Below are 230,686 nucleotides of genomic sequence, written 5' to 3' on the forward strand. Positions count from 1 at the left end.
GCCCGTTGGCAACGCTTTTCGCCGGTAGCGTGCGCGACGACTTCGAACTGCCCGACTACGACTTGGCGTGAGCGACCGGGCAGCCCGGCGCCTCCGGCACCGCCGGTGACACCGCGGTGATCGCGCGGACACGGATGCGCGCGTCCCGGTGCGGCACCAAGATGACGTGTTTGAGCTTGTAGCGCTCGTCGGGTGCTGTGATGGTGGCCAAGTCAACCCGGCGCAGAATCTCGCGCAGCACGACCCGCATCTCGACCATGGCGAAGGTCGCCCCGAGGCAGCGTCGATTTCCGCCGCCGAACGGCAGCCACGTGGTCGGGGTCAGGGTCGCGTCGATCATCCGATCGGGGTCGAACCGGTCCGGGTCCGGATACACCTCGGCATTGGCGTGCACCAGACCGATACCGGCCACCACCATGGTTCCGGCCGGCAGTTGATAGCCGGCCAACTCGGTGGGTTCGGTCAGGATGCGGCCCACGTCGAACACCACCGGGCGGATGCGCAGCGTCTCTTTTGCCAGGGCGTCGAGATACTCGTCGCCGGATGGATCACCCGCCGCGCTGGCCTCGGCCGCCCGCACCGCCTTGGCCAGTATCGCCGGGTGGCGGGTCAGCCGCTCCAGCGCCCAGGCCAAGCCGGTGGCCGTGGTGTCGTGCCCGGCTACCAGCAGAGTCATCAGTTGGTCGCGTAGTTCCTCGTCGGTCATCCGGCCCGACGGTTTGGCGGTGTCCCCGTCGACCGCCCGGACCAGCGTGGCCAGCACGTCGGTGCGTTCGGCGAGATTCGGGTCGGCGCGCCGCTCGGCAATCTCGGCGTAAAGCAGCTCGTTGGCCTCGTCGATAGCGCGGCGCAACCGGCGCCAGGCACGGCGACTCAGCAGGTCCGGCTTGGCAAGCGCCAGCGTCTCCCACGCCCCCACGTTGAGTAGCCGCGGCATGACCTTGCGCAGGGCGGCCAGCCGGTCCGGGTCGGTGGCACCGATCACGGTGCGCAGGATCACCTCGAGGGTGATCTCAGCCATCTTGGGAGCGACCGCAAAGGTCCGGCCCACCGGCCACCCGGCGATGTTCTCCGCTGCGATCTCGGACATCAGCTGAGCCTGGTGCGCAACGGCTTCACGTTGGAAGGGCGGCAGCATCATGCGACGCCGGTCACGGTGCACATCGTCGTCGACCACCAGCAACGAGCTCTCTCCGAGCAGTCCGGCCAGCATCGTGTTGGCTTCGCCGGCATGAAAGACGCGCGGATCTCCGGCGAACACCTTCTTGATCACCACCGGATCGGTCACATTGACCATGGTGCCCAGCCCCGCCACGCGCAGCGTGAAAACGCTGCCGTAGCGGCGTTTGCAGGCGGTGAGGAATCTCGGGGCGTGCCGCAACATGAGCGCAGCCTGCACCGCGCGGGGAAGACGAGGTCCGGGTGGCAGCGTGGCGGTTTTCGTCATGACGGTGATTTTACGGGCGTTGTCGAGAACAAAGATCGGGTTTCACAAAGAGCAAAATTGTTGCGCTAGCGGCAACTAATTGCTGCCCGGTCCGAATATAAATTACACCAACATATTTCACGCTGTTCAATTTCCGGATTCGGTGAATGATCTTGAAAGACAGTCGCTACCGCTTAGCTCTTTGCCATTTAGGTTGACTTAGGTTGACAGCGTCGGCACAAACCGAGGCGGCCGCCGAACCCCGGTGGCCTGTTCGAAGGCGTAGGCATACCCGATGAGTTTGGGTTCCTGGAATGCGCCGGCGAACAACGACAGGCCGACCGGCAGACCACAGAAATAACCGGCGGGAACGCAGATGTGGGGGTAGCCGGCGACCGCCGGTGGCGTCGAGCAACCGCCGGGCAGGATGTTGTCACCGACGACCGGGTCGATGGCAAACGCCGGTGAACCCTCGGTGGGCGCGACGATCGCATCCAGCCGGTGCTCGCGCAGCGCCTTGTCGATGCCGTCGGCACCTGCGAGGCGGCGCAGTTCGGCCCGCACCCGCAGGTACTGCGAGTCGGTGAGGTCGCCCTTGGCTTGCGACTGCTCGAGAAACTCCTGCCCAAAGTACGGCATCACCTGGCCGGCGTGGGCTCTGTTGAACGCGATGAGTTCGTCGAGGCTGCCGACCGCGGCGCGCGGATGGGCGCCGAGATAGCCATTCAAACTCGCCTTGAGCCCATAGCGGAACAGTTCGAGTTCGAGATCGCCGAAGAAGGGCAGCGAACTGGCCTGGATCGGATCGACGATCTCGGCGCCCAGCGCCGCCAGCTGACCGAGCGCACCCTCGATCAGTGCATCCGTCGCCTCGTGCGCACCGAAGCGCTCCCGGGCCACACCGAGTCGGGCCCCCTGCAGGGCTGCCGGGTCAAGAAATCGGCGATAGTCGGTTGCCGTGTGCGCGCCGCCCGCTCGCGTTGTCGGGTCACTGTCATCGACACCCGTCATCACCGTCAACAGCGTCGCAACGTCGGTGACGGTGCGCGCCATCGGGCCCACCATGTCCTGTGGCGATGCCACACCGATGACTCCGGAACGGCTTAGCAGGCCCACCGTTGGCTTCAGACCGACGATCGAGTTGCTCGATGCCGGCCGCACGATGGAACCGTCGACCTCTGCGCCGAGGGCGGCCACACACAGGTTGGCCGCCACCGCGACCGCCGAACCCGAGCTGGAGCCCAGCGGACTTCGGTCCAGCACGTAGGGGTTTCGCACCTGTCCGCCGCGACTGCTCCAGCCACTGCACGGCCGCGTGGAGCGCATATATCCCCACTCGCTCATGTTCGCTTTTCCGAGGATCACTGCGCCAGCATCGCGTAATTTCTTGACCACAAATGCATCTCGAGTTGCGATGTTGCCCTCTAGGGCCAGCGAACCGGCCGTTGTGGCCATCTTGTCACCGGTGTCGATGCTGTCCTTGATGACGACGGGGACACCGTGCAACGCCCCACGAATCCGTCCCCCGCTTCGCTCGGCGTCGAGCGCCTCGGCGATCGCGAGGGCGTCGGGGTTAACCTCGATGATCGACCGCAGCATCGGACCGGATTGGTCGATCTCGCGGATCCGTCTCAAGTAGCAGTCAGTCAGGCCGGCGGCGGTCCACTCCCCCCGCTCGAAGGCCGTCTGGGTTTCGGCGATGGTGAACTCGGGCAAATCCATGAGATCCCTCCGGAAGCGGTGCCACGCCGGCGGCAGGTCCAGTTCGGTTCAGATCGGCCCGCTGCCGCCTCAGTCGCGGGCGATATAGGCGAGGACTTACTTCTCGTGGTCGACGTAGTGATCACCGCTGACATCGACAATGACCCGATCAATGGTGCCGCCGACGAACGGGAATGGTGCCGGGTAGTCAGCGACCGCCGAGCCGCTGTCGCGCCCGACGCACAGTCCATCTCCGGTCAGCGAAAACGTGCCCGGCTGGGTGGCGATTTGGGCATCGCCCACGGCTTCGGTGTCGATGTAGAGCGTCAGTGTGCCGAGGGCGCTGAATGTGTCCGGGTCATCGGCGGTCTTGCGGAACTCGGCGGTGAGCACATGCGTCCCGGTGGCAACAGGCTCGGGTGCGCTGATGGTCTGGATTCGCTCGCCGAGCCAGTTGTAGACGTAGTGCAGCCGACCGTCCTTGAGGAACAGGCTGTGCCCGCCGGCCACCCCGCCCTGGGCAAACAGCACGCCCTCGGCCTCCGGGGTGTCGATGGTGACGGCGGCGGCGATGGTGAAGGAGCGGCGCCGGACATTCACCGCGACCGCCTCGGGAACATCGGCGGAGTCCGGGTAGTAGACGTAGTGGGACCGCGGCTCGCCGGGCTCCGGCCGCGGTGAGGCCATGATCTCGAGCGCCGTGCGGTCATCGAGCGGCAGACCCTTGTACACACCCGCGTAGTAGAACCACAGCCCCTTGAGTTCTTCGAGCAGCTCCGGCTATTCGTCGGCCAGGTCGTGCAATTGGGTGCGGTCGGTACGCAGGTCGTAGAGCTCCCAGCGGTCCTTGTCGAAATTGCTCCAGCCCGACAGCGGCGGGTGCAGGGTGGTGGCCAGCCAGCCCTGGTGATATAGCGCCCGCATGCCCAGCATGGAGTAGAACTGGGTGGCCCGGCCGGGCAGCTGCGGATCGCTGATCGAAGCGGCGAAGCTGTGGCCCTCGATCTGACTTTGGGTCCAGCCGTTGAGAACCGCGGGCGGGTCGACGTCAAGCAGTTCATAAGGCGTCGGCACGATGTCGACGGCGTGCACGTATTGGTCGCGAACCTCGCCGCGCGCGGCGATGCCGGCCGGCCACGAGACAATGAGCGGATCGGCCACCCCGCCCTCGTAGCCGGCGAACCGCTTCCAGTACGGAAACGGTGTGTCGAACGCCCACGCCCACCCGGTGTTGTAGTGGTTATAGGCGGACGGGCCACCCAGGTCGTCGATCCGGGGCAGATTCGCCTCGATGGTGTCGGGGACGTTGTTGAAGAACTTGTTCTCGTTGAACGAACCGTTGGGCCCGCCCTCACCGCTGGCGCCGTTGTCGGAGACGACCACGATGATGGTGTTGTCCAACTGCCCGGATTCGGCCAAGTAGTCCAGGAGCCTGCCGATCTGCTCGTCGGTGTAAGACACGAAGCCCGCGTACACTTCGGCCATTCGCACGAACAGCCGTCGTTCGTCGTCGGTCAATGAGTCCCACGGCCGCACGAAATCGAGTGCGGGCCAGGCCCGGCCGTCTGGACCGGTGATATCGGGTTCACCGTGTGGGTTGATCGGCGACAGTTCGAGGTCCTGGGGTAGCAATCCCATTCGCTTCTGGTTGGCCAGGATCCCCACCCGAATCGCCTGGTAGCCTTCGTCGAACCGGCCGCGGTAGCGATCTGCCCAGTCCTTGAACACGTGGTGGGGCGCGTGGCCGCAGCCCGGACAGAAGTACATGAACCACGGCTTCTGGGGGGCAACGGCCTTGGCGTCGCGGACGAACCGGATCGCCTTGTCCGCCAGATCGGCCGACAGGTGATACCCCTGCTCCGGCGTCGCCGGAGGTTCGACGGTGTGGTTGTCATAGACCAGGTCCGGATACCACTGGTTGGTCTCACCACCCAGGAATCCGTAGAAGCGCTCGAATCCGCGTCCCAGCGGGCACCGGCCCTTCCATGACGACGCATCGCTCTCGTCGCTGGGCGTCAGATGCCACTTGCCCACCGCGTAGGTATTCCAGCCGCGCGCGTTGAGCACCTCCGAGATCATCCCGTTCTCGAACGGAACCCGACCCGAGAATCCTGGGAACCCTGCCGAGGCCTCGGTGATGCAGGCCATGTTGTTCGATGTCGCATTGCGCCCGTTGAGCAGGCTCGAGCGCGTCGGCGAGCACAACGCGGTGGTGTGGAAGTTGGAGTAGCGCACGCCGCTGTCGGCGATTCGGCGCATCGCCGGGGTTTCGATCGGCCCGCCGAACGGTTCCAGCGCGCCGTAGCCGACGTCATCCCAGACGATCATCAGCACGTTGGGAGCGCCGGCGGGTGCGGCCGGCGCCAAGAACGGCCCCCAGTCCGGCTCGGAATCGCGGATATCGGTCGCCACTCGCCCAGACCACTGCGCCACTTCGCGTCACCACCCGTCCAGAAATCGCGTCAACAGCAGCTTAGGTCGGTTGGGACTCTCGGAGGCCAAGTTGACGACAGTGGCTTCGGGCGGCCGCGCCGCACGACAACGCCCGATGGCTGTATCACGGCGTCGGCGGGGCCGCGCCGTCGACCGTAATCCGGCGCGCCACAACGGGTTCTGCCTTGCCCTTGAGGGTCAGCGTGACGACCTCGCCGTCCTGCACGCCCGCAAGACCAGCCACCCGCTCAGACATCACGATCTCCCCGCCCGCGGCCACGGCCTGTAGTCGCGCCGCCGTATTGACGACAACCCCGAGCGCGGTGAAGTCGCGGATCTCGCCCTCATCCACGATGCCGACGTATGCCGGGCCGACGTTCAGACCGATGCCGACCTTCAACTGCGGCCCCTCGGCAGTGCCGTAGCCCTGCGCCCGCAGGATGGCGCGGGCGTCACTCACCATGGAATTGACGTAGCGGCCGTCCCGGGTGAGCCGTGCAAAGTAAAGACCCATGACTTCGTCACCGATGAGCTTGTCGACAATCCCGTGCCGAACAATCACCTGCGTCAGTTTCGAGTAGAAGCGATTGAGGGCGGCGACCATTTCATCCGGCGGGACAGTCTCCGCCAGCGCGGTGGAGCCGCGGACGTCGGCGAATAGAACCCCGATCGGCAGCGTGACCCCACCGCCGGCCGCCTTCTCAAAACAGAGTTGGCACCAGCGCGGGTTTTTTCGCGATGGGCTCTTGCCCACGCGACGCATCAGCCAGCCGCCGAATCCCGCGAACGGATTGCCGCAGGCTTCGCACCGCGGGGCCGCGGGAAGGCTGGAGATGAGTCGAATTCCCCGACGCACCGAGGCGTGGCCAAAGGACTCGAAGAAACGCTCCCATTCCTCCGCGTTGGCCTGCGCCCCGTCCGGGCGCGGTGGGGTGCGTCCGCGCGCCATCAGTCGATTCTTACACCACTGGCCCTGTCGACGCAGCCATCGGACATCTACTTGTAGGCAACGGCGGCGCTCGAGCCGGCGGCCAGTGCGATCACCTCGAAGGAACGGAATCCGGCTGCACCGCACCATTTTCGGAAGTCGGCGCCCGTGTAGTCGAATGCGTCACCGAATTCGATCAGCATATTCAGCGACATCATCAGCCCTGCGGTGTTTTTCCGGCGGGCGTCGTCGATCAGCGTCTCGATCGCGATGAACGCCCCGCCCTCGGGCAGGGCCTCGTAGGCTTTCGCGATCAACCGTTGCTTGCCGTCGAGGTTCCAGTCATGCAGGATCTGGCCCATCGTGATGACATCGGCGCTCGGCAGCGGATCGGCAAAGAAGTCGCCGGACACCGCACGCACCCGGTCACCGAGTCCCTGCTCACTGAGCTTGCGCCGCGTGATGTCGGTTACCGCGGGCAGATCAAAGCTGATGCATTGCAGGTGGGGATGGGCGGCGGCGGCCGTCCGTGACAGCAGCCCGTTGGCGCCGCCGACATCGCAGAGGCTGCCGTAGCGCTGGAACGGAAAGCGTTTCACCAGCAGCTCGCAGTTGCGCCGCGATGCGGAATCCATGGCACCCAGGAAGACCTCGAGACGTCGCGGATCGGCATAGACCGTCTCGAAGAACGGCCGGCCCGTCTGCTTGATCTCGTTCTGCGGCTTGCCCGTCTGCAGCGCGTCGGTGAGGTCCGCCCAGAACCGATAGTTGCGTTGGTCCCAAATCTTGAGCAGACCGCCCTGGTACTCGGGGCTGGCTTCATCCAGGTATCGCGCGGTCTCCGCTGTGTTGCGGTAGCGAGCGTCTGGTCCGTCGCCGTCGCGCGCCAGCAGGTCCAGCGATACCAAGGCATCGAGGAAGTCCGTCGCCGGCCGCGGCACCAGCCCGAGAAGTTCGGCAAGGGCCTGCGCCGTCATCGCCCGGTCGCCCAGTTCGGTGAACAACCCAAGTCCGACCGCGGTGAGCAGCACTTTCGACGGGCCGTATCCGGCGCCGATTGCCATGATCCGATCGGGGCTCGACTGATCCATTACGCGCCCCGCCGAGCCCAGTCCATCAACCTCATCAAGCAAGCAGTCTATGGCCGTCACCGAGCTGTGCCGGGCCGGTCCGCGTCACAACGGTCGGGAACGGACTATCCAGCGCCGGAGTCGACGGCGGCCGCCGGCGCTTGCGGAGCCACACCGTGAGCTGGCGCCGCGTTGTCTTGCCAGGTGTCAACCGTGCAGCCGGCGAGCCCGAATGCCCCGAACACGGCGGCCAGCACCACCAACCCGCACGCCACCGGCCGACGGTTCTTGCTGATACCAATCATCGTTGTTTTCTCCCTGATCGTTGGAACCGAACTGAACGGCCTTGATACCCAAGGCTTGATGCCGCTAACGCTGTTCGCCATGTCTTTTTCGCGAAGGACTCTGGCGCACCACACGCTCAAGTACGCAACGCGCGCCCGAGTCGCCGCCACCCTGAGCACATCCGGTTGGATGCAATCCCACGTCACTGACCTGAGTGCCGATGCGACCAGCCATTACCAGATGCCTCGGAAGAAGCCCGAGAGATTGTTGCCGATGTTGGAAACGCCCGACACGAGGCTGGTGACGGAGAAGGGCAGGACGCCTGTGTTGGCGATCCCCGACACGCCGCTGCCCAGGTTGTAGAAGCCCGAGGACAGGCCACCGTAGTTCTGGTAGCCCGAGCCGCCCAGCAGCCCCGCCGGGTTGGTGTTGAACCAGCCCGACAAACCCGAGCCGTTGTTGGCGTAACCCGAGTTCCCGCCGGCGCCGGTGTTGAAGAAGCCCGACGAAGGTGTGGCACTTGTGTTGAGGTAGCCCGGTCCACCCGGGATGGCGAATTCGGCAAGAGTGGTGCTGGGCAGGTGGATGCTGGGGATGGCGATCGGGGGCGTCGTGAACCCACCGATTCCGATTGGCGCAATGGTGAACTCGTTCGTGGTGAATGCCGGGATGTTGATTTGCGGCAGGGTGAACCCGGCAACCGCGATTGGATCAATCGTGAACGGATCCGTACTGAACGGCGGAGTCGAAATCTGCGGCAACGTGAACCCACCCAACCCAATCGGATCAATCGTGAACGGATCCGTACTGATCGGCGGAGTCGAAATCTGCGGCAACGTGAACTCGTCCACCCCGATCGGTGGAATGGTGATCGCCGTGGTGGTGATCTCGGGTGTCGTGATGTCCGGAAGCATGAAGGCTGCGACGTTGATCGGATCGAAGGTGGTCGAGGGAATGGTGAAGCCGGAAAGACCGATGGAGGGGATTGTCCAATTTCCACCGTTGGGGTCATCGATGGTGAAGTAAGGCAATGTGAAGCTACCGAAGGTTACGCCAGGAATGGACAACTCTCCGATAACGCCATTCTCACCTACTGGCAATCCAGGGTAGGCGCCAAAGACGATGCGCGGAATGAATGTCTGTAGCTGGAGTTTGGTGATCACACTGTTTGTAAACACGTCGTGCACTAATAGCAGATCGACCGGATTCTGATTAAATGGCGGAATGGGAGATACCGTCGGCGTGATAATGGTGGGCAGAAACCACCCGGGTGCGGAAATAGAGGGGCCAGTGAACCCACTCACGGTTACGCGGGGTGTAGTGATCGGCGGGATGGAGATCTCAGGCAGTGCTACCGGCGGCACGCTGATGGGAGGAGTAGTTATCTGAGGCAGGTCGAAACCGCCCACCGCGATGTTGCCGAGCGCCTGCGACGGGATGGTCAGAGACGGAATCGTGAACTCGGGCATACCGAAGCCGCCAACGGTGATGTTGGGTGGAGTCGTCATCGCCGGAATATCCAACCCCGGCAATGTAATACCCGGCAGATCAAACCCGCCCACCGTGATGTTGGCCGGTGTGGATATGGCAGGAATCGACATCGAGGGCACAGTGATGGGCGGCAGGCTGAACGCCGGAATAGATATTCCGGCCAGCTCGAGAGGCGGCAGAGTCAGATCGGGCGTGGTGATCGCGAAGTGCAGGCTGCCTTGTCCAACACCGCGGTAGAAGAAGCCGTTATTGAGATCACCGGTGTTGAGCAGCCCGTTGTTCATGTCGCCGAAGTCCAGAGCACCGGTGTTGAGATCGCCGTTGTTGAACCAACCGGTATTTCCGTCACCGATGTTGAAGGCACCGGTGTTGGACGCCCCCGGGTTGAAGCTCCCCATGTTGTAGCTGCCGGTGTTCAGATACCCTGTGTTGGCGTTGCCGACATCAAGAACACCCGTGTTGAACATGCCGGGATTGAAGAAGCCGGTGTTCCCCCAGGGCTCCGGCGTTGTTGATTAGCAGGCTTGTGAGCTGGGGAATTGTGGATTGAGGAGGTCTAGGCGGCGGTTGGCGGTCAAAGCGGTGATCCGGCAGGCTTCGGCGATGTTGTCGGCGCCGTTGAGGCGGTGCAGATTGATCGCGGTGTTGCGTAGCGTTGCTAGGACCTGTGCGCCGTTTCCGGTATGTGCCCTTTGACGGTCTTCGTCGAAGGTGACGTCGCGTATCCAGTGCAGGCTGTTCTCGATTCCCCAGTGTTGACGCATCCAGGTCATGATCGCGGTAGGGCGGGCGTGCTCGAACGGCAGGCTGCAGATGGCATAGACCACCTCCACGCTGCGCTGGTCGGTGGCGGTGATCAAGCGTTCACGAGTGATCCGGATGATTTGTTTTGCGTAGGGGAAGCCGATTCCTCGTGCAGCGGTGATGATTTGCAGGGTGCGGGTCTCGACACGGCCGTGGCCGCGGGAGTCGTCGGTAGCGGCTGCGGGCACCTCGGCCCAGGGCAGCGCGGTGATACGCGCAAGTATTTTGGCTTGGTTGGACTTGACGATCATCAGGTAGTGCGACTTCAAGGTGGCGCAGATCAACTTCGCGGTGACGACCTGGGTATGCATCGCATCCACGGTGACCAGCCACCGCAAGCTACCCGGCAGCAGCGTGAGCAGGGCACGTACGCAGGGAATTTCATTGCTTTTCTCGGCGACAGCGAGTTGACCGAGCACCAATCGGGCACGGTGGGCGAACACCGACACGAGATGCGTGGCTGTCGCTTTGGCGCGTAAAGCACCACGCAGCATCTTGCCGTCCAACGCGATCGGCACCAATCCACTGGGGTCGCTGCTGGCCACGTGTGCAGTGAAGTAACTGCCCATCCTGGCGTTGAGGTCGGCGGGGTCTAGCCGAGACAAAACAGCGCGGAAGGTCTTCTCACTGGGCCGCCGGAACCGGACCCCTAATTGGGCCAACACATCATCGGGAGCGGTGGCCGCCCATGTGGCAAAACCAGCATAGCCGCGCATCCCCGCGGCAGTGGCCAGAACCGCGATCGCCAACAAAGCCATCAGCGAATACCTCCGACCGCGTGGGTCCCTCGGGTCTGGCACCGAGGCCAACACATCGAGAAACTCCGATCCGATGAGCTCGCTGCGCTCACCAGGACTCCAGCGGTCGAACACCTCTGGAACCGACGACACAGGCAATACTGAAACGATAGGCACGGGCAACTCCAGACCAACGACGAACAGTAACCAACTCGATCGTTCTCCAGATAGCCCGTGCCTACACTCCGGCCCCAATAGCGCGGCACCAAAGATCATCAACCCAGCCCACAAGCCTGCTAATCAACAACGCCGGAGCCCTGGGGTCGCCTTGCCCGCGCTCACGCCCGCTGACCGGAGTGGCTGACACTCGGGTGATCGAGGAAGCTGTTAGCGGCTGCGTTTTCGCGCAACAGCCACAGCCGGCTACCGACGACCGAAGCGGAGTAACTGTGAGCCTTGTCCTGGCGTTCGGCGTGGTACTGCTCATCAGCGTGTCCCTGTCCGGGGTCGCCGCCCGGACGGTGCTGTCCAGCGCGCTGTTGTTCCTGGTCGCCGGCGCCCTGCTGGGACCCGGGATTCTCGGGTTGGACAACATCGGCCCAAACGACCCGATCGTCGTCGCGCTCGCAGACGTGGCGCTGTTTACCGTGCTGTTCACCGACGGCCAGCGGGCCAATGTCCGCGAATTGCGTGAGACCTGGACGCTGTCCGGGCGCGCCCTGGGCGTCGGGATGCCGTTGACCATGATCGGAATCGCGGTGCCGGCCCACTTCCTCACCGGCCTGAATTGGCCGACCGCATTCCTGGTGGGCGCCATCCTGTCCCCCACCGATCCGGTCTTTGCGGCAGCCATCGTCGGGCGCTCGGACATCCCGGAACGGTTGCGCCGACTGCTAAATGTCGAGTCCGGCCTCAATGACGGATTGGCGCTGCCGTTCGTGATGATCTTCCTGGCCACCGCCCAGGGCGCCGGCTCCGACGTGCTGTGGGTCGGGGTGGAGCTCGTTCTCGGGCTGGCGCTCGGGGTCGGGGTGGCCGCGGCCGTGGCGTTCGCGTGGCGGGCAAAGATCCTGACGGCCGAAACGCACCTGCAGCCGTTGGGCCCACTGGCGATCGCGGTGGTGGTGTACTCGGCCTGTCACCTCACCCACGCCAACCCATACCTGGCCGCCTTTGCCGTCGGCTCCACGCTGGCCACCTTGGACCATGTCGCCGCCGAGCAGTTTCAACCGTTCGGTGATCTTCTCTCAGAAGTCACCAAGTTCGCCGCGCTGATCGTGTTCGGCGCGTTGATCACCCCCGATCGGTTGTCCGGGCTCAGTTGGCGCGATTGGCTGTTGGCCGTGGTCGTGATCGCGGTGATCCGACCGGCCGCGATGTTGCTGTCGCTGGTGCGGACCCAGCTCAGCCGACAGGAGCGGTTGACTGCCGCATGGTTCGGGCCAAAGGGTTTTGCCTCGGTGGTCTACGGCCTGCTGGCATTGCAGTCGGGATTGGCCAGCAAGGAGCTGGTGTTCGATATCGTCGCCGTCACCATTGCGCTCTCGATCGTGCTGCATTCGTCAACCGACGTACCGATAGCCAAGGTGCTGCAGGTCGAACCCCCCGACGACCTGCCGGGCTGCCGCGAGCCCGCCGATGCCGACGAAGAGGCGACCGCAGAAGTCTGATCCCGCCGGCAATGTTGGCCGCAGCGACACTAAATCGACTCCCCCACAGCATATTTCGCAGCCACAATTGGTCGGCGTGGGCCGCCGTCGCCGGCCCGCCAGGCTGCTAACCTAACCCGCTATGGGTGCCTTGGACGGACGTGTCGCCTTGATCACCGGCGGAGCCCGCGGGCAGGGCCGCGCGCACGCGCTGGCCCTGGCGGGCCAGGGGGCCGATATCGCCCTCGCCGACGCGCCGGGCCCGATGGCGGAGCTGACCTACCCGCTGGGCAGCGAGGAAGACCTGCTCGCCACCGCCGAACTCGTCGGCCAGCTGGGCCGGCGTTGCCTGCCGATGGTGGTCGACGTGCGCGACCCGGCCCAGGTGAACACCGCGGTTGAGCGGACGGTGCGCGAGCTGGGCAGCCTCGATATCGTGCTGGCCAATGCCGGCATCGTCAGCACCGGGCGCCTCGAAGAGGTAAGTGACCAGGTTTGGCAGCAGCTGATGGACACCAACCTGACCGGCGTGTTCCACACCCTGCGCGCGGCCATTCCGGTGATGCGCCAACAACGCTTCGGCAGGATCGTGGCGACATCGTCGATGGGCGGCCGAATGGGCATCCCGGAATTGGCGGCCTACAACGCCACCAAGTGGGGGATCATCGGCCTGATCAAGTCCGTCGCCCTCGAGGTCGCCAAGGAAGGCATCACGGCCAACGTCATCTGTCCGACCACGACGCAGACACCGATGGTGCAGCCCGCCGGGATCGGAGATGATCAGGAAGTTCCCGACGATCTGGTGCGGCGCATGATGAAGGCCAACCCCATCCCTCAACCGTGGCTGCAACCGGAGGACGTCAGCCGCGGGGTGGTCTATCTGGTCACCGACCCGGGTGTCATCACCGGCAGCGTGCTGGAAGTCGGGCTCGGCGGCAGCGCTCGCATGCACTGACTCGGCGGCGCCCGAAGCGGCGCCGAACGACGTTCAAGCCACTTTGACCCTCGCGACCCGCTTCCACGCGGCGTACAATTTGGTCAGACGCCCAATGTGATCGTCCAAATTGAGGTAGTCGCATGCCAACAGCTGCCGAGCGAGGCGCACAAACCCGGGCCGCGCTGATGGCCGCCGCGGTAGCGGTGATCGCCGAACGAGGCTGGGGGGCGGCCACCACCCGGATGGTGGCCGAACGGGCCGGACTTCCGCCGGGGTTGGTGCACTATCACTTCGCATCGTTGAACGACCTGCTGATCGATGCGGCCCTGCAGGCAGCGCGCGAGGAAGCCGCTCAGGTGCTGGACGGACTGGCCGGCGATTCACCGTCGCAGGGAATAGACTGATTGATCGACGCGGTCTCGTCCTACGACGTCGATGATCGAAACCAAAACCCGGCGATCCTGGTGTTTGGCGAAATGCTCTTGGCAGCAACACGATACGAGCGGCTGCGAATGGGCTTGGCGGAAATCCTCGGCGACTACCGATCCACACTGCGTCAGTGGCTCGCAGATCAGGGCGGCGCCATCGATCCCGAGGCGACCGCGGCATTGATGTTCGCGGCCATCGACGGATTGGTGCTGCATCGGGTGATCGACCCGCGATTGCGCACCCTGGCCATCCGGCCGGCGTTGCGCCGGCTGGCGGGACTGCCGACGGCCCAGACCGACGAGAGGACGCCATCATGACACGAGCGCAAGCGCCTACCTCACCGCGCGGTGGGGTTTCTCTGCACGGTGTCGACAAGACCTTCGGAACCGCAGCAGCGTCGGTACATGCGCTGCGCGGCATCGACCTGGACATCGAACCCGGTGAACTGGTGGCGATCGCCGGGGAAAGCGGGTCGGGCAAAACCACCCTGCTCAACGTCATCGGCGGCATCGAGGAGGCCAACAGCGGTTCTATTAACGTTGCCGGACAAGATATTTCGGGGTGCCGGCCGCGCGCACTGAGCAAGTTCCGCCGCGACCACGTGGGGTTCATCTTCCAGTTCTTCAATCTGATCCCGACGCTGACCGCCAAGGAAAACGTCGAAGTGATCGTCGAGCTGACCGGCCGAGGTGATCGGCGCCGCGCGGCCGAATTGCTGGATGCGGTCGGGCTGGCCGATCGGGCCGGCAGTTTCCCCGGCCAGCTCTCCGGCGGCCAGCAACAGCGGGTGGCCATCGCGCGTGCGCTGATCACCGACCCGGACCTGCTGTTGGCCGACGAGCCGATGGGGGCGCTCGACGTGGCCACCGGCCGACGCGTGCTCAAACTGCTGCAGCAGACCAACCGGTCGGGTCTGGGCGTCATCATGGTGACCCACAACCGGGCGGCCGCCGATGTCGCCGACCGCATCATTCAGATGCGCGACGGAGCGATCGTCGAGCAGCGTCGCAACTCAGCCCCGGCCGAGGCAAGCAGCGTGCGGTGGTGACTGAGGTGCCAACCGAACCGCCCCGCGCCCGGCCGAATTGGACCCTGCTCCGCAAGACCGTCCGTGATCTGCGGCGACGCCCCGCTCAATCGGTGGCCATCGCGGTCATCGTGATGCTCGGGGTGCTGCTCTTCATCGCCAGTTATGACTCGTTCCGCAACCTCACGGCGTCCTACAACCGCACCTATGACCGGCTGCATTTCGCCGACCTCACCGCCTCCGGAGGCGACCCCACCCAGCTGGCCTCCGCCGCGCGGGAGCTCGCCGGCGTCGAGAACGTCGCGACCCGCGTGGTGCGGGACCGACCGGTGAACATCGACGGCACCCAACTGATCGGTCGGGTGGTCGGGTTGACCGGCGGCGGCCACGGGGTCGACGACGTGGAGATCGTCGACGGACGCGCACCCGATCCCGATGCCCCCGCACAGGTCGCGATCGAAAAACACGCAGCCGAGTCATTTCAGCTGAGCCCGGGCGATCGTGTCGATGTCTACAACGGCTCCGGTTGGCGCACCGCCGAGATCACCGGGGTGGCCCGCTCGCCCGAGTACTTGTGGCCGGCGCGTAGTCGTCAAGACATCCTGCCCGACCCACATTCCTTCGCCGTACTGTTCGCGCCACCGCGGCTCGCCGCACAGCTCACCGGGCAGCCAGGGCCCAATCAGACCCTGGTCCAGATGGCCGCCGGAGCGACCACGGCCGATCGGGACCGGGTGGCCGGGCTACTGCTGTCCCGCGGCGCCTTGGACGTGCAGACCCGCGACGAGCAACCTTCCAACGCAGCGCTGCACGAAGACCTCAATGGCTTCTCCGAACTCGCGGTGGGATTCCCGGTGCTCTTCCTGACCGCCGCCGCGATCGCCGAGTACGTCGTCGTCACCAGGGTCGTGCAGGCCGAGCGGCGGATCATGGGCGCGATGCTGGCCATGGGCGCCCGGCCGGCCACGGTCATCCGGCACTACCTGGGATACGGCGTCGCGGTGGCCACCATGGGCGCGCTGCTCGGCGTCGTTCTCGGTGCGGGCGCCACCTCGCTGGTCACCAGCCTGTACACCGCGGCCATCGGGGTCCCCGACACGGTGGTCCGACACCACGTGTCCACCGCGGTCCTGGGCTTCGCCCTCGGCCTGGCAACCGGCCTGGTCGCCGTGCTGGTGCCGGCCATCACCGCGGCACGCACCGCGCCGGCTGACGCCATGCGCGGCCAACGAGTGCTCGCCACCGCGATGGGGCCACTTACCCGGCTGACCGCGCGGTGGCGGCTGCCCGCGGTGATCCAACTCGCCGTGCGATCGTTGACCCGCAGCCGCGGGCGCACCGTCGCGACCATGGTGGGCGGGGTGCTGGCGTTGATCCTGGTGTTGGCCTCGGTCGGGATGATGACCAGCATGCGCGCCATGCTCGACGTCCAGTTCGGTGAGGTGCAACGGCAGGACGCTTCGGCGCTCGTTGCGCCCAGCGCGGCGGGCCCCGGCGGCTTGGCGAGCCAATTGGCGGCCCTACCCGGGGTGTCGGCGGTCGAACCCAGCACCACCGTCGCGGTGACCGTACGCGCCGGCGGACGCACCTATGCGACGACGCTGACCGGTTTCGTGCCACACAGCTCCATGCACGGATTCCGGGGCACCGACGGGCGCGCGCTGGCCCTGTCCAAAACGGTGTGCTGGCCGGGGCAGCACTGGCCGACAAACTCGACGTGCGGGTCGGCTCCGATCTGATCGTCATCCCCGCGGGGGGATCGCCACAGCATGCCAAGTTGGCCGGCCTGGTCGACGAACCGCTGGGAACGGTGCTCTATGCCACCAACTCGACGGTTGCCGCGATCACCGGCAGCGTGGTCAACGGGTACCTGTTGCGCTTCGGCGCCGATGCCGACCGCGCCGGGTTGCGCGCGGACATCACCTCGCTGCCCGGTGTGCTCGCCTACACCGACACCCACGCACTCGAGAACACGGTCAACCGCTACCTCGGGTTGTTTTGGGCGTTCGTCGGGGTCATGCTGGCGCTGGGCGGGGCACTGGCCTTCGTGGTGATCTACGTAACGATGACGGTGAACATGGCCGAACGCACCACGGAGTTGGCCACCCTACGCGCGGCCGGCGTGTCAACACCGCGGCTCACCGCGACGCTGACCCTGGAGAACCTGCTTGCCACCGCGGCAGCACTTCCCTTCGGGCTGGCCGCGGGCGCGGGGGCGGCGTGGCTGTTCCTGCAGTCCTTCAACAGTGATCTGTTCAACATGCAGCTGGCCCTCGGGTGGTCGACGTTGGCGCTGGCGGCGGTCGCCGTGCTCGCCGCCGCCGCGATTTCGCAGCTACCCACCATGCGGATGGTGCGCGATGTCGACATCGCGCGCGTGGTGCGCGAACGGGCCCAATAACATCCACCGGGGTCAGCGGGCACGCGCGCAGTGCTCAAGTTGGTGGCAGGTACAGGATTCGAACCTGTGTAGGCGTAAGCCGACGGATTTACAGTCCGCTCCCATTGGCCGCTCGGGCAACCTGCCGCATAGCAGGGTACAACGACCGGGTAGACAGAACACAAACGGCTCTCCAAAGAAGGGACTTATCGCATGGCCGACTCATCGTTCGACATCGTCAGCAAGGTCGACCACCAGGAAGTCGACAACGCGCTCAACCAGGCCGCCAAGGAGCTGGCCACGCGATTCGACTTCCGCGGCACCGACACCAAGATCGCGTGGAAGGGCGACGAAGCAGTGGAACTGACCTCGTCCACCGAGGAGCGGGTCAAGGCCGCGGTGGACGTCTTCAAGGAAAAGCTCATCCGCCGCGACATCTCGATGAAGGCCTTTGACGCCGGCGAGCCCCAGGCGTCCGGCAAGACCTACAAGGTCACCGGCGACATCAAGCAGGGCATCAGCGGTGACGACGCCAAGAAGATCACCAAGCTCGTCCGCGACGAGGGCCCCAAGGGCGTCAAGACCCAGATCCAGGGCGAGGAGATTCGCGTCACCAGCAAGAAGCGCGACGACCTACAGACCGTCATCGCCATGCTCAAGCAGGCCGACCTGGACGTCGCGCTGCAGTTCGTCAACTACCGATAGAACTCCCTGCGGGCGCCCGAAGCGATCATGGTCGTCCGGGTCGTAGAAGTGCTGGACACGCTGGCCACGTAGGCTATGAAGGTCCGCATTAGGGGGCCCCTATGGCGACTGCCGACGATGAAATCCTCACCGGCCCGCGGCTGATCCTGCGCCCCCTGCGGCCCACCGACGCCGATGTCGTGTTCTTCGAGGTCACCTCGGATGACGAAGTAATGCGCTACCTTTCGTGCAACACGCATTCCGACGTCGAGCAGACCAGGCACTTCATCACCGAGCTGTGCATGGACGACAACAATCGCGGTTGGATCATCAACTGGCGCAGCACCGGCGATCCGGTCGGGTTCTGCACCTGGATCCGGCCGGAGGGCCCCGAGGTTCAACTGGGCATTTCCCTCGGCCGCCGTTGGTGGGGGCAACATGTCACGTCCGAGGCGCTGGACTTGCTCATCGAACAGGCACAGCGGGATCCGAGCGTGCATCGCGTGTGGGCCGCATGCCACGTTGACAACATCGGAGCCGCACGAGCGCTGGAGCGCAACGGTTTGTCCATGCAGGACCGGCTGGAGCGCTACTGCGTGTTCCCCAACCTCGGCGCGGAGCCGCAGGACGCCTTTCGGTTCGCAAGGACGCTCAGATAGCTTCATCGCCGCATCGCAAGCCTTGGCCACCGCGCGAAAGCGGCTTGCCCGCAACAGGTTGCGCGATTCGCCATTACCACGGGCAGCGAAGTCGTAGCTTGGGTACTGCGAATGCCGGGCGCGGGTCCGATGGTTGGACAGATGGGCGATGGGTGACGGTGTCGGGGATGAGTGGGTCGACGGCTCGGTAGCCGCGCGACATGATCGCCATGCGCTGCGCGAGTGGCTGGTTGTCCATGCCGCGACGATCGATGAACTGTTGTCTACCCGTTTCGAGGCGCTGCCCGGCCGGAAGGCCGACACCGATGCCGCCGCGCGCCGACTTGCCGCGTGGTGTCGTTCCAGCGCAAGCGGTGACTGGGCGCAGTTCGAGTCGCGATTGGCTCGCGACGGTTGGGACTTCGCAAGCGTGCTGGCGCGTTTCGCCAATGCCCGGCACACTCGGTCCTTGCCGCTGCCGGCGTGGGTGGCTGACGCGATGTGGTCCCGAGCGTCGTTGTGCGGCTCACCCGGCCGAGCCACCACCACCGGTTCGCCCGAGCCCGAGCCCACGCCCCCCAGCCAATTCGACGCCCTGCTGTTGCCACTGGTCGACGAGGCGCAGGCCCGACTCTGGTCGACCACGGACGCCGCCGCCACGGCGATACTGAGCGATTCGGCACGCGCAGGCATTCGGCGATCGTTGTTGCAACAACTGTCCGACCTGTGCGCGCCGGCGCTGTATGCGCTCTTTGACTCGGTGCGCGAGCTCGCGGCCCCAGACGATGCTCACGCGCAGCCCAGACCGGACTCGGGAGTCGCGCTCTATCAGCGGTTTGTCGCAGAGATGAAAGCGGCGGGCCTGTCCCGGCTGCTGGAAGCCAAACCGGTGCTGTGGCGGCTGATCGCCACGATCACCCGCCAATGGATTGACACCACGCGCGAGCTGATCGAACGTCTGGCCGCCGATCTGCCGTCCATCCGCGCTGGCCTGCTCGCGGGCGCCCCCGAAACGAAGGTGGCCGGAATCGATGGCGGGCTCTCCGATCCACACAATGGCGGCCGCTCGGTACGGATCGTCGTGTTCGAGAACGGCGCGCGGGTGGTCTACAAGCCGAAGGACTTGCGGGTGGATGCCGCCCTGCACGCCCTGGTCGGCAGGCTCAACCGGGCCGCTCCCCCGCTGGCGTTGCGTGCGGTCCGCACGATCGGACGCGAAGGCTACCGCTGGTGCGAGTTCATCGAGCATGCATCGTGCGCGGACGAAGAAGGCCTCGAGTTGTACTTCCGGCGCGCCGGCGCCTGGCTGGCACTGCTGCACTGCCTGGCCGCCACCGACATGCACCACGAAAACTTCATCGCACACGGCGACTACCCGATGCCGCTGGACATCGAGACGATCCTGCAGGCGAGCACGCAGGACCCCGACGACCGTGATCGGGAAGGCCGTGCCCACCAAGCCGCATGCAACCTCATCGCCGATTCGGTGATGGCGGTGGGCTTGATCCCGTCCTATCGGAGCTCCGGCGTCAACGGGCGTTCCGCGGTCGGTGGGTTGATCGCGAATGACAACACCACGCCGACGATCCGTTGGGAGCACGTCAACACTGACGCGATGCGGCCGAAAAAAGCGGCGCGGCCCGCCACGAGCATGCCGAACCTACCCCACGTCAACGGGCACTACGCCAAGTTCAGCGACTACGTCGACGCCTTCATTGCCGGTTTCGTGGCCTACGCCAAGTTCCTGGTTCGACAAGGCGCCGATGCTGGGGCCGGCGGTTTGTTCCAGGAGTTTGCCGGCTTGCCGGTGCGCAGGGTGTGGCGCCCGACCACCTTCTACACCATGGTGCTGCAGCAGCTCACCGATCATCGCACCATGCATGATGGTGTTGCTTGGTCGGCGCAAGCGGACTTCGTTGCCAGACTGGCTGATTGGAACCAAGACAGCGATCCGCATTGGCCGCTCCTACAGGCGGAGAGATCGGCCCTGTTGTCGTTGAACGTCCCCTACTTTTTTATGGCCAGCGACGGTGTCGAAGCCCATGATTTCGCTGGAGTCTCGTTCCGGTGCGCGGGCATGTCAGGCCTGGAACGCGCGTCTGCGCGCGTTCAAGACCTCGCTGATCGACAGATCGACTGGCAAGTCACGGCCATCCGGCACAATACGGAAACCTATGCGGGACAAGCGCGGTCACCGGGCACAGCGGGTCCAGCACCGCAGCCGCCCCAGCCCGACGGTGGCGCCTGGCGACCGGCCGAAGCGGACTTTTCCGCCGAGGCCGACAGAATCGCCGGGGAACTGGCTCTTCACGCGATTCGCCGAGATGCGGGCGCCGCCTGGATCGGGTTGGACTGGTCAGGCGATTCGGATGCCGCCCAGCTCGTCTGCCTGGGCGCCGGCCTCTATAACGGCGTGTCCGGCATCGGCCTCTTCTTGGCCGCGCACGCGGCCGGCTCGGGCTGCCAGCGGTCGGCCGAGCTGGCCCGGGCCGGGGTCGCACACGTGTGCACCGAACTGACCGGCCGCAACGCGCCGCGCGTGGCCCGCTCGCTGGGAATCAGCGGCGGCTCCGGTTTGGGGTCGATCGCCTACGCATTGGCGGTCATGGCGAAGTGCCTCGAGGACGACGAATTGCTCGCCCACGCGCATAGGGCGGCGCTGTTGGTCACCGACGATCTGATCGAGACCGACCGGCAACTCGATGTCGTCGGGGGTAGCGCCGGCGCGATCCTTGGGCTGCTCCGGGTCTATCGAGACACCGGCTCCGGCGACGTGCTCGCGCGTGCGATTCGGTGTGGCGAGCACCTGTTGCGCCAACCCCGCGTCGGCCCGCACGGAAGGCGCACCTGGCACCGACAGGTGCCTGGCTCTTGCGATCTGAACGGCATGGCGCACGGTGCAGCGGGCTATGCGTACGCCCTGGGGTCATTGGCCACAGCAACCGGTCACGAGGAGTTCGCACAATACGCGGCGGAGTGCCTGGCCTTTGAAAACGCCAGCTACGACCGGCAGCGCGGCGGCTGGCCCGCACTGGATGTGGACGGGGGGAAAGGCTGGCCCGCGTAGTGGCGCCACGGCGCACCCGGAATCGGTTTGGGGCGCATCGGCTTGGCACGACGCGGCTGGGCGCAGCCACTGTCGGCCGACATTGCCAACGCCGTGACTTCGGTCCGTCAAGGCTGGGCTGAGCAACAATTGGACACGCTTTGTTGTGGTGCTCTGGGCAGCATCGAATTGCTCAGCGAAGCCGCGACGACGTTGGACCAGCCTGATCTTCAGGGTCTTGCGGCACGCTGCCTGAGCGACATCGTGTCCGCGGCGACCCAACGCGGCGACTATCGATGGAACAGCGGCGATCAAGCATTCAACCCTGGATTGTTTCGCGGAATCGCCGGCATAGGCTATACCGCCCTGCGTCGCATCAACCGGCCCCTGCCCAATGTGCTGCTCTGGGAATAGACACCGGCAACCGGGATTGAGACGGGCCATTCATCAAGGCCCTCAACAAAATTCAGGCGATCGCTACCAGAGCGCCCGAACTCTCAGGAGAGGCGTGCAAAACCCAGGCAGGGAGCGGTCAAAGCTTGATCCACACAAGGCCCCAGGCCGTTCATTCCCGCGGCGGCCTCGATCATGTCGTCGGTGAGGCGGCAGTCGAGGATGCTGTCAACGGCCGGCAGTTCCATGGCAAGAGTGGTCATCATGGTTTCGCATTGTTTCCCGATCTAAACGTTTTTGTCAAGCCTGGTTGCGCAATGCGTCAAACCGCGGCGCCCTGGCCGGATGCCACGCTCGGCGCCGGTTCACCGTCCAACAACCGCCGCAGCACTAGTGCCGAACTGCCCTGGCTCGACCAACCGGTGGGTGTCTACTCTGATGACGCAACCCAGAAACAAGCGAGGTCCACGATGAGCGTGACCCCCCAAGAAGCCCAACGCACTCCGGTCGAGCGGAGCTTGCTCGACGTCGTCATCGTCGGCGCCGGCATCTCCGGCCTCGGAGCGGCCTACCGGCTGCTCGAGAGCGACCCCGAACTGACCTACACCATCCTGGAACGCCGTGAGCGAATCGGCGGCACCTGGGATCTGTTTCGCTATCCGGGCGTGCGCTCCGACAGCAGCATCTTCACGTTGAGCTTTCCGTTCGAACCATGGACCCGCAGGGAGGGCGTGGCCGACGGCGAGCACATCCGGGAGTACCTGGCCAACACCGCTCACAAGTACGGCATCGACGGCCATATCCAGTTCAACAGCTATGTCCGGGCGGCCGACTGGGATTCGGGCACCGACAGCTGGACGGTCACCTTCGAGCAGGACGGCGTGCAGAGGCAATGCCGCAGCAGGTTCGTGTTCTTCGCCAGCGGCTACTACAACTACGACCAGGGCTACACGCCCGATTTCCCCGGCATCGAGGGGTTCACCGGCACCGTGGTGCACCCACAGCACTGGCCGGCCGACCTGGATTACACCGGCAAGAAGGTCGTGGTGATCGGCAGCGGCGCTACCGCGGTCACGCTGATCCCGTCAATGGCGGAGCAGGCCGCCAAGGTGACCATGCTGCAGCGCTCGCCGACCTACCTCATCTCGTCTTCCAAGTACAGCAAATTCGCTGCCATCGCGCGTAAAGTATTACCCCGCAAGGCATCTCATTTGACGATCCGAACATACAACGCCGTGCTGGAAGCGATGCTCTGGTTCTTGGCCCGCAAGCTGCCGGGCTTCATCAAATGGCTGCTGCGGCGCATTGCGATCAAGAACCTGCCCGCCGGCTATGACGTCGACACCCACTTCAAGCCGAACTACAACCCGTGGGATCAGCGCCTGTGCCTGATCCCCGATGCCGATCTGTACAACGCCGTGGCCGGCGGGCGCGCCGAAGTGGTCACCGACCACATCGACCATTTCGACGCCACCGGCATCGCACTCGAGTCCGGCCGACATCTTGATGCCGACATCATCGTCACCGCCACCGGCCTGCAGTTGCAGGCACTTGGCGGGGTGCAGATCAGTCTGGACGGCACCGAGATCAACCCCTGTGACCGGTTCGTCTACAAAGCGCACATGCTCGAAGGGGTGCCCAACCTGTTCTGGTGTGTGGGCTACACCAATGCATCGTGGACGCTGCGCGCCGACATGACCGCGCGGGCCACGGCGAAGTTGCTGGCGCACATGGCCGCCAACGGCTATACGCACGCCTACCCGGACCGGGGCAACGAGGCGATGCCGGAAAAACCGTCCTGGGACATTCAGGCCGGCTATGTGTTGCGGTCGCTGCACGCACTGCTCAAATCGGGGACCAAGCGGCCCTGGAACGTGCGGCAAAACTATTTCGCCGACGCCATCGACTACCGGTTCGACCGCATCGACGAGGCCATGGTGTTCGGCCGCGCCGCCGACCGCGCGCCCCTGGCGGGCTGAACACCGGTAGCCGATAGTCGCGGCGGCGTCAGGGCTTCTCGTGCTTTCCGTGCGCGGACGCGTCAATGACGATCGGCTCACCGCAGTTGGGGCAGAACTTTTCGGTGTGATGATGCTGCGCCCCGCAGTTCGCACAGAAGTGGGGTTCACCGGCCGTCAGATGCTCCGCGTCCGCGGGAGCCGCGGCATCGGCCGCGTGCTCACCGGCACCTTCGGCGCCGCCGCCAACCGGTGCCCACCCATCCGGAATCGGCTGAAAGTCGGGCACCGGAGAGGCCGCCGAGCGCTGCCGGCGACTTCTCAACACCGTGAAGGTCACGCCACCGCCGACCGCCAGCACCACGACAAGGCCGATGTACCACATCAGATTCGAGCCACGTAGCACCGAAACGTCGCCGTACTGCTGACGCAGGTTGACAGCGCTGGTGCGCAGATCGACCAACCCGGGAAAATCCGGTGACATCGACAACGCCGTGTCGAATTCTTTGATCGCCGCGCTGTAGTGGCCCGAGTAGTACAGGTCGAGCCCCTTTCGATAGGACAGATCGGCCGGGCCCAGGGTGGGCACGACCCCCTTGGTGGCCAGCAATGCGGCCAGGCCGGCCACCGGCGCGACAAAGTTGAACGGCTGCGATTCGCTGGCCGGGCGGAAGCTGTTCAGCCCGATCACCTTGCCGTTGAGTTCGATGGTCGGCCCGCCGCTCATGCCGTCGGAGATCGGCGCATCGATCTCGTATTCGGGAATGGTCTGGCGAAGTGATTTCTTGCTGACCGTGCCGCTCTTGTAGGTGGGGTCAAGCGAGGGATCGGTGATGTCCTGGGTGCTCTTCGGATATCCCACCGCCAGAATCCGGGTGCCGATGCTGACGTCGGCGTCGGTGGTCAGCTCCGAGGAGGGCATGTTGCGCCGGTCCACCCGCAGCAACGCGACGTCACCCTTGTCGATCGGCCGGAAGTCCACGACGTCGGCGTTCATCGTCGCGGCCACCTTTGCCCCGCTTCCGTACAACACCGTGATGCTGACTTCTGGCCCCTGCTCGGCGGTTTCACCCTCGACCCTGGCGTTCTTGCGAAGCCACTGCACCGCGCCAACCGGATTCAGCGCCTCGGGCGAGTCCGGGAATTGCTTCACGTAGTCGCTCGCCGCATGCTCGAAAATCAGGCCCCTGGCGCTTTGCGGATCAACGCAGTGCCCGGCGGTCGCCAGCCAGCCGTCGGGGTTCACGGTGAACGCGGTGCAACCCCAGCCCGCGGTGAACGGCTTGGTCGGGTTGTCGCCGTAGTGGGAGAGCCGCTGGCCGGTGGGCAGCCGCACCCAGCCATAGGCTCCGATCACGATGTACATGACCGCCGGCCGGATCAGCGCCGCAGCCCTTTCCTCCGGGTTGGCCTGTGGCCGACCGTCATCGGCGTACGCGATGCCCGGCGAGCCGGCCATGAGCAGCGCGGCCACCGCCAGCAGCGCAAATATCCGGCCGCCAACGGGCCCGGACCCAAACCTTGCCGGGCGCGCGCGGCTGACCATGACTCCTCCTGGTAGGCATCCTTTGATCTCCACCATCGGGCCTCGACGGTGTCAGACGGTAGGGACCGAAGTCCCATGCCGGGTGGTCATTGGTTTCGACTTTGGCGACCTGACACTGGCTGCTTCTCAATGTCGAGCCTCGGCAATACGCTGGGTGCCATGGCACCTGCTACGCGCGAACCCAACGTCGTTGTCCTCGGTGGCGGTTCCTGGGGAACCACGGTTGCATCGATCTGCGCACGGCGGGGGCCGACGCTGCAATGGGTGCGTTCGGAAGCGACCGCAAAGGACATCAACGACAACCACCGCAACAGCCGCTACCTCGGAAACGACGTCGTGCTCAGCGAAACGCTGCGCGCGACCACCGACTTCTCCGAGGCCGCCAACTGTGCCGACGTCGTCGTCATGGGCGTGCCCTCGCACGGCTTCCGGGGTGTACTGACCGAGCTGAGCAAGGAATTGCGCCCGTGGGTGCCGGTGGTATCGCTGGTCAAAGGGCTCGAACAGGGCACCAACAAGCGGATGTCGCAGATTATCGAGGAGATCTTGCCCGGCCATCCGGCAGGCATCCTGGCCGGGCCGAACATCGCACGCGAGGTGGCCGAAGGGTACGCGGCCGCCGCGGTGCTGGCCATGCCCGACCAGCATCTGGCCACCCAACTGTCCGCGCTGTTTCGCACCCGACGGTTCCGCGTCTACACCACCGATGACGTCATCGGAGTCGAGATGGCGGGTGCGCTCAAGAACGTGTTCGCCATCGCCGTCGGCATGGGCTACTCGCTGGGCATCGGCGAGAACACCCGCGCCCTGGTCATCGCCCGCTCACTGCGCGAGATGACCAAGCTTGGTGTGGCGATGGGCGGTGACACCGAAACCTTCCCCGGACTGGCCGGCCTGGGTGACCTCATCGTCACCTGCACCAGCCAGCGCAGCCGCAACCGCCACGTTGGTGAACAATTGGGCGCCGGCAAACCCATCGATGAGATCATCGCCTCGATGAACCAGGTCGCCGAGGGGGTCAAGGCGGCCAGCGTCATCATGGAATTCGCCAATGAGTTCGGGCTGCCCATGCCGATCGCCCGCGAGGTCGACGCCGTGATCAATCACGGATCGACCGTCGAACAGGCCTACCACGGGCTGGCCGCCGAAGTACCCGGCCATGAGGTGTACGGGGCCGGGTTCTAGCCCGGTTGGGGTTTCTGCACAGCTGGCAAGCCGGTGCGCCGGGAGATCTGCGTTTGGTATGCGCGCCGCATGTGAGGTTGACCCCGGTTTGGCCGCTTGCATACTGTCGATACGACAGCAGTGCCAACTAACGACGCTCCCGTTTCGTCGGAGGCCCTACGGGTGGGTGACCCGGGTGATACGGGGCTGACTGTCCAACCGTCCCCCGCACTGACCGACGAGGGAATGATTGATGCCGTCCATCAAACGACTTGGCAAGCAAGCCCAAGACGACGGCGCGCCGGTGTCGCGAACTCAGCAACTGCGCTCGGTCCTCCGATACGACGTGCCCGCGTCGATTGTGGTTTTTCTGATCGCGCTACCGCTATCGGTGGGAATCGCCATCGCTTCGGGCGCACCGGTGCTCTCCGGCCTGATCTCGGCGGTGATCGGGGGGATCGTGGTTGGACTCATCGGCGGAGCACCACTGGCGGTCAGCGGTCCCGCGAATGGGATGATGGTGGTCACGGTCGGCCTCGTCGCCCAATTTGGTTGGCGGGAAACGTGTTTCATCACGGTCGTCGCAGGTGTCCTGCAGCTCGCTTTCGGACTCATCCGCATTGCGCGAGCGGTACTGGCGATTTCGCCTGTCGTCGTACACGCGATGCTGGCCGGCATCGGAATCACGATCGCACTTCAGCAAACGCACGTGTTGCTGGGCGGGGAGTCCCACACCACATCCTGGGAAAACGTTGTTGAGCTACCCGAACAAATCGTCGAGGCGCATAAACCGGGAGTGTTCCTGGGCGTGTTGGTAATCGGCATCATGGTCGCCTGGCGCTGGGCCCCGGCCAAAGTGGCTGCCGTTCCGGGGCCGCTGGTGGCCATCGTGACCGCAACCGTCATCTCGTCGGTGTTCCCGTTCGACCTGACCCGGATCACGCTCACGGGATCGCCCCTGGATGCGTTGCAGCTGCCGGCCCTACCCGATGGCAAGTGGAGCGCTATCGCGATGAGCGTGGTCACCGTCGCTTTCATTGCCAGCGTCGAGAGCCTGCTGGCAGCCGTGTCGATCGGCAGAATGCACCCCGGCACACCCACCAACTTCAACCGCGAACTGGCCGGACAAGGTGTGGCAAACATGACATCCGGTATGGTCGGTGGTCTCCCCATCGCCGCCGCAATCGTCCGTAGTTCGGCCAATGTCCAGGCGGGCGCCAAGAGCCGCGCCTCGACAATCATGCACAGTGTGTGGATCCTCGTCTTCACGCTGTTTTTCGCGGGGTTGATCCAACAGATCCCCACCGCCGCACTTGCCGGCATGCTGGTTTTCGTCGGCATCAGGCTGCTGCAGCCTGCCCATATCGAAACCGCCATGCGCAATGGTGATCTGGCCGTCTATGTGGTGACCATCGTCGGCGTCGTGTTCCTCAATCTCATGCAGGGCGTGCTGATCGGACTCGCCTTGGCCATCGCGCTGACCGCGTGGCGGGTGATGTGGTTCAGGATCCACGCCGAGCCCTCGGGCGACGAATGGCACGTGATCGTCGCTGGGACATGCACCTTCCTGTCCGTGCCCCGGCTGACCCACGTACTCGCGTCCATCCCCGCGGGCAAAGCGGTTACCGTGACGATGTCGGTCATCTACCTCGATCATGCCGCGCATCAAGCGATTGCCGACTGGCAGCAGCGACAACTTTCGACTGGCGGGTCGGTTCACATCCACGGTGGCGTCCATACCGGACACCGCGCTCGCCGGGCGATGGACGACCTGGTCGAGAATGCAGGCACTGAGACTCCCGCTTAGCGAAGGATTCGCCGGACCATCGCCGGCCGGTCTGGTTCGCATCACACTTGGACTTGCGCGCCTGGTCACGCCTAACATTTGCATTCGCTATGCAGCGGGCGAACCAGGTTGCCGTCGCTTGGCCCGCTCAATAGCCTCGGATGATCGGACGCATAGCAGACTGACACAATGAAGTTCGGCGGAGTTCGGCCATTCGTATTTGCTAGTGCGCGAACACGTTACGAGTCCGTTACAGCACGTGGGGCGGGATATCGCAACATCCCCCGCTAAGGCCCAACGAGGGGATCGGCCGATGCCACACATCGAACAGCTCGATAAACAAGGTCTTGATCACGCCCAGCACCCGGGCACCCCGGATCCCCCAACAACATCGCGGTTGTCGCGGGTATCGTAGATACCGCGACCCGACCGGGTGCGATCAGTCATCAGGCACGACTTGCCAGCCTCGCTGGTTGTTTTCCTGGTAGCACTGCCGTTGTCATTGGGCATCGCCATTGCCTCGGATGCTCCGGTGCTCGCCGGGTTGATCGCGGCCGTGGTGGGCGGGATCATCGGTGGCGCACTGGGGGGATCTCCGCTGCAGGTCAGCGGGCCCGCCGCCGGCCTGACGGTCGTGGTCGCCGACCTCATCGCCGAATTCGGATGGGGAATCACTTGTTTCATCACGGCGGTCGCCGGGCTGATGCAGATCCTATTGGGGTTCAGCCGGGTCGCGCGAGCCGCCCTTGCGATCTCGCCAGTGGTGGTGCACGCCATGCTGGCCGGTATCGGGATCACCATCGCGCTGCAACAGACGCACGTGTTGCTCGGTGGCGAATCACATAGCACGGCCTGGGCCAACGTGGTCGAGCTGCCCGCACAGATTGTCGGCGCGCACCGGCCCGGAGTGATCCTGGGGCTGCTGGTCATCCCGATCATGGTCGCTTGGCGCTGGGCTCCGGCCAAGGTGGCTCCCGTTCCCGGCCCGCTGGTCGCCATCGTGGTGGTAACCGTTGTCTCGGTGGTGTTTCCGTTCCATGTGTCCCGCATCACTCTCGAGGGCTCGGTCGTGGATGCACTGCAGCTGCCCGCAATTCCGCACGGAAACTGGGGCGCCATCGTGATCGGCATCATCACCGTCACGCTCATCACCAGCGTCCAGAGCCTGTTGACAGCGGTGGCAACCGACAGAATGCACAGCGGCCCAACCACCGAACTCAACCGTGAATTGATCGGCCAGGGCGCATCCAACGTCGTGTCGGGGGCAATCGGCGGCCTCCCCATCGCCGGTGTCATCGTCCGCAGCGCGGCAAACATCAAGGCGGGTGCCAAAACTCGGGCGTCGACAATCCTGCACGGTTTCTGGGTCCTGCTGTTCGCACTCCCCTTTGCGGGTTTGATCGAACAAATCCCCAGCGCTGCGCTCGCGGGACTGCTGATCGTCATCGGTATTCAGCTACTGCCAGCCCGCACACATCGAAACCGCGGTCAAGACCGGCGACTTCGCCATCTACCTGGTGACGATTGTCGCGGTGGTCTTCCTGAATCTGCTGCACGGCGTGATGATCGGGCTGGCCCTGGCCATCGCGATGACGGGGTGGCGAGTGCTGCGGGCCAAGGTCGAAGCACACCAAATCGACGGCGAATGGCGGGTGGTCGTCGAGGGCGCCTGCACCTTCCTGTCCCTACCCCGACTGACCCGGGTGCTGGCCTCGGTGCCTGACAGCGCGACGGTCACTCTTCATATCGCGGTCAACTACCTCGACCACGCCGCGCACCAGGCGATCACCGACTGGCAGCGACGCCATCACGCCACCGGCGGGAAGGTTCGCATCGATGGCGCCCTGCGCAGAGGTCATTTCGCCAACGACGGCACACAGTTGGTCCACGACGAAAAGTCCGAAGCCGCCGCCTGACGGCGGCCGGCCGAACCCCGCTATCCGCGGGCCATTTGCTCCAAACGCCGGATCCGGTCCTCGATCGGCGGATGCGTCGAGAACAGCGATCCGATCCGCTCACCGGCACGGAACGGATTGGCGATCATCAAGTGCGCCTGGCTGGCCAGCTGCGGCTCGGGCGGCAGTGGAGCCAGTTGCACGCCACCGGAGATCTTGCGCAGTGCCGACGCCAACGCCAACGGGTCACCGGTCAAGACCGCACCCGATTCGTCGGCCTGATATTCGCGCGAACGCGACACCGCCATCCGCACCACCGTCGCCGCGATCGGGCCCAGCAACGAAACCAGCAGCAGGGCGAACGGGTTCTGGCCGTCTCGGTTACCACCGAACATGCCGGCCCACATGGCCATGTTGGCCAGCGCGGTGATCACCGACGCCAGCGCTCCGGCGATACAGGAAATCAGGATGTCGCGGTTGTAGACGTGTGACAGCTCGTGGCCCAGCACGGCACGCAATTCCCGCTCGTTGAGCAGCGCCAGGATGCCCGTGGTGCAGCACACCGCGGCGTTGCGCGGGTTGCGCCCGGTGGCGAAGGCGTTGGGTGCGGCGGTGTCACTGATGTACAGCCGCGGCATCGGCTGGTGGGCGCTGGCGGCCAGCTCACGCACTATCCGGTACATGGCCGGAGCCTGCAGCTCCGAAACCGGCTGCGCATGCATGGCCCGCAGGGCCAGCTTGTCGCTGTTGAAGTAGACATAGACGTTCATCCCGGCGGCGAACAGCATCGCCAGGATCAGGGCCGTCCTGCCGAACAGCGCACCAAAGAACACGATCATGGCGGACATGCCGACCAGCAGCAGGAAAGTCTTCAGCCTGTTGGCATGCGGATGCCAGGTCATCGGTGTGTGTCCTCCCACGAACACGGCAACTTGGTTATTACAGCTGATTTAACGCCCGAAACGGCCCTCGGGGTTCCGAAACGCCGCGCTCTACCCGTGCCGGTTGACCGTGTAGTCGACCAACGCGGCCAGCGCCTGGCGGCCCGGGACGTCGGGCAGCAAATCCAACTCGTGACGTGCCCGAGCGGCATATTGCCCCAGGACCTCTTTGGCCTGGTCCATACCCGGCGACGCCCGCAACAGCGCGAGGGCCTCGAACACCTCGGCATCGTCGCGGATCGGACCCGCCAGCAATGTGCGCAGCCGGGCGCCGTCGGAGCCGGTCTGGCGCAGGGCGTAGAGCATGGGCAGCGTGCGCACCCCCTCACGCAGGTCGGTGCCCGGTAGCTTCCCCGACTGTTCGGTATCGCTGTCGATGTCGATGATGTCGTCGGCGATCTGGAACGCGGTGCCGACGATGCCGCCGAGACGGTTCAGTCGCTCCACTTGTTCGCCGTCGGCGCCAGAAAACATGCCACCGAACCGGCCGGCGGCCCCGATCAGGCAGCCGGTCTTTTCGTGAACCACCTTCAGGTATTGCTCGATCATGTCCACGCCCTCGGGCGCGCCCCGGGTCTCACGCATCTGACCGGTCACCAGCTGGGCGAACGTATCGGCGACGATCCGCACGGCATCCGGCCCCAGCCGCGACACCAACCGCGACGCCGTCGCCAGCAGATAGTCACCGGCCAGGATGGCGACGTTGTTGCCCCAGCGCGCATTGGCGCTGGGCGCTCCGCGACGTACTTGCGCCTCGTCCATCACATCGTCGTGGTAGAGCGTCGCGAGATGAATCATCTCGATGACGGCTCCGGCGATCACGACTTCGTCGGCACCCGGGTTCGGCCCGACCTGAGCCGACAAGACGGTAAACAGTGGACGGAACCGCTTACCACCGGCCAGGAACAGGTGTAGCAGCGAATCGGTCATCACCTCGTCGGCACCGCGCAACTCAGCGTCCATCAGCCGCTCGATGCTGGCGACGCCATCTCGCACCGTCGTGGCGAATTCAGCATCGCCGACGTCAACGCCCACCACCACCGTCGCCGAGGTTCTCATCCGACCAACATACTGGGGAGCGTGGAAACCAGAGTTCCCAGAGCCCTTGGCGCCGACCTGGTGGTCGTGGGCGCCGGACCGGCCGGGTCGGCGGCGGCCGCCTGGGCCGCCCGAGCGGGCCGGGATGTACTTGTCATCGACTCCGCCGGTTTCCCCCGCGACAAGGCCTGCGGCGACGGGCTGACCCCGCGCGCGATCTCCGAGCTGCAGCAGCTGGGCCTCGGCGAATGGCTGGCCGCCCGTATTCAGCACCAAGGTCTACGCATGAGCGGATTCGGCGGCGAGGTGGAAATCGGCTGGCCCGGCCCGTCTTTTCCGGCGTACAGCAGCGCGGTGGCCCGGCTCGAACTCGACGATCGGATCCGCAAGGTCGCCGAGGAGTCCGGGGCCCGCATGCTGCTCGGCACAAAAGCCGTCGCGGCCCATCATGACTCGTCAAGGCGAGTGGTATCGCTGACGCTGGCCGATCGGACCGAGGTAGCCTGCCGACAATTGATCGTCGCCGACGGCGCACGGTCGTCCCTGGGGCGCAAGCTGGGCCGCCGCTGGCATCAGGAGACCGTCTACGGCGTCGCCGCACGGGGATACCTGACCACTGCCCGCAGCGAGGATCCGTGGCTGACCTCCCATCTGGAACTGCGCTCGCCAGACGGAGCGGTGCTGCCCGGCTACGGCTGGATCTTCCCGCTGGGCAACGGCGAGGTGAACATCGGGGTGGGAGCGCTGTCGACCACCAAACGGCCGGCGGACCTGGCGTTACGACCGCTGATGTCGTACTACACCGACCTGCGCCGGGACGAATGGGGCTTTACCGGCCAGCCCCGTGCGGTCGCCTCGGCGTTGCTGCCCATGGGCGGCGCGGTGTCGGGGGTGGCCGGGCCGAACTGGATGCTCATCGGTGACGCCGCAGCGTGCGTCAACCCACTCAACGGGGAGGGCATCGACTACGGCCTCGAGACCGGGCGGCTTGCCGCCGAACTCCTGGATTCCCCCGACCTGTCGCAGCTGTGGCCGTCGCTACTGCAGGCGCACTACGGTCGTGGGTTCTCGGTCGCACGCAGGCTGGCGCTGCTGCTGACCTACCAACGGTTCCTGCCCACCACCGGACCGGTGGCGATGCGCTCGACGGCACTGATGAAGGTCGCCGTGCGGGTGATGGCCAACCTGGTCACCGAGGAGGACAGCGATTGGGTGGCACGGCTGTGGCGCGGCGGCGGACGGGCATCGCGGCTGATCGATCGTCGCCCGCCGTTCCACTGAGGCCCTATATCAATTTCATTGACATGTATCAGTCTCGTTGATATACAAGAGGCATGACTGAATCATTGGATTTGCAATTCGAAACCGCCTATCGCGGCGAATCCGCAGAGTTCGGCGCGGGCATCAGGCCCCCGTGGAGCCTGGGCGAACCCCAGCCCGAACTCGCCACCCTGATCGAGCAGGGCAAGGTCCATGGCGAGGTGCTCGACGCGGGTTGCGGGGAGGCCGCCCTCGCATTGGCGCTGGCAGGACGGGGCCACCCGGTGGTCGGCTTGGACATGTCCCCCACCGCCGTCGAGCTGGCCGGGCGCGAGGCCGCGCGCCGCGGCCTGACCAACGCCAGCTTCGCGGTGGCCGACATCACCGATTTCGCCAGCTATCCGCCGGAGTCGGCGGGGCGGTTCAACACCATCATGGACAGCACGCTGTTTCACTCCATGCCGGTCGAACTCCGCGAGGGTTACCAGCGTTCGATCGTACGGGCGGCCGCCCCGGGCGCGTCCTACTTTGTGCTGGTCTTCGACAAGGCCGCGCTTTCCGGCGACGGCCCGATCAATGGCGTCACCGAAGAAGAGTTGCGTGACGCGGTGTCCAAGCACTGGGTGATCGACGAGATCCGGCCGGCCCGCATCCACGCCAATCTTCCGCCGGAAGTATCCGGGATGCCCGCCTTCGACGCTCGCGACGAACCCGAGGGCCGCAAGTCCGTCGGTGCGTGGTTGCTCTCAGCCCATTTGGGCTGATGACACACCCCATGCGGTGTATAGTCCAGCTAATGAAGGGTAGAAGGCTGGCCACAATCGCCGCGACTGCGGTAGCTGCCGTCGGGCTGGCGGCGCCGGCGCAGGCTGACGACTACGACGCCCCTTTCAACAACACGCTGCACAGCTTCGGGATTTACGGCCCGCAGGACTACAACGCCTGGCTGGCCAAGATCAGCTGCGAGCGAATGGACCGGGGCGTTGACGGCGACGCGTACAAGTCGGCGACTTTCTTGCAGCGCAACCTGCCCCGTGGCACCACCCAGGGCCAGGCGTTTCAGTTCCTGGGCGCGGCGATCGACCACTACTGCCCCGCGCATGTCGGGGTCCTGCAGCGGGTCGGCGCTTAGGTCTATTGGCCGGGTCGTTTAGACCGGCTGGGGCTTGTACCCGGCGTGCAATGCCACGATTCCGCCGGTGAGGTTGCGCCAGCGCACCGCCGACCAGCCGGCCCGCGACATCTGCTGGGCCAACGCCGCCTGGTCCGGCCACGCCCGGATCGACTCGGCCAGGTATACGTAGGCCTCGGGATTGCTGGACACCGCGCGCGCCACCCGCGGCAGCGCCCGCATCAGATACTCCTTGTAGACCGTGGCGAACAACGCACTGACGGGCGTGGAGAATTCACACACCACCAGCCGCCCCCCGGGCCGGGTCACGCGCGCCATCTCGCGCAGTGCGGCGGAGAAATCGACCACGTTGCGCAGCCCGAAGCTGATGGTCACCGCGTCGAAGACATCGTCGGCAAACGGCAGCCGGGTGGCATCACCGGCAACCTTGCACACCTTGCGTTCATGGCCCGCGGCGAGCATCCCAACCGAGAAGTCAGCCGCCACGCACCAGGCCCCGGACTTCGCCAGCTCCACCGTGGATACCGCAGTCCCCGCGGCCAGATCCAGCACCTTGTCACCCGGACCGATGCGCAACGCCGATCGGGTGGCCCGCCGCCAATATCGGTCCTGCCCCAGCGACAGCACGGTGTTGGTCAGGTCGTAACGACGAGCGACGCCGTCGAACATCGACGCGACGTCTCGGGGGTCTTTGTCCAGGGCCGCGCGACTCACCTCGGAGACGCTACCCGACAGCGTCGCGTCAATACTGGCGGTATCGGCGCTGGACGTGCTCCTGGCGGACGCTGATCTGCCGGCGCCTTTCCTCGACGGACACGGTGCGGGTGTCCGCGGGCAGGTGCTGACGCACGCTGGCCAGGGGCACCTTTACGGCGCTGGCCTTGGGCAATTCGGACGGCGGGTCGCAGTACGTCCACCGCAGGGTCAGGAATCCGCCCAGGCGCCCGGCGGTGTCGAGCCAGTTGGGCACGCCGGGGTCGGTGTCGGCGATGACGTAGCGGATCCTCGCGTCGGCATCGGGTTCGGACTGAAATCCGTTGAGACTGCACGCGTGGTTGGCGTAATCCAGGGATTCGCCCCACAGGTTGGACAGATGAAATCCCATGTAGGCCGGCGGTACCGGAACGACGACCTCGACCAGCAGCGCTTCGTCGGCGCGCAAGTCATAGACCCCGCCGCAGTAGACGTTGGTGCTCTGGCCGCCACCCATGGCAAGGTTGGCCAGCGCAGGCTCATTGAGTGAGTTACGGGGCATCAGCGTGAATCCATCGCCGTTCTTGTCACCGTGCGCCTCGAGGACCACGTCGTAAAACTCGTTCCAGAACCGCATCTGGTTCTCGACGATCGTGCCGAGGCGACGCATGTTCTGGGCCACGACGGCGGGATCGGCCGGCTCGGGCTGGGCTCCCTGCTTGCCGATCTGGACGATGTGCAGATCGGGCGACATCTCGTGTTCCCAGTCGTGAAACAGTATGCGGGCGATCAGAAAACGCGCGGTGGCGGTCCCGTCTGGGGTGCCGGTGGCAATGAAGTTGCCGGTGTGCTCGCCGGGCCGGCGCGGGCCCAGCAGGATCTCGAATCGGCCATCCTCGCCGACGGCGAGATCGGCGGTGTCCAGCGCCCCGGTTACCACGCGTCCGCCCGGCATGAGCTCGGCAAGGCCGCCGGTGTCTCCAGCATAGTCGGTGTGTGCCTCAAAGATGAGGTATTGCGGAGGCTTTGGGCCGACGAACCGGCCGGTTACCCGATAACTCTGCGCGCCGTCGATCGGCGCCGACAGGTATAAGGCGTCGGCGTTGTCGATGGTCGCCTTGTCCAGCGGTTGGATGGCACGCCGAAAATACGGGAAGTCGGGATTCTCGCCGAAGGCGCGTTCGATGCCACTGAAAACAAATCCCAGCAGGTATCCGTATCCGTCCGCGAGGCCGGCGGCGGTGACCGGAGGAGCATGCAATTCGGCGGAGTCCACGGCATCGCGCGCCCGGGTCAGCGCGTCGATCATGTCGGTCCAGGCCGCGTGCAGGCTGGCTTGGCTTGTTTCAGCGGACATGCGCGTCTGTTCCTTCTGTTCTTGCCGCTGCCTCTGTGTCCCAGTGGTATTCATCGAACAAGTCGGCCAGCCGGGTGTGAATCTCGCGGGAGTCCAGTCCGAATTCCTCCAAGCTGTAGCGGTGGGTTGATTCGTGCCCGCTGCCCGAGGCGGCCGCCGCGAACGCCTCGGCGGCCGCCGGCCCCATGTCGAGTTCCAACTGCCGGTAGATACGGCGCATGGTGACCTCCGGTTGGGCGATCAGTTCGCGGTAATCCACCAGGACCGAACGAACCTCGCGATGTCGGGCCAAGACGTCGAGTGGATGCTGGTAGGAATCCAACGATTGCTCGGCCAGCACCCGCAGCGACTTCTCGACCAAGCGCTGATCGCGGCCGCGCAGGCCCCATTCGGTCTGCAACAACTTCAGCAGGCTCGGAATCGTCTCATCAGGATTGCGCAGGGGCACAATAAACCTGGCGTCCGGAAAGGTCTCGATCAGCGCTGAGACCCGACCGCAGAAGGTGGGGTTCTTACTCAAGTGCGTACCGCCACCATTGACCGCGATCTGGCGCCGGACGCACCCCTTGTAGAAGGCCATCGCCCGTCGCCGCTTGCGTTGCGGCCAGCGATCGACATGGTAGAAATCGAGTTCGCCCATGAACGGGAACATCAGGATCCAGAACCCTGAGCACAGTGACCAAGTCAAAAACGCGTCGTCCTCTTCCGGAACGAAGAACCCGGTCTTGTGCATGTCGTCGGTCGGGGCGAAGCGACGCTTTTCGATCTCGTCGAGCCGGTGCCGCAGACGCTTTCCGAATACCGCGGCATCGACCCGAAAAAGCAAGCGCAGCAAGCGTTTCTCCAACAACGACGGAAAGAACAGCTCGTACATCATCGCGTAGCTGAACTGGGGGTCATTGGCCATCAGCCGATGCAGATAGGTGGTGCCGCTGCGGGCGTGCCCGATACAGAACACCGGTGCCACCACTTGGGTGCGGCGCAATGACCCGAACAGGATGGGATCGAGCGCGAAGCACACCGCGTGGATCGCGGCGATGGCCGGCACAGCGACCGCGAACCCGAAGAAGCGCCGCCAACGCGCCGCGGCGGGCGGGTCGCGGCGCAACAGCCGCAGCATCGTGCGGTAGTTGGGCCAGTCGAAATAGAAACCCGTTCCCAGCATGAACACTCCTGCGCGCAAGCCAATTTCGGTGGCCGGATGTCGCGGTCCAGCTATCTATACTTTATTGACTATGTCAAGTAGTTGCCGATACTGTCGCGTTCATGCGGGTCTTCACTACCGGCGGGTGCGCGCTGGCCAGACCGGGGCGAATGTGGCGTCTGCACGCAAGCTGACGGCGGTTGCCGCCATCAGTGCCACCCTCGCCCAAATCGTCCGGCTCAGCATCAGTCGATCGGCGTTCGCCGGTCAGGCATCGGCGGCCAACACCGAGCTGTCGCAGCCTTCCTATGTTCTGCTTCGCGTCCTGATCGACGAGGGCCCATTGCCGTTGAGTCGACTGGCCAGGTTGGCGCACATGGATGCCGGGATGGCCACCCGCCGGGTGCGAGCCCTGGTCGAGGCCGGGCTGGTCACCCGGCACACCGATCCCAACGACGGGCGGGTGTCGGTGATCGAGGCGACGCCGCAGGGCCGGCGTGCCGCGGGGGCACTGCACGAGGTGCGAAGGGATCACTCGGCGCGAGCGCTCTCGGGCTGGTCGGCGGCCGAACTCCACGAGTTCAACCGACTCCTGTCGAAGTTCCTCACCGACATCAAGAAGACGCCGATCGTCGATACCGCAACGCGCTAGGCGCGCCGCCTTCGCCACAACCAGTCTTGGGCCCGCCCGCTCGGTGCGAGCACCTCCGCATAGTGGTCGAGCAACTCGTCACAGATCACCGACCAGCTGCGGCCCAGCACGCTGCGCCGGGCCGCCTGCGAATAGCGCTGGCGTTCGTGGACCAGGTGCGCGACCGCGGCCGGCAACTGCGTCTCGAACCCGTCGACGGGAAGCAGCAGGCCGGCCCGTTGTGGGGTAACCAGGTCGCGGGGTCCGCCGGCGTCGGGGGCGATCACCGGCAGCCCCGACGCCAGCGCTTCCTGCACGACCTGACAGAACGTCTCGTGTTCACCGGCGTGCACAAAGACGTCCATGCTGGCGTACGCCGCAGCGAGCTCGTCACCGTACAGGGCGCCGGTGAAAACCGCTGTGGGCATAGCCAATTCGAGTTTGCGCCGGTCGACTCCGGCGCCGACGATCACGAGCGTGACCGCGCCCGATGCCGCCAGCCCAGCGAGCCGTTCGGCATCCTTCTCGGGCGCCAGCCGACCCACGAATCCGACGATCGGCCGCCCGTCCGGCGACCATCGCCGGCGCAGCGACTCGTCTCGCGCCGACGGCGCGAACCTGATCAGATCGACGCCCCGCGCCCATCGGTGCACCCGCGGGAAGCCCTGGTCGAGCAGGGTTTGCATGGTCGGAGTGGACGGCGCCAGGGTGCGGTCGGCAAGGCCATGCAGGTGGCGAAACCAGGCCCAGGCCGCCCGTGAGGTTGCCGCGATGCCGTAGCTGGCCGCGAAGCCCGGCACATCGGTTTGGTACACCGCCACGGTGGGCACGCCAAGACGTCGCGCCGCCCGCAGCGCGCCGTAGCCGAGCAGCGCCGGTGAGGCCAGGTGCACCACGTCAGGTTCGAATCCCCGCAAGACCCGCAGGATTCGCGGGGTTGGCACCCCCAGCGGCAGGGTGGTCACTTTCGGGAACATCCGCGCCGGCGTCCGGTGCACTCGGACGCCGTCATGCAGCCGGTCGGCCCTGGGCTCACCGGGAGGATTGTCGGGCGCGATGACCAAGGCTTCGTGACCAGTCCGGCGCAGATGCCCGAGTACCCGAACCACCGAGTTGCTGACACCATTGACGTTGGGCAAGAACGACTCGGCGACGATCGCAACGCGCACGCCACCACCGTGTCAGCGTCGACTGTCGGCAAGGTTGCCGCCGGGCATACGGGGCGCGAAATCTGCCGGCACGCCCTATGGCGTGGACATCGTGTCCGCCCGCTGGTCCGGCCGTTTGTCCAGCCGCCTATCCAGCAGGGCCAGACCGACGAGCGCAACAGTCGCCACCAACCAGGCCACCACCGCGATGGAGCCGGCGGGGATGATCGCCAGCCCGGCGTTGCGGTGCTGCACGCGCACCAGATTGGGATCCCTCTTGTTGTACTCGACGTAGATGCGCATACCGGTGGCCAGCTCAGACGGGTACAGCACACCTAATTCGGGCCGGTAGGTCACGCGGTCGGGGGTGACGAATTCGATGGTTGAGCGCCGTGGCCCGGCGCTGAGCACCTCGGCCTGTGCGACCCCCATGTTGCGATCGATGGCCAGGTCAATGCGCCACGCGCCGGCCACCAGCAATATCGACTGCAGCGTGACCAACCCGGTGAGGATCAACACCGAGATCCGGATCCAGCGCACCACTGTCCTGGCCGGCGTGTCCGGCATCTCTTCGGTGGTGCCGTGGATCAGGATGCGCAGCAGCTTCTTGGGCGAGGTCATAGCGCGGCCTTGATGGCGGCGTGCAGTTGCCGCAGCGAGGAGCGGTCCGCCTTGACCTCGAGCACCCGCAGGCCGCTGCCCGGCTCGTCCAGCGCGGCCGGCAACTGGTCCACTTCGATCTGCCTGTTCTCCACGTGGTAGGCCCGGCACAGTGCGCCCACGTCGACGTCGTGGGGGGTGCCGAAGATCCGCGACGAGACATCGGAGAACCGCGGATCTCCCTGCTCGAGCAGCTCAAAAATGCCGCCGCCATTGTCGTTGGACACCACGATCGTCAGCTGCCGCGGTGTCGGTTCGGTAGGGCCGATCAACAAGCCGGAGCTGTCGTGGACGAACGTCAAATCACCGATCAGCGCGACGGTGCGCCCGTGATGATCGCGTTCGTAGCCCAGCGCGGCCCCGATGGCCGCGGACACGGTACCGTCGATACCGGCGACCCCTCGATTGGATCGCACCCGCAGGCCCGCAGTGTCCAGGCCGACCAGGGCCGCATCGCGCACCGGGTTGGACGCGCCCAGCACCAGCTGGTCGCCGGGGCGAAGCGCGCCGGCAACGGCCGCCGCGACGTGCAGGCCGGTGGTCAGCGGGTGCGCGGCAAGCTGCTCGCGTACCGCCGCAACCGCGTGGCGGTTCATCTGCGCGCAGCGGTCCAGCCACGACGGGTTCGGGGTGCCGGTGACGATCGCCCGGGTTCCGGTGGCCTGCGAGTTTCCCGACACATCCGGCCAGCGGGGCCCGGTCGTCAACGCAAAGACCGGCACTTCGGGATCGGCCAGCAAGGCCGATACCGGCCGGTGCAGCGTCGGGCGCCCCAGCATGATCACCTGCCGGGGCCGCACCAGCGGCAGTGCCAACGGGTGCAGAGGGTTGCCACCGGACGGCGCAGCCGGTGCTGTCGGCTCGGCGATGGTGGGTAGCTGCACCAGGTTGGGGTGCACACCGGCGCCGTGCCCGGCGATGACGACGGTGTCGGCGGACAGGTCGATTTCCAGCGGTTGGTCGAAGGTGACCGGTGGGGTGTAGGTCCACGGCCGGCCCTCCGGGCGTCCCGGCGGGGTCACCGCACCGTGGGGGTCCGGGTCGGGCACCAGCGGTTCCCGCAACGGAATGTCAAAGTGCACCGGGCCGGCGTTGGCGGTACGCGACCCCATGGCGGCCGCCAGCACCCGGCACGTGGCCGATCGCCACGACGCGTTGAGGGAGTCCAGGCGTTCGTGCGCATCCTCGGCCAGACCCAGGCTGATCGTGGCACGCACTTGAGTGCCGAAGTAGCCCAGTTGCTCCATGGTCTGGTTGGCCCCGGTGCCCAGCAGTTCGTAGGGCCGGTTCGCCGAGAGCACGATCAGCGGCACCCGGGCGTAATTGGTCTCCACCACCGCCGGGCCGAGATTGGCCACCGCGGTACCGGAGGTCATCGCCACACACGCCGGCGCACCCGCCCCGACGGCCAGCCCGATGGCCAAGAAGCCGGCGGTGCGTTCGTCGATGCGAACGTGCAGCCGAATGCGACCGGACCGGTCGGCGTCCTGCAACGCGAAGGCCAGCGGCGCGTTGCGCGAGCCGGGGCACAGCACCACATCGCGAACCCCACCGCGGATCAACTCGTCAACGACAACGCGGGCCTGTGTCGTCGAAGGGTTCACCAGTACAGGGTGTCACAGCCGAACGCTGCGCCGGCTATCGAGCCGCACCGGCTACCGCGGCGCTCAGCCCCTGGTGCCGGCAAAGAATTTCAGCGCGGCCGTGTTGACGGCTTCGGGGCGTTCGAAGAACCCGAGATGCCCGGCGTCGGGTATCTGCAGATAGCGACCGTTCGGCAGGCTGTCGGCGACCTCGCGCCCCAGGTACGGCGGGGTGACGATGTCGTCGGAAAAGCCGATTACCAGCACCGGCGCGGCGATGTTGCGGTAGGCGGGCAACCGGTTGGTCAGCGGCGCGGCGTCGAGTTGGCAGCGCAAGCCCGGAGTCTGCTTGATCGGCCACATGGAGAACATCGCGAGCCAGTCGCCAACGGCCGCATCGTCATTGAGCGTCTTGCGGGAAAAGTTCTCCAGCAGGCGATCTTTCACATCGTAGGTCGACGGCATCCTGGCACCGGAGTCGTACAACTCCGCCTCGGCGTCGTGGAAGAACTTGCGGGCACGGTCCAGGCGGCCGCGGGTGGCCATCAATACGGCGGAGTTGACCAGCTCGGGACGCACCACCATCAGCTCCTGGGCGATAAATGAGCCCATCGACACCGCGACGATGCGCACCGGGCCGATGCCCAGGGATTCGATCAACGCTGCGGTGTCGTTGACCATCGTCTGCGTGGTAAAGCCCTCGGCGTTCTCGGTAGCACCGATGCCACGGTTGTCAAAGGTGATGCATCGGTATCCCGCCGCCAGGAACGCCGGAACTTGGTGGGGCTGCCAGGTGCGTCCGGCACCGCCGCGACCGGCGATAAAAAGGACCGGCTCACCGGTCCCTTTGTCGTCGTAAGCGAGGTTAATCACCCGATCGACGGTACAGTAGCGGGTAGCAGGCCTTGATCCGGTCGATCCACCACTGCCGCCGATCCGGCGCGGCGCCCAACGCCCGCAGCCGGGCCGGGTCCGGCGCCACCCGCTGCGGGGCCAGCGCGCCGTCGACCGGGATGGCGGGCTCGGCCACGTCCTCGACGAAAAGCCCGCCCGTGCCCAATCCGCAGGCGTGCTGCAGTTGCGGTAGGGCCGCGGCGGCGCTCAACCCGGCCGCTATTCCGACGGCCGAGTCCAGCGCGCTGGAGATCACCACCGGGATGTCGATTTGCGCGGCGATGTCCAGCAGCGCCCAGACCCCGCCCAGTGGGGCGACCTTGAGCACCGCGACATCAGCAGCCCCCGCGCGCACCACCGCCAGCGGGTCCTCGGCCTTGCGGATGGCCTCATCGGCGGCGATGGGCACTTCGATGCGCCGGCGCAGCTCGGCGAGTTCACCGACGGTGGCGCAGGGTTGTTCGAGGTACTCGAGCGGGCCGTCGGCCGTCAGGGCAACGGCGGCCTGCGCCGCTTGGTCGACGCTCCAGCCACCGTTGGCGTCCACCCGAACGGTCGGGACCAGAGCGCGCACGGCGTTGACCCGCTCGACATCGCTGGCGAGTGTCTGTCCGGGCTCGGCGACCTTCACCTTGGCGGTGCGGGCGCCGGGGAACCGGGCCAAAAGCTCGGGGACTTGGGCGGGGGGCACCGCCGGCACCGTCGCGTTGATGGGGATGCGCCCGCGTCGCACCGGTGGCGGCTGGCCGTAGGCGGCGTCGATGGCCGATGCCAGCCACGCGGCCGCTTCCGGGGGCTGGTATTCGAGGAACGCCCCGAATTCGCCCCACCCCGAGGGCCCCTCGATCAATGCCACTTCCCGGGTGGTGATGCCGCGAAAACGAACCCGCATCGGTAGGGCCACGACCTGCAGTCGGTCCAGTAGATCCGGCAGGGTGGCCGGCCCGGGTATCACTTCCGATAGACCTGGCGGCCCGCCAGGAAGGTGGCTCGCACCTCCAAGTCGGCGATCTCCTCCGGCGGCACCGTCCGCGGATCCGCCGAGAGCACCACCATGTCCGCGTACTTGCCGACTTCCAGCGAGCCGATGATGTCGTCGGCGAACATCTGCCAGGCGGCATCGATGGTCTGCGCCCGGATCGCCTGCTCCACCGTCAAACGCTCCTCGGGAGCCAGCACCCTGCCGCTGGGTGCGACCCGGGTGGCGGCCACGCTGATGTTGCGCAGCGGCTCCTCGGGTGTCACCGGCGGGTCGTTGTGCAAGGAGATGCGCATGCCGGTGGCCACCGCGGAACCCGCGGGCATCCACCGCGGCCCCCGTTCGGGGCCGAACAGCCCATCGACGATGACGTCACCCCAGTAGTGGATCTGGTCGACGAAAATGCTGCAGGTGACGCCGAGGTCGGCGGCCCGGCGGAGTTGTTCGGGCCGGATGGCACCGACATGCTCTAGCCGCAATCGGTGGTCCGGACGCGGGTTGCTCCGCAGCGCCTCTTCATAGACATCCAGGATGGTGTCGACCCCGGCGTCGCCCTGCACGTGGCAGGCGATCGGCCAACCGAGGGGAAAGTAGGCACCCACGGTTTCGGCCAGCTGTTCGCGGGTGTAGTTGGCGCATCCGCAGGAACCAGGTGTCACACCGATGGTGCGGGTGGCGGCGGTGTCCAGGTAGGGAAAGCTCAGATCGATGTTGCCGATCCAGGGCGAGCCATCCACCCAGATCTTGATACCCACCTGCCGGAGCATGTCGTCGCCGCCTCCCGGCGAGGCCTCGGTGGACAGCTGCGCGTTGGAAATCTCGTAAGTGCGCAGCCGGACCGTCAACTCATCGCGGAGCTGCTCGACCAGCGGCCGAAACCCTGGATCGAACGCCATCTCCGAACACGTGGTCAGCCCGGCCCGGTTGAGCCGGGCGCACTCGGCGCGCAGCATCGCCGGATAGTTGCTGGGATCGGTCACACCGGCCAGCAGCGGCAGCACCGCACCGGTTTCCTCGGCGGTGCCGTCGAGTTCGCCGTTGGCGTCGCGGCCGTATTTCGCTCCCTTGGGATCGGGGGTGTCGCGAGTCAGGCCGTTGAGCCAGGCAGCGTGCGTATTGAAGTAGGCCTTGTGACCCGAGTTGTGGATGATCACCAGCGGCCCGTTCGGCGCGATGTCGTCGAGCCAGGCCAGCGTCGGTTCCGGCAGCCCCGGCTGCAGCAACGGATCCCAGCCGATCAGGTAGGCACCGGCCGACCCGCGCTCACCGGCTTCGCGGCAGATCTCGGCCACCACGCGTTCGGAGTCGCGGACGGTGACCGGCCGGATATCGACGATCCGGCCCGAGAGCACAATCGCTTCCATCAGCGGATGGCCGTGTGCCTCGACGAACCCCGGCATGAGACAACCCGAACCCAAGTCGATGGTGCGGGTTCCCTCCCCGATCAGGCCCGCGACCTCGGATCGGTCCCCGACGGCGACGATCCTGCCGTCGGTGACGGCGATCGCCTCGGCGGTGGGCCTGGTGTCGTCGACGGTGAGCACGGTTCCGGTAATGACGACATCTGCATCGGCCATGAACAGCGATCCTAGTGATTCGGGCCCGGAAAAGGTCAGGCCCGAGGGCGCAGCTGAGCAGAATTGCAACACGTTCTAGTCTGGCCATATGAGTGACGATCTGTTGCGCAATCCAACTCACAACGGCCACCTGCTGGTGGGCGCGCTCAAGCGACACAAGAACCGGCCGGTGCTGTTCCTGGGCGACACCACGCTCACCGGTGGACAGCTGGCCGAGCGGATCAGCCAGTACATCCAGGCGTTCGAGGCACTGGGCGCCGGCACCGGGGTCACCGTCGGCCTGTTGTCACTCAACCGCCCCGAGGTGCTGATGATCCTCGGCGCCAGCCAGGCTCGCGGCTATCGCCGTACCGCGCTGCATCCGCTGGGTTCGCTCGACGATCACGCCTACGTGCTCTCCGACGCGGGGGCCAGCGCGCTGATCATCGACCCCAACCCGATGTTCGTCGAGCGGGCGCTGGGACTGCTGGAAAAGGTGGACTCGCTCGAGCAGGTCCTGACCATCGGACCGGTACCCGAAGCCCTCGAGGACCGAGCGGTCGACCTGTCCGCGGAAGCGGCCAAATACCAGCCGAAGCCGCTGGTCGTCGCCGACCTGCCGCCGAACCACATCGGCGGCCTGACCTACACCGGCGGCACCACCGGCAAGCCCAAGGGAGTAATTGGCACTGCCGGCAACATCACCGCCATGACCTCGATCCAGCTCGCCGAATGGGAATGGCCCGAGCACCCGCGGTTCCTGATGTGCACACCTCTGTCGCATGCCGGGGCCGCTTTTTTCACCCCCACCCTGGTCAAGGGCGGCGAGATGATCGTGCTGGCCAAGTTCGACCCGGGTGAAGTGTTGAGGGTCATCGAAGAACAGCGCATCACCGCAACCATGCTGGTGCCGTCGATGCTGTACGCGTTGATGGACCACCCGGATTCACACACCCGCGATCTGTCCTCGCTGGAGACCGTCTACTATGGCGCTTCGGCCATCAACCCGGTGCGGCTGGCCGAGGCGATCGACCGGTTCGGCCCCATCTTTGCGCAGTACTACGGGCAATCCGAGGCGCCAATGGTGATCACCTACCTGCCCAAGGCCGATCACGACGAGAAGCGGCTGACCTCCTGTGGACGCCCGACGCTGTTCGCCCGGGTGGCATTGCTGGGTGAGGACGGCAAGCCGGTACCGCAGGGTGAGCCGGGTGAGATCTGTGTCAGCGGGCCGCTACTGGCCGGCGATTACTGGAACAAACCGGACGACACCGCGCAGACTTTCCGAGACGGCTGGCTGCACACCGGCGACATGGCCCGCGAAGACGAGGACGGCTTCTATTTCATCGTCGACCGGGTCAAGGACATGATCGTCACCGGCGGCTTCAATGTGTTTCCCCGTGAGGTCGAGGACGTCGTGGCCGAGCACTCGGCGGTCGCGCAGGTCTGCGTGGTCGGGGCACCGGATGAGAAGTGGGGCGAGGCCGTCACCGCGGTGGTGGTGTTGCGTGCCGACGCGGCCCGCGATGACGCCGCGATCGAGACCATGACCGCCGAGATCCAGGCCGCGGTCAAGCAGCGCAAGGGCTCGGTGCAATCGCCCAAGCAGGTGGTGGTCGTCGACTCGTTGCCATTGACCGGGCTGGGCAAGCCGGACAAGAAGGCCGTCCGGGCACGGTTCTGGGAGGGCGCCGGCCGCGCTGTGGGCTGAATGGCCGGCTCGGACCGATTCGGGCCTGGCTACTGTGGCTTGCATGAGCGAGCGAATCAAGCCGCCGTGGTGGTCGACGCCGTGGCACTGACGGTGCCGGTGTAGGCCGATGGGTCGCGCGTTACTGCTGGCGGCGATGCTGCTGGCGGCCAGCCCGATCGGGTTGTCCGCACCGCGGGCGGTGGCCGCACCGGGATGCCCGCCGGGCGGCACCCCCGCCCCGGCCGACGTGAACGAACGGCGGGTCGGTGACCTGGACGGCGACGGTCGGCCGGATACGTTGTGGGTCGGGGATTTTCAAAGCGGAACCGGAGACACCATCCGAATCGTTGGCATCACCACCGCCGGCGGTGCCAGCACCGATGTCCACATCGCCTCGGCCAGCCCGATCCCCCTGCGCGCGTTGGCCATCGATGCGCAGGAAAACGGCAGTCACCAGGTGATCGTCAGCGACGGCCGGGCCGCGCACCTGTATGTGTACGCCGCCTGCCGGCTACAAGCCGCCGTCGACAGCCGGGGCCACCCCTTCCTTTTCGATCTGCAGAATCTGCGCGGCCACGGCACCGGTGTCGGCTGCAGCAACATGGGCGACGGTCGCCGGCTGGTCGGACTGCAGGCACTGCCGGACCCGGACAACACCGGGCGGTGGACGGTGCGGCGCACCGAGGTCGATCTGGACGGGACGCTGGCCACCATCGGACCCTCGGACACGCTGACGGCCGACTCCGCTAGAGACTCGATAGTCACATCGGCACAGACGATCAGCTGCGGCAACCTCACGATTGACCAGGATGGAGTGCAAGAGCCTTGAGCGACAACCCCTTTGATGCTGGCGTGTGGAGACTCGTCAACGGTTTCGACGAGCTGACCGACATCACCTATCACCGCCACGTCCAAGACGCCACCGTCCGGGTGGCGTTCAATCGTCCCGAAGTGCGCAACGCGTTCCGGCCGCACACCGTCGACGAGCTATATCGCGTGCTGGACCACGCGCGAATGTCTCCCGACGTCGGCGTGGTGCTGTTGACCGGCAACGGGCCGTCCCCCAAAGACGGTGGCTGGGCCTTCTGCTCCGGTGGGGACCAACGCATCCGGGGACGCAGTGGCTATCAGTACGCAAGCGGAGACACCGCAGACACCGTTGACATCGCGCGGGCGGGCCGGCTGCACATCCTCGAGGTGCAACGGCTGATCAGGTTCATGCCCAAGGTCGTTATCTGTCTGGTCAACGGCTGGGCGGCCGGCGGCGGGCACAGCCTGCACGTGGTCTGCGACCTCACCCTGGCCAGCCGCCAGCATGCCCGTTTCAAGCAGACCGACGCCGACGTGGGCAGCTTCGACGGCGGCTACGGCAGCGCGTATCTGGCCCGCCAGGTCGGCCAGAAATTCGCCCGGGAGATCTTCTTTCTGGGCCGGCCGTACACGGCGGAGCAGATGCATCACATGGGCGCGGTGAACGAGGTCGTCGACCATGCCGAGCTGGAGCGGGTGGGGCTGCAATGGGCGGCGGACATCAACGCGAAGTCGCCGCAGGCGCAACGAATGCTCAAGTACGCGTTCAACCTGCTCGATGACGGGCTGGTGGGTCAGCAGCTGTTCGCCGGGGAGGCCACCCGGCTGGCATACATGACCGACGAGGCCGTGGAGGGCCGCGACGCCTTCCTGGAAAAGCGCGCACCGGATTGGAACGGCTTTCCACGGTATTTCTAGTGCCCGCCGCGGCGCATAGGTCTTCGTCCTAGACTCCCCACCCGTGAGCAAGAGCCCGTTGCGCCGGTTGACCGAGCAGATCACGCTGGCCGGCATGCGGCCGCCGATCGCACCACAACTGCTGGTCAACCGGCCACCGATCAAACCGGTTGCCCTCGACGGCAAGCGCGTCATGATCACCGGCGCCTCCTCGGGTATCGGCGAAGCCGCCGCCGAGCAGTTCGCCCGCCAGGGCGCCACCGTGATCGCCGTCGCCCGCCGCAAGGACTTGCTGGACGCGGTGGCCGACCGCATCACCACCTCGGGTGGGGTGGCGATGTCGGCGCCCTGCGACATCTCCGACCTCGACGCCGTCGACGCATTGGTCGCCGACGTCGAAAACCGTCTAGGCGGGGTCGACATCCTGATCAACAACGCCGGCCGCTCCATCCGCCGGCCGCTGGCCGAATCGCTGCAGCGCTGGCACGACGTGGAGCGGACCATGGTGCTCAACTATTACGGCCCGCTGCGGCTGATCCGCGGGCTGGCACCGGGGATGCTCGAACGCGGCGACGGGCACATCATCAACGTCACGACCTGGGGCGTGCTGTCGGAGGCCTCGCCGCTGTTCTCGGTATACAACGCGTCCAAGGCCGCACTGTCGGCGGTCAGCCGGACGATCGAAACGGAGTGGGGCCGCGGGGGCGTCCATTCCACCACGCTCTACTACCCGCTGGTGGCCACACCGATGATCGCGCCGACCAAGGCCTACTCCGGGATGCCCGCACTGACCCCACAGGAGGCCGCGGAGTGGATGATCACCGCCGCGCGCACCCGTCCGGTGAGGATCGCGCCCAGGATCGCCCTGATGGCCAAGGCGCTGAACACCCTGGGCCCCCGGTGGGTCAATACACTTATGCAACAGCGTGACGACCAGCTCAACGATCGCTGACTGACTCGGGAGTTCGCCATGGCTGACATCTGGACCACGATCGCGGCCGAGCGCGGCGCACTCGCCGACGACCTGGCCACGCTGCCGGCAGATCGATGGGAAACCTCGTCGCTGTGCGCCGGGTGGAGGGTGCGCGACGTGGTGGCGCACCTCTGCGCGACCGCATCGCTGAATCCGGCCCGGTTCTTTCTCGGGATGGCAGCCGCCGGATTCAGCTTCGACAGGTTCACCAACGGACAACTGGCCAAGCACCTCGGCCCCGATCCGGCCGCCACCCTCGACGAATTCCGCGGCCTGCAGCACGCGACGTCGGCGCCACCGGGCCCCAAGGTGTCGTGGCTGGGCGAGATCGTGTTGCATGGCGCCGACATCCGGCAGCCGCTGGGCATCCCGCATACCTACTCGCCGGGGGCGCTTCGCCAGACCATCGACTTCTACCGGGGCTCCAACCTGCTCAGCGGCGCCAAGAAGCGAATTTCAGGACTCCAGCTATGCGCCACCGATGACGATTGGCGACACGGCCAGGGCGAGCGCGTCGAGGGACCACTGTTGTCGCTGCTGCTCGCCATGACCGGGCGGGCCGCGGGCTGCGTCGATCTCACCGGCCCGGGAGCCCAACTCCTGCGCAGCAGGTGCTCCGGAACGTGATAGACACGACAGCATGGAGATTCTGGCCAGCCGGATGCTGCTCCGGCCGGTGGATTATCAGGCCTCACTAACCTTCTACCGCGATCAGATCGGTCTGGCGATCGCACGCGAATACCCCTCCGGAACAGTCTTTTTCGCCGGGCAGTCGCTGCTCGAGCTGGCCGGGTACGGCGAGCCGGAGCACGGTCTGGGACCATTTCCCGGTGCGTTGTGGCTGCAGGTGCGTGACATCGCGGCAACCCAGGCCGAGTTGGAGAGCCGCCAGGTGCCGATCGCCCGTGAGGCGCGTCGCGAGCCATGGGGTCTGCGTGAGATGCACGTCACAGATCCGGATGGAATCACGCTGATTTTTGTGGAGGTACCCGGCGACCACCCGTTGCGCAGGGACACCCGAAGTGAACGACAACGAACGCAAGGTTAACTGCTAGGTAACATCTGGCGACGAGTCGCAGCCCACCTGGGTTTCACACATTTCCCCGTTCGACAATGGATTACCCCGACCCGCAGAATCAGGCACTGTGAACATCGATTTGTTCCTCTTGATCATCGTCGTTATCACGGCGTTGGCATTCGACTTCACCAACGGCTTTCACGACACCGGCAACGCCATGGCGACCTCCATCGCCAGCGGCGCCCTGGCGCCCAGAACAGCCGTCATACTTTCGGCCGCGTTGAACCTGCTAGGCGCCTTTTTGTCCACCGCTGTCGCGGCGACCATCGCCAAAGGTCTGATCGATGCAAACCTGGTGACCTTGGAGTTGGTATTCGCCGGCCTGGTCGGTGGCATCGTGTGGAACCTGCTGACCTGGCTGCTGGGCATCCCCTCGAGCTCGTCGCACGCGTTGATCGGGGGCATCGTCGGAGCGACGATCGCCGCCGTCGGCGGCCGCGGCGTCATCTGGAGCGGGGTGGTGTCCAAGGTCATCGTGCCCGCGGTGGTGGCCGCGCTGCTGGCCACCCTGGTCGGGGCGATCGGCACCTGGCTGGTTTACCGGATCACCGCGACCGTCTCGGAGAAGGACACCGAGCGCGGGTTCCCTCGCGGTCAGATCGGCTCCGCGTCCCTGGTCTCCCTGGCGCACGGCACCAACGACGCGCAGAAGACGATGGGCGTGATTTTCCTGGCCCTGATGCCCTACGGCGCGGTCAGCACCTCTGCCACCATGCCTCCGTTGTGAGTGATTGTGTCCTGCGCCTTGGCGATGGCGGGCGGCACCTACCTCGGTGGCTGGCGCATCATCCGGACGCTGGGCAAGGGCCTGGTCGAAATCAAGCCGCCCCAGGGCATGGCCGCCGAGGCGTCATCGGCGGCGGCCATCCTGTTGTCGGCGCACTTCGGCTACGCGCTGTCGACCACCCAGGTCGCCACCGGGTCGGTGCTGGGCAGTGGCGTCGGCAAGCCCGGCGCCGAGGTCCGCTGGGGCGTGGCCACCCGGATGGTGGCAGCGTGGGTGATCACGCTTCCGCTGGCCGGCCTGGTCGGAGCGATCACCTACTGGCTGGTCCACATGATCGGCGGGTACCCCGGCGCCATCATCGGTTTCGCCCTGCTGTGTCTGGTCGCCGCCACCATCTGGCTCCGCTCGCGCAAGGCGCGGGTCGACCACACCAACGTGAACGCGGAGTGGGAAGGCAGCCTCACTGCCGGGCTGGACGGGGCGCCGGGACCGACCGCGCCATCGCCGTCGGATCGGCAGCGACCGCCGCCGCCGCCACCACCGCCGAGTCCTCACTCCAACGGTCACACGCCGAGATATGGCAGTTACGACGCGCTCACGGCTGGTAACCCCTCATGAATCACTGGTTCAACTACGAGGCCACCAGCAAGATCCTGATTTTCAGCGTGCTGGCCGGGGCCGGGCTACCCGCACTGTTTGCAGTCGGTGTACGGCTGCAGGCCGACAGCGGCCAGATCACCGGCACACATGCCCCGCTGCAGCGTACCGTGCTGACCGCTCTCGGTTGGATGATCTTTGCGATCATCCTGGCTGTGGTGGTCATCGGTGTGCTCTATATCGCCCGCGACTTCATCGCACATCACATCGGTTGGCACATCCTGGGGGCGAAAACCAAGTAACGTCAAGGGGGGCCTTGACACAGTGTTTGTCCACTGACTCAACGGGAAGTTCTGGCGGCGTGAATCGATTTCTTACCTCGATCGTGTCGTGGCTGCGTGCGGGCTATCCCGACGGAGTTCCACCGACCGACTCCTTTGCGTTACTTGCACTACTTTGCCGGCGGCTGTCCAACGAGGACGTCACAACCGTCGCCACCGAACTGATGCGACGCGGTGAGTTCGACCAGATCGACATCGGGGTGGCGATCACCCAGATCACCGACGATTTGCCGTCTCCGGAGGACATCGAGCGAGTTCGGGCCCGGCTGGCCGCCACGGGCTGGCCATTGGACGACGCCCGCGAGGACCGCGCATAACCGTCCTGCGGGCGCTGACCGTCCCCGACGGCAGCGCGGTCCCGGTGCTGTTGCCCGCCCTGGAGCGGATTCTTGCCGGCCGGGCTCCGGCAACGGTCGCGGTGGGGTCAAGACCTGACCCCACGGTGGTGAGCGCGTTGCGGGTCGGCGACCAGATCGATGACGATGTGGCGCTGGTCGTCACGACGTCGGGAACCACCGGGGCGCCCAAGGGGGCGCTCCTGACCGCGGCCGCGTTGATCGCCAGCGCGTCGGCGACCCATCACCGCCTCGGCGGAGCCGGCAACTGGCTACTGGCCGTGCCCGCGATTCACATCGCCGGCCTGCAGGTCCTGGTGCGCAGCGCGCTCGCCGGTACCGTCCCGGTCGAACTCGATGTGTCCGCCGGGTTCGACATCACCGAACTGCCCCGCGCTGTCGACAAGTTGGGTTCCGGCCGGCGATACACCTCGCTGGTCGCCGCTCAGCTGGCCAAGGTGCTGGGCGACCCCGCCGCCACCGCCGCCCTGGCCGAACTGGACGCGGTGCTGATCGGGGGTGGACCGGCTCCGCGTCCGGTGCTCGACGCCGCTGCCGCCGCCGGCATCCGGATCGTTCGCACCTACGGGATGAGCGAAACCTGCGGAGGCTGCGTGTACGACGGTGTTGCCCTCGACGGCGTGCAACTGCGCGTGGCCGCGGACGGCCGCATCATGATCGGCGGCGCAACGCTGGCCAAGGGGTACCGCAACCCGGTACAACCCGACCCGTTCGCCGAGCCCGGCTGGTTTCGTACCGACGACCTCGGGGCGCTCGATGATTCGGGCGTGCTCAGCGTGCTGGGCCGCGCCGACGACGCGATCAGCACGGGCGGGCTCACCGTGCTGCCGCAGCTGGTGGAATCCGCGCTGGCCACCCACGCCGCTGTGAGCGACTGCGCGGTGTTCGGACTCGACGATGACCGGCTGGGTCAGCGGGTCGCCGCGGCGATCGTGGTCCGCGCCCACTGCCCCACCCCAACGCTGGATCAACTTCGGGCACACGTCGCCGGCACGCTGGCCATCACCGCCGCACCCCGAGAACTGCACGTCGTCGACGAGCTGCCGCGGCGCGGCATCGGCAAGATCGATCGGCGGGCGTTGGTGCGTCGATTCGCCGCCGCAACCGACCAATAGGCTGAGCGATCGTGAGGATCGCCCGCCGGGAAACAGCAGCCGTCACCGTGGGTGTCGTCCTGGTTGCCGCCGCGTTCGTGCTGCCGCGGTTGGACTTGGGCGTCAAACCACGCCGTGACATCGGCCTGGAGCGCTTCGCGTCGCGAGCCGGCGCGGCACCGATCTTCGGTTACTGGGACATCCACGCCAGTTGGGGCACCATTGCCGCGATCCTCCTGGCGCTGGCCGTCCTGGTTTGGGGTCCGCGGGTGGCACGAAAGCTCTCCTGGCGGGTGCTACCGCTGGCCACCTGGGCGACCGCGTGCGGATGGGCTTTTTCGCTGGCCATGATCGACGGGTTTGAGCGCGGTTTCGCCGGCCGGCTGACCACCAAGGACGAGTACCTCTCGGAGGTCGGCGGCGTCACCGACATCCCCGTCATGCTGCGCACGTTCGCCAGCCGGATTGTTGACTACCAGCCGAACTCCTGGACCACCCATGTTTCCGGACATCCGCCGGGCGCGCTATTGACGTTCGTCTGGCTGGATCGGATCGGTCTGGGCGGCGGCGCCTGGGCCGGATTTCTGTGCCTGCTGGTCGGCTCCAGCGCGGCGGCGGCGATGGTGATCGCCGTGGGCGCATTGGCCGGCAAGCACGTCGCGCGCCGGGCCGCACCGTTTGTGGCGATCGCGCCGACGGCGATCTGGATCGCGGTCTCGGCCGACGGATACTTCGCCGGGGTCACGGCGTGGGGTATCACGCTGCTGGCCATTGCGGTGCACGGCGGATCCCGGTTCAGGGCGCTGTGGGCCGCCGGAGCGGGTCTGGTGCTGGGCTGGGCCATCTTCCTCAGCTATGGCCTGGCGCTGATGGGACTGCCCGCCTTGGCGGTGCTGGCGTCCGCGAACCACTGGCGCACCGCCCTGAAGGCGTTGTGGCCGGCCGTGTTGGCGGCGTTGGGGGTGGCGCTGGCCTTCGCCGTCGCGGGGTTCTGGTGGTTCGACGGGTACACGCTGGTGCAGCAGCGCTACTGGCAGGGCATCGCCCATGACCGGCCGTTTCAGTATTGGTCCTGGGCCAATCTCGCGTGCGTGGTCTGCGCCATCGGATTGGGCAGCGTCGCCGGGATCAGCCGGGTGGTCGATGCCGCCGCGATCCGCCGCCGCTCCGGTTTGCACCTGCTGCTGCTGCTGGGCATGGTGGCCGCCATCCTCGTTGCCGATTTGAGCATGCTCAGCAAGGCCGAGACCGAGCGAATCTGGCTGCCGTTCACCGTTTGGCTGACCACCGCCCCGGCGTTGCTCAGGCCCCGGTCCGATCGGCTGTGGCTGGCGGTCAACGCGGCCGGGGCGTTGGCGGTGAACAGCATCATCTTCACCAACTGGTAGGGGTCGCTCGCCGATCGATTCGTGGGCGAGCTCAGATTCCGGCCAGGCGGGTGACGCGTGCGAAACGGCTGTCCGGACCGCAGGCGCCACGCACCACCGCGACGTCGGCAACGACGTCGACGTCAGCCAGTGGCTGCACGGTAGCCACGTCAATGCCGCCCTCACGCAGGGCCTTCAACGTGAGCTCACCGGTGTTGGGCTGGGACATGGGCACACCGCGCAAGCATTCGGCCGCGGCCGGGGTGTGCACCCCCAGCACCCACCAACCACCGTCGACGGCAAACCCGAGGACCGCCGAAGTCTCGAGCAGCCGGCGCGCGCACTCGGCGAGCAGGGCGGCACTGATCTGTGGGGTGTCCATGCCTACCTGCAGCACCGGGTATCCGTCGGCCGCATCGGCGTGCGCATTGGCGAGGCGGTCGGCGAAGTCGTCACCGCGCTGGCCGATCACGGTGAACGATTCGAGCCGTCGGCGAATCTCGGCGCCGCGGGCCGCATTCGCCAAATCGCCGGTGAGCGCCACCACGCGGCTGGCCGCTGGCGTGGCGGCCACCGCATCCAGCGTGTCCAGCAGCGCGGCCGCGGCGATGTCGGCGGCGGTCTGATCACCGACAGTCGCGGCGAGGCGGGTCTTTGCGAGGCCGGGCTCCGGAGCCTTGGCGACCACCAGCAGGGTCACCGGTACGTGGCTCACGAGATGACCTTCCAGAAGTCCAGGATCGCGATCATGCTGCCCCGCAACGAACCGCTGACCTTGGACTTCCCGCCGGTACGGGGACCGTAGGAGACGTCGAACTCCGCCACGCGCCAGCCCGCCGCCGCGGCGCGCACCAGCAGTTCCAACGGATAGCCGGACCGCCGGTCGACCACCCCCAGGGCGAGCAGGGCATCCCGGCGCGCCACCCGCATCGGCGCGATGTCATGTACCGGCAGCCCGTGGCGGGTACGCAGCCGCCAGCTCATCACCACCGTGCCGATGCGGGCGACCCACGGCCAGTGCAGGCCGGGTATCGGACGCCGGCGACCGGTCACCAGGTCCGCGCCCCGGTCGAGTTCGGCGACCAACCGGGGAAGGTCGGCGGGATCCATCGAGCCGTCCGCGTCGATCACCGCCACAATCGGGGTCTTCGCCGCCACCACGCCCGCGTGCACCGCCGCGCCGTAGCCCGGCTGCGACTCGGCGACCACCTCCGCGCCATGCCGGGCAGCCACCGCGGCGGTGTCGTCGGTGCTGTTGTTGTCGACCACCAACGCTCGGTAGGAACCCGGGATGGCGGCCAGCACCCCGGGTAGCGACTCTGCCTCGTTGAGGCAGGGCAAGACCACTGTCACCGTTTCGCCTGGCATGCCCCGACCTTAGGGGTTGATCAGCGCCGCTAGGAGCCCCCACCTGAGGAGTGCCCGCCCGAGGAACTACCACCGGAGGACGAGCCCCTACCGGAGGACGAGCCACCACCAGACGACGAACCCCCACCAGAGGACGAGCCACCACCAGAGGACGAGCCACCACCAGACGACGAGCCACCACCAGACGACGAACCCCCACCAGAGGACGAGCCACCACCAGACGACGAGCCCCCACCGGAGGAGCCACCACTGCTGCCCCCGGACGGCGGCTCGGGAGCCTGCTGCGTGGGCTGCGGCGCGATGGTCGGCTGCGGGGCGACGGTCTGCTGCGTCGGCAGCGGGGCGACCGTCTCCTGGGTCGGCTGCGGGACCACGGTCTGCTGCGTCGTCGGGGCGACGGTCGTCGGGGCGACGGTCGTCGGGTTAACCGTCGTCGGGGCGACCGTTGTCGGCGTGATCGGCGCGGTCGTCGTCGGGGTGATCACCGTCGACGGCACCGTGGTGGTCGGCGTGGTCGGGGTCAGAGTCGACGGCGCGGTGGTAGTCGGCGTGGTCGGAGTCACCGTCACGGTCGACGGGGTAGGCATCCCCGGCGACCAATTCGGCCAGGGCGGAATGATGATCGGGATCGGCAGCGGGATCGGAGCGGGCACCACACCCGGGGCCGCGGCCGGGGCCGGCGCAACCGGCCCCGGCACCGTCGGTGTCGCCTGCCTGGGAACTACGCCCTGCACGGTCGGAATCGTGCCGCCCTGGAACCCGGCGGTGGGCGCGTCTGGCGGTGGCGGCGGGACCGGCGCCTGCTGTTGAGTCGGCAACAGCGGCATGAACTTGCCCGGCTGCGCGTTTTGATGCCCCTCGACCGGCTCTGACGCCGCGGTCGGCCGAATCGCGACCGCCACCGCAACCGCCAGCGACGCGAACCCGATCACAGCGAACGCCACCACAGCGTTGCTGATCAGCAAAGACCGTGAACTGAGCCGCGTACCCGCCGGCGCTTCGTCTTCGTAGTCATCGGCAAATTCGTCATCGTCGGGGCCATAGTCGCCGTACTCATCCGCGCCCGTGACCGGCAGCAACTCGTTCTCGCCGGCTTGCGAATAGGCCAGCTGTTCGTCCTCGTCCTGGCCCGACGCCGTCGCGGCCAGCTCCGGGGGCAGATAGGTGGTTGCTTCGCCGGCATCGCCGCCCAAGACCTGCTGAGCCATCGTCGAACCTGCCCCGGCGGCAGCCATCGCCGCGCCGCGGGCTAGCGCGAACGTCGGGTCCTCGGGAACCTCCACACGCATGGTCGAGGCGTCACGAAACTGGTCGGCAATCACCGTGGTGTGCTCCGGAGAGCCCACCAGCAGCACCTCACCGGGCGCACCGCCCTGGTCATCGAGGTGGGTCATCAGCGTGTCGAAAGTGGACGTCGCGTCGCCTTCAACCGGCGCGGCGGCCAGCATCGTCGGCGGCGCGTCCCCTCCCCCCAGCACCGACAGGCTGGCGGTCTCCTCGCCGACCAGCAACACGGCGGAGCCGGCGTGCGCCGGGCCGAGCAGCGCGGTGACGGCCTCGGACTCCGACAGCACGGCGACATCGAGGACGCCGGAACCGTCGAGCGCCCGGCGCAGGTCCTCAGCCCTGTCCTGATCCGACCAGCACAACCGAGTGGCGACCAGGTGGTGTCCCTCGTCGGCCAGCAACTGGTTCGTGCCGACTATGGTTTCGGTCAGCACCGCGACAGGGCCTTCGGCCAGATCTACCGAGGATTGGTCGATCACGGCACTGCCTTCGGCGGCCGCCCCGACGAGCGCCAAGCGTGCGATCGGACCTGCGATCGCAACCCCCAACACGACGTCCATTTGCGGTTCTCCTTCGGCTGGCCACCCCGCAACCAGCAATGTCCGGCATCATTACACTGCGATACCGTCGGCTGTATTCGTCATTCGAGCGACAAGGTTGCCCCTGAGCGCAGCGTAATCGGATTCCCGAACGGTTAGGGAACGCTCACCACGGAACCCGTCCGCGGATCACTCGATCTCAGCCACTGCCGCGTCGTCCGAATGGAGAATATGTTCGCAATCGAACAACGCAGCGGGTCCGTCAGGGGGTTCCCCCACCGCCGGACCACGCCGGAGCAATACGTAACCTACCTCGATCCCTGGGGGACACCGTGAGTCTGGGCAGCGACGACACGCCTACCGGCCCCATTGCGGGTGCGCAACCGCAACAAGGGCAGTCCGGACAGTTGACACTCGACCTGGCACACCGGCGAAACATGGTCCGGGACCTGACCGGCGGAGCACTGCTGGTACTGGCGGTGTTCTTCCCGTGGAATCTCTACTTCGGCTTTCGCATCCCGGGCAGCAGCAACTACGTGCTGGCGGTGCTGCTGGCGGTGACGCTGCTGTCCCTGATCGCTATCGCGGTGCCCTATGTAGGGCCCTGGCGGCTGTCTGGCACCCGATTTGCTCCCACCGCGACCAACCGGCTGCGTCTCGGGCTCAACATCCCCTATCTGCTGCTGCTGTTGGCGTTCGTCGTCTACGACATCTTCCAGACGATCCGATCCGGTGGCACCGTCAACGTGCCCGGCGGTGTCGGGCCGGGCGGCTGGCTGGGAATCGCCGGCGCGATGCTGTGCGCACAGCCGGTGAGCACCGGGCAGCCCGGCGACAACGAGAACTACGACAACTGGCTGTTCACCGCCCGAATTCTGGGCTACGCATCGATGTTCGGTGCGGCGCTCAGCTCCGGCTTCAACCTGGCCTGGCGGGTGCGGTACGCGCTGCAACCGACGAACTCGGCATCGGGCTTCGGCAGGCAGAACATCGCGGTGATCGACACGGCGCTGGTCTACGGAGTGGTCGCGCTCGTCGCGGTCCTCGTCGCATCCCGGTGGCTGCTCAAGGGCACCAGGGAATACCAGCTGCCCACCATCGCGCTCGGCGCTTCGGCCATGGTCGCGGGAATCATCGTGTGGGTCCTTCCCGTCGGCCGCGAGATCGACGCATTTCACGGCATCGCGCAGAACACGTCGACGGCCGGGGTCGGATACGAAGGCTACCTGGTCTGGGCGGCGGGCGCAGCGATCTTTGCGCCAATGGCGCTGGTGCGCTCCCACACTCATCCGATCGGTAGGGACATTTGGCGGGCAGCGGCCCGAAACGGGCTGCTGCTCATCGCCGTATGGTGCCTGGGGTCGGTGGTGATGAGGCTCACCGATCTGAGCGCCGCGGTGATGTTGAACTTCCCCTACTCGCGATACGACACCATGACGTTGGCCGCGTTCGATCTGGTTACCGCGGCGCTGGCGTTCTGGCTTCGGATCAACCTGGTCAATCAGGCACTACCGGCCCGACTGATCTCGTCGCTATGCGGATTTCTGCTCACCCTGACCGTTTCTCGCGTCATCGTGGGCGTAGTGCTCGCCCCCCGGTTCGCGGCGTCACCGGACGCGCGGCCCAACCCGGTCTACGGAAACAATCTCGCCCAGCAGATCACCAGCACCTTCGACGTGACCCTGTGCGGCCTGGCGCTGGGCATCGTCGTTGCGGTCATCATCAGCGGGCGACGCTCAGCAACGCAGACCAAACAACCGGGGCGCCCGCGGCGGCGCCAGCGCCGTGCCGGCCAACCCGGGCCGGCCCGCGGCGGGGCCGCCGTCCCATCGGAGGCCGAGACAACCCAATTTCGCAGCCCGGCCGCGCTCGATGCCCACGACGACGCGCCCACCACCGTTTTGTCCGGGCCGGGTCGGGCGCCGCGGATCTTCCGCTCCGGGGAATCCACCGGACCCCTGCCGCCAAAGATCTACCGGCGACCCGACGACCCGTCCTAAACGGCCGCTAACGAAGCGGCGCGAACGCGAAGCCGCGCAAACCCTCGAATGGCTCCACGGCGGCACGGAAACCCAGCACCTCGGCGGCTCGCGACGGATCGGCCACGATGTGTCGCACGTCGCCGCTGCGGTACTGCCCGGTGATGACCGGCGACAGTGCGTCGCCGCGCGCCTGGCACAGCGCGCTGGCCACCTGCAGGATCGAGATGGGGCGCCCGGAACAGACGTTCGCCGCCACAAAGCCGTGTCGATCCACCTCACCCAGCTGCGCCGCGGCCAGGTTCGCGGCGGCGATATCGTCGACGTGCACGAAGTCACGCATCTGACCGCCGTCCTCGAAGACCTTCGGTGGTTCGCCCTTTTCCAGCGACGAACGAAATATCGCCGCCACCCCCGAATAGGGGGTGTCGCGCGGCATCCCGGGGCCGTAGACGTTGTGATAGCGCAGCGCCACCACCGAACCCCCGGTCGACTCCGACCACGCCAGCGCGTAGTGCTCTTGTGCCGTCTTGCTGGCCGCATAGAGGCTGCGCGGCCGCAGCTCGGCCTCCTCACCCACCAGCCGCCACCTGACCGGCTCCGCACACAGTGGGCAGCGGTGCTCAAACACGCCGGCATCAAGATCGCTGTGCCGCCGTGGCAACGGGTCGATCCGGCCGTGCTCGGGACAGTCGTAACGTCCCTGTCCGTACACCACCATCGAGGATGCGAGGACCAGACGACGTACGCCGGCGGCGAACATCTGTGCCAGCAATACCGTGGTGGCCAGGTCGTTGTGGCCACCGTATGCGGGCGCGTCGGCCGCATCGACCCCCGCGCCCACCATCGCCGCCTGATGACACACCAGGTCCACACCGGCCAGCAAGGGTGCCATCGCATCGGCATCCCGGACATCGACCCGATGACACCCGGGCGGTAACACCGGATTCGGTCCGTGGGCGGCGGGCAACAATACGTCGACGCCGACAACCTCGTGGCCCGCGGCGCTGAGTGCGGCGCCGACCCGGGATCCGATGAAACCGGCCGCGCCGGTCAGCAGCACCTTCATGGCAACTCGAACGGCAGCGTGACACCGGCGTGCATCAGACAGTGCGTGCACGCGCGTTCGGCGGCCACCCGCCCGATCCCGGCACGGACCAGCTTTTTGAGCATCTCGATGTTCTCCCCGAATTCGGCGAAGACGTCGGCGGCCTTGACACCCTCACCGACCGCAACGCCGGCATCCACGTCAGTCACCAAAGCGACTGCCGCGTAGCACAGTTCAAGTTCACGGGCGAGCACCGCCTCCGGGTAGCCGGTCATATTGACCAGGCTGAACCCGGCCCCGGCAAACCATCGGCTTTCCGCGCGGGTGGAAAACCGAGGGCCCTGGATCACCACCATGGTGGCGCCGTCGACCACGTCGGGCAGGTCGGTGACCGCGCTGCGCAGCGTCGGGCAGTAGGGATCGGCGAAGGCGGCATGCACACCACCGGAGTCGAAGTACGTGTCGGCCCGCCCGCGGGTTCGATCGACCAGCTGGTCAGGCACGACGACCGTGCCCGGCCCGAGCCGAGGGTTCAGGCTGCCGACGGCGCATGGGGCGAACACTCGCCGCGCACCGAGCACTCGCAGCGCCCACATGTTGGCCCGGTACGGCACGGTGTGCGCCGAGTACTGGTGGCTTGCTCCGTGGCGGGGCAGAAACGCGACTTCGTGCTCCCCCACCGCGCCGATCGTGATCGGGGCGCTGGGCCGGCCGTACGGGGTGTCTGGATTGACGGTTCGTACATCGGACTCAAAGAAGCTATAGAAGCCGCTACCGCCGATCACTGCGAGCATCGGCTCATTGTTGTGCATGTCCCCATGCGATCGTCAGCGCGGGCCGCGGCAGGATGCCATGGTGGCCAATATTGCGCAGTGGATCTCCGGTGCGCGTCCCCGTACCCTGCCCAACGCCGTGGCCCCGGTGGTCGCCGGCACCGGCGCCGCAGCCTGGCTGCACGCCGCCGTGTGGTGGAAAGCCCTGTTGGCACTGGTTGTCGCGGTCGCATTGACCGTTGGCGTCAACTACGCCAACGACTACTCCGACGGCATTCGCGGCACCGACGACGACCGGACCGGGCCGATGCGGTTGGTCGGCTCGCGACTGGCGACCCCGCGGTCGGTGCTGATCGCGGCCATTGTGAGCCTGATGATCGGCGCGGCCGCCGGTCTGGCCCTGGCGTTGGCCAGCGCACCGTGGCTGATTGCGGTCGGCGCCGGCTGTATCGCCGGAGCCTGGCTCTACACCGGCGGTTCCAGGCCCTACGGATATTCGGGCCTTGGCGAGGTCGCGGTGTTCGTGTTTTTCGGCCTGGTAGCCGTGCTGGGCACCCAATACACGCAAGCGCTGCGGGTTGATTGGGTGGGGCTGGCGCTGGCGGTGGCCACGGGCGCGCTGTCGTCAGCGGTACTGGTCGCCAACAACCTGCGCGACATTCCCACCGATGCGCAGTCACACAAGATCACCCTGGCCGTGCGGCTGGGCGACGCGCGTACCCGCGTGCTATACCAGGCGCTGCTGGTCACCGCCGCGGTGCTGACCCTGGCGCTGACGTTGGCGACGCCGTGGTGCGCCGTGGGCCTGCTGGCGACACCGGTGGCCCTGCGTGCCGCGGCCCCGGTGCGAGCGGGCCGCGGCGGTGCCGCGCTGATCCCGGTGCTTCGCGATACCGGGCTGGCGATGATGGTGTGGGCGATCGCAATGCCGGCGGCGCTAGCGTTGGCCGCGTGACCGTGCTGCAGCGGCTTCGACTGCGCGCCGACGGCGGGCGTTTTGGGCGAGTCGCCGCCATGGGAGCACACTGTGCATAACACCAACCGAGGACGGGTATGACGGAGATCGCCACCACCAGTGGGATTAGCAGCGTCGGATTGCTCAGTGTGGGGGCCTACCGGCCCACGCGTGTGGTCACAAACGACGAAATTTGCGAGAACATCGACTCTTCCGATGAATGGATCTACTCCCGTACCGGAATCAAAACGCGCCGGTTCGCCGCTCCCGAGGAGTCGGCGGCTTCGATGGCCATTGAGGCGAGCCGGGAGGCGATTGCCAAAGCCGCGCTCACCGGGTCTGACATCGACGGTGTGATCGTCGCTACCAGCACGCACTTTCTGCAGACACCCGCCTGCGCCCCGATCGTCGCGGCAGCGTTGGGCTGCCAGAACGTTCCCGCATTCGACATCTCGGCGGGCTGTTCGGGCTTCGGGCATGCGCTCGGCATTGCGGCCGACATGATCCGGGGCGGCAGCGCCGCCACGATACTGGTGATCGGCACCGAGAAACTGTCCCCCACGGTGGACATGACCGACCGGAGCAACTGCTTCATCTTCGTCGACGGCGCCGCCTCGGTGCTGGTGGGTCACAGCCCGATTCAAGGGATTGGCCCCACGGTGTGGGGTAGTGACGGCGAACAGGCCGCCGCCATCCGGCAGGACATCGACTGGATCAGCCACGCCGAGAACCCGGCCGGTCCGCGCCCGTTCCTGCGCATGGAGGGCACCGCGGTTTTTCGCTGGGCAGCGTTCGAGATGGGCAAGGTCGGACAACAGGCGATGGACGCGGCCGGGGTCAAACCCGACGAGATCGACGTGTTCATCCCGCACCAGGCCAACAGCCGCATCAACGAGCTGCTGACCAAGAACCTGCAGCTGCGCCCGGATGCGGTTATCGCCAATGACATCGAACACACCGGAAATACCTCGGCGGCTTCCATACCGTTGGCAATGGCCGAGCTACTGGCCACCGGTGCGGTCAAGCCGGGCGATCTGGCGCTGCTGATCGGCTACGGCGCCGGGTTGAGCTATGCGGCGCAAGTGGTGCGCATGCCCAACAGCTAGGGGCGAATTAGCCTGCGCCGGTTTCGGAGCCCGCGCCCTCGTCCGGCGCCGCCTCACCACGCAGTCGGGCGCGTAACTTCTCTCGCTCGGCGCGCCGGCGGGCACCGGCCGTCGCGAGCGCGGCGGTGGCGCGCCGGCGCAGCGGAGCGAACACCCAGATGCCCAACGGCATCGCGATGATCAGACCGAATAATGCCGCCACCACGAGCGGAAATTGGGCCAACCCGGCCAGTCGAGCCACCCCATAGATGGCCGCGCTGACCACCACCGCCAGCAGCAACCGCGCGACGGCGTAGACGGCTACGTCGACGACACCGCGGGTGGTCAAGGTCTGCGGACGGCCAGTGCTATTGCCGCCATCGGGTGCTTCTGACACAGCCCGAGCCTACGGCGCGGGTATATTCGCTCAAAGGAGGTGTCGAGTGCTTTACCTGCTCGTCGTCCTGGTATTGGGGACGTTGATCTACATCGGCTGGCGTGCGGCACGGTCGCAGGCGAGCCGACCGAAGACGCGCGCCATCGGGCCCGACGACGATCCGGAGTTCCTGCGAAAGTTGGGGCGAGGGGGGCAGTAGCCTGGTCAGCCGAAGCTCGGGCTGGATCGTCGCTGGTCCGGACCGAATCCCTCGGCAACCACCGCCGCCAGTTCGGCGAGGGCCTCACGGGTCTCCCGCTTCATCCGGTCCAGGACGATTTCGGCGCCCTCCTCGAGCTGTGGGTCGAACGGCACCAGCCGCACGGCACGGCAACGCCGCGCGAAATGATCGATCACCTTTTGCATGTCGACCTTGCTCGAGCGGGGCCGAACGGCGTTGATCACCGCGATCGAGTTGCGCACCAACTCCTCGTAGCCGTGCGCCTCGAGCCAGTCCAACGTCGCCGAGGCGCTCCTGGCCCCATCGATGGAACCCGAGCTCACCACGATCAAGATGTCGGACTTGGCCAATATCGCCGACATCGCCGAGTGCAGCAGTCCCGTGCCGCAGTCGGTGAGCACCAGGCCGTAGAACCGTTCCAAAATGTCCAGGGTGCGGGTGTAGTCGTCGGCGCTGAACGCTTCGGATGCGGCCGGATCGGTGTCCGACGCGAGGACCTCGAACCCGTTCTTGACCTGCGATGTGTAGCCACGCACGTCGCTATAGCGCTCGATGCCTTCGGCGTCCCGGATAAGATGGCGCACCGTGGCCGGGGTCTCCAGCGGTACCTTCTGACTCAACGTGCCGCGGTCGGGGTTGGCGTCCACCGCGACCACACGGTCACCGCGAACCGAGGCGAAGGTGGAACCCAACGTCGCGGTGATGGTGGTCTTGCCGACACCACCCTTGAGCGAAACCAGCGCAATTCGGTAGCAGCCGCGCATGGGCCGGTTGATCTGGGCAACCAGGTTGTTGTAGCGGGTGGCCCGCGGGCTCTCCCCCAGGTTGACCAACTGACCAGAGAGCACATAGACCAGCCGGCGCCAGCCTTCGACCGGCGGAGACTTGACCGGCCGCAGCAGCATGCTGGTGGACAACTCCGGATACGGAGTTTGCGGCACCGATTCGGGACGGTATTGGGGCTCGGCGGGGGGCTCGGGCGGACCGTTGTAGTAGGCGCCGTACGCGGTCGGGTCCACCCGCGGGAGACCGGCGACCGGTCCGGTATCCGGTCCGGATTCCCACTGCGCGACGTCGGGGGCCTCTGCGCCCTCCGCGCGTGCGGCCGACCGGCGCTCGGTGCGAAATCCGGCGAAGGCCCGGGTCGGGGCGTCGCTGCCGCCCGCTACCGGCGGTTCACCCAGCTGAGGCGGCTGGTGTGGCACCGGCGGCAGCTGAATGGTCGGATGATCCTTGCCGCCTTCGCCCTGGTAGGCATTGGACGCCCCCACGCCCGCGCTCGGATGGTCTGACACGTCCACCCCCCCCCTTGCTTGCCGTCGCGGGTCGGTTGGGCTCGAACGTCTAGCCCACGCCCGCGTAGGAATGCAGGCCGACCGTCACCAGGTTAACGAAGAACAGGTTGAAGACCATCGCTACAAATCCGGCGACATTGATCCAGGCCGCTTTGCGATCCCGCCAGCCTGCCGTCGACCTGGCGTGCAGGTAGGCCGCGTACACCACCCAGGCGACGAACGACACCGTCTCCTTGGGGTCCCAGCCCCAGTACCGGCCCCAGGCCTGTTCGGCCCAGATGGCACCGAAGATCACCCCGAACCCGAACACTGGGAAAGCGAAGATCGTGGTTCGGTAGGCGATCCGGTCCAGGGTCTGGGCGTCGGGGAGTCGTTGCACCAGGCGGCCCAGCGTGCTCTCGGCGGGTTGACTGTCCGGTGCGCCGAGTCGCGAGGTGCGCAGCAAAAACAGGATGCTGGAGATCCCGGCGACCAGGAAAACCCCGGAGCCCAGGCTGACCACCGACACGTGGATCGGCAGCCAGTAGGACTGTAGCGCGGGCATCACCGGGGCGGCATTCGTATAGAGCCAGCGCCCGGACACCGTGAGCAGGATGAGCACCGGCAGCAGCAGGAAGACCCACAGTGATCGGTATTGCGGACGGCGCAACACGACCGCGCCGGCGATCAGGCCGGACATGCAGGTCAAGTTGATGAACTCGTACATGTTGCCCCAGGGCACCCGCATGGTGGCCAGGCCGCGCAACACGATGCAGGCCGGCAACAGCCCGATGCCCAGGTAGACCACGGCCAGTCCGGCCCGCCCGACGCGCTCGTCCAACGGCCGCCGTGGGCCGTCCAGCACGATTCCGGGCGTCGTGGCGTCGCTGGCAACCGATCCGGCCAGCACCAGTTCTCGTTCGTCGACTTTGCGGCCGCGGACGTAGGCCAGTTCGAAGGCGAGCAGCAGCAGCGCGACCACCAGCGCGACCACCGCTGAGGTGAATGCCCAGTCCGAATACCTGGCCAGGTCGATGTTGATGTTCGCGGTGTTCATGTGACGTCCACCTGGGAGCTCCTTATGGCGGCCGCTGCGGCCGAATCGGGCGTGCCGGGCTCGCCGAGCCCGGCCAACAATCTCTCGGTCAGCCGCTCGAACTCGTCACCCCATCCGGAGTTATCGGTGCGCGCCAGGCCGCCCAGCTCGACGTTCACCGTACCTGGCGCGTCGTTTTCCGGCGTAAGTCGAGCCCACACCCGGCGGCGGCGAACCAGCAGCGACACCACCAGGCCGGCCATCATCGTGATGGCGAAGACCAGCACCCAGGTTTGACCGGGGTCATGGGATACCTGCAGGTTGACGAACGGCACCGCGCCGTCGAAGCGGACGATGGTGCCCGCGGCCGGACCCGCATCGATGCGGACCTGCTGGCCGACGCGCAGGTTGACTCGCTTTTCCTTCACCAGCCTGCCCTGCTCGATGAGCCGGGGATCGAGACTGAACAGCGACTGTGGCCGTCCGGTGTCCACCCCGGTGTCGCCGCGGTAGACGTCGATGGCCACCGCGGGGGCATTCAGCGCCGGGAATCGTGACGACAGCAACGTCCCATCGAGCTGTTCGGTCGGGGCAAGCAGACCCTGGATGGCGATTTCGTGCTGCCGACGATCGGCGGCGGTGGGATAGCTGCCCGCCGGTGGATCGATGCGCGCCACCCCCGAGGAGAGCAGCGTCTGCGGGTTGTCGGGCCGCCATTGCACGGTCGACGTGCGGGTCTGTCCGTCCGGGAACGTCACCGTGAAGGTGGGGGCGTAGCCGTGGCCCTGCAGGTACACCCGGTCACCGCCGGCCCGCAGCGGGTGGTTGACCGCCAGTCGGTAGGGCCGCCAGGTGTTTGCGCTCAGGTCATTGCCGGTTTGATAGGCGATATCCGCGGCGAACGAGGTGGCTTGCCCGGAAGCCAGGTAGTGGGCCGCGAAATCGTTGACCCTGATGCAGATCGGGTGCAGCGACGTGCCGTCGACGGTATTGCCGGCGCGGAACGAGTCGAAGGCGGCCGGGGATGCCGAGCAGAAACCCGGTCCGCCGTCGGCGATCACGATCACGTTGCCCTCGTAGCCGAACAGCTTGCCGACGGCGACGGCGACCAGCAGACCCAGCAGGGAGAAGTGGAAGACCAGGTTGCCGAATTCGCGCAGGTAACCCTTTTCGGCGGACACCTCGACGGTGGTGCCGGAGCGGCGGATGGCGGTGCGCCAGCCCCGTAACCGGCCGACGATGGTGGCGGCCAGCAGCTCGGGCTCCCCCGCGACCCGGGAGCCGGCGTGTTTGGGCAGCCGCGCCAGGTTGCGCGGTGCGGCCACCGGGGTGGCTCGCAGGCTACGCGCGTGCTCAATCATCCGCGGGGTCAGACAGCCGACCAGGGAGACGAACAGCAACACGTAGATGGCTGTGAACCAGAAGCTGGAGAACACGTCGAAGGCCTGCAGCTTGTTCAACCACGGGCCGATCAGCGGATGGGCTTTGAGGTAGTCGTCGACCTTGCCGGCGTTGAGGCTGCGCTGCGGCACCAGCGCCCCGGGTATTGCGCCCAATGCGAGCAGGAACAACAGCACCAGCGCGGTGCCCATCGAGGTCAGGGACCGCCAGGTGTTGCGTGCCTTCTGGCCGAGCAGACGCAGAATCGCACCAAAACGTGCCGTTTTGGGTGATTCTGCGTCTGCTCGCGCGCTCAAATCGGCAACCTCACGTCGGACACGAAGGCGTCGCGCAGCCAGGAGACCACGTCGTTCCACACCCCGGTGACCAGCGCCAGGCCGACGACGATCAACAGCACGCCGCCGAAGATCTGGATGGCCCTGGTGTGGCGGCGCAGCCAGTCCAGGCCCGCGACCGCCCCCGCCGAACCGAACGCCAGCAGCACAAACGGAATGCCCAACCCCAGGCAGTAGGCGATCACCAGCACGATTCCGCGGGCCACGCTGGCGCCATCGGTCGCGGAAGCAACCGTGATCACCCCGGTCAGCGTCGGCCCCAGACAAGGCGTCCACCCCAGTGCGAACACCGCGCCGAGCAGCGGCGCTCCCGCCACCGTCGTCACCTGACGCGGACTGAACCGCGCCTGGCGCTGCAGCGCGGGGATCAGTCCCACGAACACCAGTCCCATGATGATGGTCAGCACGCCACCGGCGCGCTGCAGCACCAGCTGGTTGCTGATCAGGGTGGTGGTCATGCCCAACACCGCAACGGTGCCCAGCACGAAAACGGTGGTGAACCCGGCCACGAACAGCAAGGCCGAGCCGGCCACCCGCCACCGGACCCCGGCGGGCGCCTTGACCCCGACCCCGGCTGCCCGACCATCGCCGGACCCATCCACACCGACCACCGCGGCCAGATACGACAGGTAACCCGGCACCAGCGGCACCACGCACGGGGAAGCGAACGAAACCAGTCCGGCCAGCACACACAATCCGAGGGCCACCAGCAGCGGGCCCGCGGCGGCAACCTCAGCGAACCCGGTCATTGCGGTCCGGGCGGCGTCGAACCCGCCGCCGGTTCTTGGGCCAACCGTTGCACCACCGGCTGCAGATCCTCGGCCAGCAGTTCACGCAGGAAGACCGCCGCGACCCGGTGCTGGCGGTCCAGCACCAAGGTGGACGGGATGACGGTGGTAGGATACTTGCCGCCGAAGGCGATAAGCGTGCGCATGGCCGGATCGTAGATCGACGGGAACGTCACATGACGGTCGCGGACGAAGTCCTGAGCCGCGGCCCGGCTGTTGTCGCGCACGTCGATGCCCAGGAAGGACACCCCGGCGGCCCGGGTCTCGTCATAGACCTGCTGCAGCTGGGTGATCTCGGCCCGGCACGGCCCACACCATTGGCCCCACACGTTGACCACCACGACCCGACCGGCGAAATCGTCGAGGGAGAGCGTGCGATCCGGGTCGATCAGGTCCGGCCCCGACAGCAGCCCGGGGTGGCCTCGACTGGCCGGCGGGTCGTAGAAGATGTCGGTCTTGCCGCCGGGGGAAACGAATTCGAATGTGCCGCCCTGCACCACCGCGTCCCGGCCGGAACAACCGGTCAGCAGTGCCGCCAGCACCGCCGCGGCAATCACCAGCCGGCGCATCGTCAAGCGCCTGCCGGCTCGGAGTACACCACGTCGACCAGCCGGTCACCGTCATAAACCAGGGAGGTCACCGATGCCAGCGAACAGTCTCGGCGCCTCGGGTCATGCCACAGCCGCCTACCGGTCAGATGCAACCGCAGCGTCCAGACCGGCAGCTGGTGGCTGACGCAGACCGCCTCGTGCCCGGCGGCGCGAGCGCGCACCTTGTCCACCGCGGTCGCCATCCGCTGCGCGATCTCGAGGTAGGGCTCGCCCCAGGATGGGGTGAACGGGTTGCGCAGCTGCCACCACACCCGCGGGTCACGCCAGGCGCCGTCCCCAGGGCCGACACGGCGGCCCTCGAAAAAGTTCGCCGATTCGATCAGGTCGGGATCGGTGTCGATCGCCAGTTCGTGCGCGGCGGCTATCGGCGCGGCGGTCTCCTGCGCACGCTGCAGTGGAGATGCGACAACGGCGACAACATCGCGGTCAGCCAGGTATTCGGCCACCGCGGCCGCCTGTGCCGCGCCGGTCTCGGACAGGCGGTATCCAGGCAGCCGACCGTAGAGAACCCCGGTGGGGTTGTGCACCTCGCCATGGCGCACGACGTGGACTCGAGTCTGTTCAGCCATCAGGGTCTGCTCTCCGGGGTGGCGTTGGCGGCCGCCCGCGCTGCGGTGGGCAACGCGTCAGCGATCCGCTCGAACGCGGTGTCATCAAGGGCGGCCGAGACGAACCACGCCTCGAATGCACTGCACGGCGGGTAGACGCCCGCATCCAGCAGGGCATGAAAGAACGGAGCGAAACGCCACGTCTGACTATTGCGCGCGGCGGCGAAATCGGTGACCGGCGTCTCGCTGAAGAACACGCTGAGCATGTTGCCCGCGCGCGGAATCTGATGCGCCACACCGGCATCCGTCAACGCCCCGGCCAGCAGCCGGGCCAGCCGATCGGCGTTGGCATCCAGTGCGGCATAGACACCGTCATCGGCCGCGCGCAGGGTCGCCAGTCCGGCCGCCATCGCCACCGGATTGCCCGACAAGGTGCCGGCTTGGTAAACAGGCCCCAATGGCGCCAAGCGCTCCATGACCTCGGCCCGTCCGCCGAATGCGGCCGCGGGCAGCCCGCCGCTCATCACCTTGCCGAAGGTGAACAGGTCGGCGTCGACCGGATAGATTCCATACCAACCGCTGCGGCTGACCCGGAATCCGGTCATCACCTCGTCGACGATCAGCAGCGCACCGTGTTCGGCGGTGACCGCACGCAACGCCGCGTTATAGCCGCGCCCGGGTGGGACCACCCCCATGTTGCCCGGGCTGGCCTCGGTGATCACCGCGGCGATCTGTTCCCCGTGCTGTGCGAACGTCTGCCGCACGGCCTCGAGGTCGTTGTAGGGCAACACGATGGTGTCGGCCGCCGCGGCGCCGGTGACCCCCGGCGACGACGGCAGGCCCAGGGTGGCCACGCCCGAACCCGCGTCGGCCAGCAGCGCGTCCACATGCCCGTGGTAGCAGCCGGAGAACTTGATGATCTTGGACCTGCCGGTGAACCCACGCGCCAGCCGCACGGCGCTCATGGTGGCCTCGGTACCGGAGTTGACCAGGCGCAGCCGCTCGACCGGTGCCACCCGCCCGATCATTTCGGCGGCCAGCTCGGTCTCAGTGGGCGTCGGCGCCCCGAACGACAATCCGTTGGCGGCGGCCCGGGAAACCGCCTCGACCACGGCGGGGTGCGCATGACCGAGAATCATCGGGCCCCACGAGCACACCAGGTCTGCGTAGCGATTCCCATCCGCGTCGGTAAGCCAACAGCCGTGCGCTTCGGTGATGAACCGCGGGGTGCCGCCGACGGCGGTAAACGCCCGCACCGGGGAGTTCACCCCACCCGGGATAACCGCGCACGCGTCGGTAAACAGCTGCGCCGACCTGCGCACGCTGGTGACCGCCTGGTCAGTGCTGCCCATGGCAACCAGTGTCCCAGCCTCGCCGACCGGTTCAACTACAGGGTGTAAGACTTGCCGCTGCCTCGTGAGCTCGCTACCCGCGCTCGGCCGCGCCCGCCAGGTCCGGTGGCTGCCTGGTCAAGCCGCGGGTGAGCCACAGCCGATAGAGAAAGCCGATGGCGGCCCAGGACAATCCGACGATCAACGCGTCGGATGCCAGGTGGGCAAGCAGGTAGATATCGACGGCGGCGCCGATCACCGGGAGCACCAGATAGCGCCATCGGGGCAACCCGGCCCCGCGCTCCCGCACGAAGTACACCACCATCGACACGTTGACCAGCGTGAAGGCCGTGAACGCACCGAAGTTGATGAATGACGTCGACGTTGCGACGCTGAGCAGGATCGCGGCCATGCCCACCGCGCCAGTCAGCATGATGTTGAACATCGGGGTGTGAAACTTCGCGGAGACCACGCCGAACACCCGCCTGGGCAGGACGCCGTCGCGACCCATCGCATAGAGCAGGCGCGAGACCGCCGCCTGCGCGGCAAGCCCGGAGGTGAATTGGCCGATGATCAAGGCGGCCAGGAAGACCGCCGCGAACAGATTGCCGCCGATGGTCCTGGCGACACCCTCGGAAAGCGAATCGGCATCGGGAAACGAACTGCCCGGGGCCACCAGGCTGACAACGTAGGCGACGGTGACGAAGATGGCCCCGCCGATCAGCGCGATCAGCACAATGGCCCGCGGGATGGTGCGCTCGGCATCGTGGGTCTCCTCGGTCAGCGTGCTGACAGCGTCGAAACCCAGAAATGAGTAGGCGGCCACCGCCGCTCCCGCGGTGATCGCCGTAAACCCTCCGTTGCCGGTGAACGGGGTCAGTGAAAGCAGTGACCGCGAGTCACCGACCAGATACCCAATCGTCAGCGCCACGAAGAAAGCCAGGATCAACAGTTGAAACGTCACAGGATGAAGTTCGCCCGGTCGGCGACTTTGAGCCCGATGAGGTTGAGCACGGTGGTCAGGGCGGCAAAGCCCACGATCCATGTCCAAAACGGCACGGCGGGAAACCGGTCTTGCAAATAGGAGCCGCCGATCAGCCAGATCACCAACGGCAAAAATAGGTAGTCCAACAGGACCGCCCAGCCGACCATGAAGCCCACCCGGGCGTCCAGCGCCTTGCGCACGTAGGTGTAGGCCGAGCCGGCGACCGGAAAGTGCCGTGCCATCACCCGTAGCTCTACGCGGTGAACAGCATCGCGACGGTGGCCAGCAGGTAGGACCCGGCGCTGGCGCCCTTCGATCGTTCGGCGATCACCCCGAAGATGCCCAGCACGATGATCGGCGTCATATACGCGAGACCGAACAGCACGGCCGACCGCTGCCCCAGCGCCTTCTGCAGCTCGGAGCGAGCCCCGGTGGTCACCGCCATCCCCACGCCGCCGTGTGCGCCTTGTCGATCCGACTCACACGGCCCACCTGCACCAAGCCAGGCTAATCGCGATCTGATCCGGGCGACCGAATCTATCCACACCCGGACGTTCATCCACAACCGGCCGCTATGGCGTGGTGGCTACCAATGCGGACGATCTAGCATTCGAATATGCGTTCGATTGCCGGTCTTCTGGACGCCCTCGATGCCGCCGTGGCGGCGATCGGCGAAGCCCACCTCGAGGGTCGGCAGCCTGTCGAGCGGCTGCGCATGCTGGCGCGGCTGGAAACCGCTCGACGCCTGCAGGCGGTGATCAGCCACGACGTGATCGCCGGCCTGTACACCGAGGATCCCGCCGCCATCGGTGGGCCGGTGACCAAGGTCGTCGCCGACTGGCTACGCATCACCCCCACGGACGCCCGTCGCCGGCTGCGTGATGCTCAACAACTGTCTGCCCGGACCACCCTGACCGGGCAGGTGCTGCCCCCGGAACTGCCCGCCACCGCGCGGGCCTGGCGCGACGGTCAGCTCGATGGCCAGCACCTGCGCGTCATTGCGACCTTCGTGCGCGATCTACCGCAGGACACCGCGCCGCAAATCGTTGCGGGCGCCGAGAAGCTGCTGGCCCACCAGGCCCTGCAACTGCGTCCCGACCAACTGGAAAAGGCGGCACACCGCTGCGCCCTGCTGATCAACCCGGACGGCAGGTTCTCCGATGCCGACCGGGCACGTCAGCGTGGCTTCACCTGGTGCGCCCAACGCCGCGACGGCATGAGCATCGGGAAACTGATCGCCACCCCGGAACTGCGCGCCAACCTCGACGCCTGGCTGGCGCGCTTCGCCGCTCCCGGCATGTGCAACCCCGACAACCAAACCCCCTGTGTCACTGACGAACCCACCGAAGACGCCGCCGCTACCGACGCCCGCCGCCCCGCCCAACGCCAACACGACGCCCTCAACGCGCTGGTGCGCGGCCAACTCGGTGACCCAGCCCTCGGCACTCACAACGGGCTGCCGGTGACCGTCATCGTCTCCACCACCCTGCAAGAACTCACCGCGGCCACCGGCCGCGCCGTCACCGGCGGAGGGACCCTGCTCCCCATGCGCGATGTCATCCGCATGGCCCGGCACGCCTACCACTATCTGGCCGTTTTCGACGAGCACTCCAACCGGCCCCTATATCTGGGGCGCACCCGGCGCATCGCCTCGCCCGACCAGCGCGTGGTCCTCTACGCCGCCGAGCGCGGCTGCACCCACCCCGGCTGCGACACCCCGGGCTACTGGTGCGAAGTCCACCACCTCGCCGACTGGGCCGCCGGGGGCCCGACCGACGTCGACAACCTCACCTTCGCCTGCACACCGCACCACAGGCTTGCCGGAAAGAGCTGGCAGACAATAAAACTCCCCAACAGCCGCACCGCATGGCTCCCGCCACCCCAACTTCGTCGCGGCGCCCGCACCAACGACTACCACCATCCCGAACGCCTCTTGGACGACCGGGCGGCACCGGATTGACGGCCGCGATCACTTCTGGGATTGGCCGGCGCGGCCGTTGCCTGCGTGCAGTATGGGTATCACGCTGGCCATCAGTGGTCCATTGGATGAGGACGTGAGGTTATGAGCGAGCACGAAGTGGTGGTTTATTGGCGGCCTGGCTGTCCGTTCTGTTGGCGCCTGCGCCGCGGGCTCCGCCGGCGCGGGCTACCGACCCGAGAGATCAACATCTGGACGGATCCAGATGCGGCCGCGGCGGTTCGCTCAGTCGCAGACGGCAACGAGACGGTGCCGACCGTGGTGGTCGGCGACGTGGCGATGGTCAACCCGACGGCCGGCCAAGTCATCGACGCGGTGCGCACCCAGGCACCGGAACTCCTGAAACAACGCAACACCAGCAGGGGCTGGTTTTCCCGACGCTAACGCTTGCCGCCAAGCCAGCCGGCCACCCGAGACACCAGGCCGGTCGCCTCGCCCTCGGGTTCACCTTCGACATCCACGCCGTTCCAGAACGCGACATGATTCTTGATGCGACGGGCCAGCGGGCTAGGACGCGGATAGAACCAGGCGGCGTCGGGATTCGTACGGCCGTCGGCCACGACGGTGTAGTAGTGGGCCACGCCCTTCCAGGGGCACAGCGAAGTGGTCGTGCTTTCCCGCAAGTACACCCGATGCACCGATTCGGGCGGGAAATAGTGATTGCCCTCCACCCTTGCCGTCCGGGGCGTTTCTGCCAGCACGGTTCCATTCCACACGGCGCGGATCATTGGCCCACCTCCTCGACACTTCTGTCTGATCGATAGTCCACCCGTTCGCGTGCTGAGTGGGCGAATTGCCGCGAGTAATGCCCATGACCTTGAGATCAGCCCTGCGCAACGAGTTGGATGGTGACATGCAATTCCCCGAACGCCTCGCGCGATTCGCCCCAGGGCATATGACAGCGCCGTGCTACTGACCCGGACTCCTTGAGACCCTGGTGATGCGGATCGTCGCGAGCCTGGAGCGGCCGGTCCGGCTACTCGGTGGACCCGCCAACGCGGTCGTCAACTTCAGCCAGCACACGGTCTCGCTCGTCGCCGTGGGCAGCGACGTGATCCGGCACGGAAAACCGTTGACGGGGGGGGGGTGGCTTTCAACTCGATTGGGCGATTCGCCCAAAGCGGGATCCTGCGCGACCGAATGATCCCCCGCGTGCTCGCGGCGCCCGAAGATGCACTGCTGGACCAGCGCGGACACCTCGACCCGGCCGCTGTGCTGCGGCATGCGCTTTGCGACGAGAAGCCCGGCGGACATGGGGACCGGGCCGGCGCGGCCGCCGCCGTGGAACTGGCGTGCTGGGATCTGGCCGCCAAGCTCAATGACGAGCCCGCATACGCGACCATCGCGCGCCGCTTCGGACGGGATCCGGCCCCGCTGGTCTCGGTGTATGCCGCCGGCGGCTACTACTACCCGGGCGGCGGCCTGGACGCCCTGCGCGATGAGATGCGCCGCTATCTGGATCTGGGCTATGACGCGGTCAAGATGAAGATTGGCGGCGTGGCGCAGCGCGACGACCTGGCGCGCATCGAGGCGGTCATCGACGTCGTGGGCGCAGATCGGGTGGCGGTGGACGCGAACGGCAGGTTCGACCGGGCCGCCGCGACGCGCTGGGCCGCGAGGTTGGCCCCCTACGGACTGCGCTGGTACGAAGAACCCGGTGACCCATTGGATTTCGAGCTGAACCGTGCGGTGACCGGCTGCTACGCAGGCACCGTTGCCACCGGCGAAAACCTGTTCTCGGTACCCGACGTAACCAATCTGGTCCGCTATGGCGGCATGCGCGCGGGCCGTGACATCTTTCAGATGGACGCCGGCCTGAGCTACGGGTTGGGCGAGTACGTGCGGATGCTCGAGTTGATCGAGGCGCACGGGTTCGGCCGCCGTTGCGCATACCCGCACGGCGGACACATGATCAACCTGCACATCGCCGCGGGCCTCGGATTGGGCGGATGCGAGTCCTATCCGGGGGTGTTCCAGCCCTTCGGCGGCTATTGCGATGGCTGCGTGTTGTGCGACGGGCAGATCGTGCCCACGGATGCGCCGGGGTTCGGGCTCGAACGCAAACCCGGCCTTGGCGAGCTGATCAGCGAACTGACGAGGTAGCCTCGGGAGAGTGCGTTGAAGATTGCGATAATCGGCTGCGGTGCAATGGGTTCCATCTACGCCGCCAGACTCGCCGGAGCGGACAACGACGTCGCGGTGATCGACCGTCACCAACCCAACGTCGACCAGATCACCCGAACCGGCCTGCGGGTCAGCAGCCCCGGCACTGACCAGCTGGTGTCGCTGCGAGCAGCCACCACTGCGCCCACCGAAGTGATGGACCTGGTGGTGCTTGCCGTCAAGGCCGCGGACGTGGCGGCGGGCGCACGGCAAGCGCTGTGCATGCTTGGCGCCGACACACCAGTGCTGACCATTCAAAACGGTCTCGGTTCGGCCGAGACGGTCGCCGACATCGTCGGTGAGCAGCGGGTCGCGGTTGGGATCGCAAGCGGATTCGGCGCGGCCCGGCTCGCGCCCGGGCACGTGCACCACAACGCGATGAAAGCGATGCGCTTCGGCGCCTATTCGTCGCTGCCGCACGAGACCGTCGAGCGCATTGCCCACGCCTGGACCGAGGCGGGCTTCGACGCTGCGGCCGTCACCGATATCGCTGCGATGCAGTGGGAAAAGCTGATCTGCAATGTCGCCTACAGCGCGCCATGCGCATTGACCGGGATGACCGTGGGCCAGGTGCTCGATGACGCGGAGATGGGCCCGGTCAGCCGTGCGGCGGCAACGGAAGCGTGGGCAGTGGCGCGGGCATCAGGGATCGCGGTTGCCGTCACCGACCCCGTCGCACACGCGCGCGCCTTCGGCGCCGCAATGCCCAACGCAAAACCGTCGGCGCTGCTCGACCACGAGGCGCGCCGGGCCAGCGAGATAGACGTGATCAACGGCGCGGTCGGGCGCCACGGCGCCCGGGTCGGGGTGCCGACACCGGTGAACACGACACTGACCGCGTTGGTCAAGTCGGTCGAACGGCAATGGAGTGCAGTGAATTCGGATTAGGGGTTGTCACACGTCGCTGGTTTGGCCCCGGGGCCGCATCCGGCTGTTGCGGTTGATCAACCTGGTTATCCCGTAGATCCCGAGCACGGCAACCCAGGACAACATGCTGAGCCAGAACTGGCTGTGCGCGGCGTCGTCGAAAGCCATGCGGACCAGCACAACGAAGATGCCGACCACCGTGAGAATCGGCAGCCAGGGGAAAAACCACATCCGCACCCGCAGCTTCTCCGGTGGGGTTCGGCCGCGCAAGACGATCTGGGAGAAAGCAATCAGCAGGTAGACGAAAAGCAGAACCGCACCAGAGGAATTGAACAGGAAGATGAATACCGTGGTGGGCGCGATCCAGGCCATGATCACGCACAAAAGCCCACCGCCGACGAGGCCAGGATGGCCACGTAGGGCACCCCCCGGCGGCTGACTTTCACCAGCGAGGCCGGCGCCTCCCGTCGCCCGGCAAGCACGAACATCATTCGCGACGCGGTGTAGAGGCCCGAGTTCAGACAGGACAGCACCGCGGTGACCACCACCGCGTTCATGATCTGGTCCGCGCCGGGAATCCCCATGCGTTGGAAGGCCGCAACATAGGGCGAGGTGCCGGGGTCGATCGTGTCCCACGGCAGAATCACGACGAGCAAAAAACCGACCCGACGAAAAACACCGCAATGCGGGCCATCACCGTGCTCATCGCTCGCTGCACCGCATATTCCGGGTCAGGCGTTTCGGCGGCAGCGATGGTGATGATTTCGGTTCCGGTCATGGAGAAGATCGCGATCACAACGGTGGCGAAGACCGGCTCCACGCCCTTGGGAAAAAGTCCGCCGTGTGAGGTGAGGTTGCCGAAATCCATATGGTGACCCGGTAGCAAACCAAAGGCGAACGCGGCGCCGAGGGCCAGGAACACCACGATGACGGCCACCTTGATGCCCGCAAACCAGAACTCGAACTCACCGAAGGACGACACCGAGAACAGGTTCGTCGCCGTCATCATGATCATCAGACACAACGAGAGCAGCCACAACGGCGCATGAATCCAGTACATCAGGACTTTTGCTCCGGCGACGGCCTCGAAGCCGACCACGATCACCCAGAAGTACCAGTACAGCGAGCCGACCGAGAACCCGGCCCAGCCGCCGAGGGCGTCGGCAGCAAAGTCGGCGAACGACCCGGTGGACGGATTCGCGGCGGCCATCTCGGCGAGCATCCGCATCACCAGAAGGATCAGCAGACCGCACAGCGCGTAGGTCAGGAAGGCGGCGGGACCGGTAGCGCGGATGACCACACCGGACCCGACGAAAAGGCCGGTCCCGATGACACCGCCGATCGCGATCATGTTGAGCTGACGTTGCGTTAACCCTTGCCGCAGTCCTAATCGGTTATCTATTGACGGCTGCCTTCCAGGAGGTCGGGGCGGTCCAGACCGCGCATCGACCGATTGACTCACGAAACGGGCCACCCCGGCAAATCGGTGTGCGACCGACTTGCCGGGGTGGCTCGGGTACGTCAGTGGGGCTTGCGGAAGTGCTGGATGCCCCAGGCCAGGTGCCCCTCACGCGCGGAGTCCACCCAGTTCCGCAGGCCGACCCGCATCTTGTCCAGGTACTCGGTGGACGAATGCTCCTCGAGTTCACGACGGCGGGTCTCGAGTTCCTCGAGCACCCGCTGGTAGTGGACCCCCAGGTTGTGCACCAGGTCGATCTGATCAACCACTTCGAAACTCACTGCCAACGCGGTTTCGCGATAGAAACGCATCGAGCCGAGGTCGGCCAGGTTCAGCCGGTCATACACCGGCGCCAGCACACCGTCGGGCACCTCGTCGGCCTGCATCGGATCGGTGAAGATCAACTCGCCACCGGCTTTGAGCACCCGGAACGCCTCCTCGATCACCTTTCGGCGGTCGGCGGCATGCAAGATGGCGTCCTGCGACCAGACGACGTCGTAGCTGCCGTCGGGCTCGGGAATCGCTTCAAAGCTGCCGTGCACCACCCGGATCTTGGCGTCCAGGCCCGCATTGCGGTTGCGCTCCCGGTTCGTCTCGTTCTGCGCTTCGGAGATGTTCAGACAGGTCACCGAACTGCCGTAGTCGCTGGCGAGGTGCCGGGCGCAGCCGCCGTAGCCGGCCCCCAGGTCCAAGACCCGGGTATCGCCGTCGAACCGGGTCAACTGGCGCACCATGCGGTCCACGGTCTTTCTCGCGGCCGCCCCGATATCGCGGGTGTCCTCGTAGCAGCCGACGTGAATGTCCTCGCCGCCCCAGATCATCGAGTAGAAGGCGTTGGCGTCATCGCTGTCGTAGTAGGCCTCGGGCTCGGCCCGAGTGCCGGTCAACACCGCATCAATATCGGGCTCGGCCAGCGCCTCACTGGCCAAGGACTTCTCCGCGACATGGATGAAGAAATCGGGTTCGGTCTCCTCGTAGGATTCCTGGAAATCCCCGTAGGTGCGCACCGTCGTAAAGCCCGCTTCGCGCATCAAGCGACGAACATAGGACTTCCGCAGCGGAAACATGTTCAGCGTGTATTCCGAGCCGTCCGGGAAATCGTACTTGAAACGAGCGAGGCCCTCATCGACATATTCCGGCTCCGCCGTCACCTGATCACCACAGTAGTAATATTTGTGCTTTGACTTGAACCCGTGATCGAGTATCTCATCATAATTTCGCTGGTCGAGGATGAGAATCCCATCATGGCGTAATGCCGCATAAAATTCGGCCAGGGCCCGACGCCGATCGTGTTCATCATGCAAGTGAGTGAACGAGTTGCCAAGAAAAATGATGGCGTCGTACTTGCCCTGGATGTCGCGGTTCAGCTCCCGCCAATCGGCCTGCACGGTTCGCAGGATGAGGCCCCGCTTGCGACCGTTCTCAAATGCCTTGGCCAGCATCGCCGTCGAACCATCAGCACTGGTCACATTGAATCCCGCCTCAGTGAGACGCACCGAGTGAAACCCGGTGCCCGTCGCGACGTCGAGAATGTTCTGCTTGTCGCGGGCGCGCAGCACGTCAACAAAGAACCGCCCCTCGGACTCGGAGCGAGCATCCCAGTCGATCAGCTCGCCCCATTTCTCCACAAAACTCATCACGTATTCAGCGCGATAAAGTCCCGTTTCACGATCGGACAATGGATCGTCGCCCTAGATTTGATCGTTTAATTGCAGTTCAGCGTTTTCTTGATGGATAGATAAACTAGTCATCTAGCCTTTCTTCTCCGCTAGCCCGCACGCAAATACCGCGACCCGATCGCGCGCGGTGTACTTGTGGCCATGGAATGCCTCCAGGGCTCCGGCGTTGTTGATTAGCAGGCTTGTGAGCTGGGGAATTGTGGATTGAGGAGGTCTAGGCGGCGGTTGGCGGTCAAAGCGGTGATCCGGCAGGCTTCGGCGATGTTGTCGGCGCCGTTGAGGCGGTGCAGATTGATCGCAGTGTTGCGTAGCGTTGCTAGGACCTGTGCGCCGTTTCCGGTATGTGCCCTTTGACGGTCTTCGTCGAAGGTGACGTCGCGTATCCAGTGCAGGCTGTTCTCGATTCCCCAGTGTTGACGCATCCAGGTCATGATCGCGGTAGGGCGGGCGTGCTCGAACGGCAGGCTGCAGATGGCATAGACCACCTCCACGCTGCGCTGGTCGGTGGCGGTGATCAAGCGTTCACGAGTGATCCGGATGATTTGTTTTGCGTAGGGGAAGCCGATTCCTCGTGCAGCGGTGATGATTTGCAGGGTGCGGGTCTCGACACGGCCGTGGCCGCGAGAGTCGTCGGTAGCGGCTGCGGGCACCTCGGCCCAGGGCAGCGCGGTGATACGCGCAAGTATTTTGGCTTGGTTGGACTTGACGATCATCAGGTAGTGCGACTTCAAGGTGGCGCAGATCAACTTCGCGGTGACGACCTGGGTATGCATCGCATCCACGGTGACCAGCCACCGCAAGCTACCCGGCAGCAGCGTGAGCAGGGCACGTACGCAGGGAATTTCATTGCTTTTCTCGGCGACAGCGAGTTGACCGAGCACCAATCGGGCACGGTGGGCGAACACCGACACGAGATGCGTGGCTGTCGCTTTGGCGCGTAAAGCACCACGCAGCATCTTGCCGTCCAACGCGATCGGCACCAATCCACTGGGGTCGCTGCTGGCCACGTGTGCAGTGAAGTAACTGCCCATCCTGGCGTTGAGGTCGGCGGGGTCTAGCCGAGACAAAACAGCACGGAAGGTCTTCGCACTGGGCCGCCGGAACCGGACCCCTAATTGGGCCAACACATCATCGGGAGCGGTGGCCGCCCATGTGGCAAAACCAGCATAGCCGCGCATCCCCGCGGCAGTGGCCAGAACCGCGATCGCCAACAAAGCCATCAGCGAATACCTCCGACCGCGTGGGCCCCTCGGGTCTGGCACCGAGGCCAACACATCGAGAAACTCCGATCCGATGAGCTCGCTGCGCTCACCAGGACTCCAGCGGTCGAACACCTCTGGAACCGACGACACAGGCAATACTGAAACGGTAGGCACGGGCAACTCCAGACCAACGACGAACAGTAACCAACTCGATCGTTCTCCAGATAGCCCGTGCCTACACTCCGGCCCCAATAGCGCGGCACCAAAGATCATCAACCCAGCTCACAAGCCTGCTAATCAACAACGCCGGAGCCCTGGGAATGCCTCGATACCCACCCACGGGCCCGGGGGCGAGTTCAATCCTGCGATGCATTCCGCCGAGCGAAAACGACGCCATCCCGACAGCACCTATGTGCCACTCCTGGGAAGCGGACCAAAAACCGCACCAGCCCATCGCTCCCGCACCGCGCCGTTGAGTCTAGTGATGTCCGTGAGCAACAGTGCACGTAGGTCAGAATTACCTGCGCTGTGCTGGGGCTATCCTGCGCACCAACTTGTCGGCGGCCACAACCAAGCTGACCACGGTGGCGACGCCGAAGATACGCAGCCATACCGGGGCGCCGATCGGCGCCGTCGCAAAGACCGCGTTCATCGCGGGAAGGTAGGTGATGGCAAGTTGGGCGATCGCTTGAGCAGCGACCCCAAAAATGATCCAGCGGTTGGACCAGAAGCCGATCCGCCAGGCCGAGCGGGTCAGCGACCGACAACTGAAGAGGTAGAACGCCTCAACGACAACAAAGAGGTTCAGCGCCGCGGTCCGGGCAGCTTCGACACTGGCGCCCTTGCCGACCTCCCATTCGAACAGCCACCAGGCTGAGGCCACCAGCAGCGTGGAGACCAGCAGAATGCGCCCCACCAGCGTGCGCGTCAACAACGGCTGGTCCGGGTCGCGCGGCGGACGGGACATGATGGCCGCCTCTTTGGGCTCGAACGCCAGCATCAGTCCGAGCGCGATCGCGGTGGTCATATTGATCCACAAGATCTGAGTCGGCAAGATCGGCAGGGCGGTGCCGAATGCGATGGCGGCAAAGATCACCAACCCTTCACCGATGTTGGTGGGCAGTGTCCAGGTGATGAACTTCGTCAGATTGTCGAATACCCCGCGTCCCTCTTCGACCGCAGCTTCGATGGTGGCGAAGTCGTCATCCGTCAGCACCATGTCAGCCGCGTCCTTGGCGACTTCGGTGCCGCTTCGGCCCATCGCGACACCAACGCTGGCCTGCCGCAGCGCCGGCGCATCGTTGACGCCGTCGCCGGTCATCGCGACCACGTGCCCTCTGGCCTGTAGGGCCTGGACCAGTCTCAGCTTCTGCTCGGGCGAGACCCGGGCGAACAGGGTGGCCTGGTCCACGGCGTCGGAATAGTCTTCGGCGTCCAGCGCGGCGAGGTCAGGGCCGGTAAGAACGGCACCCGGGCCGGGTCCGCCATCGTCGAGCAACCCCACCTGCGCCGCGATCGCCGTGGCAGTGCCTGCGTGATCACCGGTGATCATCTTCACGTCGATGCCGGCGGTGTGACAGGCCGCCACCGCACGCCGCGCGGCCCCCCGGGGCGGATCGAGCATCGCGTGCAACCCGGTGAACGCCAGGTCGCCCGGCAGCGTGTCTTCGTTGAGCTCCAGGGGACTGCCGCCAACACGCACCGCGGTGGCCAGGACCCGCAAACCTCGGGCGGTGAGCATTTCGGCAGCGTCCACGACAGCGCCAGGCTCCAGCGGGCGCAATGCGCCGTCGGCACCCATCTGCGAGCTGCACAGCTCGAGCACTCGCTCCACCGCGCCCTTGGCCAGCACCACACGATCGACACCGTCGCGATGCAACGTGGCCATGTACTGGCGCTCGGAGCTGAACGGGATGGCCGCCTCTCGTGGCATTCCGGACGCGAGTCGCCCGAGGTCGAGCCCGGCCTTTGAGGCAACGACGAGCATCGCCCCCTCAGTGGGATCGCCGACGATGTCCCAGCGCGCGTCGTCATGGGTGAGCGCGGCATCGTTGCAGCTCGCCCCGGCGATCAAGGTCCAGCGCAACGCCGCATTCGCGTCCATCGACATCGGTGCACCATCGCAATCCTGCAGGATGCCGTCGGGTGCGTAGCCGGTGCCGGTCACCTCAACGACGTCGTCGGGGGTCCAGATCACCTGAACGGTCATCTGGTTTTCGGTCAGCGTTCCGGTCTTGTCGGTACAGATCACCGTGGTGCTGCCCAGCGTCTCCACCGTCGGCAGGCGCCGGACGACGGCGCGGCGCCTGGCCATGCGGGCCACCCCAATCGCCAAGATGATCGTCACCGCGGCCGGCAGGCCTTCGGGAATCGCACCGACCGCCAGCGCGATCGCGGCGGTAAAGGTCTCGACGGCGTCCTGCTGCCGAAGCAGCCCGACGGCGAAGGTGACCGCCGCCAGACCCAGGATGGCGATGGTCAGGACCTTGCTGAACCAGGCGAGTTTGGCGGTCAGCGGCGTCATGAGCGTTTCCGCGGCCCCGACGAGGCGATGAATTTCGCCCAGTTCAGTCTCGGCGCCGGTCGCGACCGCGATGCCCGCGCCCCGGCCCGCGGTAACCAAGGTGCCCGAATAGACCATGTTGAGTCGGTCGGCTACCGGAGTTGCCTCCGGCAGTACGGCCACGGATTTGTGGACCGCCGCCGACTCCCCGGTCAGCGCCGACTCGTTGAGGTGCAGTTCCGTTGCTCGCACCAGTCGCAGATCGGCCGGCACCTTGTCGCCGCTCTCGAGCAGCACCAAATCTCCGGCAACGAGATCTTCGGAAGCCACGGTGTGCTCGTGGCCGTCCCGAATCACCGTGGCCTGGGTGCGCACCATGGACCGCAGCCCCCCCAGCGCCGACTCGGCCTTGGACTCCTGAATGAAACCCACGATTGCGTTGAGGACGACCACCCCGAAGATCACCGAGGAGTCGATGTACTCCTGCAAGCCCGCGGTGATCGCCCCGGCAACCAGCAGCACATAGATCAGCGGGTGGTGAAACTGCCGCAGAATGCGCAGCAGCAAGCCGCCACGTTTGGCCAGCGGCAGGGCGTTGGGCCCGAATCGCTGCAGTCGCTCGGCCGCCTCGCCATCGGACAATCCGCGGTGCGGATCGGTCTCCAGCAACAGCACCACTTCGTGGGCCGGCAGACCGTGATGGGCCGCGGTGGCGGTCACCGATACCGACAATCACCTCACCTCGCCAGGAAACCGACAAGTCATGGCTCCCACCCTGCCTGATCAAACCCCTGCGGGGTCAGAGCCGGAAGTCACCCACCGCGCGGACCTAGGTCCAAGCGCCCCGTCGGCGCTCAGGAGTCGGCGGGAACCTGCCACCCGCTCGGCACCACCAGGACCGGCCGATGGGAGTGGTGCACGGTGCCCATTGCGACGCTGCCAAGCAATGTCTCGCGCGCGCCGGAATGTCCCCGCGAGCCGACCACCAGCAGGGCCGCGCCGTTGTCCTGTCCGGCCGCTACGAGCGCTTCGGAGACGGCTCGAGCGTGGAAACCGCGACCACGTTCGACACTCAGCTGCCGAAGCTCTCCCACGCCCGCCGCGGGCGGAGGCGCACTACCGTCGCCGACGCACACCAGCACCACCTCCCGGTCCGGGCACAGGCGTCTGGCCGCCGCCAACGCCGTTTCCGAGCCGGCCGAGCCGTCCCATCCCACCACCATCGGCCCCTTCGGCAGCGCGTCGTACTCGGCTGCCAGCATCGGATTGGGCACCACGACCACCGGTCGCGGGCAGCGGTGCAGCACCATGTCGGCCACGCTGCCCAGCACCGCTTGCGTCCCGCCGAGCCCCCGGGTGCCGACGAGTACCAGGTCTGCCTGAACTTCGTCGGCTTCCTCGGCCATGCGCAGTCCTTCGGGCCCCCAAGTCCGCTTGAGCACCGGTTCGGCATCCCATCCGGCGGCGCGGGCCAGGGTCGCGCCCATCGCGACCACTCGCCGGGCCTCGAGCTCCCCCTCGCGCTCCACCATCTCGACCAACTCGTTGGTGTTGCTGGCCATGGGCCGCAGACGCCGGCGCACCTTTTCGCTGGCGAACGGCGGAACCCAGAGATAGGTGATCCATCCGCGCGCTCCTGGGAACAACAACGCACCGGCTTCTATCGCCGTGCTCGCCCCCGGCGAGCCGTCGTATCCCACAACCGCGTTCACCGGCACGGTGCACCTCCTGGATAGGCCCCGGGCAACAAGGCCCGCCATCACTGGTCACATCGCATTGCTCCACAACGGAATCTACGCGCCGCACTTTTCGGCAACTTCGCTACACAACGGCTCGCTGTGGATTAGCCGCGCTCACCGGGCACGCCGGGATGTCACGCGACAATTACGTTGCCCGGTTGTCCGGCGCGCCTCGGCCGGAAACCCGGTGTCGGCACGGCATCATGGCGCTCGTGGCTGACCTGACCCGTCGCGCGGTGCTGCGTATGGGAGCCGGCACCAGCGCAGGAGCCGCCGGGATGTGGGCGCTGAGCGCATGGCTGAATCCCCTCGAACCCAAGGCGGCCCCACCGCAGGCACCCGCTCCGTTTGAGCCCCCGGCGGCCGGGAGCAGCCTGCCGACCAGGTTGTCCGGCTCGTTCATCTCGGCTGCTCGCGGCGGCATCAAGACGAATTGGGTGATCGCCCTTCCGCCCGGCCAGACCGGCTTGCTGCGTCCGGTTATCGCCCTGCACGGCAAGGACGGCAACGCGGGCATGATGCTCGACCTCGGTGTCGAAGAAGGCCTCGCACAGCTGGTGAAGTCCGGCAAGCCGCCCTTCGCCGTGGTGGGCGTGGACGGCGGCAAGACCTCCTACTGGCACCGCAGGGCCTCCGGCGGGGACTCCGGCGCAATGGTGCTCGAGGAGCTGTTGCCGATGTTGGCCGCGATGGGGATGGACACCTCCCGGGTAGGTTTTCTGGGCTGGTCGATGGGCGGATACGGGGCGCTGCTGCTGGGGGCCCGGCTGGGCCCGGCACGGACCGCAGGGATCTGTGCGATAAGCCCGGCCCTGTTCAGCTCCTTCACCGGCAGCGCGCCGGGAGCCTTTGACAGCTACGACGATTGGATGGCGCACCGCGTGGTGGGTCTGCCGGCGCTCAACCAGATTCCACTGCGCGTGGATTGCGGCACCAGCGACCGCTTTTACTTCGCCACCCGCCAATTCGTGAACCAGCTGAAGAATCCACCGGCGGGCAGTTTCTCCCCCGGCGGGCATGACGCGGAGTACTGGCGCGAGCACCTTCCCGGTGAACTCGCCTGGATGGCGTCCTAGCCATGCGTGCGGCCCCCACGAACCGACCAAATTGATGACAAGACGACGTTGATGACAATCCGGCAGGATCGGTCCGCCAGCCAGCTCCGCGCAGCGCAGCGGCCCGGTCCGCGAATCGCGTTTCGCCCCGACATCGAGGGCCTGCGCGCGATCGCGGTGGTGGCGGTTGTCCTGTACCACGCGGGTATTCCGGGGATCTCCGGCGGCTACATCGGCGTGGACGTGTTCTTCGTCATCTCCGGTTTCCTGATCACCGGGCTGCTTTGGCGCGAAGTGACCACCACGAATACGGTCGCGCTGGGCCGCTTCTATGGTGCGCGCGCTCGCCGGCTGCTGCCGGCCGCGGCAACCGTGGGCGTCGCCACGGCGATCGTCTCAGCCATTGTGCTGCCGCCGCTACAAGCACGACGGGTCTTCGTGGACGGCATCGCCAGCGCCCTCTATGTCGGCAACTACCGGTTCGCCGTCCAAGGCACCGACTACATGGCCTCCGATCTGCCGCCATCGCCCTTCCAGCACTACTGGTCGCTCGGGGTGGAGGAACAGTTCTATCTGGTCTGGCCGGCGCTGATCATCGCAACCGCGTGGTTGCTACGACGTATCGGGAAGAACAACCGCGGCGCCACCCCGTACGCGGTGGTCCTGGTGCTGGTGGCCGCGGCATCGCTGGCAGCCGCGGCAATCTGGACCCGCACCTCGCCGCCATGGGCGTTCTTCTCGCTGCCGACCCGGGCCTGGGAGCTCGCCGTCGGTGGCCTGGTTGCCCTAACGATGCAGCAGTGGCGCCGGCTTCCGCTGGTCCCGGCGACCATCGTCGGATGGGGCGGTTTGGCGCTGCTGCTACTCACCTGCACCCAACTGGGCCCGAACACCCCGTATCCCGGCACGGCGGCGCTGCTGCCGGTACTGGGCACCGCGCTGGTGATCGCCAGTGGCTGCGTCACCGGTGCCATGGGGGTCGGGCGGGTGTTGTGCCGGCCCGTCATGCGCGCCATCGGCCGGGTGTCCTACTAGTGGTACCTCTGGCACTGGCCGGTGCTGCTGCTCCTGCCGCCGCTGCTGGGTGACCCCGCGGGCCTGCCGGCCCGGCTGGCCGCTACGACCGTCTCCGCCGGCCTGGCGGTGATCACGATGTATCTGGTCGAGAATCCAGGGCGGTTCACCGCGGCATTGCGATCGGTCCGGGCCAGCCTGACACTGGCGGCGGCGGCCACCGCGGCCGCGGCGTGCGCGTGCGCGCTGCTGCTCACCGCGATACCGGTACCGGTCGGCCATGGAACCGCGGCCCCGGAAGCCAAGATCATTGCGCTGCCCCCGGCCGCGCTACCCCAGCGAGCACTCAGCCCACAGGAGGCGGCGGTCCAGCAGGCGTTCGCCGCGGTGCGCGCGGCGGTCGCGGCCTCCGCCGGCCTGGGCGGCGTCCCGTCCAACCTGAATCCACCGCTGGCCGCCGCGCCCGGCGACAAGGCGGCGGTGTTCGTCAACGGGTGCCTGCGCTTCTGGCGCGACCTCGGTCAAAGCGAGTGCGCAACGGCCGACACCGCCTCGCCGACAACGGTGGCCCTGGTCGGCGACTCGCACGCCGCGATGTGGGACCCGGCGCTGCAATTGGTTGCCGAACAGCGCCACTGGCGCCTTGAAACGCTGGCCAAAGTGACCTGCCCGATGCAGGATCTACCAATCCTCAGCCCGTATCTGGGCCGCGAGTACACCGAGTGTGAGCAGTGGCGCGGCGAGATCATCGGGCGGCTACAGAGCGAACGGCCACGGTTGGTGGTGCTGAGCATGAGCCGGCGCTATCAACCGGACTTCAGCTTCGCCTCGTATGACCCCGCATGGATCGACACCTTGAACCGGACCGTGGCGCAGCTGCGTCGCAATGGTTCGAGCGTCCTGGTCCTGGGGCCCGTCGCGGATCCGCAGTCGTCGGTGCCCACCTGCCTTTCCGCCCATCTCGACGACGCCGGCGCATGCGCACCGTCGCGCTCCGCTGCTACCAACGCCGGCGGCGTCGCCGCCGAACAGACTGCCACCGAAGCCGGCGGGGGCCACTACGCGGACCTGACCGACCTGTTCTGCACCCCGGATCGCTGCCCCACGATCATCGGAAACACCCTGGTGTTCCGCGACGACAATCACCTGACGACCGAATACGCGCAGTTACTGGCACCCGTCATCGGTGCGCTCGCCGATCGTGCCCTGGCCGCGGGCTGACCCGGGCGATTGCCGGTCATCACGGCCAAATTCCTCGGCGAGTTTTCTGGCGAATGAACCACGCGGGGGCGCCGAACGTGCTAGGAATAAAAGAGCTTTGGAGGTTCAGATATGAGTCCGATGCTGTTGGTATTCGCCACGGTCGTCACGCCGCTCGCGGGACTCGGCGTCATGCAATTGCAAGCGCGCCTTGAGCGTTGGGACTACGAACGGCACGCCGAAGACTGAGAAGTCAGCCGCATGCTCGCTAAACACCCAGCGCAACTTCGCGTTTGGAGCTAATCAAGTTACCTGGAATTAACCGGCCAGCCGCGCGCCGATCAGCGGCGCAATCTTATCCGCCAAATATGCATGTCCGGCGTCGTTGGGGTGCACACCGTCCGCGCCGATCAGGTCGGGGCGGTCAAAGAACCAGCCTTCTGCGATCGGATCGACGAACTCGGCTTGTGCGAAGCCGGCGGCCGCGCGGACGACGTCGCGAATCTGCAACACCGGAATGGGTACGTCAGGGGTCGGCCATGGCGGTCCGATCACCAGTAGCCGCGCCGAGGGCGCGACGCTGTGCGCCAGGTCGAATGCATTGCGCGCCCGGTCGCCGAGCAGCCCTAGGTCCACCCCTTGGTCGTTGCGCGAGCCGAAGAACACGACCAGTGCATCGTCGGGTTTGACCGCACCGGCGGTCAGATCCTCGAACACACTGCCGTGGTCGCCGGGCATGCCGTAACCGGCCCTGCCCTCCGCGGCGACGTCGGCGTTGATCCGCATGCCTCGCTGGGCCAGCTCTCGCCAGGCAAGAGAAGTCCACGCATTCGGTCCCCGGCCGCCCTCATCGGTGCCGGTGGTGTAGGAATCACCGATCACCGCGATATGGCTGAGCCGATAGTCCACGGTCAGGGCGTCGTATGCGCGCGCCCGCGCCGGGTGCAGCGGGCGCAGCGGAAATCCAACGACCACACCGACGAGCAGGGTGAGACCGATCACGACCATGACCAGACGACTCACCACCACCTCCACCACAGACCGAATCACTGTGTGCCGCACGCAAATCAAATCATACGGGGAACCCGTCGCTACCTCGCAAATGACGCATCCCACGTGTCACGTCCGATGAATCACGGCCAAGCGCGCCACTGTTCAAACCGCGCGAGCCGAAAACCCTTCCAGCGCACCATCGGCCTGATTGCGCTTACCGTTCACCGGCTCGCTGGGCTCGATTCTGGCCGTCACGGCTCTGACATCGACCATCCTACGCATCCAGCGCCGGGCTGGCTCTTCGATGAAGTGGTACAGCAGTACCGAGGCCGCCACGGCGATCACAAGCAGGCCGATGACATTCCATTTCCACGGATTGTCCTGCGGCGTGAGCTCGAATTGCAGCACCGCCCAACCCCATGCCGTGTGCACCAGCTCGTGAACCATGTACAAGCAGAACGAGATCTCACCGCCGTAAACCATGACCCGAGTCGACAGCAACCTCGGCAGACTACCCACGCCGACCGCGAGGGTGACTATCAACGGCACAAACAGCACGTCGACCACCCCGCCGCTGTCCACGACTCCGCTTATCGGGTGCGCGTCAACCAGGTAGAGGATGCCCACGATGGCAGCGATCAGCAGGACCGACAGGTAGCCGGAGGCCCGCCGGGCCCGGTCGGTCAGCCGCAATCGGCGCACGGCGGCGGCGGCCAGCGCACCCGCAACGAATTGGGTGACAATTCGGGGCAACCAGCTCCAGGGCGTGTAGAACTGGCCGCTGGCCAGCAACAGGATCACCGGGGGCAACGACGCCGCGAACGCCAACCACATCAGGTTGCGCGCCCGGGTGGCATGCGTCATCCGGAAGATGACCAGAACCAGTGCGCCGAACAGCAGGTAGGCCAGCCATTCCGCGCTGATCGACCAGGCCGGCCCATCCCAGCTGGAGTCGTCGAAGAAGGGCTGAAACCACAATTGCACCATCAGCACCTGGCGTATGTAGCTGACCGCGGTGAGCTGACCGACCTCGGGCAGCGGCACATGCCCCACGTGCAGGGTCATGATCACCAACAGCGCGGCAAGGTGCATGGTGACCAGGTACACCGGCCACACCCTGGCCAGCCGCAGCCACAGAAAGTGCAGGGTCGCCCGCGTCGACCACGAATGGCCCATGCGATCGAGATAGTTCCAGGTCAGCACGAACCCACTGAGGATGAAGAACAGGTCGACGCCCTGTGCGCCGCAGTTGAGCACCGGAGCGAGGTTCTCCCGAAAATCCGGCGATGCATCGGCCAGCATGGGGCGGAAGTGAAACAGCACCACCCACACCGCGGCGACGATGCGGAGTCCCGTCAGGGCTTTGATCTCACCTTGGAGCATTGGGCTGCGCACGATGGTCTTTCCGCGCTCTCTCCATCTAGAAATCCGCTGTCTGGTTCGCCTGCTAGTGCGGCTGACCCGGGGATCCAGCCACCTCACAAGCCCCCCGACGGGCAATCGGCAGCCTAGCAGCTCCGCTCGCCCGAAATGCCGCACGAAGCCTGTGCACCGGTTGGGAAGCGCGCGGCGGGTCGCCGGCCTCACATCTTTAGCAAAGAGTTAGACGCAACTGTTGGTCTCCTTAGTTTTGACGTGCAGCGTTGGGAGACAGAATTTGACCGGGTCCGAGCTACACAACACCAAGGGGAATGGGGGCCGCTGATGGGTATCGCGATCACTGCGTCGAGCTTCGCCGATCGACAGAAAAATGGCACCTTCGAGTGCAGCGGCGCGGTGGTCCGCGCGCACTGCCGCCACCTGGCCACCATCGTGACCATCCGGGGCGAGATCGATGCCGTCAATGTCGATCAGGTCACCGAGCGCATCCAGCACTTCATCCACGGGACGAACCCGGTGGTCTTCGATGTCGGCGACGTCAGTCACTTTTCTCCGGCCGGGATCTCGCTGCTGGCCGCCATCGATGAGGAGTGCCACGCCGCGGGAGCGGAATGGACCTTGGTCGCAGGCCCGGCCGTGGTTGAGCTACTGGGTGAGGACATGGCAACGATGTTTCCGGTCGCGCATTCGGTGCACGAGGCGCTGCGCAACCTGGCTGAGGCCAACAGCAGTCGCCGTCAGCTGATGTTGTCGCTGGTCCGCAAAACCGCTTAGCGCGCGAGATCCGAGCTGTTGTCGGCAGGCCCGCTGGGCAGTTATCGCGCCCGAATCGCGCCCGCCGCAGCCGGCAGACTCCCACGACCGCGAGCACCCCGCCAGGGTCGCCAGGGTCAGGGTCAGCACCCATTTGCTGTGGGTGATAGATCACCGACGCCGTGACGGATTGACCTGCGGTAACGGGAGCGCCGGCCACCGTTGAGGTGGCCTGTCCTGATTTGGCTCACGATTGGCGGTTCGCGGTAGCTGTGGCGCCTTGAACTTTGGGAGTGGTTTAGCCGAGGCTTGCGCACTAATACGGCGCCTCGCCGACGGATTCCGAGCCGCTGCCGATTCACGTCCTCGCTGACGAGGCGCACTAAAGTGAGCCAACTCGGGGCAACAGCTGCACCGCATCGTTGCATCTGACCCTCGCGACGCCGCTAAACACCTCTCACATCAGCAGATAACGATTCTGAGTTACGGATCATGTTGTGTAGCAGAACTATTCGCAAGACCCAGCACTCTCGGCCATCAGCAACATCGACCCACCGACCAGCACCGCGCAGCACGGGAAACGCGAATCCCGCTGAGCTATAAGCACTATCGCAGACCGCGCAACCTCACGCTACCCACCAACGGCAACCACCACAGCCTCCCGACGAAACCTCCCACCCGTTCCGATCAACAGCGATCTCCGAACACAAACGCATGTACGGCGCAGTCTGATGTGAGCAGATCGTCGACATCGCGGCCCGGCACGGACGGTCGGGGAAGAAACCAACGCGACCATGCTGGGTCATCCAGATTCATTGAGAATCCCTTGAGGCCAACGCTCTTTGATTGGTGTCGAAATCTCAGCAGCCTCTCGCCCTATCGGCAGTACAGCGGCCGAAGGCTTCGGGCTGGCCAAATGGAGTTCAGTGCCTTTGATCGAACGCAACGTCCGACGAGATACTTGGTTGAAAGAGTTGTCTTGGTGGTTGATCCGCCCAATATCCGTTCTTTGCCCTTGGCGCCGAGAAACCCACTGCCTTACTGGCAACAGCTGAAGGCGCTCAAGACGCTTCATGTTGGCAGTGAGGCCCTGCGTGACGCTGGTGGGTCGGTGACTCGTATCTGGTTGGGTCCCAAACGGCTCGTACCACCAATGGTCATGGTCACTTCACCCCAAGGGGCTCGCGACGTCTTGGGGCGCTCAGGTGCGTTGTCGGACCGAGGAACGCTGCCACTCTTGAAGGATCTGCGTCGCGCCATCGGCGAGAGCGTGCTGAACCTCCCGCACGACACCTGGCTTCCACGAAGGCGCACACTGCAGCCGATATTCACCAAGCAGCGCGTCGCCGGATTTGCTGGACACATGTCCGAGGCAGCCAATCACATACTCCTGGGATGGCCTGACGGCGCGGAGGTCGATCTGAACGCGGCTTCTCACGCGCTGGTTCTTCGTGTCGTGGGGCACTCGGTTTTTGGGCTGGACCTACAGGACAAGGCTGACGTGATAACCACTGGCGTGACATTGGCGGCGAAATGGGCGGCTGATCGTTCCGCACGACCTGTGCGCGCGCCGCACTGGCTACCGACCCTAGCGCGACGAAGGGCTCGGGGCGCCTACGACGCTATGTACAAGATCGCGGCCGACATGCTGGCGGCGTGCCGGGCTGATCCGAGTCGAGAAGCACCGCTGATTAGGGCCCTGATTGATGCGACTGACCCCAACACCGGAGAGTCCTTGTCTGACCAGCAGATCTGTGACGAGATGGTCTATTTCATGATCCTCGGCGAAGACACCACCTCGACGGTGCTGACCTACGCACTGTGGGCGCTAGGGCAACATTCCCAGCTACAGGATCGACTCGCCGCTGAGGCTGCTGAGCTGGGCGATCGTCCGTTAACGCCTGCCGATGTCCCTCGCCTCGGATACACGATCCAAGTGCTGCAAGAAGCTATGCGGCTGTGCCCGCCGGGCCCCACGGTGGCGCGAAGAGCCATGCAAGATATCGAGGTGGATGGGTATCGCGTGCAAGCTGGCACCTACTGCCTTGTCGGTGTGTACGCCATGCACCGCGACCCCGCACTCTGGGACGATCCGCTAGCGTTCGATCCCGATCGGTTCGCTCCGAAGAAATCCAAAGGCCGCGACCGCTGGCAGTATCTGCCATTCGGAGGCGGCGGGCGTTCCTGCCTCGGGGATCATTTCGCCATGCTCGAAGCGAGCCTAGCGCTAGCCACGATCATCCGCGAGGCTGAAATCCACTCACTCGATGGGGATTTCCCCGTTGCCATTCCACTACCCATCGTCCCTGCCGGACCTATCCGTGCCCGGGTAAACCAACGCAGGCCAAGCCAAGAGGTGTGTACGACGACGTTGTCTGATTCTTCAGCGTCTTCTTCAGCGTCGTGATTTCGCCAGGATCGTGGATCGACTCGCTGAGGTGTCTGAGGACTGATCTTTGGCGCGCTTCGCGTCGTAGGAAGCGTGTATCTGCTGATCTGCCCGGCTTCTCCTGCGTTTTTGTCCTAGCCCCTTCACCGGACATAAGGTCCGCGCATTCACACCGTTCGACGTACGTTCATCCCTTAACCTCGCCATCAATGCTAATACGACCACTTATCGTCGAACCATCACCCTGGGCTACCAATATCGGGGCGACCGATTCTGCTGTAGCCCTGACAGTTATAGGCCACGGCAATGCTATTTTGTTGAGGTCACGCGGTATCACTTCCGGGTCGAGGTGGTCAATATCCGCATAGGCACCAGAATCAGACACCTCATACGTCACCATTTTCGGGTTGCATCCGCGCTACCACCAGTGCCGGTCTGACAATCACCAAGACAGCCACAATAGGGATCTACCGCCGCCCCAACACCGAAACTATATTATGCCGAAGGATAAGCATGATGTCATTGACCAGATTGCCTCTATTATACGAGACATGCCAGAGGCTAACGACACCTATGCACCCTGGCAACAAATTGTATGCAACCCAGTATTTTTTCAAAACCAATCTTAGTTCCACCCGTAGTTACGCTGCCCGCCGAACTATCAGAGGCACATCTTCGGGGCACGGACCGGAGGCGCCGTGGACCACAGAGCAGCGGAAAATACCTGTGTTTGGAAAGCCCATTCAACCCATCCCCGGTGGGCGCCTCTCCGCGTGACCACAACCAGTGGTGACGCAACCCAAACCGTGCGACGGGTGCACCCAGGCGCAGAATTTCAGCATAAGTTTACTGTTCAGGGTGCCCTTTGACATCACACCGGAGCCGGCAGACGGAGCAACGCAACCACCGGCGATAGACAACCCGCCTAACCCCGAGACTGGCTTCCCCGCCCGATGGGCGGCCATGCGCACCCATCAATGAAACATTCATGTCTTATATTGAACAGTTTCAACCCCGGCGCGACAAATTGTGTTCATATTTTGAATTCGAGTCGACCTATACAGAATCGCGACATATGCTCTGGGTCGTCCACAGACGTTTTCCGCAGATGCTCGAAAGCCAGGGCGGCCCTGACCGCCCGGGCAAAGGTAGATGAGATCTTTGCCTGCTATTGCTGGTGAGGTTGGTTGCGGAAAGTCTAGACGCATAGCTTTCCAGCTTGCATGGGCGCCATTTCCCGCTTGCTATAGGTATTATCGGAGGTTGATCAGTGGGGCCACGGCAGGGCGGATTGCCTTTAACCCGCGGCCAGCTGGGCATCTGGATTGACCTGCAGATCAACGGCGCTGGGCCGCGATGGAACATCGCGAATTTTGTCGTGATCGATGGCCCGATAATTCCGCACATTCTCGAAACGGACATACAGCAAGCGTTGCAGGAAAGCGATTCACTCAGAGCTGTTTTCTTGGAAAAAGACGGCGAAGTTTTTCAGCACATCGCCCCCGGCGATGACGTTGAAATGCCGTTTTATGATCTCCGCTCATATGACGACGCCGTCCAAGAGGCCTACCGGCGTGCATTACTGAGCCGAAATCAGCCCATGGCACTCGACGAACGCTTGCACAGATACGCTCTATACCAGGTCAGTACCGACCAATTCTATTTCTATTCTTGTTTCCATCATCTCGTCAGTGACGGATTCGGCTTGATGGTCCACTGCATCCGGATCGCTATGAACTACTTAGCCCTGATCGCTGATGCTCCGGTTCCTCCGAGCTTCATCGGTTCCTTGCAGGACCTCATCGCCCTCGAGACCACCTACGAGAACTCGCCTGACTACGACAGCGATTAAAACTATTGGGCAAATCATCTGCCCGCAAACGATGTCGATTATCGCTTCGTCAGCCCCCCAGGGCTCCGGCGTTGTTGATTAGCAGGCTTGTGAGCTGGGGAATTGTGGATTGAGGAGGTCTAGGCGGCGGTTGGCGGTCAAAGCGGTGATCCGGCAGGCTTCGGCGATGTTGTCGGCGCCGTTGAGGCGGTGCAGATTGATCGCAGTGTTGCGTAGCGTTGCTAGGACCTGTGCGCCGTTTCCGGTATGTGCCCTTTGACGGTCTTCGTCGAAGGTGACGTCGCGTATCCAGTGCAGGCTGTTCTCGATTCCCCAGTGTTGACGCATCCAGGTCATGATCGCGGTAGGGCGGGCGTGCTCGAACGGCAGGCTGCAGATGGCATAGACCACCTCCACGCTGCGCTGGTCGGTGGCGGTGATCAAGCGTTCACGAGTGATCCGGATGATTTGTTTTGCGTAGGGGAAGCCGATTCCTCGTGCAGCGGTGATGATTTGCAGGGTGCGGGTCTCGACACGGCCGTGGCCGCGGGAGTCGTCGGTAGCGGCTGCGGGCACCTCGGCCCAGGGCAGCGCGGTGATACGCGCAAGTATTTTGGCTTGGTTGGACTTGACGATCATCAGGTAGTGCGACTTCAAGGTGGCGCAGATCAACTTCGCGGTGACGACCTGGGTATGCATCGCATCCACGGTGACCAGCCACCGCAAGCTACCCGGCAGCAGCGTGAGCAGGGCACGTACGCAGGGAATTTCATTGCTTTTCTCGGCGACAGCGAGTTGACCGAGCACCAATCGGGCACGGTGGGCGAACACCGACACGAGATGCGTGGCTGTCGCTTTGGCGCGTAAAGCACCACGCAGCATCTTGCCGTCCAACGCGATCGGCACCAATCCACTGGGGTCGCTGCTGGCCACGTGTGCAGTGAAGTAACTGCCCATCCTGGCGTTGAGGTCGGCGGGGTCTAGCCGAGACAAAACAGCGCGGAAGGTCTTCTCACTGGGCCGCCGGAACCGGACCCCTAATTGGGCCAACACATCATCGGGAGCGGTGGCCGCCCATGTGGCAAAACCAGCATAGCCGCGCATCCCCGCGGCAGTGGCCAGAACCGCGATCGCCAACAAAGCCATCAGCGAATACCTCCGACCGCGTGGGCCCCTCGGGTCTGGCACCGAGGCCAACACATCGAGAAACTCCGATCCGATGAGCTCGCTGCGCTCACCAGGACTCCAGCGGTCGAACACCTCTGGAACCGACGACACAGGCAATACTGAAACGATAGGCACGGGCAACTCCAGACCAACGACGAACAGTAACCAACTCGATCGTTCTCCAGATAGCCCGTGCCTACACTCCGGCCCCAATAGCGCGGCACCAAAGATCATCAACCCAGCCCACAAGCCTGCTAATCAACAACGCCGGAGCCCTGCCCCCTAGACGACAACATCGAAAGCGACGGCGTTTCCGCGCCGGTGCAGCTGAATCCCGCGATCGTCACCGGGGTGCAGAAACTTTGCCGGGCGCTAGGAGTGCGCCGATCGGCGATATTAACCGCGGCGTGCGCGCTGCTGGTCGGGAAGTGGTGCGATCACCACTCTGAGGTTGTCATCGATTTCCCGGTGAGCCGCCGTGTCAAACCTGAGTCAATGACCTTCACCGGGTTGATGGTGGGCACTGTCCCGTTAACGTTGATCTCCACACCGGGATCCAGCATCGCCCAGTTCTGCAGACACACCCATGCCCGGATCGAAAAAGCGGTGCAACATCAGCGATTCCCCGTAGAAACCCTGCAAAACCAAGACCACAGGCGCATGCGCGCACAGGGCTCCGGGGCGAACCCTGATCAACGCCTACGGCCCCACCGAAGCCACGATCTACCTCACCGCCGCACCCCCGCTGCACGCCGGCGCCACTGTGGTGCCCATCGGCGCACCCGTGCCCGGCGCCGGGGTATTCGTCCTCGATGGCTTGCTGCGCCCGGTCCCACCCGGAACCGTGGGTGAGTTGTATGTCGCCGGTACTGGTGTGGGTGTCGGCTACTGGCGCCGGGGTGGGTTGAGCGCGACCCGGTTTGTGGCCTGCCCGTTCGGGGCGGCCGGGTCGCGGATGTATCGCACCGGTGATCTGGTGTGTTGGGGCCCCGATGGGCAACTGCAGTATTTGGGCCGCGCTGATAAGCAGGTCAAAATCCGTGGCTACCGCATCGAATGCGGCGAAGTCACCGCCGCCCTGACCACGCTCGATGGGGTGGAGCAGGCGGTGGTGATCGCCCGCGACGACGCCCCCGGCCAGCCCCGGCTGGTGGCCTACTACACCACCACCATCGGTGGCGGTGGGATCGATACGGCGTGGCTGCGTGACCGGTTAAGTGAGGTCCTGCCGGCGTATATGGTTCCGGCCGCCTTCGTGGTGATCGACGAACTACCGTTGACGGTCAACGGCAAACTCGACCGCCGCGCGCTGCCCGCCCCCGACTACACCACTAGCGCGCAGGCTTATGTGGCGCCGCAGGGGCCGGTGGAAGAAGTCCTGGCCAACCTCTACGCCCAGATCCTCGGCGGCAGTGACCGGGTCAGCGCCGCCGACTCCTTCTTTGACCTGGGTGGAGACTCCCTCTCAGCCATGCGTTTGGTCGCCGCCGCCAACACCACCCTGCACACCGGTCTGCGTGTTGTTGATGTGTTCGAGGCCCCCACCATCACCGGGCTAGCACACCGTGTCGGGGCCGCCACGACCACGCAGGCGGTGCCGGCGTTGGTCGCCGGTGAGCGCCCGCCACGGGTGCCGTTGTCGTTTGCCCAGTCCCGGCTGTGGTTTCTTGAGCAGCTTCAAGGCCCCTCGGCGGTCTACAACATCCCGGTCGTCCTGCACCTGGACGGCCCGCTGGACACCGAGGCACTCCGAGCCGCACTCGACGATCTGATCACCCGCCACGAAACCCTGCGCACCCGCTTCAGCACCACGAGCGAGGGGATCGGCTACCAAGACATCCTCACCCCCAACCAAGCCGACATGAGCTGGCAGGTGGTCGATGCCCGCGGGTGGACACCCCAACACCTGCACACCGCTATCGACGAAGCCACCAACTACCATTTCGATCTAGCCGCCGAGATCCCGATCCGCGCCACCATCTTGCACACCGCACCCCACCAGCACGTGCTGGTACTGCTGATCCACCACACCGCCACCGACGGCTGGTCGCTGGGCCCGCTGGCCCGCGACCTCGACACCGCCTACACCGCCCGCCTGCACCGACACCCGCCGGCCTGGGTGCCGTTGCCGGTGCACTACGCCGACTACACCCTGTGGCACCACCAACTCCTCGGCGACCCCCACGACCCGGCCAGCCTGCTGGCCACCGACCTGGCCTACTGGCAGCACACCCTGGCCGGACTCCCCGAACACCTGCCCCTGCCCACCGACCGCCCCTACCCCCCGATCGCCGACTACCGCGGCGCCAGCCACCAATTCAGCTGGCCCCCCGAACTAACCACCGCAATCCACACCCTGGCCCACACCCACCACGTCTCGGTCTTCATGGTCATCCACGCCGCCCTGACCGTGGTCCTAGCCACCCTCGCCGACACCAACGACATCGCCATCGGCGTCCCGATCGCCGCACGCACCCACCCCCACCTCGACGAGCTGATCGGGTTCTTCGTCAACACCCTGGTCCTGCGCACCCACACCCACCCCGCAGACACCCCCACCGACCTACTGGCCCACATCCGCGAGGACAGCCTGACCGCGTTCGAACACCAACACGTGCCCTTCGAACTCCTGGTCGAACACCTCCAACCCACCCGCTCCCGCACCCACCACCCCCTCATCCAGGTCATGCTCGCCTTCCAAAACCACCCCTGGACCCAACACACCAACGACGGTGCCGAAATGCGCCTGGGTCAGGCCCGCATCAGCCCGTATCCGGTCGCCACCCACACCGCCCGCATGGACCTGGTCATCTCCCTGGCCGAACACCCCACCAGCCCCGACACAGCACCGGCCCTGACCGGCACCATCGAATACCGCACCGACGTCTATAACCCCACCACCATCAACACCCTGGCCACCCGCCTGCACCACACCCTCACCACCTTCACCACCCACCCCGACCAACCCCTGCACCACCTCGACCTACTCACCGACACCGAACACACCCAACTGCGCACCTGGGGCAACCACCCCACCCTCACCGCTCCCGCCACCACGGCGATCTCGATCCCGGCTGCCTTCACCAACATCGTCGCCACCCACCCCCACGCCCCGGCCCTGACGTTTGAGGACCACACCTGGACCTACCACGACCTCGATACGGCCAGCACCCAACTCGCCCACCACCTCACCACCACCCACGGGGCTCGAGCGGGTGCGGTCGTTGCGCTGCTGCTACCGCGCAGCGACCACGCCATCCTGGCCATCCTGGCCGTCCTCAAAACCGGGGCCGCCTACCTACCCATCGACCCCCACCACCCCCCAACGCGTATCGCGTTCATGCTCACCGACACCACCCCCACCGCGATCATCACCACCACCGAACTCGCCCAACACCTCCCCACCACCCCAGCCATCACCACCATCGCCCTCGACACCCTCACCCTCGAGCACCACCCCACCACCCCGCTACCCCCACCCGACCCCCACGACCTGGCGTACCTGATCTACACCTCCAGCACCACCGGAACCCCCAAAGGCGTGGCCATCACCCACCACAACGCCACCACCCTGACCACCCAACTCGATCTCGACATCCCCACCAACGCGGTCTGGTCGCAATGGCACTCCTACGCCTTCGACGTCTCCGTCTGGGAAATCCTCGGCGCCCTCCTCACCGGAGGGCGGGTCGTGGTCGTGCCCGAACACGTCATCATCTCGCCCGAAGACCTGCACCAGCTCCTCGTCACCGAGCAGGTCACCGTCCTCAGCCAAACCCCCTCAGCATTGGCGATGTTGACGCCGACGACTTTGGATATAGAGACGGTGATCGTCGCAGCCGAGGCCTGCCCAGCAAAGCTGGTCGATCAGTGGGCGCCGGGACGAACCCTGATCAACGCCTACGGCCCCACCGAAACCACCATCTACGCCACCACCAGCGACCCCCTGCACGCCGGCGAGACCGTGGTGCCCATCGGCGCACCCGTACCCGGGGCCGGGATATTCGTCCTCGACAGCTGGCTGCGCCCAGTCCCGCCCGGGGTGGTGGGTGAGTTGTATGTCGCCGGTACCGGGGTCGGCGTCGGCTATTGGCGCCGCGGCGCGTCGAGTGCGGCCCGGTTTGTCGCCTGCCCGTACGGGTCGGCCGGGTCGCGGATGTATCGCACCGGCGACCTCGTCTGTTGGGGCCCCGACGGGCAACTGCAATACCTGGGCCGCACCGACGAACAAGTCAAAATCCGCGGCTACCGCATCGAATGCGGCGAAGTCACCGCCGCCCTAGCCGCCCTCGACGGGGTCGAGCAGGCGGTGGTCATAGCCCGCGACGACGCCCCCGGCCAAACCCGGCTGGTCGCCTACTACACCACCACCACGGGGACCGGGCTCGACACCGCCGACATCCGCGCCTCGTTGAGCCAGGTGTTGCCGGCGTATATGGTTCCGGCCGCCTTCATGCTGATCGACGAACTACCGTTGACGGTCAACGGCAAACTCGACCGCCGCGCTTTGCCCGCCCCCGACTACACCACTAGCGCGCAGGCTTATGTCGCGCCGCAAGGCCCGGTGGAAGAAACCCTGGCCAGCCTCTACGCCCAAATCCTGGGTGTGGAGGACCGGGTCAGCGCCGCCGACTCTTTCTTTGATCTGGGTGGAGACTCCCTGTCGGCGATGCGCCTAATCGCCGCCACCAACACCACCCTGCACACCGACCTGCGCGTCGCCGACATCTTCGACACCCCCACCATCACCACCCTCGCCCACCGAATCGACACCCAAGCCCAACCCGCCACCATCCCCCCCATCCAAACCCTGCACACCGGCACCGGCACACCCCTGTTCTGCATCCACGCCACCAGCGGCATCAGCTGGCCCTACCAAACCCTCGCCGCCCACCTCACCAACCCCCTCATCGGCATCAACCAAACCCTCAACGCCGACGAAACCCCACCCCACACCCTCCAAGCCATGGCCCGCAACTACGCCACCCGCATCCAAAACACCCACCCCACCGGCCCCTACCACCTCCTCGGCTGGTCCTTCGGCGGCGTCCTCGCCCACCAAATCGCCATCGAACTACACCACCGCGGCCACACCGACACCCGACTCATCCTGCTCGACTCACTACCCACCCTCGACACCAACACCGACCCAACAATCACCCCCCGCAACAACCGCCAAACCCTGCAAACACTGCTCGGCCACCACCACACCACCATCCCCGACGACCAGCTACACCACCTCACCACCAACCACAACCACAACCACAACATCACCCTCTACCAACACCACCAACCCCACACCTACACCGGCCCCACCCTGCTCATCGCCGCCGAACACACCCCACCCCCCAACCACCCCACCTACGAAAGCACCCACACCAAAGCCGCATACCTCCTCCACGCCTGGCAACCACACCTCACCGGCCCCACCACAACCCACTCAACCAACTGCACACACCACCAACTCCTCCACCCCAACCACACCCCCACCTACACCAACCACCTCAAAAACTTCCTCCACTGACACACAAGTGACCCAAGAAGACATCTGCGAAACGGCCTGTGCGCGTCTTACCGGATCCTAGGGTTCAACTCAACCATCTATAGCGACAACGTGTTTCGTGATGGCGCGGATCATTGGGCCCAGCACCATGATCGACACCGAACGAGTGCTCACCGAGATCGGGGTCCGGCCGATCTCCTATGCCACCGTCAAGCGGCGGATGCCGATCTAGGCCCAACGCCGGTGGCGGCAAACCTTGGCTACGGCCAGCGTCCGTCGTGGCGGGTGGGGACCCGCACGGTCAAGATCAAGGCCGGCGACCACACCCTCACTTCTGCCGACCCGTCCTCCAATTGAGCCAACTCGGAGCTCGGTGCACGAGGCGCTGCGCGACCTGGCTCAGGCCAACAGCATTCACCGTCAGCTGATGTTGTCGCTGGTCCGAAAAACCGCTTAGCGCGCGAGATCCGAGCTGTTGTCGGCAGGCGCACTGGGCGATTGTCGCGCCCGCCGCAACCGGCAGACTCCCACGACCGCGAGCACCCCTGCCAGGGTCGCCAGGGCCAGGGTCAGCACCAATTGCTGCGGGTGATAGATCACCGACGTCGTGACGGGTTGACCTGCGGTAACGGGAGCGACCGCCACCGTTGAGGTGGTCTGTAGCCAGCTCGCCGCGGTGGCCCACACCGCGACGAGGGCCAGAGCCAGCTCAATCACGGCCCGGTTGCGGGGGTTCACAGTGCCGTCTCGGCGTCGTCGCCAGCGTCGCGGTCGACCTGGGTAGGCCCGACTCGTTCCTGCACCAATGCAGTCAGCGCCGCACGCAGATGGCGATGCCGACGCGCCCAGGCCTGCGCGGTGCGTCCGCCGGTGAGCTTGATGCCGATGCCGACCCGGCCGCGTGGTACCCCGACCAACTCACCAAGCGCCCGCGCCGACTGCCACTTGGCCAGCGACTTTCCAGATGCGACGGAGTTCTCGGGTTCGGGGAACACCCTCACGATTTCGGACACCAGGATGGTCTCGGTGCCCTGACGTAGGGATTCTTCGGTCAGCTCCACCGAGGTGTGGATTCGCGCCGCCTTCACCTGAATGCCGACGAATACCGACACCAGGACCAGGAAGATCACTCGGGTGATCAACTGGATGCCGGCGCCGGTGGACTTCTCGATCAAGATCAACGACAGCGCCGAGAACGGGCCGGCCAGCAGCCAATACCAAGAGGCGCCGGATTCGTAGAACAACGTCTTGGGTTCCCCCGCTGATGTCATGTGAGCCTCCGTCACGACAGCCAACTCGCTGCATCGGCGGCCCAATAGGTGAGCACGATATCGGCCCCGGCACGCCGGATGCTGGTCAGCGACTCCAGGGCCGCGGCCCGCTGGTCGATCCAGCTGTTGGCCGCCGCCGCACAAATCATCGCGTACTCCCCCGAGACCTGATAGGCGGCCACCGGCACCGGGGAAATGTCTGCGGCCGCGGCGACGACGTCCAGATACCCCAAAGCGGGTTTGATCATCACGATGTCGGCACCTTCGTCCAGATCCAGCTCGACCTCGCGCAGCGCCTCCCGCATGTTGCCCGGTTCCTGCTGGTAGGTGCGCCGATCCCCGGACAGGCTGCAGCTCACCGCTTCTCGGAAGGGGCCATAGAACGCCGAGGCGAACTTGGCCGCGTAGGCCAAAATCACCACGTCGGCGTAGCCGGCCTCGTCCAGCCCGTCGCGGATCGCACCCACCTGGCCGTCCATCATCCCGCTCGGTCCCACCACATGGGCGCCGGCCTGCGCCTGCGCGACCGCCAATTCGACGTAGCGGGCCACGGTCGCGTCGTTGTCGACACGGCCCCGGTCATCGAGCACCCCGCAGTGCCCGTGGTCGGTGAACTCGTCCAGGCAGGTTTCGGCCATCAGCACCGTCGCGTCCCCGAGATCCTTGGCCAAGTCGCGCAGGGCCGCGTTGAGAATGCCGTCGGGATCGGTACCGGCCGAGCCGACGGGGTCCTTCGACGTGTCACGGGGCACCCCGAACAACATCAGGCCGCCCACCCCGGCGGAAACGGCGTCCGCGGCGGCGCTGCGCAGCGAATCGCGGGTGTGTTGCATCACCCCCGGCATCGACGCGATCGGGCGCGGCTCTTCGATACCGTCGGCGACGAACATCGGCAGCACCAAATGCCTTGGCTCCAAGGAGGTCTGCGCTACCAAGCGGCGCATCGCCGCAGTCGAGCGGAGCCGGCGCGGCCGCTGCCGCGGGTAGGCGCCCATCAGTGGCGGCCCGCCACTAGCATCCCTCCGCGTGCACCACTAGCGCCGGCGACTCTTCTTGCGAGGCGGGGGCAGGGCTCCTTCGGCGCGCAGCCGGGCGGCGTGCTCGGCCAGCGCGTCCACCAGCGGACCCACCGCGGCAGTCTCGGGTTGGACATCCACCCGGAGCCCGAACTCGGCGGCCGTTTCGGCGGTCTTGGGTCCGATGCAGGCGATGATGGTCCGCGCGTGCGGCTTACCGGCGATACCGACCAGATTGCGCACCGTAGAACTCGAGGTGAAGCAGACCGCGTCGAAACCGCCCGTCTTGATCATCTCGCGGGTGGCCGCCGGCGGCGGAGCGGCCCGCACCGTGCGGTAGGCCGTCACGTCCTCGATCTCCCAGCCACGCTCGCGCAGCCCCTCGGCCAGCGTCTCGGTGGCGATGTCAGCGCGCGGCAGCAACACCCGGTTGACCGGATCGAAAATGCTGTCGTAGGGCGGGAATTCGTCCAGCAGGCCCAGCGAGGACTGTTCCCCGGCCGGGACCAGCTCCGGGCTGATCCCGAAAGCGCGAACCCGGTCGGCAGTCGACTCGCCCACACAGGCGATCTTCACTCCGGAGAACGCCCGGGCATCCAGGCCGAACTCGCCGAACTTCTCCCACACCGCGCGCACGGCGTTGGTGGAGGTGAACACGACCCATTGGAACCGGCCGTCGACCAGGCCTTTGACCGCGCGTTCCATCTGCGCCGGGCTGCGCGGCGGTGCGACGGCGATCGTCGGCACCTCGACCGGCAGGGCACCGTAGGACGTCAGCCGCTCGCTCATTTCGCCGGCCTGGTCTTTGGTTCGGGGTACCAATACGGTCCAGCCGTACAGTGCCCGGCTCTCCCACCAGTTCAGCTTGGCGCGATTGCTCACGGTCTTGCCGATGGTCACCACCAGCGGCCCGGTCAGCGGGCCGGCAGGGTCGGTTCCACCCAGGATGGCCGGATCGGTCAGCCCCTGCAGGGTGGTTTCCACCGAGCGCTGTTGGCAGGTGGTTCCGTGCGCGGTCACCACGCACGGCGTTGTGTCCGCCAGCTCGTGCTCAACCAGCGTGCGGGCCGCGTCAGCCAGATGTGACGCGGTGGCCTGCAGGATCAGCGGACCCGGTGCGGCGGCCAGCGCCTCCCAGTCCACGTCGCCACGCACGTCGGCAACCGTGTGCGCGGAGCCCAGGGGCAGTCCCGCATAGGTCGGGACCGCGCTGGTTGCCGCCAGACCGGGCAGGATCTCGATCTGCAGGTGGCTGCGGGTAATGGCGTTGACCTCGGCGATCACCGCGTCCACCGACATCGGGTCACCGGCCACCAAACGCACCACGTCGGCGCCCGAACGGGCTTCGGCGGTCAGCGTTTTGGCAACTTCGGTGGGATCACCCAGCGCCGGGCGGATGTCCGGACCACTAGAGACCACCGCCGGAACCGCCTGGTCGGACTCACCCTCGGCGGGGCCGCCGGTCGCAGCGTCAGCATTGTCGGCCACTGCAGTCGCGGGCGCCGGCCCGGAGACGGGCGGCAGATCGTTACCGATCAGGGCCAGCACCGACTCAGGCACATCGGGGTCCGTGAACACCAGGGCGGCGTTCGCCAGTACCGCGGCGGCCCGTGTGGTCAACAGACCCGGGTCACCTGGGCCAGAGCCCACATAAGTAATGCGGCCCGGCCTCGGCTTGCGCCCTCGCGTCATCATTGTCGCTCCCAAGTCACTCACTCAACTTCCTTGCGGGGAATTGCCCTCTCCCCACATCAGCTCTCGAGCGCCCAGCTCGAACAGCTCCGCGGCAACGGCGAGCCCAAGCTCCCGTGCCCGACCGGAAGTGCCGATTCCGGACGCGCGGATCACGTCGGATCCGTCCAGTGCCGCCACGCAGCCGCGTAGCGACAGCTCTTCGAAAACCCGTCCCTCCTCGTCGATGGACTCGACCACCTCAGCGATCGCACCCACCGGCGCGGAGCAACCAGCCTCCAGTTCGGCGAGCAGGGCTCGCTCGGCGGTGACCGCTGCCCGCGTGTCGGCGTCGTCCAACTCCGCCAACACTGTTGCCAGCCGACTATCGCCGGCTCGACATTCGATCGCGAGCGCACCTTGAGCAGGCGCTGGCAACATCTGTACCGGCTCCAGCGTCTCGGTGACGTCGTCGAGACGGCCCAGCCGGGCCAGCCCGGCCCGAGCCACCACGATGGCGTCAAGATCACCATTACTTACCCTGTTCAACCTGGTATCTAGGTTGCCTCTTAGGGGGCGGATTTCCAAACCGAGACCCAATGCTCTAAGCTGCGCGGCCCGCCGCGGCGACGAGGTTCCCACCAGCGAACCGACCGGCAATTCCCCGAGCACCAGCCCGTCGCGGGCAACAACTGCGTCGCGGGGGTCCTGTCGTGGCGGAATGGCCGCAATGGTGAACCTGGGGTCCTGGGCGGTTGGCAAATCTTTGTGCGAGTGCACAGCGGCGTCGACGCGGCCGTCCTCGATAGCCTCGCGCAGCGCGGTGGTGAAAACCCCCACACCGAGAGTTTCGATCGGCGCCGAGGATCGATCGCCGAGCGTGCTTATGGTGACCAGCTCGGCGGCATGGCCATTGGCGATGAGAGCGTCTCTAACGATCGCAGCCTGGGTGGTGGCCAGCAGGCTGCCCCGGGTGCCTATCCGGATCACGTGCGCCAATCAGCTACTCGGCGGAAGGGTTGGGGGCAGACGGGGTCGGGCCGGCCGACGGGCCATCAGCGCCCTGCGGGCCGGCTCCGGCATCCAATCCGCTTGAAAAGACGGGCAATTCGCCGGCGGTCGCTACGGCGTCGACGGCGGTCTGGTCCAGTTGGAACAGCTCGCGCAATGCCTCGGCATAGCTGTCGCCACCAGGGGCACTGGCCAGTTGTTTGATCCGCACCGTCGGCGCATGCAGCAGCTTGTCGACCACCCGTCGCACCGTGCGGGCCACCTCGTCGCGTTCGGCGCTGTCCAGCCCCGGCAGCCGGTTGTCCAGGCGCAACAATTCCGCCTCGACCACGTCCGCGGCACGCTGGCGCAGCGCCGTAACGGTCGGAGTGACTTCGGCCATCCGCTGCCCCGCCAGATAGCCGGCGACTTCGGCCGCGACAATGTGGCGGGCCGCAGCAACGTCGGCGGAAGCGGCATGGGCCGACGGTTCGCGTTGCACCCGCTCCACGTCGATCAGCCAGACACCGGGCAGCCCGGCCACGGCCGGGTCGACATCGCGGGGCATCCCCAGATCACAGATGACCAGGGGCCGGGTCGTCTCGTCGCGGCGTGCGGTGGCCAGCGCGTGGTGCACGTCGGCCAGGGAAACCACCGGAGCCACCGCCCCGGTGCAACTGACCACCGCATCTGCGTCGGTCAGCACTTCGGCCAGCCGGTCCAGTGTCCGGGCTTCGGCGAGCACGCCCGACTGCCTGATCTTGCCGGCCAGCCGCTGTGCACGGGCCAGCGAACGGTTCAGCACGTGGACTTTGCCGATGCCGGCCCGGGTCAGATGTGCGCTGGAGAGCGCCCCCATCGACCCCGCTCCGATGACCACGGCGGTCTTGGCGCCCAAACCGCCCAGCTTGCGTTCGGCGATGCCCAGCGCGACCGACACCACCGAGCCACCCGCGGCGTCGATCGAGGTCTCCGAGTGCACCCGTTTGCCCACCGACAGCGCGCGCTGGGCCAGCTCGTGCAGCACCCGGCCGACGGTGCGGTTGGCCTCGGCGACGGAGTACGAACGGCGCACCTGGCCGAGCACCTGCTGCTCGCCGACCACCGCCGAATCCAGTCCGCTGGCCACCGCGAACAGGTGCTCGACGGCCGCCTCGCTATAGCGCACGTAAGCGTGTTTGGTCAGCTCCCCCATCGACATACCGGAGTGATCGGAGAGCACCTGTCCAATCGCCGACAAACCGCCGTGGAACGCCTCGACAACGGCGTATACCTCGACGCGGTTGCACGTCGACAGCACCATGGCCTCGGTGACCAGCGGCGACTGCAGCACCCGGTCGACGATTTTGACTTGCTCGGACTCGTCGATGCTGAGTTGTTCCAGGACGGAGACCGACGCACTACGGTGCGAAACCCCGAAGAGCAAGATGCTCACGGCAGCATCACCTGGCCCGCTCCCTTGCGTCTCGAGAAAGTGAACTGCTCTCTACGGTAGACGCTTGGTAGTTGGGCTACCAAATAATCGACTAGACGGGTATGGGCTCCTCAGCTGGCCAGGTCAGCCCGCAGCCGGGGTTCGTCGACTTCCCAGTAGCTGTGCTCGCGCCCATCCAGCAGAATCACCGGCAGCCGGTCGCCGAACTCGGCCCGCAATTGTGCGTTGCCGGCCGACGCGGCGACGTCGACATCGGTGCTGACCAGGTCAAAGTCGAGCTCACCGGCCAACTCGGCCAACTGCGCGTGCACTCGCAAGCAGATCGCGCAACCATCGCGGGTCAATAGCTCCACCTGCCGGCGATGTGTTGACTGTGTCATGGGCATCAGTGTGGCAGCTCACCTGACGGCTGAATTGGCGCACGTCCGGCGACGGTGACATCGCTGCTGTTCGGCGTGCCCGGGGCACCAGGTTCGGGAAGGCGATGGCCCCCTGGCGACTTGTTCTCCGGCGACAGCAAGAGCGCACGAACCAGGCTGCGGGGTCCCGACGGCCGCAGCATTTGGCTGGCCGGGCGCGGGCGAACTCGTTGCGGCCACCAGAACCAACGGCCCAGCAACGCCGCGATGGACGGCGTCATGAACGAGCGCACGATCAGCGTGTCGAACAGCAGGCCCAATCCGATGGTGGTGCCGATCTGCCCGATGATCCGCAAGTCACTGAACACGAACAGCGACATCGTCACAGCAAACACCATTCCGGCGGCTGTCACCACGCCTCCGGTACCGGCCATGGCACGAATGATCCCGGTATTGAGGCCGGCGCCGATCTCCTCTTTGAGCCGGGAGATCAGCAGCAGGTTGTAGTCCGATCCCACCGCCAGCAGCAGGATCACCGACATCGCCAGCACCATCCAGTTCAGCTCAATGCCGAGAATGTCCTCCCAGACCAGCACGGATAGGCCGAACGAAGACCCCATGGAAAGCAGCACGGTCCCGACGATCACCGCGGCGGCCACCACGCTTCGGGTGATCAGCATCATGATGATCACGATCAAGCTGATCGCGGCCACGCCGGCAATCAGCAAATCGAAGGTCGCGCCCTCGCTGATGTCCTTGAACGTCGCCGCGGTGCCGCCCAAATAGATCGCCGCACCCTGCAACGGGGTGCCCTTGATCGCCTCGCGCGCCTCCTGCTTGATCGACGCGACGCGCGAGATGCCCGCTGACGTCGCGGGGTCGCCGTCGAGCGCGATGATGAACCGCGCCGCCTTGCCGTCCTTGGACAGGAACATCTTCAGACCACGTTGGAAATCCGGATTCTTGAAAGCCGACTCCGGCAGATAGAACGAATCATCGATTTGGGCCGCGTCGAACACCCGCCCCATTGCGCCGGGATCCTTGCTGCCCGAGTCCTGTTGCTCGTAGAACGACTGCAGTGTGCCGTGCCAGACGAGCAGCATGTCGCGCATGATCGTCATGGTGTTGATCATCGGCGGAATCTGCGCACGCATCTTGGGTAGCAGCGTGATCAGCATGTCCATGTCTTTGACCAGATATTCCAGCTTTTCACTCAGCTGATCGACGCTGTCGAACATGTCGAATATCTGCCTTATCGACCAGCACAACGGCACATCGAAGCAATTCTTTTCCCAGTAGAAGTAGCTGCGAATAGGACGGAAGAAATCTTCGAAATTCGCTAGGCGATCCCGTAAACCGTCGGTGATATTCGACATGTCATGTGTGAGATGATCCATGTCGACGGTGTTGTCGATGACCTCGCCCATGAGCTGATACATGGTGTGCATGGTGTCGATTGTGACGTTCATCGCCTGCACCTGGATCAACATGTCATCCATTCGCGCTTTCATGAACTGCATGTTCTCGGTGCTGAAAACGCCCTGCATGCTGATGATGAACGGTATCGAAGTGTGCTTGATGGTCGTACCCAATGGCCGGGTGATCGATTTGACTTGTTCGATTCCTGGACTGTGGTAGATGTTCTTGGCAACTTTGTCCAACACCAGCATGTCGACCGGATTACGCATGTCGTGATCAGGGCTCCGGCGTTGTTGATTAGCAGGCTTGTGAGCTGGGGAATTGTGGATTGAGGAGGTGTAGGCGGCGGTTGGCGGTCAAAGCGGTGATCCGGCAGGCTTCGGCGATGTTGTCGGCGCCGTTGAGGCGGTGCAGATTGATCGCGGTGTTGCGTAGCGTTGCTAGGACCTGTGCGCCGTTTCCGGTATGTGCCCTTTGACGGTCTTCGTCGAAGGTGACGTCGCGTATCCAGTGCAGGCTGTTCTCGATTCCCCAGTGTTGACGCATCCAGGTCATGATCGCGGTAGGGCGGGCGTGCTCGAACGGCAGGCTGCAGATGGCATAGACCACCTCCACGCTGCGCTGGTCGGTGGCGGTGATCAAGCGTTCACGAGTGATCCGGATGATTTGTTTTGCGTAGGGGAAGCCGATTCCTCGTGCAGCGGTGATGATTTGCAGGGTGCGGGTCTCGACACGGCCGTGGCCGCGGGAGTCGTCGGTAGCGGCTGCGGGCACCTCGGCCCAGGGCAGCGCGGTGATACGCGCAAGTATTTTGGCTTGGTTGGACTTGACGATCATCAGGTAGTGCGACTTCAAGGTGGCGCAGATCAACTTCGCGGTGACGACCTGGGTATGCATCGCATCCACGGTGACCAGCCACCGCAAGCTACCCGGCAGCAGCGTGAGCAGGGCACGTACGCAGGGAATTTCATTGCTTTTCTCGGCGACAGCGAGTTGACCGAGCACCAATCGGGCACGGTGGGCGAACACCGACACGAGATGCGTGGCTGTCGCTTTGGCGCGTAAAGCACCACGCAGCATCTTGCCGTCCAACGCGATCGGCACCAATCCACTGGGGTCGCTGCTGGCCACGTGTGCAGTGAAGTAACTGCCCATCCTGGCGTTGAGGTCGGCGGGGTCTAGCCGAGACAAAACAGCGCGGAAGGTCTTCTCACTGGGCCGCCGGAACCGGACCCCTAATTGGGCCAACACATCATCGGGAGCGGTGGCCGCCCATGTGGCAAAACCAGCATAGCCGCGCATCCCCGCGGCAGTGGCCAGAACCGCGATCGCCAACAAAGCCATCAGCGAATACCTCCGACCGCGTGGGTCCCTCGGGTCTGGCACCGAGGCCAACACATCGAGAAACTCCGATCCGATGAGCTCGCTGCGCTCACCAGGACTCCAGCGGTCGAACACCTCTGGAACCGACGACACAGGCAATACTGAAACGGTAGGCACGGGCAACTCCAGACCAACGACGAACAGTAACCAACTCGATCGTTCTCCAGATAGCCCGTGCCTACACTCCGGCCCCAATAGCGCGGCACCAAAGATCATCAACCCAGCTCACAAGCCTGCTAATCAACAACGCCGGAGCCCTGATGTCGTGATTGGTTTCGACCATCAGCACCTCGGGGTTCAGCCGAGCCCGTGAAAAGTGCCGGCCGGCGGCCGCATCCCCGACATTGGACGGCATGCTTGATGGCATGAATTTGCGCAGGTCATACGTTGTCTTGTAACTGGGCAGGGCAAGCAGGCCGATAGAGGCGACCAGGCAGGTTGCCGCCAGAACCGGTCCAGGCCAGCGCACAATCGCCGTTCCGACCCGGCGCCAGCGCCGCGTGTTGACGCGGCGTTTGGGGTCGAAAAGCTTCAAGGCGCTGCCGACCGCCAGCACGGCGGGTCCCAACGTAAGCGCCGCAAAGACTGCGACGAGCATGCCGATAGCGCATGGCGCGGCGAGCGTTTGAAAATATGGGAGCCGGGCGAAGCTGAGGCAGTACATCGCGCCGGCAATGGTCAAACCGGAGCCCAGGATCACGTGCGCGGTCCCGTGAAACATCGTGTAGAAGGCGGTTTCTCGGTCCTCGCCGGCATAGCGCGCTTCGTGATAGCGCCCGAGCATGAATATCGCGTAGTCGGTGCCGGGCGCGATGGCCAGGAGCACCAGCAGATTGGTCGCAAAGGTGGAGAGATTGAAAATGTTGTGGTTGGCGAGAAAAGCGATGGTTCCGCGAATTGCACCGAGGTCAATTCCCACCATGATCAGCACGAGAAATGCGGTGTCCACGGAACGGTAGATAAAAAGCAGCATCACCGCGATCACCACGCTGGTGATCGCGGTGACTTTGGCGATACTTTTGTCCCCGGCCTCGGCCTGATCTGCATTGAGAGCCGACGGCCCGGTCACATAGGCCTTAAGGCCCGGTGGCGCCGGAGTGTTGTCCACGATATGGCGCACGGCATGGACCGAGGCGTAGGCCTCCGTCTCGTTCTTGCCGACGATGTACACCACGACATAGGCGGCTTTGTCGTCCGCGCTTTGCGATCCGGCCGCCGTCAACGGGTCACCCCAGAAATCTTGGATGTGCGCGACGTGGCGGGGATCGGCCTTGAGCCTCTTCATCAGCTCGCTATAAAAATGGTGCGCCTCGTCGCCGAGTTTCTGGTCGCTTTCCAGCACGATCGTGACCGCATTGTCGGAGTTAAACTCACCAAACACCCGACCGACATGTCTGATCGCCTGAATGGACTCGGCGTCGCTGGGACTCATCGATACCGAATGCGCCTTCCCCACCACCTCCAACTGCGGAACGGCGAGGTTGACGATGGCGGTGTAGGCCAGCCACAACAACAGCACCAGCACCGCAAACCGCCGGATTGTCCGTGGCACAAACGGAGGCTTTGACGCCGGTGCGGTGTGCCCGTCGCTCATGCGGATGTCACCTGGCAGAAGGTGAGGGCTTTGGGTCTGCTCACCGATCGCTGGTCCTTGACGGCTCCGTTGACCAGAATTCGGCAGCTGAGTTCTTCGGCATTGCTCTGCGCCAAGAGGTTCACGCTGACCGCGGGCAGCGAGGTCGAGACGGTTTGCGACCACGGCAGGGGCACGTCTGACAGTTGGCGCACGTGGGCGTCGGGGTCCAGGCAGGGCTCCGGCGTTGTTGATTAGCAGGCTTGTGAGCTGGGGAATTGTGGATTGAGGAGGTCTAGGCGGCGGTTGGCGGTCAAAGCGGTGATCCGGCAGGCTTCGGCGATGTTGTCGACGCCGTTGAGGCGGTGCAGATTGATCGCAGTGTTGCGTAGCGTTGCTAGGACCTGTGCGCCGTTTCCGGTATGTGCCCTTTGACGGTCTTCGTCGAAGGTGACGTCGCGTATCCAGTGCAGGCTGTTCTCGATTCCCCAGTGTTGACGCATCCAGGTCATGATCGCGGTAGGGCGGGCGTGCTCGAACGGCAGGCTGCAGATGGCATAGACCACCTCCACGCTGCGCTGGTCGGTGGCGGTGATCAAGCGTTCACGAGTGATCCGGATGATTTGTTTTGCGTAGGGGAAGCCGATTCCTCGTGCAGCGGTGATGATTTGCAGGGTGCGGGTCTCGACACGGCCGTGGCCGCGGGAGTCGTCGGTAGCGGCTGCGGGCACCTCGGCCCAGGGCAGCGCGGTGATACGCGCAAGTATTTTGGCTTGGTTGGACTTGACGATCATCAGGTAGTGCGACTTCAAGGTGGCGCAGATCAACTTCGCGGTGACGACCTGGGTATGCATCGCATCCACGGTGACCAGCCACCGCAAGCTACCCGGCAGCAGCGTGAGCAGGGCACGTACGCAGGGAATTTCATTGCTTTTCTCGGCGACAGCGAGTTGACCGAGCACCAATCGGGCACGGTGGGCGAACACCGACACGAGATGCGTGGCTGTCGCTTTGGCGCGTAAAGCACCACGCAGCATCTTGCCGTCCAACGCGATCGGCACCAATCCACTGGGGTCGCTGCTGGCCACGTGTGCAGTGAAGTAACTGCCCATCCTGGCGTTGAGGTCGGCGGGGTCTAGCCGAGACAAAACAGCGCGGAAGGTCTTCTCACTGGGCCGCCGGAACCGGACCCCTAATTGGGCCAACACATCATCGGGAGCGGTGGCCGCCCATGTGGCAAAACCAGCATAGCCGCGCATCCCCGCGGCAGTGGCCAGAACCGCGATCGCCAACAAAGCCATCAGCGAATACCTCCGACCGCGTGGGTCCCTCGGGTCTGGCACCGAGGCCAACACATCGAGAAACTCCGATCCGATGAGCTCGCTGCGCTCACCAGGACTCCAGCGGTCGAACACCTCTGGAACCGACGACACAGGCAATACTGAAACGGTAGGCACGGGCAACTCCAGACCAACGACGAACAGTAACCAACTCGATCGTTCTCCAGATAGCCCGTGCCTACACTCCGGCCCCAATAGCGCGGCACCAAAGATCATCAACCCAGCTCACAAGCCTGCTAATCAACAACGCCGGAGCCCTGGGGGTCCAGGTAAGCGATTCGTGCGCTCGGGGCGGGGCCGTAGACCTCGTAGGTGACGTACTTCGGATTGAACTGCGAAACATCGGTATCCGCTGCCGCCTGGACAACGGGTTGCTCATGGGTTGCTCATGAACACCGAAAACTCGATGGCGCCGGTAAATACCCAGGGCTCCGGCGTTGTTGATTAGCAGGCTTGTGAGCTGGGGAATTGTGGATTGAGGAGGTCTAGGCGGCGGTTGGTGGTCAAAGCGGTGATCCGGCAGGCTTCGGCGATGTTGTCGGCGCCGTTGAGGCGGTGCAGATTGATCGCAGTGTTGCGTAGCGTTGCTAGGACCTGTGCGCCGTTTCCGGTATGTGCCCTTTGACGGTCTTCGTCGAAGGTGACGTCGCGTATCCAGTGCAGGCTGTTCTCGATTCCCCAGTGTTGACGCATCCAGGTCATGATCGCGGTAGGGCGGGCGTGCTCGAACGGCAGGCTGCAGATGGCATAGACCACCTCCACGCTGCGCTGGTCGGTGGCGGTGATCAAGCGTTCACGAGTGATCCGGATGATTTGTTTTGCGTAGGGGAAGCCGATTCCTCGTGCAGCGGTGATGATTTGCAGGGTGCGGGTCTCGACACGGCCGTGGCCGCGGGAGTCGTCGGTAGCGGCTGCGGGCACCTCGGCCCAGGGCGGCGCGGTGATACGCGCAAGTATTTTGGCTTGGTTGGACTTGACGATCATCAGGTAGTGCGACTTCAAGGTGGCGCAGATCAACTTCGCGGTGACGACCTGGGTATGCATCGCATCCACGGTGACCAGCCACCGCAAGCTACCCGGCAGCAGCGTGAGCAGGGCACGTACGCAGGGAATTTCATTGCTTTTCTCGGCGACAGCGAGTTGACCGAGCACCAATCGGGCACGGTGGGCGAACACCGACACGAGATGCGTGGCTGTCGCTTTGGCGCGTAAAGCACCACGCAGCATCTTGCCGTCCAACGCGATCGGCACCAATCCGCTGGGGTCGCTGCTGGCCACGTGTGCAGTGAAGTAACTGCCCATCCTGGCGTTGAGGTCGGCGGGGTCTAGCCGAGACAAAACAGCGCGGAAGGTCTTCTCACTGGGCCGCCGGAACCGGACCCCTAATTGGGCCAACACATCATCGGGAGCGGTGGCCGCCCATGTGGCAAAACCAGCATAGCCGCGCATCCCCGCGGCAGTGGCCAGAACCGCGATCGCCAACAAAGCCATCAGCGAATACCTCCGACCGCGTGGGTCCCTCGGGTCTGGCACCGAGGCCAACACATCGAGAAACTCCGATCCGATGAGCTCGCTGCGCTCACCAGGACTCCAGCGGTCGAACACCTCTGGAACCGACGACACAGGCAATACTGAAACGGTAGGCACGGGCAACTCCAGACCAACGACGAACAGTAACCAACTCGATCGTTCTCCAGATAGCCCGTGCCTACACTCCGGCCCCAATAGCGCGGCACCAAAGATCATCAACCCAGCTCACAAGCCTGCTAATCAACAACGCCGGAGCCCTGGGTAAATACCAAGCCCGGCGACAAGGGCCACGCCCGTGACAGCAAGCAGCAGCCACATTCGTCTCACAACGCTGGTAACCGGAATCATCCTCACCCTCGTGTTCCGCCACCGGGTCACAAAATCGCCCGCGCGACCAAAAACACCGGCCGCGGCTGGACCCTTAAAAAGGGGCCCGGCTGAGACCGCCCATCACGCGGGCCTGTACCGCCCAATATTCTCCATATGCGTCGCTATCAGATATCTCGTTGCGCTAACTAGCGTAGACGCTAATGGCGACCTGCTGAAGCATTTCGGATTTCCGCACGCGGCACCTCGCGCGCGGGATTTAGGTGCAACCCAACGGCTTGCCCGATGGCAACCGTTGTCTGCCGGCCCGGCTTGCGGCGGCCGTCACGTCCAGGCGGCACTTCCCCACCCATCGGCGCTTCGCGCTAGGCCCCAAAATGCCTCGACGGGGCCATCAACCGTCGCTCCAAGCACTGCGCCGGAAGCGGCATCGGATGCGCAGCAACCCCAGCCGCTATCGATGGCCCGCACTGCCCCACAACGACGCGTTCCACGCTTATTTCAGCGGTCCGTGAATTAGCCATCGGATGTCACCGCCGAATGAATTAGGGAGCGCAATGATTCGGGGGCAAGGTTGACGATTCAACGCTTGTAGAGCACACTGTTCAGCGTCTGCGACAGGCCGCTCGGCCAACTCTAAAAAATTCCGCGGTCATCGGTCGCAACTCAATTGGGCGAAAGGCACAACATCGATGCGCGTATCGACCGACCATCGAGTAATCACCAGGTGGGCGCCAAAGTCATGCTACCGCGCGGCGGCCGACGATTTCTTGGCGGCGGCAATTTGCCTCGGTTTTCTGGACTCCATTGCCATCTGTGGCTCACTGGCTAAAGACGATGTAATACCCGGATGGAGCGACCTGAATATCGTGTGCATCGCCCGAGACGATGCGCCACGCGGGGAGACGCTGGGGGAACTCAACCGCATCGTCAAAGACCTCACCGAGCGCACCGCCATCGGAATTGGGTTTGACCTCGTGTGGCGCACAGAATTCGACCGGTCATCAAAAATCGGCGGTCGACCACTGGCGATGACGTACGAAGTCGCTCAATGCGGAGAGTTTCATATAAACCCGGCACCGTTTGCTGCCGCCGCGCCGATGCATACCGTCGTCGAAAAACTTCGACAGGAACGCGCTGTACTGCTGCTCGCGGAGATGCATAACTGGCGGCGGGCATGCTTTGCGGACGACGAGCCCGAAACCAACAAGCTCGCCGTGAAGACGCTTCTGAAGATGCTCAAGCAATGCGTCAGCCCCTACCCCGGGAGTTGCTTCACCCATGCCGCGGACCTCACCCGGCTGCCGCGAGACATCCCTGACATCGCTCGCGAAGCATTCCTGATGGCGGTGGAGACACGCGCCACGTGGGGGCAGAATCGCGACATCGACCATGCCCGATCCGCAATCCTGAGCCTGCTGTTGACCGAGATCGATGCGCTCGATCTCATTGGGTCTTTTTATTCGCCTCAGTCATCAGAAAATTGATGCCGATCTATTTCTGTCGGCGATACGAAAGTGCATGATAGAACGGCCACCCGCCAGCGAGCGACGGAGCCCATCGGACTCACATCGGTGCCGCAAAATATGCCGGACCAAAAAGCAGTTTTCCGTCGGCCGACCTCTTCCACTAAATGGCAGGTCCCGAAGTTTTTTCCTCACCGAAGTTCAGGAATCACGCTTTCACGTCTTGGCATGATCGCCTCGGACATACGGAATCGAGAAATATCAGGGAAAATGATCTGCGCATCGCGCATTTTGCGTGAGCCTCTGGCCAGAACGGCCGATCCGCCACCTACGGTCACGCGGCTGACGGAATCGGCCGAACGCCCAAAATTCGGGACCAGCACCGATAGGTTATTGCCATCTACCACTATTAACCAGCGATACAGTGCCCATCCGATATTGACGGGCCCGAAGGAAACCATGTCATATGTGATCGCGGCCCCGGAATTTCTGGCAGGCGCAGCTACGGACTTGGCGGGTCTCGGCTCGACGCTGCAGATCGCCAACCGGGCCGCCGCCGCCACGATCACCGGCGTGCCGGCCGCCGGCGCGGACGACGTCTCAGCCGCACTGGCGGCGGTGTTTTCCGGCCACGCCCTGGATTATCAAGCCCTGAGCGCCCAGATGGCCGGGGTGCACCAACGGTTCGTACAGGCGTTGACCGCCAGCGGGAGCTCCTATGCGGCCGCCGAGGCCGCCAACACCAACCCGCTACAGGGCGTCGAAGAACACCTGCTCGGCGTGCTCAACTCCCCCACCCAAGCCCTGTTGGGCCGCCCCCTGATCGGTGACGGCGCCGCCGGCGCCCCCGGACAGGACGGCGGCGACGGTGGGCTGCTCTTGGGCAACGGCGGCGCCGGCGGAACCGGCTCCGCGGCGAACCCCGACGGTGGCAACGGCGGGGCGGCCGGACTCATCGGCAACGGCGGCGCCGGCGGAACCGGCTACAGCCCGACCACCGGTTCCGGCGCGGTTGGAGGCGATGGCGGGGCCGGCGGAACCGGAGGCTGGCTATACGGCTCCGGCGGAATCGGCGGCGTCGGTGGCAGCGGCACCATCGGCGCTCCCAGCGGTCACGGGGGTAGCTGTGGTCTCGGCGGTGGCACTGGGCTATTAGGCCAAGGCGGCGCCGGCGGCAACGGCGGGCAGGGCGGAGGGGAAAACTTCGCCTCGACCGCTGGGGCAGGAGGGCCCGCCGGCACCGGCGGGCACGGCGGCTGGCTCTACGGCAACGGTGGAGCCGGCGGTATCGGCGGGGCCGGCGGGGTCGTTGGTAGCTCCGAGGGCGGCGTGGACGGCGGAGTCGGCGGCAGCGGCGGCAGCGGCGGCAGCGGCGGCGCTACCGGGCTGCTCGGCAACGGCGGGGCGGGCGGCGACGGCGGCGACGGCGGTGACGGCGGCGCAGCAAGCGGATTTGCCGGTGACGGCGGACAAGGCGGCCAAGGCGCCGTTGGCGGGGCCAGCGGGTGGCTGTTGGGCAATGGCGGCGCAGGCGGCGACGGCGGCGCAGGCGGTGAAGGTGGCGACAGCTCCGGCGGGGCCGCCAGCGCTGGCGGCGACGGCGGGGCAGGCGGGGCCGGCGGCGCCGGCGCGAACGGCGGCCTGCTGATCGGCCACGGCGGCGCTGGCGGCGGCGGCGGGACCGGCGGGAATGGTCACGGTCGCCCCATAGGCAGCGGTGGGGCCGGCGGCGATGGCGGCGGCGGGACCGGCGGGTGGCTATACGGCAACGGCGGGCACGGCGGCACCGCTGCCACCGGTGGCAGCGGCAGGCACTCCGGCGCCAGCGGCGATGGCGGCGACGGCGGTGACGCCCAGGCGATTGGCGACGGCGGGGCCGGCGGGTCCGGTGGCGCCGGCGGGGCCGGCGGCTCCGGCGGGCTGCTGTTCGGTGCGCCCGGCGCGCACGGGTAGCGCTCGGTAACCAATCGCGTGCGGGTTCGCCCGCCCGGATCAGAGCAGCTGCTCGACCCTGATTGGCAAGTCGGTGACCCGTTTTCCGGTGGCATTGAATACCGCGTTGGCGATCGCCGCGGGCACCGCAATGATCACCAACTCGCCGAGTCTCTTCACACCGATCGGGTCGGCGATGGTGTCCTGTGCGGGCAGAAAACTTGCGTCCAGCGCGGGAACGTCGGCGTTGATCGGGACCAGGTAATCCGAGATGTTCGCGTTGACGACGCGACCGTCTCGGTAATCCAACTCGGTCCCTTCCAACAGAGCCATCCCTATTCCGCCGATCATGCCTCCGATTGCCTGGCTGTGCGCGAGTTTGGGATTGATCACCCGGCCCGCGTCGTAGCAGGCATAGATGCGGCGGATCCGCACCGTGGGCAGCAATGCGTCGATGGCGACTTCGGCGAATACGGCTCCGTAGGCGTAGGTGGAGTACCGCTTGCCGGCATCATCGGGTGTCCAGGTGTGTTCGGATTCCAGGGCTCGCCAGCCACGCCTGCGCAGCAGATCCTGATACGACTCGCCCCGCGCCGGCCCGTCCGTGGCGACCGTGGAAAACATGTGGCCGTTGGTTACCATCACGTCTTCCGGGCGCAGGCCCGCCAGCGGCGATTGCGGGTCAGTCACCGCCGCACGAATGAACTTGTCGCGCAGCATATTTGCGACAGTGAACACAGCCGAGCCCACGCTTGCCGTAGTCCGCGAGGCCGAGTGCGCCGGCGCCGGCGGGAAGCGGCTGTCGCCCAGTGAGAATCGCACCCGCTGCAACGGCAGGCCGAGCGCATCCGCGGCAATCTGGGTCATCGAGGTGTAGGTCCCCGGTCCCATGTCGCTGGCGGCGCTGCACACCTCGGCAGTGCCGTCCGCGGAGATCCTTGCGATGGCCGCGCACTTACTGCGATAGGTGAAGTACGCCGCGGTCGCCATCCCGATACCGACAAAGGAATCGCCGTCGCAGTTGGCTCCGGGGATGCTGTTTCGGCGGTGCCATCCGAAGTCGGTGGAGCCCTGCTTGATGCAATCGACCAGCCGCCTGGTGGAAAAGGGCAAGCCGTTGATCTGGTCGATTCGAGGTTCGTTGCGCAAGCACAACTCGATGGGGTCGATGCCCAGGCGGTGCACGAGATCGTCCATGGTGGACTCGAGCGCAAACGTTCCGGTGACCGCACCGGGTCCCCGCATGAACCACGGCAGGTTGATATCGAGTGGCACCACGCGGTATGTCGAACTCATGTTGGGGACCTGGTACATCAGCTGCGGGCTGCGCACGATGCCGTCTTCATAGATGCCGTACTGCGCGGTTTCCGTGCGCCCTTCGTGGATCATCGCGATCAGGCGCCCGGAGGGGTCTGCGCCAATCGCCATGCGTTGGCGGCTGGTCGGCCGGAAACCGACCGAGCTGTACATCTGTTTTCGCGTCAGCACCAGCTTGACCGGCAGCTGCATTCGGCGCGCGGCGAACACGGTCAGCAGTTGATGCGGCCACATGCGGCCGGCGCTACCGAACGCGCCACCAACAAATGGCGAGATCAGCCGCACCCGCTCTTCGGACATCCCGAATGCCCGGGCATAGGACCGCCGCGCTCCGTTGATGTGTTGGACCTTGTCCCAGAGTGTGAGCCGGTCGCCATCCCATTTGGCGATGGTGGCGGGCAATTCCACCGCGTTGTGGTTGTTGCGGGCGATGCTGAAATTGAGCTCCCTGATCCCCGCAGCGCGGATCATCACCTGATCGGGGGTGCCGCGAACGTAGTCGGCGATGAGTCGGCCGGGATAGCCGACTACCTGCGGCGCATCGATATCGGTTAGCTGCGGCCACGTTGAGTAGCTGACGTCGACCAGCGATACCGCGTGCGCCGCAGCCTCATGCGTGGTGGCGACCACCACGGCGATCGGCTGTCCAAAGAAGAAGACCTGGCCGGTGCCGAAGGGCAGACGCACCCCGGTGAAATCGGTGAGCACCGCAAGCACGCCAGGCTGGCGCATGGCGGCTCCGGTGGCGATGTGGTCGACGGCACCGCGCGCCACCGTGCTGCAGACCAACGCCGCATACACCAACCCGGGAATCGGGTGGTCGGCCGCGTAGCGGGCTTTTCCCGTCACCTTCAGCGGGCCGTCCACCCGGTTGATCGGCTGGCCACTGATGCCTCCGGCGGCGGAGAAGGCGTGGGTCATGGCATTGCCGCCACGACCGTCAGCTGCTTTTCGACGACGCGCTTGAGCAGCTCTACCTTGAAGCGGTTCTCGCTCAAGGGTTTTGCCCCAATGGCCGAGAGCGTGGCGGCGCGGCGGAACAGATCCGCATCCGGTGGGCGGCCCCGAAGCGCGGCTTCGACCGCCGGCAGGCGCCACGGCACGGTGCCCACCCCGCCGGCGGCCACCCGCGCGGTGCGTATGGTGCCGGCGGCGATGTCGAGTGCCACGGCTGCGGACACCAGCGCGAACTGGTACGACTCACGGTCGCGCACCTTGAGATATCCGGACCGGTGCAGCTGGGGCCCGACCGGAATCTCGATGGCAACCAGCAGCTCACCCGGGTGCAGGTTGTGTTCCCAGTGCGGAGAGTCACCCGGATGGCGATATAACTCCGCGAGCCCAAACCTCCGATGTCCAGCGATCTGGCGAGTCAGCACAACGGCGTCTAGTGCCACCAATGCCACCGCAAGGTCGGAGGGATGGGTTGCGCAACAGTGTTGGCTGGCGCCGAAGATTGCGTGCGTTCGGTTGCGGCCCTCGATTGCCGCACAGCCGGCATCGGGACCACGTCGGTTACATGCGGCCGAGACGTCGCGGAAATACAGACACCTCGGGCGCTGCAACAGATTGCCGTCGATCGATGCCATATTGCGCAACTGCGCCGAAGCGCTGAGCTCCAAGGCTTGGCTAACCATCGGAACTTGTTGCCGGACAACGGGATGAGCCGCCAGATCCGACATTCGCACCAGGGATCCAACACGGATCACTCCGGGCTGCACGTCGATCGACTGGTAGGGCAGCGCATTGATATCCACCAACGAATCGGGACGTTCGACCGTCTCACGCATCAGGTCGACCAGAGTGGTACCGCCGGCTATGTAGCGGCCACCGGCCGCGGCTGCCCGCAACGCGGACTGCTCGTCGGAGGCCTTGCTGTAGCGAAACGGAAACACGGATTAGTCGTCTCGAGCCACCGATGCGACAGCTTTGACGATGTTCGGGTAGGCACCGCAACGACAGAGATTGCCACTCATCCACTCGCGTATTTCCGCGGGTGAACCCGCGTGACCTTCGGCGATACACGCGACGCCGGACATGATCTGACCTGGGGTGCAGTACCCGCACTGCAACGCGTCCTCATCGATGAAGGCCTGCTGCAGCGGATGCAGCCGGCCGTCCGGGCCGGCCGAACCTGTTAGCCCCTCGATCGTGGTGATCTGTGCGCCGTCGTGCATGACCGCCAGAGCCAGGCAGGAGTTGATGCGGCGACCGTCAACCAGCACCGTGCACGACCCGCACGCGCCCTGATCGCAGCCCTTCTTCGTTCCCGGCAGCCCCGCTCGCTCCCGCAGCATGTCCAGCAAGCTGGTGCGGTTATCGACGGCGATCTCCCGATGCTCACCATTGATCTGAAGGCGCACCACAACGGTGTGGCCATCGCCCTGGTGGACGCGTTCGGATCCGGGGATGGCAGTGACAGCCGCGACGGCGCCCCCACCGCAACGGAGGTACCCACGAACGTCCGGCGGTTGACTCGTAACCCGAGTCCGTCATCCACGGATTTACTCTAGAACGGGTAGATCGGTGCGCATCGCCAGATCGAAATCTCGGCCATCCGCCGCACTGTTTACCGGGCAGCGTTAGCTGTCCCCCAGGTAGCTCGGACGGTTGCCAACCGTTGCCGGATAGGGTTGAGATCGGCCGCAGCAAGTCATCGGCCGGTACCGCGATTCCGGGAGGTTTCTGATGGCTTCCTCTGACCTGGGCAGCTCGAGCGGCGGCGGTCATTTTGACCTGGAGTCGCTGGCCGAGAATGCCAGCGCCACCCGAGCGCTAGCGGATATGACGGTCCCCACAGAAGGCTCGGCCGCTGACCCGCAGCCACCGATCGATCTGACCGCCGCCGCATTCTTCGACGTGGACAACACCCTGGTGCAAGGCTCGTCCGCGGTGCACTTCGGCCGGGGCCTGGCCGCCCGCCACTACTTCACCTACCGCGACGTGCTGGGCTTCGTCTATGCCCAGGCCAAGTTCCAGCTGCTCGGCACCGAAAACAGCGAAGACGTCGCCGCCGGCCGCCGCAAAGCACTCGCCTTCATAGAAGGCCGCTCGGTCGACGAACTGCTGAACCTCGGCGAGGAGATCTATGACGAGATCATCGCGGACAAGATCTGGCCTGGCACCCGCGAGCTCGCGGAGATGCATCTTGATGCCGGCCAGCAGGTGTGGCTGATCACGGCCACGCCCTACGAGCTCGCCGCGACCATCGCCCGCCGGCTGGAGCTGACCGGTGCCCTGGGCACCGTTGCGGAGTCCGTCGACGGGGTGTTCACCGGACGGCTGGTCGGTGAGATCCTGCACGGCACCGGCAAGGCTCATGCGGTGCGCTCGCTGGCGATCCGGGAGGGTCTGAACCTCAAACGCTGCACCGCATATTCGGATAGCTACAACGACGTGCCAATGCTGTCGCTGGTGGGCACCGCAGTCGCCATCAACCCCGACGCCCGGTTACGTAGCCTGGCCCGCGAACGAGGATGGGAAATCCGGGACTTCCGCACCGCTCGTAAAGCCGCCCGGATCGGGGTGCCCTCGGCCCTTGCTCTGGGCGCGGCGGGCGGCGCGTTGGCAGCACTGGCGTCTCGACGGCAATCACGCTGATAAACTGCGCCGCTGAGCATATATTCGAGCAGAGAGCAAAGGGCATGACAGTCCCCCCAGAAGCCGCAGGACTCATCGGCAAGCACTACCAGGCACCGGACTACTTCGTGGTCGGCCGCGAGAAAATCCGGGAATTCGCAACCGCGATCCAAGACGAGCACCCATCGCACTCCGATGAGGCCGCCGCAACCGAGTTGGGTTACCCCGAGCTGGTCGCCCCGTTGACCTTCCTGGCAATTGCAGGGCGTCGGGTGCAGCTGGAGATCTTCAATAAATTCAATATTCCGATCAACATCGCCCGGGTCTTCCATCGGGACCAGAAGTTCCGCTTCTACCGGCCCATCGTGACCGGCGACAAGCTGTACTTCCACACCTATCTCGACTCTGTCCTGGAGTCTCACGGGACGGTGATAGCCGAAATCCGCAGCGAGGTCACCGACGACGAGGGCAAGCCGGTGGTGACGAGTGTGGTCACGATGTTGGGCGAGGCGGCCCATCACGAGGCCGAAGCGGATGCCGCTGTGGCGGCGATTGCATCCATCTAGGAGGGCCAGTAGGGTCCGGTTGATGGGGAAAAGGGGCGACCAACCTTCTCTTCCGGACCAGCTCTCGCCACCTGTCGAGGCGGTCCAATCGCACTACGACCGCTCAAACGATTTCTTCAAGCTTTTCCTCGATCCATCGATGACCTACAGCTGTGCCTACTTCGAGCGTCCCGACATGACGCTGGAACAGGCTCAGTACGCCAAGCGCAAAGTTTCACTGGACAAGCTCAACCTCGAGCCCGGCATGACGCTGCTCGACATCGGCTGTGGCTGGGGCTCGACCAGGCGCCACGCGATCGAGGAGTACGACTCAACGTCATCGGCTTGACGCTCAGTGAGAATCAACTTGTCCACGACGAGCGCAAGTTCGCTGACATGGACAGCCCTCGGCACAAAGAGGTGCGGCTGCAGAGCTGGGAACAATTCGAAGAACCGGTCGACCGCATCGTGTCGCTGGGCGCCTTCGAACACTTTGCCGACGGCGCCGGTGACGCTAGCTGGGAGCGGTATGACCGCTTCTTTAAGATGTGCTACAACGTGCTGCCCGATGACGGCAGGATGCTGCTGCACACGATCATCGTGCCCGACGCCAAGGAAGCCAAGGAACTTGGTTTGACGGCGCCGATGAGCCTGATGCGCTTCATCAAGTTCATCCTGACCGAGATCTTCCCCGGCGGGCGGCTACCCCTGATTCCGCAGATCGATGAGTATTCGTCGAGGGCGGGTTTCAAGGTTGAGCGGTATCACCGGATTGGGTCGAATTACGTTCCGACACTGAACTCTTGGGCTCAGGCGCTGCAGGCCAACCAGGAAAAGGCCATTGAACTGCAGGGCCAAGAGGTCTACGACATCTATATGCACTACCTGACGGGTTGCTCGGACCTGTTCCGCGACCACTACACCGACGTTTGCCAGTTCACGATGGTCAAGTAGCTGGACCGCCCACCAAGGTAGCGGTGCAGCATCGGTGACGTGGCCGCGCGAGGTCAGCCGAAGAAGACGTTGCGCCGCCCGGCCAGCAACCGGTACAACGTTTGCTGGATCGTCTCACGGACCTGGTCGCTCAACTCGAAGGTGACCATCGGATCCTCGGCGTCACCGGACCCGTAGTCGGCGGTGTAGATCGGTTCGCCGAATGCGATGCGCCACTTCGACGGCAGCGGCACCAGCCCGGCCGGACCCGCCAACGGGAACAACGGGGTGACCGGGAAGTACGGCAAGCCGAACAGCCGCGCCAGCAACTTGACGTCGGTGAGCATCGGGTAGATCTCTTCGGAGCCGATGATCGAACACGGAACAATCGGCGCCTTGGTTCGCAACGCTGCCGATACGAAGCCGCCGCGGCCGAACCTCTGCAACCGGTAGCGATCAGAGAAATGCTTGCCCAGTCCCTTGTAACCCTCGGGAAAAACGGCAGTCAGTTCGCCGGAGGCCAGCAGGCGGTGCGCGTCGGTCGTGCAGGCCATCGTGTGCCCCGCTTTACGGGCGGCTTCGCCGACCACCGGCAGATCGAACACCATGTCGGCGGCCAGCAACCGCAGATCCCGCTGCGCCGGATGCTCATCGTGCACCGCCACCGACAGCATCAACCCGTCGAACGGCAGCACCCCTGCGTGGTTGGCCACCAACAGTGCGGCGCCTTCGCTGGGGATGTTCTCCACGCCGCTGACTTCAACCCGGAACCAAGACTTGAAAAAGAACCTCAGCAAAGGCCGAACGATCGCATCGTTGAAGTGCGGATCGAACCCGAACTCATCAACACTGTAGTCACCGATCAGTCGCTGACGGAGAAAACCCGCGACCGCGGCAACGCGCTGCGCAAGCTCGTTCAGCGGCGGTTCGGCAGTTGAACTCCCACCCGCGACACGCCGGTGTTCATCGATTTCGCGGACGACAGCGGCGATCTGCTCGGCCGATGCGCGGCCGAGCAGATCGGACAGCAATGAGGGATGTTGACGAAACGCGTCTGCCCGTTGATCGGCGCGACGACGCGCCGCCACACGACCCCGATTGGCGTGCAGGGGAATGACATTCGCTCTGGTATTACCCGCCACGATATCTACCTGACCCCACCCCATGGAATTGGATTTCGGCTACCCCAGCGCTGCGCTACCGCTATGGCGCGACCCTCCCAGGAGCGTACCCGATGCGGGTCGATTATGGGAGTCAAGCCGCGGCCGCGAACGTAGTCGTCAAAGGCCTCCGCCGTCGACCACTTGGGCTGGTAGCCGAGTTCGGAACGCATCCTGGTGGTGTCCATCACGCGGCCATAACTCAAGTACGCGAACTGCTCGCGGTTGATCTCGGTATAACGATTAGCTCGTCTCAGCGAATCGAGAGCCCACACCCCAAAGCCCGGAACCGGCAGCGGAATTCGGCCGGCCCGACGGATAGCCTGGGACAGCATGATGATGCCGTCGGCACCGATGTTGTAGGTGCCGCCCTTGCCCGAAAGAGCCGCGCGTTCCAACGCACCCAGGGCATCCTGCTCGTGCAGCAGCTGCAACCTCGCGTCGCGGCCAAACATGGTGGGCACCCCTGGCCCGGCCAGATACCGCGACAGGGTGGTGTCCATCGCCGGGCCGATCATGTTGGCCAACCGCAGGATCGTCACTGCGATATCGGGGCGACGCCGGCCCAGGCCGCGCGCATAACCCTCGATGTCGAGGCTGTCCTTGGCAAAGCCCTCGCGAAATGGACGACGGCTGCTGCTGTCCTCGGTGAATACCACCGGATCGTGCGGGCTGGACCCGTACACCTCGGAAGTCGACTTGAGCACAACCCGACGCACCGACGGCGCCTTCTGGCACGCCGCGAACAGCTGCATGGCGCCCATCACGTTGAGTTCCTTCAGCGCGGCGCTACCACCGGAGCGCGGAGCGTAGGACGCCGCCGCGGCGTGCACCACCGTGTCGACATCGCCGTTGCGAATCACCTTCGCGATGAAGGGATTACGGATGTCGGCGCGCACGAACTCGGCTCGGCCCATGCGCCGCAGCATGTCCTTGCTCGGCGCGATCGCATCCACCGCGATGACCGAACTGATCAACGGGTTTTGTGCGAGTCGCGCGGTCAAGTAGCCGCCGAGAAATCGGCAGGCGCCGGTAACCAGCACCACCTTGGGATGGTGGACGCTGTCACCGCCGCCACCGATTCCTCCGGCGCCGCCCCCTTGACCGTTCGACGAATTCACCCCGACAGCCTAGCTGCGGCTAGAGGCATAGGCGTTACAGCCTGGTGACGGCAGCCGCCAACCCGAGCCAGTCGAGGCCTACTTGCCAAGTTTTCTGCGCTGCACCCGGGTGCGGCGCAGCAGCTTGCGGTGCTTCTTCTTGGACATGCGCTTGCGCCGCTTCTTGATTACTGAACCCATGAACTCCGCTATCTGACCTGTGACCGGCTTGCTTCAACAAATGACCCGGACACCTTACCCAGCCCGCCGTACCCAACACCAAACCGGCGCCACCTAACCAACCGAAGCCAAGCCTGGCGGCGTGCGGCCGGTATTCGGCTAACCGGCGAAATACGAGGTCTGCAGCATGTCGTGGACTGCCTTGGCGTGCACCCGAAATGACCGCCCGACCCGAACCGCTGGCAACTCTCCGTTGTGCACAAGCCGGTAGACGGTCATTTTGGACACCCGCATGAGCGAAGCCACCTCGGCCACCGTGAGGAACTGGCTGCCGGCCTGCTGGCCTTCGCCTGAACCGCTATCACGTACCGACTTACCAGCAGAATCGCGCGCCGATGGCCCGTTCGTAGACGTCATCGCTAACCCAATCGTGTCAGGCACACGCAATCCCAGCGGCTTCCCCTCCGCTGGCACCCACGCGTGCATACAAAGAGGAGAATAGCGGGACTAGTGGGGTTACTGGTACTGGTGGGGGACAATCAGTTCAAATTTTTTGAATTATTCCGATGTAATTCTTAGCTGCTCAGAGCGGCTTTTGGCGGCCTGCACGGCGGCATCGACCGCCCCCCGGAACCCTTCGCGCTCGAGTTCGCGCAGCGCAGCGGCGGTGGTCCCGCCGGGTGAGGTGACCGACGCCCGCAGCTGCGCCGGCGAGGTGTCCACCCGCAAACCCAACGGCTCGGCAGCGCCGCGTCGGTCTTGATCCATCCGCTCCAGCAGCATCGCCGCCGAACCGGCCATCGTCTGGGCCGTCAGGTCGGTTGCCACCTGACGACTCAAGCCCGCCGCCACACCCGCGTCCACCAATGCCTCGACCATCAGCAGGAAATACGCCGGCCCGGACCCCGACAACGCGGTCACAGCGTCGAGTTGCTGCTCGGGAACGGTGAGCACGACGCCGACCGAATCGAACAGGGCTGAGACTTCCTCGAGCTGTTCGGGCGTGACGAAGCGGCCCTTGGCCAGCGCGGTAACCCCCGCACTCACCAGTGCGGCCGCGTTGGGCATCGCTCGAACCACCGGGGTGCCCGCGGGCAACTTGGATTCGAAATATGAGGTGGTGACCCCTGCCGCGACGGTGACGAACACCTGCTCGCCGCTGTAGCGTTCGGCCGCGGCAACCACCGCGCTCAGGTCGCCCATCACCGAGTCGACGTCGCCGGGCTTGACCGCGACGACAACCAGCGAGGCGCTCTCCGCCGCATCCTTGGCCGACGTCACCAATACCGAATAGGTACTGGCCAGGTATTTGGCGCGCTCCGGTACCCGCTCAGCCACCACCAGATCTTTGACTTGCCGCCCGGCCCGCAACAGTCCGGACAACAATGCTTCACCGATGCTGCCGCCGCCGATGATCGCGATTCTTGGCATGCCCGACAGCATCGCAGACGGTCCGCAGTGGCGCCGCTACCGGGCGGGCACCATCGCCAGCTGGCGCGTCTGCACCACGATGCGGCCCGCCTGATCGACGACGATGTGGTCCTCGTCGAACCAGCCCTGCCCGATCTCAACGCAGGTGGCGACGATCCGTAGCCACCCATCGGTGGGCAGGGCGCGCAGGATGGCGGTCAGCTGGACGGTGGGCGCCCAACCGGTGCGTCCGACGGCAAAGGTGACCGGGACCGACAGATCGCCGCACATGAGGGCGAACAGCGCGTCCGGGGCGACGCCACGCGGCCGGGCCCACATCTGAAAGGTCGGCGCCCGTCCGCCCCACCCGCTCGCCGGGGTCTGCAGCGTCGACGCCAGGGTCCGCACATCGCAGCCCGCACCCAGGTGGGCCAGACCGGCCAGCGCATGACCGGGGCCGATCGGTGTGACATCGTCGGGCGGTTCGGGGGCCATCATTTCCAGCACCGGGTTGGCCGATAGCAGCGGTGCCGCCGGGCCGGACTCGTAATGCTCGGGTTCACCCAGCGTGACGACGGCGTGCACCGCGGTGCGCTCGCCCTGCATGAGCTCCACGTCGACCACGCTGATCCGGCGGCCACGCTTGCGGATCGATGTCACCAGTCGCATCGGCCCCGGATCGGGGGCCCACAGGAAGTTGGTCGACACCGCGACCGGTTGCAGTGCGTCACCGCCATGGTCGGCGCGCGCCGCCTTGGCGCACAGGGCCAGCATCACGCCGCCATGCACCTTGGGACCGATGGTCCAGTTCTCGTCGAGCTCACCGTCGAATATCCGGCATTGCCCGCCCGCGGGTGCTTCGACCTCGCGCAACGCCATCGCCGTCGTGAATAACGCGTTCATATCACCGCATCAGGTGGGTACGGGCAAACTGCAAGGACTCCGACAGCATCGCTTCGCGCTCCGCCGCCGAACGGGCTGAGGAGGTGGATACCTCCAAGACCACCTGCCCGGCGAAGCCCCTACCGGCCAGCATCTGGCATACCTCGGCGGTGGGCTCCGTTCCGCGGCCGGGAACCAGGTGTTCGTCGGCGGGCAGCCCGCTGCCGTCGCACAGGTGCAGATGCATCAGACCCGTGCCCATCCGCCGGGCCATGCTCAGCGCGTCGGTTCCGGCTGTCGAGGTGTGCGAAAGGTCCAGTGTGTAATGCGCGTGATCGCCGTCCAGCGGGTCATAGGACGGCGCGAAAGCCGAAATCGCCGCACCTGGGCCACCACCGCGCTTGCGCATGCGTTCTCGTGACTGGCCGGCCCCGAAGAACCGGTCCGCCCGGAACGGAAACATGTTCTCGACGGCCACCACCACGTCGCTGGACGCTTCCAGGGCCGCAACCTGGTCGCTGAATCCCTCGGCGTAGCGCCGTTGCCAGCGGAAGGGCGGATGCACAACGACGGTCTGCGCGCCCAGCTCTTCGGCAGCCCGAACGCTGCGGTCCAGCTTCAAGATCGGGTTGGCCCCCCACACCCGCTGCGAAATCAGCAGACACGGGGCGTGCACGGACAGCACCGGCACGCGGTAGCGCCGGGACAGCTTTCGGACGGCATCGATGTCCTGGCTGATCGACTCGCTCCAGACCATCAGCTCCACGCCGTCGTAGCCGAGCCTGGCGGCATACTCGAACGCGGCCTCGGCCCGCAAGGGGTACACCGAGGCCGTCGACAGACCGACTTTGATTGCTGGGCGCACTGTGAGTGGGGGCCGCCTAGCCCGATTGCAGCAAGGCCAACGGCCCCAGGGTGATCAACGCACCCACGGCAACCGCTATCAATGTGCTTCCGATGTCCTCCGTCTTGCGAACCACCCGAACCCCGACCACCAGACCGAGGATAACCAGCACCGAGAGCACCAGAGCGACGATGCTGTTCCATCGCCACAGCTGGTCAAACGCGATGAACAGACCCGCACCGAAGACCACGGCCAAGATCGACTGCAGCACCACCAGCGTGCCGCGCCACAGGGCCGCGAGCTTGCCCGACAACGGGCGCGCACCCTGTTCCTCGTCGGCTTCGGCCTCTTCCTCGTCGAACGTCGACAGGGACGATTCCCCGCGCCGCCGCGCCACCTCGTCGGCCAGGGACTGCCCGCCATAGAGGGCCTGATCGGAGATCCCCTCCGACGCCTGCAGAAAAGAACGCACGTAGGCGGAATCCTCGACCTCGGATTCCGCTTCGGAGTCGGAGACATCCACCGATGTATCGCCGTAGTGGCCCACCGGGTCGGGGCTCATGTCCTCAGCCCCGGGCCCTTGCCCCGCGGCATCGCTATCCCCGGTGTGGCGCAGGGGTCTGGGGTACTCACTGCGCTCAGGACCCGCTTTGGTCCGGGTGATCGACTCCGATTTCGGCCAGCGCGGCTCGGGCTCCGACCAATACGCCGCCCTGCCGGCCTGCCCGGCCGCCGGTTCCTCGGCGGCCTGCGGGGGCTCGGCGGCTTCGGCCGGTGCCACGACCGATTCGGGCTGCACGCGCGATGCGGGTGCAGGCTCGTCGACCTCGACTCGGCCGTTGCCGGGCTTGGCTTGGCTTGTCGGCGCGACAGTCTCGGTGGTTTCGGCGGGCGCACTGGGCGCGCTTCGCTCATCGTGATGATCGTCACGGATGATCGGAATTTCACCAGTGAGCTCGGCGACCGTAATCGAGTCGGTGTCGCCGCGGCGGCGGCGGCGCCGCCGGGTCACCGCCGGGGCACCGACGTTGCCATTGCGGGCCAGTAGTTCGGCCACCGAGATCTGCTTGGTGTCCTCCGTCTCGGAGTGTGGTCCAGTCATGGTTTGTTGCCTCTCGATCGGCCTGCAGCGTTCCGATCTACTGCCTGACCTCTAGCATCGCGCACCGAAGTCAACACCGGCGAAGTTTCCATGAAGGCGGTCCCGTCGCCCTCACTGTCGAGTCGGCGCAAAATAACACCTTCTCGGAGCGCCCACGGGCAGATATCCAACGCTTCTATCGAGAGCGCACGCATGCTTGCCTCCGCCACCAGAGCCCCCGCCACGATTTGCGGCGCCCGCTCGGCGCTGACTCCTTCCAGTTCTGCACGGTCAGCGGTCGTCATCCTAGAGATGAAAGATATGAGTTGTCTGAGGCCATTGGCCGTCAGGGTCCTCTTCACCCGTGGTCCGGCGGCCGACGGCGCCGCGCCGGTGAGTCGGGCCAGCGAGCGAAATGTCTTGGACGTAGCCACCGCGAGGTCCGGGATGCCCGCGTCCAACATCGTCACGCTGGCATCGGGTAACTCAGCATCCAGCCAATCCCGAAGCATCGCCACCCGGCGCCGGCCGGGCGGATCGTCGGGCAGCCATTCCCGCGTCAACCGTCCCGCGCCTAGCGGGAGCGACAGCGCCACCTCGGGCTCTTCGTCCACGCCGCTGGACAACTCCAGAGAGCCGCCGCCGATGTCGAGGTTGATAATGCGCCCCGCGCTCCAGCCGAACCAGCGGCGCACCGCCAGGAAGGTCAGTCGCGACTCGTCGACACCGCTGAGAACCTGCAATTCGACAGCGGTTTCGTTGCGCACCCGCGACAACACGTCATCGGAGTTCTCCGCCTCTCGGACCGCCGATGTCGCGAAGGCCATCAGCTCCGCGCAGCCCGAGCTGGCGGCGATCTTGGCGAACTCGTCGATCGTGGACACCAGCTTGTCGGCGCCACGCTTGGTGATGTTGCCCGAGCTATCGGTGGCCTCGGCCAGCCGCAAAGTCGCCTTCGTCGAACTCATCGGGGTCGGATGGCCACCACGGTGAGCATCAACCACCAGTAGGTGGACCGTGTTGCTGCCCACGTCGAGCACGCCCAATCGCACGAAATCAACCTAGTCGTGCGGCAATGCGGCCCGCCGTGCGACCCGCTGAGTTGCCCGGCAATACCGGCCGGCAAGCTCGCCGACGCGCGCGCAACCGCAGCAGCGCCGCGAAGCATGACTGTGGACTAACGTTGTAACCGTGGCAAACTCGTGCCTGAAGACGGTGCAGCCGGGACAAGAGGTCGAACTGGATTTCCCCCGCGAGTGGGTGGAATTCTACGATCCCGACAATCCCGAGCATCTGATCGCGGCCGACCTGACCTGGTTGCTGTCGCACTGGAGCTGTGTCTTCGGCACCCCGGCCTGCCAGGGCACCGTGGCCGGCCGGCCGAACGACGGATGTTGTTCACACGGCGCATTCCTGTCCGACGATGACGACCGCGCCCGGTTGGATGACGCGGTCAACAAGCTGACCGACGACGATTGGCAATATCGGGACAAAGGCTTGGGCCGCAAGGGCTACCTAGAGCTCGATGAGCACGACGATCAGCCTCAGTACCGCACCCGCAAGCACAAGGACGCCTGCATCTTCTTGAACCGTCCCGGATTTGCCGGCGGCACCGGCTGTGCGCTGCACAGCAAAGCCCTCAAACTCGGTGTTGCTCCGTTGACCATGAAACCCGATGTGTGCTGGCAATTGCCGATCCGGCGCAGCCAGGAATGGGTGACCCGGCCAGACGGCTCCGAGATCCTCAAAACCACGCTCACCGAATATGACCGGCGCGGCTGGGGCTCCGGTGGCGCCGACCTGCACTGGTATTGCACCGGCGATCCGGCCGCCCATGTCGGAAGCAAGCAGGTGTGGGAGAGCCTGGCCGATGTGCTCACCGAATTGCTCGGCGCCAAGGCGTACGCCGAACTGGCCGCCGTGTGCAAACGCCGAAGCCAGCTGGGTCTGGTCGCCGTACATCCGGCGACGCGGGCGGCCGAGTAGCGGCGCGCGACGCTACCGCTCGGGATCCTCGCCGGCATAGGCGGCGCGATAGCACATGATCATGCGCAATGCGCTCGCGTTCAGGTATCCCTCAACCGCCGCGGCGGCCGTCTCGGGGTCACCCGCCAGCACAGCGTCGTTGATGGCCGTCAGATCGGCGATCACCGGGTCCGCGTCCTCATAGGCGCCGGTCAGCTCGTGCTCGCGGCCCCCGAAGGCCTGCTCGACCCAGCGGTACAGCAAACCCAAAGCGCGGTTGCGGGTGCCGTGGATGAGTACCCGAAAATAGGCGAGATCGGCGGCCTGGCGCGCCGGCGCAGTGTCGGCGTCGGCCACCTCCGCCAGCGCAGCGCGTAGCGCCTCAGCGTCCTCGGAGCTGTTCCGTTCGGCGGCCAGACGGCCGATCAGCGGCCCCAGGGCGGCCCGAATTTCAAGCACTTCGACCAGGAAGTCGGGACCGAGCTTGCGCACCAGCGCCTCGACCACCGCGGGATGGGTAAGGCTCTGCGGGTCACGCACGACGTTGCCGCTCCCCTGCCGGGTCTCGATCAGCCCCATCTGCTGCAACCTGGCCAAACCCTGGCGCAGCGACGTCCGGTTGACACCGAGCTGCTCGGCCAGCTCCCGCTCGGGCGGCAGCGCGGAGCCAGGTGGAAAAACGCCATCGAGGATCGCGTCGGCGATCGATGTGGCGATCTGCTCGTCGACCCGTTGACGATCCGGCGGCTGCAAAATACTTGACTGGTTCATTGACTCAACCAATATAGTGGATGGACCGACGGCACAACCACAACCAAGAGCGTGTCGCGCCGCATGGCAACACCGGAGGTGAAGCGGGTGGACGAGGAAATGCGATCGGCGGTAGCCCCACGCTGGCAGGGCAAACCCGGACGCCTGGAAGTCTGGTATGCGACCCTGTCGGATCCCTCAACCCAGGCCGGACTATGGGTCCACTACGAAACCGTGGCACCCACCAGCGGTGACGCGCCCTACGCGCACGGATGGGCAACGTGGTTCCCGCCGGACGGCCCGCCCCGCACCGGACGTTTCGGCCCCGCGCCGGTCGGGCCGGCGACGGGAGCCGCCTGGTTCGAGGCGGCAGGCGCGCGGGCGGCTCACGAATCGCTCACCGGCCGAGCGGGTTCACTGAGTTGGGACTTGTCGTGGAAGGACGCCGCCGCGCCGCTGTGGACGTTCCCGCGGGTCGCATGGGAGCGCGAGTTGTTGCCGGGCGCCCAGGTGGTGCTCGCCCCCACCGCTGAATTCAGCGGTTCGCTGACGGTGGGCGATACCAGCCACCCGATCGGCGGCTGGCGCGGCGGGGTCCCCCACATCTACGGGCACGGCAACGCCAAACGCTGGGGGTGGATCCACGCCGACCTCGGTCACGGTGACGTGCTGGAGGTCGTCACCGCGGTGTCGCACAAGCCGGGACTGCGCCGGCTCGCACCGATGGCGTTCGTCCGCTTCCGCATCGATGGAAAAGACTGGCCCGCAAGCCCGTTGCCGTCCCTGCGGATGCGCACCACCCTCGGCATTGCACATTGGCAGCTGGAGGGCCGCATCGATGGCCGTGACGTGCTGATCCGGGTCGACCAACCGGCCGAGAGGTGCGTGAGCCTGCAATACACCGATCCCGATGGGGGGAAAGCGGTGTGCACCAACACCGAACGGGCCGACGTCCACGTCGAAATCAGCCGCAACCGGGTCATCGAGCGCAGCTGGTCGGTGTTGGGAACCGGGCACGCCGAAGTCGGCCTGCGCGATACCCGCGATGCCAAGGCGCCGGCCGTCAATGAACGTCGATGAACGTCGATGAACATGAATGAAAGGACGTACCGATGGGTTTTCTGCTGGACCCACCGCTGTTGTTCGCCTGCGGAGTGCTCATCGAGCGCCACCTCGACGAAGACCGCCGCGACCTCGCCGAAGCCGCCGCCCTCGGGGTCTTCTTCGCGGGTTCGTTCGGCCTGTACAACAACGTGCCCGGGCTGGGCTTGCTGTGGCGGCCGTTCCGCGCCCGCAACGGCCGCGACTTCATGTGGAACAGCGGGGTGTTCAACGTGGATACCGACCAGGCACAGTGGCCGCTGCACGCGGCGGCCGGAGGCATCTTCGCGACGTATCCGTTCTTCATCAAGCTCGGCCGACGGCTCGGTAGCCGGCTGGCAACCCGGATATGAGCCGCACCCAGGCCGCACTGGCCTCGTTCGACGCCGCGTTGTTGCCCGAGGAACGCGGTGGCCCGACGTCGACCGAATTCGCCGAGCGCGTCGACCGGTACCTGTCGCAGCTGCCGACCACCTCACGGCTGGCCGTGCGCGCCGGGCTGGTATCGCTGGCGGCCGCGAGCTACCTGACCACCGGCCGATCCCTGGCCCGGCTTGAACCCGACCAACGCGAACAGGTGTTGCGCCGAGTCGCGGCGATCAATCCCGACACCAGCGCCGCGCTGGAAGGGCTCAAAGCGGTCGCGCTGCTGGCCAACGGTGCCGACACCTACGCACCGGACTTGCTTGCCCGCGCCCAGGCACACGACGCCGCGCGTTCCGATGCGGCGCTGGACATCACCGCTTCCCCGGATAGCCCTTCGGTGGTCACCGCCGACGTGGTGATCGTCGGGTCCGGCGCCGGTGGCGCCATGACGGCCCGCACCCTGGCCCGTGCCGGCTTGCGCACCGTCGTGCTGGAGGAGGGCCGTCGCTGGACGGTGCGGGAGTTCCGCACCACCCACCCGATAGACCGCTACGCCGGCCTGTATCGCGGCGGCGGGGCCACCATCGCGCTGGGACGTCCGGCCGTAATACTGCCGATGGGCCGAGCGGTCGGTGGCACCACCGTGGTCAACTCGGGCACCTGTTTCCGGCCGCCGTTGGCCGTGCAACAACGCTGGCGCGATGAGTTCGGGCTCGATCTGGCCGATCCGGACCGACTGGCCGGCCGCCTCGACGACGTGGAACACACCTTGCAGGTCGCACCCGCGCCGCGCGACATCATGGGCCGCAACGGAAACCTGCTACTGGATGCCGCCGCATCGCTGGGCTGGCAGGCCGCACCTATCCCCCGCAATGCTCCGGGATGCGCCGGCTGTTGCCAATGTGCGATCGGTTGCCCCAGCAACGCCAAGTTCGGCGTGCATCTCAACGCACTTCCCCAGGCCTGCGCGGCCGGCGCCCGGATCATCTCCGACGCGCGGGTACAGCGGGTGCTGCATCAGGGGGGACGGGCCCGCGGCGTGCGCGCCCGCCGCCCGGACGGCACCGCGATCGACGTGCGCGCCGACATCGTCATCATCGCCGCCGGGGCCACCGAAACACCGACGCTGTTGCGACGCAGCGGCCTTGGCAGCCACCCTCGACTCGGCCGCAACCTCGCGCTGCATCCGGCCACCATGCTGGCCGGCCGCTTCGACGACGATGTCTACGCTTGGCGCGGCGTCCTGCAGAGCGCGGCGGTTCACGAGTTCCACGAGTCAGACGGCGTCCTGATCGAAGCGACCGCCACACCACCGGGGATGGGTTCGATGGTTTTTCCCGGCTACGGCACCGAGCTGCTCGACTGGCTGGATCGGGCGCCTCAGGTCGCGACTTTCGGTGCGATGGTCGCCGATCGTGGTGCCGGTTCGGTGCGGTCGGTACGCGGCGAAACCGTTGTGCACTATCAAGTGGCCCCGGACGACATCGCCAAACTACGGGTGGCGGTACAGGCCATCGGCCGGCTGCTCTTTGCCGCGGGTGCGGTCGAGGTGCTCACCGGACTGCCCGGTGCCCCCACGGTGACATCACCGGCAGCACTGCAGGATGCGCTGCAGCGCAGCGACCCGAGAAATCTGCACCTGGCCGCCTTCCACCCGACCGGAACCGCCGCCGCCGGCGCCGACTCGCAAATCTGCCCCGTCGATGCAACCGGCCGGCTGCGCGGGGTCGACGGAGTATGGGTCGCCGACGCGTCGATCCTGCCCAGCTGCCCGGAGGTGAACCCGCAGATATCGATCATGGCGCTGGCGCTGGCGGTCGCCGACGAGGTGGTCGCCGACCGCTCGGGCTCGATCTATATCAGCCCTCCAGCTTGTAGCCCAGGCCCCGCACCGTGACCAGATGCACCGGATTGGCCGGGTCCGCTTCGATCTTGGAGCGCAAGCGCTTGACGTGGACATCGAGCGTCTTGGTGTCGCCAACGTAGTCCGCGCCCCAGACCCGGTCGATCAGCTGGCCGCGGGTCAGCACCCGCCCACTGTTGCGCATCAGGTATTCCAGGAGATCAAATTCCTTGAGCGGCAAGGTGATCGCGTCACCGTTCACCGACACCACATGGCGCTCGACGTCCATGCGCACCGGTCCGGACTCCAGCACGCCGTCGCTGACTTCGGAATCGTCGTCGCCGCCCCGGCGCAGCACCGCCCGGATTCGGGCGATCAGTTCGCGCGCCGAATACGGCTTGGTGACATAGTCGTCGGCGCCCAACTCGAGCCCAACCACCTTGTCGATCTCGCTGTCGCGGGCGGTCACCATGATGACCGGCACGCTGGAGCGGGCACGCAACTGCTTGCACACGTCGGTGCCCGACATGCCCGGCAGCATCAAGTCGAGCAGCACGATGTCAGCACCCGAGCGATCGAACTCCGCCAGCGCGGCCGGGCCATCGGTGACCACGGTGGCTTCAAAGCCCTCCTTGCGCAGCAGAAACGCAAGCGGATCGGCCAATGACTCCTCGTCCTCAACGATCAGCACGCTAGTCATCGGCGCCACTCCTCTTCATCGCTTCGCTCTGCATGGTCGTTAGCGCGGGTCATCGACTTAGCTCTTCCTCTCGTTGTGACCGATTGGGCCGCGCGTCGCGGGCCCGCGGCTGGTCAGGTTGATCGCTGTCGTCGGGCGCCGAACTGGTAGGGATGGACAGGGTGAACGTGGACCCCGTTCCCGGCTTGCTCCACACGCCGATGCTGCCGTTGTGGTTGGCGGCGACGTGCTTGACGATGGCTAGCCCCAGTCCGCTCCCACCAGTAGCCCGCGAACGAGCCTTGTCGCCCCGGAAGAACCGCTCGAAGACTCGCTCCTGGTCTTCCAGCGCGATCCCGATACCCCGGTCGGTGACGGCGATCTCGACGTTGTCGCCGCGCTTACGGCGGCTGATCGACACCGGTGAGCCCGGTGACGAGTAGGCGATTGCGTTGGAGACCAGATTGGCCAACGCGGTCACCAGCAGGGTCTGGTCCCCCAGCACATGCAGCCCGGAGGACGAATCGGTGCGCACCTCGATCTCGGCGTTGTCAGCGGCCACCTTGTGGCGAGAAATCGCCTCCGAGACAATGGTGTCGACGTCAACGTCGGTGACGTTGTGTAACCGCTCGGCCCCCTGCAGGCGCGATAGTTCGATCAATTCCGCGACCATGTCGCCCAGCCGATTGGCTTCGATCAGCACCTTCTCGGCGAACCGCCGAACCGTGTCGGAGTCATCGGCAGATGCCAGCAGGGCCTCGGCGAGCAGGGCCATCGCACCGACCGGGGTCTTGAGTTCGTGGCTGACGTTGGCCACGAAATCACGTCTGGTTGCCTCCATGCGGGCATAGTCAGACTGGTCGTAAGCGAAGACCACGGTGAAGCGCCGGTCTTCCTCGCTGAGCAACCGGGCTTGCCCGTGCACCGATAGCCCGGACCGGCCGCCCGGACGCTTTCCAGGTGACAGATCGAACTCGACGTCGCTGCCCCGCAACGCCTGCTGTGCGGCCTCCCACGCCTGGTCGTCGAGCTGCCGGTCGCGCACCAGGCCCAGCTCTTTGGCCCGGTCGTTGAGGTAGACGACGTCCCGATGGCTATCGACCACCGCGACACCCATCGGCATCAGCGCGACGATGCGTTGCAGCATCTGCGCGACGGTGATGCCAGTCCACTCGGTGGACGCTTGTTGGCGGCGCCGCACCAGCCGCTGTGACAGCCGGGCCCCGACCGCGACACCTGCGGCCAGCGCCAGCGCGGACAAGACCCCGGCCAGCAACAGTGCCGAGAACACAGTCACAAACAAAATCCTACAAATCTGGTGAACGCAGCCCTAGCGCTGCGCGGCCAAATCAGGACAAGTCACATCCTCGGCCGCATGTGTTCTGCTGCCGTTCACGCATTGTTTAGCGACTGGCCCTATCGGCGCCAGAAATCAGGCTTTTGCCGCGCCTTGACTCGCCACCGCGGCAGCCCCCGCGGCGGCCGCCTCCGGGTCCAGATAGGTACCCCCGGGCACCACCGGTTGCAGCCGTTCGTCCAGGTCGTAGCGCAGCGGAATGCCCGTCGGGATGTTGAGTCCGCCGATGTCCTCATCGGACATCTGGTCCAGATGCTTGACCAACGCGCGCAGCGAGTTGCCGTGCGCGACGATCAACACCGTCTTGCCGGCCCGCAGGTCACGGACGATGACGTCGGTGAAGTAGGGCAGAAACCGGGCCACCACGTCAGCCAGGCATTCGGTCAGCGGCCCGCCGTCAATGTTGGCGTAGCGGGGGTCAGCGTCCTGGCTGAACTCACTGCCCTTCTCGATTAGTGGCGGTGGAGTGTCATAGCTGCGCCGCCAGGCCATGAACTGCTCTTCGCCGTAGCGGGCCTTGGTCTCGGCTTTGTCCAGCCCCTGCAGCGCCCCGTAGTGACGTTCGTTGAGCCGCCAGCTGCGCCGCACCGGAATCCACAGCCGGTCGGCGCTGTCCAGCGCCAGATGCGCAGTGGTGATCGCGCGCCGCAACAGCGAGGTGTAGAGCACATCGGGCAGCAGATCCTGTTCGGCCAGCAATTCGCCGCTTCGTACCGCCTCGGCCCGGCCCTTCTCGGTCAGGCCGACGTCGACCCAGCCGGTGAACAGGTTGCGAGCGTTCCAGTCGCTCTCGCCATGGCGAAGCAGCACCAACGTCCCGGTGTCTCCCATGCCGGCAAGTCTCTCACGTCGCCGGAGCCCGGTCCTCTCGGTCATCCTCGTCGTCGATCAGATGCGCGAACGCCTCCAGGTTCTTCAACGACTCGCCCCGGGAAATCCGCCATTCCCACTCTTTTTGAATCGAAGACCGAAAACCCAACTCCAGCAACGTGTTGAAATCCGAGTCCACCGCCTCGAGCACCTGCCCGAGCACTCGGTCGATCTCGTCGGCGTCGACGGAGGCCAAGGACATGCGCCCAACCAGGTAGATATCGCCGACGTTGTCTAGCGTGTATGCCACCCCGTAAAAGCGGCGGTTGCGTTTGAGTAAGAACCGGTAGACACCTTCATGGTTTTCGTCCGGCTTTCGACAGACGAAAGCCTCCACGCGTACCGAGTGCTCACCGATGCTCAGGATGGTGTTGGTCTTGAGCTTGCGTTCCCCCGGCAGTTCGACGATCAGGGCGGCCAGCCCGCCGTGGGCGCCCTGATGCCGGGTGTAGCTCAGCTCGTTGACCTTAAGCGTGTCCTCGATCACCGCTTGCACGGACTGGCTCTGCGGCGTGGTGGGGGTCACGCGCCGACTCCGCGCCGAGCCGTCCAGCGACGCGGTTTGCGAGCCGCCACCGGGTCGCGAACCTTGCGGCGGCGCCCGGCGGTGAAGTCGCCGATCGCGCGGCGGTAACTGGCCAGCAGCGCGTCTGTGGTGTTCTCCCAAGAGAACGTGGCCGCATGCTCGGCCGCAGCCCGACTCATCAGCGCGCCCTGCGCGCCGGCATTGCTTCGCAGCAGCCCGTCGATCGCCGCCGCCCATTGGTCGACGTCATGTCCGGAGACCAGAGTCCCGCTGACCCCGTCACGTACCGCCACCGGCAACCCGCCGACCACGGCCGCCACCACCGGCGTTCCGCACGCCTGGGCCTCCACAGCGACCAGGCCAAACGACTCGGAATAACTCGGTATCGCGACCAGATCAACCGCGTGGAACACGCGAGCCAAATCCGTGCGGGACTGCGGCGGCAGGAATGTCACCCGCTCGGCGATGCCGAGTTCGTCGGCGAGTTGAGCCAAACCGTCCGGGGATGCCAGTCCACTGCCCGAGGGGCCCCCGGCAACGATGATCCGCACCCCGGGCAGTTTGGCCACAGCACGCAGCACAATGTCGGGCGCCTTCAGCGGCTGGATCCGCCCGACGAAGGCCACCACCTTCTCCTCGGGCCGTAGCCCCAGCGCGGTTCGCGCCTGCTGACGGTCGCCGGGGCGGAACACCTCCAGGTCGACACCGGGATGCACGACGTCGATCCGGGCCGGATCCGCATGGTGAATCGAGATCAATTGCTTGGCCTCATCGTCGGTGTTGACGATGAGCCGATCAGCTTCGTCGACCACCTGCTGCTCGCCAACGGTGCGCAGCGGCGGCTCCGGTGCATCACCGTTGGCCAGCGCCGCGTTCTTCACCGCCGCCAGCGTATGGGCGGTATGCACCAAAGGGACCGCCCAGCGGTCACGGGCCAGCCAGCCGACCTGGCCGGACAGCCAATAGTGCGAGTGCACGATGTCGTAGTGCCCGGGTTCGTGGGCGGCTTCCGCGCGCAGCACCCCGGCCGCGAACGCACACAACTGGGTGGGCAGGTCGTACTTGTCCAGACCCTCGAATGGTCCCGCCACCACATTGCGCACCAGCACACCGGGCGCCACCCGCACGACCGGCGGGTCCGCCGAAGCGGTGGCCCGGGTGAAAATCTCGACCTCGATCCCCCGCTTGGCCAGATGTAGCGCACTTTGCAGCACGTAGACGTTCATGCCCCCGGCGTCACCGGTGCCCGGCTGCGCCAGCGGCGAGGTGTGCACAGCCAGCAGGGCAACCCTGCGCACGACGGCGTCGGCGGTTAGCCGGGAGACATCATCGGGCCGCACACCATCATCTTTACAGGACTCGCCCGCGGCACCGGCCCCCGCACGCATGGGGCGCACGTCAGGCCCTCCTACGCCGAGGCTTCGGGTTCGGCCTGCCGCAGCCGGGTGTTCAGTGCCCCAGAACGACGCATCGCCCCGCGCGGATCGGCATACAGCCCGCCTAGGGACACAATGCCCGCTCCCGCTTCCTGCACCCGGTTTCCGAATGACGTGACGCGGATGTCGCGCGGGGCCAGCACCGATCGAGCGGTGAACGCCTCTTCCACCTGGCGCATCCCCTCCGGGTACTCGGTGAATGCCTGGCCACCCACCACGAGTTCATCGGGGTTGAGCACGTCGCGCAGCAACGCAACCGTCTCGCCGAGCACTCGAGCCCGCTCCGCGAGCAGCTCCCTGGCCTGTTGATTTCCCGCCCGCGCCACGCGCAGCAAGTCGGTCATCGCGGTGACCGAGCCGTTCGTACGGGCCTGCGGGGTGGCCGCGATGATGCGCAGACGGCGGGCAGCGGCCAGCACCGCCTCGTCGCTCACCGTCGACTCGAGCTGGCCGGTACCGCCGAGCAGTTCGGAGTGGGCCGGCAAACCCGCGATCGTGCCCGGGCCGCTGGCCGGACAGTGCACCCGCCCGTCGATCACCAGCGCGTAACCCACGGTTTCGCGAGCGTAGACAAACAGGCTGGTCGATGACCCCCCCGCGAGGCGCCGGGTACCGAGCAGAAGTTCGGCTCCGGCCATCGCGTCGACGTGGGATGCCACCGAGACCGGAAGCCCCAAGGCGTCTGCCAGCGCGGGCCCCACCGGTGCCTGCCGCCAGCCGAGTCGTTGGTGGTCGACGTGGCCGCTGGCGTCATCCACCGTGCCACCGATCGCGACCCCCACCCACAGGGCACGACGACGATGCCAGCGCCGCAGATACCGGCCCGCACTGTCGGCCAGGGACGCCAGCGCACTGCTGGCCGAACTGCGCGGTGTCGCGGTTTCGACGGTGTCGAGGGTGCGCCCCAACAGGTCGGTGGCCACGATGCTGGTGGTACGCGCACCGATGTGCAGACCCAGCGTCACGAACGGCTCGTGGTTCACCTCGACCGGCACTCGCGGACGCCCGATGGCCCCCGAAACCGCCAAGTCGGCGCGCTCCCGCAGCAGGCCCGCATCAAGTAGCGCGATGACCTGGCGGTTCACCGTCGCGATGCTCAGCGAGGTGGTGGTGGCGATGACGTCGCGGCCAACCGGTCCGCGCAATCGCACGGCCCGAAACACGGAGGCCGCCGCGGAATCCGCGAGGTGCAATGACGGGGCCACCACCTGACGGTAGGAACGTGGCTGGCCGTTATGACCGGAATGATGGGCGGTGAGGGTAGTCGAGTGCACAGGCGTCCTTGTTCTGAGTCAACTGGCCGGGTCCCTGGCCGCACATGCTGAGCTGAGTCAGGCGCGGCAAAGTCAGCGGCAACAACAGGCGCCCGCGAAGCGACGCGGGGCGGTGCTGCTGAACATGGCACTGTGGTACACACCGCGAATTTAGCACGTTTACTAGAGTGTGCCCGATGACAACTACTGACGCTGGAAACCGAGTCGCAGTGGTCACCGGCGCCAGTTCCGGGATCGGCGAAGCAACCGCCAGAACTCTTGCCGCGCAAGGGTTTCACGTGGTCGCGGTGGCTCGTCGCGCGGACCGGATAACTGCGCTGACCGATCAGATCGGGGGCACCCCAATTGTGGCGGATGTCACTGACGGTGCGGCAGTGGCGGCCTTGGCGGACGGACTGAGCCGCGTTGACGTCCTGGTCAACAATGCCGGTGGCGCCAAAGAGCTGGAACCGGTGGCCGACGCCGATCTCGAGCATTGGCGCTGGATGTGGGAGACGAATGTGCTGGGCACGCTGCGGGTAACCCGCGCGCTGCTACCCAAGCTGATCGCCTCCGGCGACGGGCTGATCGTGACCGTCACCTCCATTGCGGCGCTGGAGATCTACGACGGCGGCGCCGGATACACCGCCGCCAAACACGCCCAGGGCGCACTACACCGCACCCTGCGGGGCGAACTCCTGGGCCTGCCGGTGCGACTCACCGAGATTGCACCCGGCGCGGTCGAAACGGAGTTCTCGTTGGTCCGGTTCGACGGCGACGAGCAACGCGCGGACGCGGTCTACTCCGGGATGACTCCGCTGGTGGCCGCCGACATCGCCGAAGTGATCGGGTTCGTGGCCTCACGCCCCCCGCACGTCAACCTGGATCAGATCATCATCCGGCCGCGTGACCAGGCCTCAGCGACCCGACGCGCTAACCACCAGGTGTAGTAGTGCTCGGTGTGGTCGGTGTACCCGACAGGCTGGGGGCAGTCGACGGGGTGGCCGGCGCCGTGATCGGGATCTGCGTACCAGGCGTACGCGCCGACGGAGCCGGCAGCGCGGACATCGACAACCAGGTGTCCCAATCCATCGCCCAGTCCCAGATGTCGCCGTCTGAGTAGGACAGCTCGATCGTGCTGCCGGTGACCTCAACCGGGTCGCCGTATATCGCCGAGTGGAAGTACTCCTCAGCGTTGGACGTCGACAGATTGATGCAGCCGTTGGTGACATTGCTGTTGCCTTGCGCGCCCGCGCTTTGCGGGTTGGCGTGGATGAACTCACCGTTGTTGGAGATCCGCACCGCCCAGCGCTCGTGCACGTTGCTGTATCCAGCGGCCGGGTTGGACATGTAGAAGTCCGAGTACTTCTCGGTCACCACATGGACACCGTTGCGGGTGACGTTGCGCGCCAGGTCGGCCTCGCCGTAGCTGCACGGGAAGTCCATGATGACTCCCTCATCGGTGACGACCTGAATGCGGTGGGAGGGGACCTCGGCCTTCACGATCTGGCGGCGCCCGATCTGGAAGTTCAACGTCATGTCTTGGGCACCGTAGGCGCCGTCGCCGAACGGCAGCCCATAGAGCTTGGCGTCGACGCTGACCGTGGTGCCCGCGGGGTAGTACTCGCGCGGGCGCCAGTGCACCCGGGCGCCCTTGGCCTCATCGGGCAGCCAGGCCCAACTCCCCTCCACCGGCGGGTTGGTGGTGACGTGGAGCGCACGTTCCACGGTCGCCTTATCGGTGATCGGTGCATCGAATTGAATGATGACCGGCGCCGCGATCCCGACAGTCTGCCCGTCGGCTAACTGGAAGCCCCCGTCGATCTGCTTGTCCGGCGTCACGGTGGTGAACTTGCCCCCCACCGGAATCGCCTTGCCGTCGTGGCCGACAGCCGCACCACTCCAGGTGTAGGTGGTGTCGTAGCCCAGTGGTTCGGTGACCGTATAGACGGTGCGTTCCTGGTTGTAGGCACCGGCGATGACCTTGCCGGACGGATTCTTCAGCACGACCCGCTGGAACCAGCCGTTGCCGACCTCGATACTGACCGGATCGATCGGCAGCACGTCACCAGCGGCATCGGTCGGCCGGAAGATCAGCCGCGGCGCCTCGGGCGCCTTCTGCTCGGCCTGCTTGGCGACCTTGCCCGAACAGGCGGCCAAAACATTTGGCGCCAACACACCGGCCCCAAGGGCCATCAAAGCCATGCGCCTATTGATCGGCGCCTGACTCTTGGGTGCGCTGGATGTGTTCACGGGATTCCAAGATACCGGGCGCAATAGCGCGCAAACGGTCCTCAAGCGGCCCCGTACCCGTCGCAGCACGATGCTCCCGACGGGCTCCGGGCCAAAAGTAGCAGCTACAACGCGCAACCAACCAGAACGGGCTCCGGTTTCAGTGTGATACCAAACACATCACGAACTCCGTCACGCACTGTCCTGGCCAATACCATAACGTCCGCTGCCGTCGCGCCACCGCGATTGGTCAAAGCCAGTGCGTGCTTGCTGGACAGTCGGCATCGGGCGTGCGGGTCGCCGGGATAACCCTTGCCGAACCCGGCCCGCTCCAGCAGCCAGCCGGCAGCCAGCTTGACGCCGTCCGGTGCCGGGTAGTGCGGCACCGACTCCCCGGTCTGGGCCGCCAGCCGTTCGTAGATCTCGGGCGCGACCACGGGATTGGTGAAAAACGACCCCACGCTCCAGGTGTCATGGTCCGCGGCGTCAAGCACCATGCCCTTTCTCGCCCGCAGCGCCAGCACCGCATCGCGGACCGCCCGCGGCTCGCCACGCTCGCCGCTATTCATGCCCAGCGCAGCCGTCAGCTCGCCGTAGCGCAGAGGGGCGCTGCGGCCCGAGGCATCCAGCGCGAACTCCACCTCTAGGACCACCGCCGGCAGCGCCAGCCCGTCGGCTTGCTTGAGCACGCTGGTTCGGTAGCCGAAAGACAGGTCGGCGGCGGGCACCCAGCTCACATCGCCGGTGCTGCGGTCCAATAGCCGGACCCGGGTGATGACGTCGGACACCTCCACGCCGTAGGCGCCAACGTTTTGTACCGGCGTCGCCCCGGCCGATCCGGGAATGCCCGACAGGCATTCCAGACCGCCCAGACCGCGTTCGATCGCCGCGACCACCACTTCGTCCCACACCGCGCCGCCCTCCGCGCGCACCAGGTTTCCGTCGATGGTGACCCGGTCGTTGGCCACCCGCACCACGGTCAGGTCGGCAAGGGCGTCGCCGATCACCACATTGGAGCCGCCCGCGAACACCAACACCGGCCCGCAGTCTCCGTTTCGGGCACGGTCATCGAGCTCCCGGAGCACGCCAACCACCTGATCGGTGGTGTCGCAGGTGACCAGCGTCCGCGCGACCGGCCCCACCCGCAACGTGGTCAATGGCGCCAGCGGCACCGACTCGGCGACGCGCGCACCGGCGAATAGCGAACCGACATCGCGCCGTTTCATGGCCCGTAACGGTAGCCTGGCCAGCTATGCCGCGTTCATTCGACGTGTCAACCGACTACGAAGGCAGCGTCACCGAAGTCCTCCAGGCTTTCTACGTGGAGCAATACTGGCGGGCCCGGCTGGCAGAAACTCCAGTGGACGTCGCAACCCTGGAGTCGATGCGGGTGGACGGCAAGCCCGGACACGACGGGACCATCGAAGTGGTCACCTTGCAGACCGTCTTCAGCCACAACTTGCCGGGCCTGGTCACCCAGTTGCACCGCGGAGATCTGTGCATCCGGCGTGAGGAAACCTGGGGGCCGGTCAACGATGGAACCGCAACGGCGTCCAACGCAGGGTCGATCGTGGATGCACCGGTGAATCTATGGGGCGCCGGAGTCCTCACGCCCAACCCCAAGTCGGGCGGCTCCCGACTGTCGCTGCAACTCACCGTCCAGGTACGCATCCCTTTGATCGGCGGCAAGCTGGAACGGATGATCGGCACCGAGCTGAGCCAGCTGGTGACCGTAGAGCAGAAGTTCACTACCGAGTGGATCGCGGACAACGCCTAAGTAGCCCCAACTAGGTGCGCTAACACGTGCCGCCACCGATCCCGGTTCCGATCGCCGGGAGACGCCCGCAAGCCGGCTCTCAACGCCTTCGCCGCAACATGCATCGACCGGAATTGGTCACCTCAGCCGGCGATGATGCGAGCGCCACAGTCCCTGAGCTCCGCGTAGTCCCAACTGCAGGGCGTGTCCGTCCGTCTCGATGTTGAGACGGGTTTGGTGGCTGCCGGTGGTTGTTTATGCAGTTCGGGTTGGGGTGGCTAAGACGCTGGTGGGCGGCGTGCGGGAGCGGTGCTACTCAACTTTTGGCGATCTGATTTTTCTACAGATGCATCGCTGACCTGCGGATATAGCGTGTTTGGACCGGTTGGGTCCGGGTCGAACTCTGTTGGCCTTTGGGTGGATGGGCGGTGGGTGTTGTGTCGTTTGTGAGTGTGGTTCCGGAGTGGGTGGCGGCGGCGGCAACCGATGTGGCCGGGATTGGGTCGGTGGTGGGTGCGGCTAATGCGGCGGCGGCGGGGGCGACGACGTCGGTGACGGCGGCTGCCGGTGATGAGGTGTCGGTGGCGATTGCGGCGTTGTTTGGGGGTTTGGTCGCGAGTATCAGGCGGTGTGTGGGCAGTGGGCGGAGTTTGAGCAACGGTTCGCGCGGGCGTTGGGGGCCGGGGCGGGGGCGTATGCGGGGGCTGAGGCGGCTGCGGTGGGGACGTTGTCGCCGCTAGGGGTGATTGAGCGGGGCGTGTGGGGGGCGGTGAACGGGCCGGCGGTGGCGTTGTGGGGCGGCCGTTGATCGGTGATGGCGCTGATGGGGCGGCCGGGACGGGTCAAGCCGGTGGGGCGGGGGGGTTTGTTGTGGGGTAACGGGGGTAATGGGGGTTCGGGCGGGGTGGGTCAAAGCGGTGGGGCGGGTGGTTCGGCGGGGTTGATCGGGCGAGGCGGGGCCGGTGGTGCGGGCGGGCTCAGCGGCGCCTCGGGGGCCGGCGGTGCGGGCGGGGTGGGCGGCAATGGCGGCTGGTTGTGGGGTGCCGGCGGGGATGGTGGTGCTGGCGGGGTGGGTGCGCTTAGCGGTGGTGTTGGTGCTGCGGCGGGTCGAGCGTGGTTGTGGGGTGCGGGCGGGGCCGGCGGTGCCGGCGGGCAGGGCATGGGTCTCGATGGCGGTGCCGGTGGCGGCGGCGGGCAGGGCGGGCTGGTCTATGGCGGCGGCGGCGACGGTGGTGCCGGCGGGGTGGGTGCGCTTAGCGGTGGTGTTGGCGGTGCGGCGGGTCGAGCGTGGTTGTGGGGTGCGGGCGGGGCCGGCGGTGCCGGCGGGCAGGGCATGGGTCTCGATGGCGGTGCCGGTGGCGGCGGCGGGCAGGGCGGGCTGGTCTATGGCGGCGACGGCGACGGTGGTGCCGGCGGGGTGGGTGGTGAGGTCGGCGGTGGTGGCGCCGGCGGTACCGGCGGGGCCGGTGGTGCGGCGGGGCTGATCGGCCACGGTGGGGCCGGGGGTGGCGGTGGTGCCGGCGATGGCGGTAGCACCGGGGGTGCGGGCCAGACCGGTGGTGATGGCGGCCGTGCCGGTGATGGGGGCGTTGGGGGGCGGGGCGGCTGGCTGGCCGGTGCCGGCGGCGACGGGGGTGCTGGCGGTGTCGGGGGTGTCGGCGGTGCCGGTGGTGGCGGCGCGGACGGGCTGGTGTTGGGCAGTGACGGCGGAGATGGCGGTGATGGCGGTACCGGCGGGGCCGGGGGTCCGGCGGCGCCGGGGGTGCGGGCGGGTTGATCAGCTTCTTCGGCGGCCAGGGTGCCGGCGGGGCCGGCGGTGCCGGTGGGGCCGGTGGGCTGGCCGGTGATGGTGGTGTGGGGGCCACGGGCACGTTTGCCGGTGGTGGCAGCGGTACCGGTGGTGCCGGCGGTGATGGCGGCACCCCCGGTGTGGGTGGTGCTGGCGGCGCCGGCGGGGCCGGCTCGATCGCGGGCGCTCATGGCAGCGAAGGTGCCCGCCCACTGAGCGGTAATGGCGGTGCCGGAGGCCGGGGGCCGATAGCGCGGTGCTGGGCGGAACCGGCGGGGCTGGCGGCAACGGCGGTCTCTACGGCAATGGTGGTGCGGGCGGGGCTGGCGGCAACGGGATCGCCGGATCGCGGGGCTTGACCGCGATCACTGCGGGCGGCTCGGGCACCGCCGGTGAGGATGGCGGGGTCGGCGGCAATGGCGGGGCCGGTGGCCTGGGTGGTGCCCTGGCCGGCCACGGGGGCGACGGCGGAGCCGGTGGCACCGGCGGCGACGGTGGGGCCGACGGCTCGGGTGCGGCCGGCACGGCCGGAGACCGGGGCACCATCGCCCACCTTGATGGTGGCCGCGGGGGTGACGGTGGGTCCGGTGCCGACGGTGGGGCCGGCGGGGCCGGCGGTAACGGTGGCGCCGGTGGTCAGGCATTGGCGGCCGGCTACACCGACGGCGTTCGCGGCGCCGGAGGATCCGGCGGCGCCGGCGGGGCCGGCGGGCTGGCCGGGGCTGGCGGTGACGGCGGTGACGCATACACGACCGGCGGCGGGGCCGGCGGGGACGGCGGCCACGGTGGTGACACCGAGACCGGTGGGGCCGGCGGGTCCGGCGGCGCCGGCTCGAGCAACGGCCTGTCCGGCCTGTCCGGGCATAGCCCGACCAGCGGCGGTGATGGCGGCGCCGGTGGCGACGGCGGTGACAGTCCCGCCACCGGCGGGCGTGGCGGGGCCGGCGGTAACCGCGGCAAGTATGGCAATGGCGGCGCAGGCGGGGCCGGTGGTGACGGGATCGCGCGGGGCGACGCGGCCGGCGGGGACGGCGGCAACGGCGGCAACGGCGGGTTCTACGGTGACGGCGGGGACGGTGGGGCCGGCGGCGCGGGCGGTTCGGGCACCAGCGGTGTGGGTTTTGAGGGTGGCCGTGGCGGGGCCGGCGGGGATGGCGGGGCCGGCGGGGCCTACGGCGACGGCGGGGACGGCGGGGCCGGCGGAGCCGGCGGCGACGGACGCAATGGGGTCGACGCCACCACCGCGGGCGCTTCCGGCACGCAGGGATTCGCCGGCGGCGGCGGTGGCGCGGGCGGCGCCGGCGGGGCCGGGGGCACCCAAGCCGGCGCCGGTGGGGCCGGCGCGGACGGCGGGGCCGGCGGCACCGGTGGTTTCGGCGGGTCCGGCGCGAACGGCGGGGCCGGGGATCACGGCACCGCCGCGAACCCCAACGGTGGCCGTGGCGGGGCCGGCGGGGATGGCGGGGCCGGCGGGGCCTACGGCGACGGCGGAGCCGGCGGAGCCGGCGGCGACGGACGCAATGGGGTCGACGCCACCACCGCGGGCGCTTCCGGCACGCAGGGATTCGCCGGCGGCGGCGGTGGCGCGGGCGGCGCCGGCGGGGCCGGGGGCACCCAAGCCGGCGCCGGTGGGGCCGGCGGGGACGGCGGGGCCGGCGGCACCGGTGGTTTCGGCGGGTCCGGCGCGAACGGCGGGGCCGGGGATCACGGCACCGCCGCGAACCCCAACGGTGGCCGTGGCGGGGACGGCGGATCCGGCGCGGCCGGTGGGGCCGGCGGCGACGGCGGTAACGGCGGGGCCGGCGGACAGGCACAAGCGGCCGGCTACGCCGACGGAACCCGCGGCGCCGGCGGCAACGGCGGGGTCGGTGGGGCCGGCGGGCTCGCCGGCGACGGAGGCCGCGGCGGAGACGGTGCGGTCGGGTTCGGTGGAGCCGGCGGCGACGGCGGCCACGGCGGTAACACCGGTGCCGGTGGGGCCGGCGGCACGGGCGGTGTCGGCTCCAGCACCGGACTCACCGGCCTGGGCGGGCACAGCCCCACCAGCGGCGGAGACGGCGGAAGCGGCGGAAACGGCGGGCGGGGTGCGGTCGATATCGCCGGCGGGGCCGGCGGGACCGGAGGTAACGGCGGGGCCTACGGCAACGGCGGCGACGGCGGTGACGGTGTCAACGGAACACGCGGGCTGACCGCGATCACCCCAGGGGGGCTCGGGCACCGACGGCAGCGCCGGCAGCGCCGGCGGCGCCGGCGGGTACGGGGGCAACGGTGGGGCCCTGGCCGGCGACGGCGGCGACGGTGGTGACGGCGGAAACGGCGGTAGCGGGGGTGACGGTGGGTCCGGCGCCAACGGCGGCGCCGGCGACAACGGCACCACCACCAGCCCCAACGGCGGCCGAGGCGGCGACGGCGGACACGGCGGACATGGCGGCGACGGCGGCGCCGGCGGGCACGGCGGAGTGGCCGGCGAAGCACAAGCGGCCGGCTACACCGACGGCACCCACGGCGCCGGAGGGGTCGGCGGCACCGGCGGCATCGGCGGGCTAGCCGGCGATGGCGGCCGCGGCGGCAACGGCGCCGCCACCATCGGCGGCGACGGCGGCGACGGCGGCAGCGGCAGCGCTGGCACCACCGCCCACCCGGCCGGCTTTGACGGCGGTGCCGGCGGGCACGGCGGCGATGGCGGCGCCTTCGGCAACGGCGGCAACGGCGGCGACGGCGGGACCGGCGGGACCGGAACCGCAGCAACCACCGCGGGCTCCCCCGGCGCCGTTGGCGGCCACGGCGGCGCCGGCGGCAACGGCGGCGACGGCGGCTACCTCAACGGAAACGCCGGAAACGGCGGAAGCGGCGGGGCCGGCGGCACCGGCGGTGCGGGGGCTACCGGCACATCACAAGCCGCCGCAACCGGCTTAGGCGGCGGCCGCGGCGGCGACGGCGGCGCCGGGGGCGCCGGGGGCGATGGCGGCAACGGCGGAAAAGCGCACGCAACCGGATTCCACAACGGCACCGGCGGCCAAGGAGGCGACGGCGGCCAAGGAGGCAAAGCCGGCAACGGCGGCAACGGCGCCGACGGCCAAGCAGCCGCCATTGGACGTCCCAGGGTCTCGCCAGGCGATGGTGGTGACGGCGGCAACGGCGGCTCAGGCGGCACCGGCGGCGACGCCACCACCAAAGCTGCTGGAGGTCTGGACGGAGCCAGAGGCAACGGCGGCAACGGCGGCAACGGCGGCAACGGCGGCAACGGCGACAACGGCGTCAACGGCAGCAACGGCAGCAACGGCGGCAACGGCGGCAAGGGCGGCAACGCCGGCAACGGCACCGTGGTCACCGGCTTGGGGGGCAACGGCGGCAACGGCGGCGATGGAGGGCACGGCAACGGGTCAAATATCGTTGGAGGCAACGGCGGCAGCGGCGGCGACGGTGGTACCGGTGCCACCGGTGGCGCCGGCGGGCGCGGCGGCGCCGGTGGCAACGGTTTCAAGAACGGCGGCGACGGCGGTAACGACGGCAACGGCGGCAGCGGCGGAAACGGCGGCAGCGGCGGAAACGGCGTGGTCAGAGGCAACGGCGGCAGCGGCGGCAACGCCGGCAACGGGGGCAACGGCGTTAACGGCCTCTTCACGAACCGCGACGGCGGCAACGGCAACACCGGCGGCACTGGCGGTCGAGGCGGCAACGGCGGCGCGAACGGCGCCGTCCACGGCGGCGACGGCGGCAACGGCGGCAAGGGCGGCAACGGTGTGATCGCCGGCGCTGGGGGTGACGGGGGCACCGGCGGCGACGGCGGCGCTGGCGGCTCTGGTACCACCGGAGGCACCGGGGGTCGCGGCGGCGCCGGCGGCGCAGCTGACGGTTTCCGTGCCACTGGCGGCGCCGGCGGCACCGGCGGCGGCGGTAACGGCACCTCCACTGGTGGCGTTGGGGGTAACGGCGGCAAAGGCGGGGGCGCCACCGATCTCGAAAGCGTTGCCGGCAGCGGGGGCAACGGCGGTAACGGCGGTATCGGCGCCACGGGCGGCAATGCTGGTCGCGGCGGAGACGGCGGTTCCAGCACCGGCTTCGGCGGTGGTGGCGGTATGGGGGGCAACGGCGGTGACACTGGCGGTGGCGTCGGCCGCAGCGGAGGCACCGGCGGCAAGGGCGGCGCCAGCAGCTTGAACGGCCAACAGGTTGCGGGCGGCAGCGGCGGCTCCAGTAAGGCGCCAGTAGGCAATAGAGGCAGCTCCGGCGGCACGGGCGGCCACCCTGGCGGCCTCTGACCCGCTTCCGGGGGTCCTAAGCTGGCTGCTATGCGAATCGCGCTGGCACAGATTCTCAGTGGCACTGACCCAACAGCAAATCTTGAGCTGGTGCGTGACTATGCCGAGCGGGCGGCGGATGCCGGCGCCAGGCTGGTGGTGTTCCCCGAAGCGACCATGTGCCGGTTCGGCGTCCCGTTGGGACCCGTCGCACAGCCCCTGGACGGCCCCTGGGCCAACGGGGTGCGCCGGATCGCCGCCCAGACCGGAATAACGGTGGTGGCGGGGATGTTTACCCCCGCCGATGCCGGACGGGTATCAAACACACTGTTCGCAGCGGGTCCGGGCGCACCGAATCAGCCAGATGACCACTACCACAAGATCCACCTCTACGACGCCTTCGGCTTTGCCGAGTCGCGTACCGTCGCGCCGGGACACGAGCCGGTAGTGATCACGGTCGACGACGTCCAGGTCGGTTTGACAGTTTGCTACGACATCCGCTTTCCGGCCCTCTACACCGAGCTGGCTCGGCGCGGCGCCGAACTGATCGTGGTCAGCGCCTCCTGGGGCTCAGGCCCTGGCAAACTTGACCAGTGGACGCTACTGGCCCGCGCCAGGGCCCTGGATTCGGCCAGTTATGTGGCCGCGGCGGGTCAGGCCGACCCGGGAGACACCGCGTCGGATCCGGGCGGAGGTTCCGGTGCACCGCGAGGGGGGGCGGCAGCCTGATCGCCTCCCCGCTGGGTGAAGTGGTGGCGTCAGCGGGGTCGGACCCGCAACTCGTTGTCGCCGACATCGACCTCGCCAAGGTAGGTGCGGCACGCGATAACATAGGAATGCTGCGCAACCAATCGCGCTTCACTCAGACTGATAAGGCACAATCGCGTAGGTGACGAACCCGCAAGGCCCACCCAACGAGGGCCCGTCGACTTGGTCGCGCCCCAGCAATCAAGGCCCCCTTGGCCAGCCCCCGTCCCCGGTTGACCCGTCTGGTGGGCCGTTCCGTTCGGGCGAGCCCGCCAACCCCCAGCAAGAGCCGCCGACGATGGCCGGCATCGGCCCGCAGCAGGCGGAGCCCATCGCCGCCAGCAACGCCGATTCGCGGCGGCCGGAATCCACTTCTCCGCCCGCCTCGAGCGCCAGTAAGACGACGTCGGTTGCCACGCCAGAGGAAGAGCCGCTGGCGGGAACGCGCAAACGACGCTCACGCCGGGACCCACTATCCATCTTTTTGATTCTGATCATCGTGTTCTCGCTGGTCCTCGCCGGCGTGATCGCCAGCGAGCTCTACGCTCGCCATGTCGCCAACGGCAAGGTTGCCGCCGCGGTGGCATGTGAGGTCAAAGACAAGGCCACCGCGTCGTTCGGCGTGGCACCCCTGTTGTTGTGGCAGTTGGCAACCCGCCACTTCACCAACATCACGGTCGAGACGGCGGGCAACCAGGTGCGTGACGCCAAGGGCATGAAGCTTCGAATCAGCATTCAAGATGTCCATCTCAAGAGCACGCCGAACTCCGCGGGCACACTTGGAGCACTGGATGCCACCATTTCCTGGACATCGGATGGCATCAAGGAATCGGTGCAGAACGCGATCCCGATCCTCGGCGAGTTCGTCACCAACAGCGTGGTGACACACCCCGCCGACGGCACCATCGAACTCAAGGGCATGCTCAACGACATCATCGCCAGGCCAGTGGTGTCCGGCAAGGGGTTGGAGCTGCAGATCGTGAGCTTCAATACGCTGGGCTTCTCACTGCCGAAGGAAGCGGTGCAGTCGACACTGAACGACTTCACCGCAGACTTGACCAGGAACTATCCGCTGGGGATCCACGCGGACAGCGTTCAAGTCACCACGACCGGTGTGGTCAGCCACTTCTCCACCCGCAACGCCACCATCCCGACCGGTAGCCAGAATCCCTGTTTCGCCAACCTCTGAGCGCGGTGTAACCGCAGATCAGTTCTGGCCGAGCCCCTCGAGGACCGCTCGGGTGCCGGACAGGCCCAGCCTGGTTGCACCGGCACTGAGCATCGCGACCGCGTCGGTGGCGGTCCGGATGCCGCCGCTGGCCTTGACCCCGAGTCGTCCGCCGACGGCGCTGGCCATCACTTCGACGGCGCGCGTCGAAGCGCCGCCTGCGGGATGAAAGCCGGTAGACGTCTTGACGAAGTCCGCTCCGGCGTCCTCGGCGACCCGGCACACGCCGATCAGCGTGGACTCGTCGGCCAGACCCAATAGCGCCGCCGACTCAACGATCACCTTCAGCACCGCCCCGGAGGTCGCGCAACGCACCGCCTCGATGTCGGACCGCACCGCATCGAGGTGCCCGGCCAGCGCGGCACCGACATCGATGACCATGTCGACCTCAACGGCACCGCAGGCAACGGCAAGCGCCGCCTCATGCGCCTTGATCGCCGAGGCATGCTTGCCCGACGGGAAACCCGCCACCGTGGCTACCCGGACGCCGCCGGCCGAGACCGCGGCGGGCACCATCGACGGCGAAACGCAGACCGCGTAAACGCCGAGGTCGGCGGCTTCTGCCACCAGGGCCACCACATCGGCGGCAGTAGCCTCGGGCTTGAGCAGGGTGTGATCCACCAACGCCGCCACCTGGTCTCGGGTTGGTTGACCCGGCATCAAGACTGACCCCCGTCTGCAGACGACACAACCGCCCGTGAAAGTTCGGCCTCTTCAGGGCCGCCCGGATTGCAGCCTGAGGCAATCATCTCGGCGTCATCGACCACCGGGCGCCACGGCTCGAGATTCCAGCTGCTCTTGCCGGGTGCTGCGACCTCGGCGAAATCCCAGTGACAGACGAACTGTGCCCGCATGCCAGGGGTGTCGGCCTCCGGAGCCAACGCCAGTACCTCCGCCCACGCCTCCTCCGCGGCCGCGGCGGTCATGCCGAACTGGCTGGCGGCCGCGCGCCCGGCCGACGTCGGGAACACGCGCAGGCCCCGCAATGACCCCCACTGCGCCCATTCGGTGTGGTCCACGAACGGCGGCGAATGAACTGGCTGCGCGGCGCTGGCATCTCCGGCACCCGCATCGGCCGCAGCATCAGGCGCGCTCAGCATGGCGATAAGCACCGCGACTGGCGCGGCCAACAGGACTTTCATCCGGCTAGCGGGATTTGTCCTGAATCTCGAGCAGCTTGGGCCGCACGTCGACCAGATAGACCCCGGCCGCACACGCGGCTATCGCCATCCCGAGCACGCCGAAGACGAAGCCCAGGATGGAGGTCAGTGCCACAGCCGCGCCGAGAATCACCAACCACACCGGCTTGGTCAGCTTGTCAGCGGCGGTATAGGCATCAGGCCGCTGCATCGCTGCATGCACAAACGCGTACACGGCCGTTACCAGGACGGCGATCTGCAGGACCAACAGGACGGTACCTACGAGTTGGCTCACCCCTAAAGACTATGCGGGCATTGGCCAAAACGTCGACTCCGAGCCGCCTTACCGGTGACTCGCGGGCCAAAAACGCCGACTCCGAGCCGCCCGACTGGGCGACTCGGAGTCGAATCGTGAATGTTATCGGCCCGAGCCGAGCTCGGCCCGGATCACTTCTGGGTGACCTTCTTGGCCGGAGCCTTCTTGGCCGGAGCCTTCTTGGCGGGAGCCTTCTTGGCGGGAGCCTCGAGTTCTTCCTTCTTCGGCAGCTCGATGCCGACCAGCTTGGCGGCGCGCTCACCGACGGCGCGGGTCTGCGTCGCGACGGTGCCCAGCGCCTCCTGGGTCAGCTCCACAGCCTGGTCCACGTAACCCTCGGCGCGAGCCGACGCGTCCTCGAAGGCCGGCTGGCTACGCAACCGCTCCAGGGCGGCCTCGCCGCGCTGAACCAAGTCGTTGTACCGGCCGGTGGCGGCCTCCAGGTAACCCTCGGCAGCCTTGCGGAGCTCGTCGGAGGTGAAACGCTCACGCAGTTCGGTGAACTGCTCCGGCAGGTCCTCCTGCAGCTTGGTCAGGCGAGCGCGGCTCTCCTCGACCCGGCTACGGGTGTCGGTGCGGGTCTCTTCGGCGCGGTCACGCAGGTTGGCGATCAGGTCGTTGACGGTGGCCAGAGCCAGGTCGGCGGCACCGAGCGCGGCAAGCAGCGGCGCCCGCAGGTCCTCCATGTTCGTGTTTTCAGCCATGTTGTTTCCTTTCATGGATTGTTTGTCGTTATTGGCGCTATCGAGACTTGAAATGGAAGTTGGGGCAAGCGTCGGCTCCTCTGGGGGAATAGTCAAGACCCACGGATTGCCGTAGCGCGCGGATTGCGGGGAACCTCCTGAGTCGTCGGATCGGTGGACGGTCCAGTTTCCAGTTGCCAATACAGGCCTGATTTTTCGCTGGCCAGAACCTGTTCCCGCGGTTCGCGATTGCCGGTCACACAAACCCGCAGACGCGTACTCGACGGCGCATTCGCAACGTCTATCCCTATTGAGTTACCCGACGGCCGGCGCTCTAGACGTCGCCAATCTCACATCTGGCGGCCGACCACTTAATCAATCGTCAATTTCAGATGGGCTCGAACACTCCTCACGGACGGCTTCGTTCTGCTGGGTAAACGACGCATAGATATCCAACAGAATTTGCTTTTGACGCTCGGTGATGGCCGTGTCGGTGATGATGACGTCACGCACCTGGCTGGTCTCGCTCGGTTCGAGAATCCCGGCACGCACATAAAGGACCTCGGCGGATACCCGCAGCGCCTTCGCAATCTGGGCCAAGACATCAGCGGACGGCTTGCGCAGCCCACGCTCGACTTGGCTCAGGTAAGGATTGCTGACACCGGAGCGCTCCGCAAGCTGCCGCATCGAGACGTGCGCATTCTCGCGTTGCGTCCTGATGAAGCTGCCAATATCGGAGGCCTTAGAGGACACCGCGGACACCTTGGCGCCCAGCTTTTCCTCCCCCGGCATCGGTGCACTCCCTCGCTAGTGGTAGTCGTTTACGCACCCAAGGGTACGGAGAGGTGCTTGCTTTTGCAAGCGCTTGTTAGCACCTTCAGAACAGCAAGTGCGCGATAGCGAAGATCACCAAACCGGCCAGCGCCCCCACAACCGTGCCGTTGATCCGAATAAACTGCAGGTCACGGCCGACGTGTAGTTCGATGCGCCGACTGGCTTCCTCGGCGTCCCAACGCTCGATCGTCTCGGTGATGATTGCCGTGATCTCGACCCCATACTGCGAGACCAAGTGCTGCGCCGCCCGCACCATCCAGTCGTCCACCTTGTCGCGCAGCTCGCCGTCGTCGCGCAGTGATTCGCCGATTCGGACCACCGTTTCGGCGATCCGGCTGCGCAAGACGCTGGACGGGTCGTCAACGCCCTCGAGCACCAGCCGCTTGATGGTTTTCCATGCGGTCGCCGCGGCATTGGCGACCTCGTCGCGGGCCATCAACTGGTCTTTGATGGTGTCGGCGCGCGCAATGGTGCTCGGATCGTGCTGGAGATCGTCAGCGAACTCGAACAGGAAGCGGGTCGCCGAACGGCGCAGTTCGTGATCGGGGTTGCGCCGAACTTTGTCGGTGAAATCCATCAACTCGCGGTGGATGCGGTCGCCAACCATGTGGTCGACGAATCGCGGCGACCACGTTGGCGAGTCGCGCTCGACCACCCGCTGAATGATCACCCCCGCGTTCAGTGACCACTGAAAGGCACGGTCGGCCAGCAGCTGGATCAGGGCTTCCTGCCGGTTCTCGGCCAGGACGGTCTGCAGCACCCGCCCCACCGGCGGACCCCACTGCGGCTCGGCGATACGACGCACGATCATCCGGTCGATCACGTGCTGGACGTCATCGTCGCGCAGTAGCCCCACCAGCACCCGCAGCACCGTGGCGGCCTCGGCCGCCACCCGTTGGGCATGCCCGGAATCCGCGAGCCATTTCCCCAGCCGGCTGGGGACCTGCGCATCGCGCAACTTGGTTTCCACCACCGGGGCCGACAGGAAGTTCTCCCGGACGAACGTGCCCAGCCCCTCGCCCAGCTGGTCTTTCTTGCGTTTGATGATTGCGGTGTGCGGGATCGGGATCCCCAGTGGATGCTTGAACAGCGCCGTCACGGCGAACCAGTCGGCCAGCGCACCGACCATGCCGGCCTCCGCGGCGGCACCGAGGTACCCGACCCACAGCGGCGCCCCACCTTGAGCCTGCACCCACCGACATGCCAGGAACACGATGGTGGCGCCGACGAGGAACCCCAGCGCCACCAGTTTCATCCGACGCAGGCCCACCCGCCGGGCCGCATCTGCCTGCGGATCGGCGCCGGCGAACGACTCAGCAAAAGACATCTGGTGTATCGATGCCGGCGGCGAACTCGAAGGCTCGGCTCTGTGTGCCACCACACCATCATCCGCTATAACTGCCACGGGTTAGTGTGACTGCACTGTTGTGGGGCCTCGCGCACGCACCGCCGATGCGCCATATGTAACTGCACAAGCCGTAGTATCAAGGGCGTCTAGTAAGTGGAAACCAGCAGAAAGTGGTAGAGCGTATCCCGGCTATGACGGGGAAAACAGATGGTCGCAAGCGGCGCTGGCACCAACACAAGGTGGAGCGGCGCAACGAGCTTGTCGACGGCACGATCGTCGCGATCCGCCGACACGGCCGCTTCCTGAGCATGGATGAGATCGCGGCCGAGATCGGGGTTTCCAAGACGGTCCTCTACCGCTACTTCGTCGACAAGAACGATCTGACGACCGCGGTGATGATGCGCTTTGCGCAAACCACCTTGATCCCCAACATGGCGGCAGCGCTGTCCTCCAACCTGGACGGCTTCGACCTGGCTCGCGAGATCATCCGGGTCTATGTCGAAACCGTCGCCGCCGAACCGGAACCGTATCGGTTCGTGATGGCCAACAGCTCGGCCAGCAAGAGCAAAGTCATCGCCGACTCGGAGCGCATCATCGCCCGCATGCTCGCGGTGATGCTGCGCCGGCGCATGGCCGAGGCCGGGATGAACACCGGCGGCGTGGAACCGTGGGCATACCTGATCGTCGGCGGTGTGCAGCTGGCTACCCACTCCTGGATGTCGGACCCGCGGATGACCAGCGACGAACTCATCGACTACCTGACAATGCTGAGCTGGAGCGCACTGTGCGGCATCGTGGAGGCCGGCGGCTCTCTGGAGAAGTTCCGTGACCAGCCGCACCCGTCGCCGATCGTGCCCCCACGGGTGGACGACTAGGCAACTGCCTAGCCTCCTACCAGGCGCCCGCGATATCCGCCGGATACCGGCGTGGGTTCTGTACCGCTGTAAAGCAGCTACCATCCATGGGGGCAACCGGGGGGCACGCCAGGGTGCGCTGAGCTAAGCCCTGTGGAACAGAAAGGCTCCATCACTATGTCCGTCCAGCTCACGCCGCATTTTGGCAATGTGCAAGCCCATTACGATTTGTCTGACGACTTCTTCCGGCTATTTCTCGACCCGAGCCAGACCTATAGCTGCGCATATTTCGAGCGTGACGACATGACCCTCGAGCAGGCGCAGATCGCCAAGATCGATCTGGCGCTGGGCAAACTGAACCTCGAGCCCGGGATGACTTTGCTGGACATCGGCTGCGGCTGGGGCGCCACGATGCGGCGCGCCATTGAGAAGTACGACGTCAATGTTGTCGGCCTGACGTTGTCGGAGAACCAGGCCGCCCACGTTCAGCAGATGTTCGACCAGATCGACACCTCCCGCAGCCGTCGGGTGCTGCTGGAAGGGTGGGAGAAGTTCGACGAGCCCGTCGACCGCATCGTCTCGATCGGCGCCTTCGAACACTTCGGCCGCCTGCGCTACGCGCACTTTTTCAAGATGGCCTACCAAGCGCTGCCGGCCGACGGAATCATGTTGCTGCACACCATCGCCCGCCCCACCTTCAAGGAGGCCCGGGCGAAGGGGCTGGGGCTGACCCACGAAATCGTGCACTTCTCACAATTCATCCTCGCCGAGATCTTCCCCGGCGGCTGGCTGCCAACAATCCCGACGGTCGAAGAGCACGCGACCGCGGCGGGCTTCAAGGTGACTCGGGTGCAGTCGCTGCAACTGCACTACGCACGGACGCTGGAAATCTGGGCCGCCGCGCTGGAAGCCAAGAAGGAAGAGGCCATCGCCATCCAGTCGCAGAAGGTCTACGACCGTTACATGAAGTACCTCACGGGTTGCGCGAAGCTGTTCCGCCAGGGCTACACCGACATCGATCAGTTCACTTTGGAGAAGTAGCCACACCGGCTAGCCGCCCGGTCGCGTTCCGCGGGACGCGATCGGCGGCTTGGCGTTGGCGTTGTCGGGAACGGGCCGTGCGCCGGCCGCATGAGCGCTTGCGAGTGTCTTGGTGTATCGCGCCGCGGCCCCGCCGCCCCAGCTTGACCCGTCTGACACCCCCCAATTGACGCAGAAACGCCCGACGGAATCATCCGCCGGGCGTACCGCGTACTTCCAGGTCTGGGTGACCTACTTGACCAAGGTGAACTGCCCCACGTTGCTGATGCCCTTGCGGAAGAAGTTCTCGCATCCCGTCAGGTAGTGCATGTACTTGTCGTAGATCTCCTGGGACTGCATGGCGATGGCCTCTTCCTTCCTGGCCTCCAGATTCGCCGCCCAGATGTTGAGCGTCCGCGCGTAATGCTGCTGCAGCAATTGCGCTCTTTCAACGGAAAATCCGGCCGCCTGCGCAAAATTGAAAATATCTTCCTGCGCCGGCAACTGTCCGCCGGGAAATATCTCTTGGCCGATGAATCGCATGAATCGGACGTCACTCATCGTCACCTTGACGCCCATCTCATGAAACTGTTTCTGCGTATAGGTGAGAATCGTGTGCAGCAGCATCCGGCCGTCGTCGGGGAGAATGTCGTACGAGCGCTCGAAGAAGGCCGCGTAGCGCTCCATCTTGAACGCTTCGAAAGCGCCGATGGTGACGATGCGGTCGACCTTGTCCTCAAATTCTTCCCATCCCTGCAGCCGCACCTCGACGGTGCGCTCGGTGGGAATCTTGGCCATCTTGGCCTTGCTGTACTCGAATTGATTGCGACTCAGCGTGATACCGATGACGTTGACGTCATACTTCTCTACCGCCCGCTGCAGCGCGCCGCCCCAGCCGCAGCCGATGTCGAGCAAAGTCATCCCGGGCTCGAGGTTCAGCTTGCCCAGCGCCAAGTCAAACTTCGCGTTGGACGCCTCCTCCAGCGTCATGTCGTCCCGCTCGAAGTACGCACAGGTGTACGCCATCGTCGGGTCTAGAAATAGCGCGAAGAACTCATCCGAAACGTCGTAGATTGATTGCGATTCTTCGTAAAACGGCCTCAGCTCGGTCATTCCGGAAAACTACCTCTCATCTGTCGATCCGGGGCAAATACTACCCGATGTTCAAAACGCCTGTCACACGACTGCAACGACGCCACCTCAGGGCTGTGACCTTCACGTGAGCCGCATGTGAGGCAGCTGAAAATTTCAGTAGGTATAAAAGCCTTGGCCCGACTTCTTACCCAACTGACCCGCCTCTACCATGCGTAACAACAGTGGCGGCGGACCATAATGCGGTTCCTTGAATTCCTCAAACATCTTGTCGGCAATCAACTTCAGGGTATCCAAGCCGACAAGATCGGAAAGCCGCAGCGGGCCCATTGGATGAGACAGCCCGGCAACAACCGCTTTGTCGACGTCTTCGACGGTAGCGAATCCGGCCTCCACCATGCGGATCGCCGACAGCAGATACGGCACCAGGAGTGCGTTCACCACAAAGCCGGAGCGATCCGAACAGCGCACCACCTGTTTCCCGAGCACCGCGCTAGCAAACTCCTCGGTGCGAGCCACGGCGGCTTCGTCGGTGACCAGCGTGCTGACCAACTCGACCAGCGGAAGCACCGGTACCGGATTAAAGAAGTGCAGCCCCAGCACTCGCCGCGGATTCTTGGTGGCCGCGGCAACCTTCATGATCGGGATGCTCGACGTGTTCGACGCCAGCACCGCGTCAGGATCGGTGACCACGCGGTCGAGGTCGGCAAAGACCTTCGTCTTGACGGCCTCGTCCTCGATGATGGCCTCGATCACCAGCTGCCGGTCGGCCAGGTCATTCAGGTCGGTGGTGAACGTCAGCCGGCTCAGGGCGCGGTCACGCTCACGCTCGGTGACCTTGCCTGAGCTGACGCCACGCTCCAGCGACTTGACGATGCGGTTGCGGCCCGCGGTGATCAACGCCTCGGTGGTCTCGAACACCGTGACTTCGACGCCGGCACGCACCGAGACCTCCGCAATGCCGGATCCCATCTGTCCGGCACCGACAACCCCTACTCGCTGGATTGCTGCATCGCTGCCCATCTATTTTCTCTCCCGCGAATCGATTTTGTGACGCATTGCAATAGGCCCCGCCCAGGTTGGCTGGGCGGGGCCTACGCTGTCAACTTCCCTGGCGAGCAGACACAAACTCACATCAACTGCGCTGCAGAAGTGCGAGTCTGCGTCTGCTCGGCAATCAGTCAGCTCAGTGGAACTGGCCCTCTTCGGTCGAACCGGCAAGCGCGGTGGTCGACGAGGTCGGGTCCACCGTGGTGGCGATGCGGTCGAAGTAACCGGCACCCACCTCACGCTGGTGCTTGGTTGCGGTGTAGCCGCGCTCCTCGGCGGCGAACTCCCGCTCCTGCAGCTCGACGTAGGCCGACATCTGGTTGCGGGCGTAGCCGTAGGCCAGATCGAACATCGAGTAGTTCAGGGCGTGGAAGCCGGCCAGGGTGATGAACTGGAACTTGAAGCCCATCGCACCCAGCTCCTTCTGGAACTTGGCGATGGTCTCGTCGTCGAGGTGCTTCTTCCAGTTGAAGGACGGCGAGCAGTTGTAGGCGAGCATCTGGTCGGGGAACTCCGCCTTGACGCCCTCGGCGAACTGCTTGGCCAGCTTCAGGTCCGGGGTGCCGGTCTCCATCCAGATCAGGTCGGAGAAGGGCGCGTAGGCCTTGGCGCGGGCGATGCAGGGCTCCAGACCGTTCTTGATCCGGTAGAAGCCTTCCTTGGTGCGCTCGCCGGTGATGAACGGGCGGTCCCGCTCGTCAACGTCGGAGGTGATCAGAGTGGCCGCTTCGGCGTCAGTCCGGGCGATGACCACGGTCGGGACATCGGCAACGTCGGCTGCCAAACGGGCCGAGGTCAGGGTCCGGATGTGCTGCTGGGTGGGGATCAGCACCTTGCCGCCCAGGTGGCCACACTTCTTCTCCGAGGCCAGCTGGTCCTCCCAGTGCGAACCGGCGACACCGGCGGCGATCATGGCCTTCTGCAGCTCGTAGACGTTGAGCGCACCACCGAAGCCGGCCTCACCGTCGGCGACGATCGGCACCAGCCAGTTGTCGACCGAGCGGTCGTTCTCGACCTTGGCGATCTCGTCAGCGCGCAGCAGCGCGTTGTTGATACGACGGACGACCTGCGGCACCGAGTTGGCGGGGTACAGGCTCTGGTCCGGGTAGGTGTGGCCGGAAAGGTTGGCGTCACCGGCGACCTGCCAACCCGACAGGTAGATGGCCTTCAGGCCGGCACGCACCTGCTGGACGGCCATGTTGCCGGTCAGCGCGCCCAGCGCGTTGACGAAGTCCATGTCGTGCAGCTGCTCCCAGAGCACCTCGGAGCCGCGACGGGCCAGGGTGTGCTCCTCGACGACGTGGCCCTGCAGGGCGACGACGTCTTGCGGGGTGTAGGTGCGGGTGATGCCCTTCCACCGGGGGTTGTGGTCCCAGTCGTGCTGGATCTGCTCAGCGCTCTTCGGGGTGCCAACGACAGACATTGGACGGCTCCTTTTACGGTCACTACATTGCTGAATTTCTGAGACCACCACCGCCGGGCGGCGGCTTAGAGAGCTTCTAGAAGACATCTAGAAAGTTCTCCGTGGGCTCAACTTCACTCGTGTGCTAACACGACCATGACATAGCCCATTCCCCCTGGTCCACCCATTTCACTTGCAAATTTCGGCTACGACTTCCGGCTATTTTGCCAAGCTTGCGAAGTCGGGTGATTACTGAACCGTTACAGAAGCTACCCGCCAGTAACTAAAATTCGCAGGTCAAAGGGGATTTACCCGTACGCTTGTCCGGTTAAAGCGAGAAGAGTCCGGCGACGGCTTTCGTCTCGTCGCCAACCGCATATGTGAGAGTTGTAACAGTGCGGTCGGTCAGGCCCGGGCCGAACTTATCGGTGGAGCCGGCCGGGTGAACGTGCGAAATGATCTCGAGCTTGTCGCCCAGCGCGACCGGCGCCTCGTGCTCGATGGTGACTCGCAGCGGCGCCTGCAGCAACTCGCTGTGGCAGGCCAGATAGTCCTCGATCACGCTCCAGTATACGGAGTTGTTCATGTGATCAAACAGGTCGATGTCGGTGACCCGGACCGGGAACTCGTGTATCTCGGTTGCATCGTCGCGGCTACCGGGCTTGAGGTAGCCCTTCCAGCGAAGCCGCTCCACGGCGGTGGTCTTGTGCAGACTCGCCAGGAAGTCGTCGGCAATGCGCGCCGGCATCTCGGTTTCCTTATTAACGTGGATCCAGAACGCCTCCGACTCGATCAGCCCGCCTTTGCGGCCATCGATGCGAACACGCATCTCACACCACCGGTTGGAGGTTCCCGAACACCAACGCCGACACCGCAGCATGTCCTGGAATTCGATGGGGCGGATCAGGTCGACCATGGTGCGCCGAACGATCCAGAGTGGATGGGTTTCCTCGAAACCCATCTCCCGCAGCTGGTCTTGACCGATGTCCTGGATGTGCCGGCATGCCGCGTCCAACCGCAACCTTCCGGTGCGGTTGATATCGCCGACGCGCAGCGGCCACTCACGATCGAACACCGAGGGGTGACCGTCCGGCACCGGCATCATTTCTTTGTCCAGGCTCACGACTTAACTCCCCGTTTCCTCCTAGCGTGAACCCCAGCTAATCCCTGGGAGTCTCGTTGCGAATCATGCCAACGACGCACCGGAAACACCAATCGACTACCTGTCCCCGTCGGCGTGCCAACTCTGCTAACCAAGCCTTCACATGACCCGACCTGTCTCACTAGGCTCGCTTGCGTGTCCAAGACGTTCGTCGGCTCGCGGGTCCGCCAGCTCCGTAACGAGCGGGGCTTCAGCCAGGCCGCGCTCGCCCAGCTACTGGAAATCTCGCCGAGCTACCTCAACCAGATCGAGCACGACGTTCGCCCACTGACGGTCGCGGTGCTGCTGCGCATTACTGAGGTATTCGGAGTCGACGCCACCTTCTTCTCCTCGCAAGACGACACTCGGCTGGTCGCCGAGCTACGCGAGGTGACGATGGACCGGGATCTGGACATCAGCGTCGACCCGACCGAAGTCGCCGAAATGGTCAGCGCGCATCCCAGCCTGGCCCGCGCGATGGTCAACCTGCACCGCCGCTACCGAATCACCACCGCACAGCTGGCCGCCGCTACCGAGGAGCGCTACTCCGACGGCAGCGGTACCGGGTCGATCACCATGCCCCACGAAGAGGTGCGCGACTACTTCTACCAACGCCAGAACTATCTGCACGAGCTCGACGCCGCGGCCGAGGATCTGACAATCCAGATGCGGTTGCACCATGGCGATCTGCGCAGCGAGCTGACGCGCCGCCTCACCGAGGTGCACGGCGTGCGAATCACCAGACGGATCGATCTGGGCGACACGGTGCTGCATCGCTTCGACCCCGCGACCAAGACGCTGGAAATCAGCAATCACCTCGCCTCGGGCCAGCAGGTGTTCAAGATGGCCGCCGAGCTCGGCTATCTCGAGTTCGGCGATCTGATCGACGCCATGGTGACCGACGGCAAGTTCACCAGTGATGAGTCACGCACGCTGGCGCGCCTCGGACTGGCCAACTACTTCGCCGCGGCCGCGGTACTGCCCTACCGCCAGTTTCATGACGTCGCCGAGAATTTCCGCTACGACGTCGAGCGGCTGTCGGCGTTCTACTCGGTGAGCTATGAAACCATCGCGCACCGGCTCTCGACGCTGCAGCGACCGTCGATGCGCGGCGTCCCGTTTTCGTTCATCCGGGTCGACCGTGCCGGCAACATGTCAAAACGGCAGTCCGCCACGGGTTTTCACTTCTCTTCCAGCGGCGGAACCTGCCCGCTGTGGAACGTCTATGAGACCTTCGCCAACCCGGGCAAAATCCTGGTGCAGATCGCGCAGATGCCCGATGGCCGTAACTACATGTGGGTGGCCCGGACCGTCGAGCGTCGCGCAGCCCGGTATGGTCAGCCGGGTAAAACGTTCGCGATCGGGTTGGGTTGCGAACTTCGCCACGCGCACCGGCTCGTCTACTCGGAAGGACTCGATTTGTCCGGCGATCCGAATATCGCGGCCACGCCGATCGGCGCCGGTTGCAGAGTCTGCGAACGCGACAACTGTCCCCAACGGGCATTCCCCGCCCTCGGGCGCGCACTCGATCTCGACGAGCATCGCAGCACCGTGTCCCCCTACCTGGTGAAGCAGCCATGACGGGGGACCAGGTCGCGCGCATCCCGTCGGGCGGCATCCGCCAGCTCGGGCCCGTCAACTGGGCGCTGGCCAAGCTGGCCGCCCGTTCGGTCCGGGCGCCGGAAATGCACTTGTTCACCGCGCTGGGCTACCGGCAGTACCTGTTCTGGACTTGGGCGATCTACTCGGGGCGTCTGCTGCACGGACGGCTACCGAGGATCGATACCGAGTTGGTGATCCTGCGGGTAGCGCACCTGCGGTCCTGCGAGTACGAGCTGCAGCATCACCGCCGGATGGCGCGCGCCGCCGGGCTGGACGCCCAGGCGCAGGCCACGATCTTCGCGTGGCCTGACGCTCCGCAGGGAGACGGCCCCCGAAGGGTCCTCAGCTCCCGACAACAGGCGCTGCTCACTGCCACCGACGAACTGATCAAGAACCGATCGGTCACACCCGCCACCTGGGAGCAGCTCGAGATTCACCTCAACCGCCGCCGGTTGATCGAGTTCTGCCTGCTGGCAACCCAATACGATGCGTTGGCGGCGACAATCACCGCGCTTGGCGTACCGCTGGACAACCCCCGCTAGGCCGTCGCGCACAGCAGCAGCAGGCGCCACAAGATGGGACCCGCGTGCCCACGGGACTCGGTTACCGGTCTCATCTACGCCCTGGTAAATTTCAGCACCCCACGACAATTCTGACGCTGCGGCGCGAGGGAGACCCGTTCTCGCACTACGCCGTTGCCTGGTAGGCGTCGCTTGATCTTGCGTTGGTCGTGGAGATGTTCAGTGGCGGATCAAATTTCGGGAGGAATACTGTGACAGCATCCGTCTGGATGGCTTCGCCGCCGGAGGTACACTCGGCGTTGCTCAGCGCGGGACCGGGCCCCGGGCCCCTGCACGAGGCCGCGACGGCATGGACGGCACTTTGCGCCGAACACACCTCGGCGGCAGAAGAACTCACCACCTTGCTGGGCGGCGTACAGGCCGCAGCATGGCAGGGGACCAGCGCGCAGAGCTATGTCGACGCGCACGCGCCGTACTTGGCGTGGCTGACCACCACCAGCGCCGACTACGCGGCGACGGCGGCCGAGCACGAGGTGGCGGCCGGGGCCTACACCAGTGCGCTGGCTGCGATGCCGACACTGGCGGAGCTGACCGCCAACCACACCACCCACACGACGCTGGTCGCGACCAATTTCTTTGGGCTCAACACCATCCCCATCACGCTCAACGAAGCCGACTACGCGCGGATGTGGGTCCAAGCGGCCACCACCATGAGCGCCTATCAAGTCGTCTCGGGCACGACGCTGGCCTCGATGCCCCACACCACACCAGCCCCGCCCATACTCAACACCCAGATCGGCACAGCCACCAACGTCGCGGCCCCCCTACTGGCACAACCGTTGGATATTATCGAAATCATTCTTGCGATATTGATCAACCTCATTGCGATAACATTCTTCTTGGTTTTCGCAATCATCGCGTACACAATAATAATTTTTGCAATTTTACTCATCCCGATTCTTATTGCCCTCGCGTTTTCTGTGGTCGTCTTCGCGTTTTACATCGCTATCGCGATAATTATCGTGACGCCTCCGCTTTTGGCGGCCCTGTTGCCAGTTGCGCTCGTCAGCTCGCTGATCGGAATACCGATTGCGCTTGCGACGACGTTGCCGATCGCCTTGCCGGTCGCCATCGGCCAGTACCTTGCTGACCAGACACGTTTGGAGACGAAGTCCGTCGACCAACGCCAAGAAACCGCAGGTACCGAGCTTGCGGCAGCGGAAGATAATTGGCAGCTAGGTGGCATGCCCGACGCCGGGCTGGCGTCAACTACAATTCCTGCCCCGACCATCGGCAAGGTTCCGGAAGTGGCTTCCGAGCAAAATGCAATGGGCTTTGCCGGTGCCGCTGTCAATCGACCCGTTCAATCGCCCGCGGGGCTGACGATTCTGGGCAATGGCGAGTCCGGCCATGGTTCACGAGTGCCGATGTTGCCGGCCGCCTGGGAACACGGCTTGACCGAAGCGACCAGCGGTAGGGCATTACCCACATAAATAATCTGGATTCCGACGCCCCGGACCGGTAGTTCAACCAGGGCTCCGGCGTTGTTGATTAGCAGGCTTGTGAGCTGGGGAATTGTGGATTGAGGAGGTCTAGGCGGCGGTTGGCGGTCAAAGCGGTGATCCGGCAGGCTTCGGCGATGTTGTCGGCGCCGTTGAGGCGGTGCAGATTGATCGCGGTGTTGCGTAGCGTTGCTAGGACCTGTGCGCCGTTTCCGGTATGTGCCCTTTGACGGTCTTCGTCGAAGGTGACGTCGCGTATCCAGTGCAGGCTGTTCTCGATTCCCCAGTGTTGACGCATCCAGGTCATGATCGCGGTAGGGCGGGCGTGCTCGAACGGCAGGCTGCAGATGGCATAGACCACCTCCACGCTGCGCTGGTCGGTGGCGGTGATCAAGCGTTCACGAGTGATCCGGATGATTTGTTTTGCGTAGGGGAAGCCGATTCCTCGTGCAGCGGTGATGATTTGCAGGGTGCGGGTCTCGACACGGCCGTGGCCGCGGGAGTCGTCGGTAGCGGCTGCGGGCACCTCGGCCCAGGGCAGCGCGGTGATACGCGCAAGTATTTTGGCTTGGTTGGACTTGACGATCATCAGGTAGTGCGACTTCAAGGTGGCGCAGATCAACTTCGCGGTGACGACCTGGGTATGCATCGCATCCACGGTGACCAGCCACCGCAAGCTACCCGGCAGCAGCGTGAGCAGGGCACGTACGCAGGGAATTTCATTGCTTTTCTCGGCGACAGCGAGTTGACCGAGCACCAATCGGGCACGGTGGGCGAACACCGACACGAGATGCGTGGCTGTCGCTTTGGCGCGTAAAGCACCACGCAGCATCTTGCCGTCCAACGCGATCGGCACCAATCCACTGGGGTCGCTGCTGGCCACGTGTGCAGTGAAGTAACTGCCCATCCTGGCGTTGAGGTCGGCGGGGTCTAGCCGAGACAAAACAGCGCGGAAGGTCTTCTCACTGGGCCGCCGGAACCGGACCCCTAATTGGGCCAACACATCATCGGGAGCGGTGGCCGCCCATGTGGCAAAACCAGCATAGCCGCGCATCCCCGCGGCAGTGGCCAGAACCGCGATCGCCAACAAAGCCATCAGCGAATACCTCCGACCGCGTGGGTCCCTCGGGTCTGGCACCGAGGCCAACACATCGAGAAACTCCGATCCGATGAGCTCGCTGCGCTCACCAGGACTCCAGCGGTCGAACACCTCTGGAACCGACGACACAGGCAATACTGAAACGGTAGGCACGGGCAACTCCAGACCAACGACGAACAGTAACCAACTCGATCGTTCTCCAGATAGCCCGTGCCTACACTCCGGCCCCAATAGCCCGGCACCAAAGATCATCAACCCAGCTCACAAGCCTGCTAATCAACAACGCCGGAGCCCTGCGGCAGTGGCCAGAACCGCGATCGCCAACAAAGCCATCAGCGAATACCTCCGACCGCGTGGGTCCCTCGGGTCTGGCACCGAGGCCAACACATCGAGAAACTCCGATCCGATGAGCTCGCTGCGCTCACCAGGACTCCAGCGGTCGAACACCTCTGGAACCGACGACACAGGCAATACTGAAACGGTAGGCACGGGCAACTCCAGACCAACGACGAACAGTAACCAACTCGATCGTTCTCCAGATAGCCCGTGCCTACACTCCGGCCCCAATAGCCCGGCACCAAAGATCATCAACCCAGCTCACAAGCCTGCTAATCAACAACGCCGGAGCCCTGGCCACTGCCGCGGGGATGCGCGACTATGCTGGTTTTGCCACATGGGCGGCCACCGCTCCCGATGATGTGTTGGCCCAATTAGGGGTCCGGTTCCGGCGGCCCAGTGAGAAGACCTTCCGCGCTGTTTTGTCTCGGCTAGACCCCGCCGACCTCAACGCCAGGATGGGCAGTTACTTCACTGCACACGTGGCCAGCAGCGACCCCAGTGGATTGGTGCCGATCGCGTTGGACGGCAAGATGCTGCGTGGTGCTTTACGCGCCAAAGCGACAGCCACGCATCTCGTGTCGGTGTTCGCCCACCGTGCCCGATTGGTGCTCGGTCAACTCGCTGTCGCCGAGAAAAGCAATGAAATTCCCTGCGTACGTGCCCTGCTCACGCTGCTGCCGGGTAGCTTGCGGTGGCTGGTCACCGTGGATGCGATGCATACCCAGGTCGTCACCGCGAAGTTGATCTGCGCCACCTTGAAGTCGCACTACCTGATGATCGTCAAGTCCAACCAAGCCAAAATACTTGCGCGTATCACCGCGCTGCCCTGGGCCGAGGTGCCCGCAGCCGCTACCGACGACTCCCGCGGCCACGGCCGTGTCGAGACCCGCACCCTGCAAATCATCACCGCTGCACGAGGAATCGGCTTCCCCTACGCAAAACAAATCATCCGGATCACTCGTGAACGCTTGATCACCGCCACCGACCAGCGCAGCGTGGAGGTGGTCTATGCCATCTGCAGCCTGCCGTTCGAGCACGCCCGCCCTACCGCGATCATGACCTGGATGCGTCAACACTGGGGAATCGAGAACAGCCTGCACTGGATACGCGACGTCACCTTCGACGAAGACCGTCAAAGGGCACATACCGGAAACGGCGCACAGGTCCTAGCAACGCTACGCAACACCGCGATCAATCTGCACCGCCTCAACGGCGCCGACAACATCGCCGAAGCCTGCCGGATCACCGCTTTGACCGCCAACCGCCGCCTAGACCTCCTCAATCCACAATTCCCCAGCTCACAAGCCTGCTAATCAACAACGCCGGAGCCCTGAGCCCGTGGCCTAATAGGGAATGACGCCGGCCAGGCAGCGGCTCGCATGCTCGCAGAAGTAGGAGCCATACAGCGGCGCCGCGGCCGCGACCGAGGCAAACGGTGCCGACATCAACGCGAGCGACAACGCCGTGATCAGCGGCCTGCCCTGAACCATTGACAGCAGCAAGCTGGCCACCGCGCACAGCACCAGGTAGACCAGCACCACGAAGACTGGCAGCGTCTTGTCGATGGTGTGAAACCACCAGTAGAACAGGCTGAGCCCGACCTGGGCCGCGCCGAACCACACGCCCAGCACGACCAGCACGAACTTCCACCACTTCAGGTAGACGTACCGACTCGGCACGGTAACCGATGGCGCCGGGGTAGCGGTGCCCTCGGCCGGCGAATCCCCATCCAGAGAATCCCCATCCAGAGTTGTCAGCGGCGCCGACACGTCGGACAGGTCCACCAGCTCGACCGATGACTTCTTCGACTCCGTCACCACCGCGGCCAAACCGGCAAACGGCTTGGAGTCCATATCGAAATCCGGCACGAACGGCACCGAGCGTTCACCGGTATCGAACTCCGGCACGAACGGCTCGGTTCCCGGGTTCGAATCGAGATCGTCTTTAGCCATGAGAGGCCACCTGAATCGCAACGAGCACACCCAACCAACCCGGAGCCAACGCGAGGATGAACGCGCCCAACACCGTCACCCAGCGGCGCCCCGAGAACAAGATCACCAACATGCCAATCACACTGGGAATCCCAACCACCAGCGCAATAACGAGGTCCGGCCGGACCCGGGTGTGAACCAGAATGCTGGATCCCACCCCGGCCAATTGCCCGACCGCGCCACCGACCAGCATGGCGCTTGTCAGCAGCCACGCACGTGGAAGGGGTATCACGCCTTACGACCTTACTGCGGCTAGGGCCGACTGGCCGGGCACGCACCCGGCGCGTTGTCGGCCACCACCTCACCTGGCACCGCCGGACGCTCACCACGCTCATAGGCGGCACCGGTTATCACCGGCGTCTCTTCCAGCAGCGCCTGCTCCTCGCCGGTGAAGACTCGGCCGCGGCTGAGGAACCGCATACCCTCCGGCGCTTCCAGGCTGAACCCGCCGCCACGGCCCGGCACCACATCGATGACCAGTTGGGTGTGCTTCCACGCCTGATATTGCGGACCGGAGATCCACACCGCGACGCCTTCTGCCCCGGTCTGCTTGCCGATATCAAGCGTCCCGAGCAATACGTCGCGATCACCGACGAGGAAGTCGCCGCGCGGGTAACACATCGGCGAGGACCCGTCGCAGCAGCCGCCCGACTGATGGAACATCACCGGACCGTGCCGGTCCTGCAATCGGGCGAGCAATACAGCGGCGCCCGCGGTGATCACCACCCCCGACGGTGCCGACGGCTCCGGCATCAGAACAACCCCAAAGCCTTATCCGAGTAGGACACCAACAGGTTCTTGGTCTGCTGATAGTGGCCCAGCATCTTCTGATGGCCTTCCCGGCCAATGCCGGACTGCTTGTAGCCACCGAACGCCGAGTGCGCCGGGTAGACGTGATAGCAGTTGACCCACACCCGCCCCGCCTGGATGTCCCGGCCGGCCCGGTAGGCCGTGTTGCCGTCGCGGCTCCACACCCCCGCCCCCAACCCGTAGAGGGTGTCGTTGGCGATACCCATCGCGTCGTCGTAGTCGGTGAACGGCATGACCGCCACCACCGGACCGAATATCTCCTCCTGGAAGATCCGCATCTTGTTGGTGCCGCTGAAGATCGTCGGCTGCATGTAAAAGCCGCCGGACAGGTCACCGCCGAGTTCGGCGCGCTCGCCGCCGGTAATGACCTTGGCGCCCTCTTCCTTGCCGATGTCGATGTAGGACAACACCTTTTCCAGCTGGTCGTTGGAGGCCTGTGACCCCAGCATCGTCTCGATGTTCAAGGGATCGCCCTGCCGAACCGCCTTGGTCCGGATCGCCGCCAGCTCCAGGAACTCGTCGTAGATGTCGGCCTGGATCAGGCTGCGCGACGGACAGGTACACACCTCGCCCTGGTTGAGGGCGAACATCGTGAAACCCTCCAGCGCCTTGTCCTGGAAGTCGTCGGGCTTGGCCATCACATCAGAAAAGAAGATGTTGGGGCTCTTGCCGCCGAGTTCCAGGGTTACCGGGATCAGGTTTTGTGAGGCGTACTGCATGATCAGGCGCCCGGTGGTGGTCTCTCCGGTGAACGCGACCTTGGCAATTCGGTTGCTGGACGCCAGCGGCTTGCCCGCTTCGGCGCCGAAACCATTGACGACGTTGACCACCCCGGGCGGCAATAGGTCGCCGATCAGCGACATCAGGTACAGCACCGACGCGGGCGTCTGCTCCGCGGGTTTGAGCACCACCGCGTTACCGGCCGCCAGCGCCGGCGCCAGCTTCCAAGCACCCATCAGGATCGGGAAGTTCCACGGAATGATCTGCCCCACCACCCCGAGCGGCTCGTGAAAGTGGTAGGCGACCGTGTCCTGATCGATTTGCGACAGCGAACCTTCCTGGGCCCGGATCGCCGCTGCGAAGTAGCGGAAGTGATCCGCCGCCAGCGGGATGTCAGCGGCTATTGCCTCTCGGACCGGTTTGCCGTTGTCCCAGACTTCGGCCACCGCCAGCGCGGCCCTGTTTTCATCGATCCGGTCGGCGATCTTGTTCAGGATCGCGGCTCGCTCGGCCGGGGCCATCTTGCCCCAGGCCGGGGCCGCCGCATGTGCGGCGTCGAGCGCCATCTCGACATCGGCCTCATCAGAGCGCGGTATCTCGCAAAATGGCTGGCCGGTCACCGGGGTCAGGTCTTCGAAGTAACGGCCCCGCGCCGGGGCAACCCACTCACCCCCGATGAAATTTCCGTACCGGGACTCAAACGACATCAGCGCCCCGGCCGAACCCGGACGTGCAAACACGGTCATCTGATCGGCTCCTCGTTAGTTCACGTAATACAGCTCACACTACCGCCGGGGCCACAATGGCTTCCATGGCTCCCAAGGCTCCTGAGGCTCCCCAAGCTCCCGACGCGGCAGACACCACAACCGATCCGTATCTGTGGCTCGAAGACGTCACCGGCGAAGAGGCACTGGATTGGGTTCGCGCACGCAACGAACCGACCAAGGCGCAGTTCTGCGGCGGTGAGTCCGAGGACGAATTCGAGCGGATGCGCACCGAGGCACTCGAGGTGCTCGACACCGACGCCCGGATCCCATACGTGCGTCGGCGCGGGGACTACCTCTACGACTTCTGGCGCGACGCGAACAATCCCCGCGGGCTGTGGCGGCGAACCACGCTGGAGAGCTACCGCACCGACGCACCGGAGTGGGACGTGCTCATCGACGTGGACGAACTAGGGCGCACGGACAACAAGAAATGGGTGTGGGCCGGCGCCGACGTGATCGAACCCGAGTTCACCCGCGCACTGATCCGCCTGTCCCCCGGTGGTTCGGATGCCGTCATCGTGCGCGAATTCGACATGGTGACGCGCGAATTCGTCGCCGACGGATTCGAGCTGCCCGAGGCCAAGTCGCAAGTCGGCTGGGACGATCCGGACACCATCCTGGTGGGTACCGACTTCGGCCCCGACTCGATGACCGAGTCCGGATACCCACGCATCGTGAAGCGGTGGCGGCGAGGCACACCACTGAGCGACGCGGAAATGATTTTCCAGGGCGCACACACCGATGTCAGCGCGGGCGGTTCCACCGATCGCACACCCGGTTTTGAACGCACTTTCGTATCGCGGTCCCTGGACTTCTGGAACAGACAGCGCTACGAATTGCGGGGGACAGAACTGATCCCCCTCGACGTGCCCACCGATGCCAGCAGCATGTCGGTTCACTGCGAGTGGCTGCTGATCGAGCTACGCACCGACTGGTCCCCCAAAGCCGGCGCGGACGACGCCGCTAAGACCTACCGCGCCGGCTCGCTGCTTGCCGCGAACTACGATGATTTCCTCAGCGGCACAAGCGATTTGCACGTCGTTTTCGAGCCCGACGAACACACCTGCCTGTACCACTACGCCTGGGTTCGGGACCGACTGTTGATGGTTTCACTCGCCGATGTGGCCAGCCAAGTCGAAATCGTCACGCCGGGAAGTTGGCGCCGCGAACCCATCGGCGGCATCCCCGCATCGACCAACACCGTGATCGTCGCCGCCGACGACACCGGCGACGAGTTCTTCCTGGACTCCAGCGGCTTCGATGCACCGTCGCGGCTGCTGCGCGGCACCGCCGGTTCCGCGACGACGCAGCTGGAGCAGATCAAGTCCGCACCCACCTTCTTCGACGCCCAAAACATCTCGGTATCACAGCATTTCGCGACATCCGAAGACGGAACGTCGATCCCGTACTTCCTGGTGCGCCCCACCGGCTCCGATGGACCCGGCCCGACTTTGCTCTACGGCTACGGGGGCTTCGAGACATCCAATACCCCGGGCTACAGCGGCGTGATGGGCCGGCTATGGCTGGCCCGCGGCGGCACCTACGTCCTGGCCAATATCCGCGGCGGCGGTGAATACGGGCCCGGCTGGCATACCCAGGCGATGCGTGAGGGCCGGCACAAGGTGGCCGAAGACTTCGTAGCCGTAGCCGACGACCTCGTGCGGCGCGGCATCACCACGGTCGACCAGCTCGGCGCGCAGGGCGGCAGCAACGGCGGACTGCTGATGGGCATCATGGTGACCAAGTACCCGGAGAAGTTTGGCGCGCTGGTCTGCAACGTGCCGCTACTGGACATGAAGCGCTACCACTTGCTGTTGGCGGGCGCCTCGTGGGTCGCCGAATACGGCGACCCCGACAACCCCGACGACTGGGCGTTCATCTTCGAATACTCCCCCTACCAAAACATCTCAGCGGACCGGACCTATCCCCCGATCCTGATCACCACATCCACCCGAGACGACCGGGTGCATCCCGGCCACGCCCGCAAAATGACCGCCGCGCTGCAGGTCAGCGGGCACCGGGTCTGGTACTACGAGAACATCGAGGGCGGGCACGGGGGTGCGGCCGACAACGAGCAACTCGCGTTCAAATCGACGCTGAGCTACTCGTTCCTGTGGCGAATGCTGGGCAGCCGGAAATAGTTTCCCGCTTGGCCACTGCGCCGGCACGGCGCCAGTTGACACGGCATGTCGATGCTTGACACTGGCGCCCTGCAGCGGCTTCGCTTCGGCTATGCCAACTCCTGAGTTCCAGACGCTGCTGTACTCGACAGCGGGCCCGGTGGCGACCATCACGCTCAATCGCCCGGAGCACCTCAACACGATCGTTCCGCCCATGCCCGATGAGATCGAGGCAGCCGTGGGGCTGGCCGAACGGGACCAGGGCATCAAAGTCATCGTGTTACGCGGTGCCGGCCGCGCCTTCTCGGGGGGTTACGACTTTGGCGGGGGTTTCCAGCATTGGGGCGAAACCATGATGACCGACGGGCAATGGGATCCGGGCAAAGACTTCGCCATGGTCACCGCCCGCGAGACCGCCCCGACACAGAAGTTCATGGCCATCTGGCGGGCGTCGAAACCGGTGATCGCGCAGATCCACGGCTGGTGTGTCGGGGGAGCCAGCGACTACGCGTTGTGCGCCGACATCGTCATTGCCAGCGATGACGCCGTGATCGGAACCCCGTACAGCCGAATGTGGGGCGCGTACCTGTCCGGGATGTGGCTCTACCGGTTGAGCTTTGCCAAGGCCAAATGGCATTCCTTGACCGGTCGGCCGCTGTCCGGCGTCCAGGCCGCGCAGATCGAGCTGATCAACGAGGCGGTGCCGTTCGAACGGCTCGAAGCCCGGGTCGCCGAGGTCGCCGCCGAGCTGGCGCAGATTCCGTTGTCCCAGCTACAGGCGCAGAAACTGATCGTCAATCAGGCCTACGAAAATATGGGGCTGGCATCCACCCAGACCCTGGGCGGCATTCTCGACGGCCTGATGCGCAATACGCCGGACGCGTTGGACTTCATCAAAACCGCCGAAAACCAGGGAGTGCGGGCCGCGGTCGAGCGTCGAGATGGACCGTTCGGTGATTACAGCCAGGCCCCACCGGAGCTGCGGCCCAACCCCAATCACGTGATAGTCCCTGATCGCGACCGATAGTGAGATGGACTACGAATGTGACCTTGGCCCCTACGCCCCAGCACTGGAAGTGCTAACGTTGCAACTATGTCTCGGCTGAGTTCTAGCCTGCGAGCAGGCGCCGTTTTCCTCGCTATCGGGATCGCCGCGGCGGTGTTTCCGAAGACCGCCGCAGCCGACTCAACAGACGACTTCCCGTTACCTCGCCGGATAATCGCGACCAGCTGCGACGCCGAGCAGGTGCTCGCGGCCACCAGGGACACCAGCCCGGTGTACTACCAGCGGTACATGATCGACTACAACAACCACCCGGAGTTTCAGCAGGCAACCCAAGACAAGGCCCACTGGTTCTTCTCGCTGAGCCCCGCGGATCGCCGGGACTATTCCGAGCACTTCTATGACTCCATCGATCCGCTGTGGTGGGGCTGGCGCAACCACATGAAGATCTTCTTCAACAACAAGGGCGTTGTCGCCAAGTCGACCGAGGTCTGCAACCAATACCCCGCGGGCGACATGTCCGTGTGGAACTGGGCATAACCAACACCCTCCCGGCCGGGTCGGTTCACCGGGGTTCTCGTCCGCTGTTTGGGGGATGGGTGATTCAGCCTTGCATTGGCCGTTCGGCGGACAGCTAGTGCGCTCACGCGGTGGCCATACTGGCATCCGTAGCCAAATTCGGACGATATCTCTACCGAGCCGAGCCCCCCGGGATGCAGATCATTGCCGACATGGCCGCGCGGTACTCCGGCCAGCCGATTGTTCCCTGACCTTGTCAAGTAGCGAATGCAGTCCGGAAAGTCGGAGGTATTCGCATGAGTCAGGCAACCGGCAATGAGGTCCCCGGCATTCTGGTCGCGCTCGACTGGCAGACGCTGACCTGCCAGTCCGACGCGGGTTGCACAAATCGCGCGACGCATGTCGTCCACACCCACGCATTGGACCACTGCAACCGGCCCAATCTTGATCCGTTCGGGAACGTCATAGACATCCTGTGCGGCGACTGCCTCGGGCGCGCCCGGGCCGCAGCGCTGGTGCGAGTGAACCGTCTGGGCCGCTCGTCGGGCGCATACTGTCTGACCTGCGGGGCCCCGCTGTCCGACCCCGGCGACATCATCCGCGACGTGCGCCGGTGCGGGTTCAACGACCAGCCCGGGGTCTAGCCCGGGCCGACGGCGGCTGTCACCGACCGCGTCAGTAGTGCGGCGAACTCACCGCCAACCGCTCGGTATTGGTGTCTTCAGGTCCGTCGGCGGAATCACCGTTGCGGGGAAGCAGCAACGCCCGCACCAACGGGCGCGGTCCGTACGGACGGAGCAACTGACCGGCGGGTCGAGTGCGGACTTATTGCGGCCACCAGAACCAGCGGCCCATCAGCGCCGCGATGGATGGGGTCATGAACGAACGCACAATCAGCGTGTCGAACAACAGCCCCAGCCCGATGGTGGTACCCACCTGCCCGATTACCCGCAAATCGCTGAAAATGAACGGAGCCATGGTGGCGGCAAACACCAGACCGGCAGTGGTCACCACCCCACCGGTGCCGGCCATCGCGCGGATGATGCCGGCAGGGCTCCGGCGTTGTTGATTAGCAGGCTTGTGAGCTGGGTTGATGATCTTTGGTGCCGCGCTATTGGGGCCGGAGTGTAGGCACGGGCTATCTGGAGAACGATCGAGTTGGTTACTGTTCGTCGTTGGTCTGGAGTTGCCCGTGCCTATCGTTTCAGTATTGCCTGTGTCGTCGGTTCCAGAGGTGTTCGACCGCTGGAGTCCTGGTGAGCGCAGCGAGCTCATCGGATCGGAGTTTCTCGATGTGTTGGCCTCGGTGCCAGACCCGAGGGACCCACGCGGTCGGAGGTATTCGCTGATGGCTTTGTTGGCGATCGCGGTTCTGGCCACTGCCGCGGGGATGCGCGGCTATGCTGGTTTTGCCACATGGGCGGCCACCGCTCCCGATGATGTGTTGGCCCAATTAGGGGTCCGGTTCCGGCGGCCCAGTGAGAAGACCTTCCGCGCTGTTTTGTCTCGGCTAGACCCCGCCGACCTCAACGCCAGGATGGGCAGTTACTTCACTGCACACGTGGCCAGCAGCGACCCCAGCGGATTGGTGCCGATCGCGTTGGACGGCAAGATGCTGCGTGGTGCTTTACGCGCCAAAGCGACAGCCACGCATCTCGTGTCGGTGTTCGCCCACCGTGCCCGATTGGTGCTCGGTCAACTCGCTGTCGCCGAGAAAAGCAATGAAATTCCCTGCGTACGTGCCCTGCTCACGCTGCTGCCGGGTAGCTTGCGGTGGCTGGTCACCGTGGATGCGATGCATACCCAGGTCGTCACCGCGAAGTTGATCTGCGCCACCTTGAAGTCGCACTACCTGATGATCGTCAAGTCCAACCAAGCCAAAATACTTGCGCGTATCACCGCGCTGCCCTGGGCCGAGGTGCCCGCAGCCGCTACCGACGACTCCCGCGGCCACGGCCGTGTCGAGACCCGCACCCTGCAAATCATCACCGCTGCACGAGGAATCGGCTTCCCCTACGCAAAACAAATCATCCGGATCACTCGTGAACGCTTGATCACCGCCACCGACCAGCGCAGCGTGAAGGTGGTCTATGCCATCTGCAGCCTGCCGTTCGAGCACGCCCACCCTACCGCGATCATGACCTGGATGCGTCAACACTGGGGAATCGAGAACAGCCTGCACTGGATACGCGACGTCACCTTCGACGAAGACCGTCAAAGGGCACATACCGGAAACGGCGCACAGGTCCTAGCAACGCTACGCAACACCGCGATCAATCTGCACCGCCTCAACGGCGCCGACAACATCGCCGAAGCCTGCCGGATCACCGCTTTGACCGCCAACCGCCGCCTAGACCTCCTCAATCCACAATTCCCCAGCTCACAAGCCTGCTAATCAACAACGCCGGAGCCCTGATGATGCCGGTCTTCAATCCGGCACCGATTTCCTCCTTCAAGCGCGAAACCAGCAACAAGTTGTAGTCCGAACCCACCGCCAACAGCAGAATCACCGACATCGCCAACACCATCCAGTGCAATTCAACGCCGAAGATGTCCTGCCATACCAGGACGGAAAGCCCGAACGAGGCACCCAGCGACAGCAATACGGTGCCCACAATGACCACCGCAGCGACCAGGCTTCGGGTAATGATCAGCATGATGATCAGGATCAGACTGACCGCAGCAACTCCCGCGATCAGCAGGTCCCACCGCGACCCGTCCCGCATGTCCTTGTAGACCGAGGCGGTACCCGCCAGATAGATCTTGGCGCCCTCGAGTGGGGTGCCCTTGATGGCCTGTTTGGCCTCGTCCATGATCGGCTTGACGTGCGAGATGCCCTCGGTACTGGCGGGGTCACCTTCGTGCGAGATGATGAAGCGGACCGCGTGCCCGTCGGGTGACAGGAACATTTTCAGACCACGCTTGAAATCGGCATTGTCGAACACCTCCGGCGGAATGTAGAACGAATCGTCATTCCTGGCGGCGTCGAAAGCCTTCCCCATCGCGGTGGAATTCTTGGACATCTCGTCCATCTGGTCATACAGCGAGGACATCGAGCTGTGCATGGTCAGCATCATCGTCTTCATGGTTTTCATCGACGCGATCTAGAAGGGGATCTGAGCTCGCATCTGCGGCATCAAGATATCGAGCCGATCCATGTCACGGGAGAGCGCGGCCAGTTTCTCGGTGATCTTGTCAACGCCGTCAAGGGCATCGAATATGGACCGCAGCGACCAGCAGATGGGAACGTCGTAGCAGTGCTTCTCCCAGTAGAAGTAGCTGCGAATGGGACGCCAAAAGTCATCGAAATCGGCGATGTGGTCCCGCAACTCGTCGGTGATCTCGACCATGTCATGGGTCAGACCATCCATATCGTGGGTGGTTTCGACCATCTTGCCCATGATGTCGTACATGCGGTCCAGGGTGTCGATGGAATCCTGCATGGCGGCGGCCTGGATCAGCATGTCTGCCATCCGCTGTTTCATGTACTGCATGTTTTCCACCTGGACGGTGTTTTGCATGCTGATCTGAAACGGAATCGACGAATGCTCGATGGGCTTCCCGAGGGGCCTGGTTACCGCCTGCACCCGGGCGACTCCGGGTAGATGGAACACCCCTTTGGCAATGCGGTCGATTACCAGCATGTCGGCCGGATTCCGCATGTCATGGTCGGTCTCGACCATCAACAATTCGGGGTTCATTCTGGCCTGCGAGAAATGTCGGTCGGCTGCCGTATAGCCGACGTTCGTCGGGGTCGAGGTTGGTAGATACTTCTTGCTGTCGTAGTTGGTCCGGTATCCGGGCAAGGCCAGCAACCCGATCAGGGCGATCGCGATGGAAACCGCCAGAATCGGCCCGGGCCAGCGGACGATTGCCGTTCCCGCCCGCCGCCATCCCCGGGTTCGCATCTTGCGTTTCGGGTCGAAGAGTTTGAAGAAACTCCCGACTACCAAGACCGCTGGCCCCAGGGTGAGCGCGGCCAGCACCGCAACCAACATTTCGACCGCACAAGGAGCGCCCAGCGTCTGGAAGTAGGGAAGGCGGGTGAAGCTCAGGCAATACATTGCGCCCGCGATGGTGAGGCCCGAGCCCAGGACAACGTGCGCCGTCCCGTGAAACATAGTGTAGAAAGCCTTCTCTCGACTCTCCCCCTCGCCGCGCGCCTCTTGATATCGGCCCAGGACGAAGATCGCGTAGTCGGTTCCGGCGGCGATGGCCATCAGCACCAGGAGATTGACCGCGAAGGTCGACAGACCGATGACGTTGTTATCCGCTAGGAAGGCGACCACTCCGCGTGCCGCCATCAGCTCGATCCCGACCATCACGAGAACCGAGATCACGGTGATCAATTATCGGTAGACAGAAAGCAGCATCACAAAGATCACCCCAATGGTGATGAAGGTGACCCGCTGGATACTCGCATCGCCCGCCGTGGATTGATCGGCGATGAGCGCGGCCGGGCCGGTGACATACGCCTTGACCCCCGGCGGGGCCGGGGTGTCGTTGACCAGCTCGCGTACCGCGTCGACGGACTCATTGGCCTTGGCTTCCCCTTGATTGCCAACGAGGTATGCCTGGACGTAAGCCGCCTTGCCGTCCGGGCTCTGTGATCCCGCCGCCGTCAGCGGGTCACCCCAGAAGTCCTGGACGTGCTGCACATGGTCTTTGTCCGCCTTGAGTTTGCGGACCAGCTCGTCGTAGTAATGGTGTGCCTCATCACCCAGTGGGTGATCGCCCTCCAGCACAATCATGACCGCGCTGTCGGTGTCGAATTCGTTGAACACCTTTCCGACACGCTTCATCGCGATCATCGACTCTGCGTCACTTGGGCTCAGCGAAACTGTGTGTTGCTTGCCGACTTCCTCGAGCGATGGAACGAACATCACGAGGACGGCGACCAGTCCCACCCAGAACACAACGATGGGCACCGCCATCCGGTGGATCAGCCGGGCCATCGAGGGGCGGCTCCCGTTCCCGTTCCCGTTCCCGTTCCCGTTCTCGGCTCCGGCCCCGTTCGAGGCCCCGTTCGAGGCCGCACGTTCGCTTACCGCCTGATCGTCGCTCATGCCGATTTCACGAGGCAGAAGGTCTGGGCGTTCACTTCGTTCTCGGACCTTTCGTCCTTGACTTCGCCGTTCACGATGATCCGGCACCCGATCTGGTCGGTGTCACCCTGAGCGACGACATTGACGCTGACCGACGGGAGCGTGGTCGTCACCGCCAGCGTCCAGGGCAACGTCACGCCGCTGACCCGCTGAGGCTGGGCTTCAATGTCCAGATAGTTGATGTTGGCGACGGTCCCCGGCGGACCAAAGACTTCATAGACCACGTGCTTGGGGTTGAACGGCTTGATGTCATCGGAGACGCCGCTGGTGAGGGGACGGTCGTCATGGACACCGAAGTAGCTGCGAAGCCGATTGACGCTGAACGCCGCGATCACGACTACGGCCAGGATGACCAGCGCGATCCACGTTCGCTTCAGCGCGTTGAGAACCGAGATATTGGGCACCCAATCACCTTCCGCTAGCAGGGGGCAGGTCCGTTCCAATCAAGTACTGCAGCCGTGGCGCGCAGGCGTCAGGTTGGACAACGGTGTCCACGCCGCGACTCCAACGGTGTTGGAACAAAAGCTGACTTACTTAGCCATCCCATCCATTTGTTTGTTGCGCTAAGCATCTTAAACACACCATGGGGTAGGCCGCAGAATTTCCGCTCCACGGATGGCGCCGGAACCGACGCCCGCTCAAATGGCCCATTCGCCGGTGACTTACGACGATTTGGCGGTCAAGCCGCAACAGGTGGCGGTCAGCAAACGAGTGAGAGCGGCCGCGAAGTCAAGATTCCACTCCGGCGGAAGCACGTCGGGCTCCTCGGCGTAGACGTCGGTGAGCCGCTGCGGCGGATTCGCGATCTGCCAAAGCGTGGCCCCCAGCGAGTAGGCCGCCAACAGAACGTCGAACGCCCCCGCACGCCCAAGCGCGGGCAGTGCGTTCTCGATCGCATCAGCAAGCGCAATCACGGCGGCGGTGCTGGTGCGCTTGACCTCCACAACCCTGTCCACCTCCACTTCGTGTTCGAGGTGCAGGTGAAGGTTGGCCAGCAGGTCACAGAACAACGGGTCCGCGGCCAGGCCGTCAGCCAACGCCGCGGCCACCCGCGATTCGGTCATGGGACCGGGCTGGCTCAGCTCCCCACAGACCGTGTTCGACCACCGCTGCCACCCCTCGGCAGCAAGGTGCAGCAATACCTCTTTATGCGAAGTGAAATAGCGACGCACCGCCGAGTAGTGGATTCCGGCGCGGCTGGCAACCGCAGTCAGCGTGACCGACGCAACACCGGTCTCGGATGCCATCGAGCGCGCGGCCTCCACCAAAGCGGCCGCACGCTGGCGTTTGTTCTCCTCGGTGCGCGCGCGCCGGAAGGTTAGTTGCGCCACCGCCAGAGGATAACGCACACTGCGTGATTTGCGAGGGTAATGCCGACCGGGTACCGTACCTTTACGCACGTGATATGCGTTACATCCCCAAGATGACGGAAGGGGTCGACAATTCCGCCCATCGCCATGGTTTACTTAGACTAGGCTTGGTTGCGCGTCTCGGCGCGATGCAGCCAGCCCGAGGTGAGACGGGGTGACAACCCGTAAATCGGCCGATAGATCCGCCGAGGTTGCGACAGCCACTAGATCTACTGGATCTACCTACGGGCACTCCCACCCCTCACCGCGATCCAAAGATTGAACATGGTCGAACGGCGTTGAACATACGGGTATCGTGCGCCCCGTAGCTTCGCCAACCGGTAAAGGGTGACTTGAGATTTTCAGGGTGCTGTCGCGAACGTGGATCGTGCTGGTGATCGTGGCGGTGATCATCGTCGGGGGATTCTCCGTGCACCGAATCCGCGGCTTCTTTGCCTCGGAAAAACGCGAATCGTATTCCGACAGCAATCTCGACAACAAGCCTTTCAACCCCAAAGAGATCACCTACGAAGTCTTTGGCCCTCCGGGCACGGTCGCCGATATCAGCTATTTTGATGTCAATTCCGACCCGCAGCAGGTAGAGGGTGCGGTGTTGCCCTGGACGTTGCATTTCACCACGAATTTGGCGGCCGTGATGGGTAACCTTGTCGCACAAGGAAATACCAACAGCATTGGCTGCCGAATCACGGTAGACGGCAAGGTCAAGGCCGAGCGGGTGTCCAACGAGGTCAATGCTTACACCTATTGCCTGGTGAAATCAGCGTGACCGTCAAATACGCGAACGACCCGGACACCCGCGCTCACACCGAAAAGCCGTTTCTGGCGCGAATGATTCACGCGTTCGCGGTGCCCATCATTCTCGCCTGGGTCGCGGTTTGCGTTGCGCTCAGCGTATTCATCCCATCGCTGGAAGTGGTCGGCCAAGAGCGTTCGGTGTCACTGGGCCCAAAAGACGCGCCCTCCTACGAAGCGATGAAGCGCATCGGCGCCGCCTTCAACGAAGGCGACTCCGACAGTCAGGCGATGATCGTCCTGGAGGGCAAGGACGCTCTCGGTGATGACGCGCACAAGTACTACGACGTTCTGATCCGCAAACTGAGGGCCGATCCCCGACACGTGCAGAGCGTCCAGGACTTCTGGGGCGATCCCCTCACGGCGGCCGGAGCGCAGAGTAACGACGGCAAGGCCGCCTACGTACAGCTCAATCTCGCCGGCAATCAGGGCGAGCCGCTGGCCAATGAGTCCGTCGAAGCGGTGCGCAAGATCGTCAAGGAAACCCCCGCACCCCCCGGGGTCACGACTTATGTCACCGGTGCGGCAGCGCTGGTTTCGGACATGCACAGCAGCGGCGACAAGTCCATGATCAAGATCACCGTGACGACGGTGGCGGTGATCTTCATTATGTTGCTGCTGGTCTACCGATCGGTGATCACCGTTGTCGTGCTGCTGCTCACGGTGGGAGTCGAACTAACCGCCGCGCGTGGGGTGGTCGCGCTGCTCGGGCACAGCGGGGCCATCGGGCTGTCCACCTTCGCGGTAAGCCTGGTCACCTCGCTGGCGATTGCGGCCGGCACGGACTACGGGATCTTCATCTTCGGGCGTTACCAGGAAGCGCGTCAGGCCGGTGAGGACAAAGAGACGGCCTTCTACACGATGTATCGAGGCACCGCCCACGTCATTCTGGGTTCTGGACTGACGATCGCCGGCGCGACCTTCTGCCTCAAATTCGCCCGGATGCCCTACTTCGAAACCTTGGGCATCCCCTGCGCGGTGGGGATGCTCGTCGCGGTGATGGTGGCGTTGACCCTGGGTCCGGCCGTGCTGACCGTGGGCAGCCGCTTCGGACTGTTCGACCCCAAGCGCCTGATCAAGGTTCGGGGCTGGCGACGCGTCGGCACCGTGGTGGTGCGCTGGCCGCTGCCGGTTCTCGCCGCAACGCTGGCCGTCGCCCTGGTGGGTCTGCTCGCGTTGCCCGGCTACCGCACCAACTACAACGACCGTGACTATCTGCCCAACTTCATCCCGGCCAATCAAGGGTTCACGGCCGCGGAACGGCATTTCTCCCAGGCCCGGATGAAGCCCGACAGCCTCATGATCCAGTCAGATCATGACATGCGGAATCCCGCGGACTTTCTCGTCCTCGACAGACTCGGCAAGGGAATTTTCCACGTCCCAGGAATATCCCGGGTGCAAGCGATAACCCGGCCCGACGGAACGGCGATGGACCACACGTCGATACCGTTTCAGATCAGCATGCAAAATGCTGGGCAGATCCAGACGCTGAAGTACCAGCGCGACCGCATGAACGACATGCTCACGCAGGCCGAGGAAATGGCCAAGACCATCGCGTTGATGCGACGCATGTACGGCCTCATGACCCAGCTGGCCAACAACACCCACAAGATGGTCGGCGACACGATCGAGATGCAGCAGATAACCAACGAACTGCGCGACCATATCGCTAATTTCGATGACTTTTTCCGTCCGATCCGCAGCTACTTCTACTGGGAAAAGCACTGCTACGACATTCCCATCTGTTCGTCGTTCCGGTCGATATTCGACGCGCTCGACGGAATCGATCAGATCGACGAAAAGCTGGACAACCTGGTCGTCGACATCAAAGAGCTCGATCGGCTGATGCCCCAGATGATCGAGACGTTCCCGCCGATGATCGAAACCATGGAGAGCATGCGCCTGATGATGCTCACCATGCACAGCACCATGTCTGGTCTCTATGACCAGATGAGCGAGATGAGCGAAAACGCCAACGCCATGGGCAAGGCTTTCGACGCCGCCAAGAACGACGATTCGTTCTACCTTCCGCCCGAGGTCTTCAAGAACGAAGACTTCAAGCGCGCGATGAAATCGTTCCTGTCCCCCGACGGGCATGCCGCCCGCTTCATCATCTTGCACCGCGGAGATCCCCAATCAGCCCAGGGAATCGCGAGCATCGACCAAATTCGAACCGCGGCCGAGGAGTCACTCAAGGGGACCCCCTTGGAGGACGCCAAGATCTATGTGGCCGGCACGGCATCGGTCTTCAAGGACATCTCCGAAGGCACCGACTGGGACCTGTTGATCGCGGGGATATCGTCGCTGTGCCTGATCTTCATCATCATGTTGATCCTCACCCGTGCCTTCGTCGCGGCCGCGGTCATCGTCGGTACCGTGGCGCTTTCGCTGGGCGCCTCATTCGGCATGTCGGTGCTGTTGTGGCAGCACATCCTCAACATCGATTTGCATTACATGGTGCTCGCAATGTCGGTCATCGTGTTGTTGGCGGTGGGGTCCGACTACAACCTGCTGCTGGTGTCCCGGTTCAAAGAGGAGATACCGGCCGGGTTGAAGACCGGCATCATTCGCGCGATGGGCGGTACCGGCAAGGTCGTGACGAACGCAGGCCTGGTGTTTGCGTTCACCATGGCGTCCATGGCCGTCAGCGATCTGCGGGTGATCGGCCAGGTCGGCACCACCATCGGCCTGGGCCTGCTGTTCGACACCTTGATCGTTCGGGCCTTCATGACCCCGTCCATCGCGGCATTGCTGGGCCGCTGGTTCTGGTGGCCGATGAGGGTGCGCACTCGGCCCGCTCGAACCCCGTCGTCGCCGACGGCAGACCCCGAGCCCGACCGGGCCTTGGCCATGAGCGGCGAACGCTAACGATGTTTCGCATTTCCGGAGCGGCCAACCAAGCGGCCGGCGGCTCCGAATACCTCATGTGCAGCAGAAAACTCTCACCCAGCGTTCGATAGCCGTCATCGGCAGCGGCGTCGCCGGACTGACCGCCGCCTACCTGCTGTCCGGACGTGACCGGGTCACCCTCTACGAGGCGGACACCCGACTCGGCGGACACGCCCATACCCACTGTCTGGACGCCGGCGACGGCACGTTCGTGGGCGTCGATTCGGCGTTTCTGGTCCATAACGACCGGACCTACCCGACGCTGTGCCGATTGTTCGCCGAGCTCGGCGTGGCCACCCAAGAGTCAGAGATGTCGATGTCGGTGCGCGCCGACGACATCGGGCTCGAATATGCCGGAGCGCTGGGACCGCGCGGCCTGTTTGCCTGCTCGGCGGCATTGCGGCCGCGCTACCTGATGATGCTGGCCGAGATCCTGCGCTTCCACCGGGCCGCCTCCAGATTGCTGCGCGAGGACACCGCCGGCAGCGCTGGGGACGATCTGGAGACGCTGGAGGCGTTTCTCAAGCGGCACCGCTTCTCGTCGTTCTTCGTCGACTACTTCATCACGCCGTTGGTGGCCGCCGTGTGGTCGTGTACCGCTGGCGATGCGTTGCGCTACCCGGCCCGGTATCTGTTCGTCTTTCTCGAGCATCACGGCATGTTGTCGGTGTTCGGGTCACCGACGTGGCGTACTGTCACCGGCGGCAGCGTCAACTATGTGCGTGCCATCGCCTCGAGTCTGGACGAGGTTCGCACCGGCGCCGCGGTGCATTCGCTGCGCCGGACGGCCGACGGGGTCGTGATACGGGCCGGTGGCGACGCGCCCCGCTGTTTCGATGCCGCTGTCGTCGCCGTGCACCCCGATCAAGCCCTGCTGTTGCTCGATGATCCGACGACCTGGGAGCGCAACGTCTTGGGGGCAATCCCCTACTCGACCAATCGCGCCCTGCTGCACACCGACGAATCGGTGCTGCCACGGCACCACCGGGCCCGGGCATCGTGGAACTACCTGGTGGCCCCCGGACAGGACCATGTGGTGGTCAGCTACGACGTCAGCAGGTTGATGCGCATTGGCGGCAACCGCCGTTTCGTGGTCACCCTCGGTGGCCACGACCGGGTGGATACCCGATCGGTGATCGCCGAGATGACCTATAGCCATCCCCTCTACACGCCGGAATCGGTTGCCGCCCAGCGTGTTTCGCCGACGCTCGACGACGATCGGGTGGTGTTCGCCGGGGCATACCACGGCTGGGGATTCCACGAGGACGGCGCCGCATCGGGACTACGCGCGGCGCGGCGGCTCGGAGCCGACTGGCCGGCCCGAACCCGACCGGAGGCGATGTTGTCATGCTGACTCAAACCCGGGTAATGGCACCGGCGATCTACCGCACCACCATCACCCATGCGCGGCGGGTCCCGGTGCACCACTCGTTCGGATACCGCAGCTACAGCTGGTATGTCGACGTTGACGACTTACCCCGGCTGCCGTGGTGGCTACGGCCGATGGCCCGGTTCCACGCCGATGACCACTTCATCTCCCCGCCGCAGGGATCCCTTCGGGACCGCCTGGAGGCTTTCTTCGCCGAACAGCGCGCCGAAATCCCTGACGGCCGCGTGACCGCGCTGCTGCAGGCGCGCGTATTCGGCTACGTCTTCAATCCGTTGAGCGTCTTTTGGTGCCACGACCGCGACGGCAGGCTGCGCCACGTGGTGGCAGAGGTGCACAACACCTACGGGGGACGCCATGCCTACCTGCTACCGCCGGCCGAGCTGCCGGTGGCCGCCGTCAAGAATTTCTACGTCTCACCGTTCAACCAGGTCGACGGGTACTACCTGATACAAGCGCCACGGCCCGAAGCCGAGGTGGACGTCACGGTTTCGCTGCACCGCGAGAACCGGCAGAGCTTCACCGCCAACCTGCACGGGAAACGACTACCAGCGACAACCAAGCAAGTCGCGATCATGCAAATCATTGCGCCGTTGGCCCCGTTGGTGGTGGCCGCCCGCATCCGGATACAGGGGATCAAATTGTGGTTGCGTCGAGTTCCGGTGGTACCGCGATGAGTGTCGACACCGTCCGCGAGCCCCTCCAAGAACGCTCCGAAGTCATCGATTCGCGGCGCTGGCCGGCGGTGGCAAAGCCGCCGTCGGGCCCGCTTTCCGCGGTGGCTGCCGCAATCGCGCACCGGCTGCTGCGCCGCGCGGTTGCCCGCCTGCCACTACGACTGGTCTACCCGGACGGCACCTCGATCGGTGCCGCCGATGGGCCCACCATCGTGGTGCACCAGCCGGCCGCGCTGGCCCGGCGGATCGGGCGAAACGGCCTGATCGGCTTCGGCGAGTCCTACATGGCCGCGGAGTGGTCATCAAACGATCTCGCCGCGGCGCTGACGGTGTTCGCCGAGTCGGTGGCCGAGCTGATACCACCCTCCCTCCAGTGGCTGCGACCCATTGCACCGGCTTTTCGGCCGCGCTGGCGAGACCCCAGCCGCGATGAGGCCCGGCGCAACATCTCCGAACACTACGACCTGTCGAATGAGCTGTTCGCGCAGTTCCTCGACGACACCGTGACGTATTCGTCGGCGCTCTTCGACCAGCTACCCGCCGCCTGGCCGGATCTGGCTGCGGCCCAACGGCGCAAGATCGATCGGTTACTCGATATGGCCGAGGTTCGCGACGGTAGCCGGGTGCTCGAGATCGGCACCGGCTGGGGCGAGCTGTGCATCCGGGCGGCGTCGCGGGGCGCGCAGGTCCGATCGATAACCCTCTCGGTCGAACAGCAGCGGCTGGCGCGCAGGCGGGTCGCCGAGGCGGGCCTATCCCATCTGGTCCAGATCGACCTGTGCGACTACCGCGATGTCGGCAGCGAGGGCGCAGCCTATGACAGCGTGCTCTCCGTCGAGATGATCGAGGCGATCGGATACCACTCGTGGCCAAAGTATTTCGCCGCGCTGCAGCGGCTGGTACGGCCGGGCGGGAAGGTGGCGATCCAGGCGATCACCATGCCCCATGACCGGATGCTGGCCAGCCGCAATACCTTGACCTGGGTGCAGAAGTACATCTTTCCGGGCGGACTGCTGCCGTCCACCCAGGCGATCGCAGACATCACCGAGCGCCACACCGCCTTGCGCACCATCGACACGGCCTCACTGCGACCGCACTACGCGCAGACCTTGCGGCTGTGGCGGGAGCGGTTTCTGCAGCGCCAGGGTGAGCTGGCACAGTTGGGCTTCGACGACGTGTTCAAACGGATGTGGGAGCTGTACTTGGCCTACTCGGAGGCCGGATTCCGGTCGGGTTACCTCGACGTCTACCAGTGGACGTTCGAACGTGAGGATGGCCGGTGATCGGAGACGGAATTCTGCTGATCTCCGGCGCATCGGCCGCCGCGCTGATCGTCGTGCATTCGGTGACATTTGCGATCGGCCACCGCATCGGCCGCTACAACGTCGTCGACGTGGCCTGGGGTCTGGGGTTCGTCGCCGTTGCCGCCGTTTCGGCGGTACTGGGCAGCGGCGACCCGACCCGCCGGTGGCTACTGCTGGCGCTGGTGGCTATCTGGGGTTTGCGGCTGAGCTGGCACATCCACCGCAAGACGGTCGGCAAGGGAGAAGATCCGCGCTACACGGATCTGCTCCGCGGCGCCACGCTGGGGCAGGTGGTGCGCAAAGTGTTCGTGCTGCAAGCATTCTTGACGCTGTTCATCTCCTTCCCGTTGCAGCTGTCTGCCGTCACCGGGCCGACGCCGAAGCCGCTGCTGGCCGTCGGGGCGCTGGGCGTAGCGGTGTGGCTGCTCGGCGTCGTCTTCGAGGCCCTGGGCGACCACCAGTTGCGGGCGTTCAAGGCCGACCCCGCCAACCGGGGCGCCATCATGGATCGCGGCCTGTGGGCCTGGACGCGCCACCCCAACTACTTCGGCGACGCCTGCGTCTGGTGGGGATTGTGGCTGGTCACCATCACCGGCTGGGTCCCGCTGATCACCGTGGGCTCACCGCTGCTGATGACGTACTTCCTGGTCGACGTCAGCGGCGCGCGACTGACCGAGAACTACATGAAGGATCGTCCCGGATTCGGCGAATATCAACGGCGGACGGCGTATTTCGTGCCCCGGCCGCCTCGATCGGCGCGTCATCAATGACCGGCCCGGCGATCTTGGCGCCAACTGGCGATAGGCTACCGATCGATGACCGGACCGCCGGGGCGCAGCGACGACCTCAACGCCCTATTGCGCCAGATCGCGCGGGGCGAGCGCGACGCGTTCGCCATGTTCTACGACCACACCTGTACGCGGGTGTATGGACTGGTGGCACGGGTATTGCGTGATGCCGGCTACAGCGAGGAAACCACCCAGGAGATCTATCTCGAGGTGTGGCGGACGGCATCGGATTACGACGCCACCAAGGGCTCTCCCCTGGCCTGGTTGCTGACCATGGCGCATCGGCGCGCGGTGGACCGGGTGCGCGCCGAGCAGGCCGGCAGCCAGCGGGAGTCGCGCTATGGCGCGGCCAATGTCGATCTGGCCAGTGACGTGGTCGCCGATTCGGCGATCGCCGGTGATGAACGTCGCCGGGTGGTGGAGTGCCTGGATGGGCTGACCGATACCCAGCGGCAGTGCATCGAGCTGGCCTACTACGGCGGGCTGACCTATGCCGAAGTGTCGCAGCGGTTGGCCACCAATCTTTCGACGATCAAATCACGCATGCGCGACGCGCTGCGCGGTCTGCGCAACTGCCTGGATGCGTCATGACCGAGCCGACCGACTTCCAACTGCTCGAGCTGGCGACACCGTATGCCCTGCATGCGGTCTCCGACGAGGAGAGACTCGACATCGAGCGCCGGCTTAGCGCAGCACCGGCGCCGGTGGCCGCCGCATTCGACGAAGAAGTTCGGTCGGTGCGCGAAACGATGTCGGTGGTATCGGCCGCCACGGCCGCGCAGCCACCAGCAGAGCTGCGCCAGGCGCTGCTCGCAGCCGCGGAGCCCGCTCAGAGCCGCCGTCAACCACGTTGGCGCACTGCAGTTTTCGCTTCCGCCGCGGCGATCGCGGTGGGGCTGGGCGCGTTCGGCCTGGGCGTCCTGACCCGACCGTCGGCATCGCCGACGGTCGCCGAGCAGGTGCTGGCCGCGCCGGATGTGCAGACGGTCTCCGGCCGGCTCGGCGGCGGAACGGCCACCGTGATGTTCTCCCGCGATCGCAACGCGGGTGTGTTGGTGATGAACAATGTGCCGCCGCCGTCTCCGGGCACCGTCTATCAGATGTGGCTGGTCGACGCCAAGGGGCCGACATCGGCGGGAACCATGGGCCCCACGGCGGTCACGCCGTCGACAAAAGCGACGCTGACCGCTCTCGGCGACTCGACGACGCTGGCGTTCACCGTCGAGCCCGGCACGGGTTCGACCAAGCCGACCGGCACGGTGCTGGCCGAGCTGCCGCTACGCTGACCCGTCCGGCGCTAGTTCCACAGGCTCCTGATCATCGCGGCCACGGCACCCACCACCACCAGCACGACGCCGGCAAGCAGCGTCAAATTCAGCCATAGATGCAGGCTGCCCTCCGCGGTATTGACCATGACATCGGCGATGCGGCGGATGTCACCCGTGGTGCGGTTGAGCGCTTCGTTGACGTATCGGCCGCCGACTTCGATGCCCGCCCAGCCGGCAGCGCCGACCATTAGCGCCGAGACACCCAGACTGCTCAGCGCCTTGCCGCGGCGGCGGGCGGTGATCAGCGTCAGCAGCCCGCAGACCACCGCGAGGGCCGCCGCCCCGATGCTGACCCAGGGACCCCAGACCGCGACTCGGCGCAATTGGCCTTGATGCAGGGGCTGGGGAGTCGACACCGTCAACGGAACTCGCAAGGTGTCGGGCACCGTCACGTGATAGCTGCTCAAGACCTGCTGGATGGAACTGTCGTTGAGCATCGGCGCCAGGTCGACCACCCAGCGCTCGCCGTCGGCCGCGGACTGCGCTTCGCTGAACAACCAGTCGTGTGCCACCCGATTCGCCTGAGCGAACAACGGCGGAAATGCTGCGCTGGTGGTAAACGACATGGCCGCCTCCTGCACCGCCGACCCGTCGATCGCGTCGTGCTGGCCGCCGCGCTTGGCGATGAGCGCCATGGCACGGGTGCTGAGTTCAGCGGCCATCGCCGACTGCAGCACCGGATCATCGGCGGCCCGGCCGGCCAGCGCGGTGTAGCCGTCACGATCGATGATGTGTGTCTGCGCCCACGCGGCCGGGACCGCCACCGCCAGCGCGACCGTGGTGGCCAGCCATAAGACCACCGTCGCAAGCAATCGCACGCCTAGAACCTACTGGGCGATCCCGCGCAGGTAGGCAGCCTGTCCCAGGTGTTGGGCGCAGTCGTCGACCACGCTGATCAATCGGACGCTCGCGGTGACCGGCGGATCCCAATGGGTGTCCACCACGCGGGACAGTTCCTCGGCGGTCACACCCGCGACGTACTGCAGCGTCAGGGCGTGCACCGCGTGGTAGTAGCCGGCCAGCAGCTCGGCCGGCGCACGCACTTTAGCCACATCCTGCGCGCCGTGCCCGTAGCCGGTGTCGCCGCGGGGCAGGTCCAGCCCGAACCGGTCCACCCAGCCATCACGAGTCCACGCCTGTTCGACCCCGGCGATGTTGGCCACCTGGACGTCCTGGACCCGCGCACTGTGCCAGATCAGCCAGGCGATGCTGTTGGCGGCCGGTGTTGGCCGGTAGTTGGCCACTTGCTCGGTCAGACCGTCGGTGAGTTCATCGACGTGTTCGATCACTCGGGTGAACGCGTCGCGCAGCAGCTCGCGGGCCGCGGCATCGGAGGTAGCCATACGGCCGACTCTACGAGCGCCATCGGACCTGGCACCACCGACCGCCGCGGTCGTAAATTGATTAGATGAGCTACGACCTCCTCATCCGTAACGGAACCATCGTTGACGGGCTGGGGGGGTGAGCCGTACGTCGGCGACGTCGCGGTACGCGACGGCATCATCGTGGCCGTCGGGCCACCCGACGACTCGGTCAACGGCGACGCCGCCGGGCGGGTGATCGACGCCAGCGGCCTGCTGGTCACCCCGGGGTTCGTCGACCTGCACACCCACTACGACGGTCAGTCAATCTGGTCAGACCGACTGACACCATCATCGGCGCACGGCGTGACGACCGTGCTGATGGGCAATTGCGGGGTGGGTTTTGCGCCGTGCCGCCAGCAGGACCACGACGTGCTCGTCGACGTGATGGCCGGTGTCGAGGACATCCCCGGCGTTGTCATGACCGATGGCCTGCCCTGGACCTGGGAGACGTTCCCCGAATTCATGGACGCGTTGGAGGCGGGAGCACGCGACATCGATGTGGCCGCCTTTCTGCCGCACTCCCCGCCGCGGGTCTATGTCATGGGTCAGCGCGGCGCCGACCGCGAGCCGGCCACCCCCGAAGACCTGGCCACCATGCGGGCACTGGCCAAACAGGCCATCGAGATCGGTGCGCTGGGGTTCGCGTCGTCGCGGCTGACCATCCACAAAACCGAGAGCGGATCGCCGATTCCGAGCTACGACGCCGCCCGTGCGGAGATCGAAGAGATCGCCAAGGGCGTCGTCGACGGCGGCGGTGGCCTGTTGCAGTTTGTGCCCGACATCCCAGCCGGCGGCTACCAGCCGGTGTTGCAGACCGTGTTCGATGTCGCCGAGGAGGTCGGGCTGCCAGTCACGTTCTCGTTGGTGGTCGGCAACGTCGGCGAACCCAGCTGGCCCGATGCCATCACAATGGTCGAGAACGCGAACAAGAACGCGGGCGAGGGAACCCGCTTCACCGCGCAGCTACTGCCCCGTCCGATCGGGCTGATCATCGGACTGCAGCTGTCGGCAAACCCATTTGTGCTCTATCCCAGCTACCGCGAGATCGCACATCTGCCGTTGGCCGAGCGTGTCGCCGAAATGCGCAAACCCGACGTCCGGGCCCGCATCCTGGCCGATAAGCCCGGCGTCGGGCATCCGATTCTGTATGTGGCGCAGGCCTGGGACTGGATCTTTCCGCTGACTGAGGACCCCAACTACGAGCCGGCGGCGGCCGACAGCATCGGGGCTCGGGCTCGCGCCCGCGGCGTCAGCCCGATGGAGGAGGCCTACGACCGACTGCTCGACGACGACGGGCACGCCATGTTGCTGGTCGCGACCAGCAACATGGAGAACAACTCGCTGGACACTGTCGGCAAACTATTGCATCGCGAAGACGTGGTGCTCGGTCTCGGCGACGGGGGCGCCCACTACGGGATGATCTGCGACGCCAGCTACTCGACCTACTTTCTGACGCACTGGGCTCGCGATCGGGCATCCGGGCGATTCAGCGTGGCCGAAGCCGTCCGCGAACTCACATCCGTGCCGGCCCGGGTGGCCGGCCTGGGCGACCGCGGACGCATCGCGGTCGGCTACAAGGCCGACCTCAACGTCATCGACCACGCCGCACTCCGACTGCACAAGCCGGTCATCAGGTACGACCTGCCCGCGGGCGGGCGGCGCTTGGATCAGACCGCCGAGGGCTATGTTGCAACCGTGGTATCGGGTCAGGTGATCGCCGAGAACGGGGTGCCGACCGCTGCCCGGCCCGGCAAGCTGGTCCGCGGACGGCAGCCAGCCCCGGTCCCGGCGTGAGGGAACTTGGGGGTTCCTGTAAACCCCCTATGGATCGACATTTTTCCGATGCCGATACGGCCACGGTAGCGGCCGTTGCCAGGTAGTTTGGGCTGGTGACAAACCCGCATTTTGCGTGGTTGCCGCCAGAGATTAATTCGGCACTAATGTTCGCCGGTCCCGGAGCGGGGCCGCTGCTTGCCGCTGCCGCGGCTTGGGGCGGTTTGGCCGAGGAATTGGCGTCAGCGGTGTCGTCATTCAGCTCGGTCACCTCCGAGTTGACCAGTGGCTCATGGCTGGGCCCCTCGGCGGCAGCCATGATGGCTGTCGCCACCCAATACATGGCGTGGCTCGGTGCGGCTGCGGCACAGGCGGAGCAGGCGGCCGCACAGGCCGCTGTCACGGCAGGCGCGTTCGAATCGGCTCTGGCGGCGACGGTGCAGCCCGCGGTGGTCACGGCCAACCGCGGGCTGATGCAGGTGCTGGCGGCCACGAACTGGCTGGGTTTCAACACCCCCGCGATCATGGACATCGAGGCCGCCTACGAGCAGATGTGGGCGCTCGACGTGGCGGCCATGGCCGCCTACCACGCCGAAGCGTCGGCGGCCGCTTCGGCGCTGGCGCCCTGGAAGCAGGTGCTGTGCAACCTCGGTATCGACATCGGCAAGAACGGCCAGATCAACCTGGGCTTCGGCAACAGCGGCACCGGCAATGTCGGCAACAACAACGTCGGCAACAACAACTGGGGCAGCGGCAACACCGGAAGCAGCAACGTCGGCACCGGTAACACCGGAAGCAGCAACATCGGTAGCGGCAACACCGGTAACAGCAACGTCGGGTTGGGCAACCTGGGCAGCGGGAACGTCGGCTTCGGCAACACCGGCAACGGCGACTTCGGGTTCGGTCTGACCGGCGATCATCAGTTCGGCTTCGGCGGCTTCAACTCGGGTAGCGGCAACGTCGGAATCGGAAACTCGGGCACCGGCAACGTCGGCTTCTTCAATTCCGGCAACGGAAACATGGGTATCGGCAACTCAGGCTCGCTCAATTCGGGCCTGGGCAACTCCGGGAGCATGAGCACCGGTTTCGGCACCGCCAGCATGAGCAGCGGCATGTGGCAATCGATGCACGGCAGCGACATGGCAAGCTCTACCAGCTTGGCCAGCTCGGCCACCTACGCAACGGGCGGCACGGCCACCTTGAGCTCGGGGATCCTGAGTTCGGCGCCGGCACACACCGGCGGCCTGAATCCGGCGCTGGCCGGCGGATTGACCCCCACCGCAGCCACCCCGGCTGCCGCCGCTCCCGCGGCCGCGGCGCCGGTAGCGGCGGCGGCTGCCGACGCCGGCCCCGTCTCTGCGGGTGCAAACAGTGGCTCCACCGCGGGCGCGGGCCTACGCAGCCCGGCTGTCGGATACTCCGGCCTGTACAACTCGGCTAACAGCGATGCGGGTGCGCGAAGCGTCGCCACCCGTGAAGCGCCGGCAAACGCCGGTGCGGGCATCCCCAGGTCCAGCTTCTATCCGAACCGCGAGACGGCTGACAGCGAAGCCGACATTCAGCTGCCGCTGCGCACGGAGTAGTCACACCCCATCCGGCCGGCATCTATCCTCGATTGCATGGCCGCCAAGAAGGTGGACCTCAAGCGGTTGGCCGACGCCTTGACCGACTACCCGTTCGCCTACCTGATCACCGTTGACGACGACCACCACGTGCACACGGTGACCGTGGAACCGGTGCTGCGTGGCCTGCCCGACGGACCGGACGGACCGCGCGCGGTCATCGAGGTCGGGCTGATCGGCGGCCGCACCCGCGCCAACCTGGCCAGCCATGGTGATGCCACGCTCCTGTGGCCGCCACCCGAGCCCGGCGGCTATTCGCTGATCGTTGATGGGCGCGCCGAGGTATCCGACGCCGGCACCGAAACGGCCCAGTGCGCTGTGCTGCCCACCAAGGCGTTGTTGCACCGCAACGCCGACTCTGCCGCCACAGCCAGCGGCTGCCTGCATGACTGCGTCGTGTTCTCCGAGCCTTCCTAGCGCGCCCGTACACACACGAAAAAGCCCGGCCCCCCGAAGGGAACCGGGCTTTTTCGTGCTTGCGAACTTGCGCGCCTTGCGGACTTAGAAGTCCATGCCGCCCATGCCGCCGGTCGGGTCGCCCGCGGGAGCGGCCGCCTTCTCCGGCTTGTCGGCGACAACGGCCTCGGTCGTCAGGAACAGACCCGCGATGGACGCCGCGTTCTGCAGCGCCGAACGGGTCACCTTGACCGGGTCGGCAACGCCGGCCTTGAGCAGGTCCTCGTACACACCGGTGGCGGCGTTCAAGCCGGTACCGGCGGGCGAGTTACGGACCTTCTCGGCCACCACACCGGGCTCCAAGCCACCGTTGAAAGCGATCTGCTTCAGCGGAGCCTCGAGAGCCACCCGGACGATGTTGGCGCCGGTGGCCTCGTCACCGGACAGCTTCAGCTCGTCCAGCGACGGGACCGCGTGCAGCAGGGCGACGCCACCACCGGCGACGATGCCCTCCTCAACGGCAGCCTTGGCGTTACGGACCGCGTCCTCGATGCGGTGCTTGCGCTCCTTGAGCTCCACCTCGGTGGCAGCCCCGGCCTTGATCACCGCAACACCGCCGGCCAGCTTGGCCAGGCGCTCCTGCAGCTTCTCACGGTCGTAGTCGGAGTCGCTGTTCTCGATCTCGGCGCGGATCTGGGCCACCCGTCCAGCGATGGCGTCGGAGTCACCGGCGCCCTCGACGAGGGTGGTCTCGTCCTTGGTGATGACGACCTTGCGGGCCTTACCCAGCAGCGAGATGTCGGCGGTCTCGAGGGAGAGGCCAACCTCTTCGCTGATGACCTGACCACCGGTGAGGATGGCCATGTCCTGCAGCATCGCCTTGCGGCGGTCACCGAAGCCGGGGGCCTTGACCGCCACCGACTTGAAGGTGCCACGGATCTTGTTGACGACCAGGGTGGACAGCGCCTCGCCCTCGACGTCCTCGGCCATGATCAGCAGCGGCTTGCCGCCCTGAATGACCTTCTCCAGCAGCGGCAGCAGGTCCTTGACGGTGGACACCTTGGAGCTGACCAGCAGGATGTAGGGGTCCTCCAGGACCGCTTCCTGACGCTCGGCGTCGGTGACGAAGTAGCCCGAGATGTAGCCCTTGTCGAACCGCATCCCCTCGGTGAGCTCGAGCTGCAGACCGAAGGTGTTGGACTCCTCGACGGTGATGACGCCCTCGTTGCCCACCTTGTCCATCGCCTCGGCGATCAGGTCGCCGATCGACTGGTCGCCGGCGGAGATGGCTGCGGTCGCCGCGATCTGCTCCTTGGTCTCGACCTCTTTGGCCGATTTGAGCAGGGTCTCGGTGACCTTCTCGACTGCCTTCTCGATGCCGCGCTTCAGACCGAGCGGGTTGGCACCGGCCACAACGTTGCGCAGGCCTTCCTTGACCAGCGCCTGGGCCAGCACGGTGGCCGTCGTCGTGCCGTCACCGGCCACGTCGTCGGTCTTCTTGGCAACTTCCTTGACCAGCTCAGCGCCGATCTTCTCGTACGGGTCCTCCAGCTCGATCTCCTTGGCGATGGACACACCATCGTTGGTGATCGTGGGGGCACCCCACTTCTTCTCCAGGACGACGTTGCGACCCTTGGGGCCCAACGTCACCTTTACCGCGTCGGCGAGGGCGTTCAGGCCCCGCTCGAGGCCGCGACGGGCCTCTTCGTCGTACGCAATTGTCTTGGCCATTGCGAAGTGATTCCTCCGGATTGGGAATGAAACGGGGGTCACCGGGTAATGGCAACCCCGTTACTTACGCTGGCCGGGCGCAGTGCCCGCGACGGACGACCGAAGCCAGGTCGCAGATCACGACCAGGCCCGTTCTCACCGTCCCGACCTAGCACTCGCGGGTCGCGAGTGCCAACGTCATTTTTAGCACTCGCCTATGCCGAGTGCAAGGACGCCCCCACCCGCCGACGATACGGCGCGCGCCGCGGCGGGCGGGCGCTCGGCCCGAACAACAGCCTGTCGCGTGAAGCGTTGGGCCACACTGGGGTGATGTCGCTCGTCATGCCTGCCTACCCGCCCTATCCGCCAGCGCGCTACACCGGCGAGAAGGGAGAGGTCAGTGCTCGGCTGAAACGTCGGGACGAACCTCCCAACCTGGAGGTGGGCGGCACCAAGTACCACTACCTGGCCACCCAGAAAACCACCGACGGCGATTTTGGGCTCTACCGCGTCGATATCGCACCGGCCGGAGGTGGGCCGGGTCCGCATTTCCACAAGACGATGTCGGAGTCCTTCTTCGTCCTGTCCGGGTCGATGCGCATGCACGACGGGCGAGACTGGGTCGACGCATCCGCCGGCGATTACCTCTATGTACCGCCCGGCGGAGTGCACGGCTTCCGCAACGAGTCCAACCAGCCGGCATCGATCCTGATCCTGTTCGCCCCCGGCGCCCCGCGCGAGGACTACTTCGAGGGGTTCCCGGGCCTGGCCGACATGACCGACGACCAACGCCGGGAGTTCTTCGTCGCGCACGACAACTTCTGGGTCCAATAGTTCTGGCGGCTGGCCCGTCCGGGCCGGAAGTGAGTATGTTCTGGCCATGAGCGCTAAGGGGAAAGCCAAGAGTCATTGGTCGGCCCCCGACATCCCGGATCAAAGCGGCCGGGTGGTGGTGGTCACCGGCGCCAATACCGGGCTCGGCTACCACACCGCCGAGGCGCTGGCCGGCCGCGGCGCCCACGTCGTGCTGGCGGTACGCAACCCCGAGAAGGGCAACGCCGCCGTGGCACAGATCGTTGCGGCCAAGCCCCAGGCCGACGTCACGTTGCAGGCCCTGGACCTGAGCTCACTGGACTCGGTGCCAGCGCCGCCGATGCACTGCGTTCGGCCTACCCACGCATCGACCTGCTGATCAACAACGCCGGCGTGATGTGGACACCGAAGCAGGTGACCAAGGACGGCTTCGAGATGCAGTTCGGCACCAACCACCTGGGCCACTTTGCGCTGACCGGGTTGTTGCTCGATCACCTGCTGCCGGTACCCGGCTCGCGGGTGATCACGGTCAGCAGCCTGGGCCACCGCATTCGGGCCGCGATCCACTTCGACGATCTGCAGTGGGAACGCAGCTACAACCGAGTCGCGGCATATGGACAGTCCAAGCTGGCCAACCTGCTGTTCACCTACGAGCTGCAGCGCAGGCTCGCGGCGGACTCCCAGGCCGCGACGATCGCCGTCGCGGCCCACCCCGGCGGCTCCAATACCGAACTGGCCCGAAACCTGCCACGGATGTTGGTTCCGCTAGCCAACATTCTCGGCCCGGCGCTGTTCCAGAGCGCGCAGATGGGTGCTCTGCCGACGCTGCGCGCCGCCACCGATCCCTCGGCGGCCGGCGGCCAGTACTACGGTCCGGACGGTTTCGCCGAGCACCGCGGCCACCCGAAAATCGTCCAGTCCAGCGCTCAATCTCACGACGAGGACCTGCAACGTCGGCTTTGGACGGTCTCCGAGGAGCTCACCGGGGTCAGCTTCCCCGTCTAGCGGGCCGATAATGGCCGCATGCGGTCGGTCGAGGAGCATCAGCGGGTCGTCACCAACATGGTCCGGGCCCGTCCCGTCGCCAAGGTCCCATTGCAGCAAGCGCAGGGCCTGGTGCTCGCCGACGACGTGGTCGCCCCACTGCCGCTACCGGTGTTCGACAACTCCGCGATGGACGGCTACGCGGTGCGGGCCGAGGACACCGTGGGCGCGAGTGCGCAGCACCCGGTGGTGTTGCCAGTGGCCGAGGACATTCCGGCGGGGCGCGTCGACCAACTGAGGCTGCACCCGGGGACGGCGCACCGGATCATGACCGGGGCGCCGGTACCCGCCGGCGCGACGGCGATCGTGCCGATGGAAGCCACCGACGGGGGCCTCGAGACGGTACAGATCGGCCAGCCCGCTGTCGCGGGCAAGCACATCCGGCGCGCGGGTGAAGATGTCGCCGCCGGTACCACCGTCCTGCAAGCCGGCCAGCTGGTGACACCGGCAGCGCTGGGCTTGGCCGCCGCGCTGGGGCTGGCCAAGCTCAGCGTGATCCCCCGCCAGCGCGTGCTGGTGGTCTCCACCGGCACGGAGCTGGTACCGCCGGGCACGCCACTGCAACCCGGACAGATCTACGAGTCCAACGCGGTCATGCTGACTGCCGCGGCCCGCGACGCCGGTGCGGTCGTCGTAGCCACCGACACCGCTGGGGACGACGTCGCGCAGTTCGTCGCGATTCTCGACCGACACGCGGGTGCCGCGGACCTGATCATCACCAGCGGGGGCGTCAGTGCCGGAGCCTATGAGGTTGTCAAAGACGTCTTCGGCCGCGAAGGCGTTCAGGGCGTCGAGTTCGTCAAGGTGGCGATGCAGCCGGGAATGCCCCAGGGCGTCGGCCTGGTGGCCGGCACGCCGATCGTGACCCTGCCCGGCAACCCGGTCAGCGCGCTGGTGTCCTTTGAGGTGTTCATCCGTCCCGCGCTGCGCCTGGCCATGGGCCTGCCGGATCCGCGGCGACCACAGCGGACCGCGGTGATGACCGCGACGGTCACCTCACCGCGCGGCAAGCGGCAGTTCCGGCGCGCGATCCTCGACATAGGCACCGGACAGGTCACCAGCTACGGGCCGCCGGCCTCGCACCACTTGCGCTGGCTGGCCTCGGCCAACGCCTTGCTGGAGATTCCGGAGGATGATATGGAGGTGTCCGCCGGAACCCAGGTACAAGTCTGGGATTTGACCTAAACCGCGGCGACCGCGCCCGATATCGGTCCAACGCCCGACTGATCGCGCCCCGGATCCAGGCCGGGAGCCCGCGTATCGACTATCCCCAGAAAATGCGATACCGAACGCAAAAATGAGACTATATTGTCTCGACAATTACATTTATGGATCTGGCATAAACCCGCCTCTGTAAAAAGGCTTTACATTTAGCCTACTAAATATAACTTTTTGATAACTCTTGACAGATCTCCAGAGTGATCATGGATGCGAAACAAATACGATCCGTTCGACTGCTGCTTAATCGCCAAAAGCCAGGGAAATGGACAGGATACGCATGTCTTATCTGGTAGCGACACCAGATTTATTGAGCGCGGCGGCAACGGATTTGGCCGGCATTGGCAACACCATCGGCCAGGCCAGCTATGCGGCGGCCGCCCCGACGACCGCGGTGATATCCGCCGCCGCCGATGAGATATCAATCCAGATCGCGGCGCTTTTCGGCGCGCACGGCCAATCTTTCCAGGCAGTCAGCTCCCAAGCGGCACTATTTCATGATCAATTCGTGCAGGCCTTGACCACCGGCGCGAGCTCATACGCGAGCGCCGAGGCGGCGTCGCAAAATCTGCTCAACTTGGTGAACGCCCCCACCCAGGCGCTGCTGAATCGCCCGTTGATCGGCAACGGAGCCAACGGGGCCGCGGGAACCGGCGCGAGCGGTGGCGACGGCGGAATACTGATCGGCAATGGCGGGGCCGGCGGATCGGGCGCGACCGGCCTCACCGGCGGGGCCGGCGGCAACGGCGGCGCCGCCGGGCTGCTGGCCGGCACGGCCGGCGCGGGAGGCTCGGGTGGCCTCGGAGCGGCCGGCGCCGGCGGGGCCGGCGGCCAAGGCGGAACCGGTGGGCTATTCAGCGCGGGCGGGGCCGGCGGCACCGGTGGGGTGGGCGCCAGCGGTGGCACCGGCGGCGCGGGCGGCCTCGGGCTGTTCGGGGCCGGCGGGGCCGGCGGAATGGCCAACGCCACGGTCGGCGGGACCGGCGGGGCCGGCGGGGCCGGCGGGGCCAGCCTGCTGTTCGGCAACGGTGGCGCGGGCGGGCTCGGCGGCGGCGGAGCGACTGCCGGGGGCGCGGGCGGGCAGGGCGGCGACGCCGGCACCTTCTACGGCGACGGCGACGGCGGCGTCGGCGGGGCCGGCGGCAACATCCCCGGCAGCAGCGGCGGGGCCGGTGGGGCCGGCGGCAACGCCGGCCTGTTCCACGGCGACGGCGGGGCCGGCGGCACCGGCGGAGTCGCGACCAGCGCCGGCGGTGCAGGTGGGGCCGGCGGCAACGCCGCCGACCTGGTCGGCACCGGCGGGGTCGGTGGGGCCGGCGGAACCAGCTTCGATGTCGGTGGGGCCGGCGGCATCGGCGGCAGCGCCGGCGCCCTGTTCGGCGCCGGTGGAGCCGGCGGGGCGGACGGCTTCGGCCAAGTCAGCGGCGGCGCCGGCGGGGCCGGCGGGAACAGCGGCATGGTCTACGGCGACGGCGGGGCCGGCGGCATCGGCGGCGCTGCTGCCGGCGGCAAGGGCGGCGACGGCGGGGATGCCGCAACGCTCTTCGGCTCCGGCGGGACCGGCGGCCACGGCGCCGCGGGCGCCGTCGCCGGCGGCGATGGCGGCCGCGGAGGCACCGGCGGCGGGATCGCCGGCTCCGGTGGGACCGGCGGCAACGGCGCCGTGGGCACCGTCAGCGGTGTCGGCGGCGACGGCGGCAACGCCGCCGGCCTGTTCGGCGACGGCGGGACCGGCGGCAACGGCGGCCTGGCCACCGCGGGTGGGGCCGGCGGCGACGCTGAGGCCGGCGGCAAGGCAGCACTGTTCGGCAGCGGCGGCAACGGCAGCGCGGGCGGATCCGGCACCGTGGACCCCGGCGGTAACGGGGGCCGAGGCGGTGACGCCCAGCTATTCGGAACCGGCGGCAACGGCGGCAATCCCGTCCTGGGCGTCCCAGCTGGGACAGCGGGCGAAGCCGGCGCTCCCGGGCTGGCCACGTCAAACCAGGCTCTTCTCGACTTAATCAACGCGCCCACCCAGGCGCTGCTGGATCGCCCGCTGATCGACAACGGCGCCAACGGCGCCGCGGGAACCGGGGCCAACGGCGGCGACGGTGGGATCTTGTTCGGCAACGGTGGCGCCGGTGGTTCCGGCGCGGTCAACGGCCTGGGAACCGGCCAGGCCGGCGGCAACGGCGGGGCCGCGGGGCTGCTGTCGGGCGGCGCAGGGGTCGGTGGCACCGGCGGAATCGGGGCCGTTGTCGGTGGGGCCGGTGGCACGGGCGGCATGGCAGGTCTATTCGGCGCCGGCGGTGCCGGCGGTGAGGGCGGAGGCGGCCAGAGCGGCGGGGCCGGCGGCGCTGGAGGCGTTGGACTGTTCGGGGCCGGCGGCAATGGCGGCACCGGCGGGTTCAGCCTGGTGACTGGCGGGGCCGGCGGAGCCGGCGGAGCAAGCCTGCTGTCCGGCAACGGCGGCGCCGGCGGCGACGGCGGTGCCGCCGGGGCGTTCTCCGGCAATGGCGGGGCCGGCGGCGCCGGTGGCATCGCTCCCGCAGGCACCGAAGGCGGGGCCGGCGGAGCCGGCGGCAACGCCGGCGTGTTCTCCGGCACCGGTGGCGCCGGCGGGGCCGGCGGAGCCGGCCAGACTGTCGGTGGCGCCGGCGGCACCGGGGGCGGCGCCGCCACTCTCTTCGGTGCCGGCGGTGCCGGCGGAGCCGGCGCGATCGGCCTCGACACCGGCGGGGCCGGCGGAGCCGGCGGCTCGGCTGGCGCCCTCTCCGGTACCGGCGGGGCCGACGGGATCGGCGTCGGCGGCGGCGGAGGCGGCGGTGGTGTCGGCGGGGCCGGCGGCAACGCCGGCGTGGTCTATGGCGACGGCGGAGCCGGCGGCGCCGGAGGCGGCGGCACGGTCGCTGCCCGTGCGGCCGGCGGATCCGGCGGCAACGCCGCCATGCTCTTCGGCAACGGCGGGGCCGACGGGACCGGCGCGGTCGGCGCGGCAGTCGGCGGGAACGGCGGAACCGGAGGCGACGGCGGCGGGCTCAGCGGGTCCGGCGGGGCAGGCGGAAACGGCGCAGGTGGCGGCACCGGCGGGACCGGCGGCAACGGCGGCAGGGCTCGCGGACTCCTTGGCGACGGCGGGACCGGCGGCGACGGCGGCTTTGGCGGTATCACTTCCGGGGACGGCGGCAACGGCGGCACCGGCGCCCTGATCGGAGACGGCGGCAACGGCGGCGCGGGCGGGATCGGCCTCGGGGCTGCGCCGGGTGGTGACGGCGGCAAGGGCGGCGACGCCCAGTTGGTCGGCACGGGCGGCAATGGAGGCATTCTCGGTCTTGGTTTGCCACCGGGCACCGCCGGAACGGGAGGCACTGGCGGCACACTGATAGGCGAGAACGGGCACGACGGCGCATGACCTTGTTGACGGCGCCCCGGTGTGCTCAGGCACATCGGGGCGCCGTCCGTACACTGACCGCCACGGCGCTCCCTAAGATGGCCGCGTGGCACGACGTCCCCGCCGTTCCGACTCATCCTTCGCGGAACCGACTCTGAGCCCGCAGCATCTCCTGGCGTTGGTGCGATCCACCATCCCGCCGATACACCCGGCCGGGCGCCCCTTCATCGCTGCGGGCCTAGCCGTGGCCGGTGTCGGATACCGGCACCGCTGGGCGCGCCGGACGGGGCTGCTGGCCGCCGGCGCCTGCGCCGGCTTCTTCCGTCACCCGCCCCGGGTACCACCGAGCCGGGCCGGCGCCATCGTGGCACCCGCCGACGGCGTGATCTGCGTGATCGACACCGCGGCACCACCGGCCGAACTCAGTATGGGCGACGCGCCGCTCCCCAGGGTCAGCATCTTCTTGTCGGTATTCGACGCCCACGTGCAGCGGGCCCCGGTCAGCGGCGAGGTCGTCGCCGTCCAGCACCGGCCCGGCCGCTTCGGGTCGGCCGACCTGCCCGCGGCGAGCGACGACAACGAACGCAACAGCGTGCGCATCCGCACCGCCAACGGTGCTGAAGTGGTCGCGGTACAGGTTGCCGGGCTGGTAGCGCGCCGCATCGTGTGCGACGCACACGTCGGAGACAAATTGGCGATCGGCGACACTTACGGTCTGATCCGTTTCGGCTCTCGCCTGGATACCTACCTGCCACCGGGCACCGAGCCGGTGGTCATAGTTGGCCAGCGCACGATTGCCGGCGAGACCATATTGGCTGACCTGCCATGACGACCAAGCCTCGGAGCAAGCGCGCGGTAAACCTGCAGATCTTGCCCAGCGCAATGACGGTGCTGTCCATCTGCGCCGGGCTGACCTCGATCAAATTCGCCCTCGAACACCAGCCGGTGCCCGCGATGGCGCTGATCGCGGCGGCGGCCATTCTAGACGGACTCGACGGCCGGGTGGCCCGCATTCTGGACGCCCAGTCGCGCATGGGCGCAGAAATCGACTCCCTGGCCGATGCGGTGAATTTCGGCGTGACGCCCGCGCTGGTGCTCTATGTCACGATGCTGTCGAAGTGGCAGGTCGGTTGGGTTGTGGTGCTGCTCTACGCGGTGTGCGTCGTGCTTCGGCTGGCGCGCTTCAACGCGCTGCTGGATGACGGCACCCAGCCCGCGTACGCACACGAATTCTTCGTCGGAATGCCCGCACCGGCGGGCGCGGTTTCCATGATCGGCCTGCTGGCCTTGAAGATGCAGTTCGGTGAGGGCTGGTGGACCTCGGTGTGGTTCCTGGCTTTCTGGATCACCGGCACATCGATGCTGATGGTCAGCGGGATCCCCATGAAGAAGATGCATGCCGTGGCGGTGCCGCCCAATCTGGCCGCGGTGCTGCTGGCGGTGCTGGCCATCATGGCGGCCGCCGCGGTGCTGGCTCCCTACATCTTGATCTGGGTGATCATCATCGCCTACGTGTGTCACATTCCGTTCGCGGTGCGCAGCAAGCGCTGGCTGGCCGAGCATCCCGAGGTGTGGGGCGACAAACCCAAGCAACGACGCGCCGCGCGGCGCGCGATTCGCAGAGCGCAGCCGCATCGCCGGTCGGTGGCGCGCCGTTCGGTGGCGCGGCTGGGGCTGCGCAAGCCGGGCGGGCGGTTGTGACCAGCCCCTATGGGGCTCCACAGCTGACGCTGACCGCCCGGCTGAACACGTCGGCGGTGGACTCACGTCGCGGCGTGGTGCGGTTGCACCCGAGCGCCATTGCCGCCCTCGGGATCCGGGAGTGGGATGCGGTTTCGTTGACCGGGTCCCGAACGCAGGGCTCCGGCGTTGTTGATTAGCAGGCTTGTGAGCTGGGTTGATGATCTTTGGTGCCGCGCTATTGGGGCCGGAGTGTAGGCACGGGCTATCTGGAGAACGATCGAGTTGGTTACTGTTCGTCGTTGGTCTGGAGTTGCTCGTGCCTACCGTTTCAGTATTGCCTGTGTCGTCGGTTCCAGAGGTGTTCGACCGCTGGAGTCCTGGTGAGCGCAGCGAGCTCATCGGATCGGAGTTTCTCGATGTGTTGGCCTCGGTGCCAGACCCGAGGGACCCACGCGGTCGGAGGTATTCGCTGATGGCTTTGTTGGCGATCGCGGTTCTGGCCACTGCCGCGGGGATGCGCGGCTATGCTGGTTTTGCCACATGGGCGGCCACCGCTCCCGATGATGTGTTGGCCCAATTAGGGGTCCGGTTCCGGCGGCCCAGTGAGAAGACCTTCCGCGCTGTTTTGTCTCGGCTAGACCCCGCCGACCTCAACGCCAGGATGGGCAGTTACTTCACTGCACACGTGGCCAGCAGCGACCCCAGTGGATTGGTGCCGATCGCGTTGGACGGCAAGATGCTGCGTGGTGCTTTACGCGCCAAAGCGACAGCCACGCATCTCGTGTCGGTGTTCGCCCACCGTGCCCGATTGGTGCTCGGTCAACTCGCTGTCGCCGAGAAAAGCAATGAAATTCCCTGCGTACGTGCCCTGCTCACGCTGCTGCCGGGTAGCTTGCGGTGGCTGGTCACCGTGGATGCGATGCATACCCAGGTCGTCACCGCGAAGTTGATCTGCGCCACCTTGAAGTCGCACTACCTGATGATCGTCAAGTCCAACCAAGCCAAAATACTTGCGCGTATCACCGCGCTGCCCTGGGCCGAGGTGCCCGCAGCCGCTACCGACGACTCCCGCGGCCACGGCCGTGTCGAGACCCGCACCCTGCAAATCATCACCGCTGCACGAGGAATCGGCTTCCCCTACGCAAAACAAATCATCCGGATCACTCGTGAACGCTTGATCACCGCCACCGACCAGCGCAGCGTGGAGGTGGTCTATGCCATCTGCAGCCTGCCGTTCGAGCACGCCCGCCCTACCGCGATCATGACCTGGATGCGTCAACACTGGGGAATCGAGAACAGCCTGCACTGGATACGCGACGTCACCTTCGACGAAGACCGTCAAAGGGCACATACCGGAAACGGCGCACAGGTCCTAGCAACGCTACGCAACACCGCGATCAATCTGCACCGCCTCAACGGCGCCGACAACATCGCCGAAGCCTGCCGGATCACCGCTTTGACCGCCAACCGCCGCCTACACCTCCTCAATCCACAATTCCCCAGCTCACAAGCCTGCTAATCAACAACGCCGGAGCCCTGGTCCCGAACGACCGCGGCGGTGGCCGGCATGGCTGATGACCAGGTCCCGGTCGGCACCATATTGCTGGACGACGTGACCCTGTCCAACGCCGGACTACGCGAAGGCACTGCGGTGCTGGTCAACTCGGTCACCGTCTACGGTGCACGGACCGTGACGCTGAGCGGCTCGTCGCTGGCCACCCAATCGCTTTCGCCGATCACCTTGCGCCAGGCGCTGCTGGGCAAGGTGATGACCGTCGGCGACGCGGTGTCGCTGTTGCCCCGCGACCTGGGCCCGGGCACCTCGACTTCGGCCGCCAGCCAGGCCTTGGCGTCGGCGGTCGGCATCAGCTGGACATCGGAGCTGTTGACCGTCACCGGCGTCGATCCCGATGCGCCGGTCAGTGTGCAGCCGAACACGTTGGTCACCTGGGGCACCGGGGTGCCCCACACCGCGCAGTCATCCCAGGCCGAGCGGGTCAGCGTGGCGACCCCGGAGATCCAGGTCGAGGAGCTCAAGGGTGCCCAGCCGCAGGCGGCCAAGCTCACCGAATGGCTCAAGCTCGCCCTCGATGAACCTCATCTACTGCAGTCTTTGGGTGTGGGCACCAATCTGGGCGTGCTGGTGTCCGGTCCGGCTGGCGTCGGCAAGGTGACGCTGGTGCGCGCGGTGTGTGCCGGACGCCGGCTGGTCGAACTCGACGGTCCCGAGGTTGGTGCGCTGGCCCCGGAGAATCGGCCTAAGGCCGTGGCCTCCGCCGTCGCGACGGTTCGCGACGGCGGCGGGGTGCTGTTGATCACCGACGTGGACGCGCTGCTGCCGGCCACCGCGGAACCGGTTGCCGCGCTGATCCTCGGCGAGCTGCGCACCGCGGTCGCCACCGATGGCGTGGTGCTGATCGCCACTACCGCCGCGCCCGACCAGCTCGACGCCCGGTTACGCGCGCCCGACCTGTGCGACCGGGAATTGGGGTTGCCGCTGCCCGACGCGGCCACCCGCAAGGCCCTACTGGAAGCCCTGCTGCGGCACGTACCTACCGGCGACTTGGATATTGACGAAATAGCCAGCCGCACGCCGGGGTTCGTAGTTGCCGACCTGGCCGCGCTGCTGCGCGAGGCGGCGCTGCGGGCCGCTTCGCGAGCTAGTACCGATGGTCAGCCACCAGAGCTCAACCAGGAAGACCTGCTTGGCGCGCTGACCGTCATCCGCCCCCTGTCGCGCTCGGCGAGCTCGGAGGTCGCGGTGGGAAGCATCACCCTCGACGATGTCGGGGACATGGCCCAGGGCTCCGGCGTTGTTGATTAGCAGGCTTGTGAGCTGGGTTGATGATCTTTGGTGCCGCGCTATTGGGGCCGGAGTGTAGGCACGGGCTATCTGGAGAACGATCGAGTTGGTTACTGTTCGTCGTTGGTCTGGAGTTGCCCGTGCCTACCGTTTCAGTATTGCCTGTGTCGTCGGTTCCAGAGGTGTTCGACCGCTGGAGTCCTGGTGAGCGCAGCGAGCTCATCGGATCGGAGTTTCTCGATGTGTTGGCCTCGGTGCCAGACCCGAGGGACCCACGCGGTCGGAGGTATTCGCTGATGGCTTTGTTGGCGATCGCGGTTCTGGCCACTGCCGCGGGGATGCGCGGCTATGCTGGTTTTGCCACATGGGCGGCCACCGCTCCCGATGATGTGTTGGCCCAATTAGGGGTCCGGTTCCGGCGGCCCAGTGAGAAGACCTTCCGCGCTGTTTTGTCTCGGCTAGACCCCGCCGACCTCAACGCCAGGATGGGCAGTTACTTCACTGCACACGTGGCCAGCAGCGACCCCAGTGGATTGGTGCCGATCGCGTTGGACGGCAAGATGCTGCGTGGTGCTTTACGCGCCAAAGCGACAGCCACGCATCTCGTGTCGGTGTTCGCCCACCGTGCCCGATTGGTGCTCGGTCAACTCGCTGTCGCCGAGAAAAGCAATGAAATTCCCTGCGTACGTGCCCTGCTCACGCTGCTGCCGGGTAGCTTGCGGTGGCTGGTCACCGTGGATGCGATGCATACCCAGGTCGTCACCGCGAAGTTGATCTGCGCCACCTTGAAGTCGCACTACCTGATGATCGTCAAGTCCAACCAAGCCAAAATACTTGCGCGTATCACCGCGCTGCCCTGGGCCGAGGTGCCCGCAGCCGCTACCGACGACTCCCGCGGCCACGGCCGTGTCGAGACCCGCACCCTGCAAATCATCACCGCTGCACGAGGAATCGGCTTCCCCTACGCAAAACAAATCATCCGGATCACTCGTGAACGCTTGATCACCGCCACCGACCAGCGCAGCGTGGAGGTGGTCTATGCCATCTGCAGCCTGCCGTTCGAGCACGCCCGCCCTACCGCGATCATGACCTGGATGCGTCAACACTGGGGAATCGAGAACAGCCTGCACTGGATACGCGACGTCACCTTCGACGAAGACCGTCAAAGGGCACATACCGGAAACGGCGCACAGGTCCTAGCAACGCTACGCAACACCGCGATCAATCTGCACCGCCTCAACGGCGCCGACAACATCGCCGAAGCCTGCCGGATCACCGCTTTGACCGCCAACCGCCGCCTAGACCTCCTCAATCCACAATTCCCCAGCTCACAAGCCTGCTAATCAACAACGCCGGAGCCCTGGGACATGGCCCAGGCCAAGCAGGCCCTGACCGAGGCGGTGCTGTGGCCCTTGCAGCATCCGGACACGTTCGCCCGGTTAGGGGTGGAGCCCCCGCGGGGGGTACTGCTCTACGGCCCTCCCGGGTGCGGCAAGACCTTCGTGGTCCGGGCATTGGCCAGCACCGGGCAGTTGAGCGTGCACGCGGTCAAGGGCTCCGAGCTGATGGACAAATGGGTTGGCTCCTCGGAGAAAGCCGTCCGTGAGCTTTTTCGTCGGGCCCGCGATTCGGCGCCGTCGTTGGTGTTTCTCGACGAGGTGGATGCCCTGGCGCCCCGACGCGGGCATAGCTTCGATTCGGGTGTTGGGGATCGGGTGGTCGCCGCCCTGCTGACCGAGCTCGACGGCATCGAGCCGCTGCGTGACGTGGTGGTGCTGGGGGCGACCAACCGCCCCGATCTGATCGATCCGGCGCTGCTGCGCCCGGGCCGGCTGGAACGTCTGGTGTTCGTCGAGCCGCCCGATGCCGAGGCGCGCCTCGAGATCCTGCGCACCGCAGGCAAGTCCATCCCGCTCAGCGCCGACGTCGACCTGGATGAGGTGGCCGCGGGGCTCGACGGCTACAGCGCCGCCGACTGCGTGGCATTGCTGCGCGAGGCGGCGCTGACCGCGATGCGCCGTTCCATCGACGCGGCCGACGTCACCGCCGCGGACCTCGCCGCCGCGCGCCAGACCGTCCGCCCGTCATTGGATCCGCTGCAGGTGGATGCGTTGCGCGCGTTCGGCGAAGAGCTCTGAGCCGGACTAGTCGGACAGCTGGAAATCGACCATCGCCTCGACCGAGTCCACCGCCTCGGCAAGTGCGGCCAGCCGATCAGCGGCCGACCGCGCCGACAACACCGCGTAGCCGTCGGCCGGGCCCATCGGAACCCGAGACGCCAACTCGTACAACAACGTTCCCGCGTCAGCGGCGATGTCGTCGGACTGGTAGTCGAACACCACATCGCGACCCGGCAACTCGATGCCACGGGCGGTGGCGATCCGTTCGAACAACGCCATCACCCGGTCTTCGGTGTCGCGAAACTGGGCCGCACTCACCGCTGCGCCCGGCTCATCTGGCCAGATCTGTACCGTCGCGCGCGGATAGGGGTCGTCCGGGAGCCAGTCACATACCCGAATCCGTTCCCCAGTGCGGCACAACAACTGATAACGACCCGCGCCCTCGTCGACGTATTCGGTGATCCTGGCCAGCGTCCCGACGTCGTATCGTGACTCACCGCCACCCACCTCGCGCCCACCGGCGATCAGGACCACACCGAACGGATCACCAGTATCGAGGCAGTGTCGCACCAGCACGCTGTAGCGAGGCTCAAAGATGCGCAATGGCAGATCCTGGCCGGGCAGCATCGTCGCCTCCAGCGGAAACATCGGTGCTTCGAAGGGCTTCGGAACGGCCACCATGCCCCCTCAATCCGGGTCTGCCACACCTGCCAGACAACAGTCGCGGCCACGCCACGATCGCAGGGTTGTGCAGAAAGGCAGCGTATCGCGCAAGGCGGGGTGATCACCAAGCCCCGGCTCACCGGCCGGTCGCGAGGTCAAGCGCAGCTCGTCGAACACTCCTGCAGACGTTCTCCCTCGACAACGTCCTCGACAGCGTCCGATCCCGACTTCCGGGAAGGGGTCAACGTGTCTTCCAGATAGCGGGGCTTGCAGGCGTGATACCCACCGGCCAGCAGTGCAATCAGCGGGACCAGGAGAAATCCGAACGACAGTTCCCACCGTCCGGTGGCGTTGTAGAGGATTCCGAAGATCAGTGGTCCTGGGCTGGCCAACAGATAGCCCATGCCCTGGGTGAAACCGGACAGCGCCGCGGAGCCGCTTTCGCTGCGCGACCGCAGATTGATGAGGGTGATCGCGGCCGGGAAGGTGCTTGGGCCGAGTCCGAGAAATATCGCCCAGACGATGGGCGCGGTCAGCGGAGCCCACAGCAATCCCGCGAAACCGACGAGAAAGCACAACGCAGAAGCGGCGACAATGGGGAACGGGTTGGCAACCCTAGCGCACAGCCTGGGCGTGACCAGCGTTGCAAGGAACCCGACGCCGGAGAAGGTCGCAACCATGGCGCCTCCGAGCGCTTCGCTGCCTCCGGCAGATGTCACGATCACGGGAAGCCAGGCAAACATCGCATAGGTGATCAGCGACGTCATGCTGAACATGAAGGTCAGGCCCCAGGAGATCGGCGAGCGCCAGATCGGCCCGATCTTTTTTCCCGTCCGGGCAGCGTGATCGGTGCCATTGGTGCGGCGGCGGACGAGGACGAGTATCCACGGTAGAACTGCGACCGCGGGAATGAGCGCCCAGATTGCGAGCGAGGCCCGCCATCCATAGGACTCGGCCAGTGGCACCGCGGCCACGGCCGGCATGATGGTGCCCAGCTGTAGGCAGGCGAGGTAGATCGCGCTCATCAAGGCGACGCGATCGTTGAAGTACTTCTTGACCAGCGGCGGGACCACAATGTTTGCGATGCCCATGCCGACGAGGGCAAGCGTGGTGAACGCCATCAGCTCGGACGTGTCGGACGCCATCGAGCGGCCGGCAGTCCCCGCCGCTGTGGCCAAGACACTGAGCAGCGCCAGACGTTCCGGGCCGAACCGGCGGCTCAGGGGCGCGGCGAACCCGGCCAAGGCGAACATGGCGGTGGGGAGCATCCCGAAGACGCCGATGACGGTACCGCCGAAGCCCATCGTGTCTGCGACCCTCGCCAGCAGGGGCGCCATCGAGGTGACGGCGGACCGCATGGTGAAGGCGGACAGTGCGATCGCCAGCAAGACCGTCACCCTGCTGGCAAACAACGACCGGCCGGCGGTTGGGTCGTGGATCACCGGTGCCGCCACAGCAGTCATCGGAATTCCCCCAATCCAGTGTTGGACAACGGTAGGAATCATAGGATGAATGGATGTATTGGGCAAACTGCCTATGCTGGTGGCATGCAGACAGTGCGCCGCCGGACACTCATCGCCCAGGTAAGCGATCAGCTGCGCGATGAGATCACGTCAGGGCGCTGGAAAGTCGGTGATCGCATTCCCACCGAACCCGAACTCTGCGAGATGACCGGAACCGCCCGCAACACGGTGCGCGAAGCCGTGCAGGCCCTGGTGCACGTGGGAATACTCGAGCGACGACAAGGGTCGGGCACCTACGTCATTGCCGACGTAGAACAAGGCAGCGCCCTCGCCGAATATTTCGCGGCCGCCCGCGAACGTGATCTCTGGGAACTGCGCGAGGCGGTAGAGGTCACCGCCGCCGTCCTGTCCGCGCGCCGGCGTGATGCCGCCGAAATCGAGGACCTTCGGGCCCTGCTCGCCCGGCGCAACGAACTGTGGAGCCGAGAGCCGGCGAACGACAAAGAACGCACCGAGATGACTTCGGCCGACACGGCGTTGCACCGCGCCATCGTCGCGGCCAGCCACAACGAGACATATCTACAGTTCTATGACCTGCTGTTGCCAACCATCCATCGGGCGGTGGAAGCGGGCCCGGTGGGGACATGCACCTCATACGAGCGCGAACACACCGAGCTGGTCGAGGCCATCATCGCCGGTGACCCACAGCGCGCAGAGGCGGCGGCACAGGTGTTCATCGCGCGACTGCGCCGCTAAATCCGGCGGCAGCCCGGATCCGGTCGTGTGCGCCCACCGCATCGCGGGGGCGAGCGTGGCGGTCGAACTAGCGCGCGAATCCATCCGACGGCGTGTCCGGCAGGTCAGATATCCAGCTCGGCGATCAGTGCGTCTACCACCGCCCGCAAGTCTCCGTCGTGTTCCTCGGCCACCCGCCGCTGGCGCTGGTAAGAGGCGCCGACTCGCGGGATCTCTGCGACCGCGGCCAGCTCGTCCGCGCAACTCAACGACCGCGCAACCGGTTCCAACCGCGTCAGCACATCGTCGAGGTCGTCGGTAACCAGCCGTTCGTTGCTTTCGGCGTCCAAGATGATCACCGCGTCCAGGCCGTAGCGCGCGGCGCGCCACTTGTTCTCCTGGACGTGCCAGGGCGGCATCGTCGGCAGCGTCTCACCGGCATCAAGCCGGCGATCCAGGTCCACCACGAGACAATGCATCAAGGCCACCAATGCACCGAGCTCGCGCAGATTGGAAACACCGTCACAGATCCGCAGCTCGATGGTGCCCAGGTGCGGCGAAGGCCTTATATCCCAACGTATTTCGTTGATGTGATCGATGATGCCGGTTTTCTTCTGGTCATACACGAAGCCTTCGAACTCCGACCAGGTCTGGAACTGGAACGGCAGCCCAGCGGTAGGCAACTGCTGAAACATCATCGCCCGGTTGCTGGCGTAACCGGTGTCTTCGCCACCCCACCAGGGCGAGGAGGCGGACAGCGCCAACAGGTGGGGGTAGTAGTTGAGCAGCGCAGAGATGATCGGCATCACCTTATTCGCCGAGGAGACGCCGACGTGGACATGGACGCCCCAGATCAGCATCTGGCGGCCCCACCACTGGGTGCGCTTGATCAGCTCGGCGTAACGCGGTGCGTCGGTGAGCTTCTGGGTGGACCATTGCGCGAACGGATGGGTGCCCGCACAGAACAGCTCCATGCCACGGGCATGCACGATCCGGCGGGCCGGGCCCAGGGTGGTGCGCAGATCCTCGATCGCCTCGCCGGCAGAGCCGCACACACCGCTGACCACCTCGACGGTGTTGCGCAGCAGCTCCTTGTGCACCCGGGGGCTTTCACCGATCTCGGCGATGACCGCCGTGGCTTCATTGCTCAGATCCCGGGTCTCGGCGTCGACCAGGGCGAACTCCCACTCCACTCCTACGGTCGGCCGCGGCGAACGCGCGAAATCTATCCGGTTTGCGGTCCGACCCGCCGACGAGCTAGCCGGAGCCGATGACACCGCACGCCACCCGCTTACCGGCATCACCGGTGGCGAGCGTGGTCTGATCGGGACCCGCGGTCCCGTTCGTCTGGTTATAGCGATCCGCCGGAATGTTCGCGAAGTTGTCGGCGCCGGCGTGAATGATGATCGCGGTTTTCTGCCCGCTCGTCAGGTCATCCATGGTGAATGCATCGGTCGTGGTCACCAGCGTCCCGCTGCCGTCACTACGCACCTGCAGCGACGTCAGGTCACCACTGGACTGCCCGGGCACGGGGCGCCCGGACACCTGCAAGTGTCCTCCCGCAGACAGAAAGTCACCCACCGGGCCGCCGGTCGGACCGGCCGAATTGGCCTCGCACTTGCCCACCTTGTGGATGTGCACTCCATGAAAGCCAGGGGCCAGGTAGCCGGTGCCGGTAGTCACGATGGTGACGGTGGCGAATCCGTCCGCGAAATCGAACTTGGCCGTAGCAACCTCGGTGCCATCCGGTGCCCGCAGCTGAGTCGCCAGACCCTCCGATTCGGACGCCCCCTCGCGGTGCTCGTTGGTGCCGGCCGGCGCGGGTGAACCGGTCCACACCGAGGGTGTGGTGCCCGGAACCGTCGACGCATGTTGAGGCGACGAACACCCGCTCAACAACGCGACACAAGCGGTCGCGGACAGAGCGGACATGGTGACAGCTGCGACATTGCGATGACCGGCTGGCTTAGGCATAGCGAGAGCCTAACCTGGCGACCCTCGAGTCATCGAGCGGGCCGAAACGACCCGGGCTGGTGTCGCGCCGGCTCACTCCGTGACCAGGACAATGACGCCGGGGGGCTGGTCGGAAATTTCGGCTATCCGCCGTTCGACGGGCACGCCCAGCTTCTCCCCCACCGCTTCGGCGGTGGTCTGTTCGCCTTCGGCATCGCCGAAATAGACGGTGGTGACCGGCACGTTCGATACCGAAAGATTGGTGACCTCAGTCACATTGAAGCCGGCCTCTTTGAGTTGGTCGGCGGTGCGCCCAGCGACACCCTCGAGACCAGAGATGTTGTAGACCCGCACCTCCGCCTGGGGGGCAGCGGGTTTGGCACTCGTCGAGGTCGGCGACTTCGTGGCGCTGGACGACGTCGGCATCGTGGTTAGCGACGATGAGTCATCCACCGCCTTCCCGGACGAGTCCAGGGCCTGCCAACCCAGCAGCAAGAAGATGACGCCCAGGAACAGCAGCACCATCACCATGGCCCGCAGAGGAAGCCCCGAAGAGTCGGGTACGCGCTCGTTCATCGAGCCCACTGTAGCCAGGAGAGGCCCAGAACTTGAAAAAGCACGGACAAAACCGGGACCAGTGTCAGGTCACCTCGAAGCCGAGCCGCCGGGCGGCCCGCGCCTTCTGACGGCTGGCCCGCAGCCGGCGCAACCGCTTCACCAGCATCGGATCCGCCGCCAGCGCCTCCGGCCGATCAACCAGCGCATTGAGCACCTGGTAGTAGCGCGTCGCCGACATCGAGAACAACTCCTTGATGGCGTCTTCCTTGACACCCGCGAACTTCCACCACTGGCGTTCGAACGCCAGGATGTCATGCTCCCGACGGGTCAAACCGTCGGCGATTTCAGAGTCGTCCCCCGCTCGATTTGCCCGCGCCATAGCGCCGTCCATATCGCTTCCCCTGGACCCTTCCGGCGAATGCTTATTTGCTTTATTTGCTCGAATGACTTGACCTACAAAGGGGCATGTTCCGACGTATTCAACCACGCCGGGAACTGTTGCCCCGTAACCGCGACCCGCGAGTCGGCAGATTGGGCGGATTGCCTCCGACCCGGCGTCGCGCCCAACCACCAGACTCCTCCGCCGCCGAGCGGCGGGCGTCGTCACCGGGCCCAGTCGCCCCGCATAAGCTAGCCGACCATGGCAGTGGTTCCTATTCGGATCGTGGGCGATCCAGTCCTGCACACTCCGACTTCTCCCGTCCCGGTCGGAGCCGACGGTTCGCTACCTGCCGATCTGCCCGAGTTGATCGCCACCATGTACGAGACCATGGATGCCGCGCACGGCGTCGGCTTGGCCGCCAACCAGATCGGATACGGCCTGCGGTTGTTTGTCTATGACTGTGCCGACGATCGCGGAAAGGCCGCGCACCGCCGGGGCGTGGTCATCAACCCGGTGCTCGAGACGTCCGAGATCCCCGAGAACATGCCCGACCCGGACAACGACGACGAAGGGTGCCTGTCGGTTCCCGGCGAGTCGTTTCCTACCGGCCGCGCCACCTGGGCCCGCGTTACCGGGCTCGATGCCGAGGGGAACCCCGTCGAGCTCGAAGGCTCCGGCCTGTTCGCGCGCATGCTGCAGCACGAAACCGGGCACCTCGACGGCTATCTATACCTGGACTGCCTCATCGGCCGGCATGCCCGCAGCGCAAAGCGTGCGGTCAAGTCACACGGCTGGGGGGTTCCCGGCCTGTCGTGGTTGCCGGGCGAGGGGCCCGATCCGTTCGGTCACTGATGACGGCGCCGTGGCCGGACCTCGGAACGCGAGTCACGATTCGCTACCGCCGACCGGCCGGGTCCGTCCCGCCGCTGACCGATGCGGTGGGACATCTGCTCGCGATTGCCCCGACGGTGCGCGTGCAAACGAAGACCGGAGCGATCGCCGAGTTCGCGCCGGCCGACGTGGTGGCACTGCGGGTGCTCACCGATGCGCCCATCCGCACCGCCGAGATCAGGGCCCTCGAACATGCGGCGGCCGCGGCGTGGCCCGGCACCGACCGGAGCTGGCTGGACGGCTGGCTGCTACGCGCCTGCCACGGAGCCTCGCTATGCGCTAATTCGGCGGTCCCGCTGGACATTTCGGCCCGCCCCGACTCGATACCCGCGATCCTCGACTGGTACACGCAGCGCGGCCGCACGCCGCGGCTGGCCATTCCCGACCGGCTCATGCCGGATCCGGCCGGCCTGACCGGTGAGCACACCGAACGTGTCCTGGTCGGCGAGGTCGCGACCCGCCAAGCCGACCCATCGATCACGGTGTCGCCCCGGCCCGACGATGTGTGGCGAGGCCACTGCGACCGCGAGATCGCCGAGCATGCCCTCACCGCGGTCATCGACGGCGAGCTTGCATTCGGTTCCGGCCCGCAAGCGGTGGTCGCACGCGCGGCGGTAACCGACGCACCGGACGGCACCCGCTGGGTTGGGGTGTCGGCCGCCTGCACCATCGATGACCAGTCCCCGACCGGTCCGGCCGCCCTGCTCTACACGGCGTTGCTGGCCTGGGGCGCCGGCCGAGGTGCGACCCGTGGCTACACCTGCGTGCCCGGCACCGCCACGCCCGGCTGGGCCGAGTCGCTGGGGTTGCGACCGCACCATCGCCGTCGCTATCTGCGGACACCCGCTAGCCTCTAGCCATGCCCGATGGCACCCTGCGGCTTGCCACCTGGAACGTGAACTCCATTCGCACCCGCCTACCCCGCGTCCTGGACTGGCTGGAGCGCGCCGACGTCGATGTCCTGGCCATTCAAGAGACCAAGTGTTCGGACACCCAGTTTCCGGCGCTGCCGCTGTTCGAACTCGGCTACGAGGTCGCCCACGTTGGTTTCAATCAATGGAACGGCGTGGCCATCGCTTCGCGCGTCGGCATCGACGACGTCCAGATCGGCTTCGATGGCCAGCCCGCCTGGAGCGGCAAGCCAGAGGTCGCCGCGGCCGCCGAAGCTCGCGCGGTGGGCGCAACCTGTGGCGGCGTTCGGGTGTGGAGCCTGTACGTGCCGAATGGCCGCGCGCTGGAGGATCCGCACTACACATACAAGTTGGATTGGCTTGCTGCGCTGCGGGATACGGCCCAATGTTGGCTGAAAAACGATCCCGGCGCGCCGATAGCGCTGGCCGGCGACTTCAACATCGCCCCCACCGATGAGGACGTCTGGAACACCGAGTTCTTCACCGGGGCCACCCACGTCTCCGAGCCAGAACGCAAGGCGTTCAACGCCATTGTCGATGCACAGTTCACCGATCTGGTACGGCCTTTCACCCCGGGGCCGGGTGTCTACACCTACTGGGACTACACGCAGCTGCGGTTCCCCAAAAAGCAGGGAATGCGCATCGATTTCATCCTGGGCTCGCCGGCATTGGCCGGCCGCGTGGTCGACGCGCAGATCGTTCGGGACGAGCGCAAAGGCAAAGCCCCCAGCGACCACGCACCGGTTTTCGTCGACCTGCGCCCCGGCCCAGCCGCCTAGCCACTGGACACTCCCTAACAATGTTCGTTGTCTGCGCGTTTGTAACGTGGCAGGCTTCTAATAGATGCATGCTGAAGACAGCGCTGTCGATGTTGCGCAGCATGGGACGCAGCGATAGATCGGTGAGAAGTCAGGGAGCAATTATGGGAGTCGTCGGCGGAGCAGTCCGCAACGTTGGTCAAACGGTGAATCGGGCCGCGACGGCGACCACGGCGGCCGCGGGTGCGGTGGGCGGCGCGGCGGTCAACGGCGTCGTCGGTGGCGTCAAGGGAGCCGCCGAAGGCATCCAGCGCGGGCTCAGCACCGGCAGCAAGTCGACACCGGCCGCCGCCATGGCCATGGGCGCGCTGGGAGTCGCGGGCATCGTGGAATGGCCGATCCTGCTCGCCGTCGGCGGCAGCGCGCTGCTGTTGCGCCGGATGAGTCAGCGGCCCGAGGCCTCCGCACCAGCGGCAAAGGCGAAACTCGCGCCGGTACCCGACCAGGAGGAGCCGGCCAAGGCCGCCCCGCAAAAGGCGCCGGCCAAGACCGCGGCCAAGAAGTCAACCGGCCGTCGAGCGGGCGCCGCCGAACTGCGCAGCACCAATTGATGGCGGCGCTGAGCACCCATTGAGCATTGCTACATCCATAAAAGGGGCTCTGCCGCTGCGCGCGCTCGCCACGGGCATCCAGGCAACCAGCGCGATGGCCACCGCGTCGGTGATGACCACCGCAGCCGTCGCCGCAACCCTGGGCAGGACGACCGGTTCGGTAACCAAGGCGTGTTTGGAGTTCGGTGCCGCGCCGCTACGCGAGGGCGCCAAGGCGCTCTCCGGTGAGCTGTCCCCCGAGACACTCACCCGGCACTGCTGGCGCGGTGCGGGCCGCGCCTGGATCGAGGTTCGCGGCCTCAATGACACACCCGACGGTGAACTCACACGCATGGTGCGCGAGGCCATGCGTACCCACCCGGGCATCGCGTCGGTTCGGATCAACTACCCGCTGTCGCGGGTTGTCGTGGACATCGATGCGGCTACCTTGTTGCCGCAGCTGTGCCGCCTAGTCGAAGACACCGAAAAACGTTATCGCGCAACGCAAGACACTGACCGGCCAACGCCCGCTATCAGCCTGCCGGGCGACAGCGTGGTACTGGTGAACCGGGCCGTGACCGTCGCCACCAACGCCGCCGGGCTCGGGCTGGCACTCACCGGCCGGGCGCTGCGCTGGCCGCGGGTGTCGATCACCTTGCTGGCCGGCGTGGTGGCGGTCGACTACCAGCCCCGGCTGCGCAGCCTGCTCGAGGACCGCATCGGCGGGCCGGCGACGGACACGGTCATGACATTGGCCGTAGCCGCGGCAGAAACGCTCACCCAGGCACCGGCATCGTTGTCGGTGGGGCTGGCGATGCAAACCCTCAAAGCCGCCGAAGCCCGGGCGGGGGAACTGGCCTGGCAGCACCACGAACCGGAGTTGGCCCAGTACGCGGAGCAACCGGCGACCAGCGCGCCCTACACCGCGCCCCGCCCGGCACCGGCGCGTACCGCCGAACGAAATGCCGATCGCTTTGCGCACATTCAGACGATCAGCGCGGGGCTGGTCGGGCTGGCCACCCGCAACATGGACATGGCGGCGACCGCCGCGCTGGTGGCAACCCCGAAGGCCAGCCGAACCACCCCGGAGGCGTTTGCCGCTGCGCTTGGTCAGGGTCTGGCACAGCGGCACGGGGTCTTGCCCATGCGGCCGGATTGCCTGCGCCGCCTCGACGAGGTCGACGCGGTCGTCATCGACCCGCGAGTGCTGTGCACCAACAAGCTACGGGTCGCCCGGATTCGCGGCGCGGATGAGGACCAACTGTCGGCGGCGTGGAACCGGGCCCAGTTGCTGCTGGAGCGCGACGATCTGAGCCCGGGGTGGCATGCGGTCCCGGAAAATCCGGATAGCACCGGGGTTTTCGAAGCCGAAGCACTCTTTTTGCCCGCGCATGATCCGCTCGCCTCGGCCGTGGTAGCCGAGGCGCATCGCACCGGAGCGGATCTGGTGTCGGTCGATGACGACTCGCTGGGCGAGCTGCGGCCGGCATTCGACGACATCCGGCCGCTGCGACACGGATCCATCGATGACGCCCTGACCGACGCGGTGGTCGCACTCAGGCAGGCGGGGCGCACCGTTGCGCTGTTGCCGTCGCAGAGCCGCGCCATTTCGTTGGCCGACGTGGCACTTGGTGTACTGCCGCGGACCGCCGACGCCGTCCCACCCTGGTACGCCGATGTGCTGCTGCCCGATCTTGGTGCCGCATGGCGGATCATGCATGCGATTCCTGCCGCCAAGGCGGCACGCCGGCGGGGTATCGAAATATCCGGTGGCGCATCGGCTTTGGGTGCCCTACTGATGGTGCCGGGCGTTCGCGGACTCGGCCCGGGACCGGTGACCACCGGCGCGGGCGCCGGACTGCTGTCGGGGTATCTGCTGGCGCGAAAGGTTGTCGGCGCGCGCCCGCCTCGACCCGCCGCGTTCCACGAATGGCATGCCATGTCCGTTGAGCAGGTCCAGAAACTGTTGCCGCCAACCGACACCTCGCCTCAACCGGGCGCACCCCATTCGACGTTGGCGACCCGCGCCCTCAGCAGCGGCGCGCACGCGGCAAAGCGTGGCGCACAACTCGGCGCCGAGCCCATGCAGGCGATCGGACAGTTCCTCGGCGCGGTCCGCGCAGAACTTTCCGACCCACTGACACCGATGCTGGCTCTGGGCGCAACGGCGAGCGCGGTATTGGGCTCACCCGTTGACGCGGTGATGGTCGGGTCGGTGCTGACCGGTAACTCGATACTGGCCGCAACGCAGCGACTCCGCGCCGAAAGCCGGCTCAACCGCCTACTGGCGCTGCAAATTCCGCCCGCGCGAAAGGTGGTCACCGGCCAGGACGGACAGCCTGGCTACGTCGACGTCGTCGCCGAACAACTGCGGCCCGGCGACGTTATCGAGGTCCGGACCCACGAGGTGGTTCCCGCCGACGCCCGGGTGATCGACGAGACCGATGTCGAAGTCGACGAGTCCGCGCTCACCGGCGAATCGCTGTCGGTGACCAAACAGGTCGAGCCCACACCCGGAGCCGATCTGGCGGACCGTAGCTGCATGCTCTATGCCGGCACCACCGTGGTAGCCGGGACCGCAGTTGCGGTGGTGACCGCGGTCGGGGCGGACACCCAGGAGCGGCGGGCCGCCGACCTGGTGTCCGGCGACCTGTCCAACGTCGGTCTGCAACACCAGCTCAGCCAGCTCACCAACCGGGCCTGGCCGGTCAGCATGACCGGCGGCGCCGTGGTCACCGGACTCGGTCTGCTGCGTCGCCAAGGCCTGCGCCAAGCGGTGGCCAGCGGCATTGCTGTCACCGTGGCCGCGGTGCCCGAAGGCATGCCGCTGGTGGCGACTTTGGCGCAACAAGCCTCGGCGCGCCGGCTCACCCACTTCGGCGCCCTGGTCCGCATCCCGCGATCGGTGGAGGCCCTCGGTCGCGTCGACATGGTTTGCTTCGACAAGACCGAAACGCTCAGCGAGAACCGGCTGCGCGTGGCGCAAGTACATCCCGACCCCGGCTTTTCGGATCACGATGTACTGCGCTGCGCGGTCCATGCCGCGCCGGCCACCAACGGTGGACCGCAGGTACACGCCACCGATGTCGCGATCGTGGCAGCGGCACCACCGGAATTGGCCGCCGAACTCGACCGGTCCGACGCTCACCTGCCATTCCGCTCCGGCAGGTCGTTTTCCGCCTCGGTGTCAGACACCGAACTGAGCATCAAAGGCGCCCCGGAGGTGGTGTTGGCCGCCTGCGGAGCCAACGGCCCGAGCATTGACCGCCAGGTCGCTG

Annotated in this window: 183 protein-coding genes, 1 tRNA gene and 29 pseudogenes (2 of these 213 only partly in view); 99 read left to right on the forward strand and 114 right to left on the reverse strand. The window is 65.9% G+C overall.

Annotated features, from left to right (window positions below):
- A protein-coding gene (locus tag SHTP_RS21380; protein WP_096371716.1) for an FAD-binding domain crosses the window boundary here: on the forward strand, positions 1 to 71 show its final stretch. It extends 1,099 nt beyond the left edge of the window; only the last 71 of its 1,170 coding nucleotides appear in the window; the start codon falls outside the window, past its left edge; its stop codon occupies positions 69 to 71.
- Here the strand turns inward: SHTP_RS21380 and SHTP_RS21385 are convergent.
- From SHTP_RS21385 to SHTP_RS21420, 8 genes and pseudogenes are all read right to left on the reverse strand, one after another.
- Positions 56 to 1,447 carry a cytochrome P450 gene (locus tag SHTP_RS21385; protein WP_096371717.1) on the reverse strand — a complete coding sequence of 464 codons (1,392 nt, stop codon included), beginning with the start codon at positions 1,445 to 1,447 and terminating at the stop codon, positions 56 to 58. The genes SHTP_RS21380 and SHTP_RS21385 overlap by 16 nt on opposite strands.
- Positions 1,448 to 1,645: 198 nt before the next feature.
- Complete coding sequence (locus SHTP_RS21390; RefSeq protein ID WP_096371718.1) at positions 1,646 to 3,148, reverse strand: amidase; 1,503 nt, start codon at positions 3,146 to 3,148, stop codon at positions 1,646 to 1,648.
- A 96-nt stretch (positions 3,149 to 3,244) separates the two neighbouring features.
- Positions 3,245 to 5,560, reverse strand: a pseudogene (locus tag SHTP_RS21395) (sulfatase-like hydrolase/transferase).
- Positions 5,561 to 5,684: 124 nt separating this feature from the next.
- Positions 5,685 to 6,509, reverse strand: coding sequence for an adenylate/guanylate cyclase domain-containing protein (locus SHTP_RS21400; protein WP_096371719.1), 825 nt, complete (start codon positions 6,507 to 6,509; stop codon positions 5,685 to 5,687).
- A 47-nt stretch (positions 6,510 to 6,556) separates the two neighbouring features.
- Positions 6,557 to 7,579, reverse strand: coding sequence for a methyltransferase (locus SHTP_RS21405; protein WP_020727471.1), 1,023 nt, complete (start codon positions 7,577 to 7,579; stop codon positions 6,557 to 6,559).
- Positions 7,580 to 7,683: 104 nt separating this feature from the next.
- Positions 7,684 to 7,863 carry a hypothetical protein gene (locus tag SHTP_RS21410; protein WP_011738969.1) on the reverse strand — a complete coding sequence of 60 codons (180 nt, stop codon included), beginning with the start codon at positions 7,861 to 7,863 and terminating at the stop codon, positions 7,684 to 7,686.
- Positions 7,864 to 8,076: 213 nt separating this feature from the next.
- A pseudogene (locus tag SHTP_RS21415) lies at positions 8,077 to 9,828 on the reverse strand (pentapeptide repeat-containing protein); the annotation flags it as partial.
- Positions 9,829 to 9,849: 21 nt separating this feature from the next.
- Complete coding sequence (locus SHTP_RS21420) at positions 9,850 to 11,052, reverse strand: ISAs1-like element IS2404/ISMul1 family transposase (RefSeq protein ID WP_420873031.1); 1,203 nt, start codon at positions 11,050 to 11,052, stop codon at positions 9,850 to 9,852.
- A 179-nt stretch (positions 11,053 to 11,231) separates the two neighbouring features.
- Here SHTP_RS21420 and SHTP_RS21425 point away from each other — a divergent pair, with 179 nt between their 5' ends.
- From SHTP_RS21425 to SHTP_RS21445, 6 genes and pseudogenes are all read left to right on the forward strand, one after another.
- The gene (locus SHTP_RS21425) at positions 11,232 to 12,545 is read left to right on the forward strand and encodes a cation:proton antiporter (RefSeq protein ID WP_231991663.1); all 1,314 of its coding nucleotides are present in this window, start codon (positions 11,232 to 11,234) and stop codon (positions 12,543 to 12,545) included.
- A 121-nt stretch (positions 12,546 to 12,666) separates the two neighbouring features.
- Positions 12,667 to 13,479, forward strand: a complete 813-nt coding sequence (locus tag SHTP_RS21430) for a mycofactocin-coupled SDR family oxidoreductase (RefSeq protein WP_096371722.1) — start codon at positions 12,667 to 12,669, stop codon at positions 13,477 to 13,479.
- Positions 13,480 to 13,601: 122 nt separating this feature from the next.
- Complete coding sequence (locus tag SHTP_RS29260; RefSeq protein ID WP_231991179.1) at positions 13,602 to 13,865, forward strand: TetR family transcriptional regulator; 264 nt, start codon at positions 13,602 to 13,604, stop codon at positions 13,863 to 13,865.
- A complete protein-coding gene (locus SHTP_RS29265; protein ID WP_231991180.1) occupies positions 13,866 to 14,207 on the forward strand; it encodes a TetR family transcriptional regulator C-terminal domain-containing protein in 342 nt (113 codons plus the stop codon).
- Positions 14,204 to 14,938 (forward strand): ABC transporter ATP-binding protein, encoded by a 735-nt coding sequence (locus tag SHTP_RS21440; protein ID WP_096371723.1) that lies wholly within the window; start codon positions 14,204 to 14,206, stop codon positions 14,936 to 14,938. The genes SHTP_RS29265 and SHTP_RS21440 overlap by 4 nt, the downstream gene beginning before the upstream one ends.
- A pseudogene (locus SHTP_RS21445) lies at positions 14,932 to 17,318 on the forward strand (ABC transporter permease). The gene SHTP_RS21440 and the pseudogene SHTP_RS21445 overlap by 7 nt, the downstream one beginning before the upstream one ends.
- Before the next feature lie 40 nt (positions 17,319 to 17,358).
- On the opposite strand, the gene SHTP_RS21450 reads toward SHTP_RS21445, so the two are convergent.
- Positions 17,359 to 17,444: transfer RNA gene (locus SHTP_RS21450), tRNA-Tyr, on the reverse strand.
- A 66-nt stretch (positions 17,445 to 17,510) separates the two neighbouring features.
- Between SHTP_RS21450 and SHTP_RS21455 the strand changes: the two genes are divergently transcribed.
- From SHTP_RS21455 to SHTP_RS21465, 3 genes and pseudogenes are all read left to right on the forward strand, one after another.
- A complete protein-coding gene (locus tag SHTP_RS21455) occupies positions 17,511 to 18,002 on the forward strand; it encodes a YajQ family cyclic di-GMP-binding protein (RefSeq protein ID WP_011738960.1) in 492 nt (163 codons plus the stop codon).
- 101 nt (positions 18,003 to 18,103) lie between these two features.
- A complete protein-coding gene (locus tag SHTP_RS21460; protein WP_015354533.1) occupies positions 18,104 to 18,640 on the forward strand; it encodes a GNAT family N-acetyltransferase in 537 nt (178 codons plus the stop codon).
- 478 nt (positions 18,641 to 19,118) lie between these two features.
- Positions 19,119 to 22,079: pseudogene (locus SHTP_RS21465) on the forward strand (type 2 lanthipeptide synthetase LanM family protein).
- An 83-nt stretch (positions 22,080 to 22,162) separates the two neighbouring features.
- On the opposite strand, the gene SHTP_RS28055 reads toward SHTP_RS21465, so the two are convergent.
- Positions 22,163 to 22,321 (reverse strand): hypothetical protein, encoded by a 159-nt coding sequence (locus tag SHTP_RS28055; RefSeq protein WP_162143252.1) that lies wholly within the window; start codon positions 22,319 to 22,321, stop codon positions 22,163 to 22,165.
- Between the two features lie 207 nt (positions 22,322 to 22,528).
- On the opposite strand from SHTP_RS28055, the gene SHTP_RS21470 reads away from it, so the two are divergent.
- Complete coding sequence (locus tag SHTP_RS21470; protein WP_096372602.1) at positions 22,529 to 24,037, forward strand: flavin-containing monooxygenase; 1,509 nt, start codon at positions 22,529 to 22,531, stop codon at positions 24,035 to 24,037.
- Positions 24,038 to 24,065: 28 nt separating this feature from the next.
- Here SHTP_RS21470 and SHTP_RS21475 read toward each other — a convergent pair whose 3' ends face one another.
- Complete coding sequence (locus SHTP_RS21475; protein WP_096371724.1) at positions 24,066 to 25,562, reverse strand: trypsin-like peptidase domain-containing protein; 1,497 nt, start codon at positions 25,560 to 25,562, stop codon at positions 24,066 to 24,068.
- Between the two features lie 159 nt (positions 25,563 to 25,721).
- Here SHTP_RS21475 and SHTP_RS21480 point away from each other — a divergent pair, with 159 nt between their 5' ends.
- The 3 genes and pseudogenes from SHTP_RS21480 to SHTP_RS21490 all read left to right on the forward strand — a co-directional run bounded on the left by SHTP_RS21480 (position 25,722) and on the right by SHTP_RS21490 (position 30,428).
- Entirely contained in the window at positions 25,722 to 26,747 is a 1,026-nt protein-coding gene (locus SHTP_RS21480; RefSeq protein ID WP_012392837.1) for an NAD(P)H-dependent glycerol-3-phosphate dehydrogenase, read from the forward strand.
- A gap of 232 nt (positions 26,748 to 26,979) precedes the next feature.
- Positions 26,980 to 28,533, forward strand: a complete 1,554-nt coding sequence (locus SHTP_RS21485; RefSeq protein ID WP_096371725.1) for a SulP family inorganic anion transporter — start codon at positions 26,980 to 26,982, stop codon at positions 28,531 to 28,533.
- A 394-nt stretch (positions 28,534 to 28,927) separates the two neighbouring features.
- Positions 28,928 to 30,428 (forward strand): annotated as a pseudogene (locus SHTP_RS21490) (SulP family inorganic anion transporter).
- Between the two features lie 20 nt (positions 30,429 to 30,448).
- Here SHTP_RS21490 and htpX read toward each other — a convergent pair.
- Together htpX and grcC1 are read right to left on the reverse strand one after the other, a co-directional pair.
- Complete coding sequence (htpX, locus tag SHTP_RS21495) at positions 30,449 to 31,309, reverse strand: zinc metalloprotease HtpX (RefSeq protein WP_096371726.1); 861 nt, start codon at positions 31,307 to 31,309, stop codon at positions 30,449 to 30,451.
- A gap of 90 nt (positions 31,310 to 31,399) precedes the next feature.
- Entirely contained in the window at positions 31,400 to 32,407 is a 1,008-nt protein-coding gene (grcC1, locus tag SHTP_RS21500) for a nonaprenyl/(2E,6E)-farnesyl/geranylgeranyl diphosphat synthase (protein WP_096371727.1), read from the reverse strand.
- Positions 32,408 to 32,428: 21 nt separating this feature from the next.
- Between grcC1 and menJ the strand changes: the two genes are divergently transcribed.
- From menJ to SHTP_RS21515, 3 genes are read left to right on the forward strand one after another with little or no spacing between them, the layout of a single operon-like run.
- Positions 32,429 to 33,667 (forward strand): menaquinone reductase MenJ, encoded by a 1,239-nt coding sequence (gene menJ / locus SHTP_RS21505; protein WP_096371728.1) that lies wholly within the window; start codon positions 32,429 to 32,431, stop codon positions 33,665 to 33,667.
- A 53-nt stretch (positions 33,668 to 33,720) separates the two neighbouring features.
- Positions 33,721 to 34,410, forward strand: coding sequence for a class I SAM-dependent methyltransferase (locus SHTP_RS21510; RefSeq protein ID WP_096371729.1), 690 nt, complete (start codon positions 33,721 to 33,723; stop codon positions 34,408 to 34,410).
- Between the two features lie 32 nt (positions 34,411 to 34,442).
- Entirely contained in the window at positions 34,443 to 34,778 is a 336-nt protein-coding gene (locus tag SHTP_RS21515; protein ID WP_011738950.1) for a DUF732 domain-containing protein, read from the forward strand.
- An 18-nt stretch (positions 34,779 to 34,796) separates the two neighbouring features.
- Here SHTP_RS21515 and SHTP_RS21520 read toward each other — a convergent pair whose 3' ends face one another.
- The 3 genes from SHTP_RS21520 to SHTP_RS21530 are packed head-to-tail and all read right to left on the reverse strand — an operon-like array spanning position 34,797 to position 37,993.
- Complete coding sequence (locus SHTP_RS21520; RefSeq protein ID WP_012392831.1) at positions 34,797 to 35,492, reverse strand: demethylmenaquinone methyltransferase; 696 nt, start codon at positions 35,490 to 35,492, stop codon at positions 34,797 to 34,799.
- Between the two features lie 28 nt (positions 35,493 to 35,520).
- The gene (locus tag SHTP_RS21525; RefSeq protein WP_096371730.1) at positions 35,521 to 36,828 is read right to left on the reverse strand and encodes a hypothetical protein; all 1,308 of its coding nucleotides are present in this window, start codon (positions 36,826 to 36,828) and stop codon (positions 35,521 to 35,523) included.
- Positions 36,818 to 37,993, reverse strand: a complete 1,176-nt coding sequence (locus tag SHTP_RS21530) for a sulfotransferase family protein (protein ID WP_096372603.1) — start codon at positions 37,991 to 37,993, stop codon at positions 36,818 to 36,820. Before SHTP_RS21530 ends, SHTP_RS21525 begins: the two co-directional genes overlap by 11 nt.
- 124 nt (positions 37,994 to 38,117) lie before the next feature.
- On the opposite strand from SHTP_RS21530, the gene SHTP_RS21535 reads away from it, so the two are divergent.
- Positions 38,118 to 38,624 carry a MarR family winged helix-turn-helix transcriptional regulator gene (locus SHTP_RS21535; RefSeq protein ID WP_096371731.1) on the forward strand — a complete coding sequence of 169 codons (507 nt, stop codon included), beginning with the start codon at positions 38,118 to 38,120 and terminating at the stop codon, positions 38,622 to 38,624.
- Here the strand turns inward: SHTP_RS21535 and SHTP_RS21540 are convergent.
- From SHTP_RS21540 to SHTP_RS21565, 6 genes are all read right to left on the reverse strand, one after another.
- A complete protein-coding gene (locus SHTP_RS21540; protein ID WP_096371732.1) occupies positions 38,621 to 39,772 on the reverse strand; it encodes a glycosyltransferase family 4 protein in 1,152 nt (383 codons plus the stop codon). The genes SHTP_RS21535 and SHTP_RS21540 overlap by 4 nt on opposite strands.
- A gap of 75 nt (positions 39,773 to 39,847) precedes the next feature.
- Positions 39,848 to 40,372 (reverse strand): DUF3592 domain-containing protein, encoded by a 525-nt coding sequence (locus SHTP_RS21545; protein WP_096371733.1) that lies wholly within the window; start codon positions 40,370 to 40,372, stop codon positions 39,848 to 39,850.
- Positions 40,369 to 42,015 carry a 2-succinyl-5-enolpyruvyl-6-hydroxy-3-cyclohexene-1-carboxylic-acid synthase gene (gene menD, locus SHTP_RS21550; RefSeq protein ID WP_096371734.1) on the reverse strand — a complete coding sequence of 549 codons (1,647 nt, stop codon included), beginning with the start codon at positions 42,013 to 42,015 and terminating at the stop codon, positions 40,369 to 40,371. Before menD ends, SHTP_RS21545 begins: the two co-directional genes overlap by 4 nt.
- Positions 42,016 to 42,078: 63 nt before the next feature.
- Positions 42,079 to 42,867 carry an alpha/beta fold hydrolase gene (locus tag SHTP_RS21555; RefSeq protein WP_012392824.1) on the reverse strand — a complete coding sequence of 263 codons (789 nt, stop codon included), beginning with the start codon at positions 42,865 to 42,867 and terminating at the stop codon, positions 42,079 to 42,081.
- On the reverse strand, positions 42,860 to 43,843 hold the full coding sequence (locus SHTP_RS21560) for an o-succinylbenzoate synthase (RefSeq protein ID WP_011738941.1): 984 nt from the start codon (positions 43,841 to 43,843) through the stop codon (positions 42,860 to 42,862). Before SHTP_RS21560 ends, SHTP_RS21555 begins: the two co-directional genes overlap by 8 nt.
- Positions 43,840 to 45,444 carry an amidohydrolase gene (locus SHTP_RS21565; protein WP_096372604.1) on the reverse strand — a complete coding sequence of 535 codons (1,605 nt, stop codon included), beginning with the start codon at positions 45,442 to 45,444 and terminating at the stop codon, positions 43,840 to 43,842. Before SHTP_RS21565 ends, SHTP_RS21560 begins: the two co-directional genes overlap by 4 nt.
- A gap of 88 nt (positions 45,445 to 45,532) precedes the next feature.
- Between SHTP_RS21565 and fadD8 the strand changes: the two genes are divergently transcribed.
- The 11 genes and pseudogenes from fadD8 to SHTP_RS21620 all read left to right on the forward strand — a co-directional run bounded on the left by fadD8 (position 45,533) and on the right by SHTP_RS21620 (position 55,377).
- On the forward strand, positions 45,533 to 47,134 hold the full coding sequence (gene fadD8, locus SHTP_RS21570; protein WP_096371735.1) for a fatty-acid--CoA ligase FadD8: 1,602 nt from the start codon (positions 45,533 to 45,535) through the stop codon (positions 47,132 to 47,134).
- 109 nt (positions 47,135 to 47,243) lie between these two features.
- The gene (locus SHTP_RS21575; RefSeq protein ID WP_012392820.1) at positions 47,244 to 47,945 is read left to right on the forward strand and encodes a hypothetical protein; all 702 of its coding nucleotides are present in this window, start codon (positions 47,244 to 47,246) and stop codon (positions 47,943 to 47,945) included.
- Positions 47,942 to 48,844 carry a 1,4-dihydroxy-2-naphthoyl-CoA synthase gene (locus SHTP_RS21580; protein ID WP_096371736.1) on the forward strand — a complete coding sequence of 301 codons (903 nt, stop codon included), beginning with the start codon at positions 47,942 to 47,944 and terminating at the stop codon, positions 48,842 to 48,844. Before SHTP_RS21575 ends, SHTP_RS21580 begins: the two co-directional genes overlap by 4 nt.
- A gap of 43 nt (positions 48,845 to 48,887) precedes the next feature.
- Positions 48,888 to 49,775, forward strand: coding sequence for an SDR family oxidoreductase (locus SHTP_RS21585; protein ID WP_011738936.1), 888 nt, complete (start codon positions 48,888 to 48,890; stop codon positions 49,773 to 49,775).
- 18 nt (positions 49,776 to 49,793) lie between these two features.
- On the forward strand, positions 49,794 to 50,423 hold the full coding sequence (locus SHTP_RS21590; RefSeq protein ID WP_011738935.1) for a maleylpyruvate isomerase family mycothiol-dependent enzyme: 630 nt from the start codon (positions 49,794 to 49,796) through the stop codon (positions 50,421 to 50,423).
- A 13-nt stretch (positions 50,424 to 50,436) separates the two neighbouring features.
- A complete protein-coding gene (locus SHTP_RS21595) occupies positions 50,437 to 50,844 on the forward strand; it encodes a VOC family protein (protein ID WP_012392818.1) in 408 nt (135 codons plus the stop codon).
- Between the two features lie 97 nt (positions 50,845 to 50,941).
- A pseudogene (locus SHTP_RS21600) lies at positions 50,942 to 52,219 on the forward strand (inorganic phosphate transporter).
- Positions 52,216 to 52,500, forward strand: a complete 285-nt coding sequence (locus SHTP_RS21605; RefSeq protein ID WP_096371737.1) for a hypothetical protein — start codon at positions 52,216 to 52,218, stop codon at positions 52,498 to 52,500. The pseudogene SHTP_RS21600 and the gene SHTP_RS21605 overlap by 4 nt, the downstream one beginning before the upstream one ends.
- A gap of 59 nt (positions 52,501 to 52,559) precedes the next feature.
- Positions 52,560 to 52,856, forward strand: coding sequence for a DUF3349 domain-containing protein (locus tag SHTP_RS21610; protein ID WP_011738932.1), 297 nt, complete (start codon positions 52,560 to 52,562; stop codon positions 52,854 to 52,856).
- Positions 52,857 to 52,924: 68 nt separating this feature from the next.
- Positions 52,925 to 54,010 (forward strand): o-succinylbenzoate--CoA ligase, encoded by a 1,086-nt coding sequence (gene menE / locus SHTP_RS21615; protein WP_231991533.1) that lies wholly within the window; start codon positions 52,925 to 52,927, stop codon positions 54,008 to 54,010.
- Positions 54,011 to 54,021: 11 nt separating this feature from the next.
- Positions 54,022 to 55,377, forward strand: coding sequence for a hypothetical protein (locus SHTP_RS21620; protein WP_096371738.1), 1,356 nt, complete (start codon positions 54,022 to 54,024; stop codon positions 55,375 to 55,377).
- Between the two features lie 31 nt (positions 55,378 to 55,408).
- On the opposite strand, the gene SHTP_RS21625 is transcribed toward SHTP_RS21620, so the two are convergent.
- From SHTP_RS21625 to SHTP_RS21635, 3 genes are read right to left on the reverse strand one after another with little or no spacing between them, the layout of a single operon-like run.
- A complete protein-coding gene (locus SHTP_RS21625) occupies positions 55,409 to 56,071 on the reverse strand; it encodes a TIGR04282 family arsenosugar biosynthesis glycosyltransferase (protein ID WP_041298794.1) in 663 nt (220 codons plus the stop codon).
- Entirely contained in the window at positions 56,068 to 56,724 is a 657-nt protein-coding gene (locus SHTP_RS21630; protein WP_036451420.1) for a glycosyltransferase family 2 protein, read from the reverse strand. The genes SHTP_RS21625 and SHTP_RS21630 overlap by 4 nt, the downstream gene beginning before the upstream one ends.
- A gap of 29 nt (positions 56,725 to 56,753) precedes the next feature.
- The gene (locus SHTP_RS21635) at positions 56,754 to 58,571 is read right to left on the reverse strand and encodes a DUF7159 family protein (RefSeq protein WP_096371739.1); all 1,818 of its coding nucleotides are present in this window, start codon (positions 58,569 to 58,571) and stop codon (positions 56,754 to 56,756) included.
- 311 nt (positions 58,572 to 58,882) lie between these two features.
- On the opposite strand from SHTP_RS21635, the gene SHTP_RS21640 reads away from it, so the two are divergent.
- Entirely contained in the window at positions 58,883 to 60,550 is a 1,668-nt protein-coding gene (locus SHTP_RS21640) for a DUF7937 domain-containing protein (protein ID WP_096371740.1), read from the forward strand.
- Between the two features lie 7 nt (positions 60,551 to 60,557).
- Here SHTP_RS21640 and SHTP_RS21645 read toward each other — a convergent pair whose 3' ends face one another.
- Together SHTP_RS21645 and SHTP_RS21650 are read right to left on the reverse strand one after the other, a co-directional pair.
- Positions 60,558 to 61,598, reverse strand: a complete 1,041-nt coding sequence (locus SHTP_RS21645; protein ID WP_096371741.1) for an NAD-dependent epimerase/dehydratase family protein — start codon at positions 61,596 to 61,598, stop codon at positions 60,558 to 60,560.
- Positions 61,595 to 62,371, reverse strand: coding sequence for an S-methyl-5'-thioadenosine phosphorylase (locus SHTP_RS21650; protein ID WP_231991184.1), 777 nt, complete (start codon positions 62,369 to 62,371; stop codon positions 61,595 to 61,597). Before SHTP_RS21650 ends, SHTP_RS21645 begins: the two co-directional genes overlap by 4 nt.
- Positions 62,372 to 62,432: 61 nt before the next feature.
- Between SHTP_RS21650 and SHTP_RS21655 the strand changes: the two genes are divergently transcribed.
- A complete protein-coding gene (locus SHTP_RS21655) occupies positions 62,433 to 63,305 on the forward strand; it encodes a 1,4-dihydroxy-2-naphthoate polyprenyltransferase (protein WP_096372605.1) in 873 nt (290 codons plus the stop codon).
- Positions 63,306 to 63,403: 98 nt separating this feature from the next.
- Positions 63,404 to 64,411: a beta-ketoacyl-ACP synthase III gene (locus SHTP_RS21660; RefSeq protein WP_096371743.1), complete on the forward strand. Its 1,008-nt coding sequence runs from the start codon at positions 63,404 to 63,406 to the stop codon at positions 64,409 to 64,411.
- 7 nt (positions 64,412 to 64,418) lie between these two features.
- Here the strand turns inward: SHTP_RS21660 and SHTP_RS21665 are convergent, their stop codons facing one another.
- Positions 64,419 to 64,787: a DUF4229 domain-containing protein gene (locus tag SHTP_RS21665; RefSeq protein WP_011738921.1), complete on the reverse strand. Its 369-nt coding sequence runs from the start codon at positions 64,785 to 64,787 to the stop codon at positions 64,419 to 64,421.
- 46 nt (positions 64,788 to 64,833) lie between these two features.
- Between SHTP_RS21665 and SHTP_RS21670 the strand changes: the two genes are divergently transcribed.
- Entirely contained in the window at positions 64,834 to 64,986 is a 153-nt protein-coding gene (locus tag SHTP_RS21670; RefSeq protein ID WP_096371744.1) for a hypothetical protein, read from the forward strand.
- Between the two features lie 5 nt (positions 64,987 to 64,991).
- Here SHTP_RS21670 and SHTP_RS21675 read toward each other — a convergent pair whose 3' ends face one another.
- From SHTP_RS21675 to SHTP_RS29280, 10 genes are all read right to left on the reverse strand, one after another.
- Positions 64,992 to 66,308 (reverse strand): MinD/ParA family ATP-binding protein, encoded by a 1,317-nt coding sequence (locus tag SHTP_RS21675; protein WP_096371745.1) that lies wholly within the window; start codon positions 66,306 to 66,308, stop codon positions 64,992 to 64,994.
- Between the two features lie 43 nt (positions 66,309 to 66,351).
- Positions 66,352 to 67,338 (reverse strand): c-type cytochrome biogenesis protein CcsB, encoded by a 987-nt coding sequence (gene ccsB, locus SHTP_RS21680; RefSeq protein WP_096371746.1) that lies wholly within the window; start codon positions 67,336 to 67,338, stop codon positions 66,352 to 66,354.
- The gene (locus SHTP_RS21685) at positions 67,335 to 68,909 is read right to left on the reverse strand and encodes a cytochrome c biogenesis protein ResB (RefSeq protein WP_096372606.1); all 1,575 of its coding nucleotides are present in this window, start codon (positions 68,907 to 68,909) and stop codon (positions 67,335 to 67,337) included. The genes ccsB and SHTP_RS21685 overlap by 4 nt, the downstream gene beginning before the upstream one ends.
- A 101-nt stretch (positions 68,910 to 69,010) precedes the next feature.
- Positions 69,011 to 69,802 (reverse strand): cytochrome c biogenesis CcdA family protein, encoded by a 792-nt coding sequence (locus tag SHTP_RS21690; RefSeq protein ID WP_096371747.1) that lies wholly within the window; start codon positions 69,800 to 69,802, stop codon positions 69,011 to 69,013.
- A complete protein-coding gene (locus tag SHTP_RS21695) occupies positions 69,799 to 70,410 on the reverse strand; it encodes a TlpA disulfide reductase family protein (protein WP_096371748.1) in 612 nt (203 codons plus the stop codon). Before SHTP_RS21695 ends, SHTP_RS21690 begins: the two co-directional genes overlap by 4 nt.
- Before the next feature lie 2 nt (positions 70,411 to 70,412).
- Entirely contained in the window at positions 70,413 to 71,021 is a 609-nt protein-coding gene (locus SHTP_RS21700) for a histidine phosphatase family protein (protein ID WP_011738915.1), read from the reverse strand.
- Positions 71,021 to 72,352, reverse strand: a complete 1,332-nt coding sequence (gene hemL / locus SHTP_RS21705; protein ID WP_096371749.1) for a glutamate-1-semialdehyde 2,1-aminomutase — start codon at positions 72,350 to 72,352, stop codon at positions 71,021 to 71,023. Before hemL ends, SHTP_RS21700 begins: the two co-directional genes overlap by 1 nt.
- Positions 72,353 to 72,425: 73 nt before the next feature.
- On the reverse strand, positions 72,426 to 73,295 hold the full coding sequence (locus SHTP_RS21710) for an APC family permease (RefSeq protein WP_231991185.1): 870 nt from the start codon (positions 73,293 to 73,295) through the stop codon (positions 72,426 to 72,428).
- A complete protein-coding gene (locus SHTP_RS29275; protein ID WP_231991186.1) occupies positions 73,292 to 73,558 on the reverse strand; it encodes an APC family permease in 267 nt (88 codons plus the stop codon). The genes SHTP_RS21710 and SHTP_RS29275 overlap by 4 nt, the downstream gene beginning before the upstream one ends.
- Positions 73,559 to 73,569: 11 nt before the next feature.
- On the reverse strand, positions 73,570 to 73,761 hold the full coding sequence (locus SHTP_RS29280) for a hypothetical protein (RefSeq protein WP_231991664.1): 192 nt from the start codon (positions 73,759 to 73,761) through the stop codon (positions 73,570 to 73,572).
- A gap of 171 nt (positions 73,762 to 73,932) precedes the next feature.
- Between SHTP_RS29280 and SHTP_RS21715 the strand changes: the two genes are divergently transcribed.
- Complete coding sequence (locus SHTP_RS21715) at positions 73,933 to 75,276, forward strand: HNH endonuclease signature motif containing protein (protein ID WP_096371750.1); 1,344 nt, start codon at positions 73,933 to 73,935, stop codon at positions 75,274 to 75,276.
- A 102-nt stretch (positions 75,277 to 75,378) separates the two neighbouring features.
- The gene (locus SHTP_RS21720) at positions 75,379 to 75,678 is read left to right on the forward strand and encodes a glutaredoxin family protein (RefSeq protein ID WP_096371751.1); all 300 of its coding nucleotides are present in this window, start codon (positions 75,379 to 75,381) and stop codon (positions 75,676 to 75,678) included.
- Here SHTP_RS21720 and SHTP_RS21725 read toward each other — a convergent pair.
- A complete protein-coding gene (locus SHTP_RS21725; RefSeq protein ID WP_096371752.1) occupies positions 75,675 to 76,022 on the reverse strand; it encodes a DUF427 domain-containing protein in 348 nt (115 codons plus the stop codon). The two genes, SHTP_RS21720 and SHTP_RS21725, sit on opposite strands and share 4 nt — an antisense overlap.
- Positions 76,023 to 76,234: 212 nt before the next feature.
- Between SHTP_RS21725 and SHTP_RS21730 the strand changes: the two are divergent.
- Together SHTP_RS21730 and SHTP_RS21735 are read left to right on the forward strand one after the other, a co-directional pair.
- A pseudogene (locus tag SHTP_RS21730) lies at positions 76,235 to 77,397 on the forward strand (enolase C-terminal domain-like protein).
- 15 nt (positions 77,398 to 77,412) lie between these two features.
- The gene (locus SHTP_RS21735; RefSeq protein WP_096371753.1) at positions 77,413 to 78,345 is read left to right on the forward strand and encodes a ketopantoate reductase family protein; all 933 of its coding nucleotides are present in this window, start codon (positions 77,413 to 77,415) and stop codon (positions 78,343 to 78,345) included.
- 6 nt (positions 78,346 to 78,351) lie between these two features.
- On the opposite strand, the pseudogene SHTP_RS21740 reads toward SHTP_RS21735, so the two are convergent.
- The 5 genes and pseudogenes from SHTP_RS21740 to SHTP_RS21760 all read right to left on the reverse strand — a co-directional run bounded on the left by SHTP_RS21740 (position 78,352) and on the right by SHTP_RS21760 (position 86,885).
- A pseudogene (locus SHTP_RS21740) lies at positions 78,352 to 79,675 on the reverse strand (amino acid permease).
- Between the two features lie 170 nt (positions 79,676 to 79,845).
- Positions 79,846 to 81,462, reverse strand: coding sequence for a glycine/sarcosine N-methyltransferase (locus tag SHTP_RS30750; RefSeq protein ID WP_477497722.1), 1,617 nt, complete (start codon positions 81,460 to 81,462; stop codon positions 79,846 to 79,848).
- Between the two features lie 173 nt (positions 81,463 to 81,635).
- Positions 81,636 to 82,838 (reverse strand): ISAs1-like element IS2404/ISMul1 family transposase, encoded by a 1,203-nt coding sequence (locus tag SHTP_RS21750; protein ID WP_420873032.1) that lies wholly within the window; start codon positions 82,836 to 82,838, stop codon positions 81,636 to 81,638.
- 343 nt (positions 82,839 to 83,181) lie between these two features.
- A complete protein-coding gene (locus SHTP_RS21755) occupies positions 83,182 to 85,899 on the reverse strand; it encodes a cation-transporting P-type ATPase (protein WP_096371755.1) in 2,718 nt (905 codons plus the stop codon).
- A gap of 122 nt (positions 85,900 to 86,021) precedes the next feature.
- Positions 86,022 to 86,885 (reverse strand): universal stress protein, encoded by an 864-nt coding sequence (locus tag SHTP_RS21760; protein ID WP_096371756.1) that lies wholly within the window; start codon positions 86,883 to 86,885, stop codon positions 86,022 to 86,024.
- A 224-nt stretch (positions 86,886 to 87,109) separates the two neighbouring features.
- Between SHTP_RS21760 and SHTP_RS21765 the strand changes: the two genes are divergently transcribed.
- Together SHTP_RS21765 and SHTP_RS21770 are read left to right on the forward strand one after the other, a co-directional pair.
- Complete coding sequence (locus SHTP_RS21765; protein WP_020727513.1) at positions 87,110 to 87,982, forward strand: alpha/beta hydrolase; 873 nt, start codon at positions 87,110 to 87,112, stop codon at positions 87,980 to 87,982.
- 51 nt (positions 87,983 to 88,033) lie between these two features.
- A pseudogene (locus SHTP_RS21770) lies at positions 88,034 to 90,196 on the forward strand (acyltransferase family protein).
- Between the two features lie 297 nt (positions 90,197 to 90,493).
- On the opposite strand, the gene SHTP_RS21775 reads toward SHTP_RS21770, so the two are convergent.
- Together SHTP_RS21775 and SHTP_RS21780 are read right to left on the reverse strand one after the other, a co-directional pair.
- Complete coding sequence (locus SHTP_RS21775; RefSeq protein ID WP_420866624.1) at positions 90,494 to 91,198, reverse strand: Rv0518 family GDSL lipase; 705 nt, start codon at positions 91,196 to 91,198, stop codon at positions 90,494 to 90,496.
- Between the two features lie 132 nt (positions 91,199 to 91,330).
- Complete coding sequence (locus SHTP_RS21780; RefSeq protein ID WP_172900578.1) at positions 91,331 to 92,551, reverse strand: acyltransferase family protein; 1,221 nt, start codon at positions 92,549 to 92,551, stop codon at positions 91,331 to 91,333.
- A 321-nt stretch (positions 92,552 to 92,872) separates the two neighbouring features.
- On the opposite strand from SHTP_RS21780, the gene SHTP_RS21785 reads away from it, so the two are divergent.
- Complete coding sequence (locus tag SHTP_RS21785; RefSeq protein WP_096371759.1) at positions 92,873 to 93,322, forward strand: STAS domain-containing protein; 450 nt, start codon at positions 92,873 to 92,875, stop codon at positions 93,320 to 93,322.
- 961 nt (positions 93,323 to 94,283) lie between these two features.
- Positions 94,284 to 95,708 carry a cytochrome P450 gene (locus SHTP_RS21800; RefSeq protein ID WP_231991807.1) on the forward strand — a complete coding sequence of 475 codons (1,425 nt, stop codon included), beginning with the start codon at positions 94,284 to 94,286 and terminating at the stop codon, positions 95,706 to 95,708.
- 169 nt (positions 95,709 to 95,877) lie between these two features.
- Here the strand turns inward: SHTP_RS21800 and SHTP_RS28060 are convergent, their stop codons facing one another.
- Positions 95,878 to 96,090, reverse strand: a complete 213-nt coding sequence (locus SHTP_RS28060; RefSeq protein WP_231991188.1) for an MmpS family transport accessory protein — start codon at positions 96,088 to 96,090, stop codon at positions 95,878 to 95,880.
- An 870-nt stretch (positions 96,091 to 96,960) separates the two neighbouring features.
- On the opposite strand from SHTP_RS28060, the gene SHTP_RS21810 reads away from it, so the two are divergent.
- Positions 96,961 to 97,542: a condensation domain-containing protein gene (locus tag SHTP_RS21810; RefSeq protein WP_096371761.1), complete on the forward strand. Its 582-nt coding sequence runs from the start codon at positions 96,961 to 96,963 to the stop codon at positions 97,540 to 97,542.
- A 78-nt stretch (positions 97,543 to 97,620) separates the two neighbouring features.
- Here the strand turns inward: SHTP_RS21810 and SHTP_RS21815 are convergent, their stop codons facing one another.
- Complete coding sequence (locus tag SHTP_RS21815; RefSeq protein ID WP_420872973.1) at positions 97,621 to 98,823, reverse strand: ISAs1-like element IS2404/ISMul1 family transposase; 1,203 nt, start codon at positions 98,821 to 98,823, stop codon at positions 97,621 to 97,623.
- A gap of 186 nt (positions 98,824 to 99,009) precedes the next feature.
- On the opposite strand from SHTP_RS21815, the pseudogene SHTP_RS30510 reads away from it, so the two are divergent.
- The 3 pseudogenes from SHTP_RS30510 to SHTP_RS29295 all read left to right on the forward strand — a co-directional run.
- Positions 99,010 to 99,339: pseudogene (locus tag SHTP_RS30510) on the forward strand (condensation domain-containing protein); the annotation flags it as partial.
- A gap of 22 nt (positions 99,340 to 99,361) precedes the next feature.
- Positions 99,362 to 104,212 (forward strand): annotated as a pseudogene (locus tag SHTP_RS21825) (amino acid adenylation domain-containing protein); the annotation flags it as partial.
- Positions 104,213 to 104,215: 3 nt separating this feature from the next.
- Positions 104,216 to 104,489, forward strand: a pseudogene (locus tag SHTP_RS29295) (IS1634 family transposase); the annotation flags it as partial.
- A 155-nt stretch (positions 104,490 to 104,644) separates the two neighbouring features.
- Here the strand turns inward: SHTP_RS29295 and SHTP_RS21830 are convergent.
- From SHTP_RS21830 to SHTP_RS30190, 15 genes and pseudogenes are all read right to left on the reverse strand, one after another.
- Complete coding sequence (locus tag SHTP_RS21830) at positions 104,645 to 104,929, reverse strand: hypothetical protein (protein WP_011742149.1); 285 nt, start codon at positions 104,927 to 104,929, stop codon at positions 104,645 to 104,647.
- Positions 104,926 to 105,462, reverse strand: a complete 537-nt coding sequence (locus SHTP_RS21835; RefSeq protein WP_096371763.1) for a transport-regulating membrane protein Mce1N — start codon at positions 105,460 to 105,462, stop codon at positions 104,926 to 104,928. Before SHTP_RS21835 ends, SHTP_RS21830 begins: the two co-directional genes overlap by 4 nt.
- Before the next feature lie 11 nt (positions 105,463 to 105,473).
- The gene (gene hemB / locus SHTP_RS21840; protein WP_015354481.1) at positions 105,474 to 106,457 is read right to left on the reverse strand and encodes a porphobilinogen synthase; all 984 of its coding nucleotides are present in this window, start codon (positions 106,455 to 106,457) and stop codon (positions 105,474 to 105,476) included.
- 39 nt (positions 106,458 to 106,496) lie between these two features.
- Positions 106,497 to 108,170 (reverse strand): bifunctional uroporphyrinogen-III C-methyltransferase/uroporphyrinogen-III synthase, encoded by a 1,674-nt coding sequence (locus SHTP_RS21845; protein WP_011742146.1) that lies wholly within the window; start codon positions 108,168 to 108,170, stop codon positions 106,497 to 106,499.
- 24 nt (positions 108,171 to 108,194) lie between these two features.
- A complete protein-coding gene (hemC, locus tag SHTP_RS21850) occupies positions 108,195 to 109,139 on the reverse strand; it encodes a hydroxymethylbilane synthase (RefSeq protein ID WP_096371764.1) in 945 nt (314 codons plus the stop codon).
- 13 nt (positions 109,140 to 109,152) lie between these two features.
- Positions 109,153 to 110,574 (reverse strand): glutamyl-tRNA reductase, encoded by a 1,422-nt coding sequence (locus tag SHTP_RS21855; protein ID WP_096371765.1) that lies wholly within the window; start codon positions 110,572 to 110,574, stop codon positions 109,153 to 109,155.
- 110 nt (positions 110,575 to 110,684) lie between these two features.
- Positions 110,685 to 110,954 carry a glutaredoxin family protein gene (locus tag SHTP_RS21860; protein ID WP_172900579.1) on the reverse strand — a complete coding sequence of 90 codons (270 nt, stop codon included), beginning with the start codon at positions 110,952 to 110,954 and terminating at the stop codon, positions 110,685 to 110,687.
- 5 nt (positions 110,955 to 110,959) lie between these two features.
- Positions 110,960 to 112,630: pseudogene (locus tag SHTP_RS21865) on the reverse strand (MMPL family transporter); the annotation flags it as partial.
- Between the two features lie 19 nt (positions 112,631 to 112,649).
- Positions 112,650 to 113,852: an ISAs1-like element IS2404/ISMul1 family transposase gene (locus SHTP_RS21870; RefSeq protein WP_420872975.1), complete on the reverse strand. Its 1,203-nt coding sequence runs from the start codon at positions 113,850 to 113,852 to the stop codon at positions 112,650 to 112,652.
- A gap of 133 nt (positions 113,853 to 113,985) precedes the next feature.
- A pseudogene (locus tag SHTP_RS21875) lies at positions 113,986 to 115,329 on the reverse strand (MMPL family transporter); the annotation flags it as partial.
- Positions 115,326 to 115,541, reverse strand: a pseudogene (locus tag SHTP_RS21880) (MmpS family transport accessory protein); the annotation flags it as partial. The pseudogenes SHTP_RS21880 and SHTP_RS21875, both read right to left, overlap by 4 nt.
- Before the next feature lie 21 nt (positions 115,542 to 115,562).
- Positions 115,563 to 116,765: an ISAs1-like element IS2404/ISMul1 family transposase gene (locus SHTP_RS21885; protein WP_420873033.1), complete on the reverse strand. Its 1,203-nt coding sequence runs from the start codon at positions 116,763 to 116,765 to the stop codon at positions 115,563 to 115,565.
- A 143-nt stretch (positions 116,766 to 116,908) separates the two neighbouring features.
- Positions 116,909 to 117,117, reverse strand: a pseudogene (locus tag SHTP_RS21890) (MmpS family transport accessory protein); the annotation flags it as partial.
- Positions 117,093 to 118,295 (reverse strand): ISAs1-like element IS2404/ISMul1 family transposase, encoded by a 1,203-nt coding sequence (locus SHTP_RS21895; protein ID WP_420873034.1) that lies wholly within the window; start codon positions 118,293 to 118,295, stop codon positions 117,093 to 117,095. The gene SHTP_RS21895 and the pseudogene SHTP_RS21890, both read right to left, overlap by 25 nt.
- A 144-nt stretch (positions 118,296 to 118,439) precedes the next feature.
- A pseudogene (locus SHTP_RS30190) lies at positions 118,440 to 118,532 on the reverse strand (MmpS family transport accessory protein); the annotation flags it as partial.
- Positions 118,533 to 119,197: 665 nt separating this feature from the next.
- Here SHTP_RS30190 and SHTP_RS21900 point away from each other — a divergent pair.
- Entirely contained in the window at positions 119,198 to 119,992 is a 795-nt protein-coding gene (locus tag SHTP_RS21900; protein ID WP_096371769.1) for a hypothetical protein, read from the forward strand.
- A gap of 170 nt (positions 119,993 to 120,162) precedes the next feature.
- Here the strand turns inward: SHTP_RS21900 and SHTP_RS27565 are convergent, their stop codons facing one another.
- Positions 120,163 to 120,432, reverse strand: coding sequence for a hypothetical protein (locus SHTP_RS27565; protein ID WP_131807385.1), 270 nt, complete (start codon positions 120,430 to 120,432; stop codon positions 120,163 to 120,165).
- Between SHTP_RS27565 and SHTP_RS21905 the strand changes: the two genes are divergently transcribed.
- The gene (locus SHTP_RS21905; protein ID WP_096371770.1) at positions 120,431 to 121,924 is read left to right on the forward strand and encodes a PE family protein; all 1,494 of its coding nucleotides are present in this window, start codon (positions 120,431 to 120,433) and stop codon (positions 121,922 to 121,924) included. The genes SHTP_RS27565 and SHTP_RS21905 overlap by 2 nt on opposite strands.
- A gap of 39 nt (positions 121,925 to 121,963) precedes the next feature.
- Here the strand turns inward: SHTP_RS21905 and SHTP_RS21910 are convergent, their stop codons facing one another.
- The 3 genes from SHTP_RS21910 to SHTP_RS21920 are packed head-to-tail and all read right to left on the reverse strand — an operon-like array spanning position 121,964 to position 125,583.
- Positions 121,964 to 124,141, reverse strand: a complete 2,178-nt coding sequence (locus SHTP_RS21910) for a xanthine dehydrogenase family protein molybdopterin-binding subunit (protein WP_096371771.1) — start codon at positions 124,139 to 124,141, stop codon at positions 121,964 to 121,966.
- A complete protein-coding gene (locus SHTP_RS21915; RefSeq protein WP_096371772.1) occupies positions 124,138 to 125,115 on the reverse strand; it encodes an FAD binding domain-containing protein in 978 nt (325 codons plus the stop codon). The genes SHTP_RS21910 and SHTP_RS21915 overlap by 4 nt, the downstream gene beginning before the upstream one ends.
- Before the next feature lie 3 nt (positions 125,116 to 125,118).
- Positions 125,119 to 125,583, reverse strand: a complete 465-nt coding sequence (locus SHTP_RS21920; RefSeq protein WP_020788710.1) for a (2Fe-2S)-binding protein — start codon at positions 125,581 to 125,583, stop codon at positions 125,119 to 125,121.
- 325 nt (positions 125,584 to 125,908) lie between these two features.
- On the opposite strand from SHTP_RS21920, the gene SHTP_RS21925 reads away from it, so the two are divergent.
- The 3 genes and pseudogenes from SHTP_RS21925 to SHTP_RS21935 all read left to right on the forward strand — a co-directional run bounded on the left by SHTP_RS21925 (position 125,909) and on the right by SHTP_RS21935 (position 128,298).
- Complete coding sequence (locus SHTP_RS21925) at positions 125,909 to 126,820, forward strand: HAD family hydrolase (RefSeq protein ID WP_096371773.1); 912 nt, start codon at positions 125,909 to 125,911, stop codon at positions 126,818 to 126,820.
- 44 nt (positions 126,821 to 126,864) lie between these two features.
- Positions 126,865 to 127,365: an FAS1-like dehydratase domain-containing protein gene (locus tag SHTP_RS21930; protein WP_011742127.1), complete on the forward strand. Its 501-nt coding sequence runs from the start codon at positions 126,865 to 126,867 to the stop codon at positions 127,363 to 127,365.
- 22 nt (positions 127,366 to 127,387) lie between these two features.
- A pseudogene (locus SHTP_RS21935) lies at positions 127,388 to 128,298 on the forward strand (cyclopropane mycolic acid synthase family methyltransferase).
- A gap of 53 nt (positions 128,299 to 128,351) precedes the next feature.
- On the opposite strand, the gene SHTP_RS21940 reads toward SHTP_RS21935, so the two are convergent.
- The 9 genes from SHTP_RS21940 to SHTP_RS21980 form a co-directional block, all read right to left on the reverse strand.
- A complete protein-coding gene (locus tag SHTP_RS21940; RefSeq protein ID WP_096371774.1) occupies positions 128,352 to 129,443 on the reverse strand; it encodes a lysophospholipid acyltransferase family protein in 1,092 nt (363 codons plus the stop codon).
- Positions 129,425 to 130,558 (reverse strand): SDR family oxidoreductase, encoded by a 1,134-nt coding sequence (locus SHTP_RS21945; protein WP_012392766.1) that lies wholly within the window; start codon positions 130,556 to 130,558, stop codon positions 129,425 to 129,427. Before SHTP_RS21945 ends, SHTP_RS21940 begins: the two co-directional genes overlap by 19 nt.
- A gap of 78 nt (positions 130,559 to 130,636) precedes the next feature.
- Positions 130,637 to 130,738 (reverse strand): 30S ribosomal protein bS22, encoded by a 102-nt coding sequence (locus tag SHTP_RS21950; protein ID WP_003402602.1) that lies wholly within the window; start codon positions 130,736 to 130,738, stop codon positions 130,637 to 130,639.
- Between the two features lie 138 nt (positions 130,739 to 130,876).
- Positions 130,877 to 131,134: a helix-turn-helix domain-containing protein gene (locus tag SHTP_RS21955; protein WP_011742123.1), complete on the reverse strand. Its 258-nt coding sequence runs from the start codon at positions 131,132 to 131,134 to the stop codon at positions 130,877 to 130,879.
- A 141-nt stretch (positions 131,135 to 131,275) separates the two neighbouring features.
- Positions 131,276 to 132,148, reverse strand: a complete 873-nt coding sequence (gene proC / locus SHTP_RS21960; RefSeq protein ID WP_172900580.1) for a pyrroline-5-carboxylate reductase — start codon at positions 132,146 to 132,148, stop codon at positions 131,276 to 131,278.
- 36 nt (positions 132,149 to 132,184) lie between these two features.
- Positions 132,185 to 133,030 carry a thioesterase family protein gene (locus SHTP_RS21965; RefSeq protein ID WP_096371776.1) on the reverse strand — a complete coding sequence of 282 codons (846 nt, stop codon included), beginning with the start codon at positions 133,028 to 133,030 and terminating at the stop codon, positions 132,185 to 132,187.
- 1 nt (position 133,031) lies between these two features.
- A complete protein-coding gene (locus tag SHTP_RS21970) occupies positions 133,032 to 133,874 on the reverse strand; it encodes a sugar phosphate isomerase/epimerase family protein (RefSeq protein WP_096371777.1) in 843 nt (280 codons plus the stop codon).
- A 16-nt stretch (positions 133,875 to 133,890) separates the two neighbouring features.
- Complete coding sequence (locus SHTP_RS21975) at positions 133,891 to 134,955, reverse strand: Rv0497 family membrane protein (RefSeq protein WP_096371778.1); 1,065 nt, start codon at positions 134,953 to 134,955, stop codon at positions 133,891 to 133,893.
- Positions 134,952 to 135,986: a Ppx/GppA family phosphatase gene (locus tag SHTP_RS21980; protein ID WP_172900581.1), complete on the reverse strand. Its 1,035-nt coding sequence runs from the start codon at positions 135,984 to 135,986 to the stop codon at positions 134,952 to 134,954. Before SHTP_RS21980 ends, SHTP_RS21975 begins: the two co-directional genes overlap by 4 nt.
- 139 nt (positions 135,987 to 136,125) lie before the next feature.
- On the opposite strand from SHTP_RS21980, the gene SHTP_RS21985 reads away from it, so the two are divergent.
- Positions 136,126 to 136,920 (forward strand): DUF3109 family protein, encoded by a 795-nt coding sequence (locus tag SHTP_RS21985; RefSeq protein ID WP_096371779.1) that lies wholly within the window; start codon positions 136,126 to 136,128, stop codon positions 136,918 to 136,920.
- 12 nt (positions 136,921 to 136,932) lie between these two features.
- On the opposite strand, the gene SHTP_RS21990 is transcribed toward SHTP_RS21985, so the two are convergent.
- On the reverse strand, positions 136,933 to 137,670 hold the full coding sequence (locus SHTP_RS21990) for a FadR/GntR family transcriptional regulator (protein WP_012392759.1): 738 nt from the start codon (positions 137,668 to 137,670) through the stop codon (positions 136,933 to 136,935).
- An 87-nt stretch (positions 137,671 to 137,757) separates the two neighbouring features.
- Between SHTP_RS21990 and SHTP_RS21995 the strand changes: the two genes are divergently transcribed.
- From SHTP_RS21995 to SHTP_RS22005, 3 genes are read left to right on the forward strand one after another with little or no spacing between them, the layout of a single operon-like run.
- Positions 137,758 to 138,729 (forward strand): tocopherol cyclase family protein, encoded by a 972-nt coding sequence (locus SHTP_RS21995; RefSeq protein ID WP_197706255.1) that lies wholly within the window; start codon positions 137,758 to 137,760, stop codon positions 138,727 to 138,729.
- 32 nt (positions 138,730 to 138,761) lie between these two features.
- Positions 138,762 to 139,103, forward strand: a complete 342-nt coding sequence (locus SHTP_RS22000) for a hypothetical protein (protein WP_096371782.1) — start codon at positions 138,762 to 138,764, stop codon at positions 139,101 to 139,103.
- Complete coding sequence (locus SHTP_RS22005; protein WP_096371783.1) at positions 139,100 to 141,013, forward strand: GMC family oxidoreductase; 1,914 nt, start codon at positions 139,100 to 139,102, stop codon at positions 141,011 to 141,013. Before SHTP_RS22000 ends, SHTP_RS22005 begins: the two co-directional genes overlap by 4 nt.
- Here SHTP_RS22005 and regX read toward each other — a convergent pair.
- The 6 genes from regX to SHTP_RS22035 all read right to left on the reverse strand — a co-directional run bounded on the left by regX (position 140,976) and on the right by SHTP_RS22035 (position 147,101).
- Entirely contained in the window at positions 140,976 to 141,659 is a 684-nt protein-coding gene (gene regX / locus SHTP_RS22010; protein ID WP_011742113.1) for a two-component sensory transduction protein RegX, read from the reverse strand. The genes SHTP_RS22005 and regX overlap by 38 nt on opposite strands.
- Before the next feature lie 49 nt (positions 141,660 to 141,708).
- Positions 141,709 to 142,935 (reverse strand): sensor histidine kinase, encoded by a 1,227-nt coding sequence (locus SHTP_RS22015; RefSeq protein ID WP_096371784.1) that lies wholly within the window; start codon positions 142,933 to 142,935, stop codon positions 141,709 to 141,711.
- Between the two features lie 135 nt (positions 142,936 to 143,070).
- Complete coding sequence (locus tag SHTP_RS22020) at positions 143,071 to 143,826, reverse strand: phosphoglyceromutase (protein ID WP_096371785.1); 756 nt, start codon at positions 143,824 to 143,826, stop codon at positions 143,071 to 143,073.
- Between the two features lie 13 nt (positions 143,827 to 143,839).
- The gene (locus tag SHTP_RS22025) at positions 143,840 to 144,391 is read right to left on the reverse strand and encodes a type III secretion system chaperone family protein (protein ID WP_096371786.1); all 552 of its coding nucleotides are present in this window, start codon (positions 144,389 to 144,391) and stop codon (positions 143,840 to 143,842) included.
- A complete protein-coding gene (gene mshA / locus SHTP_RS22030; protein ID WP_420866678.1) occupies positions 144,388 to 145,779 on the reverse strand; it encodes a D-inositol-3-phosphate glycosyltransferase in 1,392 nt (463 codons plus the stop codon). The genes SHTP_RS22025 and mshA overlap by 4 nt, the downstream gene beginning before the upstream one ends.
- A 20-nt stretch (positions 145,780 to 145,799) precedes the next feature.
- Entirely contained in the window at positions 145,800 to 147,101 is a 1,302-nt protein-coding gene (locus SHTP_RS22035) for an ROK family transcriptional regulator (RefSeq protein ID WP_172900582.1), read from the reverse strand.
- Positions 147,102 to 147,277: 176 nt separating this feature from the next.
- Between SHTP_RS22035 and SHTP_RS22040 the strand changes: the two genes are divergently transcribed.
- Positions 147,278 to 148,030, forward strand: coding sequence for an SDR family NAD(P)-dependent oxidoreductase (locus SHTP_RS22040; RefSeq protein WP_011742107.1), 753 nt, complete (start codon positions 147,278 to 147,280; stop codon positions 148,028 to 148,030).
- Here the strand turns inward: SHTP_RS22040 and SHTP_RS22045 are convergent.
- Positions 148,014 to 149,285, reverse strand: a complete 1,272-nt coding sequence (locus SHTP_RS22045; RefSeq protein WP_231991540.1) for a L,D-transpeptidase — start codon at positions 149,283 to 149,285, stop codon at positions 148,014 to 148,016. The genes SHTP_RS22040 and SHTP_RS22045 overlap by 17 nt on opposite strands.
- A 152-nt stretch (positions 149,286 to 149,437) precedes the next feature.
- Positions 149,438 to 150,538, reverse strand: coding sequence for a UDP-N-acetylmuramate dehydrogenase (locus SHTP_RS22050; RefSeq protein WP_096371788.1), 1,101 nt, complete (start codon positions 150,536 to 150,538; stop codon positions 149,438 to 149,440).
- 26 nt (positions 150,539 to 150,564) lie between these two features.
- On the opposite strand from SHTP_RS22050, the gene SHTP_RS22055 reads away from it, so the two are divergent.
- From SHTP_RS22055 to SHTP_RS22075, 5 genes and pseudogenes are all read left to right on the forward strand, one after another.
- A complete protein-coding gene (locus SHTP_RS22055; RefSeq protein ID WP_096371789.1) occupies positions 150,565 to 151,089 on the forward strand; it encodes a DUF2505 domain-containing protein in 525 nt (174 codons plus the stop codon).
- A gap of 416 nt (positions 151,090 to 151,505) precedes the next feature.
- Positions 151,506 to 154,559 (forward strand): annotated as a pseudogene (locus tag SHTP_RS30515) (PE family protein); the annotation flags it as partial.
- Positions 154,560 to 155,316: 757 nt separating this feature from the next.
- Positions 155,317 to 157,119 carry a GTP-binding protein gene (locus SHTP_RS27580; protein ID WP_231991665.1) on the forward strand — a complete coding sequence of 601 codons (1,803 nt, stop codon included), beginning with the start codon at positions 155,317 to 155,319 and terminating at the stop codon, positions 157,117 to 157,119.
- A gap of 30 nt (positions 157,120 to 157,149) precedes the next feature.
- Positions 157,150 to 157,991 (forward strand): annotated as a pseudogene (locus SHTP_RS22070) (carbon-nitrogen hydrolase family protein).
- Entirely contained in the window at positions 157,988 to 159,034 is a 1,047-nt protein-coding gene (locus SHTP_RS22075; RefSeq protein ID WP_172900584.1) for an LmeA family phospholipid-binding protein, read from the forward strand. The pseudogene SHTP_RS22070 and the gene SHTP_RS22075 overlap by 4 nt, the downstream one beginning before the upstream one ends.
- 18 nt (positions 159,035 to 159,052) lie before the next feature.
- On the opposite strand, the gene deoC is transcribed toward SHTP_RS22075, so the two are convergent.
- From deoC to SHTP_RS22105, 6 genes are all read right to left on the reverse strand, one after another.
- A complete protein-coding gene (gene deoC / locus SHTP_RS22080; protein WP_011742101.1) occupies positions 159,053 to 159,733 on the reverse strand; it encodes a deoxyribose-phosphate aldolase in 681 nt (226 codons plus the stop codon).
- Entirely contained in the window at positions 159,733 to 160,215 is a 483-nt protein-coding gene (locus tag SHTP_RS22085; protein ID WP_012392745.1) for a DUF2599 domain-containing protein, read from the reverse strand. The genes deoC and SHTP_RS22085 overlap by 1 nt, the downstream gene beginning before the upstream one ends.
- Positions 160,216 to 160,219: 4 nt before the next feature.
- Entirely contained in the window at positions 160,220 to 160,507 is a 288-nt protein-coding gene (locus SHTP_RS22090; RefSeq protein ID WP_172900585.1) for a DUF2516 family protein, read from the reverse strand.
- A gap of 152 nt (positions 160,508 to 160,659) precedes the next feature.
- Entirely contained in the window at positions 160,660 to 161,232 is a 573-nt protein-coding gene (locus tag SHTP_RS22095) for a heparin-binding hemagglutinin (protein ID WP_096372612.1), read from the reverse strand.
- 354 nt (positions 161,233 to 161,586) lie between these two features.
- A complete protein-coding gene (gene hbhR / locus SHTP_RS22100; protein WP_012392742.1) occupies positions 161,587 to 162,003 on the reverse strand; it encodes a transcriptional regulator HbhR in 417 nt (138 codons plus the stop codon).
- 85 nt (positions 162,004 to 162,088) lie between these two features.
- The gene (locus SHTP_RS22105) at positions 162,089 to 163,426 is read right to left on the reverse strand and encodes a DUF445 domain-containing protein (RefSeq protein ID WP_096371791.1); all 1,338 of its coding nucleotides are present in this window, start codon (positions 163,424 to 163,426) and stop codon (positions 162,089 to 162,091) included.
- Between the two features lie 137 nt (positions 163,427 to 163,563).
- Here SHTP_RS22105 and SHTP_RS22110 point away from each other — a divergent pair, with 137 nt between their 5' ends.
- Both SHTP_RS22110 and pcaA read left to right on the forward strand, forming a co-directional pair.
- Entirely contained in the window at positions 163,564 to 164,268 is a 705-nt protein-coding gene (locus SHTP_RS22110) for a TetR/AcrR family transcriptional regulator (RefSeq protein ID WP_096371792.1), read from the forward strand.
- A gap of 156 nt (positions 164,269 to 164,424) precedes the next feature.
- Complete coding sequence (gene pcaA / locus SHTP_RS22115; RefSeq protein ID WP_096372613.1) at positions 164,425 to 165,288, forward strand: cyclopropane mycolic acid synthase PcaA; 864 nt, start codon at positions 164,425 to 164,427, stop codon at positions 165,286 to 165,288.
- Positions 165,289 to 165,519: 231 nt separating this feature from the next.
- Here pcaA and SHTP_RS22120 read toward each other — a convergent pair whose 3' ends face one another.
- The 4 genes from SHTP_RS22120 to SHTP_RS22135 all read right to left on the reverse strand — a co-directional run bounded on the left by SHTP_RS22120 (position 165,520) and on the right by SHTP_RS22135 (position 169,934).
- On the reverse strand, positions 165,520 to 166,380 hold the full coding sequence (locus SHTP_RS22120) for a cyclopropane mycolic acid synthase family methyltransferase (protein WP_012392738.1): 861 nt from the start codon (positions 166,378 to 166,380) through the stop codon (positions 165,520 to 165,522).
- Positions 166,381 to 166,515: 135 nt separating this feature from the next.
- On the reverse strand, positions 166,516 to 167,382 hold the full coding sequence (locus tag SHTP_RS22125; protein WP_012392737.1) for a 3-hydroxybutyryl-CoA dehydrogenase: 867 nt from the start codon (positions 167,380 to 167,382) through the stop codon (positions 166,516 to 166,518).
- A gap of 163 nt (positions 167,383 to 167,545) precedes the next feature.
- Positions 167,546 to 168,832 carry an isocitrate lyase gene (gene aceA / locus SHTP_RS22130; RefSeq protein WP_012392736.1) on the reverse strand — a complete coding sequence of 429 codons (1,287 nt, stop codon included), beginning with the start codon at positions 168,830 to 168,832 and terminating at the stop codon, positions 167,546 to 167,548.
- A 307-nt stretch (positions 168,833 to 169,139) separates the two neighbouring features.
- A complete protein-coding gene (locus SHTP_RS22135) occupies positions 169,140 to 169,934 on the reverse strand; it encodes an acyl-[acyl-carrier-protein] thioesterase (protein ID WP_015354445.1) in 795 nt (264 codons plus the stop codon).
- A gap of 174 nt (positions 169,935 to 170,108) precedes the next feature.
- On the opposite strand from SHTP_RS22135, the gene ramB reads away from it, so the two are divergent.
- From ramB to SHTP_RS22150, 3 genes are all read left to right on the forward strand, one after another.
- Entirely contained in the window at positions 170,109 to 171,533 is a 1,425-nt protein-coding gene (gene ramB / locus SHTP_RS22140) for an acetate metabolism transcriptional regulator RamB (RefSeq protein WP_096371793.1), read from the forward strand.
- Entirely contained in the window at positions 171,530 to 172,096 is a 567-nt protein-coding gene (locus SHTP_RS22145; protein ID WP_012392733.1) for a carboxymuconolactone decarboxylase family protein, read from the forward strand. The genes ramB and SHTP_RS22145 overlap by 4 nt, the downstream gene beginning before the upstream one ends.
- 230 nt (positions 172,097 to 172,326) lie before the next feature.
- A complete protein-coding gene (locus tag SHTP_RS22150; RefSeq protein ID WP_096371794.1) occupies positions 172,327 to 173,568 on the forward strand; it encodes a PPE family protein in 1,242 nt (413 codons plus the stop codon).
- Positions 173,569 to 173,626: 58 nt separating this feature from the next.
- On the opposite strand, the gene SHTP_RS22155 is transcribed toward SHTP_RS22150, so the two are convergent.
- Together SHTP_RS22155 and SHTP_RS22160 are read right to left on the reverse strand one after the other, a co-directional pair.
- Positions 173,627 to 174,829, reverse strand: a complete 1,203-nt coding sequence (locus SHTP_RS22155) for an ISAs1-like element IS2404/ISMul1 family transposase (protein WP_420811867.1) — start codon at positions 174,827 to 174,829, stop codon at positions 173,627 to 173,629.
- 132 nt (positions 174,830 to 174,961) lie between these two features.
- Positions 174,962 to 175,165 (reverse strand): annotated as a pseudogene (locus tag SHTP_RS22160) (transposase family protein); the annotation flags it as partial.
- Between the two features lie 140 nt (positions 175,166 to 175,305).
- Here SHTP_RS22160 and SHTP_RS22165 point away from each other — a divergent pair.
- Positions 175,306 to 176,328, forward strand: a pseudogene (locus SHTP_RS22165) (ISAs1-like element IS2404/ISMul1 family transposase); the annotation flags it as partial.
- Between the two features lie 30 nt (positions 176,329 to 176,358).
- Here the strand turns inward: SHTP_RS22165 and SHTP_RS22170 are convergent.
- Genes SHTP_RS22170 through exaC form a run of 4 tightly spaced genes read right to left on the reverse strand, consistent with a single transcriptional unit; the run spans position 176,359 to position 179,282 of the window.
- Positions 176,359 to 176,967, reverse strand: a complete 609-nt coding sequence (locus SHTP_RS22170) for a hypothetical protein (protein WP_096371241.1) — start codon at positions 176,965 to 176,967, stop codon at positions 176,359 to 176,361.
- Complete coding sequence (locus SHTP_RS22175; RefSeq protein ID WP_012392727.1) at positions 176,960 to 177,238, reverse strand: putative holin; 279 nt, start codon at positions 177,236 to 177,238, stop codon at positions 176,960 to 176,962. The genes SHTP_RS22170 and SHTP_RS22175 overlap by 8 nt, the downstream gene beginning before the upstream one ends.
- A gap of 20 nt (positions 177,239 to 177,258) precedes the next feature.
- Positions 177,259 to 177,759, reverse strand: a complete 501-nt coding sequence (locus SHTP_RS22180; RefSeq protein WP_096371242.1) for a DUF779 domain-containing protein — start codon at positions 177,757 to 177,759, stop codon at positions 177,259 to 177,261.
- On the reverse strand, positions 177,759 to 179,282 hold the full coding sequence (gene exaC / locus SHTP_RS22185; RefSeq protein WP_096371243.1) for an acetaldehyde dehydrogenase ExaC: 1,524 nt from the start codon (positions 179,280 to 179,282) through the stop codon (positions 177,759 to 177,761). The genes SHTP_RS22180 and exaC overlap by 1 nt, the downstream gene beginning before the upstream one ends.
- Before the next feature lie 65 nt (positions 179,283 to 179,347).
- On the opposite strand from exaC, the gene SHTP_RS22190 reads away from it, so the two are divergent.
- The 4 genes from SHTP_RS22190 to SHTP_RS22205 all read left to right on the forward strand — a co-directional run bounded on the left by SHTP_RS22190 (position 179,348) and on the right by SHTP_RS22205 (position 183,589).
- Complete coding sequence (locus tag SHTP_RS22190) at positions 179,348 to 181,444, forward strand: prolyl oligopeptidase family serine peptidase (RefSeq protein WP_096372529.1); 2,097 nt, start codon at positions 179,348 to 179,350, stop codon at positions 181,442 to 181,444.
- Between the two features lie 91 nt (positions 181,445 to 181,535).
- Positions 181,536 to 182,450, forward strand: coding sequence for a crotonase/enoyl-CoA hydratase family protein (locus tag SHTP_RS22195; protein ID WP_011739574.1), 915 nt, complete (start codon positions 181,536 to 181,538; stop codon positions 182,448 to 182,450).
- A gap of 66 nt (positions 182,451 to 182,516) precedes the next feature.
- Positions 182,517 to 182,966 carry a DUF5078 domain-containing protein gene (locus tag SHTP_RS22200; RefSeq protein ID WP_096371244.1) on the forward strand — a complete coding sequence of 150 codons (450 nt, stop codon included), beginning with the start codon at positions 182,517 to 182,519 and terminating at the stop codon, positions 182,964 to 182,966.
- A gap of 275 nt (positions 182,967 to 183,241) precedes the next feature.
- The gene (locus tag SHTP_RS22205; protein WP_096371245.1) at positions 183,242 to 183,589 is read left to right on the forward strand and encodes a hypothetical protein; all 348 of its coding nucleotides are present in this window, start codon (positions 183,242 to 183,244) and stop codon (positions 183,587 to 183,589) included.
- 31 nt (positions 183,590 to 183,620) lie between these two features.
- Here SHTP_RS22205 and SHTP_RS22210 read toward each other — a convergent pair.
- A pseudogene (locus SHTP_RS22210) lies at positions 183,621 to 183,992 on the reverse strand (MMPL family transporter); the annotation flags it as partial.
- A gap of 145 nt (positions 183,993 to 184,137) precedes the next feature.
- On the opposite strand from SHTP_RS22210, the gene SHTP_RS22215 reads away from it, so the two are divergent.
- Positions 184,138 to 185,340, forward strand: a complete 1,203-nt coding sequence (locus SHTP_RS22215; RefSeq protein ID WP_420873035.1) for an ISAs1-like element IS2404/ISMul1 family transposase — start codon at positions 184,138 to 184,140, stop codon at positions 185,338 to 185,340.
- Here the strand turns inward: SHTP_RS22215 and SHTP_RS22220 are convergent.
- From SHTP_RS22220 to SHTP_RS22230, 3 genes and pseudogenes are all read right to left on the reverse strand, one after another.
- Positions 185,312 to 187,900: pseudogene (locus tag SHTP_RS22220) on the reverse strand (MMPL/RND family transporter); the annotation flags it as partial. The gene SHTP_RS22215 and the pseudogene SHTP_RS22220 overlap by 29 nt on opposite strands.
- A gap of 107 nt (positions 187,901 to 188,007) precedes the next feature.
- Positions 188,008 to 188,454 (reverse strand): MmpS family transport accessory protein, encoded by a 447-nt coding sequence (locus SHTP_RS22225; RefSeq protein ID WP_012392720.1) that lies wholly within the window; start codon positions 188,452 to 188,454, stop codon positions 188,008 to 188,010.
- 258 nt (positions 188,455 to 188,712) lie between these two features.
- Positions 188,713 to 189,399 (reverse strand): TetR/AcrR family transcriptional regulator, encoded by a 687-nt coding sequence (locus SHTP_RS22230; protein WP_036451688.1) that lies wholly within the window; start codon positions 189,397 to 189,399, stop codon positions 188,713 to 188,715.
- Positions 189,400 to 189,766: 367 nt separating this feature from the next.
- Between SHTP_RS22230 and SHTP_RS22235 the strand changes: the two genes are divergently transcribed.
- The 8 genes from SHTP_RS22235 to SHTP_RS22270 are packed head-to-tail and all read left to right on the forward strand — an operon-like array spanning position 189,767 to position 198,543.
- Complete coding sequence (locus tag SHTP_RS22235) at positions 189,767 to 190,186, forward strand: MmpS family transport accessory protein (RefSeq protein WP_012392718.1); 420 nt, start codon at positions 189,767 to 189,769, stop codon at positions 190,184 to 190,186.
- Positions 190,183 to 193,080 carry an MMPL/RND family transporter gene (locus tag SHTP_RS22240; protein WP_096371796.1) on the forward strand — a complete coding sequence of 966 codons (2,898 nt, stop codon included), beginning with the start codon at positions 190,183 to 190,185 and terminating at the stop codon, positions 193,078 to 193,080. Before SHTP_RS22235 ends, SHTP_RS22240 begins: the two co-directional genes overlap by 4 nt.
- Before the next feature lie 58 nt (positions 193,081 to 193,138).
- Positions 193,139 to 194,455 carry an NAD(P)/FAD-dependent oxidoreductase gene (locus tag SHTP_RS22245; protein ID WP_096371797.1) on the forward strand — a complete coding sequence of 439 codons (1,317 nt, stop codon included), beginning with the start codon at positions 193,139 to 193,141 and terminating at the stop codon, positions 194,453 to 194,455.
- Positions 194,449 to 195,165 carry a DUF1365 domain-containing protein gene (locus SHTP_RS22250; protein ID WP_172900586.1) on the forward strand — a complete coding sequence of 239 codons (717 nt, stop codon included), beginning with the start codon at positions 194,449 to 194,451 and terminating at the stop codon, positions 195,163 to 195,165. Before SHTP_RS22245 ends, SHTP_RS22250 begins: the two co-directional genes overlap by 7 nt.
- Positions 195,162 to 196,448, forward strand: a complete 1,287-nt coding sequence (locus SHTP_RS22255) for a class I SAM-dependent methyltransferase (protein ID WP_096371799.1) — start codon at positions 195,162 to 195,164, stop codon at positions 196,446 to 196,448. The genes SHTP_RS22250 and SHTP_RS22255 overlap by 4 nt, the downstream gene beginning before the upstream one ends.
- 17 nt (positions 196,449 to 196,465) lie before the next feature.
- The gene (locus tag SHTP_RS22260) at positions 196,466 to 197,239 is read left to right on the forward strand and encodes a DUF1295 domain-containing protein (RefSeq protein WP_096372614.1); all 774 of its coding nucleotides are present in this window, start codon (positions 196,466 to 196,468) and stop codon (positions 197,237 to 197,239) included.
- Positions 197,240 to 197,284: 45 nt separating this feature from the next.
- On the forward strand, positions 197,285 to 197,848 hold the full coding sequence (locus SHTP_RS22265; RefSeq protein ID WP_011739564.1) for a sigma-70 family RNA polymerase sigma factor: 564 nt from the start codon (positions 197,285 to 197,287) through the stop codon (positions 197,846 to 197,848).
- On the forward strand, positions 197,845 to 198,543 hold the full coding sequence (locus SHTP_RS22270) for an anti-sigma factor (RefSeq protein ID WP_096371800.1): 699 nt from the start codon (positions 197,845 to 197,847) through the stop codon (positions 198,541 to 198,543). The genes SHTP_RS22265 and SHTP_RS22270 overlap by 4 nt, the downstream gene beginning before the upstream one ends.
- 11 nt (positions 198,544 to 198,554) lie before the next feature.
- Here the strand turns inward: SHTP_RS22270 and SHTP_RS22275 are convergent, their stop codons facing one another.
- Positions 198,555 to 199,403, reverse strand: a complete 849-nt coding sequence (locus SHTP_RS22275) for a hypothetical protein (protein ID WP_096371801.1) — start codon at positions 199,401 to 199,403, stop codon at positions 198,555 to 198,557.
- Between the two features lie 9 nt (positions 199,404 to 199,412).
- Complete coding sequence (locus SHTP_RS22280; protein WP_096371802.1) at positions 199,413 to 199,928, reverse strand: mycothiol transferase; 516 nt, start codon at positions 199,926 to 199,928, stop codon at positions 199,413 to 199,415.
- Positions 199,929 to 199,993: 65 nt separating this feature from the next.
- On the opposite strand from SHTP_RS22280, the pseudogene SHTP_RS22285 reads away from it, so the two are divergent.
- The 3 genes and pseudogenes from SHTP_RS22285 to SHTP_RS22295 all read left to right on the forward strand — a co-directional run bounded on the left by SHTP_RS22285 (position 199,994) and on the right by SHTP_RS22295 (position 203,761).
- A pseudogene (locus tag SHTP_RS22285) lies at positions 199,994 to 201,743 on the forward strand (N-acyl-D-amino-acid deacylase family protein).
- A 95-nt stretch (positions 201,744 to 201,838) separates the two neighbouring features.
- Positions 201,839 to 203,305 (forward strand): capsule stability/integrity protein PPE10, encoded by a 1,467-nt coding sequence (locus SHTP_RS22290; RefSeq protein WP_096371803.1) that lies wholly within the window; start codon positions 201,839 to 201,841, stop codon positions 203,303 to 203,305.
- Positions 203,306 to 203,341: 36 nt separating this feature from the next.
- Entirely contained in the window at positions 203,342 to 203,761 is a 420-nt protein-coding gene (locus tag SHTP_RS22295; RefSeq protein WP_041324343.1) for a pyridoxamine 5'-phosphate oxidase family protein, read from the forward strand.
- A gap of 84 nt (positions 203,762 to 203,845) precedes the next feature.
- On the opposite strand, the gene groL is transcribed toward SHTP_RS22295, so the two are convergent.
- Positions 203,846 to 205,471 carry a chaperonin GroEL gene (gene groL, locus SHTP_RS22300; protein ID WP_096371804.1) on the reverse strand — a complete coding sequence of 542 codons (1,626 nt, stop codon included), beginning with the start codon at positions 205,469 to 205,471 and terminating at the stop codon, positions 203,846 to 203,848.
- A 309-nt stretch (positions 205,472 to 205,780) separates the two neighbouring features.
- Between groL and SHTP_RS22305 the strand changes: the two genes are divergently transcribed.
- The 11 genes and pseudogenes from SHTP_RS22305 to SHTP_RS22355 form a co-directional block, all read left to right on the forward strand.
- Positions 205,781 to 206,284 (forward strand): cupin domain-containing protein, encoded by a 504-nt coding sequence (locus SHTP_RS22305; protein WP_096372615.1) that lies wholly within the window; start codon positions 205,781 to 205,783, stop codon positions 206,282 to 206,284.
- Positions 206,285 to 206,330: 46 nt separating this feature from the next.
- A pseudogene (locus SHTP_RS22310) lies at positions 206,331 to 207,268 on the forward strand (SDR family NAD(P)-dependent oxidoreductase).
- Between the two features lie 18 nt (positions 207,269 to 207,286).
- Positions 207,287 to 208,492, forward strand: coding sequence for a molybdopterin molybdotransferase MoeA (gene moeA, locus SHTP_RS22315; RefSeq protein ID WP_096371805.1), 1,206 nt, complete (start codon positions 207,287 to 207,289; stop codon positions 208,490 to 208,492).
- 313 nt (positions 208,493 to 208,805) lie between these two features.
- Positions 208,806 to 211,919: a PE family protein gene (locus SHTP_RS22320; protein ID WP_096371806.1), complete on the forward strand. Its 3,114-nt coding sequence runs from the start codon at positions 208,806 to 208,808 to the stop codon at positions 211,917 to 211,919.
- A gap of 85 nt (positions 211,920 to 212,004) precedes the next feature.
- Positions 212,005 to 212,727 (forward strand): phosphatidylserine decarboxylase, encoded by a 723-nt coding sequence (locus SHTP_RS22325; RefSeq protein ID WP_096371807.1) that lies wholly within the window; start codon positions 212,005 to 212,007, stop codon positions 212,725 to 212,727.
- Positions 212,724 to 213,599 (forward strand): CDP-diacylglycerol--serine O-phosphatidyltransferase, encoded by an 876-nt coding sequence (gene pssA / locus SHTP_RS22330; RefSeq protein ID WP_096371808.1) that lies wholly within the window; start codon positions 212,724 to 212,726, stop codon positions 213,597 to 213,599. The genes SHTP_RS22325 and pssA overlap by 4 nt, the downstream gene beginning before the upstream one ends.
- Positions 213,596 to 213,754: pseudogene (locus SHTP_RS22335) on the forward strand (hypothetical protein); the annotation flags it as partial. The gene pssA and the pseudogene SHTP_RS22335, both read left to right, overlap by 4 nt.
- A 143-nt stretch (positions 213,755 to 213,897) precedes the next feature.
- Entirely contained in the window at positions 213,898 to 215,100 is a 1,203-nt protein-coding gene (locus SHTP_RS22340) for an ISAs1-like element IS2404/ISMul1 family transposase (protein WP_420872975.1), read from the forward strand.
- A gap of 21 nt (positions 215,101 to 215,121) precedes the next feature.
- Positions 215,122 to 216,381 (forward strand): annotated as a pseudogene (locus SHTP_RS22345) (AAA family ATPase); the annotation flags it as partial.
- Positions 216,382 to 216,524: 143 nt separating this feature from the next.
- Complete coding sequence (locus tag SHTP_RS22350) at positions 216,525 to 217,727, forward strand: ISAs1-like element IS2404/ISMul1 family transposase (RefSeq protein ID WP_420811867.1); 1,203 nt, start codon at positions 216,525 to 216,527, stop codon at positions 217,725 to 217,727.
- A gap of 18 nt (positions 217,728 to 217,745) precedes the next feature.
- Positions 217,746 to 218,522: pseudogene (locus SHTP_RS22355) on the forward strand (ATP-binding protein); the annotation flags it as partial.
- Between the two features lie 6 nt (positions 218,523 to 218,528).
- On the opposite strand, the gene SHTP_RS22360 reads toward SHTP_RS22355, so the two are convergent.
- Positions 218,529 to 219,185 (reverse strand): LON peptidase substrate-binding domain-containing protein, encoded by a 657-nt coding sequence (locus SHTP_RS22360; protein ID WP_096371811.1) that lies wholly within the window; start codon positions 219,183 to 219,185, stop codon positions 218,529 to 218,531.
- 137 nt (positions 219,186 to 219,322) lie between these two features.
- Complete coding sequence (locus SHTP_RS22365; protein ID WP_096371812.1) at positions 219,323 to 220,630, reverse strand: MFS transporter; 1,308 nt, start codon at positions 220,628 to 220,630, stop codon at positions 219,323 to 219,325.
- Positions 220,631 to 220,714: 84 nt separating this feature from the next.
- On the opposite strand from SHTP_RS22365, the gene SHTP_RS22370 reads away from it, so the two are divergent.
- Complete coding sequence (locus SHTP_RS22370) at positions 220,715 to 221,386, forward strand: FadR/GntR family transcriptional regulator (protein WP_172900587.1); 672 nt, start codon at positions 220,715 to 220,717, stop codon at positions 221,384 to 221,386.
- Positions 221,387 to 221,490: 104 nt separating this feature from the next.
- On the opposite strand, the gene SHTP_RS22375 is transcribed toward SHTP_RS22370, so the two are convergent.
- The 4 genes from SHTP_RS22375 to SHTP_RS22390 form a co-directional block, all read right to left on the reverse strand.
- Entirely contained in the window at positions 221,491 to 222,666 is a 1,176-nt protein-coding gene (locus SHTP_RS22375; RefSeq protein WP_096371813.1) for a glutamate--cysteine ligase, read from the reverse strand.
- On the reverse strand, positions 222,623 to 223,339 hold the full coding sequence (gene sodC, locus SHTP_RS22380) for a superoxide dismutase[Cu-Zn] (RefSeq protein WP_012392695.1): 717 nt from the start codon (positions 223,337 to 223,339) through the stop codon (positions 222,623 to 222,625). The genes SHTP_RS22375 and sodC overlap by 44 nt, the downstream gene beginning before the upstream one ends.
- Positions 223,340 to 223,411: 72 nt before the next feature.
- On the reverse strand, positions 223,412 to 223,894 hold the full coding sequence (locus tag SHTP_RS22385) for a LytR C-terminal domain-containing protein (RefSeq protein ID WP_172900588.1): 483 nt from the start codon (positions 223,892 to 223,894) through the stop codon (positions 223,412 to 223,414).
- A gap of 64 nt (positions 223,895 to 223,958) precedes the next feature.
- Complete coding sequence (locus SHTP_RS22390; protein ID WP_012392693.1) at positions 223,959 to 224,267, reverse strand: nucleoid-associated protein NapA; 309 nt, start codon at positions 224,265 to 224,267, stop codon at positions 223,959 to 223,961.
- A gap of 249 nt (positions 224,268 to 224,516) precedes the next feature.
- On the opposite strand from SHTP_RS22390, the gene SHTP_RS22395 reads away from it, so the two are divergent.
- The 5 genes from SHTP_RS22395 to SHTP_RS30755 all read left to right on the forward strand — a co-directional run.
- Positions 224,517 to 225,110 carry a peptide deformylase gene (locus tag SHTP_RS22395; protein ID WP_012392692.1) on the forward strand — a complete coding sequence of 198 codons (594 nt, stop codon included), beginning with the start codon at positions 224,517 to 224,519 and terminating at the stop codon, positions 225,108 to 225,110.
- Positions 225,110 to 226,006, forward strand: coding sequence for an N-acetylglutamate synthase, CG3035 family (locus tag SHTP_RS22400; RefSeq protein ID WP_096371815.1), 897 nt, complete (start codon positions 225,110 to 225,112; stop codon positions 226,004 to 226,006). Before SHTP_RS22395 ends, SHTP_RS22400 begins: the two co-directional genes overlap by 1 nt.
- Positions 226,007 to 226,023: 17 nt before the next feature.
- The gene (locus SHTP_RS22405; protein ID WP_172900696.1) at positions 226,024 to 226,839 is read left to right on the forward strand and encodes an exodeoxyribonuclease III; all 816 of its coding nucleotides are present in this window, start codon (positions 226,024 to 226,026) and stop codon (positions 226,837 to 226,839) included.
- Between the two features lie 143 nt (positions 226,840 to 226,982).
- On the forward strand, positions 226,983 to 227,429 hold the full coding sequence (locus SHTP_RS22410; protein ID WP_096371817.1) for a hypothetical protein: 447 nt from the start codon (positions 226,983 to 226,985) through the stop codon (positions 227,427 to 227,429).
- 49 nt (positions 227,430 to 227,478) lie between these two features.
- Positions 227,479 to 230,686: the 5' portion of a cation-translocating P-type ATPase gene (locus tag SHTP_RS30755; RefSeq protein WP_172900697.1), read on the forward strand. 1,376 nt of this gene lie beyond the right edge of the window; 3,208 of the gene's 4,584 nt are visible here — the first part of the coding sequence; it begins with the start codon at positions 227,479 to 227,481; its stop codon lies off the right edge, out of view.

Origin of the sequence: Mycobacterium ulcerans subsp. shinshuense, from assembly GCF_002355775.1 — a bacterium.
GTDB classification, from domain to species: domain Bacteria; phylum Actinomycetota; class Actinomycetes; order Mycobacteriales; family Mycobacteriaceae; genus Mycobacterium; species Mycobacterium marinum.

What these genes read in the sequence shown, in the direction of transcription:
- SHTP_RS21940 (WP_096371774.1), bottom strand. Translation starts at nt 129,443, where the DNA reads ATGGGGTGGGGTCAGGTAGATATCGTGGCGGGTAATACCAGAGCGAAT.
- SHTP_RS28060 (WP_231991188.1), bottom strand. Translation starts at nt 96,090, where the DNA reads ATGGTGACGTATGAGGTGTCTGATTCTGGTGCCTATGCGGATATTGAC.
- SHTP_RS21515 (WP_011738950.1), top strand. Translation starts at nt 34,443, where the DNA reads ATGAAGGGTAGAAGGCTGGCCACAATCGCCGCGACTGCGGTAGCTGCC.
- SHTP_RS22365 (WP_096371812.1), bottom strand. Translation starts at nt 220,630, where the DNA reads ATGACTGCTGTGGCGGCACCGGTGATCCACGACCCAACCGCCGGCCGG.
- SHTP_RS21720 (WP_096371751.1), top strand. Translation starts at nt 75,379, where the DNA reads ATGAGCGAGCACGAAGTGGTGGTTTATTGGCGGCCTGGCTGTCCGTTC.
- SHTP_RS21545 (WP_096371733.1), bottom strand. Translation starts at nt 40,372, where the DNA reads ATGACCTCGCCCAAGAAGCTGCTGCGCATCCTGATCCACGGCACCACC.
- SHTP_RS22270 (WP_096371800.1), top strand. Translation starts at nt 197,845, where the DNA reads ATGACCGAGCCGACCGACTTCCAACTGCTCGAGCTGGCGACACCGTAT.
- SHTP_RS21430 (WP_096371722.1), top strand. Translation starts at nt 12,667, where the DNA reads ATGGGTGCCTTGGACGGACGTGTCGCCTTGATCACCGGCGGAGCCCGC.
- SHTP_RS21715 (WP_096371750.1), top strand. Translation starts at nt 73,933, where the DNA reads ATGCGTTCGATTGCCGGTCTTCTGGACGCCCTCGATGCCGCCGTGGCG.
- SHTP_RS21725 (WP_096371752.1), bottom strand. Translation starts at nt 76,022, where the DNA reads ATGATCCGCGCCGTGTGGAATGGAACCGTGCTGGCAGAAACGCCCCGG.
- SHTP_RS22125 (WP_012392737.1), bottom strand. Translation starts at nt 167,382, where the DNA reads ATGGGCAGCGATGCAGCAATCCAGCGAGTAGGGGTTGTCGGTGCCGGA.
- SHTP_RS21785 (WP_096371759.1), top strand. Translation starts at nt 92,873, where the DNA reads ATGGGTATCGCGATCACTGCGTCGAGCTTCGCCGATCGACAGAAAAAT.
- moeA (WP_096371805.1), top strand. Translation starts at nt 207,287, where the DNA reads ATGCGGTCGGTCGAGGAGCATCAGCGGGTCGTCACCAACATGGTCCGG.
- SHTP_RS22295 (WP_041324343.1), top strand. Translation starts at nt 203,342, where the DNA reads ATGGCCGCCAAGAAGGTGGACCTCAAGCGGTTGGCCGACGCCTTGACC.
- SHTP_RS22000 (WP_096371782.1), top strand. Translation starts at nt 138,762, where the DNA reads ATGGGTTTTCTGCTGGACCCACCGCTGTTGTTCGCCTGCGGAGTGCTC.
- SHTP_RS29275 (WP_231991186.1), bottom strand. Translation starts at nt 73,558, where the DNA reads ATGGCACGGCACTTTCCGGTCGCCGGCTCGGCCTACACCTACGTGCGC.
- mshA (WP_420866678.1), bottom strand. Translation starts at nt 145,779, where the DNA reads ATGCGTGCGGGGGCCGGTGCCGCGGGCGAGTCCTGTAAAGATGATGGT.
- SHTP_RS21660 (WP_096371743.1), top strand. Translation starts at nt 63,404, where the DNA reads ATGACGGAGATCGCCACCACCAGTGGGATTAGCAGCGTCGGATTGCTC.
- SHTP_RS22205 (WP_096371245.1), top strand. Translation starts at nt 183,242, where the DNA reads ATGAGTCAGGCAACCGGCAATGAGGTCCCCGGCATTCTGGTCGCGCTC.
- groL (WP_096371804.1), bottom strand. Translation starts at nt 205,471, where the DNA reads ATGGCCAAGACAATTGCGTACGACGAAGAGGCCCGTCGCGGCCTCGAG.
- SHTP_RS21765 (WP_020727513.1), top strand. Translation starts at nt 87,110, where the DNA reads ATGGCGCTCGTGGCTGACCTGACCCGTCGCGCGGTGCTGCGTATGGGA.
- SHTP_RS22200 (WP_096371244.1), top strand. Translation starts at nt 182,517, where the DNA reads ATGTCTCGGCTGAGTTCTAGCCTGCGAGCAGGCGCCGTTTTCCTCGCT.
- SHTP_RS21955 (WP_011742123.1), bottom strand. Translation starts at nt 131,134, where the DNA reads ATGACGTCTACGAACGGGCCATCGGCGCGCGATTCTGCTGGTAAGTCG.
- SHTP_RS22055 (WP_096371789.1), top strand. Translation starts at nt 150,565, where the DNA reads ATGCCGCGTTCATTCGACGTGTCAACCGACTACGAAGGCAGCGTCACC.
- SHTP_RS21440 (WP_096371723.1), top strand. Translation starts at nt 14,204, where the DNA reads ATGACACGAGCGCAAGCGCCTACCTCACCGCGCGGTGGGGTTTCTCTG.
- SHTP_RS21525 (WP_096371730.1), bottom strand. Translation starts at nt 36,828, where the DNA reads ATGTCCGCTGAAACAAGCCAAGCCAGCCTGCACGCGGCCTGGACCGAC.
- SHTP_RS22085 (WP_012392745.1), bottom strand. Translation starts at nt 160,215, where the DNA reads ATGAAAGTCCTGTTGGCCGCGCCAGTCGCGGTGCTTATCGCCATGCTG.
- SHTP_RS21480 (WP_012392837.1), top strand. Translation starts at nt 25,722, where the DNA reads ATGGCACCTGCTACGCGCGAACCCAACGTCGTTGTCCTCGGTGGCGGT.
- SHTP_RS21695 (WP_096371748.1), bottom strand. Translation starts at nt 70,410, where the DNA reads ATGCGCCGGCTGGTGATTGCCGCGGCGGTGCTGGCGGCACTGCTGACC.
- SHTP_RS22375 (WP_096371813.1), bottom strand. Translation starts at nt 222,666, where the DNA reads ATGCCGGTAAGCGGGTGGCGTGCGGTGTCATCGGCTCCGGCTAGCTCG.
- SHTP_RS22395 (WP_012392692.1), top strand. Translation starts at nt 224,517, where the DNA reads ATGGCAGTGGTTCCTATTCGGATCGTGGGCGATCCAGTCCTGCACACT.
- SHTP_RS21860 (WP_172900579.1), bottom strand. Translation starts at nt 110,954, where the DNA reads ATGACACAGTCAACACATCGCCGGCAGGTGGAGCTATTGACCCGCGAT.
- SHTP_RS21990 (WP_012392759.1), bottom strand. Translation starts at nt 137,670, where the DNA reads ATGAACCAGTCAAGTATTTTGCAGCCGCCGGATCGTCAACGGGTCGAC.
- SHTP_RS22045 (WP_231991540.1), bottom strand. Translation starts at nt 149,285, where the DNA reads ATGGCTTTGATGGCCCTTGGGGCCGGTGTGTTGGCGCCAAATGTTTTG.
- SHTP_RS28055 (WP_162143252.1), bottom strand. Translation starts at nt 22,321, where the DNA reads ATGACCACTCTTGCCATGGAACTGCCGGCCGTTGACAGCATCCTCGAC.
- aceA (WP_012392736.1), bottom strand. Translation starts at nt 168,832, where the DNA reads ATGTCTGTCGTTGGCACCCCGAAGAGCGCTGAGCAGATCCAGCACGAC.
- SHTP_RS22370 (WP_172900587.1), top strand. Translation starts at nt 220,715, where the DNA reads ATGCAGACAGTGCGCCGCCGGACACTCATCGCCCAGGTAAGCGATCAG.
- SHTP_RS22195 (WP_011739574.1), top strand. Translation starts at nt 181,536, where the DNA reads ATGCCAACTCCTGAGTTCCAGACGCTGCTGTACTCGACAGCGGGCCCG.
- SHTP_RS21905 (WP_096371770.1), top strand. Translation starts at nt 120,431, where the DNA reads ATGTCATATGTGATCGCGGCCCCGGAATTTCTGGCAGGCGCAGCTACG.
- SHTP_RS21925 (WP_096371773.1), top strand. Translation starts at nt 125,909, where the DNA reads ATGGCTTCCTCTGACCTGGGCAGCTCGAGCGGCGGCGGTCATTTTGAC.
- SHTP_RS22320 (WP_096371806.1), top strand. Translation starts at nt 208,806, where the DNA reads ATGTCTTATCTGGTAGCGACACCAGATTTATTGAGCGCGGCGGCAACG.
- sodC (WP_012392695.1), bottom strand. Translation starts at nt 223,339, where the DNA reads ATGCCTAAGCCAGCCGGTCATCGCAATGTCGCAGCTGTCACCATGTCC.
- SHTP_RS21635 (WP_096371739.1), bottom strand. Translation starts at nt 58,571, where the DNA reads ATGGACGTCGTGTTGGGGGTTGCGATCGCAGGTCCGATCGCACGCTTG.
- SHTP_RS22280 (WP_096371802.1), bottom strand. Translation starts at nt 199,928, where the DNA reads ATGGCTACCTCCGATGCCGCGGCCCGCGAGCTGCTGCGCGACGCGTTC.
- SHTP_RS21645 (WP_096371741.1), bottom strand. Translation starts at nt 61,598, where the DNA reads ATGAAGGTGCTGCTGACCGGCGCGGCCGGTTTCATCGGATCCCGGGTC.
- SHTP_RS21845 (WP_011742146.1), bottom strand. Translation starts at nt 108,170, where the DNA reads ATGACGCGAGGGCGCAAGCCGAGGCCGGGCCGCATTACTTATGTGGGC.
- SHTP_RS21410 (WP_011738969.1), bottom strand. Translation starts at nt 7,863, where the DNA reads ATGATTGGTATCAGCAAGAACCGTCGGCCGGTGGCGTGCGGGTTGGTG.
- ccsB (WP_096371746.1), bottom strand. Translation starts at nt 67,338, where the DNA reads ATGAACACCGCGAACATCAACATCGACCTGGCCAGGTATTCGGACTGG.
- SHTP_RS29260 (WP_231991179.1), top strand. Translation starts at nt 13,602, where the DNA reads ATGCCAACAGCTGCCGAGCGAGGCGCACAAACCCGGGCCGCGCTGATG.
- SHTP_RS22410 (WP_096371817.1), top strand. Translation starts at nt 226,983, where the DNA reads ATGGGAGTCGTCGGCGGAGCAGTCCGCAACGTTGGTCAAACGGTGAAT.
- SHTP_RS21690 (WP_096371747.1), bottom strand. Translation starts at nt 69,802, where the DNA reads ATGACCGGGTTCGCTGAGGTTGCCGCCGCGGGCCCGCTGCTGGTGGCC.
- SHTP_RS22050 (WP_096371788.1), bottom strand. Translation starts at nt 150,538, where the DNA reads ATGAAACGGCGCGATGTCGGTTCGCTATTCGCCGGTGCGCGCGTCGCC.
- grcC1 (WP_096371727.1), bottom strand. Translation starts at nt 32,407, where the DNA reads ATGAGAACCTCGGCGACGGTGGTGGTGGGCGTTGACGTCGGCGATGCT.
- deoC (WP_011742101.1), bottom strand. Translation starts at nt 159,733, where the DNA reads ATGCCGGGTCAACCAACCCGAGACCAGGTGGCGGCGTTGGTGGATCAC.
- SHTP_RS21965 (WP_096371776.1), bottom strand. Translation starts at nt 133,030, where the DNA reads ATGAACGCGTTATTCACGACGGCGATGGCGTTGCGCGAGGTCGAAGCA.
- SHTP_RS22040 (WP_011742107.1), top strand. Translation starts at nt 147,278, where the DNA reads ATGACAACTACTGACGCTGGAAACCGAGTCGCAGTGGTCACCGGCGCC.
- pssA (WP_096371808.1), top strand. Translation starts at nt 212,724, where the DNA reads ATGACGACCAAGCCTCGGAGCAAGCGCGCGGTAAACCTGCAGATCTTG.
- fadD8 (WP_096371735.1), top strand. Translation starts at nt 45,533, where the DNA reads ATGAGTGACGATCTGTTGCGCAATCCAACTCACAACGGCCACCTGCTG.
- SHTP_RS21930 (WP_011742127.1), top strand. Translation starts at nt 126,865, where the DNA reads ATGACAGTCCCCCCAGAAGCCGCAGGACTCATCGGCAAGCACTACCAG.
- SHTP_RS21470 (WP_096372602.1), top strand. Translation starts at nt 22,529, where the DNA reads ATGAGCGTGACCCCCCAAGAAGCCCAACGCACTCCGGTCGAGCGGAGC.
- SHTP_RS22005 (WP_096371783.1), top strand. Translation starts at nt 139,100, where the DNA reads ATGAGCCGCACCCAGGCCGCACTGGCCTCGTTCGACGCCGCGTTGTTG.
- SHTP_RS21565 (WP_096372604.1), bottom strand. Translation starts at nt 45,444, where the DNA reads ATGGCCGATGCAGATGTCGTCATTACCGGAACCGTGCTCACCGTCGAC.
- SHTP_RS22120 (WP_012392738.1), bottom strand. Translation starts at nt 166,380, where the DNA reads ATGACCGAGCTGAGGCCGTTTTACGAAGAATCGCAATCAATCTACGAC.
- hemL (WP_096371749.1), bottom strand. Translation starts at nt 72,352, where the DNA reads ATGGGCAGCACTGACCAGGCGGTCACCAGCGTGCGCAGGTCGGCGCAG.
- SHTP_RS21460 (WP_015354533.1), top strand. Translation starts at nt 18,104, where the DNA reads ATGGCGACTGCCGACGATGAAATCCTCACCGGCCCGCGGCTGATCCTG.
- SHTP_RS21385 (WP_096371717.1), bottom strand. Translation starts at nt 1,447, where the DNA reads ATGACGAAAACCGCCACGCTGCCACCCGGACCTCGTCTTCCCCGCGCG.
- SHTP_RS22390 (WP_012392693.1), bottom strand. Translation starts at nt 224,267, where the DNA reads ATGGACGGCGCTATGGCGCGGGCAAATCGAGCGGGGGACGACTCTGAA.
- SHTP_RS21530 (WP_096372603.1), bottom strand. Translation starts at nt 37,993, where the DNA reads ATGCTGGGAACGGGTTTCTATTTCGACTGGCCCAACTACCGCACGATG.
- exaC (WP_096371243.1), bottom strand. Translation starts at nt 179,282, where the DNA reads ATGACCGTGTTTGCACGTCCGGGTTCGGCCGGGGCGCTGATGTCGTTT.
- SHTP_RS21650 (WP_231991184.1), bottom strand. Translation starts at nt 62,371, where the DNA reads ATGCTCGCAGTGATCGGCGGTAGCGGCTTCTATAGCTTCTTTGAGTCC.
- hemB (WP_015354481.1), bottom strand. Translation starts at nt 106,457, where the DNA reads ATGGGCGCCTACCCGCGGCAGCGGCCGCGCCGGCTCCGCTCGACTGCG.
- pcaA (WP_096372613.1), top strand. Translation starts at nt 164,425, where the DNA reads ATGTCCGTCCAGCTCACGCCGCATTTTGGCAATGTGCAAGCCCATTAC.
- SHTP_RS21400 (WP_096371719.1), bottom strand. Translation starts at nt 6,509, where the DNA reads ATGGCGCGCGGACGCACCCCACCGCGCCCGGACGGGGCGCAGGCCAAC.
- htpX (WP_096371726.1), bottom strand. Translation starts at nt 31,309, where the DNA reads ATGACCTGGCATCCGCATGCCAACAGGCTGAAGACTTTCCTGCTGCTG.
- regX (WP_011742113.1), bottom strand. Translation starts at nt 141,659, where the DNA reads ATGACTAGCGTGCTGATCGTTGAGGACGAGGAGTCATTGGCCGATCCG.
- SHTP_RS22400 (WP_096371815.1), top strand. Translation starts at nt 225,110, where the DNA reads ATGACGGCGCCGTGGCCGGACCTCGGAACGCGAGTCACGATTCGCTAC.
- SHTP_RS21405 (WP_020727471.1), bottom strand. Translation starts at nt 7,579, where the DNA reads ATGGATCAGTCGAGCCCCGATCGGATCATGGCAATCGGCGCCGGATAC.
- SHTP_RS22170 (WP_096371241.1), bottom strand. Translation starts at nt 176,967, where the DNA reads ATGGCTAAAGACGATCTCGATTCGAACCCGGGAACCGAGCCGTTCGTG.
- SHTP_RS27565 (WP_131807385.1), bottom strand. Translation starts at nt 120,432, where the DNA reads ATGGTTTCCTTCGGGCCCGTCAATATCGGATGGGCACTGTATCGCTGG.
- SHTP_RS21685 (WP_096372606.1), bottom strand. Translation starts at nt 68,909, where the DNA reads ATGGGCACCGCGCTGGTGCTGTTGTTCCTGCTCGCATTGGGCGCAATA.
- SHTP_RS21590 (WP_011738935.1), top strand. Translation starts at nt 49,794, where the DNA reads ATGGCTGACATCTGGACCACGATCGCGGCCGAGCGCGGCGCACTCGCC.
- SHTP_RS21910 (WP_096371771.1), bottom strand. Translation starts at nt 124,141, where the DNA reads ATGACCCACGCCTTCTCCGCCGCCGGAGGCATCAGTGGCCAGCCGATC.
- SHTP_RS22145 (WP_012392733.1), top strand. Translation starts at nt 171,530, where the DNA reads ATGACGGGGGACCAGGTCGCGCGCATCCCGTCGGGCGGCATCCGCCAG.
- SHTP_RS22265 (WP_011739564.1), top strand. Translation starts at nt 197,285, where the DNA reads ATGACCGGACCGCCGGGGCGCAGCGACGACCTCAACGCCCTATTGCGC.
- SHTP_RS22020 (WP_096371785.1), bottom strand. Translation starts at nt 143,826, where the DNA reads ATGGGAGACACCGGGACGTTGGTGCTGCTTCGCCATGGCGAGAGCGAC.
- SHTP_RS22305 (WP_096372615.1), top strand. Translation starts at nt 205,781, where the DNA reads ATGTCGCTCGTCATGCCTGCCTACCCGCCCTATCCGCCAGCGCGCTAC.
- SHTP_RS22095 (WP_096372612.1), bottom strand. Translation starts at nt 161,232, where the DNA reads ATGGCTGAAAACACGAACATGGAGGACCTGCGGGCGCCGCTGCTTGCC.
- SHTP_RS21485 (WP_096371725.1), top strand. Translation starts at nt 26,980, where the DNA reads ATGCCGTCCATCAAACGACTTGGCAAGCAAGCCCAAGACGACGGCGCG.
- SHTP_RS21510 (WP_096371729.1), top strand. Translation starts at nt 33,721, where the DNA reads ATGACTGAATCATTGGATTTGCAATTCGAAACCGCCTATCGCGGCGAA.
- SHTP_RS22255 (WP_096371799.1), top strand. Translation starts at nt 195,162, where the DNA reads ATGAGTGTCGACACCGTCCGCGAGCCCCTCCAAGAACGCTCCGAAGTC.
- SHTP_RS21975 (WP_096371778.1), bottom strand. Translation starts at nt 134,955, where the DNA reads ATGACTGGACCACACTCCGAGACGGAGGACACCAAGCAGATCTCGGTG.
- SHTP_RS29280 (WP_231991664.1), bottom strand. Translation starts at nt 73,761, where the DNA reads ATGGCGGTGACCACCGGGGCTCGCTCCGAGCTGCAGAAGGCGCTGGGG.
- SHTP_RS21950 (WP_003402602.1), bottom strand. Translation starts at nt 130,738, where the DNA reads ATGGGTTCAGTAATCAAGAAGCGGCGCAAGCGCATGTCCAAGAAGAAG.
- SHTP_RS21835 (WP_096371763.1), bottom strand. Translation starts at nt 105,462, where the DNA reads ATGACATCAGCGGGGGAACCCAAGACGTTGTTCTACGAATCCGGCGCC.
- SHTP_RS21455 (WP_011738960.1), top strand. Translation starts at nt 17,511, where the DNA reads ATGGCCGACTCATCGTTCGACATCGTCAGCAAGGTCGACCACCAGGAA.
- SHTP_RS22180 (WP_096371242.1), bottom strand. Translation starts at nt 177,759, where the DNA reads ATGCCGGAGCCGTCGGCACCGTCGGGGGTGGTGATCACCGCGGGCGCC.
- SHTP_RS21630 (WP_036451420.1), bottom strand. Translation starts at nt 56,724, where the DNA reads ATGCCAGGCGAAACGGTGACAGTGGTCTTGCCCTGCCTCAACGAGGCA.
- SHTP_RS21780 (WP_172900578.1), bottom strand. Translation starts at nt 92,551, where the DNA reads ATGCTCCAAGGTGAGATCAAAGCCCTGACGGGACTCCGCATCGTCGCC.
- SHTP_RS21900 (WP_096371769.1), top strand. Translation starts at nt 119,198, where the DNA reads ATGCGCGTATCGACCGACCATCGAGTAATCACCAGGTGGGCGCCAAAG.
- SHTP_RS21390 (WP_096371718.1), bottom strand. Translation starts at nt 3,148, where the DNA reads ATGGATTTGCCCGAGTTCACCATCGCCGAAACCCAGACGGCCTTCGAG.
- SHTP_RS21595 (WP_012392818.1), top strand. Translation starts at nt 50,437, where the DNA reads ATGGAGATTCTGGCCAGCCGGATGCTGCTCCGGCCGGTGGATTATCAG.
- SHTP_RS22360 (WP_096371811.1), bottom strand. Translation starts at nt 219,185, where the DNA reads ATGGTGGCCGTTCCGAAGCCCTTCGAAGCACCGATGTTTCCGCTGGAG.
- SHTP_RS22250 (WP_172900586.1), top strand. Translation starts at nt 194,449, where the DNA reads ATGCTGACTCAAACCCGGGTAATGGCACCGGCGATCTACCGCACCACC.
- proC (WP_172900580.1), bottom strand. Translation starts at nt 132,148, where the DNA reads ATGCCAAGAATCGCGATCATCGGCGGCGGCAGCATCGGTGAAGCATTG.
- SHTP_RS22190 (WP_096372529.1), top strand. Translation starts at nt 179,348, where the DNA reads ATGGCTCCCAAGGCTCCTGAGGCTCCCCAAGCTCCCGACGCGGCAGAC.
- SHTP_RS21605 (WP_096371737.1), top strand. Translation starts at nt 52,216, where the DNA reads ATGAATCACTGGTTCAACTACGAGGCCACCAGCAAGATCCTGATTTTC.
- SHTP_RS21575 (WP_012392820.1), top strand. Translation starts at nt 47,244, where the DNA reads ATGGGTCGCGCGTTACTGCTGGCGGCGATGCTGCTGGCGGCCAGCCCG.
- SHTP_RS22385 (WP_172900588.1), bottom strand. Translation starts at nt 223,894, where the DNA reads ATGAACGAGCGCGTACCCGACTCTTCGGGGCTTCCTCTGCGGGCCATG.
- SHTP_RS21700 (WP_011738915.1), bottom strand. Translation starts at nt 71,021, where the DNA reads ATGGCTGAACAGACTCGAGTCCACGTCGTGCGCCATGGCGAGGTGCAC.
- hbhR (WP_012392742.1), bottom strand. Translation starts at nt 162,003, where the DNA reads ATGCCGGGGGAGGAAAAGCTGGGCGCCAAGGTGTCCGCGGTGTCCTCT.
- SHTP_RS21475 (WP_096371724.1), bottom strand. Translation starts at nt 25,562, where the DNA reads ATGGTCAGCCGCGCGCGCCCGGCAAGGTTTGGGTCCGGGCCCGTTGGC.